Here is a 230,686-nt window from a genome sequence, read left to right as displayed (position 1 = left end):
AGCCAGCCAAGATGGCAAAGAGAGAAAGCAACTGGGCCTTGAAGCAGGCAGTAAAGCCGAGCTATTGACCGTGCTGGCATTGAGTGAAAAAACCAGTGCTGTAATCGTCTGTAACGGCTACAAAGACCGCGAATATATTCGTCTGGCGCTGATCGGCGAAAAGCTCGGCCATCGGGTGTATATCGTGCTCGAAAAGCGCTCCGAGCTGGACCTGGTGCTGGCCGAAGCCAAAGCGCTTAATGTCACGCCAAGACTGGGCTTGCGTGTTCGTCTGGCGTCGCAGGGCAAAGGCAAATGGCAGGCTAGCGGCGGTGAAAAGTCTAAGTTTGGCTTGTCCGCTTCTCAGGTGTTAACTGTGATTGAGCAGCTAAAACAAGCAGACATGCTGAGCGCATTGCAACTGGTGCATTTTCACCTGGGTTCGCAAATGGCCAATATTCGTGATGTACGTTTAGGCGTAAGCGAAGCGGCGCGCTTTTACTGCGAACTGCGCAGACTGGGCGCTAACCTGATCAACCTGGACGTGGGCGGTGGCCTGGCGGTGGACTATGACGGTACACGCAGCCAGTCGCATAACTCGATGAATTACAGCCTGGCTGAGTACGCCAACAATGTAGTGTACACCATAGGTGATACCTGTCAGCAATATAACCAGCCGATGCCGACCATAATTTCGGAATCGGGCCGGGCGCTGACGGCACACCATGCGGTGTTGATTACCGATGTAGTAGGCACTGAAAGCTACCAGCCGGAGCAGCTGAGCGCGGTTGCCAGCGATGCCCCACAGCTACTGCGCAATATGTGGCGTTCGTGGCAGGCACTGAGTGAGCAAAGCGACGACAGAGCCCTGATTGAGCTCTATCACGACACACAAGGCGATCTGGCGGAAGTGCACGGGCAATTTGCCATGGGCTTGCTGTCGCTGGAGCAACGGGCCTGGGCTGAGCAGGTAAATTTGCGTATTTGCTACGAATTGCAGCAAAGAATGGACAACAAAAACCGTTTTCATCGTCCGATCATCGATGAGCTGGGCACCAAACTGGCCGACAAGTTCTTTGTGAACTTCTCCTTGTTCCAGTCACTGCCCGATGCCTGGGGCATAGATCAGGTGTTTCCTGTGCTACCGCTGAGCGGCCTGACACAGGCGCCGAAAAAGCGTGCGGTGCTGCTCGACATCACCTGCGACTCTGATGGTGCGGTGGATCATTATGTCGATGGTCAGGGCATTGAAAGTACCCTGCCTGTGCCTGAGTACACGGCGGATTCGCCCTACTTGCTGGGCTTCTTCCTGGTCGGTGCATATCAGGAAATCCTGGGCGACATGCACAACCTGTTTGGCGACACTCACAGTGTGGTGGCCCGGGTGGATGCGCAGGGTCAGCTGCAAATGGACGACGTCGACGCAGGCGACAGCGTGGCAGATATGATGCGTTACGTACATCTGGACGTAGCAGCATTTAAAGAGAACTTTATTGCCCAGGTGAATACCCGACTGGAAGAGGCCGATCGGGCCATGTGCCTGACCGAACTTGCGTCGGGCCTGGAAGGCTACACCTATCTGGAGGAGTGCTAAGTGAAGCAGTTGTTCGACCATTGTGACCACTCGTTATACTCAAACGGCATGACGTTTTTGCGTCAGCCCATGGTGCGAGATATCGCCCATATTGAGTCCGACGTGGTGGTATTGGGGTTGCCATTTGACTTGGCCACCTCAGGTCGTCCCGGTGCCCGTCTGGGGCCGGATGCGATCCGCCGTGCCTCGGTTCACTTAGCCTGGGAAGGTAAACGCTATCCATGGCAGTTTGCTTTGTGGGACAAAATTAGCCTGCACGATGCTGGCGACTTTACTTATCCGGTGGGGATCCGGAATACTTTACCGCGCAGCTGGAATTGGCGGCAGAGCAGATCCTCCATCAGGGTAAAGCCTTACTCGGACTGGGCGGCGACCACTTCGTCACCCTGCCCTTGTTACGGGCGCATCAGAAGATACATGGCAAAATGGCCTTGGTGCATTTCGATGCCCATACCGATACCTACAGTCAGGGCTCACGTTATGACCATGGCACTATGTTTTTTCATGCCCCCAGAGAAGGACTGATCTGTCCGGAGCACTCCATTCAACTGGGGATCCGTACTGAGTTCGAGCAAAGTAATCATGGCTTTGCCGTGGTCGATGCGATGCAGGCCAATGATATGGATGCCCAGACCATTGCTGAGCAGATCAAGGCCAGAGTCGGTGAGCTTCCGGTCTATCTGACCTTTGATATCGACTGCCTGGACCCGGCCTTTGCACCTGGCACCGGCACGCCGGTATGTGGTGGCCTGAGCAGCGACAAAGTGCTGAAGATCCTGCGTGCACTACAAGGGGTTAATATCGTTGGTATGGATGTGGTGGAAGTCTCGCCCTCATACGATCAGAGCGAGCTGACGTCTATCGCCGCGGCCACCATCGCCTACGAATTGCTCCATTTATGGGCCATTCGCCACAAATAATTTAAAGCGCCTTCGGGCGCTTTTATATTTTGCCATTAGTGGATTTAGTTTATCTTCACATACAGATATGCTTTGTGACATCGAGCAAAAAACGAAAAAACAAACACATTGCTTTGTTGCTTTAAGCACAAAAACCACCCAAACCATGCCTTTTTCGTATCCTCTTTTTTTCCTATCACTGCTAACTTATTTCGGTGCTTTTGGCGAGTTCTTTCAGGGAATAGCCCTTAGCAAGGAAGCAGAATGATGTGTCGTACCCAGCAACAAACTGAATAAATAAACAAACACACATCACTGCGAAAAAATGGATGACGTCTCTTTGGTCAATTGGAATGGTCAAGCTTATGAAAACACCTCATTATGCAACCCTCTGTGCCGGTGCGATGGCGCTCGGTTTATCAGTTCCTCTGCTGGCTGCAAGCAGCGACAACGCCAACTCAGGCGTGGGGATTAATCTCACCGGTATTAATTACTGGTCAAGTCAGTGGACCACACTGGATGTGATGAAGCATGCTTCTAACGGCAGTGGCCAGCTGTGGGCAACCAGCAATGCTCATACCTGGGAATTTAACACCGGCGATCAGGCACTACTGGACTTGGACGAGCATGGCTGGCCGCGGTCTTTGCCTGCGGATTCACCCGACTCACCTTTTCACTATGTCACCACCATTATTTATCACGATAACCCGCACCATCCGGTCGGCGAGTTTGTGATCTTGTACGAGGGTGAAGGTGAGCTCTATTACTCCGGTCCGGAACTTATCAGCTCCGCGCCCGGACGCGACGTGGTACGCATGGCTGCAAACAGTTTCTTCCATTTGCAGATCCATGCCACCGACCCAAACAATACCGGCAACCATCTGCGCAATATCCGTATCATAGCCCCGGGCGGCAGTTGCAGTGACGCCGCTACTGATTATGCCGCCAGCGCGGCAGACTGTGCCAGCCCTGAGCAGTTTGTCTCGTTCGAGCACAGCTATCAGGAACGGATATTCCATCCACTCTTTTTGGATGATATGCGCCAGTTCCGTACTTTGCGTTTTATGCAGCTGCTGAGCACCATAGACAACCCCGTTCAGCACTGGACGCAGAGGAACCAATACGATTACGCCAGCTGGGCCCTCAATGGCGGCAGCCCCTATGAAGTGGCCATTGCCATGAGTAACAAGCTGGGCGCAGAGCCCTGGTACACACTCCCGGTTCGGGTAGATGATGACTATATCCGCCAGTTTGCCCGATTGCTGAAAACGCAAAGCGAAGGGAATTCTGCGATTTATGTGGAGTTTGGTAACGAGCTGTGGAATAACGCCTGGCCGTATATTTTCGATGGCTTGTATCTCGAAGAGCAAGGCAAAGCCCTGTGGCCCAACACCAGTTACCACGATATTGAATATCGTATGAACTACTATGGGCTGCGCAGCTCGCAGATGTGCGACATCATCAAAACAGAGTTTGCCGAGGAAGCGGGCCGGATACAATGTGTGATGGGCGGTCAGACTGGGGTGCCCTGGATAAGCGAGCAGGCACTGAACTGCCCGATCCACGCAGCGGGCGTGGGCCAGCGCTGTGCCGACAATATGGATGTACTGGCGGTGGGCAGCTATTTTGCCGGTTACTTTGCCGACCAAAAATATCTGCCCATTTTACAGGGCTGGGCTAGTGAAGGGGCCGAAGGTCTCAACAAGCTGTTTGAGGAAATGGACTCGGGCGTACTGTATGGCCTGACCTATAACCCCGATGAACCACCCTGGTGGCAGGCACCTGAGCATGGCGCGCTGGCACAAGCCAGAGACAATATTCAGGGCAACCTGGCACTGGCCCAGCAGGATGGCCTGATGCTGGCAGCCTATGAGGGCGGGCAGCACCTTACCTATGCCGGAGATATTCGTGATGGCCGCGATACCATCAGTGAAGCCTTGTTCCTGAGCGCCAATCGCGATCCACGCATGGCGTCAGCGTTTACCAACCACCTGAACGACTGGCAGGCGTCTGGTGCCGGACTATACGTGGTGTTTGAAAGCATCGGCCGGTGGGACAGCTGGGGCGCATTTCCGCTCAAAGAGTATCAGACCCAGACCCGTGCGCAGGCACATAAATACGATGCCGTGCTGAACTTTATTGAACAGACGCCCTGCTGGTGGACTGAGTGCGAGCAAAACGTACAAAGTAGTGATAATACCGATAGCTTGCCAGCAGGTGAAGACTCACCTCAGGCCGCGATGTTGAAGCTGAGCTCGTCAGCCTTGTTTGACAGCAATGGCGTTCGCCTGAACTGGCAATTCAATCATGTTGCCGAGATACAGGTGAAGTTTCTGGTTTATCGCGATGCGCAACTGATCTGGCATACCACCGCCAACAGTTACGATGATCACTGGCTCCCGCTTAATCAGGCCTATCAGTATCAGGTTCGGGCTGTACACCGCGACACGGGCACAGTGATGGCAGAGGCAAATCTGAGTAGTAAAGCCGGTGACAGCGAAGCCCCCTCTGCCCCCGCTCAGTTCAGTGTGCAGTCGAATGGCGCTTATGGCGCAACATTGCAATGGCAGCCTAGCGCAGATAATCAGGGCATTCGCTTTTACAAGATTATGCGCAACGGCCAGCCCTATACCCTGAGTAATGAGGCGCGTTTTGACGACCCCTGGCCACCCAAAGGGGAAGTCAGCTACCAGGTTATCGCTGTCGACCTGGCAGGCAATCAGTCAGATGCTTCGCCTGTCGGCACTCTGATTATTCAGTAATATACGCAGGCTGCCAGTATCAACTGGCAGCTTTTCAAACCAGCAAAGCCTCGTTTTTAGCGCTTTAACTACCTAATACAGCCACACAAACCAAAACAAACCACCCAAAACAACACCTTATTGATTGGTTTGTCATCAGTCTGACATTTTTTCAAATTTTTTACTAAAGAAGTCGCACAACCGGACGATACACTAATCATGGCAGGCAGCGACTATCTCTTCCATCGCCATGACTTTAAAAGCTTTATCAACTTATACCCCAAGATAGTGCTAATCGATACGGCTCGTTCCTGGTTTTTTGGCTTTGAACGAGCAATCCCTTTTTTCATATCAAAACAGCCGCAAAAGCACTGTCTCGCTAGACGTTAACTTATGGTTTTAGGTAAATCTCATGCTTTGTCGTATAAATGGGAATCGTCCAGCAGCTATGCCAGCAGGTTATTAATAAACTGATTATCAAGCCTGCCTAGTGAGTCATGTAACTGCGCCAGCCTCTGATCTCTTTCACTAACCACCTGACCGGTGATCGGCTTATCTGACTCATTTAATATCTGTTGTGAAGCGCCAGCTTCGGAGGCTTCGTTTTGCTGCGCTTTTATTGGATCGTATACAGCGTATATTGTACCGTTACGTTGTTTGGCTTGCACTTGTCTCCGGTGCGCAAGGTCAAATGCCAATGAATTTAGCTCTTTTAATGACTGGGTAGTGAGATCCATACTCATATAAGCATTGCCCAGCTCTTGCTTATCCCGCTCGTCGAGAAATGACATAATATCACCAAACGCTGCGTGGCATTGCCCTCAGGGAGAGGGTTAATTTTTAGAGATGCTGCAACATCTAAATTAGTGAGTGCTGTAAGGTATATACACCAGGGTGAGAGCATACTTTGTTAACAACCATTAACCATTAACCAAAGATAAGCTCGGCCCTGAATTCATCCAGCACCAATGCAGCGGCTTCCAATTTAAGTTCTTGTGTAAAAGTACTACGTTTTCTGGTCATAGACACCTCTCATTGAATGGTAATAATACCACCTAAAATAGTGTCCGGTTTTATTGAATGACAACAGGGTGTTAAAGCCTTTTTACAAAGTGCGATCCCACCGTGCCCTTAATTTGATAAAAGCCCCACCGGATAGTAGGGCTTTGGGTTTTCTATGTTTAAATTTTACAAACAGAGTACAATCTCTTTATATTCAAACTAATTTATTTATAAACTAATCCTAGAGACCCTTTAAGCCAGCATTCACGATATAAATCCCCAACTTTATAGTGATTATAAATCTCTTTCCCCATATCAACTGAAAAGCTTTTATTTTTCTCTCGATCTATCAACCTAAAATTATAGAAGCCACCTGAAAAGCTTTTATTTTCCCACTTTTCAATAATCACCCCACTTAAGCAGTGGTCTTCCTGATAGCCGATTTTCGAATTCAATAAAACCACTATACCAGCTGTGCCAAAACATAGAGCTAACCAGCTAAATATAGCTCCCAAGAAAATAGCTAACTTTTGAAGAGGCTTTTTTTGAAATTGCAAACGATATAAACTTATGTAACCCACTAAAATTGCAATAAAAGGGCCAATATAAGTAGCTGTAAAAATATATTGCTGATTGTGTAAATGCCTATAAGTCAAACCGAACAAAGCTGTAATCAGAAAGTATACGAATACTATGACACCTCCCCAATCCGACAAAAAATCCAGCAATTTTGTATTTTTAATTTCCATCATAATTGACTTTTAACATTTATCTTTACCATCCGTACAAACAGACGATGATTTAGAGATCGCAGCTTGAATTGGTGCATTTAATGCCTCTGTTGCAATCATTGCCGTTGCTTGAACAGCAACTGTTTCACCTCCTGCTGCAACAACCCCCCCTCCAGCAGTTCCGACCAAAGCACCTACAGCTGTTGAAGTTACAACTTGAGGAACATCTACTTTGGATAAATCTCCACCATTTGAAGCTAACTGTGCTCCCAAATTACCACCGCCAGAAGCTATTCCTGTGGTAACGCCTGATTGAGCCATTGTTTTAATACTTTCTTTAGCGGACATGTGAACAGTTATTCTCATTACGGCGGCACTACTTGCTCCGGCAAGGCTTGTTCCTGCTGTTAAACCACCCAAAAATCCTATTCCTCCGCCTATAGCAGCAGACTTTGCCATTGCATTAAAATCGCCAGGGGAAGAAAGCGCTGACTGAACAGCACCACCTATAGCACCTACTATCCCTCCAAAGACGGCCAAAGGTAATGTAGCAAACTCACCATCCGGATCGACATACTTATATGGGTTATTATTGGCATAGGTATAACGGTTAAACCCATGAACAGGATTGCCTCGCCCGATATGCCCCATCACATCAACAGGATCATTAGAATAAAAACGACCTATCGCTGGATCATAGTATCGAGCTTGCATATAACTCAGACCAAGCTCTTTATCGAACTTATGCCCGGTATAGCCTACGTCATCGTTATTGCTCTCTAGCGTCTCACCGTACGGCAAATAGTTTTGCTCATCAGCGAGCACTCCCTTCGGTGTTACGCTGCCATACTTAGCAATCAGTTTCTTGCCTAAATAGATATAATTTACACCTTCGCCACTTACATGGTGATTTTCACGATACATCAACTGACCGGCCTGACTGTACATGCTGTAACTGGTACCCTTCTGCTCTACCTGTTTAACGCGTCGGTTATGGCCATCGTAAACAAAATGATTGCCATTTGCCGAGGTCATCTGGTTGGCACGATTATATGTCAGAGAGAATTGACCATTGTGGGTAATATTTCCTCTGCTGTCATACTGAAAAGCACCATACTTGCCGCTATAGCCAGACACACTCGTTAAGCGATTAGTTGTGTCATTATAGGTATAGTTGAGCGTTCTCTTACGATTCTTATAGTACCTAATATTGCCTAGCGCATCATAACGCATGGTACTGCTGCCAATTGAAGCGCCGCCACTCACCTCAATCAGTCTGTTTAAACCATCATAAACCAGGTCGTTCAAGCTATAGCTTGAACTTGTAAGATTTCGTATTGAGGTGACATTTTCATTGTTATCAAAGCCATACTGTAGTAATACCACTTTACCCATGTTACCTTCATCTCTCACCCAGTGAGGTAAAAGGGAATCTGCATCAAGTATAGTGTCGTGCTTTACACCGTTGCCGTAGTAAAAGCTACTAAGGATCCCGTTAGGGTGATACTTGACCAACCTGGCAAATGTCTGCTCCAAGGAACCATCTTGATTATAAGACCTTACCTGAGTAGGTTGCCCAAAAGCATTTGGCTTGTAAGACACGTTTGTGCCATCTGGATAAACGACTCGACTGATATGGCCAAACTTGTCATAGCCATAATCCAACATTAATGGCGCATGGTCTTCTATGTAGAGCTGTTCATCTTCCAGTAAGCCACGGCTGTTATAGCTGTACCTATGCTCTACATTACCAGCAGTCTGAGTGAGTACATTTCCGAGCTTGTCACGGGTAATTTCTAAATCTGGCGTACCTTCCGGGTAGTTAACTTTATGCAAATCACCTAAATTGTCATAGGTGAATATGGTTGCGTTACCGGGTCGAGATGACACACAAGAAGTGTTCGAGGCTCCCTGGAGGTGCCAATTGAGCGCACCCTGTGCATCTGTACTGACCAAAGTGTTACCTACATCCGTACGTTTAATCAGGCACAAACCCTGGTATGCATCATATAAACGAGTTTCTGTTAGTGACTTTCCAGCACCTTTTTGCGTGATGTGAGTGAGTTTATCGAATATATTATAAGTAAATTCAGTAATAACCCCTTCAGGTGAATCTATTTCTGTTGGCTTGTCCTGCTTTGGTGTACCTTTGGCATCATAACTTATAACTGTGACATTGCCTTCGGCGTCTGCTTTTTTCACCTTACTATTCGCCAAATAGCTAAATTTAGTAGTACCTAAATTGCTTTTTGACACAGACTTCAAACGCCCGAGTGTATCATATTTGTAACGAACACCTTTGGTTTCTGTTGAAGATGCCGACTTATATGATCGAAATACAATTTGATTTCTATGGTTATAGTTAAACTTCTGATGTACAACCGAATGTCCAGAGACTGCGTGCTCTGAAAGATCTGTAAAGGTCACCTGCTTTAAACGATTCAGAGCGTCAAAATAGTGTACTTCACGAGACTTGGCAGGTCCGTCACACCAAATTTTCCGGCCAGGCTCTAGTTCACAACGAGTGACTGTACGCTTGTTCTCATTGTCGTCCCATGATATTTGATATCCATACCAGCTACCGAGAACAGAATCGTTATATAAGTAAATTGCTGTAATTCTCCCGATCGGGTCATAAGCATAATATGTTTCAACTCCATTAAAATCCTTTTCCCAGTAAATCTTTCCACTACTGTTAGAGTATTGTTTCCTGCTTACTGTACCTGTACCATAACGATTCGGCTTCGTAACCACCCTGGGTACACCGCGAAAATAAGAACTGAACTCTACAAACTGAGGGCCTGTCCCATTACTGTTATACTCAATGCGTTTGATGTTGCCATCATCGTGATATTGGCTATAACGCTTTGTCCATCGTCCGTAGGCTAGCTCTTCATAGGGCTGCTTGGTTCCACTGCCATGGTATTTAATCTCTCGTACAGTCTTATATCCGTAGTCTGAATTCGAGACTTTCTCTGTTCTGAACTTGCCTAACTCCCATAAGTCAAGGTCATGCTGGTAACTGTACTCACGATACTCCTTTTTTCCACTAAAGCTATTGCTCTCAACTTTCTTTGTGAAATGACCATATTTATCATACCCTTTGTACTCAGTTGTATACTCGGTATTTTGTTGAGAATCGTCACTTGACAGCACTTCCACAACTTTAGATAAATTAACCCTAAAATCTTCAACATTTAAGTTGTTGGCTAGAGAGCAACGAATTGAGTCTCCATCTCTGAAACCAGACATCCTGTCACAGGTATTTAGTATTTTCCGGCCTTTAGCAAAGTAACTAAGCTCTTTCTTCTTGAGCTTACTACTAGACTCATCAATAGAATATATGGCCTTTATTTTGTTTTCGGAATAAGAATTTGAATTACGATCTATGTAATATATGACTTTTTCATTTTGCCCTGAAATAGTCGTGGTTTTAACATCCCGACTTTTCGTAACTGATGAAGGTATCCCGTATGGAAAAGCAACTTCCAGTGGTCTGGTTATACGGCGGTTCACCTCTTTTATTACATTCCGCCCATCATCATGATATAAACCAGCATTTTCAGAGTAACTGTACCTCCATGTCATTGCGTTAATTTTATCACCTGATATTTGCTTATAAACCAAGTTTCTTCTAGCAGAGCAATTGGCGGGATTAAAATAGGTCTCCAACCTTCCTGCTGAGTATTTCTGTTCGATAAAAACCCTTACATCCTCACGCCCGTGATATATTGTTTTTATTCCGTATTTTATATTTAACCCACTTGGAGTGGTGACTGTAAAATACTTTGCTCTCCTATCATCTAGGTCGCTAATTTCACATTTACCTGGACTTTCACCAATACGGCTTTTGAATTTAGTTGTCGCACGGTATTGTGCGTCATAAAACTCAGCAGGATATTTCCACTCAGTTTTATTTGGCAAAACAACCTTTTCCAATTTATTGTCATCTGAATAAATATAATTCCAATACTCTAAATTTGCCTTAGCGCTAGTGAGCATATTTTTTGAGTAAATAAGATCAATCCTCCGTCCATCGGAGCCTTTTATATTAACCAGTTTATTTCCGTTGTAGCGATATGATACAGAGTTTCCAAACTTATCGACCACCTTAGTAGCCATCATCATCGCTCTACGACCCATATTACCAATCGGAAAGGGCAGACCGTTTGGTCTGACCACTTTATGGTCGAAGTAATATTTAGTTCCATCCGGCGCAGTCACTTCGAAGCCTTGCCCCTGACCATCCTCTCGCTGATAACAGTCAGTCACTTTGTAAAGACTCTTGGTGATCTTCATTCCGCTAAAGTCACCACTGCCTTCTCGGATATCTTCCGTTACTTGCCCCGGAATATGTAGCTTCACACCACTCCAGTAACCACCTAACTCTTGGTGGCTAGCGCTGGCATAAGCATAAGTGTACCACCTGGAGCTATCGCTACATTCATATCCATTTTCCCAGCCACGCCCATTTCCTTGAATACGAAAGCTGTGAGTAAGGTCACTTGAGTCAACATACGTAGCACGGATATAAGGCACATCCAATAGCCATGTACCCATTCCCGTGTTTCTAACATCTCCAAGCGCATTCATGAAAGAAAAAGGACTGTGTACACGTTTGAGCTCAACCGGAAGAGAAGAATTTCCAGGTATTGAGATGTCTGTAACCGCAAAACTTATAGTGCCTGATATAGGATCATAAGCATCACCTTCGGAGCTGGCAGCATTGACACTGAGTGCACGCGACTTAGTATCCTGCTCCAGAATATACTCATCGGCATAGACAGAAGTGATCGAGAGGCTGACGGATAGAAGTAACGAAGAACAATGCTTGTTAAATGTTTTTTTCATGTTTATTGCTCCTCCATATAAGATTCGGCAACGGGACTACCTAGTAAGTCAGTGTGAATAAAAACTACTTTTTTCCTAAAAGAATAACCTAAGGAATAAGTGCCGGTGTTATCACATGTATAATAGTTACAGGCCACAACACGCACCTGAAAATATTCAGCATCCTTTCCTGTATAGCCACTATGTAATTCAAAAGATGTCTTATCCGTGATAGCAACATCTATCCAAATACCTTGTTCATTAAGTACCTGGACTTTATATTTACTGGCATGTTTTATGTCATCCCATGAAATAGTTTTACCGCTACTAGAATCTGAAATTTTCATGTTCTTTGGAGCTGAAAACTTATCTTTGGGTATGTACGGGAATATAACAAAGGTATTGCCATTACTAATAGGTATCCACGTGGTGCTCGCCAGTGTAGAACCTGTAATTAGCAATAAGGAGAGCAGAACTAGATTTTTCACATTTATTCCTTATTTATATGGAAATAAAGTTCCCCGGCAGCACAACACGCCTCGGTCATAATCGATGACCAAAATGCAAGTGCGAAACAACGGGTAACACCAAAACAAAAAGGCATATGCAAAATGCATATGCCTTTTTTGACTGCGCAGTTAAGCGCGAATAGAGGTTAAGCTTTACGCCAGGTGGTTTTACCGGCGCTGTCTTCCAGCACCACGCCCATGGCTGTTAAGGCGTCGCGGGCAGCGTCGGCTGCGGCCCAGTCTTTATTCTCACGGGCAGTTTTACGCTGCTCGATCAGGGCTTCGATTTTTGCCACTTCGTCTTCATCCTGGTCACCGTGTAAAAAGGCTTCCGGATCTTGCTGAGCAATACCCAGCACTTCTGCCAGCTTCACCAGGATAAAGGCATGTTCGCCCGCCGCTTTAGCATCTGAGTCTTTCAGCAGGTTCACTTCTTTGGCCAGTTCAAAAATTACTGGCAGTGCTTCCGGGGTATTGAAGTCATCGTTCATAGCCGCTTCAAAACGTGTAACGAACGGATTGTCCGCCAGTTCTGTCTCAACCAGTTCAACACCACGCAGAGCCGTGTAAATACGCTCTAATGACGAACGTGCCTGCTCTAGGTTCTCCTGTGAGTAGTTTAGCTGACTACGGTAGTGACCGTTGATCAGGAAATAACGCACGGTTTCACGGTCATACGCTTTAAGCACTTCACGCACAGTAAAGAAATTGCCCAGTGATTTAGACATCTTCTCTTTATTGACCTGCACCATACCGGTGTGGATCCAGGTGTTGACGTAGCGACCATTGTTGGCACAGCATGACTGGGCAATTTCATTTTCATGGTGCGGGAACTGCAAATCCGATCCGCCACCGTGAATATCAAAGAACTCGCCCAAATGCTTAGAGCTCATCGCGCTACATTCAATGTGCCAGCCCGGACGGCCTTCACCCCAAGGTGATGTCCAGCAGGGCTCGCCGGCTTTGGCTTTTTTCCACAGCACAAAGTCGAGCGGATCATCTTTGCCTTCAGCCACTTCAACGCGCGCGCCCGCCTGAAGCATATCCAGGTCCTGCTGAGACAGTTGACCATATGCTTCAAAGGTCGACACATCAAATAATACATCGCCATTTTTTGCCACATAGGCATGGCCTTTTTCGATCAGACGTTCAATCATCGCAATGATTTCGTCCATATGACCGGTTACAGTCGGCTCTATGTCAGCAGGCAGAATGTTCAGTGCCTCGAAGTCCTCGTGCATGGCCTTGGTCATACGTACTGTCAGCGCATCGATCTCTTCGTTGTTCTCAGCAGCACGCTTGATAATTTTGTCGTCCACGTCCGTAATATTACGTACATAAGTAACCTGATAGCCTAAGTGGCGCAGGTAACGGTTCATCACGTCGAAAGAGACATAAGTACGGGCGTGGCCTACATGGCAGAAGTCATAAATAGTGATACCACACACGTACATGTCTACTTTGCCTTCCACAAGCGGTTTAAACTCAGTCTTTTGACGTGTTAGTGTGTTGTAGATCTGCAACATGTAGCTTTATTCCTAAAATTTATCCAAATTCTCAGCAATCATATCACTTGCACCGCTTTGGCTCTATAGAAAATCCCGTCCAAATAGAATGAAAAAGTAACAGTTAGTTGACAATTTAGCCGCTCACCCCCTGAGGGACTTTGTAGTTATGAATTTGTGCTATAAAATAGGCTCCTAATATGAAATATGTAAATCAAGGACCTGTTATGGTTGTTTTACAAACAAACTTTGGCGACATCAAAATTAACCTGTTTGCTGACAAAGCACCGGCAACGGTTGAAAACTTTTTAAAGTACGTTGAATCTGGTTTTTATAACGGCACTATCTTCCACCGTGTTATCGACGGCTTTATGGTTCAGGGCGGTGGCTTTGAGCCGGGCATGGACCAAAAAGAAGTGGGTGCGCCGGTTAAAAACGAAGCCAACAATGGCGTTGCCAATAAAACAGGCACGCTGGCGATGGCACGCACGCCAGATCCTCACTCTGCCACGGCACAATTCTTTATCAATGTGAACGATAACGACTTTTTGAACTTCAGCAGTGAAACCGCGCAAGGCTGGGGTTACTGTGTATTCGGTGAAGTGGCCGAAGGCATGGACATCGTTAACAAGATCAAAGGTGTTGCTACGGGATCTGCTGGTTTCCATCAGGACGTTCCGCTGGAAGACGTTGTGATCGAAAAAGCGTTTGTTGCCGAATAAGCGACCGCTTTATTGATTGTGAGGTGTGTACACTTAACGCTTGTATGAGCTGTACATACCTCTGTTCCTCGCTCTAATCTGAAGTTGTCTCCATGCGCAAAAGCTACTTTATTTCTGATCTGCATTTAACCGAACATCGCCCTGATATCACCGCCGCTTTTTATCGTTTTCTTGAACAGCATATGCAAGATGAAGTGGATGCCTTGTATATCTTAGGCGACTTTTTCGAGGTCTGGATTGGGGACGACGAAGGTAATCCACTGGCACTTGAGATAGCCACTAAACTACGTGCGATCTCCGAGCGTGGTATTAAACTGTTCTTTATTCATGGCAATCGAGATTTCCTGGTTGGTCAGCGCTACACCGACCTGTGCGGTATGACTTTGTTGCCAGAACAAGCGGTGATCGATTTGTATGGCACGCCCACCGTTATTTTACACGGCGATGAAATGTGTACCCAGGACGAGGTCTATCAGAAGTTTCGTAAGAAAAGCCGCGGCTGGTGGTGGCCAAGGCTGATGTTGTCTATGCCCTTATGGTATCGGCGTCGGGTGGCACGCAATGCCAGAGAAAAGAGCAAACAAAGCCAGATGGGCAAAGCGCCAGAGATTTTAGATGTAACCGAAGAAGCGGTGCTGGCCATGTTTGACCGCTATCAGGTCAACAATATGATCCATGGCCATACACATAGGCCAAATGTCCACCACTACAACGACAGAACACGCACCGTGTTGGGCGACTGGTATAGTCAGAGCTCTTATCTGGTGGCCACTGAGCAAGGCCAGACCCTCACTCAGCATCCTTTTTCAGACTAAACTTGTCCGTTCATGCAGCCTGTAGCGGCGCACCGCTATGGAATTTAAAGTCGCTGTCTGGCGTTAAGATCAGATCATTTTCAATGGCTTTAAACTCGGCGACACGTGCTGCGATATCAAATCGCTGAGGATCAGTCGCATCGGCCACCTGCTGGGCCAGCTCCAGATAGTCCTGATAATGACGCGCTTCTGAGCGCAACAACGAGACATAAAAGCGCCCAATGTCTGGCTCCAAATAAGGGGCCAGTTTAGCAAAGCGCTCACAGGAGCGGGCCTCGATAAAGGCCCCTATGATCAACTTATCAATCAACGCGGCTGGCTCAAACGTGCGCACATGCTTGATCATCCCAGAGGCATAACGCGAGGCATTGAGGCTCTGAACCCGTAACCCCTTCTCGTTAATGATATCCAGCACCTGCTCAAAGTGGTGTAACTCTTCTTTGATCAATCGCACCATTTTATCCAGTATATCCTGGTTATAGGCGTATTCGGGCTTAGCGGTTAGGCTACCGATGAGTTCATTCTTGCTGGCACTAAACTGACCATCGCCAATTTTACGATAGACAAAGTCTTCATAGGGCTTGATCCAGCCAAGCAGAGTTTTCGCTGAGGCATTGTCTACCGCATATTTACGGATTAAAAATGCCGCGCTCTGGGCCGCTTTGAGCTCACAGTGCATATGGTCGACCAACAAGGCTTGCAGATGCTCCGGCTTTTTCGCTTCGTCGATCCAGCTGTCGGGGGTTTCACAACCCAGAAACTGATAAATAGGTGCCAACAGATCGGCATACTTCTCTAACATGTCTCAGATAATCATTCGCAAAAAATTATCCTTATTCTACCACAAGCGTGCCAAGTGGCACTATGAACGCCCGCCGTTTACCACAAGTTTGTGCTAGATCAAAGACGCTGGGATTTCAGAATTGTTTCTTGACAAAAATTAACCAATCTTTCATAACTTAAATGATGTTGTATAAATTTCATACTTACAGGCGTCGCCAGTGGCCCCGTTTTTATGGTGATCACGCAGCTAAGCTGCATCGTACTCTGATGTTACTGAGCTGTTATATAAGACAAGGACTGCACCCGTGATCGCCGGGTAATCTGAACGCGTCAGACAACAATCTTTTTTGAGGGGCTCGTTATGATTTTAAATCATCTGTGGGGCTTATATGCCCACCCAATCGAAGAGTGGCAAACCATAGACAATCGCCACGAAAGCGCTACGTACAGTTTATCTCACATTGCCTTGATTGCCCTGATCCCCAGTTTAATGGGCTACTATTCCTCTGTGTATCTGGGCTGGAAAATCGGCACTGGCGACGATGTGTTTCTCACCCATAACAGTGCTATGCTGATAGGCATTGCCATGTACTTTGCGCTGATCATTGGCGTGTTTGCCCTGTCCTATCTGGCTCACTGGATGGCGGTGACGTTCGGCGCTAAACCCACTTATACACAAACACTGGAGCTCTCAGCCTATACTGCCACACCGGTCTTTATGTCGGCCTTTGCCGCCTTCTATCCGGAATTATGGTTTGTGGTCTCGGTGGGGCTGGCTGCCCTAGCCTATTCGGTCTACCTGCTGTACACCGGCGTTCCTATCCTGATGCACATACCTGAGGAGCGTGGTTTTATTTATGCCAGTTCAGTGGTCACATGTGGTTTGGTATTATTGGTAATTATTTTGGCTGCAACAGCGATATTGTGGACGAATGGGATAATCAGTCCTACATTTACCTAGGGAGCGCGCTTATGCCCCGTAAAGGTGCATAGGTCAGCTCGCTTCCTTTGCTTTTATCCTATAGAAATCTAACAAAAAGGGCCGCAATCGCGGCCCTTTTTTTAGTCAAATTAGGCGAGTTTACTCGCCTTCACCCGTTTCCTGATTGTGCAGCTCCAGGCTTGCCGACATGGCTTTTTCGCGTGTCGATTTTGCCGAGTCATTACGCAGTGCATCAATACGATTCAGGTAATCCTGGTTTACATCGCCGGTAATATACTGGCCGTCGAACACAGACGTTTCAAAACGTGTGATCTCTGGGTTCTCCAGTGCCACGGCGTCTTTCAGATCAGAGATTGACTGATAGATCAGGCCGTCTGAGCCGATGCTGGCATTGATATCATCGACATCGCGACCATGGGCGATAAGCTCTGCAGCCGACGGCATATCAATACCGTACACATTCGGGAAGCGAACTTCCGGTGCAGCCGAAGCGAAGTAGACATTCTTTGCACCCGCATCACGTGCCATTTCAACGATTTGCGCCGATGTTGTGCCGCGGACGATTGAATCGTCAACCAGTAGTACGTTTTTGCCAGCGAACTCACGATCGATGGCATTTAGTTTACGACGCACCGACTTTTTACGCTGTTCCTGGCCAGGCATGATGAAGGTACGGCCGATATAGCGGTTCTTAACAAAACCCTGGCGATAAGGGAGCTCAAGCACCGATGCGATTTCGAGCGCGATATCACAAGATGTCTCCGGAATTGGGATAACTACGTCAATGTCTTTGTCGGCCCATTCGCGTTTGATCTTCTCACCCAGCTTAGTACCCATGTTGACACGCGTTGCATAGACCGACATATTATCGATGTTCGAATCCGGGCGAGCAAAGTAGACAAACTCAAAAATACATGGCGCATGCATGGTTTTGTCGGCGCAGATCTGCGAGTGGAACTGACCGTCTTCAGTCACATAGATAGCTTCGCCTGGTGCTACATCTCGAACGAACTCAAAACCGTCGATAGACAATGCCACGCTTTCAGACGCAAACATATATTCAACGCCACGTTCAGTTTCACGCTTGCCGAATACTAAAGGACGAATACCGTGCGGGTCACGGAACGCCAGAATACCATGGCCAATGATCATAGCGATGGTGGCGTATCCACCCGACACTTGCTGGTTCACTTCGCTGATGGCGTTAAACATATCAGCAGGTTCTAGTTTCATTTTGTCGCTACGTCCCAGCTCATACGCCAGGATATTCAGCAGCACTTCTGAGTCAGACGTCGTATTGACGTGACGGCGTGCTTTAGTGAACAGGCGCTCTTTCAGCTCTTCCGCATTAGTTAAATTACCGTTGTGCGCCATGGCGATACCAAACGGTGAATTCACATAAAAAGGCTGTGCTTCCGCTGAGCTGGAAGAACCTGCTGTCGGATAACGCACATGACCGATGCCAATGTTACCCTGCAGACGCTTCATGTGACGGGTGTGAAACACGTCTTTGACCAGGCCGTTGGCCTTGCGTAAGCTGAACGTATTGTTGTCAATGGTAATGATGCCGGCTGCATCTTGGCCACGGTGTTGCAAAACAGTTAAGCCGTCATAAATCGCCTGATTAACAGGAGATGTTCCGACTATCCCAACGATACCACACATTAAAAATTTCCTCGCCGATTAACGGTTTGCTGAATTCAAAAAGCTTGAGTTATGTTCTAGATAGGAAAAAAACCATTCTATTACAAAGCCAAATTCAGGGATTACTTGGGATGCCTGCCACCACGATGTATCAGGGGCTTTGGTGAAGGCATCCAGGAAAAACAACGCGGCGCTAACGACCAGCACGCCCCGCATCGCACCGAACACTATGCCAACCAGGCGATCGGTACCAGACAAGCCCGTACGCTGTACGAGTTCACCTAAGATATAATTGACAAACCCACCTAACACAAGTGTCGCAATAAAAAGTATGGCGATTGCGGCGGCATTTCTTAAAAGGGGTTCTGAAATGAAGGTCAGGAAGGTTGCAAGATATTGGTAGAATATACTGGATATGAAAAAGGCGCCGATCCAAACCACGAGTGACATGGTTTCTTTCACAAAACCTCTCATCAGGCCAAACAGTGTCGAGATACCGACAATTGCAAAGATGGCGTAATCAACCCAGATCATATAAACCAATAAGTCGTTAATTTGGGGCGCATTCTATAAGACACGCCCATCAATTACCAGATCATTTTACCACGGTAAATTGAGTAAGGCGGCCGTTTAACTTAGTTAATTTCTTTAATTCTGGGAGCTTAGCTTCCAGTTTAGCTTTATTTAAATCTGGTCCGACAAATACCTTGGTTAAGGTACCATTGGGTGTTTTTACCGGGCGGGTAAACGTCTTAAAGCCATTCTCGGTCAGTTTTTTAGTCAGTGCTTCAACATTTGATTTGTGTGAGAAGCTACCAAGCTGAATGACATAGGCCATCTGCGTAAAGTTAGAAGACTCAGGTCGTGTCAACGACTCACTTTTCACCTCAGGTGCGGTGCTGGACTTAGCGGGCAGGTCAGTTGACGTCTGAGTTGGCTCAGGCTTTTCTTCACCCTTATTGCTCGCAACCTCAACCTCTGCTGTATCTGTCTGTTGCTGGCCTTGTGTGTCGTCCTGTAGCTCGTTAGTTATTAGTTCAGTACTGAGTTGGCCGTCATCGGCGCTGATGTCTTCTACCACCTCTTCCATGGGCTCTGTCGCCAGTGATGCGCGTTCATCTATACGCGTTTTTAGCTCTATGGTCGAGAACTCAGGACGCTCCGGGATAGGCTTAAATCCTTCCTTATAGTGGACTTTTTCGCCATCCAAAATATTAGGTATAAACACCACTGCCGCAATCACTACGATGCTGGTGCCGACCAGTCGGTTAATAAATCCTGAGTTCACAACTATTGCTCTCTACTTTTGCCAGTACTGCATGGCCGCGGCCACGGTCACAAACGAGCCGAATATAATCAGCGCTGTGTCTTGTTGTTGCTGAGGAAGCAGACTTTGCAGGGCCGAGTCAACACTCGCAAATCCCTGACTGTGCTCACTGTGCGGTGCTGGCAACAATGTCAGCAGCTGCTCTGCTCGTTCGCCACGGGGACCTTCCAAAGACGCACAGCTCCACTTTTCAACCACATCTGACAGGGCATCAATCACGCTCGCTTTATCCTTATCAGCAAGCATAGCGACTAAGGCATGAATTTTAAAGCCCTGATTTTTCAAACGCATTAATTGCGTTCTAAGGTAACGCGCCGATTCAGGGTTATGCGCCACATCGGTGTAAATCAATGGCTGTTGACTGAGCTGCATAAACCGCCCTTCCACTTGTAACCCGGCCAGAATTTGCTTTATCTGCTCGGCATCAGGTAATAAGTTAAGTCGGGCCAGAAGCGTTAACGCTGTTGCCACGTTTTGCGCAGGGATGGCAGGCTGTGCCAACGTCAGGTCGTGCTCACCATATTGCCAGCGTAACCCATCGGCCAAAGGCGTAAAATGGAAATCACGTTTTGACAAGATCAACTCCGCGTTAATTTCCTCACCGTAATCGGTCACGGTATGCGGAATATCCAGATCGCCTACAATGGCTGGCGTGTCTGTGCGGAAAATCCCTGCTTTATCGTAGCCTACTAGCTCTCGGGTATCACCCAGGAACTCTTTGTGGTCAAGGTCTATGGTGGTGATCACGCTTGCATAAGGCGTCACTATATTGGTTGCATCAAAACGGCCACCCAGGCCGACTTCTAACAACACATAATCTACCGCATGCTGTTTGAATAACCACAAGGCACCCAAAGTACCGTACTCAAAAAACGTCAATTCAACGTCGCCGCGTCCCTGATCTAAGGCATAAAAAGCGTCGACATGAGACTGATCGGGCAAGGTTTTACCATTGATCCTAACACGTTCGTTGTAGTGGATAAGATGCGGAGAAGCATAAGTACCGACGCTGTAGCCCTGTGCCAGCAGCATGGCCTCCAGACAACGGGCCGTGGTGCCTTTGCCATTGGTGCCGCCAATCAGAATGATTTTGCCGGGGCTATCAAGCAGGTGGATATTGTTCGCAGCCTTAGCAACGCGCTCCAGGCCCATCGCGATATTGGCGGGGTGTAACTGCTCTAAATAACAAAGCCAATCATTCAGTGAAGATGATTGGCTTGGTGTAGTCTTTGACATAGTGCGCTCAAATTAGAAAATTTTACGCTACTCTATGCTCTTGTTCGGTAGAAGGCAAGTTCATGAACTTAGCAAGGATACGTGCCAAAGAGTCACGCATTTCACGGCGGTCGATTATCATATCAATTGCACCGTGTTCCAGCAAAAATTCACTACGCTGGAAGCCTTCTGGTAAAGTTTCACGTACTGTTTGCTCGATAACACGAGGACCTGCAAAACCAATCAGCGCTTTAGGCTCAGCCACATTAATGTCGCCCAGCATAGCCAGTGATGCTGATACACCACCCATTGTCGGGTCAGTCATCACAGAGATAAACGGCAAGCCACGCTCACTCATTTTAGCCAGAGCCGCACTGGTTTTAGCCATCTGCATCAGTGACATCAAAGCTTCTTGCATCCGTGCACCACCTGATGCCGAGAAACACACCAGCGGCATATTGTGTTCTAAACACTCATTCACGGCATCGACGAAGCGTGCACCCACCACAGAGGCCATTGAACCACCCATAAAAGAGAATTCAAACGCCACTGCCGCAACCGGGATCCCTTTCAGGGAACCTTTCATAGCTACCAGTGCATCTTTCTCGCCACTGACTTTTTGCGCAGCAGTGATACGATCAGAGTACTTTTTGGAATCTTTGAACTTGAGTACATCCTTTGGTTCGTGCTGAGTACCTAACTCAACTCGGCCACCCTCGTCTAAAAAGTTTTCCAGACGCTTACGTGCGCTGATCCGCATGTGATGATCACATTTAGGGCAGACATGCAGTGACTTTTCCAATTCCGCTTTGTACAGGATTGAATCACAGTCCGTACATTTTGCCCAAACGCCTTCTGGGATCTCTTTTTTACCCGTTGATTTAGCCGTTTTAGGTAAGATTTTTTCTAACCAACTCATTTGCAACTCTCTTAGTGCTCATTCTGTGTCGCGATCTGCAAAAAGCAGACAGATTTTCTCAATTAAAACATGATTAAGACATCAGCGATATAAAAAACTGGTCTTAGTTGTCTCTTACGATTAAGACGCTCGCGCTCAGGTTTGCTTTAGTCATCGCTCAGCGTGATTAACGAATGGTTACCTCGGGCAGAAACAGAGGACCAGCCGGTGTTGTGGGGATCTGCCAGCGCTCAGGATAATCGACATCCACCAGGTATAAACCATTCGGTTTCGCTGTGGCGCTGGCTTGTGTGCGGTCTTTAATACTCAGCAACTCAGCCATCCACTCTGGTGGATATTTCCCCACTCCAATGTCCATCAGGCATCCGGTGATATTGCGCACCATATGGTGTAAAAATGCATTGGCTTTAACATCAATGACAATGTAATCACCAAACCGGTCAACCTGCAAGTGATGAATGTTACGACAAGGAGAATTTGACTGGCAATGTACAGCACGAAAAGAAGAAAAATCGTGCTCACCAATCATCACCGGGCACGCTGCCTGCATAAGCTCAGCATCCAGCGGATGATAGTAATGGGTTACCCCACTGCGTAAAATGCCCGGGCGATTGACACTATTATAAATCACATAACGATAACGTCTGGCCGTTGCACTAAAACGTGCACTAAACTCGTCATGGACCGGCGTCGCGTAGCGCACAGCAATATCGTCAGGCAGCTGAGAGTTGACGCCGAGTGTAAATGCTTTCATGTCCCGATCAGAATGGGTATCAAAATGGATCACCTGGCCCGTGGCATGCACACCCGCATCAGTGCGCCCGGCACAGACCACATCGACCTTATGGTTACAGATGCTAGACAGGGCTGTTTCCAGCTCCTCCTGAACACTATTTACATTACACTGACGTTGCCAGCCACTGTAATTGCCACCATTGTATTCAATACCCAAAGCTACACGCATAAACTACTCAAACTCTCATTTCGAACTTAGCCGCGCATTTTATGCGATCACCGCCAATAATACCAACATCATTGTCTCGTTGGCGTCTATGGTCTATTTGATCTGCTGTTTGAGTGCCTGTGCTTCTGACTGTACCGACTCAGGACCATTACTCAGGATTTCTTCAACGGCATTTTCTGCCGAGTCAAAGTCTCCAATTTCAATATATGCACGAACCAGATCCAACTTGGCGGCATATCCGTCTTCTTCCAGATCGACATCCGTGGCATTTTCACCGGCCAGTAGCTCTTCAAAATCACCTAACCCTACGTCCATATCCGGTGACTGGTAGGGCTCTTCCTGCGTCGGCTCATCTTCACTTTGTGAGAGGAGGTCGTCTATCTCAAGGAAATCCCCTTCACCCTCTGCAGCATCAGTTTCGGCATTTGCCTCGTCCCCTGACAGACTTTCTCTAGCAGGCTCGTCAATATCTTCAATTTCAAGATCCTGTGCCAGTTCCTCGCTCAACAGCGCATCAAAGTCCAGTTCAGTGTCCTCTGACAGGTCGACTTCCGACGTATCCGGCTCAACAGAATCATCAAGTAAAGCACTGAAGTCTGTCTCGTTCAGCTCTGCCAGAAACTCGTCTTCAATGGCAGCTTCATCTATGTTGATCTCTGGTTCAAGCGCGTCATCATCGTCTTCGGCCAGGTCCGTTAACTCATCCAAAAATGCGTCCGGTTCTAAAGCCAGCTCGGATCCTGACAGGTCTTCTTCCACTGGAGGATCATTATCGGCCAGCCCTGCCAGATCATCATCAGACAACATAAGGTCTGATAAATCATCTTCCAGATCTTCCAGCTCTATTTCGCCATCCGGCTCTGAGTCCATTGCTGCAAGCGCGTCTGCTTCGTCAAACTCAGGGAAGTCTTCGTCAGTCAGCGCTTCATCGCTTAATGTCGCTTCTTCTGGGGCTTGTTCCGCTACGGGTTCTTCTGCCTCTGGCTCTGCGTCCATCGCACTCAGCGCGTCTGCTTCGTCAAACTCTGGGAAGTCTTCGTCCTCCAGCGCTTCATCGCTTAATGTCGCTTCTTCTGGGGCTTGTTCCGCTACGGGTTCTTCTGCCTCTGGCTCTGCGTCCATCGCACTCAGCGCGTCTGCTTCGTCAAACTCTGGGAAGTCTTCGTCGGCCAGCGTTTCATCGCTTACCGTCGCTTCTTCTTGAGCTTGCTCAGCTGCGGGTTCTTCTGCCTCAGGCTCTGCGTCCATCGCACTCAGCGCGTCTGCTTCGTCAAACTCCGGGAAGTCTTCGTCAGCCAGCGCTTCATCGCTTAATGCTACTTCTTCTGGGGCTTGTTCCGCTGCGGGTGCTGCGACCTCTGGCTCTGCGTCCATCGCACTCAGCGCGTCTGCTTCGTCAAACTCCGGGAAGTCTTCGTCAGCCAGCGCTTCATCGCTTAATGCTACTTCCTCTGGGGCTTGTTCCGCTGCGGGTTCTTCTGCCTCAGGCTCTGCGTCCATCGCACTCAGCGCGTCTGCTTCGTCAAACTCCGGGAAGTCTTCGTCAGCCAGCGCTTCATCGCTTAATGCCGCTTCTTCTGGGGCTTGTTCCGCTGCGGGTTCTTCGGCCTCAGGCTCTGCGTCCATCGCACTCAGCGCGTCTGCTTCGTCAAACTCCGGGAAGTCTTCGTCAGCCAGCGCTTCATCGCTTAATGCTACTTCCTCTGGGGCTTGTTCCGCTGCGGGTTCTTCTGCCTCAGGCTCTGCGTCCATCGCACTCAGCGCGTCTGCTTCGTCAAACTCCGGGAAGTCTTCGTCAGTCAGCGCTTCATCGCTTAATGCTGCTTCCTCTGGGGCTTGTTCCGCTGCGGGTTCTTCGACCTCTGGCTCTGCGTCCATCGCACTCAGCGCGTCTGCTTCGTCAAACTCCGGGAAGTCTTCATCAGCCAGCGCTTCATCGCTTAATGCCGCATCCTCTGGGGCTTGTTCCGCTGCGGGCTCTGCGACCTCTGGCTCTGCCTCCATCGCACTCAGCGCGTCTGCTTCGTCAAACTCCGGGAAGTCTTCGTCAGCCAGCGCTTCATCGCTTAATGTCGCTTCTTCTGGTGCTTGTTCCGCTGCGGGCTCTGCGACCTCTGGCTCTGCCTCCATCGCACTCAGCGCGTCTGCTTCGTCAAACTCCGGGAAGTCTTCGTCAGTCAGCGCTTCATCGCTTAATGCCGCTTCCTCTGGGGTTTGTTCCGCTGCGGGTGCTTCCTCTATTGCACCCTCAAGACTTGCGTCGTCATCCAGCTCAATCTCAAAGTCGGGCCCATCCAGATCGTCAAAATCCCCGCCAAAATCAAGTTGCTCTTCACCATCATCATCCAGCTCATCGAGCAGGCTGGACGCATCATCTTGGCCCAGGCTCTCTGCCAGTGCCCTTTCTGTCTCGCTAATAGCCGATTCTGAATCGTCATCGAGAGAAATCTCTTGTGCTTCAGATTCATCCATCTGTAATTCAGGATAACTACTCAATTCTTCACTGGGGGTAACGAGGTCAATTTCCGTCAGCTCTTCCTCTTCGGACAGATCTATATCTTCATCCGCTAAGGGATCGTCGCCAAGATCTATCTCAACATCCTCTTCCAGATCCGTGTCAAACTCATCTCCTTCAGCTTCCAGCGCCTCCAGTAACTCATCAACGTTTTGTAGTTGAGTGGTCTCTGGCATTTGAGCTTCTTCTGACGGGTGAGTTAATTGCTCTGCAAATTCATCGAGTAACTCATCCTCGGTTTCAGGCAATTCAGATTCTAACTGCTCAGACTCTTGTGCATCGAGCTCCAGCTCAACTGATGGTTCAGCTTTGTCATGCAAAGACTGCAAGTCGGCTTCTTCTTCAAGCATCCCATCGAGGTGACCAGATTCCGTCTTAGAGACAGCGTCCGAACCTGACATAAACTCTTCAATACCAGGCGCGTCTTCGAGTAAACTATCGAGATCGTCCGGCGCTTCCGTTAGGCTGTCTTCTGCAAGTTCAGCCTCTGGCTCTTCTTCTAATAACCCATCCAGCTCGTCCGGCTCTTCTGCCAGCATGTCTTCTGCGGGTTCGGCCTCAGGCTCTTCTTCTAATAACCCATCCAGATCGTCCGGCTCTTTCGCCAGCATGTCTTCCGCGGGTTCGGTCTCAGGCTCTTCTTCCAATAACCCATCCAGATCGTCCGGCTCTTCCGCCAGCATGTCTTCTGCTGGCTCGACCTCTGGCTCTTCTTCTAATAACCCGTCCAACTCGTCCGACTCTTCAGCCAGCATGTCTTCTGCGGGCTCGGCCTCTGGCTCTTCTTCTTCTAATAACCCATCCAGCTCGTCCGGCTCTTCCGTCAGCATGTCTTCTGCGGGTTCGGACTCTGGCTCTTCTTCTAATAACCCATCGAGATCGTCCGGCTCTTCCGCCAGCATGTCTTCTGCGGGTTCAGCCTCTGGCTCTTCTTCCAATAACCCATCCAGCTCGTCTGGCTCTTCCGCCAGCATGTCTTCTGCAAGTTCAGCCTCTGGCTCTTCTTCTAATAACCCATCGAGATCGTCCGGCGCTTCCGTTAGGATGTCTTCTGCGGGTTCGGCCTCTGGCTCTTCTTCTAGTAACCCATCGAGATCGTCCGGCGCTTCCGTTAGGCTGTCTTCTGCGAGTTCGGCCTCTGGCTCTTCTTCCAATAACCCATCGAGATCGTCCGACTCTTCCGCCAGCATGTCTTCTGCGGGTTCAGCCTCAAGCTCTTCTTCTAATAATCCATCCAACTCGTCCGACTCTTCCGCCAGCATATCTTCTGCTGACTCGGTCTCTGCCTCTTCTTCTAATAACCCGTCCAGCTCGTCCGGCTCTTCCGTCAGCATGTCTTCTGCAGGTTCGGCCTCTGGCTCTTCTTCTAATAACCCACCGAGATCGTCCGGCGCTTCCGTTAGGATGTCTTCTGCAAGTTCGGCTTCTGGCTCTTCTTCTAGTAACTCGTCCGACTCTTCCGCCAGCATGTCTTCTGCTGGCTCGACCTCTGGCTCTTCTTCTAATAACCCATCCAGATCGTCTGGCTCTTCCGTCAGCATGTCTTCTGCAGGTTCGGCCTCTGGCTCTTCTTCTAACAACCCATCGAGCTCATCAGTGGCTCCGCTGGATGCCTCTTCCAGCAAGCTGTCTATGTCATCACGCTCTTCTGCCAGTAAGTCTGCGTCAGCGGTTTCACTGGATGCCTCTTCCAGCAGGCTGTCTATGTCATCGGGCTCTTCTGCCAGTAAGTCTGCGTCAGCGGTTTCGCTGGATGCCTCTTCCAGCAGACTGTCTATGTCATCGGGCTCTTCTGCCAGTAAGTCTGCATCAGCGGCTTCGCTGGATGCCTCCTCAAGCAGGCTGTCTATGTCGTCGGGCTCTTCTGCCAGTAAGTCAGCGGCTTCGCTGGATGCCTCTTCCAGCAGGCTGTCTATATCGTCGGGCTCTTCTGCCAGTAAGTCTGAGTCAGCGGCTTCGCTGGATGCCTCTTCCAGCAGGCTGTCTATGTCATCGGGCTCTTCTGCCAGCAAGTCTGCGTCGGGGGCTTCGCTGGATGCCTCGTCCAGCAGGCTGTCTATATCATCAGAGTCAAGTTCCGATTCTTCAGGGAGGGCAGTGTTGTCACCAGTATCTTGGGCCTGATCGAGCAAGCTGTCGATATCGTCAACGTCAAAATCGTCTTCTGCGATGTCAGGCTCGTCATCAAGTGCACCATCGAGTAAGTCATCAATGTCATCAGCACTTAGAATACCGTCGTCTGTCGCTGCTCCATCAGCCGCTGGGGACTTTGGGGGCGACTCACCAACTTCATCTATTAAGCTATCAATGTCGTCAAGATCAAAGTCTTCATCTGCGGGGGCTTCAGTCTCCACAGGTTCAACTTCTTCGAGACTTTCTTCGGCCAATTCTTCGCTAAGTGCGGCAAGTGCGTCATCACTTACATCCAGAGTATCGTCATCTGCTCCTTCGCTGACTTCGTTGAACAGATCATCAATATCATCGGCGCTCAGTATGTCGTTATCGCCCGACGCTGCATCAGCGTCGACATCCAGAGTAATTTCATCACCCAGGCTGTCATCTGCTTCGTCGAAGTTTTGTTGCAGGAACTCATCAAGATCGTCCGCACCTGACTGCTGGGCATTAACATCCGATTCATCATCAAACACGATGTCATCGTTCAGTAAACTGTCCAGTTCATCCTGTTCAAGCGTGTCATTGCCTTCTTCAAATGCGTCATCGTCCAGGCTATCAAAGACGATTTCATCATCCGGTAAAATATCGTCATCGAGCTGCACGCCTTCGTTTAGGGCATCTTCACCACTGTCATGTGGCATATCCAGATCGAGCGGGTCGGCTGCTGCCGCTGTTGCCGTTGCTGCCGCAGCAGCGGCTGGTGCTGGTGACTGTGGTAAAAATTCATCGTCTTCCTCCGCTTGTTTTGCCTTGCCTTTGCGCATACGCATCACAACCGCACCAATGATCAGTAAGGCAGGAATGGTCGCCAGTAAGGCAACAACCAGAGGGTTGGAAAACAGCTTAGTAATGCTAAATTCAGCTTCTGCTTGTGCCTGCATCTGCTGCTGCGCAATCATTTCACTTTGCATATCAATCACAGCTTTAAGCTGCTGCTGAATTTCGCTATCTCTGCCCAGCTGCTCCTGAACATTCTTAAGCTCTTCAGAAATATTATTTAGTTTTTTCTCGAGTTCGTTGTTTTCCTGAAGGATCTCTTCAACACTACGTACGGAGGTTTTAAACTGAGTTTGTAAATCGAGCAGACGCGAGTCTTGCTCCATTTTGAGTGATTTTAGCTCGTTGGTTAACGCTTCACGGGCTTCTTCTACATCAACTTTACGCGCTTGCGTTACCCGCTTATCGGCAGCATCTATGGTAGCCTGGTCAAGCTTACCACTTTTTTTCAGCTCCCATAGCTCATCGTCTTGATCAGATTTTTGACGTGCTAACTGTGCATTAACGCGACGTATTTCAGCTAAAGTTGGAATTTTCAGATAAGCGCCATCGCGCATATGGTTCAGGTTGTTGTCGAGAAAAGCCTGTGGGTTTTTCTCATATAGAGCCTGCATTACCTGGTAGATAGAAACGGAGTCATTAGGCCGCACTTTGTGCGCGATGCGCCATAAGGTATCTGTTGACTTTATTGGGCCAACTGAGCGTCCCTGAAGTCCCAGATCAACCCCTTTCGGACCTTTGAGAACGGTCCCGTCCTGGGTATGAACGGGCGCTGCAATTAGGGCCATTGCTAAGATACAAATAAAGGCTAAACCGCGCATGCTGTTCCTTTGTATACTCTCTAGCGCTGCCCTGGCGGCAACGCGACTACTGAATTGTGCTTAATAGGGCTTGTGCAAGCTCTGTTCCAATTGCCAACTATAAACCAGATAACGGTGAATATCCATCGCCAAAGTATTGAAAATTAACATTCTTATCATGCTTTTTGGTGAGTTACTAATTCTTTATTTAAGCCTCTGAATACACTCAAGGATAGACGAAATACACAGACTTGGCGGATGAGAAGTGAAAAGTGGCAAATTGCTGCCGTATGGGAACAAACAGAAAAGGAATTTGAAAGGAATTTGGACCCGCCGTTGTTCACGGGCCCGGCAATCGTTACAGATAGTGCGCGATCAACTCTTCGGCAATCTGTACGCTGTTAGTTGCAGCACCTTTACGGGTGTTGTCAGACACAACCCACAGGTTCAGGCCATGTGGATGTGAAATATCCGCTCTCAGTCGACCTACATACACGGTGTCGTTACCGCTGGCGTCACTGACCGGTGTTGGATAATCCTGTTCATCTTCAACCAGTTCGATACCGGGAGCATCATTTAACAACTGCTTGATATGTTCAAGATCGTAAGGCATGCGTGTTTCTAGGTGGATTGCCTCAGCATGACCATAAAAAACAGGAACACGAACGGCCGTCGGGTTCACCATAACACTACTATCGCCCAGGATTTTTTGCGTCTCCCAGACCATTTTCATTTCTTCTTTGGTATAGCCATTGTCCTGGAAGGCATCAATTTGCGGAATGACATTAAAGGCGATTTGCTTAGTGAAGACCTCATTTTCCATAGGTCGGGCATTCATCAGATTAGCAGTTTGTTTAGCCAGCTCTTCAACCGCCTCTTTACCTGCACCAGATACAGCTTGATAGGTAGACACATTGATACGATCAATACCATAGGCATCATAGATAGGTTTCAACGCAACCATCATTTGAATGGTCGAACAATTTGGGTTGGCGATGATATTACGATTGCGAAAATCAGCCAGGCTGGCACTGTTTACCTCAGGTACAACCAAAGGCACATCATAGTCATATCTAAAGTGTGATGTGTTATCAATGACAACACAGCCCGCTTCTGCCGCTATTGGTGCATACTGTTCCGACACGCTGCCACCGGCTGAAAACAAGCCTATATGTGCCTGACTAAAATCAAACTCAGCCACATCCAACACAGTGAGCGTCTCACCATTAAACTCAATTTCTTCACCCGCACTGCGGCTGCTTGCCAGAGGATACAGGTTGCCAACCGGGAACTTTCGCTCGGCCAGAGTTTCAATAATTTGCTTACCTACCAACCCGGTTGCACCGAGCACCGCCACATCATATTTCTGCGACATATTATTCCTCATTCGAATTAACTACTTTAAAACCAAGCTGTTGTAACTGCTTACCACACTGAGGTGCATTTTGCACCGTCAAGGTATTGAACTCCCGACGCGGTGGGTAATTTTTGCGCAACATATCAAACCCCTGACTGTTGATATTATTACGCATCAGGCCATCATCCCGACGAATATCATAGACCAGATGGACCAATCTGCCGAGCTCCAGTTCGCTAAGCGTATGCTCTGCATAACAGGATGTCAGTGCCGGGATTGGCAAAAACGACTCAAGCGACTTTGTAGCCGCAATACCGAGTTGATCACACAAGGCCTGATATAACATTTGCGTTCCGCGAGCTTTCCCCTCAAGTGTGTGACCAGCAATGTGCACTGAAGCAAACAATGTATGGTCTAACAAGGGCATTAGTATATTGGGTTCATTTTCCCATACATCTAAAACCAAATCGATTGCTTGGCCGTTCTCAAGCGCTTCTAACAAAGCCTGATTATCAATCACATCTCCCCGGCTTGCATTGATCACCAGCATATCAGGCTTAAGCGTTGCTATGCGTTCAGCATTAAGCATGTGTCGGGTCTGATGAACACCGGTTTTAATCAAAGGCACATGGAAAGTAACGATATCAGCTTGTGCTAACAGTTCATCAAGTGGCATGTGCTGCGCTAAAGTCCCCGCTTCATGACGGAGCGGGTCACACAAGAGCAGCTCGATTCCACTTGCTGCTAGTTTATCGTGCAAGCATTGGCCTATATTGCCAACCCCAACAATACCTAGCTTTTTACCTTGCAGATTGTATGCCTTGCGCTGCGCATAGGCATACAAAGCACTGATCACATATTCAGCAACAGCGACAGCATTACAACCGGGGGCACTGGCAAAACCAATGTCACGCTCAGCCAGTAATGACCTGTCAATGTGGTCGACCCCAATTGTTGCGGTGCCAACAAACTTTAGCTTCGATGCCTCAGCCAAGAGTGTCTGATCAACCTGAGTGACGGAACGCGTAAGCAACACGTCAACATCAGCCAGCTGGTGCGGCACTATGGTGCGACCATCAAAGCGACTGACCTCCCCCAGATCAGAGAAAAACTCTTCAACCAGGGGCATATTCTGATCTGCAAGGATCTTCATTCATACTTCCCAAACGATACACGGACCCTTTATTGTACCGCAGCCAAAGCCCAGACAACAGGCTAACGTTTACTAACCCCGATACTGATAGCTGCGAACATCAGGCAAAGCAGAAACAGTACGAGTGCTTTAATACTTGGTTGTTCGGTTAGATTTATCCATGGGCTAACCAAAAACGCCTGAACATTACACCAGGCTAAAAACATGGCAATGATACTGGCCCCCTGATACCCATAGATAGCGCACAAGACGCAACTGGCGAGATTAAGGAATACAGCAGGTTGATAAAGATGTGCTGAAAGCAGCATAGCAAAAAACGTCGCAGATGCGACACACAATGTTCCATATTGCATGACGATTCCCTCCTAGAATGATCTCTTCAACTATAGGAGCAATCTTTAAAATTACAAACTCATTACATAAAAACAACACCAATATGACCAACTCGCGAGGTAACTAAATAGCAACTAAAATGAAGATAAGATGCTTTTTAGGCTTGAAATCACTGGTCCAACAAGCTAGCCTAGCCAATGTGGTCAGACCTCTTACAAGGAATAACAACATGACACTTTTATTTACACTCGCTTTAATCGCACTGGTTAGCGCTGCCTGCTACCACCGTGCGAGCTGGAACACCTGCTTAGGTGTTGCTGCGGCGACGCTGCTGATCGGCACCTTCGCCGGCGCCTTTGGCGCATTTGCCTGGCTTATCTTCTTGGCCATTGCAGTTCCCTTATCAATGACTAACCTACGTCAACAATACATTGTTGCGCCGTTGTTTAAGGCGTTCAAGAAAGTCACGCCTAGCATGTCTGAAACAGAAAAGTCTGCTATTGACGCTGGTACTACTTGGTGGGAAGCAGACTTGTTCTGTGGTAACCCAAACTGGAATAAGCTTCACCAGTATCAGGCACCACGCCTTACAGCTGAAGAACAGGCCTTTATGGATGGTCCGGTTGAAGAAGTATGTGCAATGCTGGATGACTGGGAAGCCACTCATGAGCTGACTGATTTACCGCAGGACGTATGGCAATATCTCAAAGACAACAAGTTCTTTGCCATGATCATCAAAAAGCAATACGGTGGTCTGGAATTTTCGGCCTATGCACAGTCTTGTGTGTTACAAAAGCTAACCAGTAAATCGACTCTGCTTTCATCTATTGTAGGTGTACCTAATTCACTAGGTCCGGGCGAGCTGCTTCAACACTATGGTACTCAGGAGCAAAAAGATCATTACCTGCCTCGTCTGGCAAAAGGTGATGAGATCCCCTGTTTTGCACTGACTTCTCCGGAAGCGGGCTCTGATGCCTCATCTATCCCGGATTTCGGTATCGTCTGTAAAGGTGAGTGGGAAGGTAAAGAAACCTTAGGTATTCGCTTAACCTGGAACAAGCGCTATATCACCCTTGCACCCGTTGCCACTGTGCTAGGTCTGGCATTCAAAATGCGTGATCCGGATGGCCTGCTGGGCGACAAAAAAGAAATTGGTATTACCTGTGCCCTTATTCCAACCAACACGCCAGGTGTTGAAATCGGCCGTCGCCACTTCCCGCTGAATGTGCCTTTCCAGAATGGTCCAACTAAGGGTGAAGATGTTTTTGTACCACTTGATTTCATCATTGGTGGTGCGAAAATGGCAGGTCAGGGCTGGCGTATGCTGGTGGAATGTCTGTCAGTTGGTCGCGTAATCACGCTACCGTCTAACTCAACTGGTGGTATTAAATCTTTGGCGCTTGCCAGTGGTGCATATAGCCGTATCCGCCGTCAGTTCAAACTGCCTATCGGTAAGATGGAAGGTATTGAAGAAGCACTGGCTAAACTGGGTGGTTACGCCTACAGCAGTGACGCAGCAGTGAGCATGTCAACGGGTGCTGTCGACTTAGGTGAAAAGCCATCTGTTATTTCTGCTATTTTGAAATATCACCTGACAGAGCAAATGCGTGATTCAACCAAGCATGCAATGGATATTCACGGTGGTAAAGGCATCTGTCTGGGTCCAAATAACTACCTGGGCCGCGGCTATCAGGGCGCCCCAATTGCTATCACGGTAGAAGGTGCAAACATTCTGACTCGTAATATGATCATCTACGGTCAGGGCGCAATTCGCTGTCATCCTTTTGTTCTGGCTGAACTTAACGCCTGTACTATCAAAGACAAAGAAGAAGCGCTGAACAGCTTTGACCAGGCTTTAATGGGCCATATTGGCTTTACCATTTCTAACCTGGTTCGCACTAAGTGGCTGGCTCTAACTGGTGGTCGCTTCAGCAAAGTACCATTTAACGACGAAACAGCCGATTACTATCGTGCCGCAGCGCGCTTTAGTGCATCACTGGCGCTAATGTCTGACATCTGTATGGCCGTATTTGGTGGCTCTTTGAAACGTAAAGAGCGTATTTCTGCGCGCCTTGGTGACTTGCTAAGTTATCTGTATCTGGTTTCAGCAACACTGAAACGTTACAACGATGAAGGCCGTCGCAAAGAAGATTTGCCTTATGTTCAGTGGGCCTGTCAGGAGCATTTGTACCTGTGTCAACGTGCATTGGCGGATCTAATTAACAACATGCCGTCAATGGCGCTACGTGGCTTGCTCAAGCTCGTATTGTTCCCATTTGGTCGTCCTGTGCGCAAGCCAACAGACCAAATGGAGCACAAACTGGCGCAACTGCTGCAAACACCAAGCGCAGCCCGTGACCGCCTTGCCTCACACATCTACCTGCGTGATGAGCCGCTTAACCTGATTGGTAAACAAGAGCAAACCCTGAAAGACATCCTTGAAGTGGAGCCTCTGTTTGACAAAGTGTGTCGCGCCAAAGGTGAAAAGCTACCATTTATGCGATTGGATAAAGTGGCCGAAATGGGCCGCGAATGTGGTGCACTAAATAACGACGAAGCCAACAAGCTGGCTGCCGTTGAAGAGAAGCGACTGGCCGTTATCAATGTTGATGACTTTGATCCGGCCGACCTGCTGGCTGGTAAAGCCAGAGTGGTTGCAAAAGACGCGAACGCCGCGTAACTTGTCTCGAATGTAAAGGCCAGCCATGCTGGCCTTTTTTGTTTCCCTGCCCTACAAAAACAACACCTTAATCATCATCAGCGTCACACTGACACAGCCCCAGACAACAGCAAAACGCTGCGGATAGTGCTTTAGAGTCCATAAAAGTAGCGGACAGGCAGCGACAACTGACACGGTATACAGCTCAGCGCTTAGCAGTACAACCCCTACAAGCCAGCTAACCAGGCATAATCCGTAAATCAAAACGCTTTGGCTAAACTCAATTTGACTGTCAAGACCCAGACTACGCCAAAACCCTCTGCGCCCCATAACTTGTTTATTGGTATCCAAATACAAGCTGGACCACCACAACTGGTTCACCAGAAGTATCATCAAAGTATAGTAATGCAGCAGATCGGGCCGCTCATTAGCCATGATGACGCCCGCCCACAGAGCCAGAAATGATGCGCCTGCTCGCCACAACACCATCCAGGGATACTCTTTGATGACATAGTACCAAAAGCTGACAGAACTAAGCTGAGGTTGAGGTGCTGCTAGCTTTAGCCTCGGCCTGACCCAATCCAGAGCGAGCCACAGCACACTCACTGCAAGGTATGTCTGAATATCCGGCGCTAGCCAGACAGCGACGAAAGCGACAAACAATGATGAAAGCAATGTTTGCGGGCGGTACAGCAATGCCAGCGCAAACAGCCACTGTGCCAGCATAAACCCAGGCAACTGTGGAGCCTCCCGGAATGTTACTGTGCCCATGCTCACACCGAGGAGCAAGGATGCACCAAATAGTACGTGGCATACCAATAACAACAACCAGTCAGCCGAAATCTGATGAAATCGGCTTCGCAACAGGGTAAGGTGATAAGCCCTGTGTCTGGCATCAGTAATGGCGGGCTTAATTGCCTGTAGCAGCAAACTTTGCAGTAACAGGAAACCAAATGCCACTTTCATCGCAACTTCGTGCGAGTCGAACGACACCAACTTACCCAGACCAAAAAACACCCCAATGATCAACTGAGGGATGAAAATGAAGAATAAGGTCACAAACATGAGCGAGAACTGCTGAAGCTGGCGCAACAACGCGGCCAGCGCAACACGAAACGCACGGTAACGATACTGGTAATAATGTAACATCAGCACCTCACTCAAACAGAGACTGAGTTACAAAGCCAATTTCAATAAAGGGCTGAGGTTCATGGCAACTAATGATCACTTGTGCAGGGTGATGAATAAGCCAGCTCAACAACACATCAACGCTGGCATGATCTAATGCAGCGCTCGGTTCATCCAGCACCAGATAAGGTGTATTTCTCATCATAGCATTGATTAGTTGGCACTTTTTCTGATTGCCGGACGACAGCGCCCCGTAACGGGTATCCAAAAAAGCCTCAAATTCCATTTGCCGGATCATTAGCTCAGGCCAGGGGCTTGCCCAGCTTTTCGCTGTCAATTGCAGTAATTGTCTGGCCGTCAAAAAATCAGGAAAAGCTATAGAGTCACTGGCGAGGGCCACGATTTTCTGCATGGCAGAGTGCTGCTTACCGTCAAACAGTACATCACCATGAAACGCATCATCCAGCCCGGCAATGATCCTGAACAGCGTGCTTTTACCCAATCCATTTGGCGCTTCGATACAGAGCTTCTGCTCACTTAGCACGGCACAATAGTCCGAAAAAACAGGGTCATGCAAATACACTTTTGTGAGGTGTTTTATTTCTATCATACAGGTCCTTGATATTTAACCGTTCCGATATTAACAAAACACCTCAATACAAAATATCCGCGTGTGGTTACAAAGTATGTCGGTTAAACGAACGCCCGGCGTATTCTGAGGTGAAGGTTTCGATAGCGCCTCGCTTTTGCATGGTCACAAACACCTGTTTGCCCTGCTTGCCACCAAATGCAATATTCGTCGGATATTGGCCTTTCAACGCCACTTTTCTCAGTAGCTGGCCTTTTGGTGACAGTATCACCACTTCCCCGGCCCCGTAGCGGGCAACGTACAGATTGCCATTTTCGTCACAGCGCATACCATCCAGACCATGATCGTTAAACTCATAAAACAGCTCAGGGTCACCTATAAACCCCTGTTCATCAAGCTCAAACGCCCAGATGCGGCGCTGCACACTCTCATTCACATACAAAATGCGATTGTCGGGGCTCACCTCAATGCCATTCGTGGTACCCATATCTGCACGCAACAACTGTGTCTGCCCATCTGGTGAGATACGCCAAAGCTGTCCTTTGTTGTTTTGCCAATCCGGGTCACTGGCATACAGTATGCCTTTATCACTAATGGCTAAATCGTTGGGCTGATACATTTTTGGGTTGTGAGCCAGTACAGAAACCGTTTTATCAGGTGTCACTTTCAATACATTGTGACCAGTATAATCAGCAATATACATGGTGTCCTGTGCATCAAACCGGATCCCGTTGCCCGTGCTACCTTGTGGCAAACTCAAATATAAACCCGCCTTACCTTGTCCGCTCACCTGGCCAATGGTGCCCTGTCGGGCAAAATTGACCGCAAACAGAACTCCATCTCGATTTACGGCCGGACCTTCTACCCCCTGAGTAAACACCCCGTCCGAGATCCAATCCTGAGACTGATACAACTCAGTACCCGATTGCCGGGATACGCACGAAGCAATCAAGCTCAACGCAGCGCCCAATACAACAGCATGTCTTATTTGCATAGCTTTGTCCCTAAACTTAAAAGTTTGAGTATGCTGTGTTGTCAGTAGAGTGTGAATTGAGAAATATTCACACAGATACCGCGGACTGCTGCTTCAGTTCCTTTAAAACTTATACCTGACCTTAAGCAGCACTGAGTCTTGCGAAGGTGATTGCCAAAGCTGTTTTGCACGTTCCAACCAAGGTGCTGATCCAATCTGATTACCTGGCAAACTTTCGCCCACGGCCCCACCACGCCGATATACTAAAAACAAATCAGACAGCGCCCCCATCCGATAACGCAACTTAAATTGACTGGACAAGCGACGATCTTCAAAGCTGGTATCCACATTGTTCAGGCGATGTCTGTGATGTGCCTGTATGGAGTAAACATCGTCACTACGGGCTTCTAATACCGCCCATTCAAGTGTTGAAGAAAATTCCAGTTTATCGGTTATCAATCCACTAACCTGAATCTTATTTACGAAGAAATCACGCTGATACTGAGTGACCTGATCTGTGTCACTTGCCACCAGCCAGCCATCTCCGGTGCGATAGAAATTATTGAATTTCAAGGTCCAGTTTGGGTGTGGTAACCAGGTCATATCAACCGCATACTGCTGAGCGCGCCCATCAAACCCCTCCTGATCGTACTCAAAACTGGCGGCCCATGAGAATTTACCAATGTAAGGACTCACATACATCACCCGTGTTTCCCAATTACCAGGTACTTCAAAGGCCTGGCTCTGACGACCCAGGTTGTCCTGCCAGCCACCGCTGTTCCTGTCCAGGTGCAGATCAATCTGGCCACCATTTGTCAACAGCCATTGGCTCAGATAGGCCTGCCGAGCCGGTAGCTTCAGCCCCTGGCTGTCAGCTTCATAACTGAGTGTCAAAGAGTGCTTGATACGCGCTAACCAGTCGCTTTGAGTGTTAATCGCATGACTGAATTTGGCTTCACTATACTGCCAATCATTACGCTGCGAGTACCCTAAATCACTGTTATCAAAACTTTTATTAAGCTTAAGATAACGCCCTTCCAGGTTTGTATTGGGAGAAAACTGATACCCAAGTTGCAATGATGCACCATTGCCCGTTTGCTTTTGTTGCTGCTCGACCTGACTAGCAAGTAAAGCGCCCTGAAATGACCAGGTGGCACTTTGATACTGGCTATCCCAGGCCATAGTGGTGGCTTGGCGGTCCAGCCATGGCCGGTCTGTATGCGTGGTCAGCACACCTGTTTGCCAGTGCTTTTGCCGATACTTGGCGCGGGCCGCATAAAAGCGTTTACCGGCGTCGCTGTCCAGGTCATCCTCTTTTACCGCAAAGGCACCGACCTGCATCGTCTCTCCCTGATGAACAAAACGGGTAGCCAAATCGATAGGGGTGATAAATTCCCGCCCATCATCACTGCCAGCCCCAATACGCCGAGTATGGATCAGCTTAGTATCTTGCAAAGCCTGGACACTAAACACAGCAATATCCTGAGTAAAGAAAGGCCGTTTGTCGCTGCGTAGTGTTTCTACTGCACTATAATTAATATCAACTTCGTCACTATCAACCTGACCAAAGTCCGGGTTAACCGCCACCGACAGTTTCTGATGATGATTCGGTTTATAAAACAGATCAAAACCCACATCGCTTTCGCTGTTATTTTTGACCTGTTCGGCAAAATGCTGCTGATGACTAAAATAGGGCACAAAACTCAGTTGGCTATGTTTTGGAATGGCCGATTTCAACTTTGGCATGCCCAGATAAAAATCGCTATTACTGGTTGTTTGTTTTTGATTTGAATAGATATAATTTTTTCCCAGATCATACAGCTGTATTGACACGCCAATCTCCCCAAGCGCACTTTCCGTACCTTGAGCCGGGTTGTAAAAAGACACAGTATGCCAGGGGATAAAAACTTCAGTAGACCAGTAATCATCGGCTTCAAACGTTGCAGACTGCCAGTCGCCATCCCAGTCACCGTCTTTGGTTAGCTGCGGTGTCAATACAGCATCTTGCGTGCCACCACCCAGAGTCACAGCAAATTCATAAGCACCGCTACCATCGCCCGCGAAATCCACCACGATGCGATTGAATTCTGCCTGCATAAAGGCATCCTGAATATTAAACTGCTTTTGTCTGTTTGCCCTGCTCTGAAAGTTAACAATACCAATATAAACACCCGCTGCGTTGCTGAATGCTTTTGCATGGACCTTGTCTGTATGCGTTGTCAGTGTCGCCGGAACCACCTGATAAAATTGCTTAAACTGCCGAGCAGATTGCCATTGTTTTTCATCCAGGCGGCCGTCGAGATTTACCTCTGTATTGTGAATTTCGTTTGCCCAGAGTGACTGACTGCCCAATACCGCGGTGATACACAAAGTTAAATAGTGCTGTTTCATATGACTGCTTCCGATATGACTGATTGCCATTCATTGCATCAGAAATGGGCCTTAAAAAAGCTGAAAGTTTCCTGAATAAAGGTGATCAACCCCTGATGATTATTGACTTTGTTCTGAACTAGGTTAGTTTCAGCAAACAGAATGCGTGACATCTGATAAGCCGGCTTCTGAATCAGTCATCTGAACAAACGATCCAGACTCAGGTGCGGGCACCGCATTGCAGCGGCAACAGGCTACAACAAGAACTAAGGAAACAACCATCATGGCGATATCTACTGGCGCTCAGCAATACCATTTTCTATCCTGGCAGTTTGATGCCAGCCAGGATGAGTTGCGCGCCCCCGAAAGCCGGGTTGCTATCAAGCTAGAGCCACAGGTTGCCAGGCTCCTTGAACTCTTTGTTACATCTCCTGATAAGGTCCTGTCTCGTGAAGCATTAAACACAGCACTATGGCCAGACACCATTGTTGAGTCTAACAGCCTGTACCAGCTGCTTACCAAATTGCGCAGAGTACTCAATGACAGTGCCAAAAGCCCTAGCTTTATTAAGACCGTGCCCAAACGGGGCTATGTGTTTATCGCACCAGTGACTGTGCTGCAGAGCGCCTCGCTAAAACAGGCACCACAACATAATGGGCACACCATCGTTGCTTTACAAAACGATGCTGTCACGAAACCGACCATGACCGGCAGAAAACGTGCATTTATGATGGCACTCCCTGTTATCACGGCCTGCTTCAGTGCAATCGCCTACTTTTCCTCTGCACCAGCAACCATAACTGCCCCGCAATATGAGGTCGCGGATATCACCTATGAATTGGGATTGGAGTTTGATGTCGCCGCCCACGCCAGTAAATCGCTTCTGGCTTATATCGACGATTTCAAAACTCTGGTTATTACCGATAAGCAAGGCAACCCAATAGAGCGTTTGCAATTTGACAGCCGTGTTGCCAAACCAGCCTGGCATCCTGAAAAAGATTGGCTGGCAGTTTGGCGTTATCAGGGCGACCGTTGTGAACTATTGATTGTGAACGCGCAAGGTCAGCAGCTGAACCGCCCTCAAGGCCTGCCTTGTTATCGTATTCAGGCGCCCAGCTGGCAATCAGACAATCAGCTTATTGTCTCTGTATTGAGCAAAACGGGCATGCAGGCCTATCAGTATCATACTGATAATAATAAATATATTCCTATTCCCCTCAAGCTCAACGAAGGCGATAAGCTCATCACCACGTTGCGCGGCTGGGACAATCAAATCTATTACTTGGTGAAAAATGCCTTTCAGCATTCACGCTTAATCACGCTGGATGGCAAAGTGCAGCTACACTGGAACTTCCCAGTCTGGCTGATTGCCTATGATCCAAAACAACACAGCATGATCACTAACGATGGCAGCAAGCACCATAACCTGATCGCCACAACGCGTGATGGGCATCAATATCAGGTCATCTCGACACCGCAGGGGATCTTTAGCAGTCTCAGTGTTGACGAACAGGGCTATATTTTCAGTGCTGCCGAAAACTGGCAGGTGAATATTCGCGACAAAGACGACCTGCCCATTTTTTCGAGCTCCAGCCATGATTATCTGCCGGTCACTAACAGCCTGGGAGAAACGGCATTTATGTCACGCCGTACCGGCGCGTGTGAAATATACCTGCATAGCAATGACAAGGTAGTTCAGCTGACCCATCACAAGGGCAGTGATTACGTCAACTTTGTCACCTGGAGCCCGGATAATGCCCATATTCTGGCTAACCGGGAGGCCCGCTTGCTACTACTAGACCGCTCAACAGTAGTGCACACCTTCACTCCTGCCCTATCGCGCTCACTTCGCCATTTTGGCTGGATAGATGCAGACACACTGTGGGCAACGGACGGTCATGACGTTTTGCTTTATAACAAAGCGGGTCAATTGCAGCGCCGCTTTACACTGGTATCAGATATGTTGATGTATGACTATCGGGCTCAAAGTTGGCTCATCTTTAAAGACTCCGCACTTTATCGCAGTACAGAACTAACCGCTGCGCGCATGGAGGAAACCAGAATCACTTCTCTTGAACCCAGGGCATACCACCAGATAACCAACCCCAGACTCAAAGATGGTTATTTGTACTGGCAAAGCGCCTGGTCAAAAACGGATCATATCTGGCGACTGGCGCTGGATGGCGCCGCGAAACCTGAGCTTCTGAAAACACAAAACCTGCTCTGGCACTACGATATTGCTGCCGATGGCACTTTACTGATAGCCCAAATGGAATCGGTTGAAGGAGACATCAAGCGATTAAGCGCCAAATAAAAAATCGAATCTGGTTTGCCAAAATTTGGCTCTAACCTGACTATGACTGTGTCACCCTGAGGTAACTGGGCAGGTCAGGTATAGAGCTATGAAATCCAGCCTGGATTAAGGCCCAGTGAAAGAATTAGCGTATTTGGCTGATATTAGAAAGTAGCGCATCACAGCAGTGTATGGAGAAAAATGAAAGCAACAGGCTCACACCGAATGATGAGCCTGTTGCGTTTGCCATGTGTCGATAAAACCATTATGGGAATAACACCTGTTGAAAGAGTTTCCCTTTGCATCATGGCTTACGCACACGACGTTACTCAACTGAACTTAGCACAGGGTGGTTCTGCAGCAACCTGTCCCCTGGTAGGTATAAAGCTGAGAGTTACAACCCTGATCTTTATTCGTAAAGCAATGCATAGTATTGCAGTAACTGCCCGTATCACATTCGTATTGTGTGAATGTTCCACCAGCAACCGCGGGCGTTGCTGCATTAGGGAGTTTTTTGTTGTCCGAACTCAACGATTTGATGCTTTTCTTCTTTAGATTTAACTTCATTTTAATTTCCTTATGTTTGTTAAAGCCGCTCCAAGTTAACACACTATAAACGAATTACAACACCATCGGAAAATTCATGAATTAATTCATAAAAATAAAAATACACATAATAAACAAATGGCTATATTTCACCGTAACATTGCCTCTGACACTTCATCAGGCGGACTGGAAAGCCTGTTCACTTTTTATAACAACTAACGCTCAGGAACAAACTCCCCATTCAGTAACCGCTGCCACTGGCGTTCAAATTCACCTGACGCTTTGAGTGTTTGCAGCCCCCGATTAAACTGGTCGCGTAACAAAAGACTGCCTGTTTTCAGTTTTGGGAATAAGACATGAGCGCGATAATTTAAAAATGGTCTGGGGTGTGCCCGGATCTTATCTTTTTGTAAGGAAGGAAAGTGGTTGGTCAACAGGCTTTGCATTGCCGTGTCACTGAGCAGGATCAAGTCCACGCGGTCGTTAAGCAACATATTCAGATTGAGCCGGTCATTACTGACCATAATCACATCCAGCTCGCCCTCTTCAATCGCCTTGCGAAACTCGGGCACATATTCATAGCCTAAAATGGCACCGATCCGATAGGGTTTCAGATCGTCAATAGTGCGCCAATCTGGCAGCGGCGTATCTGCACGAAAATACAGTAGCAGCTGACCACGATAAAGCTCATCACTACAATAAAAATGTTGCTGATATTCAGTCTCACAGACCCAGTATGACGCCATCTCATACTGACCTTGCTGAGTCGCCTGAAAACTGCGCTTCCAGGGTAAATAGTCAAACTGTGCCAGATACCCTTCTTTCGTCAATGCCAAGCGGATAACATGATTAACGAATCCGTCGTCCCGCAACTTACTGCCGGTAAACGGTGGATACTCACCCGTTGCAATGCGCACGGGTTCTGTGGCCCGAGCGTGCAGCAGCCAGACTAAAGATAACAGCAATATGATCCTGAACATGATGCAATATGCAGTACAAGGAATTTAGTTAAATTATAGAAGCGTGAGGTCACTTGCGCTAGCTTTGCACCTTACAGGTATGGGTTGGGTGTCCGGCACACTCGACGTGTAATCCAGTGTAATTGCTGCCTAACACCTAGACTGCTACACCTTTCAACGCAACATAATTAGTACGTTTTTTTCACAAACACGAGTCGTAGACTCGTCTCAACATTAAAGGAAATTAATTATGGCAAAGTTACCACTTTCAGATATGAGTCAGGAGTATTGGACGAATGCAGTGACCGATGCTGCGGCAGCAGCTCATGGCAGTAATGATGATCAAATCAGTCAATTCTATGAAAAGTTAATAGTCCACCTGGAGCCGTATGAGTTTAGCCACCTAATCACTACACTTGAAGACTGGGGTGGAGGTTATAGAAGTCAATGGAACTCGAATGACAACTTATTTACTTACGCTCTCAAAGACGGTAGCCACTACTACGAAGCATGGGTTATCAGCTAACTAATAGCCGAATTCCTTGCAAAGTTAAAACCTCTGGCTGAAGTGCCTAACAAAGGGCAGCGGGGCAAATCCGATGGCAAACAGCCATCGGATCTAAACATGCTATGACGTACAGGCGGTAGCTTCAGCTTTAAACAAACTGGCCGCTGCCAGTTGCATTTGCTTTTGTAACTTAGCATCAACAGGCGCGGTTGTGGTGACTGCAAGCTGATCTGCCGGACGACCAAGAATACTTTGCGATAACACCAGCGCGGCCAGAAACGCGCCTTTGTCATTAGCATGGTTACCGTCCATAGCATGTAAGTTCATACGGTGCTCCGATAAAAACTTATCCCACACCAAACCAACGGGTGCAATACATGCGCCTGACTCTTTTGCTATGCCTGCATAAATATCATGCACATACTGGCCTTCCCACTGACGGCCTCTTTGCCCCCACTCAGGAAACATAACGGCCTGGGTGCCATGCTCCTTCGCCAGCGCAACCAGCTTTTTCGCCTCTTTGGTTGAGTAGAGCTTTCTGCGGCTTTGTGAGTATTTTTGCGCCTGCAATACCACATGGCTTAATGAGGTGTCTTTTAACATCTTACGGCTCGGACCATGATCCCAGCGCTGATCCAGAAATAAGATCCCGGGCGCCATTTGATAGCTAACCTGAATCCCCGGCTCGGATGCTTCAATGATGGCTTTGACAAATTCGGGCACACTGTGACGTTTGGTGTGACTGTTGCCCATGTATAAAATGTTCAGTGTTGATGTTTCCATTGCGTGTTTTTTAACTCCGCTATCCGTGACTACTGCGGCTCCTGCCTGTGCGCTGACCAGCAGCGACACGGCAGAAGCCAGTGAATAAAGTATTTTCATTGTTGTCTATCCTTTTCTAGTTCCGTTTATCGGCTACATTGGGATCCGCGTCAAGAGCAGATCGACCAGTGAGGCCTGTTGGTGATGGATAAAAAAGTGGCCACCGGCGACTGACTCCAGCTCAGCCTGTGGTAGTAACTCGCGCCATGCAGACATCGCTTGGGCGCCCACATCCACATCCTGTGTACCATAAATAAGCGTGGCGGGAAGTTGCTGCATGCGCTGCTGAGGCTCTGTGGACATATAATCGAATCCCAGCTTAAAATCGCTGCGCAACATAGGTGACAGCAACGCCAGTAACTGCTCATCTGCCAGCAGCGCCTGTGGTGTGCCGCCCAGCTCAGCCAGTGCCTGCCTGAAATCCGTTTCATTCAACAAGTGAAGCGGGTCGCGACGATAGGTAATTCGGGGCGCGGCTTTTGCGCCCAAAAATACCCGCCGACAATTTAGCAACTGTCCGCGATTAAGTAACTGACGAGCAAATTCATAACTATATAACGCACCATTACTGTGACCATACAGATAGAAGGGCCTGTCCAGATAGGGCACAAACTCGTCAACCATATTAGTTATGGCCGCCTCAATGCTGGCATCAAATGGCTCACCAAAGCGCGCACCGCGCCCTGGCAGACTGACTGCCACTACTTCAATCTGCCGGCTGAAAAAATAGTCTGGCCAGTCAAAGTAAATACTGCTGGTGCCCCCCGCGTACGGAAAGCAAAAAATCCGTGCACGAGGATTAAGCAATGGCTTAGGTGCAAAGTAATACGGAGACTTTGTCATCTTATAACCACCCACTTTCTTGCTCATCCAGCATTATGTCGATTTCTTCGGCCATTGACGCAATGTCGCCCAGCTCAAACAAATCAGCCACATTCAGCTCTAACTCAAAGGCATCATTGATCTTCGAAATCAGCTGCATCGCTAACAAAGAGTGACCGCCCAGTTCGAAGAAGTTACTGCGGATACTGATCTGCTCCAGGCGAAGCATCTGCGACCATAGTTCGGCCAGTTGTTGCTCCGTATCTGTTTCCGGTGCGACATAGTTATCCACAGTACACTCGCTGAGGGTCAGCGCCTGCAGGGCTTTATCGTCGCGCTTACCATTGAGATTCACCGGCATTTCTGTCACTAAGGCATAATGCCCTGGCACCATATATCCGGGTAACCCTGTACGAACCTGTTGCCAGATATCGCCAAGTTGCGTCTCGTCGGCGCCCTGGGCCAGGCATACATAAGCACACAAGGTAGGGACCGCAAAGTCCGTTTTATTGACCAAGACCGCGGCCTGGCGCACCGCAGGATGCAATTCAAACTGTTGTTCAATCTCCTGCAACTCGATGCGGAAGCCCCGCAGTTTAACCTGATGATCTTTACGTCCCTTGAAGTAACACATGCCATCCATACCAATCCGTGCCATATCACCACTGCGATAGTATCGCTGTTGCGACTGCGGATCTGTGATAAAGGCCGCTTCAGTGGCTTCAGCGTTATTCTGATAGCCAATACCCACACTCGGGCCATGCCAGCACAACTCACCCACAAATCCAGATGGCAGACGCTGCCCTTGTGCATTGCGGATCGTATACTGGGTGCCACCCAGAGACAGGCCGATAGGAATATCATCGTTCAGCTGCAATGTGCGCGGAACCGGATAATAACTCGACAAAACGCTGTTCTCGGTCGGACCGTAAACATTGTAAACCTCAACCTCAGGGTCTAGCTCAAATAAACGTCGCACCGACTGAGTCGGGAAAACATCTCCCCCGATCAACAAGTGACTAAAGCCACAAGTGCCTGTGAGCTGCTCGCACCAGGGTTCGAACAGTGCCGGGGTGATCAACGCGGTATTCGCACCACTTTGCTTCACCACCTGCTCCAGCTTATCTATCTCAACATGACGACCCGGATAGAACACCACAGCACCGCCGTGGACCAAAGGTCCCCAGATGTCAAAAACAGCCGCATCAAATGCCAGTGACAACAGCTGCAATACCCGGGTATCGCGATTGAACGGGCAGAATTCCAGCTGGGTCAGCATAGAGAAAATCGAGCCCTGGCTGATCTTCACCCCTTTCGGACGTCCAGTGGTACCTGAGGTATAGATAATATAAGCCAGATCATCCGGGTGGTTTTCGACCACAGATACAGCCGTGCCGTGAGCCTCTGGAAGTTGCGCCGCGGTGTAAATCGGACACGGCAGTTCAACCTCAAAGTGTGAGGCTTTCAGCAACATACGACATTGTGCGTTATCTACAATGTAGCTCAGCCGGTCCATAGGAGCGTTCGGGTCAAGTGGCACATATGCTGCGCCCAGCTGCATAATGGCCAGCTGCGCGACCACCAGCTCAAGCGAGCGGTCAAACATCACTGCCACCTTATCACCGTGACTCACGCCTTGCGCCGCCAGGCGTTGCATCAGTGCGTCGGCCTGCTCGATAAGTGCGCCATAACTGAGCTGCTCCTGAGCATAGAACACCGCAGTATGTGCGGCATCCTCCAGCGCAAAGGCGCGGATCGCCGCAGCGATGGACTGTGGCCCTTGCGACGAGTGACAAATTGCCTCGGCAATCGGCTCATCGCTGAGCGTATGCTGTGACAAAGCCAGCTGTGGCGCATCAACTATCCCTTTGAGCAAGCGATTAAAGGCCTCAGCGGCGATTTCTATGCTCTGCTGAGCAAACAAATCACGGCAGTAACCCCAGGTGAAGTACAGACCGGTATCAGATTCATGGGCTGTCAGTGACAAATCAAACTTCACATCTGACTCAGCCGAGCGCTGATAGTCCTCAACCACCAGCTGGTCCAGACCATAATCCGCCGACTGATTGTTCTGTAGTACAAAGAGCACCTGGAACAATGGATGATAAGCCGTGCTACGTTCTGGCTGCAGTTGTTCTACCAGCAATTCAAACGGCATATCCTGATGCGACTGAGCATCCAGATGCATTTGCTTGGCGTCGCGCAACGCCTGCTCAAAACTCGGGTTGTCATCAAAGCGGTTGCGCAGCACCAGGGTATTTACGAAGAACCCGATCAGGGCTTCGACATCTCGCTGGGTGCGGTTTGCCACCACGGTCCCCATCACAATATCGGTTTCATTGCTCCAGCTGCTTAGCAGTGCCGCAAAGGCGGTTTGTAACGTCATAAACAAGGTTGCACCATGACGTTGCGTAAGCGCTTTAAGCCCTGCCAGGGTCTGCTGATCCAGTTCAGTACCAATAAAGTGCCCACGGTGCGACTGGGTTTTCGGTCTGGCAAAATCCAGCGGCAAACTGTGCACCGCCGGGATATCCTGAAGCTGTTGTTGCCAGTAGTCACTTTGCTGTTCAAGCACCTCACCGCTGAACCAGCCGCGCTGCCATGCGGCATAATCCCGATACTGTACTTTTAGCTCAGGTAACTGCGGTTGTTCACCACGTACCAGCGCGGTATAGAGATAACTGAGCTCCTGCCAGAAGCGTCCGATTGACCAGCCATCACAAATCACATGATGGAAGACAAAGTTCACCATGTGGCGCTCTGCACCTATAGTGGCGACATGCACCCGGAACAGGCTGTCTCCTTGCAAATCAAACGCACGGGTCGAAGTTTCATTCACCCAGTCAGCGATGCTGTGTGCATCCCCTTCCAACTCTGCCAGCTCAAGCGCAACCTGAGTGTGGTCAGTGCAATACTGTAATAGTGTCTCGCCCAGCACAAAACGTGTCCGTAAGCTGTGCTGACGTGTCACGATTAAATCTAGCGCAGTCCTGAACATAGCCAGGTCCAGCGGCCCTGAGATGTCGTACGGATAAGGCATGTTATACAGCCCGGACTCAGGGTTAGACTTGGCAATAAACAGCAGACGCTGCTGTGCATATGACACCACAGACGGGCTGTTATCTGCCAGCACCTGAATCTCCGTCATGCCTGAAGTCGCACTCATTGCACTGAGTCGCTCGCAGAACTGCGCCAATTTTGGTGCTTCAAAAATGGTTCTGACCGGCACTTCCAGCGTCAGCTCATCCCGGATCCGCGAGACCAGCTGAATGGCTAACAATGAATGCCCGCCCAACGCAAAGAAGCTATCGTCCAGGCCAACTTGCGTCTGACCCAGCAACGACTGCCAGATTTTCGCAAGCTGCAGCTGCAATGGCGTTTCAGGTGAGCGATACGCCACGTCTGATTGCCAGCTAGGCTGCGGCAGTGCTTTACGGTCGACTTTACCACTCATATTCAGTGGCAAGGCATCAAGCTGCATCCAGGCTTTAGGCACCATATACTCAGGCAGCAAGGCACTGAGCTGAGTCTGTAGTGTCTGACTGTCGAGCGTCTGCGATGCACAATAATATGCCACCAAAATGGCCTGCTGCTGCGCATCTTGCCTAATCACCACACAGCTTTGTTCAACCCCATCAAGGCGCTGCAGACAGGATTCAATCTCCGCAGTTTCAATCCTGTAACCGTTGAGCTTCACCTGTCCGTCGTTACGGCCAAAGTACAGGATCGTACCGTCATTGAGCCAGCGTACCTGATCGCCCGTGCGGTACATACGTCCACCCGGATTACCGTATTCAGGCAGGTAACGGCTCCCGGTCTGCTCAGCGGCAGCACCAAGGTAGCCCAGCGTGACCCCTTCACCCGCAATATACAACTCACCCACAGCGCCAACTGGTGCAAGCGCCTGTTGCTCATCCAGTACATACAAACGAGTATTGTGAATAGGTTTACCCAGGGCAATCGCGGCCCCCTGTGGCGGCTCTGCAACAAAGTTAAAGGTACAGCCAATGGTGGTTTCAGTCGGACCATAGTGGTTGTAGATGCGGGCCTCAGGCAATAAAGCACGGATCCGCTCATAGGTTTGCACCGTGAACTCTTCCCCTCCCATCATCAGTGTGTGTGGCTGAGCTACAGGCGCACTTAACTGAGACAGCAGAACCTCTATCTGAGTCGGCGTCACCTTAATGTACAGCGGCACGTCACTGTCTGTCAGGATCTGCGCGGCACTGAGATACAGGTTATCATTGTCAGCGATATGGACTGTTTTACCCCTCAGTAACGGCAGGTAAATATTCGGGATCGTACCGTCAAAACTGACCGAGCTCATCAGCACTGACCCTTCCAGGTCAGACACAAAATAGGTGTCTAACGCCTGAGCCAGATAATTGGCAATATTGGCGTGACTGATCATGACGCCCTTTGGCTGACCGGTAGAACCTGAGGTATAAATGACATAGGCAGGCATCAGTGACGACACGGCGACATCAGGTGCAACAGTCGCACAGGCGCTCAGCTGAGCCTGCCACTGCGGACAGTCAACTAAGCAGCGTGTTGTCAGTGCCGGGAACTTCTCGCTGTCAGAGTGTGAAGTGATCACACAAACAGCCCCGGAATCAGCAACCAGATAGTCAATCCGTGACTGCGGATACTCAGGGTCAACAGGCAGATAGGCACCGCCGGCTTTTAATACCGCCAGCATACAGGCTATCAGCGTAATCGATTTATCCAGGCTCAGCGCAACCACATCACCTGGCTTCACGCCCTGTGCAATCAACAGATGTGCCCATTGATTAACCAAAGCGTCCAGTTGCTGATAGTCTATCTGCGCAGCGCCCTGACGAATAGCAATCGCATTAGGTGTCGCCTTAACCTGAGCACTGAACCAGTCATGGAAGGGCACCTGCTCAGTAAACTGACGGCGGGTATCATTCCACGCGGCAAGCTCTGTATGTGCCTGCGGGTCGATCATGTCCAGTTGCGCCAGCGGAGTATGGGGCTGGTTCACAACCGCCCGGGCCAGCGTAGCAAAACTACGTGCCATACGTTGTATGCTCTGCTCGCTGAACAAGTCCAGGTTATATTCCCAGGCCAGTACCACACCGCCCTCAGGTTGCTCTATGGTCGACAACTTAAGGTCAAACTTACTGGTGTCCCTGTCATATCCCATAGGTTCAACCGCCAGATCAGCGACCTGCAATTCGTCAAATTCATTGTTCTGAAGCGCAAACAGGATCTGGAACAATGGTGAGTGACTCAGGCTACGCTCTGGCTGAAGCACTTCCACCAGGCGCTCAAATGGCATGGCCTGATGCTCAAAGGCATCCAGGATCATCGTGCTGGTACTTCTGAGGTTTTCAACAAAGCCCTGCGACAATGCCAGACGGTTACGCAGCACCACAGTATTGACGAAAAAGCCAACCAGAGGTTCAATTTCAGGTCGTTCACGTCCGGCAACGGGTGTGCCTATCATGATATCGTCCGTGCCACTGTAACGGGCCAGCAACGCCGCAAAGAGCGATTCCAGCACCATAAACAATGAGCACCCCTGATCCAGCGCCAGTGTATTGAGCATCGCACTGACATCACTATCCAGCTCAGTAATAAACCGTGCGCCGTTAAAGCTCTGTACCTGAGGTCGAGGCTTATCCAGCGGCAGGCTGTGCAGTTTAGGAGCGCCGTTAAGCGCTTCTTTCCAGTATTGCTCTGAGCGACTCAGCGCCTGTTGCTGCGCATCCTGATGTTGCCACTGCGCAAAGTCTTTATACTGAATGGCTAATGGCTCTGCATCCGGCACCTGATCGGCACACAGCTGCTCATAATGAGCGAACAACTCACGCTCAATCACCGCAAATGACCAGCCATCAACGGCAATATGGTGGATCACCAGCGCCAGAACATATTCCTGTGTGGCCACTTTATATAACACCGCCTGTACGGGCAGATCTGCTGCCAGGTTAAAGCAGGTCGCAGACAACTCGCGAAGCGCAGCGTCCAGTGCCTGTTGCGGGTCAGACAGACCACTCAAATCACGCAGGGTGAGCTGAGCTTGTCGCTGTGTAATACGCTGGACAGGCCCCTCTGTGCCCTGTTCGTAAACTGTACGCAGAATATGATGACGGTCACTCAGGGCGGCAAAAGCGGCTTGCAGTGCAGTCACTTTAAGGGCACCACGAAGGCGATAATTCGCCGGTACATTGTAGTTGCTGCTGCCCTGCTCCAACTGGTCGATAAACCACAGGCGACTTTGCGCATAGGACAAGGGATAACAGGCATCCGGGTTAGATACCGCACTTATCTGCCCCAGCTCACTGTGTGCAGCCGCATCAATGGCCAATGCCATGCCGTTCAGAGTCGGTGTCTCGAATACCTGTTTAACCCCAAACTCGATGGCAAAGCTTTGCTTAACCTGAGTCACCAGGCGCATTGCCAGCAAAGAATGCCCGCCCAGAGTAAAGAAGTTATCCCCTTTGCCCACTTGCTCTACTGACAGCAGCTGTTGCCAGATCTGCGCCAGTGTTTGCTCGGTTGGCGTCTGAGGTGGCTCATACTGCACCTGCTGCTGAGCATCAGGCTGTGGTAGCGCACGTCTGTCGACTTTACCATTATCGGTAAGCGGTAGTCGCTCAAGATGATAGTAAAGCTCCGGGCACATATAATCTGGTAAAGCACCTTGTAATGCCGCCTTTAGAGCTTCATCACAAGGCTTATCCGCCACATAGTAAGCAATTAAACGGCTTTGCTGGTGTACCGTCACCAGGGCTTCACTCACGCCCGGGTATTGGTTCAGCAGGGTTTCAATTTCGCCCAACTCAATACGGAACCCGCGCAGCTTAACCTGGGTGTCGCTGCGGCCAACATAGCGCAACTGGCCCTGCTCATCGAGCTGCACCAGATCTCCGGTGCGATACCAGCGTTTGCCCTCTGCCATCTCGACAAAGCGCTCACCGGTCAGTGTAGGATTATTCAGATAACCCAGCGCCACGTTCACACCACTGATAAATAACTCACCCACGCACCCGGGCAACACAGGCTGAAGATGCTTATCCAGCAGGCGTGCTTCATTACCCGGCAGTAGCTGGCCAATGGGTGGCAACTGCGGCCACTGAGCCGGCTCTCCCCGGAGTACATACTCGGTCACAACATGGGTTTCAGACGGACCGTAATGGTTAATCAGCGTGCAATTCGAGTACCGAGTGAAGAAGCGGATAATATCAGCACTGATCTGCAGCTGCTCACCGGCTGTCACTATCTCACACAGCGCATCCAGTGAGACACCAGACGCCAGCGCCTCGCTGCACATCACCTGCAAAACGGCAAATGGCACAAATATCCGGGCGACTTGCTGTGTGGCAATCACATCCAGCAATGCCGCCATATCGGTACGGGTATGCTGATCGACTACCACCAGCTCAGCGCCTGTGGTCAGTGCCGTGCAGATCTCCTGCACAGACACATCAAAGTTCAGTGAAGCAAACTGCAGCGTTTTTGCCGGTGCAGACAGCACACTGTTGTCGCGGCGCTGGAACGCCAGCAGGTTTGCCAGTGTACGGTGAGGCACCACCACCCCTTTGGGTTTACCCGTTGAGCCTGAGGTATGGATCACATACGCCGCATCATCCGGATCCCCCTGCCAGTGAGGTGCGCTTGCTGCCACGGTACTGGTCAGTAAGGCTTCAATTTCCAGTACCCGAGCGACGTCAGGGTGCTGCGCTGATGGCGTGTTGTTGCTGATCAGCGCAAAGGTCACCTCATTGTCGTGGCAAATGGTGTCGATACGAGCCTGAGGCCATTGACTGTCAACGGGCATGTATACTGCGCCCAGACGCCAGACTGCCAGCATCGCCAGCACCGCATTGATCCCCCGCGGGACCATCACTATGACTTCACTGCCGGGCTCAACACCTTGCTCGAACAAAGCGCCGCTCAGATGCTCAACCCGCTCAGCAAGTTGCTGATAGGTCAGGTGTGCCCCCTGGAAACTCAGCGCACTGTGTTGTGCGTATTGCTCCGCGGCGGCCGTAAATAAAGGTATAACCTGTGACTGCGGCGTCACTTCAACAGCGGCAGTTGTCAGCTGGCTTTGCGCTGGGGTAGCCAGCGAGATATCCGCAATACGTTGCTGTGGCATATCCAGTAATAAGTCAATCAAACGGTGCAGCGCCGCATCAAATCGGGCGATCCGCTGCGCGCTGAACAGATCAGTATTGTACTCCCAGGACAGACCCAGACCCGACTCATTTTCCATCGCCGTCAAGGTAAGGTCGAACTTAGCCAGTGCCGCTTTACTGCGCTCAATATCAATTTCGAAGGCGCTGTTGTCCAGCTCAACCGCTTGGTTGTTGTGCAGTACAAACATGATCTGGAACAGCGGACTGTACGCCAGACTACGTTCCGGTGCCAGACTTTCAACCAGTGCTTCGAAAGGCACATCCTGATGGGTCTGCGCCTCAAGCATATAAGCCTTGGAACGAGCCAGCACATCCATAAAGCCATCCTGCGCCTCAAACTGAGTACGCATGACCAGAGTGTTCACGAAAAAGCCCACCAGGTCCACCAGCTCTTCACGGCGGCGGTTCGCCACCGGTGTACCCAGCACAATGTCATCCTGATGACTCAGTTTGTGCAGTAATACGCTGAACATAGACTGCAACACCATGTACAGTGTGCTGTCTGTTTGCTGAGCCAGAGACTGTAACTGAGCAAGCTGTGCATGACTGAGCTGAGACTCATGCCAGGCACCGCGATAACTTTGTTTTGCCGGACGAGGCTGGTCGGTCGGTAATTCATGCACCGCGGGGATCCCTGCCAGTGCCTGTTGCCAGAAGCCAACTTGTTGTTCCAGCTGTGCCCCCTGCAACCAGCTTCGCTGCCACATTGCAAAGTCAGCGTACTGCACACTCAGTGTTGGCAATACGGCCTCACGCCCTTCAACCAGCGCTTCGTAAAGACGAATAAACTCATTGGTGATCAGGCCCATAGACCAACCGTCGGCAACAATATGATGTACCGTCAGCAACAGCTTAAAGCAACATTCCTGCTCTTTGAGCAAGGTGACATGCAACATAGGGTCACAACTTAATTCAATCGCCAGAGTGGCGGCCTGCGTTGTTGCCAGGGCCAGCTGCTGCTGTTTCTGTACTTCAGGCAAGGCACTCAGGTCACGATAATCCAGCGTGAAATGACTGTCATCATGGGCAATTTGTCGCGCCTCTCCGTCATGGTTGACAAATTGGCTGCGCAACACTTCGTGACGCGTCAGCAGCTGAGCAAAAGCCAGCTCCATAAGACTGACATCCACCTCACCACGGATCGCATACACCATCGGGATATTGTAGTTGCCGCTGTTGCCTTCCAGCTGGTTGATAAACCACATGCGCTGCTGTGCATAAGACAGCGGAGCCCCTTCAGCAGGACGCGCCTGAACGCTCAACTGAGCACCAACAGAGAGCTGCTCACTGCTGTCTATCAGCAGAGCCTGCTTGGCAATGGTGTTGGCACTGAATACGGATTTAACCGCCAGCTCCACGTTAAACTCAGCAATGATGGCCGTCACCAGACGCGTAGCCAGTAATGAGTGACCTCCAAGGTGGAAGAAGTTGGCTTCGGTACTAATCGACTCTTTGTCCAGCAAACGTTGCCAGACAGCTTGCAGCCGTTGCTCTGTTGGCGTAGCCGGAGCGACATACTCATCCTTCACCGCCACATCAAATGCCGGTAAGCGACTGCGGTCCACCTTACCATTGGGTCGATAGGCAAAGCTGCTGACACACATAAAGGCATCCGGCAACATGTAATCAGGCAGGGTCTGAGCCAGCTGCGCTTTGATTGCCTGCAACAGGGCCGATTGCTGACAGGCAGGTACCTGGGTCAGCAGATACGCCTGCAGGCTCTGCTGCTCAGGCACATATATGACAATGGCATTCTGGACATCACTGTGACGCGCCAGCTGCGCTTCTATCTCACCGATCTCAATACGGTAACCCCGGATCTTAATCTGATAATCTTTACGGCCCAGGCAATGCAAACGACCCGCCTCATCAACCCGACCCAGATCGCCCGTCGCATAAGCCCGGCCAATCGGTGTTTCAATAAAGGCACCAGCTGTTTGCTCCGGACGATTAAAATAGCCAGTTGCCAGACCGTGGCCTGTGATCACAATTTCACCCACCGCGCCCTGCGGCACCGGATTGTGGTTAGCATCCAACAACACCACCTGGGTATTGGCAATCGCAGCCCCGATAGGCGCATATAAGGTATCGGTAAGCGAAGTATCAGTGACAACGTAATGAGTGACATCTGACATCACCTCAGTGGAGCCATAGAGATTCACCAGCTGAGTATCGCCCAGTGTAGGCAATACCTGACGGGCCAGTGCCGTCGCCAGCGGCTCACCACTGACAAACCAGTAGTTCAGCGCCGGTAATCTGAAGCCCGTTTGCGCCATATATTCATTGGCAATATTCAGCAACGACGGCGCCGTAACAATACGGGTGATCCCCTGCTCACTCAGAGCCTGCAGCAACTGAGGTACCTGCTTAACCAGTTCGCGGTCTATCAAGTGCAGCGTCACGCCTTGCAGTAACGGCGTGAACAATTCCCATACCGCCCGGATAAAGGCCATTGATGTAATATGACAGGCCTGCTCATCGTCCTGATACGGATAGGCTTGTGCCATCCAGTTAACCCGGTTCAGGGTGGCGCCATGGGTTCCCAGCACCCCTTTTGGATTACCCGTTGAGCCAGAAGTAAAGATAATATGGGCGCCATCATTGGGTGTCAGGCTAACCTGATAGCAAGGCGTTGTTGGTTGAGCCGCAACCGCGCTGGCAGATTCCTTATCATCCAGGGCACAAACCTGCGCTTCAACCTGCCAATCTAAGACCTCACTGCCCGCATTGCTGAGTACCCATTTACAGCCAACTTCATCAATCATAAATTCGCAGCGCTGTTGAGGCAGTTCAGTAGAAACAGGAACATAGATTGCACCCAGCTTGATCACCGCCATAATGGCGACAATCCTGGGCAACGCCCGGGCCATACACACGGCGACCCGATCGCCCTGCTCAACCCCCAGCGTACTAAGGAAGTTCGCCACCTGTGTGGCCTGCGCATCCAGCTGCTGGTAAGTGAGGCGATGCTCACCAGATATCAGCGCAGGCTTATCGGCACACATCGCCACCACCTGCTGCCACTGAGTCAGTATGGTGTCAGTTTGCGATGGCAGAGCCAGAGGCTGCGGCAGCACCGCGTTGTCGCTCCAGGCATGGCTCAGCAGCGATTGTTCCGGGTTATTGCAGCCCAGAGCCAATAGGTGTTCAAATTCAGCGGCAATCATGCTGATTGTGCTGGCTTTAAACAACCTTGCATCGTACGCCCAGGTCAGTTCATATCCCTGTTCACGGCGCGACAAATACAGGGTCAGATCATATTTGTTATCGAACTCGCCCAGCGCAAGCCCTGATACATCCAGTCCGTCCAGTGCCAGTTCGGGTTGGTCATGACCATCGAAATTAATCATCACCTGGAACAGTGGCGCATGTTGCAGGTTACGCTCCGGATTGAGCACTTCCACCAGCCGCTCAAATGGCAGGTTGGCATGCTCATGCGCCGACAGGTGGTGCGTTTTTGCCTGTTGTAGCAGGTTCGTCAAACTCGGCGAGTCACTTAAATCCAGACGCAGCACCACCGAATTTAAGAACAAACCAATCACATTTTGCAACGCGGCATCGTTGCGGTTAGACACCGGTGTGCCAACCACAATATCCGTCTCATTACTCCAGCGAGCCAGCAGCGCGGCAAACACGCTATGCAACAGCATAAACGACGACGCCTGCTCATTTGCAGACAGCGCATCAATTTGTGCACTGAGCCCCCCGTCAAGCTGGTGGTGATGGAACCCACCCTTAAATGACTGCGTGCTGTCGCGCGGCTTATCCAGTGGAATGCTGTGGACAGTTGGCAGACCTTGTAACTGTGTTTGCCAGTACTGTTCGCTGTGCTCCAGCGCTGCCAGGTTCTCAGGCGCGCGTTGCCAGGCAGCAAAATCACGATACTGAAGGTCCAGCTCTGCAACTTCAAGCGGCGTGTGCGCACGGCGCGCATTGTAGGCGCTGAACAGTTCCTGCTCAAAAATCGCGAACGATCCGCCATCGGTTGCTATGTGGTGCATACAAATCATCAAAATATGATGCTGCTCAGCCACTTTACACAACTCAGCACGGATCACCTCGCCCGCCTGCAAGTCAAACGGCCGGGCGTTAAAGGCATTAAAGTGTGCTTCTGTCTCTGTGTCGCTCAGTGTGCACTGAGTCAGGGTAAAGGATAACTGCGCCGGGCTCAGGCTACGCTGACGTACAACCTGTTGTTCCCCTTCATCTGCAAACACCCGGAACTGAGTGCGCAGGCTGGCCTGTCTGGCGACAAGCCAGTGTAGCGCTTGTTCCATCGCAGCGACATCCAGTTCCCCCTTGAACACATAGGCTGCCGGCATATGGTAACTGGTGGCGTCCGGGTTAAGTTGCTGCATAAACCATAGTCTTTCCTGTGCAAAGCTCAGCGCACACCACTGGCCTTCCTCAGTTGCAGCAGTCAGTTTCAGGTGCTGCTCTGTGGCCTGCGAATCATCAATCAGTGCGGCCAGTTTGTTGATGGTGCTGTGACTGAAAATGACTTTCAACGGCAGCTGAAGCGAGAACGCTTTTTCAATGGCAATTAACAGGCGTGTCGCCAGCAGTGAATGTCCGCCCAGTTTAAAGAAGTTACTGTCGATACTGATCTGCGCTTCGTGCAGTTTCAGCAGCTCGGCCCACACAGTGACCAGGAAAGTCTCTGTCGGCGTACTGGCCGCTACAATCACTTCATTCATAGTGACTGAACTTTGCAGCTGCTCAAGCACGCGAGCCTTGTCCAGTTTACCATTGCGGGTCAGTGGCAGGCTCGCCACAAAGGCATAGCGCTCTGGTACCATGTAGGCAGGCAACTGCGTGCCCAACGTCTGAACCAGGGTACTTTGCAGTGTTTCATTTGCCTCACCGGACTCACACACCACGGCCGCGGCGAGCTGCTGCTGCCCCTGGCTGTCTGTAAAGGTGAAGCAACGTGCCTGAGTAACTCCCTCGCATTGCTGCAATGCCAGGTCAATTTCACTCAACTCAACACGGAAACCACGGATCTTAACCTGATCGTCACTGCGGCCCAGATATTCCAGCTTACCGTTACCATTGAAGCGAACTCTATCGCCCGTGTTATAGCAAGGCTGTCCGCTGGCGTGCGTATAAAAACGCTCCGCAGTTAACTCATCGCGGCCCAGGTAACCCAGGGCGACCTGCGCGCCACTGACATGCAACTCACCGATGGCACCTCGCGGCACCGGCTGACCATAGGGATCCAGAACATGCAGCCCACACTGGCCCACAGGGAGACCAATAAAGGCAAAACCGGGCTGGCTAAAGTCGTCGACAAACTCCGCACAGGCTACATGGGTCTCTGTCGGACCATAATGGTTCCAGAGCTTGCTGGGGTAGCGGGTAAACAGCGCCGCGATGGCCTCTGAGATATACAAGGCTTCACCGGCAACAATGATCTCATCCGGCACCGCATCATAGTCGTTACCCAGCACTTCTTCAGCCAAGATTTGAAGTACCGCTGGTGGACAGAACAAACGCTCGATTTTGCGTGCACTCAGTAGCTGAGGCAGCTGCGCCAGATTGTCTTTTTCTTCTTCGTTTATCAGTACCAGCGGACTGAGTGTGAACCAGCTGGTGATCAGTTCCTGCACGGACACGTCAAAGGTGAGAGGCGTAAACTGCAAAGTTCGCTTCGCACCAGTGAGCCCATGCGTGCTTTGCTGGGCAACCGCCAGATGACATAAAGTACGATGCGTTTGCACCACCCCTTTAGGCTCACCGGTTGTCCCTGAGGTATAAATCACATAGGCCGCGTCATCACCCTGAATGGGTTCTTCACTGCGATAGAGGCTGTCGTCCAGCCCCTTCAGTTGCGACTGTAGCGCCGGCCAGGTGAGTGCCAGACAGTTTAATTCAAGCGTGTCGATTAGCTCTGCGAGGCTGGCGTCGCCTCGGGTGTCAATCACATGTTCAACGCCACTTTGCTGCAGAATATAGCGCAGACGCTGCTCTGGCAGTTTAGGGTCCAGAGGCAGATACGCCGCGCCCAATTGTAGCAGGGCCGCAATGGCCAGATAGCTGGCAGGTGTGCGTGCATAAGTCAGTGCCACAACCTGGTGTTGCCTGACCCCGTGCTGTGCCAGTAAACGCGCCAGCTGGCTGGATTGAGCCACAAACTCACCATAAGTCAGTTGTACCTCACTTGATTCTAACGCCAGGGCACCGGGCTGGGTTTGGGCGCTTAACCGCAAGACATCGGCGACAGACTGAGGTAAGTGCGCCACGTCTGCAGCGTCGCAGGCGTCCTCAGCGTTCAGCGGCAGAGACAGCAGCTGTGCATCTGGTGTCGCCAAAGCTTGTTCACATAGAGCCACAAACGCCTGTGCCAGTGATTCTATGGTCGCTTTGTGGAACAAGTCACTGTTATATTCCCAGTCGAGACGGATCTGTCCCGCTTGCTCAACTACCGACAGTGTCAGGTCAAATTTACTCTGATCAAAGTTAACCGGGTGCTCACGCAGCTCGACCCCATCCAGTAACCAGGCGCTATTGTGCTGACTCTGAACCACCAACAGGATCTGGAATAGGGGGTTATAACGATTGTGACGCGCCTCTTGTAAATCTGCCACCAGGGTTTCAAAAGATACGCTTTGATTATCAAACGCAGCCAGTGCAGTGTCGCGGCTTTGTGCCAGCAATTGTGCAAATGACATAGACAGATCTGTGTCCATACGCAGGACCAGAGTATTGGCAAAGAAGCCTAACATGCGCTGCGTTTCCAGCTGTTCACGATTGGCCACAGGCGTGCCGATAACAATGTCGCGACTGCCACTGAACTTGCTCAATAGCGCACTGAGTAAGCCATGCATCGCCATGAAAGTACTGACCCCCTGGCGTTCACAATAGGCTTTCAGTGTCTCGCTGCATTGTTCGCTAAGCTGATTGAAAACCACCTGACCACTGTGGGTCATTTCCTGAGGCCGCGGCTTATCCAGCGGCAACTCATGCACCGGTGGTAGCTGTGCCAGCTGCTGATGCCAGTAGGCCCGTTGTGCGGCCAGGTTTTCAGGGTGACGTCCCTGATGCTCCCACAGCGCATAATCAGCATATTGCAGTGCCAGCGGGTTCAGGCGTTCGCTGTCTCCCCTGTGGCTATACAGCGCATCCAGCTCAGCAATGAATATCTCCATGCCCGAACCATCCATCGCCACATGATGGAAGTTGAGTAGCAGGGTGTAATGATCATCACCACGGATAAAGACATGTGCACGCAGCAGCACATCCTGCTCCAAGTCAAATGGGGTCACCGCCAACTGTTCAAGCAGACCGGCAAATTCTTCTGTACTGTATTCACTGGCATCGAGTACTTGTGGCTCAAATGCACTGACCTCCTGGATATACTGGTAAGGCCCCTGCTCATCCCGACGCAAGCAGGTGCGCAGCACTTCATGACGCTCAACCAGCGCCGTCAATGCCTGCGTCAGCGTCGTTAAATCAAGCGCACCATAATAATCAAATGCGAAGGGCATGTTGTACTGAGCACTGCGCCCTTCCATCTGATCAACCAACCACAATCGCTGCTGCGCATCACTTAATGGCAAACGCTCCGGGCGCGGCGCCTTCACCAAAGGCAGATCCTGAGGCAGCTGTTGTTGCGACGTCAGCGCACGTGCCAGTGCCCGAATGGTCGGCATTTTAAACACATCAGATACGTTCAATGTACATGGCTGGGTTTGCTTCACCCGGGCAACCAGTTTACTCGCCGCCAGAGAATGACCACCCAGGGCAAAGAAATTGGCCTCAACGCTTACCTGACCAACATCCAGTGCAAGAATTTCAGCCCACAGCGTTTGCAGCTGCGACTCCAGGTACGTTGCCGGCGCCTCATAATGCGCCTGCTCGACACTGATCGCAGGCAACGCCCGCAGGTTAATTTTGCCGCTCACAGTATAAGGCACCTGCTCAATCTGAACATAGTAACTTGGCTGCATATAGTCAGGCAGTGCTTGCTGAGCCAGTGCCCGCAAGCGCGTCGTAATGTCTTGCTCGCTCAGTGTGCCTGCCGCGACGAAGTAGGCAACCAGATGCGAGCCCTGCACTGTTAATATTACTTGAGTCACAGCTTCGCTGCGACTGAGTACCGTTTCAATCTCGCCCAGTTCGATACGGAATCCACGCAATTTGACCTGCTGATCGATACGGCCAAAGAATTCCAGATTGCCATCATGATCCCAGCGCACCAAATCGCCACTGCGATACAACAAACCTGAACCAAATGGATTGTTAATAAAGGCTTTTTCACTCTGTGCCGGATTGTTGAGATACCCTGCGGCAACACCCGCACCGGCAATATACAACTCCCCTTTGGCCCCGATCGGAACACAACGCTGCTGTGCGTCCAGCACGTACAGCTGGGTATTGGCTATCGGACCGCCCAGATGGGGATGCGTGCCTGTGACCTCAGTCTGCGTTACTTCGACGGTTGTTTCAGTCGGACCATAGGCATTAAAGAACACGCGACCATGTTGCTCACTGTATTCACTGAGCTGGCACCAGAGCTTACGATTCAACGCTTCGCCACCGAGCATCAGCGATGGCATCGGTTGCTCATGACACTCCAGCATTTGCTCCGCAAAAGAAGGCGTGGCAAAGCTGTAGTTAATACTGTGAGCCTGACAGAACCGCATAAAGGCATAGGGGTCACGGCCCGTTTCATGATCAGCAATGACCAGACACCCACCAAATGCCACTATGGCCAGACCAAACATAGACGCATCAAATACTAAAGGAGCACGCCAACCCCAGCGCACCGTAGCCATGTCTACCGTTGCAAAGGTCCGCTGTGTCCAGCTTGTCAGTAGATGCGCCAGGTTTTGCTGACTGATACACACGCCTTTGGGCTCTCCGGTAGAGCCTGATGTAAAGAGCAAATACGCCATCTGTGCATATCGCTCTGGCACTCGGTAATCACAGCCAGATGGGATAGTTTGCAGGCTGACAATCTCGGCAATTCCCTCAAATGCCTGCCCGGCATCCAGGTGCTGAACCAAGAGCAGACGGAGCTGTGCCTGTTCAGCTATTTTTTCAACCCGGGCACGAGGGTAATCCAGCGCCAACGGCACAAAAGTCGCGCCACACAACTGGGTTGCATAAATAGCCACGAGCGCATCTGCGCTGCGCGGCAATAGCAGTCCCAGATTCTCACCAGGCTGCACACCCAGTGATTGTAAATACCCAGCCAACTGCGTGGCGCGTGTGTGTAGCTGACTATAAGTCAGGGTCAACTCGCCCTCTTCAATGACGACTTGCTCAGGGTTTTGGGCAACACGCGCTTCGAGCATAGTGCGCAAATCCGCCTCGTACTGGCAGGGTGCTCCTTTACCCAATGCCTCAATGGCACGCCACTGAGTGTCATCAACCAGTGCAGGCAATGATTCGAATGGCGTACTGCTGTGAGCCAGTAAGTTGCTGAGTCCATCGCTCAGATAGGTCAGCAGGGCTTGTGCTGTCGCAGCCTCAAAAATGTCCGTACTGAAGTCAATTTCCAGCAGGATATCGCCATTTTGCTGCTCTGTTGCATTGAGTGTCAGGTCAAATTTAGCGAAGCTGTTAGGCTCTTCCAGCGTTTCACAGCCAAGCTCTCCCAGAGAAATCGCCGCACTATGCTCAGCCGTCAGATAACTGAACATAATCTGGAACAACGGGTGAAGGTGTGCAACCCGCTCCGGATTTAAGGTTTCAACCAGTGTCTCAAACGGGAAGGCTTGATGCTCATAAGCACTCAGGAAGGTACTATTTTGCGCTTTGACCAGGTCATTAAAACTGAGCTGAGGGGACACCTGCGCACGCAACACAACACTATTTACAAAATAGCCAATCATGTGTTCACAGCTCGCCTGCTGGCGGTTTGCCATTGGCGTGCCCATCACAATGTCTTGTTCACCACTGAACAGTGACAATACCCAGGAGAAAGCACTCTGCAACACCACAAATGGGGTGGTTTGCTGTTGTTGAGCAAACTCGCGGATTGCACTCACCTGCTCCACTGGAATGCGTCTGCTCAGAGTCTGCGCACGATAGCTGGCATCAACCGGGCGCGGTTTATCCAATGCCAGTTCATGATGCAGTGGTAAGTCTGCCAGCTGCTGTTGCCAGTACTTCGCCAGCTTATCCATATGAACGGGATCGTCGAACTGTGCTTGCTGCCAGCGTGCGTAGTCATGGTATAGAGGCAATTCAGACTCATCAGCGTGCCCAGTACGATAAAAGTGATCCAGCTGCTCCAGAATCAGTCCCATTGACCAGCCGTCTGCCGCGATATGATGAATACACAGCGCCAAAACGTACTCTTGTGCACTCAGGGTGATCAATTTTGCGCGCAGCATCACCGGACTTTGCGGCGTCAGGCCCTCATGAAGTTGCGCAAAACTGTTAGCCAGTGCCGTGTCGCGTTGCTCTGCCTCACACTCTGACAGGTCATCAAACGTTAGCACGCTATCGGGCTGGGCACTGAGTTGTGCAACCAGCTCATTACCTTGCTGCACTACTGAGGTTCTCAGTACCGGATTGTGCTCAAGTAAAGCACATAAGGCTTGGTCCAGACGTTCAGGGTCTGGGGAAGCATCAAAGCGCAGGTAAAGCGGAATATAATAACCCGCCTGATCGTCACTCATCTCACAAGCCAGCCACATCTGGCGCTGTGCCATAGACAGCGCTGGTTCATCACAGTGTGAACGCGTAATTTCGACACTGTGGGTAATCTGCGTGTGCTGCGCAATCATCCCTGCCTGAGCCTGAATGCTCGCATACTTAAAGACACTCGCCAGTGACCAGTCACCCCCAAACGCCCCATTGATCAACGTGATCAGCTTAGCTGCCAGCAAAGAATGTCCGCCCAGCGCAAAGAAGTTGGCCGTTGTACTTATTTCATCGGCTTTGCGGCCCAATACCTGAGCCCACAGCTCCACCAGTTGTTGCTCTGTTTCATTAACCGGCCCCAGATACGTCTGCTCAACGATATTTGCTGCAGGTAACCTGCGCTTATCCACTTTCCCGTTTACGGTTAATGGCATTTCATCAAGCAAAATGCACTGTGAAGGCACCATATAATCCGGCAACTTTTCACTCAGATATTGTGTCAGTTGACGATCAAGATCGCCTGTCGCAGTTTCTGGTGCCGTAAAGTAGGCAATCAAATGCTGCTCAACAACCTGCACGCAAGCTTGCTTTACCAGACCGCTGTTGCTCATCAAGCGGGTGATTTCTCCCAATTCAATGCGCAAACCGCGTAGTTTAATTTGGTCATCCGCCCGACCCATGTATGTCAGACGGCGAGCTTCATCCCAGCGTACCAGATCGCCACTGCGGTACAGTTTTCCTGCACCAAACGGGTTATTCAGGAAGCTGTCCCGGGTTTGTTGGTCACGATTCAGATAACCCAGAGAGACCCCGCTACCTGCGATGTAAAGTTCGCCTTTCGCACCAAATGGTTGCAGACGCTGGTAAGCGTCAAGCACATAAAGCTGGGTGCTGGCTACGGTTTGCCCCAGATGCGTTGTGTCGCCGGTTACCTCAGTACAGGTCACATAAACCGTTGTTTCCGTTGGTCCGTAGACATTATAAGCCCGGTGTCCCTGTTCACGTAGTGCAACCAGTTGTGACCAAAGGGGCTGCTCCAGCGCCTCTCCGCCCAGCATCAGGTCCGGGGTAGGCTTATCCTGTGGCCAGGCATCGAGCATCAGCTGAGCAAACGAGGGGGTTGCAAAGGTCAGATTGATACCCTGTTGCTGAACGAACGCCGCATATTTAAGTGGATCCCGGCTGGTTTCTCTGTCACACACCCATAACTGACCGCCCAGCGCCAGCGTCGCCAGACCAAGCACCGAGGCATCAAAGACCAGCGGGGCACGCCAGCCCCAGCACACATCCCTGATATCACGTCCTTTAAGTACAGTATCGTGCATCACTCCAATAAAGTGAGCCAGGTTGCCATGGCTCACCTGCACCCCTTTAGGTTCACCGGTTGAGCCAGATGTAAACAATATATACGCAGTATCTTGCGCGCTTATATCCACGCTCTGATAGCGATTATGATCAGCACTGAGATTTTCCAGCTGATGGACTGGACGCTCACCCTGATACAGTTTTTTCTGCGACGCTCGACTGATAATAAAACGCACATTCGCCTGCTGGCAGATGTTGTCTATCCGCTCAGTCGGATAGCTTTCATCCAACGGGATATAGACGCCGCCACAAAGATGAATGGCCTGTAGCAAAGCCACCAGCTGAGCATCTTTGGGGAGCAACAATGCCAGCGCATCACCCGGATTTACACCCAGCAGCTGCAGACCCGCAGCATACTGTCTGGCCTGATGATCCAGCTCGGCATAACTCAGCCGGGCATGTGCATCGTGCACGGCAATGTGCGCCGGACGAGCGGCAGCCAGTTCAAACAAGCGCTGTGGCATGAGTACCGGCTGCACAGGCTGCTCAGGCCCGTGACCCAGCTGCTCGCGCACCACAGGAACTTGCTCTGGTGCCAGTAAATCAAGCGTATTGAGTGGCTCAGAAGGCGCGGCGCAACATACTGAGATAATATGCACGAACTGAGACAGCAAGCTGTTTATCATCGCCTCACTGAACAGCTCCGTGGCGTAATCCACTTCAATGCTCAATGCGCCAGAGTCGCGCTCTATGATGTTCAGTGACAGGTCAAACTTAGCGGCACTTTGCTCAGGAGGCAATGTACTTACCCGGACACCCGGCAAGGCAAACGACGTCAGACGTTCATCACTGGATAAATAATTGAACATGATCTGGAAAAGCGGATGACGACCATGTACACGTTGCGGCTGTAAGAGCTCAACCAGCTGTTCAAATGGCATTTCCTGATGCTCATACGCATCAAGGATCATGGCTCTTTGTCGAACAAGCATAGCGCTGAAACTGTCCGTCCAGTCCACCGCGCTGCGCAACACCACTGAATTGACGAAATAGCCAATCAGTGACTGAGTTTCTTCATGACGACGATTCGCCATCGGCGTACCCATTACCACGTCTTGCTCGGCGCCAAATTGTGCCAGCAGTAACGCAAATGCGCTCTGTAATGTCACAAACGAGGTAACATCCTGGGCACCAGAGAATGCTTTCAGCTGCTGGTTTTGCTTTTCATCAAGTGTCACCCGACAGGTATGCGCGGTATGCAGATCCCCCTCAGGTGCGCCATCTATCGGCAAACTGTGTAAACTCGGTAAATCGGTGAGCTGCGTCTGCCAGTATTCACGTAGTGACGGCAGCACATCTTGCTCAGCAAAGTGCTCACGCTGCCAACGTGCAAAGTCACTGTATTGTAACGTCACGTCATGCTGAGCTGTGGGGTCAATATATAAAGCGGATAATTCATTACCCAGCAGCTCGACAGACCAGCCATCCGCTGCGATATGATGACACCATAATCTCAGCTCATACTGCTCAGTACCGAGCGTAAACAAGACGGCATGCAGCATAAGATCGCTGGCAGGTGTTAGTGTCGTTGCCACTTGCTCTGTCACTTTGGCAATGGCCTCTTGCTGCTGCACGGTATTGTACTCACGCAAGTCAACCTGACTTAAAACCCTGTCCGGTGCCGGATTTACCCTGGCAACAATCCCCTGCCCGGTACGCTCAATGGAAGTACGCAACACGGTATGACGAGTGAGCAGGCTAACCAGCGCTGTATCAAGCCGGGCAGCATCAACCGAGCCGTGCAATGCCAGGTGTAGTGGCAGCAAGTACCCAGCCTGGTTGTCGCTCATTTCACAGGCCAGCCACATTTGTTGCTGCGCAAATGACAAAACCACATCTGCATTGGGAGCAAGTTGTATTTCACTACGCACAGCGCTGTCGGCAGCCTGAGGCGCTGGCAACAGCGCAGCCAGTGCTGCAATGTTTGGATTGGCAAACAGCTGTGTCATTGTCAGCGGATAGCCAAACACTTTCTTGATCATGCTGAGCAACTTAGTGGCCAGTAAGGAATGGCCACCCAGCGTAAAGAAGTTGCTTTGCACACTGATCTGCGAGGCGTCCAGCGTTAAAACTTCTGACCACATTTCGCAGAGCTTCTCCTCGGTACCATTGCTCGGTGCAACATACTCATCAGCACCACTCGCCTGAGGCAGCGGCAATGCTTTTTTGTTGACCTTGCCGTTCAGAGTCAAAGGTAGCTGAGGTATAAAAACAAAGTGGGTAGGCACCATATAGGCCGGGAGCTGCGCATTCAGGTTCACCTGTAAAGCACGCTGCAGCTCTACATGTGCGTCCTCTGCAGCACCACCCACTGCCACATAAGCAACCAGTTGCTGACGGTGCGCAGTCACAAACGCTTGTTGCACGGCCTCATGCTGAGCAATAACAGATTCGACTTCACCGGGCTCAATGCGATAGCCACGCAGTTTTAATTGCGTATCTGCACGTCCCTGGAAAGTAAGCTGCCCTTGTGTATTCCAGCGTCCCAGGTCACCTGTTTTATAAACCAAACCAGGACCGTAGGGGTTCTCAATGAATTTTTCCGCGGTCAATGTCGGCTGGCCCAGATAACCGGCTGTGACACCACTACCTGCAACCCATATCTCGCCAATTGCACCGCGCGGTAACAAGGTACCACAGTCATCGACCAGATAAATCTGCGCATTGCTTGCCACCTTACCGATACTTGGTAAAGCCGATGTGCTGATATCACAGCATGTGGCATGTACCGTGATTTCAGTTGGACCATAGTAATTGATGATGCTCAACCCGGTTTGAGCGGCAATCTCATTGAGGCGCGCCCACAGAGACGGTGAAATCGACTCGCCTCCCATCCCCAGGTTTGGCATCTGTGCAACATCCGGCCATTGCTCGATAAATAGCTCACAAAATGAAGGGGTGACACAACAGTGAGTGAGCTGATGCTGACGACAAAACTCCGCATAACGCTCTGGATCCTGACAGGTCGCTTCGTCTGCCAGTACCACAGTTGCACCAGCAGCGACAGCGCCCAGCCCCAACATGGAGCCGTCAAAGACAAACGCCAGGCGCCAGCCCCATCTTACGTTGCTGGGATCATGCGCCGAGAATGTATCTGTATCATTGGTGGTTAAAAAGTAGCTTAAGTTACGCTGAGTGACGACAACTCCTTTGGGTGTGCCAGTTGAGCCGGACGTAAACAGCATATAGGCCGTATCTTGTGGACGGTTGACTACCGGCTGACAACGCAACCCCTGTGCAATCGCAACCCGTACATCGATAAATTCACACGCCAGTTCCGGGGCCTTGGCAACTTCCGATACACTCAACAACCAATGGATACCTGCCTGGCTGGCGATATTATTAACTCGCTCAGCCGGGAAGTGAGTATCAACTGGAACAAACGCCGCGCCACATAAATGGCAGGCATAGACAGCGACAATATACTCAACACAACGAGGCATCATCACGGCAACGGCATCACCTTGCTCCACCCCGTTACTTTGCAAGTAACCAGCCAATGCACGGGCCTGTTGTGCCAACTCCCGGTAACTGAGAGAACGATTATCGTCAATCAGCGCCGGGCGGCCGTCACATTGCTCACTGAGGCGGTTCAGACGTTGCACAAAGAATTCATCCAGCTCACACTCTTCCCCTTTGCCAAGTGTCAGCAGCGCCTCCCGGGCAGAGTGAACAGGGACGTTTGTTAAACGATGCAGAGGTTGGGTGGATCTGTCAGCCAGTGATTCAGGGCCTCACAGAATTGCGACAGGATTGACTGAGCGGTCGTGCTGTCAAACAAAGCACAGTTATAGTAAAGGCTGGTGGTGAGCTGGTCATCCATGCTCTGCCAGATATCCAGAGTCAGATCAAACTTCGCCTGAGTGTCTTGCTCAGTCAACACCTGAGCTTCAACCTCGCCCAGTGTAAAGTGTTCACGATGTGGGTTCTTACCCAGAAAGTTAAACAGAATCTGAAAAATTGGATGAACATGTTCCTGGCGTGGCGGATTAAGCGTATCGACCAAATGAGAAAAAGGAAACGCCTGGTGCGCCATTGCCGCCATGATGGTGTCGTGCTGACCGGCGATAAACTGCGCCAGAGTTTGCTGGCGATTGACCTGACTGCGAATAGCCACAGGATTAACAAAATATCCGACCATTTCCTGGGTGGCGCGCTGTTGACGATTCGCCATGGGTGACCCAATCACCACGTCTTCTTCACGGCTAAACAGGCTTACCACCAGCGCAAACATACTCTGTAATACCACAAATTCAGAGGTGCCATGGCGCTTGGCAAATTCAGCCAATTGCTGCCCAACAGTCTGTGGGAGCACAACTCGTGCCATACCTGCCGCGGGTGATTGCGCCTCATTGAGTGACAAATGACTGCGTGGTTTATCCAGGGCAATACCATGCAGAGCCGGCAACGACTCTAACTGCGTCTGCCAATACTGGCTCATGGCCTGCGCCTGCTCACTGCCCTCCCAGTGTTGCTTTTGCCAGCGAGCATAATCCCCATAACCTGCCCGCTCACCAGGCTCAACCGCATGCTGATAGAACTCACTCAGTTGCTGGCACAGTAAATTAACCGACCAGTCATCAACTGCGATGTGATGAAACACACAACATAAAAGGTGACGCTGCTCAGACACGCTAATCAAACAAGCGTTCACCATCAGCGCACTGGCTGGTGTCAGTCCGCGGCCCAACTCAGCACGGACCTGCGCAATGCGCTGTGACTGCTGTGCTTCATCCAGCTGGCTCAGTTCAATGTGTTGCAATGGCAGCTGCGCAGTGTCTGCGAGCTGAGGCTGCAACTGGCCGTCTTCGTCCATCACCAGGCGAGTGCGTAAGATTGGGTTATGTGCCAGCCACAGATCCAATGCAGCTTGCAAACGCGGGACCTCCAGCGGGCCGCTAAGCGACAGTGTCAGAGGCACTAAATAGCTGTGTTGTCCATTTTCCTCCAAGCCTTCGTGCTGACTGGCCAGCCACATCTGTTGCTGCGCAAAGGATACCACCGGACCAGCTGCTGCATCAGGTTGCATCGAGATGGCGGGCAATGGGTTCGCTTCCTTTGCCAATGACGCAGTGTCGAGCTCAATGTAGTTTGCCAGGTCCACTATGGTGGGATGAGTAAGCAAGGTTTGAAACTCAAGGTCTACCATCAACTGTTCGCTAATGGCGCCGAGTATACGCAGACCAATCAGGGAGTGTCCGCCCAGCGCAAAAAAGTGTGCAGCACAACTGAGCGCCTCTTCAGGCAATTCAAATGCCTGCGCCCAGATCTTCCTAAGCTGTGTTTGTAATGGCGACTGAGGCTCAACGATTTCGCTGGCCACAGTTTCAGGCAAGCGATGATCTCGCAGTGCACGACGATTGACCTTTCCATTGGGCAGCAGAGGTAATTCACTCAGGGCGACAAACTGGTTTGGTACCATATGCCCGGGCAGACGAGATGCGGCAAATTCACTGAGTTCCTCGCCAGTAGGCGGCTCTCCCTGCGCAACATAGAAGGCAACCAGCTGTTGACTCTGTCCTCGTACAACATCAACCACCGCAATGCTTCTGATCTGATCATGACGTGCCAGTTGACTGTCAATCTCGCCCAGCTCAACACGAAAGCCCCGTACTTTGACCTGCTCATCGGCACGTCCCAGGAAATAGAATTCGCCATCGGGGCCTTGTCTGACTAAATCCCCACTGCGGTACCAACGCATACCACGGTATTGAATAAACTTACTGTGGTTTTCTGCTTCACGATTCAGATAACCTGAGCTCAGGCAGGGTCCTGCCAATAACAGTTCCCCAACGGCACCAGGAGGCTGTTCATGGCCTTCACTGTCAACCACTAATGCAATTCTGGGCCCACATAACTTACCAATAGGAATACTGGCACGCGACAAATCAGCCGGTATTACCTGGTGCCAGGTGGAGGTAATGGCTGCTTCAGTGGGTCCATAAGCATTAAATAATCGACAGCGTGAGAAAAGCGCCAACTCTTCCCAGCGACGGACAATCTGAGGGTTCAGGGTTTCTCCGCCGAGCACTAAGGTATGCAACCGGGTTTGCTGCCAAAACGCCATCTCGTTCGCTTGCTCACTGAGCAGTTCAGCGACCAGTGCCGGTGGCAGGTCGGTACAGGTAATCTGATGTTGCAACAAGTAATCGGTCAGCTCCTGATGACGCCACAACCGCTCGCCCTTGATATGCACTGCTGCACCGGCACATAGTCCCACCCAGATCTGCTCCAGCGCGGTATCTACGTTCAAAGATGCAAATGACAACACGGCATCCTGATCCGATAGCGCCAAATGCTCAGACATGGCATGAATGTGTGCAGCAAAAGCTTCAAAGCTTATCGGCACGCCCTTGGGCAAACCGGTCGATCCAGAAGTATAAATAATATAAGCAGACAAACTGGTGTCTATTTCGGGTGGATGCCAGACCTTACTGTGTGTCTGTGCCATCAGAGCATCATACCGATAGCACTTCACACCATCGCGCACACCTTTGTGCTCATTGGTAGCATCTGTGAGCACACATTTGAGATCCGCATCGGTCATAATGTGTGCCAGTCTTTGTGCCGGATAACCTGGGTCAAGCGGTACAAAGGTGGCGCCTAAGCGCCATAACGCAAGCTGTGCCACCAGTGCAGCTACTGAGCCGGGCAGCATCACACCGACCCGAGTACCCGGGTCAACCTGCTCATTAAGTTGTGCTGCCAGATGACAGGAGCGAGTCACTAAAGTGCGATAATCGATTTGCTCATCACTATCACACACAGCCAGGGCCCGGGGAGCATGTTCAGATAGCTGGTCGAGTAAATCGACAATGCTTTGAGGCGCTTGTGCAACCGGGGGAGACAATGTCTCATGATAATAAGCCAAAGCGCTCAGAGACTGACTTGGGTCAATCGCGACCTCTGTAACCACAAAGGTTAGCCAGTCGGCAAGCGTCTCCACGGTTTGACGGTCTATCTGCTGAGCATCATAAAACCACTCAAGGTGTGTGTCAGATGCCATGTTTAACAGCAAAGTAAATGACATATTTTCCATGCCTGCTTTGGCAGACTCCGCCACAAGGAAAACCGGTAACAGCGCATCTGTATTCTCTGTAACGCCTGTTGGCATGGGAAGTGCGCCTGTTTTCTGTGTACACACATAATCGTGCCATTGCTGCACAGTCATCATGGGGTCAAGGTGTAAGTCACATACTTGTTCGGTATTACTTGCTGAATTAGCGTCAGCATTATCTACATATCGCATCCTCGCTGGTGACATCTGGTAATATCTGGCATACACCAGTGCGAAGCAGCTAAACAACATCTGCGCTTTGTCTGTATTCAGCCTGGTTGCTGCCTGGGTCACTGTTGCAGCATCTAGGCTGGATTGAGCCAAACTGGTTATTTCCTTAGCCATGCCTGGATTAGCTCTGTCGACAATCACTGTATCTCTCCCGGTATTATTATATTTATAAAATTCAGTACATAAGGGCTTGCACTTGTTGTCGTGCAAACCAGTGTGAATCTGTGTAACTCTGTTTATGCTGTCCGTGATTGGCCAAACCATTGTTGCACTAAGCGTCATATCTCTCGTTTTGCGATGCGCAAAGCAACTTAAAACAAGATGCCGGACTCGGTTTAACGGCACTGCAGAATGAGATAACGGACACCATCACAGTGGCCTCACCATTACCCGTTCTTCACAGACCTAAGTTAGTGGTTGCTTAATCAAAGGCATACTCAATGCGAAGTTTTATTACCATAGACAGGACTGATACAAAGGCACTGAATCCCCCGCCTGCTTTTTCATGCATGCTCAAAAATCACACAAAACATACAAAATGACATACAGCAAGACAGTAAACTCAGATGTTATTAACTTTGCACAAGCCTGTTCATACATTGCACAAAAAGTTCACTTTTCATCCCGGTTTGCACAATAAAATAAAACTTACAATTTCAATACTTAAAATTAACCACAAACAAACAATTTGGTTTGTAAGTGCACACAAACAAACATGAATTAATTAATTTGCAAGCACTAAAAGTCACTTAATACCTAATAAACACACAAGATGAGCACAAATCAAACTAAATTTGAATTTTTTTAATCTTGACAATTTCCAAGCCTTAGGTACTCTAAATCCAAATTGCAATAAAATGAAAACAACACTGTTAATTGCTGTAACAAAAACAACAAACAAAGATAACCAATTCTCTATATCCAAGGAGGCAACATGGATATCCAGAGCTTGATCCAGGAAGCAGATTCAGCAGGTGTTTCGCTGTTTATTGAAGATGGAAAACTGGGTTACAAGACAAACAGGCGGCTTAAAGATCGCTCCATTCTGTCCAGAATTTCGGGCCGGAAATCTCATATCATTGCCTACCTTGAAGGACAGCAGGCTGCTCGTTTGTCAGGTGATGCGCCCGCATCGCTGAGCCAAAAACGTATTTGGCTGACACAACAGCTTCAACCCGGCACTACAGACTTCAATATTCCAATGTGGATCAGGTTCGATAACAGCTGGGATACACATGAGCTGGAAACTACGATTCGAAATTTGATTTCCAGTCATGAAATATTTAATACCTGCTACTACGAAAAAGACGATGAAGTTTATCAGCGAGTACAATCTGATTTGGTACTTACTGTTGAGCATCACCAGTGTACTCAAAGCAGCGAACAAGATTTGGCGGAGCAGGTACAAACCTTCTCTGCTTACTCGTTTGAGCTGGAGGCGGATATGCCGGTGCGCGTTGCCTTTTTCCATACCGCCACGGGCTGCGACTTGTGTTTGTTGTTCCATCACATTGCGCTGGACGAGACCGCCTGTCAGACGTTTGTTGCTCAACTGTTTGCTTCACACCAGCAACACACCACACCATCGCGCACGGAGCAATATCGCGATTATGCGCTGTGGCAAAAGCAACACCTGACAAGCCCGGCTTTTCAGCGCCATGCAACTGCGTTCATTGAGACCTTGCGCGGTGCACCTCAGCTACATCGCTTACCGCTTAAGGCACCGCATGCACAGAACACCCGCAGCACAGCGCAAACCATTCCCGTCACCATTCCCGATGCGCTGGCAGACTCAGTAAAGCATCTTTGTCAGGAAGCTCGGATCACCGAGTTTTCGTTTTATCATACCGTCCTGGCAATACTACTGGGCCACTGGAGTAAAGTGGATGATGTGATGTTCGGTACACCCGTGATCCATCGCCCGACCGCGAATATGGATCAGGTACTTGGCTGCTTTTTAAACCTGTTACCACTGCGCCATCAGCTTGACTATAACTGGTCTTTTGCTGAACTCATTGAGTACATTAAGGGTAAGCAGAACGCGCTGATGCGCTATCAGGATGTGCCCTTTGAATACGTACTGGAGCAATTAAAACCGGCTCGCCAGCCATACGTGAATCCACTCTTTCAGATCCTGGTATCTAACCATACCAGTACCGACCAAGCACATTCAGATGGGCAAAGCTGGTCGTTTGTCAGCTCAGCACAGGCAACCTCGAAATACGATTTGACTCTTAAGATTGTCACCGCACCAAATGAAGCGCGGATCCTTTGGCAATATCGGGAAGACCTGTTCAGCAGCGAGTTGATGACCATGATGAGCGACAGCCTGGTGCCCTTGCTCACTCAATTAATGAATACCCGGGAGCAAACATTAAAACGCGCCCTGACAGAGATTAAGTATCCAACTCTGGCTCAGCTTACATCGACACAGAATGCACCAAAACGCACCCTGCTTGGTGCCCTTGCTGAGCACGCACAGCACCAGCCTCATGCCATTGCACTGCGATGTCATCAGCAGCAGATAAGTTATGAATCTCTTAATAATCAGATTAATTTACTGGCACAAAACCTGCTAAACCAGGGACTCAAACAAGGCGATCACCTGGGACTCATGCTTGAGCGTCATTGCGATATGGTTATCGCGATGCTTGCAGCCCTGCGCCTTGGTCTGATTTACATTCCAATGGATCCTGATTATCCGCAGCAGCGCCTTGAATACATTGCACAAAAAGGCCAGTGTAAGCTTATCTTATGTGAACACACGCAGCAGCTTAGTGGCACTTTTGCTCAGATGACCTTAGATGAGCTCAGAGCGCAGCCTGTGGCACCAACGGATTTGGATCTGCTTCCAGAGTCGGATCAGCTTGCCTATATCATTTTTACCTCAGGCTCGACCGGACAACCCAAGGGGGTCAAGATCAATCATGGGAATCTGGATAATTTCCTGACCAGTATGGTCACTCAGTTGTCACTGACTCGCCACGATACCTTGCTGGCGGTTACACCCATTTCGTTCGATATTTCGGTTTTGGAGCTGTTTGCCCCATTGATGGCTGGCGGTGAAGTGGTCATTGCGCCACAGCAGCAAAGGGATGGTCTGAGTCTCAAGCAACAGCTCAATACGCTGCCTATTACCGTGATGCAGGCAACGCCTGCAGGCTGGCAATCGTTGCTTGATGCAGGCTGGGAAGGCAAACCGACTGTGCGTGCACTCTCTGGCGGTGAGCGCCTGCCGACTACGTTGGCTCAGGCACTCAATGGCAAAGTCGCATGCCTGTGGAATATGTATGGCCCCACCGAAGCAACAGTGTGGGCAACCTGTCAGTTGGTTGACCCTAATACCAGCCAGGATATACCGCTTGGCCAGCCAATCAATGATTGCGCAATCCATATCCTCGACGAGCAGGGCAATCCCTGCCCGCCTCAGATGCGCGGAGAAATTGTCATTGCTGGCGCGTGTGTAGGCCAAGGCTATGTCGGATTAGCATCTCAGACCGCTGAACGTTTCATCACGCTGGATAGCCCACAAGGTCCTGTCAATGCATACCGTACGGGCGATCTGGGCTACATCAATTGCGAAGGTGAGCTTTACTGTTTAGGCCGAAATGACCATCAGGTTAAAATTCGTGGCTTCCGGATAGAATTACAAGAAATCGAGCGTCAACTTCAGCAACTGGCGGCACTGGAAAAAGTGTGCGTCGTCGTGCACACCATGCCAAACGGCAGTCAAAAACTCATCGCCTATTTTGCCGATCCGACGCAAACGCAAGATCGCGAGCAGTTGCAATTTCAGCTCCGTCAGGTACTACCGGCCTATATGGTGCCAGATTTCATCATCGCGATGGACAAATTACCACTCACCCCCAGTGGCAAGATAGATCGAAACCACCTGGCTTCACTGGAGCCCAGCCCGGAATACAATCAGCTCGTTCCCCCGGCAAATGATCAGGAACAGCAATTGCTGGAGCTTTGGAAAAGCCTGCTCAACCTGTCTGACATTGGCACTAATTGCAACTTCTTTGCACTGGGCGGAGATTCAATCACCGCGATAAAGCTGGTGAGCCAATTACAGACACTGGGTTTCAATGCAAACAGTGGCCATATTTTTCAACATCAAACCATTAAGGATCTGGCTCAGAGCCTGATCCCGAACTCAACACCCAACACTGTGCTTGCCAGCGAGCAGCAACTGCATGGCGTTGAGGTGATTGGTGATGCCGTATCAGAAGCGGATCTGCAGTCCTTATTCGATGAGTTCGAGTCCTGATTTTTAAAAATATAAAAAATATAAGAAAACAAGGAATACCCATGAGTTCTGTCAAAGAAATACAAGCTGTGTACCCGCTTTCGGCAACCCAACGAGGCATGTTGTTTTACCTGGTTAATGCAACAGAGTCAGACGAGAACTACCGAGAGCAGCTTAACCTCATCGTTGCAAAGGAGACCGGGGTAGAGATCTTGCAACAGGCCTGGCAGGCCGTCGTTGACCACAACCCTGTACTACGTTCAGTGTACAGCTGGGAAAATAAGTCTCAGCCGTTGCAAGCTGTGCTGGGTCAGTACACCCTGCCTTGGCATCAGCACGATTTCAGTGCAATGAGCGAACAGCAGGCCGAGCAGAGCGTCTTAGAACATAGCGCGCAGAGTCGCCGCAAACCGCTTGAGTTAGGCAAAGTGCCCCCTGTCTGGGTGGACTATTATTTGCTCCCTGAGCATAACCTGATGACCTTTAACTTCACCCACTTGCAACTGGATGGATGGTCCATGGCGCTGATCACCAATCAGCTCGAACTGGCTGTATCCCAGCTGCTTCAGGGTTCAGCTGTGGCGCTTCCTCAGGGAGGTCAGTACAAAGACTACGTTAAATGGCTGCTGGCGCAGGACACCAAACAGTCTTTAGGCCACTGGTATACTCATCTGGGAGAGCCGCAATCAAGTGCTCCGCTCAAATTGCAGGGGTTTGCGGCCGAGCAGGTCAGTCAACAAAACTCTCAGGCAAAGCTCAGTTTCAGCGAGCAAGAATTTTCAACGCTCAACGATTTTTGTCAGCGCCAGGGGGTGACATTAAATGCCCTGATGCTGGGCGCATTTGGCTTGTTTGAAGCTCAGGTCAGCAGACGTGAAGACGCAGTCATTGGTTCGGTTGTCGCAGGTCGCCCGCACCTGGTGCCTAACATGGAAAGCATTGCAGGCTTTTTCAGTAATGCCCTGCCAATCCGTATTGATGCACAGCACAATAGCGACTTCACCAGCTGGCTGAAACAATTCCAGAGCACTCTAGTGGCATCATGGGATCATGCCCATGTCTCTTTGGAGCAAATTAAACAAGCGGTCAAAATGCCGATCACTGAGCATTTGTTTTCTACTTTGTTTATTTTCCAAAACTTCCCTAAGCGTCTGGTCAGTGATGAACAATCAGATGCGCAGCAAGCTCCAATGCAGCAAGTGGTGGGCTATGAACAAAGCCACTATCCACTGACGCTGTATGTCATGGCATCGGGCGCACTCAGTGTGCACGCCAGTTATCAGTCCAAGCATTACAGCGCTGCGCATATTCAGGCGTTGCTGGACTTTTACAAGGCTTTCCTGCTGAACTGTGTTGAACAAGCTCAGCAGTCGCTGACCCAGTTGGACCCTTACAGTCAGGATGTGCTGACAGCTATGCCGGCGGCGGATCTTAGCACTCAATGGGAAAACAACCATCTGCACGCACATTTGGCCAAGCTGGGTGAACCGGGTGAATCCATTGCAATCGTGGATGCAGAACAGTCAGTCTCATATCGCGAACTGAATACACTTATCAATGGCTGCGCTCAACAATTGCAGGCACAAGGTATTACAGCAGGTCAGCGTGTCGCCATTGCACTCGACAGAGGATTACCTTTTATCGTCGCAACACTGGCAACCCTGCGCATTGGCGCCAGCTATATTCCGCTTGACCCTAAAATGCCTGCAAGCCGACAGGCATTTATTTGTGATGATGCGAAACCGGCCCTGTTGATCACCAATGTCGCCGTCGATAGTCAGCTACCTTGTCTGAGTGCAGAACAAGTCACATCCATACATGCCGATACACTGCTGGCAGCAGACGTTGAAGACACGGCAGAAGCCTACGTCATTTATACCTCTGGCTCTACCGGTAACCCGAAAGGGGTGAGTGTGCCTCGCAGCGCATTGCTAAACCACACTTTGTCAGCAATGCAGTGCTACGAAATTACACCTCAAAGCAGCGCCTTGCAGTTTGCCTCAGTGAGCTTTGATACCGCCGTTGAAGAGATCTACCCCACCTTATTTGCGGGTGCCAAACTGGTGTTACGAAACGATGCCATCATGGCTGATCCACAGGCATTTATAGACTTTATTACTGCCCATAACCTGAGTATCCTTAACTTCCCAACCGCATTCTTTATTGCCTGGAGTAACACCCTTGAGCAGCCACTGCCTGCATCAGTGAAGACGGTAATTGTCGGCGGTGAAGAGCTGACCCAGCAAAGCTTCAGCGCCTGGCACACCTTCTGCCAGCAACATCAGCTGAACATTGACTTATTCAACACCTACGGCCCGACAGAAGCGACCGTGGTCACCACTCGAATCAAGCTGGATAAGTCACATCTGACCCTCGCCCGTTTGCCTATCGGTCGTGCCATCGACAACGCCGCCTGTCATATCCTGAGCCAGTCTCTGCACTGTCTGCCGGAAGGGTTTTTAGGTGAGATTGCCATATCGGGCGCCGGTCTGGCACGGGAATATCTGAACCAGAGTGAGCTGACCGAAGCCGCGTTTGTTACGCACCCGCAACTTGGCCGCTGCTACCTCAGTGGCGACCTGGGTTATATCAAGCAGGGTGTACTCTACTATGCTGGCCGTAAAGACCACCAGGTCAAGATCCGCGGCTATCGCGTTGAGCTGGGTGAAATTGAGCATGCCTTGGCGCAGCTGGAGGACATTTCAGAAGTGGTCCTGGTTGTTGTCGATAACGACCAGGGTGCCCAGGAACTGGCGGCTTACTACACCGCAGCGGTGGAGTGTGACTCTGCGGCGCTACGTGATGCACTGACAGAGCGACTGCCTGATTATATGGTGCCCAGTCACTGGATGCAGTTGCCACATATCCCCAAAACCATTACCGGCAAATATGACCGGAAAAAACTGCCTGCACTGGAGCGCAAAGCAGTCACAATCGATTTCGAAGATCACTACCTCAATTCACTGGCGGTGATCTGGCAGCAGCTACTCTCTCCGGAGACACTGAGCGAAGACAGCCACTTCTTCCGTTTGGGAGGTCACTCAATTCTGACCATCAAACTGCTGGCAAAAATTAAAGATGTATTCCACGTAAAACTGAATTTCAGCGAGATCTTTGATTATCCAACACTGGCAGCACAGGCTCAGCTGATCGCCCAAAAGGCGCGTAACAGCGAGAGCAGCCAGCAACTGCTTCCCAGCCTGACACATCGTCCGGAGCTGGACCGCTATCCCTTATCGTTCCAGCAGGAACGCGTATGGTTCCTGCAGCAATTACAGAAAACCAATACGGCCTATAACTTCCAGATGACCTTCTACCTCGACGGTCCATTGAACATCACTTACCTGGAAGAAACGCTGGAAGAGATCGTTGCCCGTCATGCGCTGTGGTTCAGTACCTTCCACGATGACGATGGTGTGCCTTATCAGCGCATCGAAAGTCCGTTCAAAGTCGACCTGACCCCGCTGGACATGAGCCATCTGAGCGAAGAACAACAACGAGCAGAATTGGATGAGTTACTTCCTAAATTGACTCAGAAGCCATTCGACATTACTCAGCTGCCACTGATCCGCTGGAAACTAATCAAACTGGCTGAAGATTCTCACTGCCTGCTGCAGGTTGAGCACCACCTGATCCACGATGGCTGGTCTGTGGGTATTTTCACCAAAGAACTGCACGCCATCTACGAGGCCAAACTGGCAGGTAAAGCCCATTCAATGGCGCCACTTAAATTCACTTATGCCGACTTCTGTTTGTGGCAACGTGAAGTGATGTCGGGTGCCTACTACGAAGAAATGGAGCAATACTGGCTGGACAAGCTGGCAGATTTACCGCCGGCACTGGAGTTGCCTTATGACTATCCACGCCCGCTGGAGCCGTCGTTTAGAGGTGACTCACTCATGTTCAACCTGGACTTTGAACTGTATGAGTCACTGCGTACGTTTGCGCGCGAAAATGGCTTCACCTTATATATGACCATGATCGCCGCGTACTATGTGTTACTGCACAAATATAGTGGCCAGACTGACATTAATATCGGTGCCGGTACGGCGTCGCGTACCGCACCCGAGCTGCACCCTATCATGGGTATGATGGTTAACAGCATCGTGCTACGTACCAGCCTGGAAGGTAACCCAAGCTTCCTTGAGTTGCTGCAGCGCGTGCGTAAGACCTGTCTAGATGCCTATGCTTATCAGGACATGCCATTTGAACAACTGGTTCAGAAACTCAGCCCTGAGCGTATGGGACAGGCCAACCCCTTGTTCCAGACTATGTTCAGTTTCCATGATGCGGAAGTCCCTGAGCCAGACTTTGGTGGCTTACAGGTCAATGGCCTGGTTAACACCAACAAATCGGCCAAGCTGGACCTGAACATCATAGTCGCGCCACACGCAGAGCAACGCGTCGGGCAAACCACCTCACGACGCGCGGCAGCAGTTATGACCTGGGAATACAGTACCGATCTGTTTGCCAAAGAAACCATGCAGGAAATGGTGGCTAACTTCATGCATCTGCTGGCTAACCTGACCCAAAACCCGGATCAGCCTATTGACCAGCTGACGGCCATCAATGCCAGCTCTGCCAGTCAGCTGCTGATGAACGAAGATGAACTCGCATCACAGCTGTCACCTTCGGTTGCAGCCCTGTTCGACCATCAGGTTGCGCAATACCCGAATAACACAGCTGTTATTGATGCAGACTCAACCGAGTACAGCTATCTGGCATTGCAACAGCGTTCTGCCTGCATAGCCGCAGCACTGCAGGCACATGTTACTGCGGGTGATACTCTGGGCCTGGTACTTAAACCCGGCTTTGAACTCTATGCTGCCATGCTGGCGGCGGCTCGTCTGGGTGCGAGTTATATGCCTATCGACCTGGACAGCGGTGAAATCCGTACCCAAACAATGCTTGATGACCTGGCACAGCTAAATGCCAGCCCGGTGATTGTGACCGATCAGCAGGCACTGACGCTGGCTGAGCGCTTCAACCTGGTACATGTCAGCGAAATTACCGATATGTCTGATGCACCATTGCTGGATTTAGGTACTCAGGACTCGACGGCATACATCATGTACACCTCTGGCTCTACGGGTAAACCCAAAGGGGTTCGCATTCCGCAAGCGGGGATACTGCGCCTGGTAGAACAGCCTGATTTCATTGCCCTGGGCAGTGAAGACGTATGGCTGCAGCACTCCTCTCAGTACTTTGATGCTTCCACACTTGAAATCTATGCCCCACTGCTCAATGGCGGTACTTTGGTTGTGCCAGCACAGAAGCGTCTGTCTCTGGCCCAGTATCAGGATTACCTGAACACCCACAACATCAGCCATATGTGGTTAACCGCAGGCCTGTTCCATCAGTTGGCTGAAGCACAACAAACTGCCCTGCCTACATCGCTGCGTTATTTGCTGGCTGGTGGTGACGTGCTGTCTCGGGACAAAGTGCAAAAGTTTGTGGAGCACAATCCGCACTGCATCCTGATCAATGGCTATGGACCGACAGAAAACACCACTTTCTCATACTGTCAGCAACTCACAGCCGACGTCCTCGAAGCCACTGCGCTGTCACGCTCAGTGCCCATTGGTACCGCCATTAAAGGAAGCGAAGGGTTTGTGCTGGATGCGCAAGGCCAGTGTGTACCACAAGGTGGCATTGGTGAATTGTATCTGGCCGGACTGGGACTGTCTCAGGGATATCTGGATAACGAGCTTAACGCACAACGCTTTGTCACTCATACCTTTAAACTGCATGGGATAGAACGCACCGTTCGTTTGTATCGCAGTGGCGATATGGTGCGCGAAAATGCCCAGGGACAGCTTGAGTTTATCGGCCGTAACGACAACCAGGTCAAGGTGCGTGGTTTCAGGGTTGAACTCAATGAAATTGAAGAGGTGATAGGTCAGCATCCAGACGTACAAGCCGTATGTGTGGCCGTAACTGGTGAAGATAATCAACATCTGGCCGCGTATTATCAGGCAGACAAGAACCTGGACGACGCATTGCTGGATCACTGTCAGTCTGCGCTGATGGGCTTCCAGATCCCGGATTTCTTCGTTAAAGCGGAGCAGTTCCCGTTAACCAGCAATGGTAAACTGGATCGCAATGCCATTATTGAGGCGAACCCGATTGATGTACGCAGTAAGCTGGCGCAGTTTGTGGCACCACAGACTGAACGAGAGCAGACACTGTGCGCTATTTTTGCACAAGCCCTGGGACTCGAGCTGGTTGGTTGTAACGACAACTTCTTTATGCTGGGTGGCCACTCGCTGGTCGCAGTCAAAGTGATTGCCAACATCGAAGAGCAGCTACAGGCACATCTCACTCTGGTTGACCTGTTCACAGCCCCTACGGTCGCTCAGCTGGTCCGCAAACTGGACGAGCAGCAGAGTGCACCTCAGGCAGCGGATCCTGCCCATGCACCGGAACAGGCTGAAATCGACGAGCAACTGTCCGATCAGGAATTGGATGCCTTGCTGGCTGCGATGGATGGCGAGGAAAGCTAGGATGACAGCCTCAACTCTGAGCCGCGCAGAAAAACTCGCGCGGCTGAAACAACTGCAACAGCAAAAGGCGGGTCTGGCCCTGCTGGGACTGAGCGATAAGCAGCAACGCTTCTGGTTCAGTCATCAGCTGGATGCCACCAGCGGCATGAATAATATTTTTCGTGCCTACCGCTTTGCTGGCAGACCAGATACTGCGGCATTGCAACAAGCAATTGCCGCAGTCATGCAACAACACCCAGCCCTGACCAGTAAATTTGTAATGGTCAAAGACGAGCCCAGACAGTTCAGTCAGCCTCTGGAAAAGGTCCCGTTTGAGCAGGTGCCGGTGAACTCAGCAAGCGAAATGAAACACGCGATTGAAGCCGAGGCAAAAGTGCCGTTTGAGCTCAGTCGTCAGTACCCATGTCGGTTCCGGTTATTCCATAACACTGAGGCCGCAGACGAATACGTGCTGACCTTGTGTTTCCACCATATTGCGCTGGACGGTTATTCCGTGGTGATGGTAGAACGCGCCATTATGGCTCTGTACTCGGGTGCGATAAGTGTACCGACAGAGCCCGCCTACACGCTGACTCAGTTACTCGCCACCCAAAGCGGCGACCGCAGTGCAATGGAACAATACTGGCTGAGCCGCCTTGCAGACACTGAGCATACTTTGTCTCTGGCGCTCAACCCGGCATCACCGGAGCAGGATTTACAGCAAGGCAGTTATGTCAACTTCAGCTTTGATAACGCGCTCAGCAAGCAAATCACTACTTGCTGCCAGCAACTTGCTATCACGCCATGTGTGTTTTTTCTTGCCGCTTATCAGTTGTTACTACATAAGCTGACCGGTCAGCATAATTTTATTGTGGGCATGCCTGAGCTGGCACGTACCAATCAGCAGCAACGCGCTATGGTGGGCAACTTTGCTAACACCTTACTGATCCCGGCAGGCGTGAGCCCAGACACACCGGTTAGCGCTTTTATTTCCCGGTTGCAGCAGCATTTCTATCAGGATCTGCAATGTAACCAGGTCACGGTTGAGCGACTGGTCGATTTGCTCGGGGCAGATCGTGACAGTGGCACGAATCCGCTGTTCCAGGTGATGTTTTCATTTAATAACCTCGGCAGCGGCACGCCATCAAACTCTGAGAAAGCGCCAATTTGGCAGCCCTACCCGGTACAAAGACACTACAGCAAACTGGATGTTACGCTGGAAATTCAGCAAGCCAGTGACACATTTAGCGGCTACTTTGAATTTCGCACGGCGCTGTTTACGAAAGAGCAAGTGCGTCAGTGGCAGCACCAGCTCGCCACTATCATCAATGTGATGCTGACCCGCTCTGAGTGCACTATTGGTGAGCTTAGCAGCTTCGATTATGCACAACAGTCGGCGCTGCTGAATCAGCCTCAGCCATCACATCTGGTGCCCTGCTTCAGTGAGCGACTCATCGCGTTATCTGAGCATCAGGGAGAGTCCATTGCACTGGTTGCGCCCGGCGCACAACCGGATCAGGATACCAGCCTTACTTATACTCAGTTACTTCAGGTGGTGCGCAGCGTCAGCAGTGAGCTGCGCTCTGTTGCACAGACCGGACAGACCGTGGCCATTAGCTGTGCGCAAAGCTACCATTGCGTGATAGCCATGCTGGCGGCCCAGTTTGCCCGTTGTGCCTTCGTTGTCATTGACCCTGCTTTACCTCAGTCCCGGCGCGAGTTTATTGCCCGGGATGCTCAGGCAAGCGTGATGTTAACAGATGACACAAACCAGCTTGCACTGACCGTGCTTGATGTACAGGCGAGCACAGATCCTGAACTGGGTTATCTGGTATATACCTCAGGCTCTACAGGCACGCCCAAAGGGGTGCGCGTAACCAGACAAGCGCTCAACAACCACTGTCAGGCGGTTGCCGGGCTCTATCAACTGGGGGCGCATACCAAAGCGCTGCAATTTTCGGTGTTGTCATTTGATCTGGCACTGGAAGAGTTCTTCCCGATCCTGTATCACGGTGGTCAGGTCGTGCTGCGTCCGGCAAAAGACACCCCCTCTTTTGCCGATTTGGGTGATCTGATTGCACGCTACGCACTCAATCACCTGAGCCTGCCGACGGGCTATTTGCATGCCTGGATGGAGCAACTGCGTCATGCAGATCAGCCGCTGCCAAGTGAGATCAAACTGGTCGTAACCGGCACTGAACAACTGCAAAATCGCACCGTTGCCAACTGGTTCGCGCTGGCCAACCCCAAAACCCAACGTTTTATCAATGCCTACGGGCCGAGTGAAGCCACTATCAGCTGTAGTGCCCACGAAGTCAATCAGCTTGATATTCACCGCTCGCCAGTACCAATTGGCTCTGCGCTACCACACAGCCAGGTCTATGTGCTGGACCAGCAAGGTCATGCGGTTGCACCTTATGTGCTTGGCCAGCTCTATATTGGTGGTGACAACCTGGCGCAAGGTTATCAAAACCTGCCAGAGGTAAGCGCCGAAAAATTTGCTGTCCACCCTCAGCTACAGCAACGTTTGTATGCAACGGGCGACCAGGCATATTACGATCAACAGGGGCTGCTCTATTTCAAAGGCCGCATTGACGAGCAAGTGAAATTCCGGGGCTACCGGATTGAGCTGGAAGAAATCAGCCGTCAGCTAAACAACATCACAGGCGTGACCGCCAGTATTTGCGTTGTGCAGCAAACACCTCAGCCAACCCTGGTAGCGTATGTCGTCAGTCAGGCACAGTTACAGCAAGACAAGCTCAACTATGTGCTGGCTCAGACTTTACCCGCTTATATGCTCCCTGAGCACATTATTCAACTTGATGCGCTGCCGCTGACCGCGCGGGGGAAAATTGATAAAAAAGCCCTGCCTAAAGCCGATGTGGTTAACGCACTGACTCAGCGTGCTGCGCCTAACTCGCAGCTTGAGGCGACGTTGCTGACCATCTGGCAGACGGTACTGAATAAGACCGGGCTCTGTTGTGAAACCAGTTTTTTCCTGCAAGGGGGTCACTCACTGGCAGCACTTAAAGTGCTCAGTCAGATCACGCAGCAGTTAGATAAAGAGCTCACGCTGAAGCAGTTTTTCGCAGCGCCAAGTATCGCACAGCAAGCGCAATTGCTGGAGCAGCAGCAAACAGAGCAGCGCATGAGTGCACTGCAACCGGTTTCTCGCACAGAGGCAGGCACCCTGACTCACAGCCAGCAACAGATGTATGTGCTGGATGCATATGCAGGTGAAGCCGGACTGTACAATATGCCGCTGTTAGTGCAGCTTGATGGCCCGCTGGATAAAACCGTGCTCATCAGCACACTGCAAGCCCTGACCACCAGACATGAAGCACTGCGCACCTGCTTTGTTGAGCATCAGGGTGAAGCCCGCCAGCAAGTGCTCAACACCGTTGAGCTGCCTTTACAAACGCTGCAACTGGATGAGGCAGAGGCAAAAGCGCACTTTCATACTCTGCTCAAGCAAAAGTTCGATTTGACCAAACCAGCCTACTGCTGGGTCTTGTATCAGCTAGAGGATGGCCGTCACTGGCTGGGGTTAGTGATCCACCATATTCTCTGCGATGGCGCCTCGATGGATGTGCTGATCAAAGAGCTGACCGCCTGTTATTATCAGCAGCTTCAGGGCAATCACTGGCAGCCAGATCATCTGACGGTGCAATTACTGGATTACGCCCACTGGCAGCACACAGAGCAAGGCCAGGCATTTTTAGCACACAGCCAGCAATACTGGCTCGATGCGTTAAACGGTATGCCTCATACTCTGGACTTGCCGCTCGATGCACCTCGTCCGGCCCGCCCCAGCTTCCGGGGAAGCCGTCTTGAGTTGACGCTGCCAGCGACGCAAAGTCAGCAGCTGGAACAGCAGGCAAGCCGCGCTGGTGTCTCTTTATATACCTTGTCTCTGTGCGCCTTTGCACTGTTATTGCAAGAGCAATCGAGACAGCAGGATTTCGCCATTGGCATTCCGGTTTCCGGACGCCCGGGCCATCAGCTGGATCAGGTTGTGGGATTATTTGTTAATTCCCTGCCAATTCGCATGACACTGACGCCTGAGCAAACTCTGACTGAGCTGCTAACACAAACGCAGGAACGCATCTTGTCTGGGTTTGACAACCAGAGCCTGCCGTTGCAATCGTTAGTCCAGTTACTGGACGTCGACCGGGCTTTAAATTACAACCCGCTATTTCAGGTATTCTTTAACTTTTTAAGCAGCAGCGCAGAGCAGTCACACCCCATCACGGATACGCTGACATTGTCTTTGCCGGATACGCCCAATGACACCGCGAGATTTGACCTGACCTTAACTCTGGTCGCCTCTCCTGCGGGGATAAAAGGGCACCTGGAATACAGCGAAGAGTTATTCTCTGCCGATACTATCGCTTTGCTGCGTGCACGCTATATTGCAATTATGACGCAGCTGGCGAGCAGCCTTGACGGCTCGGTAGAGGCATTAGAAAGCACAGCTCAGTCAGACACTTTGGCAAATCTGCCGCAAGGAACAACCATTGCCCCTGCACAGATCCCTGACTTACTGGCACAGCTGGCGCACCACACCGCGCAGCACCCGCAGCAGACGGCGCTTATCTGTGGCGAAGCACAATGGAGCTATGAAGCACTGCAGCAGGCGGTTGAAACGCGTGCCATGCAACTCCACCAGCTTGGCGTACAACCGGGCGACCTTATCGCGGTCTCACTGCCACGCCAGGGAGACTTACTGATCAGCCTGCTTGCCATTTTTCATTGTGGTGCAGCCTATCTGCCACTGGACCCCGACTACCCCAGCGAACGCCTGAGCTTTATTGCAACGGATGCGGGGGTCAGATTTGTACTCAGCGATAGCACAGAGTCCGGCTTTAGCCTTGGCGCAGACTGCCAGCTTGTTGACATCAATCAGCTCGATGCGGGCACCAGTGCATTAACAACACCTGAGTATCGCCCTGAAAATCAGGCCTACTGTATCTACACTTCGGGTTCAACGGGTCTGCCCAAGGGGGTTGATATCAGCCGTGCCAACATGAATAACTTCTTGTACGCAATGGCTGAAAAACCGGGTTGCACCGCCACAGACAAGCTGCTGGCCATTACCCCCTACTCCTTCGATATTTCTGTGCTGGAGCTTTTCTTGCCACTGTACTGTGGTGCCACTTTGGTACTGGCGAACGATGTACAAAGCAAAGATGGCGCACAACTTTGTACCCTGATTGCACAGCAGGATATTACCCTGATGCAGGGCACGCCCGCCACCTGGCGTCTGCTGTATAGCGCAAACTGGCAAGGCAAATCTAACCTCACTTGTCTGGTTGGTGGTGAAGCTCTGCCCGATGCACTGGCACAACAATTAGTACAGGATAATCAGGCACTGTGGAACATGTACGGCCCGACAGAAACCACCGTCTGGTCCAGCATCAAACAGATCCTGCCCGGTGAGCGCGTGACCATAGGTTGCCCGATCCACAATACCCAGTTGTATGTGCTGAATGAGCATAATCAGCTGGCACGCTTTGGTGCAATGGGACAACTGGCTATCGCGGGCCAGGGTGTGGCCATGGGTTACCGTGACCGCCCTGAGTTGAATGCCGAAAAGTTCGTTACCCTGGATATTGACGGCCAACCTGTCGATGCCTATCTGACCGGAGATTTAGTTCGTCAGCTTGGCAATGGTGAACTGGCTTACCTGCAGCGCCTGGATGATCAAGTGAAGCTGCGTGGCTACCGTATCGAGCTTCAGGAAATTGAAGCGGTACTTGAACGGCAAAGCGGTGTCAGTCAGTGTGCTGTGGTCATCAACCAGACCCAGACCGAGCCTGTGCTGGCGGCGTTCTATGTCGCCCAGAGCGCACTGGAAGAGACGCAGCTGGTCACCGGTTTATCAGCTCAGCTCCCTCACTTTATGGTGCCGACTCATCTGATAGCACTGGACACTCTGCCACTGACGCCCAGCGGTAAAGTCGATAAAAAGGCACTGGGTCGCTATCAGCTCACCCAGTTAATGCCCTACCAGGCACCACAAAGTGAAACAGAGCGAACCATTTGTGACTTATGGCAGAACATTCTCGGCCAGGACAAAGTCGGGCTCAGTGACAACTTCTTTAAACTCGGGGGCAACTCTATTTTGGCCATGCAACTGGTCGCAGGACTGAACGAAGCATTTGGCCTGAGCAGCCTGACGATTGCCGATGTACTGGCCTATCAGAGCGTAAGCCAGCTCAGCAGTCACATTGAGCAAGTACAGTTAAGTCAGGTGGATGACGCCGATTTAGCTGCATTACTGATGGAACTAGAACAAGAATAACAATGAGGCATTATGGATATTCAACAGAAACTCAGTGCACTTAGCCCCGAAAAACGGGCTAAGTTACTGCAACAACTTGCGGAAAAAAACAAAGCAGCCAAAGCGGTGGCGAACGACATTCCCGTCGTGGCTAAAGCAGCGCAGCAACGTTTTCCACTCTCGCATGAACAACAAAGGATCTGGTTCTTGTCTCGCTACGAACCAGAGAGCCCGGAATACAGCATTCCTCAGCTATACCAGAGCACACAACCGCTGGATCTGGACAGTTTTACTCAGGCCGTTGAGCAAACCCTGGCAGATCACGACATTTTGCGCTGCCGGTTTGACGAAGACCAGGGCGAAGCACATCAGGTCATCCTGAGCATGGATGAGCTCAAAGCGCAGGACAAATATCGGGTTCTGCCCATTGTCGATTTCTCAGAGCGTACTCTTGAGCAAGGCAAACAGGACGCGCTCAGAGAAATTGAGGAAGATTGCGAACGCGCATTCGATCTTACTCGCGAAGGCATCTTCCGCACTCGCCTGTTCAAGCTCGCCGGCGATCACTACATCTGGTATGTCAATGTACACCACATCGGATTTGACGCCTGGTCGCACAATCTGTTTATTCGCTATGTCAACCAAACCTATGCCGCACTGTCCGGCAAAGGCGAGCAGCCTGCTAAACCGCAGGCCAGCTATATTGACTATGCCTGCTGGCAACGTATGCCTGAGCAAGAAGAAGCGCTGAAAAGCAAACTTCAATACTGGCTGAAACAGCTCGAAGCCGTTCCACCGATTGAACTGTATTGCGACCGTCCTCGCCCGGCCGAGCGCACTTTTAACGGCGATGCCTGCACACTGCCACTGGCAGAAAACCTGGCTGCACGGGTGCGTGCGTTTTGCGAGCAACGTGGTATCACGACCTATAACCTGTTGCTGTGTGTACTGCGTATTTTACTGCACAAATACACGCGTCAGAGCGACTTTGCCATCGGTACCCTGATTGCCAACCGTGAAAAACCCACCCTGGCGCAGGCACTGGGCTTTTTTACCAACACTCTGGCGTTTCGCACCCAGGTGGAGCCCGAACTAAGTTTCACTCAGATGCTGGATCTGGAAAAGCAAACGCTGCTTGATGCTTATGCGAATCAGGACGTGTCATTTGAAAAACTGGTGGATGAGTTAAACCCGACCCGGGATTTAAGCCGCGCCGCTATTTTCCAGGTCATGCTGATCCTCGATAACACCACCTCTTCAATGGGTAATCCGGCATCATCAGGGCAGCAACCCCTGTTTGCGCCCATGAGCTCGGAGAACAAAACGTCCAAACTGGATCTGACCTTCTACTTTAGTCAGTCAGATACCTTGAGTGGCTTTATCGAGTTCAACACTGATCTGTTTGATATGGCGTCGATTGAGCGACTTGCCGGTCACTTTGCATTATTGCTGGAGCGCGTGATAGCCGCGCCTGAACAAAAAATTGAGCAGTTTTCATTGCTCTCTCAGGAGCAGCAGCAGACCATCACAGAGCAATGGCAGGATGGGCCACAACACACCTTTGACCATCAGCCGCTGCACCAGCTGGTCAGTGCGCAGGTTAACCGTACTCACAACGCCAGTGCCATCATCGATGGCGACCTCACCCTGAGCTATCAGGCGTTAGAAAACCGTGCTAATGCCCTGGCGAACCACCTTTATCAGCAAGGTGTACGTGCGGGTGATTTTGTGGCCATGGCTACGCATCGTAATGCGTCTATGATAGTCGCCATGCTGGCGATTTTGAAAACCGGCGCTGCGTATATTCCACTTGATACCGACTACCCGAAAGAGCGGGTCAGCTATATGCTGGACAATGCTCAGACACAATATGTGATCACCAATGACTCGCTCAGTGAGAAATTCAGCCAGTATAGTCAGCTGACTCTGATCACGCCCGATGGCTTGTTGAGCGCAGCTGCACCGCAGCCGGATGCGGATATCGCGCTGAGCTTTGATGTGGCCAATGATTTAGACCTGCTGGCATATGTGATTTTCACATCCGGCTCGACCGGTAACCCCAAAGGGGTGATGATCCCACATCACAGTGTCAGTAACTTCCTGTTTGCAATGCAACAGGCACCCGGCATGCGCACAGGCGAAAAGCTGCTGGCCTGCACCACTATTTGTTTTGACATTGCGGTGCTTGAGATCTTTATGCCCCTGATCAGCGGCGCCACTGTGGTACTGGCACAACGAGAGCAAGTGCTGGATCCAACCCAACTTATCGCATTGATTGACCGCCACGATATCGACGTAATGCAGGCCACCCCGTCGACCTGGCGTATGATGCTGGAACTGGGCTGGCAGGGTAAACGCGACATGCGGATCCTCTGTGGCGGTGAAGCACTCCCGCCTGAGCTGGCAGAAGACCTGCTGCTTAAATCCTCGTCATTCTGGAACCTTTATGGTCCTACCGAAGCCACCGTATGGTGTTCACGCCACCGTATTGAAAGTGGTGACGGAGAAACCGGTGCGGTGACCATAGGTAAACCGATTGAAAATGTCACTATGTTGCTGCTCGACAGCCAGATGCAGGCAGTACCGCCTGGCGTACCTGGCGAACTGTACGTCACTGGTGATTGTCTTGCCCGTGGTTATCTCAATCGTGATGACCTGACTGACGAGGCATTTATCAGCCATGACTATAAAGGTCAGACTCTGCGACTGTACCGTACCAAAGACCTGGCCAAATACGACCCGAGCGGCAAAATCATCTTCCTGGGCCGTGCCGATGATCAGGTAAAAGTGCGCGGTTATCGTATCGAGCTGGGCGAAATTGAAAGCACACTGAACAGCCACAACGACATAGAGCAAGCGGTTTGTCAGGTGCACACATTTGGCAGTGATAAAAAACTCATCGCTTATTACAGCAGTGCCGCAGGTGAATTGGAGCAGGAACAGCTGGTTCGTCACCTTAAGAAAAAGCTGCCCGAATACATGGTACCCAGCTTATTTGTATACCTTAAGCAGATCCCTCTGACGCCCAACGGTAAACTGAACCGTCGCGCATTACCGGTACCAGACATGAGCGCGATGAGCAGTAAAGTGCCCTACTGTGCTCCGGAAAATGACTTGCAGGCCACGCTGTGCCGCTTGTACAGCGAAATTCTTAAAACGCCGCAAGTGGGCATAGACGACGACTTTTTCAGCCTGGGGGGTGACTCACTACTGGTGATCCGCCTGGTTGCCAAAGCCAAACCGTTTGATATCGAAATCACGCCAAAGCAAGTGTTCCAGCACAAAACCGTGCGTGCCCTGGCCGAGGCATCATTGACCACGCAGATCCTGCGTCAGGTCGAGCCTGTGGTTGGCCCGGTTGCCATGACACCGGCACAAAAGCACTTCCTGGAGTTGTCTCATACTCATCCGGAATATCACACTCTGGGTGTATTCCTGCTACCCAGAGACAAAGACTTTGATATTTCAGCAATTGAGCAGTCTCTGTTACATGTGATGGCACAGCACGACACGTTGAGAATGCGCCTGACCACAGATGCGTCTGGTCAGCATCAGCTGATAGGTGATGAACTACCAGCCAGGGCGCCACTGACGCTGGCAAGCCTTGAAGAAACCCAAGAACGTACGCTGGCACAGCAGGTTAACTATCATATATTCGATACGGCAACTGCCATGGACCTGGCCAATGGCCCGCTATTTCGCGCCATCCTGTACCCGGCAAGCCCAGGTGAAAAACCTATGCTGTTCCTGATCGGCCACTTTATGCTGGCGGATATTGGCAGCTGGCATACCATCATAGATGATTTTGAAACCTGCTACCGTCAGATCAGTCGCGATGAGCCTCTGGAGCTGCCCAAAAAAGGCACTTCCTTTGCTCAGTGGGTGGAGAAACTGACCCAGTGGAGCCAGTCGGAAGATGCCCTCAAGCAGCGTGATTACTGGATGCTCGAAGAGCGTAAACATGCCGCCGATTTGCCAAAGGACTTCCCGGATGGCGTCAACAGCATGGCCTCTTCACAAAGTGTTTATGTGCAGTTCGATGAAGCCGAAACCACCTTGCTGACAACAGAAGTGACTAAGGTAACGGGCGCACAAATAGACAGTGTTTTGCTGACCAGTATCGTCTATGCCTTTATGCGTGAGTGTGACTCAAACTGTCTGATGATCGACCTGCTCGGTCATGGTCGTGAACCTTTGTTTGATGACGTCGACTTGTCTCGCACCGTGGGCTGGTTCAATACCATTTACCCCGCTTTTCTCAGCTATGGCGACAACCGCAGTCCGGTTGGTGCCATGAAATATATCAATGAACAACTCAGAGCCATTCCTAACGGCGGTATCGGCTATGGCGTACTGCGCTATCTGGCAAAAGATAAGGAGCTAATCGACCACTTTAATACCGTCCCTGAACCTCAGGTGTTCTTTAACTACTTCGGCCATGACAATGTCGCCGATCTGCGCGTGTTACAACGTGAAGATGGCTTCGGCGGCTATGGGCTGGATAAAGAAACCAAGCGTCTGCGTCCTCTTGCCGTGGGTGTTTACATCAAGCAGAACCAACTGAGTGTGCGCTGGGAATTCAGTAGTAATCAGTTTGAAGAAGCCAAAATAGCGCGCCTTGCTGAGCATTGTGAAGCGTGTTTAAAAGAGATCCTTGCAACCTATAACCAATTATAATGAAGAGATTTTTCCATGTTTGAGACAATCAAAAACTCCAGTAGTGGGATGAAAACCTACTACCTTATGTGGCTGGGACAGATGGTATCTGTACTGGGCTCAGGGATCACCAGCTTTGCCGTCGGTATCTGGCTACTGGGCGAAACCGACTCAGTAACCAGCTTTACTATGGTTGCCGTGATAACCGGTCTGCCGGCCATTATTTTTTCTCCCATTATCGGTGCGCTGGTTGACCGCTACGACCGTAAGCTGATTTTGATTTTTGCTGACACCCTCAGCGCATTGGTCACGCTTGGCTTAGCTGCGTGTTTCTACTTCGACATGCTGAACATGTGGATCATCTTTATCGGTGTGGGTATCTCTGCCATCGCCACAGCCTTCCAGGGGCCGGCGAATATCGCAGCCATTACTACCCTGATTGAGCGTAAGGATTATGGCCGGGTATCGGGCCTGATGCAGATGATTGGTTCTATCTCACTGATTGCAGGCCCGTTATTAGCGGGTGCTCTGCTAGCCTTTGTGGATCTGTTCACTATCTTCATCATTGATTTAGTGACCTTTGTATTTGCCCTGTGCACCCTGCTACTGGTGAAAATCCCTAAACCTGAACCTTATGAGGGCGCAGAAGAAGAATCTAACATGTGGCAGGAGATCAAAGTGGCCTGGAACTACCTGTTCCAGCAAAAAGATCTCGTCTATTTGCTATTATTTTTCTGCCTTGTTAACTTCGTAGTAAGTATGGGCACAATTTCCATTGTTCCTATGGTGAACTTCACTGCCGAAAACTGGCAGACAGGTCTGGTGTTATCCGTTGGCGGTATCGGCTCGCTGGTTGGTGCCAGCTACCTGGCATGGAGTGGCGGTCCGCAACGCAAGATCAACGGTATTCTGTTCGGCGGTCTGGCCATGGGCATTTGTCTGTTCATCATGGGTATGAGCAATATGATCTGGGTCGTTATGATAGGCCTGTTCCTGTTCCAGTTTTGTGTTCCTACCATTAACGGCAGTAGCCAGGTTATCTGGCAAACACGTATCCCACCAAAAATGCAAGGACGTGTGTTTGCTCTGAGAAGGATGTTTGCACAATTTACCATTCCGCTGGGTGATTTCCTCGCCGGACCTCTGGCCGACTATGTGTTTGAGCCGGTTATGCGTAGTGAGAATGCGGTATCAAACTTCTTCGGACCAATCATTGGCACCGGCCCGGGTCGTGGTATTGGCTTAATGCTCATCCTGCTCGCGGCGCTGCCAGTACTATTTGCTGTGCTGGGCTTTATGAACAAGCACATTCGCAACATTGACGAAGCCAATGATGACGATGATGCCAGCCCGGACCAGGAAGCTGACGATACTAAAGCGCAAACCGCATAACGTAATGCCGGGCCCGACAGGGCCCGGGAACGTCATTTAAGGAATAGAGATGGATGTAGTCAAACACAAAGCTAAAAAGCAATCGAATAAAAAGTATCTGATGACAGGTGCCGCGTTACTGTGTGTTTCGATCCTGGGCTGGGTTGCCTTAAAACCCGATGGCGAGCGCAAGATCCAACGCAACGACATAGTGACAGCACAAGTGCAACGGGGCACGCTGCAAGCTGAAATCACCGGCTTTGGTGTACTGAGATCAAACAGCCAAAAGCTGATCACTGCCCGCTACCCTGCCACCATTGACGAAGTGGTACTTAAGCCTGGCGCCCGGGTCACCCCGGATTCGGTTATCTTACGGATGAGTAACCCGGAAATGGAGCAAGAGTTAGAACGCTCTTTGATGGCACTATCAAAAGAAGAAGCCAATCTCAAACGCCTGGCACTGGACAATAAACGAGAGTTACTCACCGAATCCTCTAAGCTGAGCGAACTGCGTGCCGAGTATAAAAAGCTGGCACTGAAAAAAACCGCCGAAACTGAGCTGGTAGAGAAAGGGATAGTATCGCGACTAAGCTACAACACCACGGTACTTGAATATGAGCAGTTACAAGAGTCCATCGATATTCAGGAGAATCGGATGGCGCAGCTCAAACTGGTTCACGAACAGGCCTACGCTATTCAGGAAGGTCAGATGGAACAGCAAAAAGCCCAGCATCAGGCTATCCAGGATCGGGTCAACAGGCTAACCGTCAGAGCGGGCATGAGCGGTATTTTGCAGCGCTCACCGGTTGAGCTGGGTCAAAGTGTTATCGCAGGCCAGGAGTTGGCGCTGGTAGGCAGTGAGGATGACCTGGTTGGTCTGATCAAAGTGTCACAGTCGCAGGCTGAACGTGTTCAGATTGGTCAGGCAGCGACTGTCAAAATTCGTAACGATCAGGTTGCTGCGAAAGTACAGCGCATTACCCCAGAAGTACAGGATGGCATGGTTGAGGTTGAAGTTGCATTTGTTGCAGAGCTATCCAGCTCGGCGCGGCCTGAACTCAGCGTCGATGCAAAAATCTTCACTAAAGCACTAGAAAATACCCTTTATATCGAACGTCCGGTCAACGTCAGAACCCAGTCGACACAAACCTTGTTCAAACTGGATGACAGTGGCGATGCGGCCTATCGGGCGCAGGTCACGTTTGGCGAAGACGCCGGACGCTATTTACAAATTACCTCAGGAGCCAAACTGGGCGACATCTTTATTTTATCGGATATGGCCAGTTTTAAAGAATCAAAAACAATAGGCATCATCAACTAGGAGCCGGGAGAAGCATTTTATGTCCAAGTCAATTATCACCCTTAACGGGATCAAAAAAGTCTACGCGACGGAAGAAATGGAAACCCATGCACTGCGTGGCGTGAATTTAGAAATCAAAGAAGGTGAGTTTGTTTCAATCTGTGGCCCTTCTGGCTGCGGTAAATCAACCTTGCTGTCTATCCTGGGTCTGCTGGACATTCCTTCAGAGGGCACCTATATGCTCGATGGCATGGACGTCAGCAGCCTTTCGATTAAAGAAGCGGCAGCCATTCGCAACCAGAAAATCGGCTTTATCTTCCAGTCATTTAACCTGATTGATGAGCTGAGTGTATACGACAATGTGGCATTACCACTGGATTATGCAAACACCCAATATAGCGACGAAGAGATCCGCACCCGGGTTGAAAAATGTCTGGCGACAGTTGATATGCTGAACCGCGCTGGTCACAAGCCAAACCAGCTTTCGGGCGGTCAACAACAGCGTGTGGCGATTGCCCGGGCACTGGTATGTGAACCAGCTCTGCTACTGGTTGATGAGGCCACCGGTAACCTGGATTCCAAAAATGGTGATGCGGTAATGGCGATGCTGAAATCACTCAACGACAATGGCACGACAATTTGTCTGGTTACGCACGACCCTCGGTATGCCGATCACGCCAACAAGCAATTCCGCTTAAGTGAAGGCCTCATTGAGCAGCACATTGAGCAGGTTGCGGAGGCTGTGTGATATGTTATTCAAAAAGAATCTGCGCAACGCGCTGAATAACCTGCTGCGTGCACCAGGTTATTTTATCACCATAGTGCTGACCTTAGGGATCACCTTAGGTGCCCTGTCGTCCATCTTTAACCTCAACTACCTGTTGAGCTTCGAACCTTTGCCCTATCCGGATCAATCACGACTGGTGATCAGTAACTGGCGTCATACCGACGATGGCAAGCTTAAATTCGCCAATGCCCAGAACTACCCGGGGTTGCGCGAAATGGCCAACTCCGCAGAGCTCTTTGAGCAGCACACCTTTATCAAATATGGTGAAGAAATACTGCAAAACGACCCGAGCAAAAGCAAACTCAAAGCGGCATACACAGGCCCGGAGTTCATGCAATTGCTGGCGGCTGAATATGCGCTGGGTCGTGGCTTTCAGGACACTGAACGTAAAGACAGCCACAACCCGGTTGCCGTGATCAGCTATGATTTCTGGCAGGACTTTTATGCCGGCAGCCAGGATGTACTGGGCCAGACTCTGGAAATTCAAGGCACTAAGTTCTCGGTAATTGGTGTGACCAGCCCTCAATTCGTTGAGCCGCAGTTAATGTCGGTCGACAATAAAACACAGGTGTGGATGCCATGGGACTTCAACCCGGTCAGTGAAAAAGACGATACCGACTGGGGACTGTTCTTCATCGATATCTTTATGGTCGCTAAGTTGCAGGCAGATCAGTCACCTAAACAGGCTGAACTGGTACTGAGCAACGCCATTAATGCCAAGTTCCGCGCTGAGAACGCAGGTGTGGCTTACTTTGAATCGCGCAAAATTGACGTTACTTTAGAAAAGTTTGAAACGGTCATTTTGGGTGATACCCGCTCTCAAACCTTACTGATGCTGGCGGGTATGATCATCCTGCTGTTGATTGCGGCGGTTAACGTGACCAACCTGGTACTTGCCCGTGCAGCCAATAACCATCGTAAATTCAGTATTCAGGCCGCTCTGGGCGCCAACAAGCGTCATATTTTCTCTGCGATTCTGGCTGAAATTGGCCTGGTAATGACAGCCGCGGCGGTTTTCTCTGTCGTGATCACTTTGATTGCAAACAATCTGCTGGTCAGCTTTGCACAAAACCATATTCCGCGCGTCGCAGAGCTACACCTGAATGTGGCAACTGTGGTCTTCTCATTTGCGGTTGCCTGGTTACTGGCGTTTGCGTTTGCCACCATTACCACACAACAGATCAAGTACCGTGCTCTGGCGGGTGCCATTCAAACCAGTGGTAAAGGCAGCGGCCTGCAAATTTCAAGAAGCCTGCGCACGACCCTGATGGCCAGCCAGGTAGCCCTCAGCGCCCTGCTGGTAACCTGTAATGCCTATGTGCTGAGCAAAGCGTTAGACAATATCCAGCGCCCACTTGGATTTGAATCTGAACAGGTTGCCTATGTGTCTATGGAACTAGGTGGAGTCGACCTGCAAACCCGTGAGCAATGGATGAGCCTGGTACAGGATCTGAAAGACAAAATTGCCACACATCCGTCGGTTGCTGAAGTCAGCATAGGATCAAATGCACCTATGGCTCGCACTAAAAACATGGAATGGACCATAGCGGTAACCACGGAGCAAGGCGGTGGTGACCGCATCAGCCCGGGAGTGGCACTCATTGATGAGCAATACGTACCTTTAATTGGTTTGCCAATGCATCAGGGCCGTAACTTTACCGCAGAAGATGTCGCCAATCGCCAGAAGGTTGCGATCATCAACCGCACTATGGCCGAGCAAATTGACCCAAGTGGTAACGTGCTTGACCGCCCTGTGTATTTACCTCGTCAAAAAGACCCTTACATTATCGTGGGTATCGTTGAAGATATGCAGGTACCTGCACAGGAAAACAGCCCGCGCTTTTATATTCCAAGCATCTCGGCGGCCAGCTTTATGGTGAAGTATAAGCCAAACAACCGTGTCAGTGTCCTGGAATACAACCAGCTGGCAGAGCAGGTACACTCTCAGGTATATCTGTACGACGCCTATGACATGACCAGCATCCATGACCAGAAACTGGCACTGGATCGCATCTTTGCCTGGATCTCAGCTTCGCTGGGTGTCTTGTCTATCCTGCTCGCAGCCATTGGTCTGTACGGTATGTTCAGCTACAGTGTGACACTGCGTAAGTTTGAGCTAGGCGTGCGCATGGCCATTGGTGCCGCGCCAAATCGTATCATCTCACTCCTGTTGAAAGATGCGATGACACCTCTGCTGAGCGGTATCGTGATAGCACTGCTTGGCCTGGTTGGGATTTACTATTACCTGAGCAACCACAGCACTTACTTTGTAGAGCTGGATATAGTCAGCGTACTGCTGTCATTGCTGGTGATTGTAAGCACATCTGTGTTGTCTGCTATCTATGCAAGCAGCCCGCTGATCCGCAACCGAGTGATCTATTCACTACGCGGCAGCGACTAACCACAAAAAAGCCACCGGTGTGACAGGTGGCTTTACCCTCTTGAACTTATCTTTTTATTTATAACGCCCAGTTAAGGTGTGTTTGGTAGACAAATCTGTGTTTAGTATGTTTAGTAGACACGCACTATTACTTGAATTAACCATGTCAGAGCTGAGCTTTTTCTTCTCCAAAACTACCCTTTAGTAAACCTTCATTTCTGAATTGAACCAGCACTATTTTCGGTTGGTCTGCGGTTATTAACAGGTTCCAGTTGGGTACCTGCGGTTTTTATAAGTGCTTTATCCGGTAAGTTCGATACCGGATGCCTAAACATTTTTAGGGCTGTTGTCCAATAACATTATTACGCCCCAATTTATCCAAATGCGACACAGATGTGACTTTGACAGTTGCAACAGATTGTTTACTTTGAGTTTATTCCGTGGGATCATAAGGTTATGTAATACAGCCCGTTTTGTCGGTTTACGTTCCGACATGTTGGGGTAGAATAAATTGTTATGTGTACAAGGACAATTGAGCATTGGAAAACTCTCCAGAATATCCTATTTGCATCGTTTATGAGGACGAAACCGAAAATGTTGTGTTAGCTAACGCAATGGAGGTTATGACTCACCTCGAATGGTTTGACTCTGATGATCCTGAATGTTGTGCTCAAGTTACAGATGCAAAAAATAAAACTGTTAGCCTTAAAGTTGAAGCTCTGGAAATTATAGAGCTAAAGTACACATAACAAGGCAAATTAAAAAGTGCGGACAAAAAACAGTTGGCTTTCTAGGATAGATATGAGTAAAAATTCATTTTTTCCAAATGTTGAAGATGTCTTCTATGAAAAAGTTGAAGAGCATGCCGAATTCTTACTACCTTTACTCTCTGTAGATGTGGAAGACTTTTTAAAAGGTGAACAAGGCAAGTTACACTTTGTTTTGCCTTTGGAGCCATTTGATTGTTTGGGTTTAGAAACAAAAAAATTCCACAATTATTATTGCAGAACTAACTGGATAGCTTACAAGTTAATAGATAATAAGCTGTCTCTCTTAACTGATTTTAATTTTTTCCAAAAAAAATACATCAATACACATAGTGACTACAAAGAAACTTTTGGTGGCGTGGAAAGTTATTTAAATAATCTATCAAATGACTTAGAAGAAGAGTTTCAAAAATTAAAGCTTCAATACCGCAAAATGAAAGAGCATAGAAAACTTGTTAATGAAGAGCGAGTTTTTGAATATTTTCACACTCCCTATGAGGACATTTTTGACACTTTTCCCACTACTCAAGGTTTAGATAACATATCAATACCTCTTACTGAAGATGGTCGACCTTTTAAATATATCGGTAAAATCGATATATGTGACTTATTCATACAGGATGGAGATGATAAGTGGTACTCAATTGATGTTGACACTTGCATCATTATGTATTTTGACCCACAAGAAAAAATAATATTAAATACATTTTTCGGTTCATAAAACTGTTCAGTTAAAAGCTAAAGGCTTTGTTCGGACACCCATTCCAACAAACTTGCCACTTCAAAGCTTATTAACCCAAATTGGGCAGATTCAGATTGGCTGTTACGTCGATGAGAGAGGAGCGGAATTAGCTGGGTGCCTCTGTATTGGCCTTTCAGTTTGAGTGTTTTTTAAACGTTGGCTGGTTACTTGTTTAGTCGTGAAAATTCCCTTTTGAGCTTACGAATTGACAAAGACCTATAAAGAATCGAGCCCATCAAGTAAGCAAAAATCACGTACCAGCCTGCATTAAAAACAGGAACCAAGGACACCCACCCTAAATTGTTGCGGAGCAGAACGGCTGCTAGCTTTGTTTGGACATCCACTTCAAAGATTGATCGTCCAATCTCAGTGGGGCTTTGTTCGGACACCCATTCCAACAAACTTACCACTTCAAAGCTTATTTATCCAAACTAGACGGATTCAGATTGACAGTAACGTCAATGAGAAAGGAACGGAATCAGCGGGTGCCTCTGTATTGGCCTTTCAGTTTGAGTGTTTTTTAAACGTTGGCTGGTTACTTGTTTAGTCGTGAAAATTCCCTTTTGAGCTTACGAATTGACAAAGACCTACAAAGAATCGAGCCAATCAAGTAAGCAAAAATCACGTACCAGCCTGCATTAATATACAGCAGGTTTAAGCCATATGCCGTGCCGAAGTGTATTGCAGGCACAACTGGAAATGTTGGCATTATAGCCACACCAGCAACAGGCTCTCGATCACACTTTAAGTGTGTAAGATTGCCGTCCAGAATTTCTAAGTAGAAACCTATCGCTACTGATATTATTGATAGAAAAGCTAATAAAAGATAAAGCAACACCCCTCCGCTTTTTTAGCGCAACAACACTTTGACTGGTAATTTTTGGTTGATTTACAACTTATAATTACAGCCAAGTAACCGTGATCGAATATACTGATCATTTTCTTTTACTGTCAAATCACTATATATTTCACACCACTTTGCATGATTACCATAGTCAGCAATGGCATAAGCTATAAGCTCCAAATTTCTTTTAGTGGTATTCGGATGATTTGTGATCTCTACAAATTTGTTGGAGTTTCTGATACCCCAGTTTACGAACTCACCATAGATAGCAGCTCCCGGCGCTTCACCCTTATATTCGTTTAAGAAATCAATAACCTGCTGACTAGATTGGCTTTTACCTAAAAACGAACTGGTCGCCCTGCTAGCTTGACAGGTTGAATCACACTGTTGTGATTCAATAAAAACATACAATATCAACACAGCTAATACGACTGATACCAGTTTCATACACCGAAACACCTTTGGTTAATATAGTGCGCCAACTTCAAAGCGTAGCAACATCAGGAGTCGTTGCCTCTGTATTTGCCCATTGTAGCAACGAAGCTTGTTAAATCTCTACTTTGTATACAGCTTAATATACTTTGCAGCGATTTCTTTTGCTTGAGCTAACTCTGCCTTTTTCATTGCTTTAGTTAAGCTAGCTAACCTTTCTTTTGCAAAGTCAGTATCGGTGCCATTTCTGGATAAAACAACGCCATACCAAGCATAAGACTCAACTTTATTTTGAATTGGTTCAGGGCTTGATTCCAATAGATAGGCAAACTCTACTTGAGCGGTATAAAAACCGAGCCTTGCACTTTTTCCCAGGTATTTTGCTGCAGAGTTAAAGTTCCCTTTTGATGCGGCTTCAACGCCTTTATCGCGTAACTCGCTCTCTTCACTCGCTATGCAATGATTAGCAAACATCATTGCAATCAGGGTTATTAGGATTAACCTCATACTCTCTCCTTGCATTTAGTGCGCGCTCACCGATAAATAGAGCACGCTGGGTAAATTTATCGAGTGCAGCACTGTGTAACGTGCCACATTCGTATTTGCGACAATACTTAAATCTCGACCTTATCAAAATACTTGATTACTGGCAGTACGCAAAGAAATGCGCTCAGCTTATCCAGTACGCCGTTATCCTGAATGAAACTCAAATAATTCTGATGACTTTCTACCGTTAACCATTCTTCGTCCAAAAGGATTTGTTTGGGCATCCACTTCAAAGCTTGATCGTCCAATCTCAGTCACTTGAGGTTGGCTGCAACCTCAATGGGAAAAGAACTGATTACGCTGGGTGCAACTTTGCTCGGATATCCAATTACCAAGCTTGAAGGTCTTTCAACTTGAAACTAGCTGCCATTCGAAAAACACGGTTCAATTGGGTGTCTTTATTCCACTTACACCACTGTATCTAAAGGATAACAGAAGCAACTGCGAGCAAAAATACCAACAGAACAAAGTAGCAAAGCACTCCCAGGTGGTAGCCAACCAATGATTTTTCGATTGAATTTCCTTTTCTGTAAGCCAGAAATACACCGGCAATGTAAGGTGGAAGGCCTACTCCGAAGCCTGTTAATATCAGCAAAATAAAAAGCGCCTGGAAACCATGTTGTTCTTTTAGCCCGCATTCAAGCTCACCCCAGTTCCCGCATCCTCTGTTAGCACCAGTACCGCCAGGCAGTCCATCTTTACCATATGTCCATATATCAAATCCTTCCGGGTTGTTTTTACCTGGTGATAGGTATAAATAATCCCTACCCCAGGGGTCTTCAGGTAGGTCATTGATAATCTTTTCTTTTTTACAAGGGCAACTTTTACTGATAAGTACTTCCTGAGCCAACACACCTAATCCTTGTTCATTAGTTGGATAACTACCGAATTCACGATGGTAAAGCTCAACGGCTTCAGCCAACTGTTTAATATCTAGATAAGCTATTTCTTCCGGTGATAGATCTCTACTTGAGCTTTTAGCAAAAGCTGAAATTAGAGTAATGATTACTAATGCTATAACTTTTTGCATTGAAGTTTCCTTGTTTCCCCCAACATTGTGACCAGGCATATCTCCACCATGTTTGTAAGCCTTTCAGTTTGACACAGCCTTGTATAAGCACCGTTCGACTGGGTGTCTCTGGTTTAATTTAACTATTCAGGTGTTGGGTAATGATTTGCACGTTTCAAGCTTTGTAAGTCGTCAAAACGTACTCCATGTAGCGCCATAATGGGCCGTATTTTTTTGCTTATTAATTGCCGAATATAAAAGGGCTGATTCGGCACAAAGTGATGAATTGTGTGTGTACGGCCAAAATCAAAACAAAAGAGTTGAAATGGTACGAACCAGCGACTGGTGATCACGTGCGTTTGCTCTAGCACATTGCTCACTCCACCATAATAATGCATTGAAGATGTGATCAAGTTGAGAGACGTCGAGCGGACAATATTTGGCACAATCAATACCACCATCAGGAACTCTGCAACCGCCAGTAGCTCGACTCCCCACTTAGGTAGTGCAAATGGATGAACAAATTGCAGCACATGAAAAGCGATTACACCGTATAAAATCGCAAAGTATGCCGTCGCAATGGGAAAACCGGCATTAAAGACCTCAAAAAACCTGAAGTCGCGAATTTCCCTGCTAAAGCACTTTGAATTAATCAATAAGCCTAGCAGACCATCTGTGATGACGAGCGCTCTCAAAAAAGGAGATTTAATGCCATTACCCACTAAGCGTTCTTCCAGGTCTTGTGGGGTGCCAGACACTTTGTGATGGTGCAAATGAATTTTTCTGCGATACCAGGGGTTCACAGTGTTTGGTCGCATTAGCCACACGACTAACATCATAAAGTTATGTATAAGCGGACGTTTACTAAAATACAGCTTGTGGATCAGGTCATGCTCAAGTTCATGTGTAATGGAAGTAATAAAGGCTACCAAAAGAATGCACAACCACGCGGGAATAGCGGCAAAATAATAAAGCGTAGCAGCCCCAGTGAATGAACATAATGACAACAGCAAAATAACCATAGCTATGCCATTTTGCTTTTCAAGTATAGGATAACGCGCTCTGAGCGATTTCTCTTCTGCTTTAATCGCCGTCACTATCGCTGTTATGTTTTGTTTTGCGGTTAACTTTGACATAGACCGTTTTTGCTAACTTGCTGATACCAAAATCATACCTCAGACAGCGAACTTTGGGGACATCCGTACACAAGGTCCGCCTGACTGTCACTCATGTCAGAAACAACGAGCGCAGGCTACCTGTGCATTTATAGCAAACAGAAACTCGCTCTATTGCTCACTGTCCATCTCGTATTGCTTTAATACGGCCAACATGCTCTCTGGAATGGGCGATTTTTGCCCTGTTTTCATATTAAACATCACCACATTCGCATACCCTGTTGTGCATATTGCCTGCTGGGACTCACTAAACGCCTCGTAACGCATGGTGAAGCGGTCTTCTTTGATATCAGTGATATATGAGCCAATATACAAAGTATCTGGAAAAGTCACGGGTCGCTTATATTGCGCATAAGTATCACGCAGTACCGGGCTGTGGGTGGGTTCTGATAAGACAGAAAGTAACCCTGTTTGTTTCAAAAAATCAATTCGCGCGGTTTCGAAGTAACGAAAGTAAGACACATTATTGACGTGCCCCAAAGCATCCATTTCACCCCACACCACGTTTATTTTGGTATTAATTGCAAATTTCTCGAAAAATTCCTGCATGATGTAGCCTTGAATTATGATTATTTGCTTTGAGGGTAACAACTCATCGTACCAGTAACAAGCACTATGCGATATTTCTGCTGTCTAACTCAATAAGCGCAACTAAGTCAGTTTTTCATGCTGACCATAATTCAGTGGTAAACCAAAGAACCCAAATGGGGAACAATTAAGACTGGGTGTCTTTCAAATCCCTTTTTTCAAACCCATTTCGAAGTGACGAAAAAAACCCAAATTTGAAACAGTTAAAGCTGGATGTCTTTCAAAATCTCTTTCAAAATCGTCTTCAAGATCGGTCTTTTTCAAAACCTTTATAACACTGTAGGCTTGTTGAATATGACCATACATTACTTCCTGATGTTAAACTTTTTAACTTACATGGATTCAAATCACCACACCAAAGCCGCAACACCATTAACACAAAAAACAAACCAAATAAACACAACATTAACCAGATTGTTTATTTCAAACAAACTAAAGATGTAATTAATGCAACTTTAAGACATATTTGCACAAACAGCAGAAATAAAAATAAAACACCTAACACAATGAAGTGATTAATAAAAGGCGGCTAAATCATTCTATTTAAAGATCAATCAAACCACCCAAAAACAAAACAAGAATACCATATTCCAAAACAATCTTTGACAAGTTGATATTTTTTCAATTGCCCGCCTTATTGCTCTCGTTACACTGCTCTGTAGAGTGACTTATATAACTTATTGATGTACTTCGGTTATTCACTTGCCCAGTTAATAATAACAATAAACCATCAAGGGACCCTTATGACTTACACTTTATCGCCTGTGCATATCGCCATCACGACAGCCCTAGTTTTGATGCCAAACCCTGGTTTCTCTGCTGAAAAGATAAATGAATTAGATAACAAAAATGAAGACAATGAGATTGAGATTGTTGCGGTAACAGGTTCTCGGTTGATCCGGCCCGAACTCACTTCTTCTTTACCAATCACAACAGTGACAAGCGAAGACATCGCGCTAAGCGGATTAACTTCCATTACCGATATTTTCACACGTTTACCAGCCATGAATGGCCATCAGGTTTCTATTGATGAAAACTTTGGAGCCGATGCAAGAAATAATGATGGTCGACAAAAAATTCAATTACGCGGTTTAGGGTATGCTCGAACCTTAAACTTGCTTGATGGCGTCAGAATGGCGGCTGATACCGATGGTTCGGTGGACATTTCAATCATCCCCACAACCATGCTAAAACGGGTGGATATTAAAAAAGGGTCAGCATCTGCAATTTATGGCTCGGATGCCATTGCGGGGGTGGTTAACTACCAGTTACTTAAAGACTTTGAGGGTGTCAAGCTGAATGTCTCGACAGGGATCAGTGAATACAATGATGCCCCAACTCACACTATTAGCTTTGTCGGCGGCACCAGCTTTAACGAAGGTGGAGTTACATTAGGAATTGAAGCTAAGAAAATAGGAACATACAACAGAGGCTCGCGAAGTTTCTACTACCCCGATAGAAGCTCACACAAAGTTGATGGTATTTTTGAAGGTACCAACTGGCTGAGTATTTATGGGCCCGATGGCAATGCGACTTATGCAGATTGCGATGCAGACACCGCCACAGCAACCTACCACATGATGCACAGAAATAATGGCACAAATGGCAGCAGCTTAGATGACTTTTCTCCGTTCTCTGCAACTTATCGTGGGCAAGTCGGGCAAGCCTGCTGGGAATTAGAAGAAATAGCGCAGGAAGAAGCCGAGAAGAAATATAAAGAAGCCCATGGCTATAACTTTCAAAGTGAAACGCTAGACGCATCCGAAAGAACCGAATACAGCATACTGTTAAACACATATTACAATTTTACAGATACACTTGAAGGTACCGCTCAATTACTTTACGCCGACAAAGAAAACTACGCACAAGAGGCTGCTGCGGTAGTCTCTGGCCTGTTCGTAAGTAAAGATAATGAATATAATCCGTTCGGCCGCGATGTACGCTTGAACCGTCGCTTGACCAACCTCAATAAACGAAACACAACAACAGTTACCACGCCTTTTCATGTGCGCCTTGGACTCAATGGCGAACTATCTGAAAATTGGACCTGGTCCACAGATCTTGTACATAGCCGTTATGAAGCAAAAACAACTTATCCTGAAGCACTGAATAGAACTTTGTTACAAGACAGCCTAAGCGGCCCTGAGGTTTGCCTTGCTGAAAATAATTGCTCACCACTGAACCCTTTTGTCGACCTTGAGCAACTTAACAGCGATTTGCTAGATGCAATTATGGTTGATGGTATTTGGAGTAAGCACAAGGCCACAACGAACACCTTCAATCTAAGTGCGGTAGGAGACGTTTTCAACTTACCTGCAGGGACTATTCAAATGGCAGTAGGAGTCGAATACCGCACAGAAGAAGCCAGCAATCAATTCGATGATGTAAGAGGAAAATATAAATTAGTCGGTAACCTGAGTCAGGAAGACAGCAATGTTCCACCAAAACGTAAAATCAAAGAAGCATACATCGAAACCAGCATTCCAATCGCTGAAGATGCTTATTTGGCGAAACATTTAAGTGTTGAGCTTGCGGTTCGCTACTCCAATTATAGTGATTCGGGTTCATCAAGTACGCCCTCTATTAATGTTTACTGGAAGCCAATAGAGCAACTCATGGTTCGAGCTAATTACTCTGAAGGTTTTCGGGCACCGACTTTATTTGATTTATATCGTGGCAAAGAAGTATTCACTGATCGTTGGTATTCCAACTCTTCCGATCCATGTAGTAACACAGGCTGGGAGCAACTGGCATTGTGTAAAAGCTTTGGTGCAAAAGTGGCTGAAGCAGAGCCCTACCAGTGGTCATTTGAAATGGGCGGCAATGAGAACCTTAGCCCGGAAACGTCTACATCACGTAACTTAGGCTTTGTATGGACCCCTGAATACCTTAAAGGTTTTACTGCCACATTAGATTTTTGGGAAGTAGACATTGAAAATGCGCCAGAGCGTTTAACCAGAGTAATGCTGCGTGAAAATGCACGCACCAATGGAGAGTTATTTGCCGATCTAATTCAACGAAACCCAACAACTCATGTACTTGAACACTATAAGAGCATCGTCATTAACATCGGTAAAACGAGATCCCAAGGCTATGATCTAGATTTAAACTACACTTTTCCTGATACACAAATAGGCCGCTTTCAAATAACCTACTCATTAGCTGAAATCACTCAAGGTGATAACCAGTACTTAGGTGATGACAAATGGACTCCCTATATTGGTCGATATAATAATTTAGAGACCAAGCAATCATTTGGCATATTTTGGAATAAAGGAAACTGGAATTCTTCTTTCACCATGGCGTACGGTAGTAAGGCATTTAATTCAGATGAAGACGATATTCTTGATTTAACAAACGTGCCAGAAAAAGACAAATACAGAACAGCCAGAGACTTTGCCCTGGACTGGTCGCCGTCTTACGACTTGAAAACGCTAACGGTTGGCTATGACGCACAGCAATATGGTCGATTTAATCTCACTGTACAAAATCCATTTGGTGAAAAGCCACCATTTTTGGATGTCGCACGAGGCTATGATCGCGGGCCAAACCCAAGAGGTCGCTACTACACTTTATCGTGGTTCAAAGAGTTTTGATCTCCCTTTTCATCTTTGATTTCTATTCTCACTAAGTTCCAGGAAGTTAGAACGTAAACAAGGCATGGATGCCTTCACACCAATTCAGACACGCAAGCTGCCTCTTTAGCTTGACGCTAATCTCACCATTTATCACAACAGGTAAGTGACGGGGGTTATACGTTACCTCCTTAAGCGTGTAGTCACTATACCTAGCGCTTAACATTCTAAGGTACTGACTTATTGCCGCCTTTCGGGCAAGGGCTCAATTATTACTAAAGGCCGTGCTATGTTCTAAATTGAAGTGGGTGTCAGCCAAAAATGACCCAAAAATGCACCTACCTAAGTATCGGCAGCAATCCAAAAATCAATATGGAACAGGCGATTAGAAATTGAAGTGGGTGTCACCCAAAAACGCCTACCCAAGTATCGGCAGCAACCCAAAAATCAATATGGAACAGGCGATTAGTGATAATAGTGACCCAATACGTACCAGAAGCATTACAATGACTTCGGTTGTGATGTTTGCCGAAAACCCAGCACCGGCGATTGGCAGCGCTTTACTTGCACCAGTCACTGACGCAAGGGTTATTCCCATCCAAATAAGTATGAATCCGAATGCAGAACCATAAGCAGCAAAAAGTGCCGAAAATAAAGGCAGTTCAACCAGCGACCAGACAACACCGAAGAGCGCCACAGCCATGCCACATTGAACAGCCGTCAAGTGACCAGAAAGCGCCATCCGGGAGTTTTTTACAGCGGGTATCAACGCGCCTTGTACCAGGCCAACAAGAAAAAAAGCAGTGCCGATAAATATGAGGTGTGCACCTGTTTGTGTTAGTTCCATCATTGAGCCCCTTGTGTTTGCACGGTGCCAGACTGTGTGGTGCTACAGACGTGCCAGGCAATGTTTAACGGGGCACTTTGCTTAAATTGACTTTTGAACTTTTGAAAAATATTCATTGTTAATCTCCAGTGAAAAAACACATGGTAAACAACGAAATATGTGAGTTCATTCACCTAGATTCATATTTTAGTTTACTCAAAGTCTGGGGCGCGACACCGAGATAAGAAGCGATATGGTATGACTTAACTTGCTTAAATATAAAAGGATATTCGTCCAGTAAACGCTCGTACCTTTGGGCAGCAGTCTCTGACATGAGAGAAAGGACGCGTTTGTACGTGGCCGAATAATAGGTGTTGTGTAACCATATACGAGCCAAAATTCCCCACTTTTTGTCTTGTGCTACAAACTTATCAAGCTTTTCCAGAGACGTTACGTAAAAAACTGAATCTTCAAGAATTTCAAAGTTAAGCATTGATCCTGTTTTTTCGTAAAAGCTGACACTATCATCCATAAAGTGGTTTAAACCATGCCTACTTTTACCGCGAAAATAGAGTTGCCAGGTATGCTCTTTGCCATTCATATCACTGAAATATGATCTGGCTAACCCGCTTTTGATAAACCATATCTCACTAAACACATCGCCGGCGCGATGTACAATTGTTCCTTTTTTGATATGTTTTCTCTCAAACATGCTACAAGCAGAGTTCCACTCGTCATCATTGACCGGAATATACTGTTCAATCATTTTTCTAAAATATTTCATATGGCTACAGCTATCGTTTTTTATATAACGCTCGTTCTGGGATCCAAAAAATACTTATTTGAAATCAATATAATGAAAATGCACAGCGTTGCTCTATCCAATTCAGTTCATCAACAATCAACCTGATAACAAAGTCATAAGTGATTGCTTTCCCTTTCCGTAGACATCCACCTCAAAACTTGTGTGCTTTGCTCGCACCGACTACGCTTGTAGGCGACTCCAAGGATTAGGACGACCATTATGCCAACAGCACGAAAAAACCAAGTCAGTTTAGTGGATACTAAATACTATCATTGCATCTCTCGCTGTGTTAGACGAGCCTTTCTGTGCGGCAAAGATAAATTCACAGGCAAGTCTTATGAACATCGTCGCGAGTGGGTTGAAGACAAGCTACTTACACTGGCCGCTGTTTTTTGCATAGATATCTGCGCTTACGCTGTTATGAGCAATCATACCCATATCGTTTTATATGTGGATGATATAAAGGCCAAACGATTGTCTGACAAGGCTATTGTCATCCGATGGCATAAGTTATTTAAGGGAAACTGGCTGACACACAAATTCATTGAGGGATGTGAGCTCAATTATTCTGAGCTCATCATGCTCAACAGTATCATTGAGCAATACAGAGAAAGGCTCGCAAGTATCAGTTGGTTTATGCGTGTGCTGAACGAAGATATTGCTCGCCGGGCAAACAAAGAAGATGGCTGCACAGGTCGATTCTGGGAAGGTCGATTTAAGTCGCAGGCTTTACTTGATGAAGCAGCATTGGCGGCCTGTATGGCTTATGTTGACCTGAATCCAATTCGAGCCAAAGTAGCTGAAACACCAGAAACTTCTGACTACACCAGCATCAAAAAGCGCACTGAACATGCCCATGATGGCAAACAACCAAAGCACCTTCTGCGATTTGTTGGGAATCCAGGGCAAAGTATGCCTAAAGGGTTGCCATTTGAGCTTAAATACTACATTGAACTGGTTGAGCTAACAGGTCGATGCGTTCGTGCAGACAAACGCGGTCACATCTGCGATGCCCAACCTATCCTTGCCCGACTACAAATCGAGCCCGATAATTGGCTAAAGCTCACCACCCGATTTACCAAAGTATTCCATGGTGCAGCTGGCAGACGTCACGCTATGACTGAATACTGTACGCATCTGCAAAAAAGGCGACGTACCAACCTGGCCAACTGCGAGCGCTTGCTGGGATAAAAAGGCTCATACCTGACTTTCGGATTAACACTGTAGCGACTGCAGGGGTTAATCACGCCATTTAGCATGAAATTAGCTACGTTATAGCTGAGACCGTACTCATCAAAGCCACTCTTTAATAATTCCTATTTAATTTAAAGCATGATCACTTTAAGAAGGTACTGGTATCGGGTGAGTGTCAGCGATTGTGAATTCCGTCACAGGCACTTTCAATTTAGAACATAGCCGTCCTTGTTGATTATGGTTTTAGATGGTTGTCCTTGTTAATTTGTTACAACCTGCTCTGCCCGTTTTAGATGGTTGTCCTTGTTAATGGTTGTTAATGGTTAAAGTGATTAATCTGATTTAGATCGAACTAAGCACTCATTCACCCCACCCAATTAAAAAATCTGCTGGAAAGTGCATCGCGTCACTTCCCAGCAGAGCGTCTATTTATTAGTTTGAAACAACTACATGGTTGTGCCCTGTTAACACCGGGCAATCCCACAAGTGTGTTCTTGTGAAGTTATGTGGCTGTGGAGAATCTACACAGCGAGATGGTTGTAATACAGTTTTTAATTGGCCATTGATATATTCAAACTGTTGTGTCGGGCTGGTGTTACAGTCCCAAATCATCAGTTTTTCGCCATTGCTCGTCGCTGAGTTTCTATAATCAAGGCACTTGTTATAGTTCATTTTACTTCTCACTTTACCATCGGCAGTGAATAACCATTTCTGGTTTGCACCAGCGTGACAATCGTACAGTATGATGTCTTGACCATTGCTTGGATGGTACCCATTAATATCTAAACACTTATCGAATATTTTCAACTCTACGTATTTTTCAATGCCCAGGTAGTTGTCATTCCAAGTATGTGGATCTGCGGCTTCAAGCCATCTTACCGTATTTTTCATATTACCTTTACCAGCACTATTCCAAGAGAATAAATAGTCTGAGTCATTAGGTAAACATAGATAGTTGTCTTGCCATGTATGCGGGTCTGCCAACTCAATGATCTGCGTACAGCGCATGCCATCGATTGGGCCAGCAAAAGACCATTTCATGCCAATGTCTTCTGATGAGCAGAAGTAGTTGTCTTGCCAGGTATGTGGATCTGCGGGTTCGACTGTTTGTACGCAGTACATGCCATCCACTATACCAGATGACTTAAATGTAAATGACACACCACCAAGCGCTGTGTGTTGGTCCATGGCGTAGACACCGGTCAGTTCACTAATAGACAAACCTTGTTGATTACAATCTACTCCATTCGCTTGTAATCTACCGTTTTGACATTCTTTGAATACAACTTGTCTTGATGTGCTTCCTGCTTGCAAGCTAACAGGATTTGCACTGACGCCGACAGCAGTCATTTTATGTTGGTTTCGCAAAGCTTGTACATCAACCAGAGCAAGGAAGTCACTGCTATTCAACGATGCAAATGCAAGGCTGACTTTCATCTTCTTAACCGTACTTGATAGGCTTACACTATTTCCTGATACCTGCAAAGGAGGGTTTTTATGGTAGCCAACAGAAAATTTTAGTTGGTTATTCGGCGTTGCTGGGTTCACAGCCTGAACAAAAAAGCTCATGATTGGTTCGTGGCGGTTAGAATGATGGCCATACTTAATACGCTCCAGTTCATGAACGTCAACAGCCACCCCTACTCCTAAATTACCTTTATTCACCATAAACATCAAAGACTGCGCACCGTCATATGTTTTGACCTGATCTACGACGAGCTTTAACGTATCGTAGTCAATGTCTTTTATCAGGCTGTGCACGATGTTTTTTGCAAGTTCTACGTTGTTTTCATTGACGCCATCGACCAATGCTTCTAATTGACTCAAGTGGTGTGCGTTAGTCACAGCAACAGTCGCAAAGTGCTCAAGTGCAGCAAGCTTTTCTTGTTGATCAGCGACAAATGTTCCAATGTTGTCTAAAGTGGCCATTTGTTGAGCGAGTGATATAGCTTTATCAGTAATAGCTGTGGAGTCAACACCAACCAAGTTAGTTGCATCATTCACAACGTTTGCACCATGTCTAAGTGTATCAATTGCAACATTTGTCACTGGGCTAGTAACATGCCTAACCACTTGTGCTACCTGTGTAACGGCACCGCCAACAGTTCCAATCGGGTCTGTAAAGAAGTCACCTATACTACCCCAGCCAAAAGCATTTACTTGGCTAGTCATGGCCATAGAGCCGGCCACCACGGAAGCGACCATTGCTGAATTTACGATCCCTTTTCGTGAACCCATAATTTACTCCAAATTTCTATTGTTTAATTACACGACGCTAAAAAGCATGAATACTGGCCTTCAATTCGTTTCGTAAATTACATCAATAAACTAAGCTCATCTATTACACTGTATTACAAGTGTGAATTATGTGTCATTTTTGTGACTCATCTTTTTTAGGAAGGACAATAGAAAAGTGCTCGATTATCACCCTACTTTTTTGGGCGAGATTGCTGCTCCTGGATGCTGGATGCTGGATGCTGGATGCTGGATGCTGGATGCTGGATGCTGGATGCTGGATGCTGGATGCTGGATGCTGGATGCTGGATGCTTTTATCTTGCTGGTAAACTTCTAAATGCTATGTAGAGAAATGATTTCTGATGTGATCTCCGCTAAAAAAGGTACGGACAATGGTGGATGTCTTCCAAAATTGATGTCTTCCAAAATTGAAATTTTCGTGATTTGTAATTGTCAGGCTTGGAGCTTTCGCCACATCAATTGCGCATCAGTGCCATAACTTTTGCACACATTATCTGACAACGGCTTAAAACCTTGCCTTTGCCAAAACAACTTTGAGTTCTGGACAGCAACCAGCCTAATCTCTTTGAAGCCCAAATTAGTTGCTACCTCTACCAGGTGCTTCATCAATTTTGACCCAATGCCTTGTCCAAATGAGGAGCTTGCAATTGCCAGATCATGGAGAAACAAGATGTTACCTTCCGTATCATTCGGTAAGGCGTTAAACAACTTCGGAGGCTGCTCGCTATTCCAAGAGTGCGCTAACAAATAACCCTTTAATTTGTCACTGTCGCGATAGGTAAAGCAACAGCTGGGCGTTCGATTCCATTTGTCCTTTAACACCTCAAGACTTTCAGGCTCAACAAACAGATAGACCTCTGCCTGAAGTTTTAGTATTTCAGACCACGCAGCTTCCCTAATTATTTCTATCGCCATACTCAACTCTAAAATACTCTTGGCCTAACGCCGAAATTAAACGGCTGACAATAGCTAGCTAAAGCTTGTGCGAGCAATTCAAAGACACCGATCCCGAGGCCTGCCTGCATACCAAAAAATATCGATAAATTTGGCTGGGTGTCTTTGCAATCTATACCACTGATGTGCAGGCAAATTAATTACCTCGTTAATTTCAACTAACGTCCAGCCTCTGGATTTGTGCTCAAATACATATGCGATTGAAGGCTTATAATCAGCTACCAATAATTTACCAACCAAACTATTTTTCTTAGAGTACCAACAGTATGCATTACTTTCGTTAAAGTCAGGTATTTGAGAAGTCAATGCTCGTTCAAAGTCCGTATCTAAATACACCAGCCCTGAGAAATTATTTTGAGCTTTATCAAAATATGTATACACGTCACAACCATTAGAGTTTTGTACTTCTGATGTTCCTGCACAACCGGACAAAACTAAAATGGTAGATAATAAAGCCAAAATTTTCATGTGTACCTAACGCCGCTATAAATTGCGGCTTTGGAGTTGATTGTTTTGTGGTAGCGTAGCGTTAAACCACAAGACAAGCGACGGAAAAGCCGTCAATTTGATAGCTTTGTTAACTGCTGAACTTAGATGCACTCTTAACCTCGAAATTAAACGAGTTTGCGGTTATGAACCACTCGTACCATGGGACTGTTTGTTTGAAACCATCGAATGAGAACACACCGTCTACGAAATGTGCATGCATAATTTCATCCAATGGGAACTCTGGCTCTGGATGCTCCTTTGCCGCCTTGTCATCATCCCAATACGTAGCTCTTTCTTCGGTTACTCCGAGAATTTCTAGTATTGCTTCTTCAACTCTCCAGTCTTGACCTTCAGAATCTGGGTGCTTTTTAGAAATAAAAGCACCTTTTATCTCTAAAATCACGGATTCAGATTGACGCTCTATCTTTTCAATTGAAGCGTCATGAAATCCTAGTTTGTCAAAATCGGTGCTCAATTTCATAGGCAGTTAACAATTTATTCTACCCCAAAATGTCGGAACATAAGCCGACAAAACGGGCTGTATTACATGCCCTCATAGTCCCACGGAACAAACTCAAAGTAAACAATCGGTTGCAACCTGCTAAAACGCATTTGTGTGAAAATTGGACAAAACGGCATGTAATAATGTTATTGGACAACAGCCCAAGCACTGTCTATATATCCAGTATCAACCTTACCAAATGAAACGTTCATGAAATCACCTTTTCTACTCATGCTGCAAGAGCAGATGTACCTACGACGTTATGCTAAACGTACCATTGAAGCGTACCTAAAATGGACTGCTGCATTTATTCGCTTTAACAATATGCGACACCCTACAACTATGGGGGATAAAGAAGTTGAGCAATTTCTTAACCACCTAGTAAATGAACAAAATGTTGCTCAAGGCACACAAGCGCAGGCATTAAACGCCTTATGTTTTTTGTATAAAGAGATACTTAAAAAGCCAAATCCTCCAAGTAGAAAATTATCTGCAACTTGACCTGAAAAACCCTCAGTACTGTGGCGTATGGCTACCCCACAGACTAAGACACAAATACAATGGTCACGAGAAGCGGTTGATGTGGCAGTATGTATTTCCTTCTCACAAGCTAAGTGTTGACCCAGAAACAAAACAACTCAGACGGCACCATATTGATGAGAAACAGGTTCAAAGAGCAGTAAAAAAAGCAGCGTATTTAGCTGGGATCACTAAGCAGGTAACACCGCATACATTACGGCACTCTTTTGCGACACATCTGCTGCAAAATGGCGCTGATATAAGAACAATACAAACTCAACTTGGCCATAGTGACGCCCGGACAACTCAGATTTACACGCATATTATCCAGCAAGGAGGCCAAGGAGTGATAAGTCCAATTTCTCACCTCCCACAGCGAATCAAATAACAGACAATAAAATGCACCAGCTCAGGGTAAAACTCGCCAACTCCATCTGACGTTAAGCATAAATGCCAGCCAATAAACCTGGTTGGCATTCAAGTACAAGGTTAATTGTTAATAATTAACCACCGCTTTCCTCTGGCTTTAACGGTTTCTGATAACTGCGGCGATCAGGAATAGGAGACCCTGTGCCGCCACCATGTCCACTAACAGCTCTTTGCTGCTGCTCCGTTAGTTGTTTCATATCTTTCCTTTCTAAATCGATTTGCGATTGTCAGAACTAATATACCCTCAGCAATATGCACGAATGATTGCACCGGGCTATATAAGTTGTTTCTTATAGGATAGCTATCAATTACATAGTGCGTATACAGTGTCACTTCAATATACGTAACCAAATTGATGAGTAAAGATATAAAATGAACGAACAGAAATGCACCTTCCTGCTTGCTCACATAATAGTGCTTGTTTACTTGCCTGAAAAAGGCTGAACGACTCTGTAATCTTTCGGCCAACAAGCGTCTGCCAACAACAGGAAAGATAAACAAAACACACATAAGCATTGACCAGATGTAATAGGGGTTTCCCCATCCAAGTGCAATTTCATATGTCGTATTGTCGAGCACTTCCAAAGCAACAAGCACAATCATCAGGTAACGAACATTAATATTTTTCCATCCGATACACAGTGCAATCAAAAATAACGGCAATAGCATATTTTCAATGAGATCATAAAATAACTTGAAGTTTTCATAACTAAACATCAGATACATCCTTCTTGTTGGTGTTATCCTCAGCCGACTGGGAGTCCAGAATTTCCTTCGTTTTTTGCTCAGGGCAAACACCACAAACAAAGCAAATATACATAAATGCTAAAAAAGGAATATGTGTTTTACCTGTTTCCCAATTGGAGATCGTGGCTTGGTCAACTGGTGGCATTAATTTTTTCCCTAATGCGCTTTGACTCAGTCCAGCATCTATCCGCATTGATTTAATCGACTTCGCAGCTTCTTTTAACAAGGCAGCAAAGAGGCCCGCTCGCCGTATTCTGACTTTCATAGCTATCCTTTCAAATGTTGACCGACACGCAGCTAAATTAACAAATGTTAACCAAAAGATTATCACTGAAGTAACCTATCAGCAAGCGTAACCTGTCAAGCAAGTAAATCTAACTAACTAATAATAAAAGTCTTTATTTCAACAAACCTCACATTCATGAATTTATTAATAGCCAACATACTAACAATGCGAAGTTACATTGCAACCGTATAATGTAAAGAGGTCAAAAACGGTTCAGCGACAAAGCTGGAAGAAAAAACTAACTGATTGAAAAGATTAGGCAAGCTCAATCAATAGACTTGATGCGTACACAGAACATAGATGTAAGTGTTCTCACAATACCCTGTTCAAAGCACAGACTTATTTAATTATGAATTATCAATAATATTATATTTACCCCACAAGAGCACTGAGTTAGCCACAACGCGCAGTTCTGTCTACTCTCGAATTTATCGCCTGATCACAGACACAAAAAAACCGCTCGTCCTAAAACGAGCGGTTTTTATCGTTTGTCAGCCCTGTATTTACAAGGCTTACAAACATCACTTACTCAGCATAAGTCTCTACAGCGGGGCAAGAACAGATCAGGTTACGGTCGCCGTATACGTCGTCGATACGGGTTACCGTTGGCCAGAACTTGTCTTTAGCAACTGATGCAACCGGGAAGGCTGCATAGAAGCGATCGTAGGCACGATCCCACTCGTTGCCCAGTACGTCTGCCTGGGTGTGTGGTGCGAACACCAGTGGGTTGTTCTCTACTGACCATTCGCCGTTTTCTACTTTGGCGATTTCAGCGCGGATAGAGATCATGGCTTCGATGAAGCGGTCGATTTCTACCTTAGACTCAGATTCTGTTGGCTCGATCATCAGCGTGCCGGCAACCGGGAATGACATAGTCGGTGCGTGGAAACCGTAGTCCATCAAACGCTTAGCCACGTCCATTTCTGTGATGCCAGAGGCTTCTTTCAGTGGGCGCAGGTCGATAATACATTCGTGGGCAACGCGGTCGTTGCGGCCACGGTAAAGTACCGGGTAGTGCTTGCTCAGTTGCTCTGTCAGGTAGTTGGCGTTCACGATGGCCATTTCAGTGGCCTGCTTCAGGCCTTCGCTGCCCATCATGGCAATGTACGCCCATGAGATTGGCAGGATGGCTGCTGAGCCGTAAGGGGCCGCAGATACTGCGCCGTTACCTTCGTTGGTACCTGCTACTTTGATCACGCTGTGGTTAGGCATAAATGGCGCAAGGTGTGATTTAACACCGATAGGACCCACACCCGGGCCACCACCGCCGTGCGGGATACAGAATGTTTTGTGCAGGTTCAGGTGCGATACGTCAGAACCGATTGAGCCCGGGCTGGTTACACCAACCTGTGCGTTCATGTTCGCGCCGTCCATGTAAACCTGGCCGCCGTGCTGGTGAACAATGTCACACACTTCACGGATGGCTTCTTCGTATACACCGTGGGTTGACGGGTAAGTAACCATGATACAAGACAGGTTCTCAGATACGTCTTCTGCCTTCGCGCGCAGGTCATCCAGGTCGATGTTGCCGTCTTTATCACAACCAACAACAACGACTTTCATGCTGGCCATTTGCGCCGACGCTGGGTTAGTACCGTGCGCAGAGCTTGGGATCAGACACACGTTACGGTGGCCTTCGCCGCGTGACTCGTGGTATTTACGAATCGCGATAAGACCCGCGTATTCACCCTGTGCGCCTGAGTTAGGTTGTAGTGATACTGCGTCGTAACCTGTGATGTTCACCAGCCAGTCGTGCAGCTCAGTCATCATGACCTGATAACCCTGTGCCTGCTCTAGTGGGCAGAATGGGTGTAGTTCAGCGAACTCAGGCCAGGTGACCGGGATCATCTCAGCCGTCGCGTTCAGCTTCATGGTACAAGAACCCAAAGAGATCATTGAGTGGTTCAGTGCCAAATCTTTGTTCTCAAGACGCTTGATATAACGCAGCATCTCAGTTTCGCTGTGGTAGCTGTTGAAGTTGTCGTGCGTCAGTACTTCGTCATCACGTACCAGGCTTGCCGGAATACCTGTGATGTTGTTTGCAGCAACTTCGCTGTCCAGTGCTGCCACATCTAAGCCATGGCCTTCGCCCAGGATGATGTCGAACAGTTCTGCGATGTCACCGCGAGTCGTCGTTTCGTTCAGCGCAATTGAGTACTCGCCAGCGTGGTTGATGGCAAAGTTGACTTCGTTTGCAACGGCGCGCGCGACGACTGCGTCTTTATCTGCGTCGCCCGCAACCACTGTGATAGTGTCAAACCAGGTGTCGTGCTTCAGTGCCACGCCTTTGGCTTTCAGGCCGGTTGCCAGAATGCTGGCGAAGCGGTTAATGCGCTCGGCAATGGTTTTCAGGCCCTGTGGACCGTGGTACACCGCATAGAATGCAGCCATGTTGGCCAGCAGTACCTGCGCTGTACAAATGTTTGAGTTGGCTTTTTCGCGGCGGATGTGCTGCTCACGTGTTTGCATTGCCATACGCAGTGCGTCGTTGCCTAAACGGTCTTTCGATACACCAATGATACGCCCTGGCAGTGAACGCTTGTATGCATCGCGTGTTGCGAAGAACGCAGCGTGTGGACCACCGTAGCCCATAGGCACACCAAAGCGCTGTGCAGAACCCAGTACCACGTCTGCGCCCAGTTTACCTGGTGCTTTCAGTAGCATTAAGCTCATGATGTCAGCGGCCACACAGGCAATCGCTTTTTTGCTTTGTACTTGTGCGATGATGTCTGTGATGTCGACCACTTCACCTGACGTCGTTGGATACTGGAACAGGGCACCGAAGATCTCGTGATTTGCCGCTTCGCTTGCAGGGCCAACTACCACTTCAAAACCAAACTGCTCAGCACGGGTTGTGACGACGTCGATGGTTTGTGTGTGTACGTCTTCTGCAATAAAGAACAGGTTCGCTTTTTTCGCTTTAGACACACGCTTAGCCAGCGCCATGGCTTCGGCTGCTGCGGTTGATTCGTCAAGCAGTGACGCACTGGCCAGGTCAAGGCCGGTGATGTCCATAGTCATAGTCTGGAAGTTAAGCAAAGACTCAAGACGGCCTTGTGCAATCTCTGGCTGATACGGCGTATATGCGGTATACCAGCCTGGGTTTTCCAGTACGTTACGCAAGATAACGTTAGGCACGTGCGTCGGGTGATAACCCTGACCGATGTAAGATTTGAAGACTTTGTTTTTGCTTGCTACTGATTTCAGGTAGCTCAGCGTTTCTACTTCGGTACGGCTTTCACCAATTTGCAGGCCTTGCTCTAAACGGATTGAGCTAGGTACTGTCTGACCGATCAGCTCTTCAACACTCGATACTCCAAGCGCAGCAAGCATGTCACTCACCTGAGCCGGGCTCGGGCCAATATGGCGACGAATAAAGTCTTGCTTTTGCTCTAGTTGTTCAAGAGATTTGGCGTTTGACATGTGTCCAGATTCCTATGATCCAAGTAAAAATGGGGGTGTCACTGTTGCTCGACGACCAGCAAGTAATGCACAGTGCGACGAAAATACCTTGGTAACAGTCACAGAGTTTAACGGTGTTGCCACGCCTTAACGTCGTGGCGCAACTGTAAAAGCCCCACGCAGGGGGCTTTTATGGTATCTACAACGAATTAGTCTTCGTCGATGTTGGCTTCGTAGCCTTCCGCATCAAGCAGGTTTTCAAGTTCGCTTTCGTCAGACGCCTTAACACGGAACAACCAGCCGTCACCGTAAGGGTCGTTGTTGACTGATTCCGGAGAGTCTTCAAGCTCTTCGTTGATAGCCACGATCTCGCCGCCGATTGGCGCGTAGATGTCAGAAGCGGCTTTTACAGACTCAGCAACCGCGCAGTCTTCACCAGCGTCAACTTCGTCACCTACGTCAGGCAGGTCAACGAATACCATGTCACCCAAAAGTTCCTGCGCATGCTCAGTGATGCCGACAGTGTAAGTGCCGTCGCCTTCAGCGCGAACCCACTCGTGAGACGTTGCGTACTTTAACTCGCTAGGAATGTTGCTCATTTTTTTGTTCCTTTGGTCGATTTATGTGGGCCATCGCCCGTTATTCTATTGTGCTCTGTGCGTTACAGAACCGACTTACCATTGCGTACAAAGCAAGGTTTAACCACTTTAACGTCTACCAGCTTTTTGCGCATTTCAACCTGAGCTGTGTCACCCGTAGAGCGAGGTACACGGGCCAAAGCTACGCTAAAGCCTAACGTTGGCGAGAATGTACCAGAAGTGATAACACCTTCGCCACCTTCTACGATAACTTTAGAGCCACCGCGCAGAACGCCTTTGCTCTCAAGTACCAGGCCAACCAGCTTGTCAGTGCTCTTGTCAGCACGTTGCTGCTCAATCACTTTACGACCGATAAAGTCACGCTCTGCCGGCTCCCACGCAATGGTCCACGCCATGTTAGCAGCCAGTGGAGAAACGCTTTCGTCCATATCTGAGCCGTAAAGGTTCATGCCCGCTTCTAAACGTAGCGTATCACGTGCACCTAGGCCAGCCGGACGGACGCCCGCGTCTAATAATTTTTGCCACAGTTGCGCTGCATCATCGTTGTGTACAACGATTTCATAGCCGTCTTCACCTGTGTAGCCCGTGGTTGCAATGAACAGCTCTTCAGCCTGTACGCCAAAGAATGGCTTCATACCTTCTACTGCGGCGTTTTGTGCATCGCTCAGGATAGTGGCTGTTTTTGCTTTGGCATTTGGCCCCTGTACCGCAATCATCGCGTACTCAGGACGCTCTGTGATAGCCACATCAAAGTCGGCAGCAACCGCATTCATGTGTGCTAAGTCTTTTTCGCGCGTTGCAGAGTTTACAACCAGACGATACTCAGTTTCTGTGAAGAAGTAGATGATCAAATCATCAATCACACCGCCCTGCTCGTTCAGCATGCCAGTGTAAAGTGCTTTACCTGCTACTTTCAGTTTTGCCACATCGTTGGCAACCAGCTTGCGCAGGAATGCCTGAGCATCCGCACCTTTTACATCGACTATGGTCATGTGAGACACATCAAACATACCTGCGTCTTCACGCACGGCGTTGTGCTCTTCGATTTGCGAGCCATAGTTGATTGGCATTTCCCAACCGTGGAAATCGACCATTTTCGCGCCAGCTTCTAGGTGCTTGGCATGCAGTACTGTTTTAGAAGTCATACTCTTCCTTCACTTTATTGTCATCACTCATCCGGTTTCTTCCGGATGTGTGTTCACCGGTGCAACACCGGTGAGTGGGGTTAACTTGGAGCGTGTTCGTTTGAGTGAGCAAAACCTTGCTCAGCCAGTCGCGCCTGCCACAGGCTTAATGTGTCTTGTTGTGCGATCAGCTGATACTGCTGCTGATCCTGCTGAACTATAGTGGTGACGAACACCTCGCCGCTTTGTTTACCATAGCAGGCCTGCAAGTCTGAAATTTGCAGACCCGGTGTCAGCGAAAAGCTGCTCAGCACCGCCTCAAGTGCAGCCTGACCGCTCAGTTGCATAATGGCTAAGTCGCTGCGGCGCACTAATTCAATGTCGTAGTCGCTGTCGTGTTTACTTACCAGCGCAGAGAGTGCTTGTGCAGCATCTTCGCTCAGCACAAAACGGTAGGCTGTTTCGCTAAAGTAATAAACAGCAAAAGACTGACCACCTGCCAGCAGACCCTGTACACCCAGCCCGGGTGCCATCAGTTTGTTGAGGTTCAGCCCCAGCTCCTGATTCAGAAAAGGTGTGGTTTCAAATCCGCTGAAATCCAGTACAACCAGATCCTGTGGCGAGAAAATGCGATTTTCCACCGCCACCGTACCTAAACGGTGCTTAGCGAAGATGATTGGCGTGCTCATCATGCGACTATCCTGATGAAATTAAGATGGAGAAAAGTATAGGGATCCGTCTGCACAACAACAAATTGTATTTATTTATCGTTTGATAAATAATATTAATGTATTTGGGTTTTATAAATAGATTTTATTAATATGAAAAACTTATCGATTGATGGCCTGCGCACCCTGGTGACTGTGGTTGAAGTAGGTGGTTTTGCCAAAGCAGGCGAGCTGCTGGGTCTGTCTCAGCCGGCGGTGAGTTTGCAGATCAAACGCCTTGAAGAGCAGCTGGGCTGTAAACTGTTTAAAAAACAGGGTCAGCGACAGGTGCTCAATCAGTATGGTGAGTTGCTACTACCCCAGGCCAAGCAAATGCTGCAATTCAACGATGGGATCATTCAGCAATTTACCTCAGAGAGCGTCACCGGCCGGGTACGTCTGGGCATTCCCAGTGAGTTTGCCGCACGTATTTTGCCCGCCATCATCGGCGACTTTGTGTCTTTGTATCCGGACGTGGCGCTGGAAGTGAAATCCCGACTCAGTAAACACTTACTTTCCGTGTCACGTCAGGACCAGTTCGATTTGGTGCTGGCACTGAACGAAGATTTGAATTCCTCAAATTACCCGGTGTTTATGCAGGATCAGCTAGTATGGGTGGGCGACCTGTCCCTGGCGCAACAGCAGATCGTCACTTTGGTCACAGCGCCGGAGGGCTGCATTTATCGCCGCCGTGCCATTGAGGCTCTGCAACAAGCCGGGCTGCAATACCGCATTGTGTATAGTAATGCCGATTTAACGGGGCTGACTGCCGCGCTTAAAGAAGGCCTGGGCATTACAGTGCTGGCTAAAAGTACCGTGCCGGCTACGCTCAGTTACCAGGCGCAAACGCCCTTTCTGCCCGAACTGGGCCAGATTGGTATCAGCTTGGTGAAAAACACTCAGGAATCTGCCCACGCGGTGAATAAGCTGGCCGAGTTTATTGCACTGCGTTTGGGGTAGACATTGCTTTTGAGACCTGCGGGATGACAGGCTGTGTATGTGGGAATGGGTGTTATTGGTGTCACTCCTGAGTCGCCTGTTAGTAGATCCCGCATCAAGTGCGGGATGACTGGAGTGTATACTGGATGACTGGAGTGTATGCGGGATGACTGGAGGTAGGTGCTGGATAACGGTGAATAAATACATGATAAAGCGTATTGGACTTGCTCGCCTGGTGCTTACCCTGCAGGTGTAAGCCGGCTGCTTGTTTGGCATAAAGCAGCCCTTACGCCACCACTATTCGCCGATGGCTTGCTGTACAAACAAGTCTTTAATCGGGCCGAGGTTATCTACCACATTCAAACCCACGCCACGTACCAGCTTTTTCAGTGGGTGACTGCCGCTGAACAGCTCTTTCAGACCCTGCATCATGGCAATGTGTTTTTGTGCATCGAGTTTGCGGCTGCGTTCGTAATCGCGCAGTGTACGGTGAGAGGCGAACTCCTCACCCTCCTCACTCAGTGCGTTGATCAGATGTGCGGCATCTTTGAGGCCCAGGTTCATTCCCAACCCTGCAAGCGGGTGGATGGTGTGTGCGGCATCGCCCATTAACACCACTTTACCGGTTAGCCACTGCTGTGCGTAACGCATGGTCAGCGGGAATACCGCACGCTCGCCCTGCACCTTACATAATCCGCATTGCAGGTCGCTGGCTGCGCTCAAGGCTTTATTGAAACTTTGCTCGTCCATGGCCATCAGTTCACGGGCATGTTCAGGTGCAGTAGACCAGACGATTGACTGAGTGTGGGGGTCAGACAAAGGCAACAACGCCAGCGGACCATCCGGCAGGAACACCTGACGCGCAGTCGCATCGTGCGGTTGCTCGGTTTTGATGGTGGCCACAATGGCGTGGTGATCGTAATCCCAGAAGCTGATCGGCAAGTTAAACTGGCTGCGTACCCCTGAGTTGGCACCGTCTGCCGCAACCAGCAATTTGGCCATCACCGGTGTGCCCTGCTCCAGCGTGATCAACACGTCGCTGTCGGTCTGGTGGATAGACTGGTAACGGCTGCCAAACAGTAAACTCGCCTGGCTGTGCTGTTGTAAGGCCTGATACAGGGCAAAACGGATAGCGTCGTTTTCGATAATATGGCCCAGTTCAGGCAAGGCCAGCTGCTGTGCGTTAAACTGAATACGGCCAAAGCTGTCGGCGTCGCACACCGACATCTTGCGATAGGCCGTGGCCCGCTGCGCCTTAATGGCATCCCACACGCCTAACGACTCAAACAGGCTCTGGCTGGCCAAACTGATGGCACTGACCCTTGCGCCATAGGCCTCGCTCAGAGGCTGAGGCTCAGGACCGGCATCCAGCACCATCACCGAGATATTGTTCTTTGCCAGACCCAGCGCTAAAGCAAGGCCTACACACCCACCACCGACTATGCACACTTGTACTTGCTGCATGATTATTCCTTACAGGGTTCGTCCCATGAGTTGTCGCGCCAGTGGCGCTTTCAGTTGTGAGAACAGGCTCATCGACAGCAGGCCACAACTGCGCCCTAGTGCCAGCATACGGGAATCATTAGAAAACAGTCTGACCAGAGAATCGGTCAGTGTCATAACACAGTTAATGTCTGACTCGCGCGCGGTTTTATAGCCTTGTGTGAACGCATGACTGCCCCACTGCTCGCGGTCTGTCTGTTGCAGCTGCGCTGCCAACGCCTGAATGTCGCGCAATCCCAGGTTAAAGCCCTGCCCGGCAATGGGGTGGATAGCATGCGCGGCATTACCAATAAGCACACAGCGATGATGCACCAACTGCTCAACGCGGCCTAAAACCAGCGGATAACTGGTTCGCCTGCCAACCCGTTCAAACATCCCAGCACGATAGCCAAACGCGCTTTGCAAACGCGCCAAGAATTCCGCCTCATCGCATTGTCGCAACGTATCTAATTCCTGCTGCGGCATACACCACACCAGAGAGTAGCGGTTGTTGCTCATCGGCAGCAGGGCCATCGGGCCATGCTCGGTAAAGCGTTCAAACGCCTGACCCTGATGTTTATCGCTAATCTGCACATTGGCTATCAGGGCGCCCTGTTCATAAGCCACACTGTCAAAGCCTATATTTAGCTTGCTACGGGTCGGCGATTGCGCGCCGTCGGCCACCACGAGCAGTTTGCCCGAAAGAGTTTCACCGCTGTCGAGCTCAACATCGACCTGTGTTTGCTGCTGATGCAAACTGGTAATTTTGGCAGGGCAATACAGAGCGAGATCCAGCTTACTCAGTTGCTGATGCAAATACGCACCGTAAGGGTTTACTTCAACCACATAACCCAGCGCCTCAACCGCGAACTCATCACAGGTGATGGTGGTTTTACCAAAGTGGCCTCGGTCTGAAACATGCACCTGAGTGATAGGCTCTGCAAAATCCCAGTGCGGGTCAAACAACCCAAGTTTGCGCAAATAAGAAACCGACTGCTCGGCCAGTGCCAGGCTGCGGTCGTCAAAGCTGGGGTGATGGGCCGTTTTAGGCTCAAAGGCTTCAATCACCGCGATGCGGCTGTCGGGAAGCTGTTTTTTGATCGTGACGGCAGCGGTGGCACCGGCCATGCCACCCCCCACGATTAACACATCAAAGTGTTGCAAGTGTTGCTCCTGCTTGTATTTATTCGCCTGAACGCATTAAGGCTTCAATCTCTGCAATGGTTTTAGGCACCCCAGCGGTGAGGTTTTCAAAGCCATCCGCGGTGATCAGCAAGTCATCTTCTATGCGCACGCCAATGCCCTTAAATTGCTCAGGTACTTCGGCATCTTCATCAAAGTACAGGCCCGGCTCTATGGTCAGCACCATGCCTGGCTCAAATGGTCTGTCGGCTTCATCCAGCTTGTATTCGCCCACATCGTGCACATCCAGCCCCAGCCAGTGACCCAGGCCATGCATATAAAAGGCTTTACAGGCTTGCTTGTCGAGCAATTCGTCGACATCGCCGGCCAAAATACCCAGCTCTATCAACCCTTCGGTCATCACCCGCATCGCGGCGTCATTAGCCTTAACCAAAGTGCCGCCCGGCTTAACCTGTTCAAAAGCGGCCTGTTGAGAGGCCAATACCAGCTCATACACGGCTTTTTGCGGCGCGCTGAAACGACCATTTACCGGAAAAGTACGGGTAATATCGGCAGCATACCCTTCAAGCTCACAGCCTGAGTCGATCAGGATCAAATCGCCGTCGGTTAATTCATCGCAGTTGTCGGTATAGTGTAAAATATTGGCGTTGTTACCCGAGCCAACTATGGTGCCATAGGCCGGATGACGGGCGCCATTCATGGCGTAATGATGGTGAATTTCGGCTTCCAGCTGGAACTCGGTGGCACCGGGCTTTGCAAACTGCATGGCACGTTTGTGAGCATCTGCACTGATCTCGCCCGCTTTGCGCATCACCGCTATTTCAGCGTCTGACTTAAACAGGCGCATTTCGTGCAGTAACGGGCGCACATCCTTAATGATTTCTGGTGCCCGGTAGCCTTTTTTCGGCGCGCCACGCAAGGTACCAAGTAAGGCCCAGATTTTATCGTCAAACCCAGCGTATGTGCCCTGACCATAGTAAAGTGCCTTGCGGCCGTTAACCAGGGTCAGCAGTTCATCATCCAGTTCACTCAAAGGAAAGGTCTGGTCCAGCTCTAAAGTGGTTTTTGCTTTCTCGTGACCCATGCGGCGGCCGTGCCAGATCTCGGCTAATTTATCTTTGTTACGACAAAACAGCGTCTGTTGTGTTGCGCCGTCTTTGTCTTTACTTAGCACCAGCACCGCATCGGGCTCTTTAAACCCGGTTAAATAGAAAAAGTCGCTGTCCTGGCGGAACGGATACTCAGTATCACGGCTGCGGGTCAATTCAACGGCAGCGGGGATCACCGCCACCGCATTGTTATCCATGTGCGCCAGCAGCTCGGTGCGGCGCATTACAAATTCCTGATTAGCTATCATCATAATTAATGCACTGTTTTAGAGGTCGGTGAAGCAGCGTCTTTGCCTAACTCAGCAAAACACAACAGGGCCGACACGCGGATGTATTCGATCACCTCGTGCAGTGCCTGTTTGTCTTCTTCACTTTCGTCGAAATGGGTATCTAGTTTAGTGATTTCGCTAAAGTCACCAATCACTTCCTTTACATCGGCCGAAAACTTACCATAGTCTTTTTGCTTGAGGCCAAAGCCCAGTAAAAACCCAGACACCCAGGCCACCAAGGCATTGGCCTGATCGCTCAGGCTTTCTTCCATCGGTAAATACAGCTCAAACAGGTGCTCTGGATCATTAAAATGCGCAACGACCAGTTTATATAACTCGGCAAAAAACTCTTTCAGTGGCGCAGCAAACTTCTGACCATCGTTAAAGACATCGCTCAGCAGCCCCAGGTACTCCTGCTCTTCGATATTCAGGCCACATGCCAGTAGTCCGCTGATGGTACCGTGCACTTCAGCCGGGGCAATGTAGATATCGTGTTGTTCCAGCAGTAGCTGTGCTTGCTGATAATCTCTTAATTCACTCATGGATAATGTTCTCGTTTGCTTTGTTCTGCTTAGTTAATGCTACCACCCGAAGTATAGCAACAGCAACGACTTGTCGGTTTGTGTATAATTAATCTACGCACTTTTTGGGGTTGTTCAGATGCCATACAAAAAGTGCATAAATCACCGCCAGTCGGACGACTTTTTACGGATATTTGCCAATAAAGGTTTCTAGATGCGGTTTGGTCTTATATACTGAAATCGTTCCCTAGCACGTTGGACAGTGGATGATGTCCCTGAGCCGATAACTTTTTCTTAGGAACGCAGTTTGCTTACTATTGCGCAGGCTCGGCAGGTACCGAGAAGCCTACGGTAGGCTGTTGCTTTCCGCCTTGAACCTTAGGGTTCAAGGACTGACATCTGCATCCGCGTTGCCGGGGACACCTTTTCTTTTTGCAGCAAAAACTTCCCCACACCTAGCACCATCATTCAGATATTAAAAACCAGCCAGGCATAAAAAAACGCCCCGAAAGGCGCTTTAGATTATACCAATTTGCTTAATTAAGTGTTCAATTTTGAGGCGAGAAAATATGTTCGATAACACCGCTCACGCGTCCTGCTATCGCTGAGGTACCTACGTCCATGTAGGCAAGGCAAAAATTTGCGAACTCATACCTTAGGTAAAGGTTCTAAATAAGAAATTTTTAACGCCGTTAGCGTCATATTTGCTCCGTCAAATTGAACAGGTATTAGGTGAAATTGGTATCATTACTGCGACAACTTGCGCTTGGCAGGCTGCGCGTAGATAGATAGCACCAGCTGGCGTAACTCTTCTGGTACTTGCTCCAGCGCTTCCATAAAACGATTCTTCTCAAGCTCACTGCTCTGGCTTTCATCGCCGGCAGCCAGGTAGTTGCTCGAATGCAGATAATAATTGCTGACGATCTGCCGATCGATGATTTCGGCCAGCTGCTCCGGCGTTTCAAACTCTTCGTCTATGGGTGAGCCAAACGCTACATGAACATGGCCCTTATCGCTGCTGAACCCTTCAATGATGCTGCTGATGTCTTCACCTTCGGCTTTCACGTATTCACCGAACTGCTGCTTGTGATAAAGCTCGCGGGCCTTTGACACAGCACAAGGCTCGTACTGGTAAGAAATCGACACAGGAACAATCTTCAGCTGGCGCACATATTCCGCAAACGGCAGTTTGAGCTTACGCCCATTCAATTGCAGCATTTTCAGCAATGCCGGATCGGTAAAGTCGACGCCATCTTTAGCACGCCCTTCTTTTTGCGCAATCCAGATTGAGTTGCCTTCATCCAGCGAGTCATGAATATATGCTGACAGCTGAGACAAGGCACGCAGCATTTCTTTTGGCGCTTTGGCTGAGCGCTTCACAATAAAACTCTTATTCAGGCGCATCAGCTCTGTGATGTAAGGCACCTGAAGCAGGTTATCGCCAATGGCAATGCGCACGGTTTGCATTTTTTGTTGATGCAGACCCCAGTTCACCAGCGCCGGATCCAGCACTATGTCTCTGTGGTTGGAGATAAACAGATAGGCGCCCTGCTTTTCGAGCTTATCCAGGCCGGAATAGGTTACCTTGCTGGTGGTACGCTCAATCAGCATAGACAGATAACCAGCTACTTCATTCTGAACCGCTTCAACATTAGTGACTGACCGCCATTTTTTCTTCAATCGGCTACGCACCAGTGGCCGGGATATCAGATCCCATCCTGCCAACCATTTGGGCAGGTTATGCTCCGCAATCACATCAATAAACTGATCATCGTCCAATAAACGCTGCAAAGCTGCAGGGACTTCATCGTCATTGTAAGGTCTGATATCTGCGTATTTATCCACTAAACTACTCTTTATTATTGGGTGGTTGTCATCAAAACGTCTTATTCTATCGTGCAGCCTGATCGGAAGCTAAGAATATCAAGTCTGACCAGAAGCGCCTGCATCACTTACGGTATTATGCAGGCACCTGAGGTTATGCCGATGCCTGAGCGGGCATAAAGCGTTGCTTAATACCCAGCAGCATTAATCTTGCCATCAGCAGAGCCAGTACCACGCCTGACCCCAGCGTTAGCCAATAGGGTAAGACTTCATGGTCGTGCCCCATCATAGGCGCCACCGTAAAACCAAACTGTGCGACCAGCCAGTCGGTCAAAAATCCAAAAATAATTGCCACACCAATAACCGCCCCCAGATAAGCAAACACCGCTCGACGACCCAGCTCTTTAGCGACCACACCTATAGTGGCAACGTTTGTGGCGGGGCCCGCCAGCATAAAGACCAGCACCGCACCGGGAGACACACCCGCCAACAATAAGCCGGCCGCAATGGGCGTTGAGGCTGTGGCACAAATGTACATTGGAATACTGACCAGGATAACCACGATCATGGCCAAAATGCCATTGCCCCACTGAGCCAAAAAGGCTTCGGGAACATAGGTTTGTACTAAGGCGGCAAAGAATAGACCAATCAGTAGCCATTGCATAGTATCGGCTAACAATTTGTTACAGCTAAATTGCACGGCGGACGTTAACTTTTGCCATAACCCGGGCTTGGCTTGCGCTGATGCACAGCAGGGTGCAGCCTGCTCAGCGGGCTTTTCTACAGGCTGACTATCACAGCAGCTGCTTTGCGGCGCAGGTTCAGTCTTCATTTGGCTATCGCAACAGCTGGCAGACTGCGCAGGTTCAGCGACTTGTTCACTAGCACAGCAACTGCTTTTTTTCGGCTCCACTTTTTTTACTGAGCTGCCACAGCAGCTACTTTCTGAGGGGCTTGCAGCAGAAGGCTTTACATTTCCTTCGTCTTTACCAACCAGCACACCGGCGGTGATCGCACTTGCGACTGCGGCGATGGGCCGGATCACGGCCATAAAAGGCCCAAGCAGCGCGTAAGAAACTGAAATAGAATCCACCCCTGTTTCGGGTGTCGATACCAAAAAGGCAGTCGTGGCACTTTTGGACCCGCCGGCACGACGCAACCCGATGGCAGCCGGGATTACGCCACAGGAACATAGCGGCATAGGCGCTCCTATCAGAGCCGCTTTGATAGTCGTCCAGAGCCCTTCTTTTCCCAGATGCTTTTGTAAGAAGTCTTTAGGAATAAATACGTTAAGCAAACCGGCAAGTAACAGGCCCAACATCAGCCAGGGCGCTGAAACCAAAAAGAGTTGCCAAAAATTATCAAGCAGAGCCATCTACATCCTCCAACGCGGTTAAGATAGAACAATCATCAGCACTTTCTTCGCCGCCACAACACCGCTCGGCCAGCACGCTCAAAGAGCGCTCGAATTTCAGTAACTCTTCAATTCTTTGCCGGGTTTGTGTCAGTTTCTGTAACGTCAGTGATTTCACTTCTTCACAGCTGTGATTGTGTTTATCAATTTTAATGGTCAGTAGTTCCTGAATATCTTTAAGACTGAAGCCTACTGCCTTTGCCCGCACAATAAAACGCATCTGCTCAAGCGCGCTATCGTCATATAACCGATAACCTGCCGGGCTGCGAACACTGGCCTGCAACAGACCCTGGCGCTCATAATAACGCAGTGTGTCGGTAGACACATTCAATTGTTTAGCAATGTGGCCAATCTTATACATAGTCAGTTTTACCGTCCTTTATGAATCTGATCACAGTATAAACCTTAGAGTTGAGTTCAAGGTCAAGCACAAAGATAAACTTTGGCAATAAAAATGATACACTCGGCGCCATCTGTTAGTAAGGAATGTTTGCCCACATGAATATTGTTGTTTTAGATGCCGCCACGCTGGCGGGTGTTAGCCTGGACCCACTCAGAGAGTTTGGCACAGTCACCCAATACGATACCACCTCACCTGAACAGCTGATGTCGCGAATACAGAGCGCGGATGTGATTGTGACCAACAAGGTGGTGCTCAATGCTGATGCACTGAGCCAGCTGCCGAACCTCAGATTGATCTGCGTGGCTGCCACCGGCACCAATAATATCGACCTGGAGGCTGCCCGTGCCCACAATATTGCGGTGACCAATGTGGCTGGCTATTCCACACCTTCAGTGGTTTTGCATACATTTACCCTGCTTGGCAATTTAATGAGTAATATTCATCGCTACGCGCAGGATTGTGCTAATGGTGCCTGGCAACGCAGCGAACTGTTCTGTCGTCTGGACTACCCAATTCACGATTTGTCGGGCAAACGCTTTGTAATAGTCGGCTATGGTAACCTTGGTCAGGCGGTGGCTAAAGTCGCAAGCGCCTTTGGGGCCGATGTCGTGATTGCAGAGCGCCCGGGGCAAGAGACAGTGCGCGCTGAGCGCCTTGAATTTACCGAAGCACTGCGCAATGCCGATATTATTTCCATTCATTGCCCTTTGACCGATACCACACGCGACTTGTTTGATGCCGATACACTGGCGCTGCTTCCGGCTCATGCCATCTTACTGAATACGGCACGCGGTGGCATTGTCAATGAACAGGCACTGGCGGATGCACTGGCCAGCAAGCAGCTGCTCGGTGCCGGCGTGGATGTACTCAGCGTGGAACCGGCTGCGCCTGATAACCCACTGGTGCAGTATCAGGGCGATAACTTGTTACTGACCCCGCACACGGCCTGGGCCAGCCAGGAGTCAATCACCCGCCTGATCCAAGGCATAGCAGAGAATATTGATAGCTTTTTGCAAGGACGTGAACACAATCGGCTGGTGTAGCACAGTAGCGTACGGCGTATGTGATAAATAGGTGCAATTGGCGTCACTCCTGAATCGCTTCTAAGTAGTTCCCGCATCGAGTGCGGGATGACGCGCAGTGTATGTGAGAATAGGTGCAATTGGCGTCATTCATGAGTCGCTTTTAAGTAGTTCCCACATCAAGTGCGGGATGACGCGCAGTGTATGTGAGAATAGGTGCAATTGGCGTCATTCATGAGTCGCTTTTAAGTAGTTCCCACATCAAGTGCAGGGTGACTGGTGGTGTATGTGAGAATGGGGTATGGTGATAAGTTCGTGCTTTTAACCAACTATTGGTTAATTCATTCAAAATATAGCATTTCATAATTATCACCTCCTTATCGAAAACCATAAGATATTGATTTATAATAATTTAAAAACTGGCAAACTCTTTGCTGTATTCAAATCAATGAAAATAAAGACGGCTAAGCCTGGGATATAAAGATGAAAAAACTACTACTCGCAACTGCGCTCTTAAGTTCAACCGCACTGACAGGCTGTGTAGTCGCAGTCACAGATGGCGAATACAATGGTCACGGCGGCTGGAAGAAAGAACAGAAACAGAACCGTGAAAAAATCAGCCAACTCAAAATGGGTACTGAATATCAGCGCGTGCTGAGCAAGCTGGGCACGCCTGAATACACAGACATGGTGTCTAAAGACGATACGGTTTATCAGATACTTTACTTTGCAACCAACAGCAAACACTCCGACGGTGTAGTTACAAAAGACGAGTGCACACCTTTGCTTTTCAAAGATAATAAATTGGTCGGTTTTGGTGACACTGCACTGGCACACCTGCTATAGACAGCGCCCTGACGGGATCAGAGTCTTGTACTCTGAACCCGTTACACTACATTCAATACCGCTTTTTGCTGGCGTTCACGTGCATCATTAAGCGCCATGGCAGCCTGATCTAACGGCTCGCAGTGGTCCCTGGAAAAATCAGCTTTGGTATAGCAAATACCCACACTTACGGTCACATGCGCGCAAGTCGGCGACGCTGGATGCGGGATAGCTAACGCAGCCACCGCTTTATGGATTGCGTCTGCCACTTCAAGCACTTCTACCTCACTGATATCACGAAGCAACGCCACAAAACGCCCGCCATCGTGTCGCGCCGTAAAGCCATCCATATTGTTTATCAAGCCGGAGACCACTTGGGCAATTTTACAGAGACATTCATCGCCACTCGCGTGACCAAATAACTGATTGTAACTTTCAAAATGGTCAACCCCCAGCACAAATACCGCCAAAGGCCGCACACCCGACGCACACTGCCGCCAGTAGGTTGTTAAAGTTTCATTCAATGCACGACGGTTGGGTAGCGACGTCATGCCATCGATTAGAACTTGCTGGGACAGCTGGTCGTTTCGCTGTTTGTTGCTCAGATGGATTTTTACTCTGGCTTTGACAATATTTGGGTTGAACGGCTTGGTAATGTAATCGACCGCGCCTTGTTGAAGGCTGTCTGCTTCATCCATAAAGCTGGCACTGGCGGAGATCACGATAACAGGTAACAGTGCTGTGTCGACATTTGCTTTCAACGCTTGCAGAAAAGGTTCTGTTGCACCGCCGAGTTGTTGATTGTCCATGATGACAAGGTCGATACCGTTACTTTTTAATAGCCCCAGAGCTTGCTCCCGAGATGAACTCAGCGTAACGAAGTAAGTTTCCTCCAGGGTGTTTTGTAGTACCACACGGTTAAGGGGATCCGGGTCTAACACCAGAATGTGGGCCGATTTGTGCATTTTCTTATCCTTTTAGCCACAACGAAATAAAACACAAAGTTTGTTCTACAGCCATATAGAGTTGGTCAGATAACTGGTCAGATGCTAACTCATCAGTTTGCTTTGACTGCGCTTCGCATTGACGTGCCTGCTCTGCCAGACGGCGTAAACCAAGACCCGCAGCAGATCCTTTAATGGTATGTGCCAGGCTCGCCAGTTCCGTAGCACTTTCAACACCCTGCAAACTCGTCATATACTCTTCACAAAGCTTAGCAAACTTTTCGAGCATAGTGCGTAGCAACGCCTCTTTATTCATCATTTGTGTCAGTGCGAACGAATAATCAAACACAACCTCACCAGCTGGCACATACTCCAGCAGTGCCAGGCACAAATCAGCGGGTGTGATCGGCTTTACTAAAAACCCATTGAGTCCGGTCGCCAGCGCTTGCTGCTTTTCCTGTTCATGAGCATTCGCAGTCAGCGCTACGATAGGAAGTGCCTGACCGTCGAATTGTCGTCGCAGTTGTCGACTGGCCTCGTAACCATCAATATTCGGCATATAAAGGTCCATCAATACCACATCCGGGCGCAGCTTCTGACAAATGGTGACTATATTCTCTGCATTGCTAAGCGCAATCACGGTTGCCCCGCGCTGCTCCAGTACAGTTCTGCTGATATCCAGGTTTACCGGATTATCATCCACCACGATACACAACAAAGGCGTTAAGGTATGGGTGCCTGGTGAATCTGTGACCGACCTTTCCAGTGAACACACACTCAAGCTCTGGTAAAACACCGGTGCTGACAACCTGATGGCATCAGACTCTGCAGGCAGTGCGTCGGTGAAAGAGTCTGTATCAGGCACCAGCCAGTGTATTTTTCGTCCAAACTCAGTCTGACTTAATCTACGAACACGCTCTGCGTTGTCACAGGCCAGATAGGAAACAGAGCTGGTTGTATTGAGTGTGTTCAATTCCGTCTCACTTCCCTGGCGTATACCCTGATGGGCAAGATAAGGCAGAGGCCCTTGTTGCTCCAAAATAAGAAACAGAGATTTACGGCTGTCATCTTCTGCCAATGCCGCGCGCTCTAAGCGTAGAGTAAACTCAAACCGGCTGCCTACCTGGGGTTTACTCGAAAGCGTGACTTCTCCCCCAAGTAATTGAATAACCTGTTTCACTATCGCCAGGCCGAGTCCAATGCCCTCATGTGGACGTGAGCTACTTTCATTCCCCTGAGTAAACGCATCAAATAAGCGCGCCTGATCCTCTTCACTAATGCCCGGGCCGGTGTCCCAAACACAGAATCTTATGGCCTGCTCCGGACCATGGTTATCCTGCTGCAGGGACAAGGTCAATCCTACCCGGCCATGCTCAGTAAACTTCACCGCGTTCCCCAGCAAGTTCATCAACACAAGCTTTATACGCGCCTCATCGCCAATCAACCTGGGCCAGATAAAGGGCTCAACCTCAATTTCAAATTCCAACTGTTTGGCACTGCTTAAAGGCGTAATTAAGCTACTCAAGTTAGCTATCAGATCAACAATGCAAAACGGCTGGTTGTTAGATTTTCCCTGTCCGCTTTCAAGCCGGGCAAAATTGAGAATATCGTTTAGCATCGCCAATAATTGTTGAGCAGCGCTTTCAATCTGCTCCAGCTTATGTTGCTCCTTCCGTTCATCCAAAGCAGGTTTTAGAATACTCACCAGGCCCAGAATGGCATTAATAGGTGTACGGATCTCATGACTGATATTGGCAATAAAACGGCTTTTGGCGTGATTGGCCCGTTCGGCATCAAGCCGGGCGCGAATGAGCGCCGTGACATTTTGCACGTGGATTACGAAGTACTTTGGATTTTTCTGTTTGTCCCAGACCAAAGAAACACTCAGATGCAACCAGCGTTTTGGGTCTTGCTGGGCCAGACTCAGTTCACTGGCTCCCTGTCGCTCGTGTAAACAATGATCCAGTACATCATTTAAGGCTTCGACATCTGCATCTTCAAACACACTGTACAGACTACTGCCAATATCTACTCGGTCGAATAACTTACGCGCCGTCCGATTGAGCTCCAACACAAGCCGGTCGATAGACAATAAGATCACGCCATTTGGCGCGTACTCAATTGCCGCTTTAAAATTTTGCTCCGATGCCCTGAGTGCGGTCAGCGCCTGTTGTTGTTCACTAATGTCCCGGGCAACCCCCAAAGTGCCAATACGCTTTCGCAGGTCGTTATATAACGGAGAAACCGTGATGAGATAGCTGCGCCCTTCCAATAACAGAGTATCTGTCAGGCTTTGCTCCTGGCGATTCATTGCCAGCTCCAGGTCAAGCAGGGCCAGATGTCGTTCGGTGACTTCGTGATGCTCGTGCGCAACCAAGTCAACCTGTTCTACTCCAATAAACCGCTCAAACGCCTCATTGCAGCCAATAAAAGATCCATCGATGTTCTTATAGTAAACCAGATCAGGCACTGAATTTAGTACAGTTTTAAGTAAGGCGGCCTGGCGCTCTTTGGCTTCAAGGCTTCGTGAGAGTGCTTTCTTCTGCTGCTGAACCTGTTCATCAAGCCTTAAGTTGTTCTCCTGCAACTGCTGTAAGGCATTGCGCTTTTGTGTAACAACCCGTTTGATTTCAATAAACCATGGCTGCCAGTCTCTAGGAACCGCATAATTCATCGTCGTTTCAGGGGTATTTTCCTGATAGGTTAGGTACTTTACAAAATGCTTAAGGGGGCGAATAAATACCTGGGCGTTGAGCCATACATAAGCTGCAAAGGTAGACACAATAAACAAGATCAGAAAACCTAGTTCGAGTAATGCTTCATACCTCGCAGGTGCAGAAAAGCTTGCTTCACTCTGAACAAAACGAAGTGTAAAAGGCTGAGCTGGGGGCTGGTAACTAAAACGCACACCACCTTCCCAGGGAAGCTTATCATTGTGCGAAGGATTCGCTTCTGGCTCTCGAAACCCTTTGCTGGTAGCCAAGGTTACGCCGGGCTGAGTGCCCTTCAACGCCAGTTCCCCACCACCAAAGGTCATCTGTTGTAATCGTCCAGCCAGTTTATCGACATCGTAGATAAGCAGTATCTGTGCAAGCGAGCCACTGGTCAGGCGCTGTCCGAGCGCAAAATAATGCTTGCCAAATACCCGTGTTGGCATACTTGTGGCGGTGATCCCCTGGCTGAATTGCGGTGTAAAGCGCGACTCCACTATAGCCGTCAATAAGTTGCTCTGGCTGGTATCGCGCCGTTTAACAAAGGCAAAACCATTATCCTGAATAAATACCACGGCTTCGAGCTCATCAATCAGGGCCAAAGCAGTATCAAAACTTGGACCCAAAGCCATAATTTGCTGCCACTGTTCAACCAGTGCAGCTGTGGGAACAAATCTGCCCAGCCCGACCACTTCCCCTCCGTTATCGGGAAGCTGCCGGTAAAAGTACCCGCTTTGCTGGCGAATATTTTGTTGCCAATTTTCATCCAACTGGTAGCGAATAGGCTCCGCCAGACTATGGCGAATACTGGTAATCACTGTTTGTGCGGCCAGCGTTTCCTGCTCGACTTGCCCTGCAAGTACATAAAACTGGGCCTGATACACCTGATACTGGCGTTCAAGTTTGATCTGATATAGATGAAAACAGAGTACCACCGCCAGTAGCATAGGCACCAGCAAAGCAATGCTGATAGCCTTACGATAGTTCTTAAGAGGGAGAAATTCCGGCACGCAGCGGCTCAATGTTAGTTCCTTGTTTTAGCAAGAGTAACCAGCGCTTAGCGATCTTTCAAGTGGGTTTTAGGAAACACGCAAAGCCCATACGCTAACTTAGAAATAAGCAACTAACGGCATATCGATGAGCAACCAAAGAGCCTGACGGTTGCTCTGTGAGCGTCAACTTTCTCTCGATAAACTCAGCGAGTGAGAACTTCTATATCGCATCAGCACAAAAGCGAGTACAAAGCAGACAGCTGCGGTTGTCACCGCCGCGTAGGTAGCAACGAGAAATGACTGTTCATTAGCAAAAGATACACAGGCAATCGCCAATGTAACCGCAAGCGTGTTAAAGATATATTTTACGCTGGCAACACGGCCATGCATCGCTTCGGGAGAACTCTTCTGTAATGCTGTGTTCCACATTACAACAGATACAGTCGTGGATAAGCCAAATAGTAGTACCAACAACAAAATCAGATATGCATGCCATTGTAGTGCATACCCCAAAAATAAGAGTGCTGCACTGACATGCGCCAGTAAAGAGTATCGATACTTAAGCCCTATATCCTTACTTTGCTTTATAACAAACACACCTGCCAGAATAGCACCAAGGGCAAACGCACCATCCAGTATACCCAGCCAGCGACTGAGATTATCAAAATTATGCGCAACAACAGGCGCCAGTAATAGATTAAAAACAGCAATCAGGGCATAGTCCACTGAGCCGATCATACACCCTCTTAGTATGGTTGCGTGCGCCAACACTTCAGTGAAGGCACGCCAGGAAATAATTTTAGATTTCACATCTGAACGCACTCTAAGATTTAGGTATTTGGCGCTAATCATCAAATAGCAGGCAGTACTGACAACAAAGGCCATTAACACAGTAAAAATAGCTGTGCCATGCGTGCCCAATTCAAGACTAAGTGCTGCAAGCGCCATACCTGCAAACTGACCTACCTGAAATGCAAGTGACACAGCACCGTTTGCTTTTTCGAGTTCAGATTGGCTGAATAGCGCCGGTAGCAAAGCGAACACCGCTGTTCGTATAAATGGGCGAAAAATATTAAGTAATACAGCCAGAGAAAAAATAAATAACGCGGTGGAGCTCAACTGAGATATCAAAACCCAGCAAGCGAATAACAGCAAAGAACTGATACCGAGGGACAAGTTCAGTACTTTCCCGGGCCCAAATCGGTCAACTGCGGCGCCAGCGATACCCTGTATAAATAGCGCAACGATAAAATCGCTCAAAAACGCCAGAGCAAATGCCCAGAGCCCACCAGTTTCTTGGTAAAGAATTGCGCCGAGTATCAGAGTTAATGCTCCTCTACCGGTGTTAATTGCAAACTCCCCAAGCATCAAAAGTATTATTCTTGAATTTATACTCAAAACACCCTCTCAAAATCCTGTTCAGGCAATCCGAGAAATTATACTGAATCAAAATATACCCATCTGCAACAAGAAATTTAATCCGAGAAAAAAGAAGCAGAAAAACCCAGCCTTACAAGCTAGAAAACGAAAAGTAACTTGATTAAATTTCAAGTTAAATAAATAATCCCAAAATACAAAACTCTTTTTAAAAAAAGAAAAGACAAGTCCTCACTAAAAATCTGAGAAAAACAATACAAAATAACTCAACAAAAAAAACGAAATAAACCTTTAATTTTGAGTGACTTTGACGAAAACCATCGATTTAAGAAAAACAATAAACAAGTCACTACGTTGTCAGTACAACTCAGATCCCCCGGCTCAACTCATGAAACTTTATTTGGCTTTTAAGGATTAAAAACCCAACAATGTACCTATATAAGAAAACCCCGCAGAGGAGTCGCTTGACAAGTTAAATTGACTTTGGGTACATTTTTTTCACTTTTTGACAAAGCAAAATAAACACATGAACTTCATTCATAACAAAAATCCCTTTGTCACCAAAAAACACGAATTTTCAATAACTCTTCAATTAGGGAAGAAATATGATTGACCAAATGGTGTTTAAAATTCCTACAGATAACGCGGATGTTTGGATTGGATATCAGCAAAAAGCCGGCATGGATTACTATTACGGTGGTTCTCGCCTGGTAAAGCCAGAAAAGGCAGATGAAGAAGTTCATGATGATCTGGTACGTTTGATCGTCAGCGAAAGCGAGCTAAAGAACACTCTGATTAATTTCGCGTTAACCATTTCACCACAAGACAGCAAGTTACCTGAAGGTCTCTTGGAGAGTAAAGTGGGTGGTGGACGTTGCCTTATCAGACCTAAGAATAACGACATTTATCAAGTCTTGTCTAATCCTTCCGACCCTAAATTTCAAGCCACGATAGATGAAGTGTTTGAAAAAGTTGGTGCCAAGCTTGAAGAATTAGAGGGTGTACTAAAGCTTACTCCGGATTTTGGAAAATTCGCAGACTGTTCAGATTACCTGTACAAACATACCAGCCATGTACTGGGTGTTAGCTGCGACATTGGCGGCTGTGGCGGTAAATCTAGCTACTCTACCTCTGGCATTATTGGCGCAATGGAAGAGGCTGGATTCGTTAGCGACACTTCTATTCCTGTCACAATCATTGGCTCAGCAGGCGCTATGGGCACGGACCTGACAAAATACTTTATCAACAGAAACTTCAAAGATATTGCAGTTTGCGATTTAGAGTATGACGCTGGCACAGTACAGCCTCCTGAGGGCGTCACCGTATTTGAGTCAGTGTACGGTGAATTTACCGCTGAGTGTTTGTCTCGCGGCGGATTGATCGTAGCAGCGACCTGGGGCAAAGAGCTCGAAAACTCTCCTATCGAAGTCTTACCCAGAGACACCTATCTAACGCTGGCCCATAACTTATGCCTACCAGAGGGACGCTACGGCGACGTCATTTGTGAGCTGCTTAAAGAGAAAAACATTGCATTCCTTCCAGGGCAGTTGATCACCTTAGGCGGTGCATTGACTTCACGCCTTGAGTGGTTCAGTCGTGTTAACGGCATTCGTGACTTTAACAAAGAGTATGCACACGAATATGCTCAGATGACCGTGGGTAAACTAACCAAAGAGGTGCTTAATATTGCCTCAGAAAATGGTACCCATACGGTTAAAGCGATGCGCAAGCTCGCTGAAGCTTAATTAAAAAACACCTAAGGGGGATATAAAAATGAATTTCAAAGAGTTTGCGAATCCCCCTATCACTTATTCTTCAACTGTTTATTTTGAGAATTTAGAAGAATTCAAAGACCAAACAAAGAAAAAATATACTTACGGGCGTCATGGAAATATTGTCAAAGAGCACCTATGTCAATTTATCTCTGAGTTAGAAGGTGGAGATTATACTGAACTCTATTCGAGTGGACTTCAGGCTATCACAACTTGCTTATCTGCCATCACCTCAAGTGGGGATACAATATTAGCATCTGACAACATATACGAGCCTACTAAATCCTTCCTAAATTATTTATCAAAAAAGCTGAATATACGGGTTGTTTATAAAGCGATTTATAATAACGATGTCGTTAAATCGCTGGATTTCAGGCAGTATCAAATTGTATATCTGGAGCCTGTCGGCTCAATGACGTTAGATGTATGCGACCTTCGTTATATCCTCAGTCAGTGCCAGATGCACGATGCAACTAGCCTGGTAGACAATACCTGGTCAGCAGGCCTAAGTTGCAAACCTCTGCAACTGGGAGCTGATTACTGTATTCACTCGTGTACCAAATTTATGTCTGGCGGCTCTGACATATTTATGGGTTCAGTCACCTGTAAACAGCACAACCAAGCACCTCTGGCCCAATACTCCACCATTATGGGCAATTATGTGGATCAGAATCCGATATATGCATTGTGCCAACGTGTGGAATCTCTCAAGGTAAGGTACAAAGAACAGAACAGCCAATGCCTACAAATGATTCAATCTCTGCGACAACAATGTCCAGAGCTGGCGCTGATTTATCCCGAATTTGATACCAATTTTACTGACCAAAACGGCTACAACACAGGTTTGCCTGGTTCACTTTTCTCGTTCCTATTGCCACGGAACGCAGTGAACGAACGGCGTATTTTTGAACAACTTGCTCACCTCAAAATTGGCTACAGCTGGGGGGAAGTAAGCCGGTATTGGTTTATACAGATATGCAAAGCCGACGACTAGCTCAACCGCAGGGCCTGGTATTCAGAGTCAGCGTAGGCTTGGACCCCGACAACAACGCATTGTTTGAGCAACAACTCCTATCTTTAATTAAAGAGGCTATGGAAAGTTCTGATGTTTAACTATTTTGCTTATGGTTCCTGTATGAACTTCAAATCTCTGTCTGAGACCATCCAAGAGAATGCCGCAGGGATTTTTGCCGGTGCTTTTATGCTGCCAAAGTACGATCTTTTGTTTAACTACCCATCGACAAATGGCCTGGATTGCTTTCTTAACATTGAAGCCAATCATACCGCGCAGGTTTGGGGTGGGGTTTTCAAGATTAACGACTCGCAACTCAATCAAATCAGAGTTCGCGAAGCTTTCTTCAAAAATCGTTATGCCGAAAAAGAGGTGCAACTCATTCGCGAAGATGGCAAAGAAATCCGGGCTCTGACATATATTGCTAACTATACAACACCGGAAGAAGGCAACCCTGGAAGCAGATATGCAGCACTGGTCAAGCAAGGGCTCAAAGATTGCCAACTCCCAGACCATTATCGACAAAAAATTGAAGACAAGATATTTGCTTTAACATCACGAATTAAGGATTAGCAAATGATCAAAAATAGAATTGCCTTAATTGGTCACAAATCTGCCGGGCTTACCTTTATATTTGAAGCGGCTGAACGGCTCGGGTACGAGATTTATCAAGTCGTGTGTCAAGGTGAAACCTGCTTTACGGATTCTCCCGTTTGCAAAGACATCATTGAACTGGACTTGTTTGGTGCGCCTCAATCAAGTTACGAGCAATTTGCAACTTTTTTTAGCCAACATAACTTAAATGGCATCTTTACCATGCGTGAGCAGCTGATCCCCTGGGTCGAGCAAGCCTGTGTGAAATCATCGCTCAAACATAACGGTTTGGAATGTGCCATAGCGTGTCGTGACAAGCTAATTATGCGAACTCGACTGACAGAAGCAGGCATACCCCAGCCTTTTTTTGTCGATGGCAGGCATATTGAAGACATGACTCAAATTCGCTTCCCCGTTGTCGTAAAGCCCTCAGCAGGCGCTGGCAGTATTGGAGTGATTAAGGCCAATAACGAGCAAGAACTTAAAGCGGCTATTGAACTCACCCAAACGTCAAACTCACGTTCACTGGACAAAGAATCTCTTTATGTCGATAAGGGCGGCATTATTGTTGAAGAGTATGTACAGGGTGAGGAACTGGTTTGTGACACATTTTCCGTTGACGGAAAGCTGGAGTTTATCTCGATAGGCAATAAGGGAGACTGTCAGGGACCCTATTTTGAAAAATCTATTTATCAGGTACCTGCACAACTGGATGCAACCCTAAAAGCACGCATAGTCACCACCGTGGAGCGTGCATTGACAGCGGTGGGCTTGCGCAATGGTCCATCCCACACCGAATTGCGTGTTTGTAACGGTATTCCGTACATCATTGAAGTGGGTGCCCGTGTGGGAGGTTCTGGGGTACCTGCTGAGTTGATCAGACTGTCCTCTGGGATCGAGCTATTTGAGGCCTGCTTTAAACTTGCCACAGGCTGTGCACTTGACCCAGCCACCTTTCAAAGTAAAAAGTCAAAATATGCGGGTAATTACGTGATCCCATTAGGCACAGGTGGCTTTTTTACCGGTTATCAGGGGTTGGAATGGGTTAATTCAGTGGCGCAAACACAGCGAGTCGTCACCAATTACAAACAGGGAGACTATGTTCCGGGCTACCCACTTTGTACATCTTATCCCGGCTTCATCATTTCTGAGCATCATACATTTCAGGACATGCACCACTTTCATCAACAGGTTAAAGATAACTTATATATTGAGTGGCAAGAGGGAGAACAATGAATATTCTGGCTCTGCAGCACAAAAACTTCCTGGGTGAATGCTCATTCAAGTTATCACAGTGGGCCAAAGAGACCTTTGAAAACTGCCACCTGCTACTGATGACATCTTGCCCGGCTGAGTTGGTGGATGAAACAACCACAGATGAAGTGTGTTATGCACAGACGGCTCCCTTTGTCTTAGAAGAAGTACTGTCGTTTATTAATAACCGACACATTGACCTGGTTTTGTTCCATGTCGAAGCAGATACAATTTTAAGTGCACAGTTACGAGCACAGTTCGGTATCGCAGGTCAAAGCCTGACTTCCGCCAACGCATTTAGAGATAAATACGTAATGAAATCTCTGTGTGCCGCCCAGCACATTGACGTTCCTGGTTTTACGAAAGTCAGTCCTGTTAACCTGACTGCCCAGTTGAGCACACAGAATGACTTCCCAATGGTTATCAAACCATTGGATAGTTCAGGCAGCCGGGATACCTTCATTCTGGAGGACGAATCCTCAGTCGGTGATTACCCACAACTTGAAAAGTATCAGAGCCTGATGCTTGAGCAGTTTGTATCTTATGACGTTTATCATGTTGATGGTATTGTCAGTCAAGGAGAGGTAGTCTTTAGTTGCGTTCACAAATATATTTCGCCGAACCTGTCCTTTCTGGATGGTCAAACACATGGCAGTATTTTACTGTCACAGCACAGTGATGATGCCGGCATTCTTAAAACGTTTGCGAAGCGTGTCATTGAGGCTATGCCCGACACAGAAAATTACGTGTTTCACTGTGAGATCTTTTACCAACCCGGTAACAACCCTCTGTTGTGTGAAATTGCGTCACGGCCCGCCGGAGCCTTGATACCTCAGTCTATTGCCAGAGCATTCAATATCGATATCAATCACATTTTTATTCAGCTACAGATGGGAAAAACCTTTCATCGCAACGACTTTTCACCTACTCCGGCAGAGTACACCGCCTACCTGTTGTTTCCACCACTAACAGGTACCTTGATAGTCAAAAACTATGCGGTGCCACAAGATCTGGGGATTATTGAATACCACGCCAACTTTATACATGGCCAGCATTATAACGGCGGCAGCAATTCAGTGAGTCACCTATTTTGCTGTCTGTTAGCAGCCAATACTCCTGCTCAGCTTGATGCTTGTATTCAGAATGTAAACACCTGGTACAAAAATACTTTTTCTTTCGAACCAAGACACTAAACTGGATTAGTATATGATTTGGGAATCCCACAGACACACGGCGCTGACAGCAAACCAGGCAGACCCTCTAAGCTATGTACGCCGGGTGATAGAAGAATATGAATACTTGAGGAACCAGCGTTCGGCGACTGCGGACAATCATCCCATCGCACATGAAGTCCCGGCGGAATTGACCGAGCTATACGACGCAGTTCACGAACCGCTATCCTGGAGTTATACACTCTACAATGGCGAACTGGGTGCTCTGTGGGGCTACCACTACCTCTGCAAACAGCTCGGCGTACAACCAAAGATCGATCTTGAGAAACAGTGCGCCGAATTGGAGCAGGGCTTTCTCAGTAACAGCACACCCAACTATGAAACAGGATTGTTTTTTGGTCTGTCAGGTATTCTGTTATTTCGATATTTGATCAACCCAAGCAACAGAATCGCTGATCAGATATTTCAGCTTACTCTGCAACATGCACGCCTGATATCAAACGAGTTGTTTTGGGGAGAATCCGCCTGTGCACTGTGCTGTCTGCATATGCACCGCTTGTCGCAAGAAGCTCGCTGGTTAGACTTATATCAAGAGATCTGTGCCTCCATGATTTACAAACTGGAACCCGCACCTGACGGTCAGCACAAAATTTGGAAACAATTTTTAGATGGCGTCTCCGTCTATCACCTTGGTGCTGCACACGGTTATGCGGGCAATGCGCACGCCATACTGGCTTCACAGTCACTCTTACCAGACTTTCCTGCGCGCGATGAATTTTTTGCCAATACCGTAGACGTTTTAGCTCACACCCGCCTCAATAGTGATACGTGCTGCAACTGGGCGCAAAGTATTGGCACACCCAGACCGCATCGGACAGCAAAGCTGGTGCAATGGTGTCATGGCGCGCCCGGCATAGTGACCTCCCTGGCAGGCTATCAGAGCCACGACCCTGCGTTTGAACGGATGTTGGAGCAAGCTGCCAATATGACCTGGCAAGCAGGGCCATTAAGCAAATCAGTTGGCGGGATATGCCACGGAACCGCCGGCAATGGTTACGCCTTTCTGTTTATGTACCGCAGAACAGGCGATGCGATGTGGTTAGACAAAGCACAACAGTTTTGTGACTCCGCGATTGCCAGTAGTCTGAAAACCCATGAGAAGGTCGGCCAGTTTAAACACAGATATTGGGTCGGAGATATCGGCACCGCCGTCTTTGCGGCTGATTGTGCACTAAAAAACACAGGTATTCTTACATTGGATAAGGTGAACTAGATGATATTTTGGAAAGATGGGCAGTTTGTAGAAAAACAGGATGCAGTGGTCAGTGTGCTGGATCATGGGCTTTTATATGGAGATGGGATTTTTGAAGGGTTTCGTTTTTTTGGTGACGCAGTGCTATTCGCCGAGGAGCATGTAGACAGGCTGTATCAATCTGCAAAAGCCATTGATCTTTCTATCCAATACAGCAAAACCGACATGCTGCACATTCTCAATGACGTGGCGAAAAGCCATCAAGGTGATGGTTACATCAGATTGATTGTCACCCGAGGAGAAGGAAAACTGGGCATCGACCCAAGAAGCTGCCAACAACCAACCGTGATCCTTATCGCAAGCCCAATCAAGCTGTACGATAATGATGCGGGCATTAAACTGATCATCAGTTCAGTCACCCGTAACAGAGCCTCCGCTCTGGACCCCAGGATCAAGTCACTTAACTATCTCAATAATATTCTGGCCAAAATGGAAGCGACTGCATTAGGGGCGGAAGAAGCCGTAATGTTAAATGGCGAAGGCAATGTATCTGAATGCACCACCGAAAACTTGTTCATCGTATCTGGCAATCAGGTTTCCTATCCACCACTTAAAGACGGTGCACTGGACGGGATCACCAAGAACATCTGTATTGAATTACTCAAACGCAGCCACTATGACCTGGTTGAACGCTCAATCAATACCTATGACTTAAAAACAGCAGATGAAATTCTTTTGACGGGTACCGCGGCTGGCGTGGTTCGCGCGGCATCTCTGAATGGAAGACATTACACCAACTGCGCGTGTTTTGAGTTTCTTTCAAAGCAATACGAAGCCTATATTGCTAACTTAACCACTGCCTAAGAGATGCCATGAACAGCAAGAATGTTTTGATAATTGGCGGGAGTGTTTATCACTTAGAGTCCATAGCGTCGCTCGGACTGACGCTCTTTTTTATCCAAAAACCCGGGTTACTGGATGCATCACAAAAGAGGCTGTGTCTGTTTAGTACTGAGCTCGATTATGAACAGCTTACTGACCTGAAACACGAAGTCACCCGAATACATACAGATCATCAATTACATCTTGTTTGTTCATTTACTGAACGGGGCCTGCCTGGCGCAGCCCGAGTCTCTGAGTGGCTCAATATCCCGGGAAATTGTAATACGCTAACAGTAGAGCTGGCGAAAAACAAAAGCCTGATGAGGGCCGCCATTGCCAACGCGCCACATAATACCAGTGCACTCGTCCCTTACCATTCGATCACTGATCTAAACGAGCTGAGCAATGCCTGCACTGACCTGGGGTATCCGGTTATCATAAAACCTGAAGAGGGTGTGGGCAGCATTGGTGTTTGTAAGGTCGACTCTCCCGCATCGCTAAACAGTGCTCTCATCTATTGTCAGCAATGTACATCAGGAACATTGATTGTAGAGAAATTTATTGGTGGCGATGAATATAGCATCGAGAGTTTTAGCAAGCAGGGTAAGCACGAAATACTCGCCATCACCGAGAAGCTCACCACGGGTGCCCCTCACTTTGTTGAATTAGGGCACAATCAACCCGCTCACCTGTCTGCAAAAGTGGCACGAAAAATTTCATCAGCAGTGACAGGGTTACTGGACCAAATTGGCATGAAGACCGGTCCCTCTCATACTGAAGTAAAAGTGTTCAATAGCGAAGTCTACATCATAGAAACACAACCCAGGCCCGGCGGTGATAGTATTTGGGAAATGGTAAGGCTCACCCGGGGCGTCGATTTGTTTATGGAAACGGTGGCTAGCCTGTTAAACCTGCCATCGCCCAGGCACCCCCCTGAGTTTAACCATGCAGCGGTAAGATTCTTCACACCAGAGCCTGGCATTTTCTCTGCAATTGAAGGCCATCACGAAGCCAGTGCCACACCTGGCGTCATCAAACTAAATATTACATTGAATAAAGGGGACCGTGTTGAGCAAGCGACCTGCTCTTCCAGCCGCTCTGGGTTCGTGCTCATCGCGGGGGAAAAGCCTCAATGTGTCACAACAACACTGACTGATGTACAGCGTAAGTTGAACATAAAAACCATTAAGCCATCATCAACCGAACAGGAATTAGCCGAATGAGTAAGGACAATGTCAGTAAAAAAATGAGAGTGCTGCTACTGGGAACCGTCAGGCCTGCACATAAAGTACTGAAAGCCATGGGCCATGACATAGTACTGTTCATAAAGCTCAGCGCGGCGCTCGAAGCAGATGTTAAATTTGGCTATCAGGGCGTATTCTGCTTTGCTGATAACGCAACAGAAGACGATTTCCTGGAGCATGCGGTGTTACTTCACCAACACACCCCATTTGATGCAGTATGTACCTACAACGATGACTTGCAATTGCATGCACTCAAGATCAGCCAGGCATTAGCGCTCCCTTTCCCAGTATCTGAACAAACCATCAAGCAGGTCCACAATAAGCATTTAACTCGCGCTCTGCTGGCCGAGCACAATATAGATAAAACAGCCTATCATGTGGCTGAGGGCCTCAGCACAGTGGAAGATTTCGTCGCCACACATGGCTTCCCTGTCATTATTAAACCTTTAGCTGCAACCGGCAGCCTGGATGTCAAAAAAATTTATGATCAACAAGCGCTGGACTGCGCACTTGAACACCTTACATACCCCTTCCTACTTGAAGAATTCCTGGTTGGTGAAGAGTTCAGCGTGGAAGCCATTTCGGAAGATGGCCTGCCTTATATTGTCGCGGTGACCAAAAAATACAAGCATCCGGACAGCTTTGTTGAACTGGGACATATGGTGCCAGCCCCCATTAGCGAAACACAGCAGGCGCAAATACACCAGTTTGTTAGCAAAATCATTGAAGTAGTTGGGATCCAAAATGGCCCTTCACACACAGAAATCATCCTGACTGAACAAGGTCCCAGATTCATAGAAACGCACACCCGGCTGGGGGGAGACAGGATATTCGAGCTGGTTAAGCAGGCCACAGAAATTGACTTGCTCACACTCACCATCCAACAATCTCTGGGACAAAAAATTGCATCTCAGCTCCCAGCGTCGGTCACGCCCGTACGAAGTGCAGCAATTGCATTTCTAGCCCCTTCTTTTACTGGCCAATTTAAAGTCGAAAAAGTCGAAAATACAGCCAGCCTGAAAAATGACGATGCTGTAACACACTTTGTCATTATGAAAACTGAGGGCGATATTGTCTCACACCTTAGCAGTAGCTTTGAACGTTCTGCCTTTTGCATTGTGACAGCAAAGCAGGGTGAGGATGCCTATGTTAAAGCAAAAGATACCATTAATAGTCTTAAGTATTTGTATTCAGCGGTACCTCAACCAACGGATACATAATGCCGATGTTCAGCATTGTTTAAGTTAAACCTTTAACCCGCGGGGCTGTTGCTAAAAAGGCCATGACAGTCACCGCTTTTCCAAGCAACCGAGAATCGCATGCAGTTTTTGGCAAACAGATATAAATTTTATGCAATTTGTTTCCTGGGGTTATTTTGCATTGGGGTATTTCAGTCATTCAGGCTGCCAATCTCCCTCTATCCTCAGGTGCAAAAACCCTCAATCAGAGTGATTATTCCTATTCAGGAAGACAGCCACCGCTTTTATCAGTACTGGGGGAAAAAAATTGAAGCGTCGTTGCTTGCTGTGGAAGGGGTTGATGAAGTGGAAGCCACTTATCGCCAGGGCCGCGTCATCCTTTATGCCAGATTTGACTGGAATGTAGAGGCCCGGGTTGCAAAGCGGGAAGTGTCCACCGTAATCGCGTTTTATCAGGCCCAGTTTCCTGATTTTTGGCCGCAATCCAAAATCACCTACTCAGACCCCAGCTCAGAAAACTATATTGCGGTTTCATCGACCCATTACGATAAGGTCACCCTGTCGGCAATTCTTAAAGCAAAAGTACTGCCTGAGCTGGAAAGAATTGAAGGGGTTGATTCTGCCTGGATCTCCAGCACAGGTCAGGAATACCTTTCAGTTAAAGTTCGTCCTCGCGATATTATCCACTTCAATCTGAGTTTCGATGCCGTCAAAGACGCCCTGCTCAGTCATGAAGCGAATAAACGTATGGGACTGCTTGCAACCTCATCCGAGAGTAAAACTCTGGTTGTTGCCAACAGTACATTCGGCGGTTTAGAAAATCTCAAGCGCATCGTCGTAGGCGCAAACCAGAACATCCCCATCAGATTGTCAGATGTGGCCGACGTCAGCTGGTATTCAGAGGAACAACAGCGGTCGTTTTACTATACCGGTGAAGAGGTCGTGGCTATCGCTATCTGGCCCGAGCCAGGTGCTAACATTTATGACATATCAACACGCTTTCAGCATGTCATCAATGAACAGATTGAAGAAGTTGGCACAGTTATCGTGCTTAATTCTCCACTGTCTTTCATCAAAGAAGCCCTCCTCAATATCATGGTGGCACTGGCAATAGGGATGCTGGCAACCAGTTTGTTGGTTTATCTATTTTATCGCAGCATACCAACCACTTTGCTGGTCAGCCTGTCCATGCCCATGGCACTTGGCATGTCTTGTATACTGATGGACATACTCGGAGTAGGCATCAACCTGATCTCCCTTGGTGCCATGAGTATTTCCATCGGTATGGTTGTCGATAGTTGTGTGATTATGATTGACCGGATCAAACAGCACGCACACTCGGCACAACATCACACTTTGACGGAGACTGTTTTGCAGTCACTACACGAGGTGCGCCCGGTGATCCTGGCATCCACTATTACGTCAGTGATTGTCTTTTTACCACTGGCTTTTACTGAACATCTGGTGGCAAGCCTGTTAAGTGATATCGTCATGGTGACCACTTCAATACTGATTTCGTCCATCTTCATCAGTCTGATTTTGATCCCCTCTCTCTACCTCTTAATCCATCAGAAAATAGCCGAACCAAATACCCAGCGCTACACCACAGAGCTGCAAAATCAGCTGAGTCACGTGATGTATACCTACACCCAAGTCATAGATAACAAGCCTCACCTTGCCAAGATGCTGATTGCCATCATCTTGTTTGTTTGCGTGCTACTGACAACAACCATTTTGCCCCAGCTTAAAACCGAGGTTATCGCTCAGCCCAGAGCCGAGATTATTGACGTAGATTTAGAGTTCCCCAGAGAAGACTTATCCCAATCAGCCAAACAAAAAATCTTTACTCCTGTGGTTGAAGAAGTTGAAAGGCTGACTGGTGCATATATTAAGTATACTTACCTGGATGTCAGACCATCCAATGTTTACATTTCATTGCATCTGAAAAGTTACACCGATTCTGAACACGTTATTGCGTTACTCAAAGAGGCTGTACAACACGGCTCTCTACCGACACTTGGTATCGAGCCCTGGGTAACCTCTTCATTAAAATACGACACACCAGCAACATTGAAGCTCACTTTTACAGATGTAGAAGAAAGCAATAACCGCTTGTATATGCAGCAAATCAAGTCACGCTTTAGCAAAGAGCTTTGGGTCAGCCGGGTAAAAGAGCACCCCAGAAATACCCTGCAATCCATCAATGAACTGTCGATTAACTATAATGAGCTCAATATCGTGTCTGGTACAAAGCTTTACGAGAGAGAAAAAAATTCTATCCTGGAGTTTGCCAAACATGCCATCGAGCCTCAGAAACTTTTCGATGTCAACTTTGGCGCAGGAACCAAAGAGCTAAAGTTATCCATAGAGCCATCAGGTTACGACAAGCAAGGGATTTATGATTTACCCCTGATAGTCAACAACCAAGAGGTATTTCTGGATCAGCTAATTGACATAGAGGGTAAGAAAATATGGCGTGAGTTTTATTCTCACAACACTCACAAGCGGTTCGAGCTCAGCCTCTGGCTCACGGATGAACAAAAGCCAGAGCAGGTACAATCACAGATCATCCACTTTTTGAAAACAGAAAATGCATTACAAGTCGTGCCCGTTCTGTTTGAGGATACAATGAAGGAGACCAAGAGTGCCCTGCGTTCTACCTATCAGTCATTTGCTTTGTCTGTCATATTGGTCTTTATTATTTTGCTGTATCAATTTCATAATGCACGCAATGTACTAATCATCTTAAGCATAGTCCCAGTTGCTATTGCTGGCTCAGCCTCTTTTTTGTTTCTGTTTGATAGCACCTTGTCGCTCAATTCTCTACTTGGCATGCTGATACTGGTTGGTCTGTCTATCAATAACTCAATCCTGCTTTTAGATTCATTCCAGAAACAGAGGCAAGATAACATTGCGCCAGCTGTCGCTGCTGCCACCAGCGTGGTTAACCGGTTTCGGTCTATGATGATCACTAATTTCACCACTGTGGTTGCCATGCTCCCCTTGGTGATTGGTTTTGGGCCAGGCAAAGATGTATTAAAGCCACTTGGTATTTCCTTATCATTTGGCTTACTGACGGCAACATTTATGGCTATGTTACTCATACCTGCCCTACTGGTAGTGACATCACGGTTAAACCCCCATCCCGAAAAAACACTCGATATAGGCTATACCTCGTGAACAAATTTAAACGGTATCAATCCATCACCCAGTCATTTTGTACACTGTTTTGGGCTGGGCTCGTACTCTGCGGCTGGCACGTCTCTGCGCAGCAAGATCAGGACAATGGCGCAATCATTCAAACCATATCCAGAGTCGTTGCAACTCAGGAGTTGGTCGTCATCAATGAATCACCCGGGTTTATTGAGTGGGTTGCCGAAGTAGGAGCAGAAGTCAAACAAGGCCAGACCCTGCTAAAACTGGATGCCAGCCAGTTAAACCTGGACCTTAGAGTAATTAACAACGAGCAGGCCAGGCTAAAAAGCGAACTCTCCTACAATGAAGATTTATTGTTGAAAACCCAGCGTCTGCATAAAAAGCACAGCATTTCAGAAAGCGAAGTGGACAGGCTAAATTACGTGTTAGACCAACTGACGTTGCGGATCAAAGAGAATGCCCTCAAGGCACAATTGCTAGAAAAGAAAATTGCCCGCATGCATGTGCGTGCCCCATTTGACGGTATTGTTGTAAAACGCAATACCAACGCCTTTCAATATGAACAGGAACACGAAGCGTTGTTGCGCTTTATTGGTAATGCAAACAAAGAGCTCGAAGTGGCTGTGCCCGCAAAGTACCTCCCTGACATCAACCATGACAGCCGGGTCTCATTTACTTCAAGGTTTGGTGACTTTGAACTGGCGATCAGTGCCATTATCCCAGAAGTACTTTACGACGATTCCAACATCAAAGTCCGGGTCAGATTACCACTCATGGACTGGGTGGATGGTGAAATCATTTACACAAAGATTTTGACTCGCTGAGGTAATCATGACAAACACCAAGTGGCTAACCGCTCCTGAGTATCTGGCACATCTGAAAGAGACATTAGAAGCCGGACGTAACAAAGTTCAACACCTTGCGAACGAAGACCCTGTGCACTGTACCCAGCTCATAAAGGCTCTTGCCAACATAGACAATCACATTGGTGAATTGTGGGGACATCTGTCACAGCTCAACGCCGCATTGGGTTCAACGTATGCAGAGCCCGCCATCTCACAAGCAAGTACACAAATCGCTGAATATCGAGCATGGCTTAGAGATTACCCACCGCTTAATCGGTTAATAATGCAAATCAAGGCGCGGCAACCATCTTTAGAACTCACAGAGATTGACGCGCTTGTACTGAACAATACCCTGCTTGATATGACCTTATCAGGTACCGACTTACCCACCCCTGATAAAGACAGAGTGACCCATATCAACAAGCGACTTCAGGCACTAAAGTTACAGTTTGCGAGCAATGTCGCAAAATCGACTTATGACTGGTCGCTGCACATCACTCAAGAAGACATGCTGGACGGGCTGCCTGAAAATATCAAACAAGGAGCCAGACTCGCAGCTCAGTCGCAACAAAAATCTGGTTGGTTACTGTCTTTGGAACTCAATTGCTATCAGGCCGTAATGCGATTTGCCAACTCGGAATCACTACGTAAGCGCCTGTATGACGCATTCACCACCAGAGCATCAGACAGTGCGCAACACAATCCCAAATACAATAACACGCCTGTTATCCTGGAAACGCTTTCGCTCAGAAGAGAGTTGGCTAATTTACTGGGGTTTGAAGATTATATCCAGCTGTCACTTCTTAATAAGATGCCCGCGGACAAACAACAGGTATACCGCTTCATCGATACGCTGTTAACTCACCTTCGGCCGTCAGTTACACGCGATATCGCTAAGGTCAAAGCATTTGCAGCCAACACCCTAAACATAGACCTTATTCAGCCCTGGGACTTTGACTTTTGCGCGGAACAATACCGCCTTAAAGTATTAAAAACAGATACAAAGAGTATTCGTCGCTTTTTGCCAGAATACCGTGTATTCGATAGTTTGTTTAAGCTTGCAAGCCAACTGTTTAACATAAAAATTGAACCCGACAAACAGGCCCTGGCCTGGCATCCGGATGTAAAACTATTTCGTGTTTACAGTAGTGAAGGATCCCCTCTGGGTAGGTTTTATGCTGATATCTACACCAGAACAGGCAAAAAAGGGGGCGCATGGATGGGTTGGTGTAAAACACGTCACCTGAATACTCAGGGTGGCATTGAGTTACCCGTAGCACTCTTAAATTGTAATGTACCAGCCCCTTGTGACTCCGGCCATGCATTATTGAGTCTGGAAAATGTCATTTCAGTATTCCATGAGTTTGGTCATGTCCTGCACCATATTCTGACACGTATAGACGCTCCTTCTGTTTCTGGTCTCAATGGCGTCGCATGGGATTACTCAGAGATGCCCAGCCAGCTGATGGAGTACTGGGTACTGGATGCCGATTTCTTGCATGCTATGTCTGCAGATTATGCAACTGGAGAAAAGTTTACCCTTGATCAGTGTCGGGCACAGATTCACGCTCATCAATGGCTGGAAAACCTGTTGGTCTATCGTAAACTGAAGCGCAGTTTGCTCGATATGAAACTGCATGACCTCCAGTTTCACAGCGCTGAGGAATTAAATGCCGTTGTGAGCAAACTACTGTCGTATGAGGAAATACAACTCCCAGGCTCTGAGGAGCACTTCCACTGTGTCTTTGTACATTTATTCGCCAGTGAATATGGCGCGGGTTTTTACAGTTACCTGTGGGCAAAAACCATGGCAAAGGACATTTTTGACCAACTGTTCCACAATAAGCAGGATAATCTTTCTGAGCCAGGCCTAGATTTTAAAAGCGAGGTATTGGAGGTTGGTGCCACTGTCTCTCCTCGCGTGCAGTTTATCAACCTGACAGGAGCGAACCCAACCTTAAATGCACTACTCAGTGAGTATCATGTCCATCTCACAACGCCGGAGCGCTTATATTGATTGGTTAAACCCGGCGCTGGAACGATAGAAACATAGCAGCTGCTGCGCCCATAAAGGTGAGCCCAAGGCACCGGGAAATAACCGCTAAAATTTTACCCGACAGCTTGTTGGTTATCTCCTCACCCCATTTCGCATATAAGCTCAGGCATACAAACGAGCAAATTAACAAGGTAGATACCAGCACCATAAACTGAGGGGCCAGCGGCTGATTCACTGTCACAAACTGGGGAAATAGAGCCGTTGTAAATACGATGGCTTTGGGGTTAGTCAGACAAATGACGATCCCCTGCCCAAAATAGCTTGTATCACTTTTTCTTTGCTGTAGGCCTGCTTGGCGATAAACCAATCCTTTGCGCCACAATCGTATTCCCATATAAAGCAAATACACCGCGCCCAATACTTTGATGATTGAGAACAGCATAGACGATCCAACAATAATGGCACTGACACCCAACACGGAGCACAAGCTCATCACAAATAATCCTGTGACATTGCCCAAAATAGTATAAGTAGCCTGACGCCAGCCCGCTGTCATTGAATGACTGATCACTAAAAACACCGCCGGACCGGGCGTTATCGTCGCGGCCACTGCAATAGATAAAAACGCAAGCCAGTTTGCTATTTCCATATAAGTCCTTATACCCAGTACAATGATTAATTCGGCGCTCTGTACGAATGCCTTAACTCTATCTTAGCAGCAATCACTGTTAATTTTGTATACAAACTTGACTCATGTGTACCCGAAGAAAAACAGTTAACATTAAGATGTGACTAAACCGCCACACCATAGCGGATCAGAGAGTAATGCCCTGGCAACATAACAGGCCAGCCATGTCCATAGCTGACCTGTTGATTTAGCTATAGGTTTTGCTCAGCAAAAGAGGCAAGACGACTTCTGACCACACCGTTGAGATTAATGGTGGCGGAGCCTTCAAAGTCCTTAAATCGCTCTACAATATAGGTTAGCCCCGAAGTAACCGGGGTTAGGTAGTTACTGTCTATCTGTGCCAGGTTGCCGGTACAGATAAGTTTAGTGCCTTCACCACAGCGAGTGATAATGGTTTTCAGCTGCGAGGCCGTGAGATTCTGGCTTTCATCCAATATCACCACCGCATTTTGAATGCTGCGCCCGCGCATAAAATTGACCGACTTAAACTGGATGTTGGCCTTTTCCATAATGTAGTTACGGCTAGAGATCGGGCTTTCGTCGTGTTTGTGTAACACCTCCAGAGTATCTGTGATCGCAGCCAGCCAGGGGGCCATTTTTTCTTCTTCCGTGCCTGGTAAAAAACCGATGCTTTCCGCGATTTCAGGTGTGTTTCGCGTCACAATCACTTTGTCGTAGACGCCTTTTTCAATGATCATCTCCAGCGCACTGGCCAGCGCCAATAAAGTTTTACCACAACCAGCCGGACCGGTCAGAATCACCAGTTCAATATTCGGATCAAGCAACGCATCGAGCGCCATACCCTGATAAACATTTTTAGGAGAAACCCCCCAGGCCTGCTGATGCATCAAACGCTCTACACTGATGTCTTTTAGCGTGACATGCTCGGTGTCATACCCGACCACGCGTGCAGCAAAGTGATCGCCATCGTCAATCAGGTATTCATTGACAAAGACTTCAGGCATCAGCTTGGCAGGTACCTGGTGCAAAGTATAGCGTCCCTGCTGCTCTGTCTGGCATTCGCCGACATTGGCCCAGAAGTCGCCAGTAAACTTGTTGTACCCTGAGGTCAGCAAGTTGATATCATCGATCAATTGGTCAGTCCGATAATCTTCGACAAATTTCAGTCCTGCGCCTTTGGCCTTGAGACGCATGTTGATGTCTTTGGTAACCAGCACCACTTTTTTATCTGAATATTGCTTTTGTAGCTGTATGGCGCAGTTAATAATGCGGTGGTCATTTTCGTTGCCGGGTAATCCGGAGATGCTATCCGGATAAAGGTGGTCGTTGATCACCACCAGTTTGCCGCTGCTGGCTGGTTTATGCGTGTCGCGCTGCACTTTAGGCAAAGCGACACCTTCGAGCATTTGCTCTGGAGAGGCATTGCGTAAGACGTCATCAAGACTGCGAATTGCCACTCTGGCGTCGCTACTGACGTCGCGTTTTCTGTCTTTTATATGGTCCAGTTCTTCCAGAACTGTCATGGGGATTACTACGTCGTGTTCCTGAAATGAAAAGAAAGCGAGGGGTTCGTGAAGGAGTACGTTGGTATCTAACACATACATTTTCCGGTCGAGGTCATCATTTCCCATAGTGCGTTCCTATTTAGTGAAAACTACTACTGAACAAAGACTTGGTCGCCACGCAAGTCGCTGTCCTTACCCTAAGTTTAGTCTATTTGTCACAAAAGTCGTTTTTATGACAGCCAGGTTAAGTACCGAGCGGAACGAGTTGGGTTAAATACCTCACTTTTGAGCAACTGAGCTATGCTTATTTTTTGTCGTGAGGACGTAAACGCCTTAGCCCGAAATAACGCCAAACAGGACAACAAATAGTCCCAGCTCCTGTGTCGGCTCAGGTCAATAGCATAAAGTGAAAAAAATCACAGTTTATGTACGTTTATCCGTGCCTCACAACCTTGAACAAGGCGGTGCTTCTCGGTACCATGGCCGCCTTTTTTCCGCGAGACGAGACAAGCATGAATTTTTCCTTAGGTCAGCGCTGGATCAGTGATACTGAATCAGATTTAGGATTGGGCACCATAGTGGCACTGGAAGGGCGCCAGGTGACCATATTGTTTCCCGCCAGCGGTGAAAACCGCGTGTATTCTGTGCAGGAAGCCCCGGTTACCCGTGTGATTTTTAATCCCGGTGATGTGATCCGCTGTGTTGACGAATGGGAAATGCGTGTTGAGAAGGTCGAAGAACAGGGCGACTTGTTATGCTACCACGGCGAACGTCTGGATAACGAAGAACCCGTCACGCTGAAAGAAACCTTTTTGGATCACTTTATTAAGTTTAATAAGCCGCAGGACCGCCTGTTTGCAGGCCAGGTTGACCGCTTCGACCGCTACACGCTGCGTTACCAAACCTGGCAGCACCAGTTCAGTCGTCAGCAGTCTCATTTAAAAGGTTTAATAGGTCAGCGCGCAAGCCTGATCCCACACCAGCTTTATATTGCCGACGAAGTGGGTAAACGTTTCGCCCCACGGGTATTGCTGTCAGACGAAGTAGGCCTGGGTAAAACCATTGAAGCGGGCATGATTTTACATCAGCAGATCCTCACCGGCCGTGCCAGCCGCGTGTTGATTGTGGTACCAGAAAGCCTGCAACACCAGTGGCTGGTTGAGATGCTACGCCGTTTTAACCTGCATTTCTCTATTTTTGATGAAGACCGTTGTGACGAAGCCTTTGCAGATTCGCCAAACGTGTTTGAAACCGAACAGCTAGTGTTGGTGAGCCTGGAATTTATTACTAAGAAACGTCGCTGGTTTGAGCAGGCCACTCTGGCAGACTGGGATCTGTTGGTCGTGGATGAAGCCCACCACCTGACTGTAGAAAAAGATAAGCCAAGCACAGAATACCAGCGCATCGCAGAACTGAGCCAGGACATTGCTGGCCTTATCCTGCTTACTGCCACACCAGACCAGCTTGGTCACCGCAGCCACTTTGCACGTCTGCAATTGCTTGACCCGGACAGATTCTACGATTATGACGCCTTCGTAGAAGAAGAAAGTCACTACAAAGAAGTGGCCGATGCCGCCAATAAACTGCTTCAGGATGCTCAGCTTGACGACAAAGCCAAGGCAACCCTGACCGAGCTGTTAAAAGAGACCGACATCAGCGACCTGCTGAGTCAGGTTGAACAAGGCGAAGAGACAGCAAAACAAACGCTGCTGAACAACCTATTAGACAGACACGGCACGGGCCGTATTTTGTTCCGTAACAGCCGCAGTGGCATCGACGGCTACCCAAGCCGTAAATTACATGCCTGCCCGGTAGACATGCCAAAGCAGTACAAAACAGCTATCTCCGTAATGGGCAACATTGGCGGTATTCAGAGTGCCGAAAAGAGCGCACTGCGTGCCCTGTTCCCAGAAAAAATATTCCAGGAGTTTGAAGGCGAAAGCGCCAGCTGGACGCAGTTTGACCCGCGCGTTGCCTGGCTGATCGACAAGCTCAAAGAGCTGAAACAGCAAAAAGTACTGCTGATCTGTGCCGAGGCACAAACCGCCATCAGCCTGGAGCAAACCCTGCGCGAGCGCGAAGGGATTAAATCAGCGGTTTTCCATGAGGGAATGTCGATTATTGAACGTGACCGCGCTGCGGCCTACTTTGCTGACGAATATGACTCTGCTCAGGTACTACTGTGTTCAGAGATTGGCTCGGAAGGTCGTAACTTCCAGTTTGCTCATCACCTTGTACTGTTTGATTTGCCACTCAACCCGGATCTGCTGGAACAGCGTATTGGCCGCCTGGACCGTATTGGTCAGCGACAGGATGTGAATATTCATGTGCCTTACTTTGCCAACACTGCACAGGAAGTGTTGCTGCGTTGGTACGACGAAGCACTTGATGCGTTCGAAACCACCAGCACCACTGGGCAGTTACTGTACAAAGAGTTCTCAGATGACTTGCTGGAGCTGGTAGCAGCGCATAACTGCGACGAAGAAGAGCTGGACCCGCTACTTGAACAGGTTGCCAAACAAAACACCGTGCTGCGCGCCAAAATGGAACAAGGCCGTGATCGCCTGCTGGAGCTGCACTCAAGCGGCATGGGTAAAGCTGACAGCATCGTCGAAGAAATCGAAACGCTGGACGACGACGTAGTGCTGCCGACTTACATGATCAATGTATTCGACATCTTTGGGGTTAATCAGGAAGACAAAGGCGAAAACACCATCATCCTGAAGCCCACAGAGCACATGCTGAACCCGTCGTTCCCCTGTCTGAAAGACGATGGCATTACCGTGACCTTTGACCGAGGTACGTCGCTGTCACAGGAAGATGCGCAGTTTATCAGCTGGGACCACCCTATGGTTGAAGGCGTGATGGACATGATCTGTGACGACGACTTTGGTTGTGCATCCGTTGCTTTGTTGAAAAACAACAAGCTGCCGGTAGGTACTTTCTTTGTTGAGCTGATCTTTGTGGCCGAAACCTCAGCGCCTAAATCTTTGCAGATTGGACGCTTCCTGCCACCAACGCCTATCCGAGTGCTGATGGACAAAAGTGGTAACGATCTGGCACAAAATGTCGCCTTTGATGCCTTTAATAACCAGCTTTCAGCCGTTGGCAGACAAACCGCCAGCAAGTTAGCCAACGCCCTGCAATCTGGTATTCACCCGCTGATCAGCAAAGCCGAAGAACAGGCCAAAGCACAGATGGTTGAGCTGCAACAGGCAGCGCAGGCACAAATGGAAACTCGTCTGGGTGACGAACAAGCCCGCCTGCTGGCTCTGAAAGCCGTTAACCCGAATATCCGCGACGAAGAAATTCAGGTATTCGACAAGCAGCGCAGTGCGCTGGGCGAGCACATCAGCAAAGCACAGGTTAAACTGGACGCCATTCGCCTGATAGTGGTAGCGCACTAACTTATATCTATTGCAGGGCCGATCGTGCCCTGCTCAATTTAAACCAAGCTCTGATCCACAGAGCTTTATCACTTCAGCTAAAACGGGTACTTTGGTAGAGAATTGATACGCCACTCGGGTACACTCCACATACAGCTTGCTATTTCCAATCAAGGTACCAAACAAACCGTATGAACATTGTATATTTCAACGACTACTGGCTTTTTGTCGCATTTTTTATCGCCGTATTGCTCAGCTGGCGCAATGTTAGCGCTCGATGGTTTCTTACCCTAATTGGCATACTCGAAACAATCGATGCCCTGACCATCTCTACCGTATTAACCTGGCATACCCACTTCTATATCTGGTGCGCTTCGCTGAGTTTGATATTTCTGCTTCCTGTAATGTTTCGTACTCAATGTGCCACCTGGCTATATCAAAAAACAGGTGTTCAGTATTTTCTGACCACCGCTCAGATAACGGGCTTTTCCTTGCGAGAAAACGTACTGATTTGCCTGTGTATCGTATCCATTTTTTTGAATCTGGTGACCTACATCGAAGTGCTACTATATAAATACTACGTGCTCGACAACGCAATAATTAAGCTCTACGTTCGCGACAATGTCGCTGCGCTGTTGCACTATATTCAGATAGGGCTGGTACTGTCTTTCATGTTTTGCAGCGATAAGAAAAATCACGCTCAATAATTCAGGCTTGAATACAGGACGTTATAAAATGCGCCGGCCGGGCGAACTTAAAACACCACAGTCACGCCCAACTCCCAGTTACGCCCTACCTGAGGAAAAATAGAGCTATAGAACCCCTGTGAACGTAGTAAGTCGCCATCCTCATCACGAAACTGGTTACCTGAACTGCCCTGTTCACTCCCAGCATGATACACCTGACTGTCGAACAGGTTTTTCACTTTAAGATGCACACTCAATGTATCCTGCTGCCAGACCAGGCTCAGGTTTGTCAGCAAATAGTCCCCGATTTTGGTACCTTGCCGGCGCAGCGGATTGCGCAGATAAAGCGATTTTTCTGAGACGTAATTCAGGCGGGTATTAATACTCAACCGGGTGCTCAATGGCAGATTCAGGCCCAGATTCAGCTTATGAGGCGCAATATCTCCCAGGTCGACCCGGTATTGTCCACATGCAGCTGTGCTTTCCTCGCAAGCTGGCGTGCCGTCACCTACCCACACGCCCAGCTGATGATCAAAGTTAATATGGCTGGTGGTTTTGGTATAACTGTAGTTCATGTAGGCGCTTATCTGGGGGGCATCAAACCAGGGGTTTTCAGCTTCATAACGCAACCGCCATTCTGCCCCCAGTACGTCGCGTTCACCGGCATTATCCGCTTCCTCTTTGATTACGTTGTTGTAGCGACTGTAATAGACCGACAGATCGCTAAACCAGGCTCCGCTTTGATTCATCCAGATAAGGGTTAAATCTTTGACTTCTTCCGGGGCCAGCTCTGGGTTTGCATTACGCCCGTTCCACCCGCCGTATAACTGCACCGGTGCAGGTTCCTGAAAGGCCGTAGCATAAATCACCTTAATAGTATTAGTCGTATTAATGTCGTAAGTCAGTGCAACGCGCGGCTTGATAAAAGTGCCATATACCGAGTTATTGTCCCAGCGTATTGCGCCACTGAGCGACCAGTCAGGCCGTTTATAACTGGCACTCATGTACACGCCTTTATCTATGGTGGTCACCAGATTTGCATCCGGCATATCTCTTAGTTGGTACCGAGTAACCGGCATATCCGAGTCTGTCGAATAATACACACCTTTGCCCAACCCATAGGGGCCAAGATCTGCCGGATCTTCAAAAGAGCAATAGGCTGAAGCCCAATAACCACAGATCTCATAAGTGGAGGTGAGCTCTTTTCGCTCGTATTTCAATCCTGCCGCCAGATGCACTTCATCGTTGTACTGGTAGTCATAATCCTGGCGTACTTTCCACGAGGTGCTGGCCGAATTCCAGTCTGAAATAGTGACATAGGAGTTGCGTGATTGCGCACTCAGCGGATCCGGACTGGCCTCGGCCCAGTCGCCATAACGTTGCTCAGAGCGATAGCGAATAAAGTGCTTTAACGTTCCTTTGTCAAACAAGGGGGTTTCATGCCTTAGGTAGTATGAGCTGGTGCGTCGGCTCCAGCGCGCATTGGGCTGGCCCCTGTCAAAGGCAAACTGCAACCCATAGCCATTGTGATTAACCCAGTTATTGACACCCAGAGTCCAAGAATCAAAGCTAACTTCACCAAACACGCCACTCTCATCATCTTTAGAAACATACTGACCATAAGGCACGCCATCATGGCCATAATTCAGCACCGGTCCCCAGAAGCGAGGATCCGAAAGATACTGTTCATCAACAAACCCCCACCGGGCAAAGTCATCGACCCCGGGGCCATCGCTTTTGAACTGCTTGAGACCCAGCCAGTAGCTCCAGCGCTCTGCCTTTCCCAATAAATTTAAGTCCAGCGCTTTACTGCCAAAGTCAGCCAGTTGCGCCTGTGCGCTCACCTTATGGCCGTCCTGTTGCAGCGCCTTCCCTGTTTTGGTGATGATATTAATTACGCCAAGAAATGCATTGGGGCCATATATCGCCCCGGCAGGACCCGACAACACTTCAATCCGTTCAATCATGGTTAGCGGTGTCTGCCGGTTAAGTGGAAAATCGTGTCCCCAGAGATGGTTATTAATCACACCATTGACCATCACCAGAGTACGTTGATTACTGGGTGTACGATAACCTCGTTGATAGAACAGCGCATGATCAGCGCCATAAGACGTACTGATATCAACACCAGAGATATCAGCAAGAACCTCACCAAGTCCGGTGTAGCCACGCTGTGCGATATCCTGCTCAGTGATCACTTGTATTGACGCAGGTGTGTGGCGAAATTGCTCCGCCCGATTAGAGCCGGAAGTGACCGTCAAGTCGAGCAGGTCGTCCAGCTCCAACGCAAACAGGGCTGAGTCAGATTCGTTAGCACTCGAAACCGTTGTTGCCAAAATACACATCAAAGGCATCATTTTTTTTGTCGCACTGCGTAGCATATCTGCCTGCATCTTTCGCGGTAAAAGTACCTTTAAAGTAATAGTCGCACATAGCAGGCATTGCAACCCGGGGCTTCAGGAGAGCATGGGATAGCGGGTATTTGCCTATAAATGCATGCGACATGTTGAGCTAAGCAACTCGAACTGTCGGTAAGCAGATATCAGTGTGAACAAAGCGAGAGGCTTGCACGTTACATTGAACGTTTGCAGGGAAAGGGCTGAGCTGAGTAAAGTACGGTACGATTCAGAACACAGAATAAGGCTCTCTGTACACAAAGCAGGCCAGTAAACTGGCCTACGATCAACAACATTGTCTAGCAAGAAACTAAATATATCACCTTGTCAGGTTACCTTCTGAGGGCGCCTGTTCAGGTCATACAATAGCAATTAAGCGCACTGCCAGGTTTGCGGGCACTGCATAGTTCTCAGACACATAAGTGTGTCCAGGTTAGTACCACCAGCAACCTGTGGGGTTTGCTGTGGGTTAAGTTTAGCAGAAGTGGTGTTAAGGTTTTTAACAGTCTTTTTGCTTAGTTTAAGTAACATCTTAATTTCCTTTGGTTAGTTACGTAATTCGCGGTAACAGTATCAGGTTTTTATAGTCGCAAAAAGCCCAAATAGATGAAATATTTATTTAAATCAAATCGAGATTAATAAATAATCATTCATTAAAAAACATTTATAAAAATAGCTCATACTTTGATCACTCCATTCTTCAAAGCGCATTATTAGCCAATTGGGAATATTTATACCCAATGCAACTTTAACCTTTATTTAACCCAGAACACGTTAGCTTAACCTCAGAGCCGGCCCGTCCGTACTAAAGCAACTGTAGTGAAAGGAAGATCAACATGAGAAAGGTTAAAACTAGTGCTATTGCACTTTTTCTGGGCAGCGCGTTTAACGCACACGCGCTGCCCATACCTGATGACTTAGACCAGGCACTCTCTGAGCTCATTGCTCAGCATGGTCTGACAGGCAAGCCCGATAACGGCTTTGATTTACCCGGCGTCGATGACCCCGAGGTCAAACTGGGTAAGCTGCTGTTTTTTAGCAAAGCGCTCAGTGGCGATAAGCAAGTCGCCTGCGCCAGCTGTCACCACCCCTACCTGGGTGGTGGTGACGGTCTTTCCCTGCCCGTAGGCACACTGGCGCAAGACCCGGATGTACTCGGGCCGGGCCGTAAAACCACCACAGGGCAATTTTATGTGCCACGCAACTCACCCAGTATTTTCAATGCCTGGGTGCATAAACGCAGTTTGTTTCGTGATGCCCGGGTGGAGTTTCTGGACTGGCTGAACCCCGAGCAGGGGATCAGTACGCCGGATGTACCTCATGGTGAAGCCGACCCCAATGCGGGTGACTCTTTGTTAGCGGCACAAGCACGCTTTCCGGTCGTGACCCCTTCAGAAATGCAGGGCTTTGAGTTTATGAAAGGCGCACCTAATGAAGCCGTCAGGGCCCATCTGGCAGCGCGTATCGGCAACTATGGCAGCGCTCAGGGTGAGCTGTTTCGCAACCAGTGGCGGGATTATTTTGCCGCGGTCTATGGCGATAAAAGCGCTGAAGAAATCGTTACTTTTGATAACATCACCCGTGCTCTGGCGGCCTATCAGCAATCGATGAATTTTACCGACAATCCCTGGAACCGCTACGTTCAGGGCGATAAAAACGCGCTGAGTGAATCCGAAAAACGCGGGGCCTACTTGTATCTCTACATGCCTCCCCCACCATCAGATGGTGGCAGCGAGCCTGACTTTTTGCCCACCCAGTGCATTGGCTGTCACAACACCGACAGCTTTAGTCAGACTAAAGGCACCAACCACCACCGCCTGGCTTTTCCACAAATTGGGCCTGGTATCGGTGAGCCAGGCGATGAAAGCAATGATCGCGGCCGTATGCTGCGCAACCAGAATCTGGATGATATCTACAGCTTTCGCTCCACAACCCTGCTGAACGTCGAGGTCACCGGTCCGTATGGACATGCAGGTAGCTACGATACCCTGGAGGAAGTGGTCGAGCACTACGATGATTACCATGCAGTATTAGATAACTACATAGACAATCAGGGCTGGTGCAGACAGCCACAATTCAAAGACATAGAAAATTGTGTCGACTTGTTCCCCGATACCCGACAGCACACCGATGCCGCCGCGAAAATCATTGATGATGAAATTGCCGATGGTGCCCCGGTACTGCGTAAACTGGAGCTGAGCACTCAGGAAAAAGCGGATCTGGTCAACTTTATGAAGGCCCTGACCGATCCATGTGTAAAGCAAGCTGAGTGCCTCAAAGCCTGGCTTCCACAACCACAGGAAGGCGATCCGGATGGCCTGCAACTGTTTGCCAAAAACTATCAGGGTGTGCCCTTATATCTGCCCGCAGACTGCCGTCAGGGCGATACGGCGGTCACTGGCAGCCGCTTGTTGCTGGCGCAGGGTGAGTGTATTTCGGGCAAAGCCCATTATTTTTATGTGGATGTCGCACAGGATAACACCACCTTGTACTTCAGCAGCCGTGGTGGCGCAGGACGCCCTCGCCTCTTTTACAGCGCCGACCAATGGGCCGATCCGGCGAATGCTCAGGCAGTATCGCGCGGCACAGGCACCGAGCAGGTGCTGAAAGTGACCATCAATCGGGGCCGCCACTTTGTCTCTGTACTGGATCCGCAGGGCTATGAAGGACTGACCATTGCAGCGGGCATCGACAGCGCCCTGCGTGAGCCCGGTGAGCAACCCCGCGATATCGTCAATGCCTGTGAGCAGGGCCTGCCCAGTGGCTATGCTGAGCTTATGTCTGGCAGTGCCCAATGTGCGGCGCCTGGTGATAGTTACTTTTTTATCAAAGTGACTGAGCCGGGTAGCACGCTGGAAATTCGCACCCGACACGGCGTCGGCAACAGCGACCTGTTTGTTAGCACTTTCTGGCCCAGCACCAGTATGTATACCTTTGCTTCACGCTCAGCAGACAACACTGAGTTTCTGCGCATCGACAGCCCGCCTCCCGGCTGGTATTACTTTTTGCTCTCAGGTGATGGCCAGAATGAAGGCGTGAGTATTCAGGCCGACCTCATTCGTCCTGAGCGCCCTAAGGATCACAAACAGAACCGCAAGCCAAACTAGAGTCTCCCTCTACTTTGCCCACTAGATATCAGCCGTGATATCAACCCCAAAGCCGTAGTCCTACCTGCGGCTTTTTATTATTCATAGTTTGATCAAAGAGTTGCAGCGCTTACAAATCTCTTTAACCCGCCTTTAACCATACACTCTTTAGACTGGCGGTTGCTTTTTACCCGCATCAAAAATCGGCGGGCAAACCTAAGTGCTTATTCAGAGAATTCATCATGACGTTACTCAACAACCGTTTACTCATTACCCAGCTGGCTTTTTGTGGCCTGTGTGCTGCCATTGTCTTTGCTATTCCTTCTATGGGTGGTGGCGAAGCACAAACCCAGCCTCAGCCTGGCTCTGAGCAACGCCAACAAACGGGCACAGCCCTGAGCCTCCCTCAGGTCACGGTCACTCCAGTGCAGGCAGCAAGTTACACTCGGGTCATTACCGCGCATGGCACAGTCAAGGCTACCCACGCACTGACGCTCAGTAGCGAGGTGGGCGGCCGGGTGACTCTGCTCCATCCAGACTTTAAGCAAGGGGCACGCCTGTCGGCGGGGACGGTACTGGCACGCATAGACGACACCCAGCTGCAACAGGCACTGGCCAGTGCCGAAGTATCACTGGCACAAGCCAGGCTGAATGCGGAAGAAGAAAAGCTGCAGACCTCGCCAAACAAGGCGCAGTGGCGCCAGCTGGCCAACACCGACAGTAATGGGATCTTGTCTTCTTTACGTGCTCCTCAGCAAGACGTTGTGGCCACGCAGCTAAGTTTAGCGAAAGCGGAACTAGAGAGTGCCCGATATAACCTGGCCGCCAGCCAGTTTACTCTGCCCTTTGATGCCACCATAGTCACGCGCTCGGTACAGCCTGGCAGTTATGTCCAACCGGGCAGCCCCATTGCCACACTTTACAGCACAGCGCAGGCCGAAGTATCCGTTGAACTCAGCGCCGAGCAATGGCAGCACCTGCCCGCTCAGGCGATTCCCGAAGGCGGCTGGTCGGTTACGCTCAACGATGCCACAAGCGATACCGCAGACACACAATGGCACGGTCGGGTGACGCGCCTGAGTCAGCATATTGACCCTCAGTCGCGCCAGCGTCTGGCCATTGTCAGCGTAGACAACCCCCTGGAACAGGCTCAGCCGCTGTACTTTGGCAGCTATGTGGAGGTACACATTAAGGGCGTGGAGCAAAACGACCTGTGGCGCATTCCCGCGTCAGCCTTGTCGCAGCAAAATCGTATCTGGTATGTCGATGAGGAAAATCGCCTGGCACACTTTACCCCGCAGATCCAGTTTCGCCAGCACGGCGCCGTTTATATCAAGGCCCGCAAAGGCATGCACCAGGCCAACATCGTGCTGCGCCCGCTCAGTGCCTATCTCGACGGCATGAAGGTCACCCCAGTAACAGAGGAGCGCGCCCATGACTGAACGTTTTTCAATCATTGCCTGGTTTGCCAAAAACCCCGTCGCTGCCAACCTGCTTATGCTGGCGGTGATCCTGCTGGGGCTAAGCAGCGCCGGTAGTCTGCGCAAAGAAGGCTTTCCGCAACAAGACCCGGACACAGTACAGATCAGCGTGGCCTACCCTAGCGGCAGTGCCGCCCAGGCCGAGCAGGGCATTGCAATCGCCATAGAAAATGCCCTGGAATCCGTCAAAGGGATCAAACGCGTTACCACCACAGCCAGCGCCAGCAGTGTGCAGGTACTGGTAGAAAAAACCTCGCAACATGATCTGGATACCTTACAAAGAGACATTAAAAATCAGGTTGATGCCATCTACAACCTGCCAGAAAATGCCGAGAAACCCGTGATCACCACGGCCCAACGGGAGCAGGAAGTGATCCGGGTGCAGCTGTTTGGCGAGCTGTCGACTCAGACACTGCAAACCCTGGGCAGCCAGCTGGCCGACGACTTACTGGCTCAGCCCAATATCGCCACACTCAACCAAAACGATCACCGTGATCCGCTGGTGGCCATTGAAATCGACGAGGCCCGCCTGCAGGCCTATCAGCTCAGTTTCAGCGCCGTGGCCGAGGCCATCAATCAGTATTCCGGCACCGCACTGACCACCAGCTTGCGTAACCCGGATAAGGTATTGCGCCTTAAAGCCGCCGAGCAGGCGCTTTATGCCAGCGACTTTGCCTCGATTGTGGTCACCACCACAGCTGCGGGCAAAAGCATTCGACTCAGTGACGTTGCCACATTACAAGACACCTTTGCCGATGACAGCTTTCATCTGGCCCGGTTTAACGGTCATCCCACCTACGGCATTACCATAGTGATGGACGAGTATGGCGACATGAGCAAAAGCGTGGCACAGGCCAAAGCCGTGGTGGCCAAATGGCAAAGCAAGCTGCCTGAAGGCGCTTCGCTTATCACCTGGTACGACAATTCTAAACTGATCACCGAGCGCCTGAGCCTGCTGAGCCTGAACGCGCTGAGCGGTATTGCCCTGGTGTTTATGGTACTGGCGCTGTTTTTAAACCTGAAAGTGGCTTTCTGGGTTGCTGCGGGCCTGCCTTTTGTGTTCTTTGGCAGCCTGTATTTTATGACTGAGCCCTACACGGGCATGACCCTCAACGAAATGACCACTTTTGGCTTTATTATGGCGCTGGGCATAGTCGTGGACGATGCCGTGGTGGTGGGTGAAAGTATTTACACCACCCGAAAACGCTTTGGCGACACCCTCAGTAACACCATCAAAGGCACCCACCTGGTCGCGGTCCCTACTCTGTTTGGTGTGTTAACGACCGTTGCAGCCTTTGCAGCACTGGCCAATATATCGGGCGGGCTGGGCGTTCTGTATGCGCAGTTTGGCACTGTGGTCACCTTATGTTTGTTGCTGTCTGTGGTGGAATCTAAACTGATCTTACCGGCGCATCTGGCGCACATTCACACCCGACAAAAACCCCAAAAACAGCCAAACCGCATCGCACTGCTTTGGCATCGCATGCAACAAAGGGCAGACGGTTTACTGATCGGCTTTAATCAACGCCTGTACAAACCCGCACTGGAGCGCGTAATGCACTTTCGCTACGCCGCACTGATGGGGTTTGTTGCACTGTTTTTTCTGGCCATCAGCCTGATCACCCAGGGCATGGTCAGAGTGGGCTTCTTCCCCGGACTGCCAGCGGATACCATCACCTCCACCATGACACTCTATAACGACGCCAGTTTTGGCCAGACTGCCCGCAATCTGGATCGGCTCGAGGCCCAGCTATATCAGGCCGAGCAGCAATTGCTGGAACAGCAAAACATCAGCCACATTGCCAGCGTGTCGGTCAGTGCCACGGGCGATCAGAGCGGTACACTTAATGTGGAACTGGCCGGCACCCAGCCCTATACCCTGAGCGAACTGGCGAAACGCTGGCGCGCCATCGCTGGCACCCCGGAGGCCAGTAAAACCTTACACATTCAGGCGCAACTGGCGCGTGTTTCCAACTTTAAGGTGGAGCTAAAAAGTACCAGCGACGAAACATTAGAGGCCGCCGAAGCGACCTTGCAGCAGGCGCTGCGTGACATCAGCGGCGTACACAGCATCGACAGCTCGCTGGCTCCGGGCGAAGCGACCATGCGTTTTGAAGTGACCGAAGAGGGCGAAATGCTCGGCTTTACCACGCAGTTACTGGCACGCCAGCTGTTACAAGCCTTTGGCGGAGAAGTGGTACAACGCTATATGCGTAATAAGGACGAAGTAAAAGTAAGGGTACGCTACCCGTTGGATGAACGCAGCGAACAAGGGGATGTGCTTGCAGCCAGGGTGCGTGCCCCGGACGGGCGAACCGTGCCGCTGGGCAACGTTGCAAAAGTAATCTACACCAGCGAAGTGCAGTCCATTACCCGTATCAACGGCGTCAGAGCGGTCACCGTGTCCGCTGCGGTGAATAAAACCCAGCTGACCCCCACTGAATTAGTGGCCAAACTGGAACAAAGCGTGGTCCCTGAGCTACGTGCTCAGTACCCGGATCTGACGCTGCACTTTGCCGGGGAAGCCGAGCACCAAAAAGAAGCCACCGACTCCATGAGCTCGGCTTACCTGCTGGCACTGCTGGCCATCTATGCACTGCTGGCTATCCCACTGAAATCCTACTGGCAGCCACTGATCATCATGTCGGTGATCCCGTTTGGCTTTGTGGGCGCGATTTTAGGACACTGGGGCTTAGGTTTAACGCTCAGTATTCTATCCTTAAATGGCATACTGGCGCTCAGTGGCGTGGTGATCAACGACAGCCTGCTGCTGGTTAGCCAGTTTAATCGCTATCGCAATGAGGGGAAAACCATGCAAAATGCGCTTCTTGAAGCCTGCACAGGTCGCCTGCGCGCAATACTGCTGACGTCACTGACCACCTTTGCCGGACTGTATCCTATTTTGGGTGAGACCTCTCAGCAGGCACAGTTTCTGATCCCCGCCGCGGCATCGCTGGGCTATGGCATCTTGTTTGCCACTGCTATCACCTTGTTTTTAATTCCTGTATTACTGCTGATCAGCCACGATATTGCTAACCTGATGAGCCGATTCAACCCCATTAGTACGGAGCATGTCCCCCATGATCAACGTCATTTTAGTTGAGGATGACCTGGCACTGGCCGGTAACATCATTGATTACTTTGAGCTGGAAAACATCATCTGCGACCACGCAGCCAACGGGGTCGCCGCGCTCAACCTGATCCGCGATAACCACTATCAGGTGATCATTCTGGATTTAAACCTGCCGCGTATGGATGGCCTGCAGATCTGTCAGGCACTGCGCGACGAAGGCGACGATACCTCAGTGATCATGCTCACCGCGCGAGATCAGCTCGAAGACAAACTGGCCGGTTTTGCCACCGGCTGTGACGATTACCTGGTCAAACCTTTTGCCATGATGGAGCTGGTGGTCAGGGTAAAAACCCTGGCCAAACGCAAAAGCGGTGAGATCAAAAGGCTGGAGCTGGCCGGGTTATGTCTGGATATAGATGGCCGTGACGCCACGTATCATGGCAGCCGTCTTAAGCTCAGCCCGACCGGCATGGTAATACTCGAAACCCTGCTGCGCGCCCACCCTAACCTGGTTACCAGGCAAGTGCTGTTGCAGGCCATCTGGGGCGATGAACAGCCAGACAGCAACGCGCTTAAAGTGCATATTCACCACCTGCGCAAAGCGTTGGCTGCATGCACAGCCCATATCACAGTTGATGCCATACCCAGACAAGGGTTTAAACTGCAATGCCTTCAGGAGGAGAATTAATGGCTCCCATACATATGAGTCTGCGTCGCTATATTCTTGCTGCACTGCTGGTGCTGGCCACTTTGGTGATCAGTCTGTTGTCGGTGCTCTGGACCAACAGCTTTTTTACCGGGCTCGATGACATGATGAGAGGCACTATGCTGAATATGGCTCAGGCCCACCATCCGCAGCCCGGCCATCCGATTCAGGCGCACAATTTTGTGGTGGCCAGTCAGTGGCAGGATTTACCCGAGCCCATCCGCGCGGCGTTTACCCGCCAGGAAATAGAAACCAACACATTACACAAGCTGGTTACCCGGGACAATATGCTGACAAGACCCAGCGAAGCCCGCTTTGTGATGTTTTTTGCAACGCCCGATGGTCAGTCAGGGTTTGTTGCCCACCATTTTATAGCCCCAAAAACATCGCCCAAAGCCTGGTTTCAGGGGCCTGAAATGTTAGGGATTCTCTTTGCGCTGGGCACCCTCGCATTGTTTGCTACGATCCTGGTGATGCTGATGCGCACCGTGACCCGGCCCGTCGCAGAGCTGCACGCATGGGCAGCCGAGCTGGATCATCACTCTCTCGATGACCCTCCCCCTGTGTTTCGATACCACGAGCTCACTACGCTGGCGGAACTGATCCAGCAAAGCCTGCAACAGGTTAAACAAAGCCTGGACCGGGAGCAGGCGTTTGTCAGCTACGCCAGTCACGAGCTGCGCACGCCCATTGCCGTGATCCGCAGCAGCGTAGAACTACTTCAGCGCCTTGACAGTGCTCAATGTAAAAAAAGCGACAAGGCATTAAAGCGCATTGACCACGCAAGTCAGGCAATGGTCGCGCTAACTGAAACTCTGCTGTGGCTGAGTCGTAAGGGACAACCTCTGAGAGATTTAAAGACCGTAAAACTGGCCGAGTTGGTGGAGTCACTGATGCAGGACCTGACTTATCTGAAGCAAGGGAAACACATAGATATACAGCTTGAAACCGACGATTATTGCTGCGAATTACCGCACTCTGGCGCAACTATCGTCATTGGAAATTTGTTACGAAATGCCATTCAGCATACCCATCAGGGCGCAATTTCTATACATCAAACGCAACATATACTGGAGATTGAAAACTACGAATACATTGGCTCAGAGCCACCCGCAGAGCACAGTGCGCTCCACAACACTGCGGGCTACGGCTTAGGTCTGGATCTGGCACAAAAACTGTGTGACGAACTGGGCTGGCAGTTAAGCATTCGCCATGACGCACACCGCTTTTGTGTTACGCTGGTTTTATCACCGCAATACTAGACAGTGGGATGAGCTAAAAGCGTGCCGAATGCGCTGCGATTCAGGCACGCGCTCAATGAACAGTTAAGTCTGCTCCATTGCGCCTATGTGCATTATTTGGCTCTACTTCAGCCTGTCCCTGCGCAACTTCATTAACCAGGAGGATTTGTTTTTTTCTGCGTCATAAAATACCGCAATGGTAAAGAAAAACATCAGAAAAAGAACAATGTGTGCAGCCAGGCTGATCCCAAATACGATCATACTGCCTATATAGGTAGCAAACGCAAAGCTCCACAGGCAAGCGAGAACGGTCATTATGTGGAAGCGACTGACGGGGTCCGGAATATGCCGAAGCGGATTTCTGGTTGAGTCGAAAATATACTTGTAGAAATCGTATATTCTGAGTGCAAACTGTTTCATATCTACCTCACAGCCAATTGAAAGGTCGCAAGGTTGTACGAAAGAAACTACGCATTAGATCTTTATGGAGGCAGGGGTTGGAACATATAAATATGGGCGCTTTCTGTTTCTCCCCTTTGGCCTAGGGTCGGTATGCGGACGAACCCAATACAGGCGGGACAAACTCAATTGAGCAATACGCTTTTTAGTGGTAGCTTTTTACTTTGATTGAACTCTGTGTATATGGCCTCAATATGAAACATGACTACGGCGAATATCAGGCAAAGTTAGAGCGTATGATTGATTTACTGTACTCTCATAATGAGCTGCACTGGGCTAATTACTTTAAAAAGTCTGCGGAATTTCTGAGTAAAGGCCAGCCCCAAAAAAGTATTTATCACTCGCTTGGAGCCTATGGCGGCATGAGCAGTATTAATGACTGTTTGGCCTTCACTGGTGCTTCAGAGCAGGACTTGAAGCTAGGGTTTCAATTGCGCCACGAGCTATGGCTCATCTGTAAATCCAAGCAAAGTATGCTCAAACGTATTTTGGAATTTTAGCCCCACCACCCAGCGCTAGCCTGTGCCAACCGTTTAAAATGATTAAATACGTGTTTGCACTGCAAGTACTCCGAGCGTTACTCTGTTTACAGCTCCTCAGAGCAGCTATCATCACTGCTGATGGGCTTGTCTTTTTGTTTTAGACCAGACAGATAAGCCGCTTTATGCTGCATAAGTTATATATTTGGCTTAAAAGTAAAGGCCACAAGTGACAAACCTGCATCTACCCTAAGCAAGAGCGCATAGAAAGATGCAACGTATTTGGGACATTATGGTGTTTTTGATTAATGGAATATGGGCAATGATGCCGCTCATTATGGTCATCCCTTTGATGTACTTTTTCAGGGTTTACCCCTGGTCATCCACAAAGGTATTTATTGGTGTTGCTACACTGCTTAGCTTAGCGGGAGTTGCTGTTGCTCCCCTTCCCCTATGCGACAGTACGTGTAACCTGCTCACTGGCAGTATTGTGACAGCAGTGCTGGTCAACGGTTTTATTCTCTCTGGCGCTGTGCTGGCAAAGTATCTGATATACAAGATAAAAGCGTGAGCAAAATGGCTTTTGACAGGCTTAATTACCACCTCGTTGTTTATGCAAACTCATGCAAACTCATGCAAATTTACGGCCCAATTTAAAATGGGGACAGCTCGCACAGAAGCATCAAAAATAGCAATCAAACCATTGATTTAATGATAAAATATTATTGAGCTTAAACCTAACTATGTCATCATGCAGGCGTTATTTGTAAACAAGGAGAATAGACATCATGTCTAAAATAACAGCGCTACTTTTGGCGGCCGTAACTGGCCACGCGACTGCAAATGTACAATGGGATCTGGTTACAGACTCACATTTAGACGGTGTGTTGGCAACGAGCGGCACCCAGCTGCAACAGCTCAAGGTACAACTGCACGCCAATAAATTCAACGCAACAGATACTCAAGCACCCGAAGCTTCCCTTATTCAGGGTGAATTTGAACACCCTAATACCTTTGAGATTGGCTCAGGCCTGAAACAACGTGTGCAATTTAGCATTGCAAAAGACGGGGCACGTTTTTACTTCCTGGGTCAGGGCTCTGAACAGGATGGATATCAGGGTACCTGGTATGGTCCAAACAATGACTCCGGCGACTTTACATTGGCTACAGGGGCCGTCATTGAGATACCGCATTCCAGCTGTGCGCAGATCCTGAGCGAGAACCCCGATGCTCAGTCGGGCGTCTATACCATTGACCCAGATGGCGCAGGTGTCCATGCCAGTTTCGACGCCTACTGCGATATGGATACCGATGAAGGAGGCTGGACCCTGATTGGCACTTACAGTAAGTCAGAGCCAGGCGGTAAGATGTATATCAGCGATTACAACCCACAACCAGATGTGACAGCAACCGATCCGATGGTTACAGGTCTGTATCAGGGGCCATTGGGTGCATTCAGAGATGTGCGAGAACAAGTGGCCTGCGACTATGCTGGATGTAAATCAGCTTACCAAAGTGCCATGAGCGAGGCTGAACTGGAGATGGTCCGTTATACCTGGGGATATAAAGACCAGCAGGCACATCAAAAAAACACCCCACTACCTGACTGCCGGGCAACGTACGATGCTAGCGGCGCCACCACGAAAAAGTGCATCTATTACGGAGATGGTGACGACCGCAACAACATGAATGTGGTTGGCTGGCAGCGCGATATTCACCCAGGCCATCATGCATGTTGGTTAGCTCACGGTGAATTCAGTACAGCCTCTAAAGGCTCACCACGATGCAGCTACAATGCAATTGGTAACGGTACTCGTTGGGGACTACTCTGGGTTAGATAACTGAGAATGTAAAAAAGGCGCTCTTAGAGCGCCTTTATCTTTGGGTTTTCCCAACAATCTACTGACTATTTATACGAATAATTTAGCGTCACACCATTGTAGCTGTTGTATCCATACAAGCTAATGTGCCAGGTGCCTGCACTTGGATTAGCAAATGAACACTGCTCCTCGTTACCATCTTTCCATGGACGACAGGTGTAGTTGTTTGCATCTGGTTGCGCATTGTATCTCACATACAGATCTGCATCCCCTGTACCACCTGTGATACTCAGATTCATCTCTTTTACGCCCTGAGGAATATCCCAGGTGTAGTGTGTCCAGCCACTCTGATTGCCCTGAAGGTTAGGCAAAGAACCATTCACTGGCGTCACACCACCAGGGTCGCCCCCACCCTGACAACCATTTGCGCCGATATAATCCGATGCAGCTTTGGCCTGAACAATACCATGACCATAATAGTTATCCCGACCCGCGGCACCTTTGTCTTTGGCAGTCGCATTCAGTGCAGCCCGGATCTCTTGGTTATTACATTGGGTATTATGACTCCACACCAAGGCAGCGACACCAGCGACATGAGGTGAAGCCATTGACGTTCCACTCAGACTACGGTAGGTGTTGGTTGGATAAGTCGAGTTTACACTGGAACCCGGGCCTGCCAGCTCAACTTGATCATTATACTGAGAAAATGAAGATCGGCTTTCGCTCGATGTAACGGAAGCCACGGAAATAACCGCATTATAGGACGCCGGATAAGACTTAGAGCTGTTGCCATCATTACCCGCAGCAGCCACCAGCATCATGCCACCATCAACAAAGTTTTGCATGGCTGTATTTTCGCTGTTGGAGTAATTCCCCCCACCCAGGCTCATATTAACAACATGCGCGCCTGCATCCTTACATTGCTGGATTGCATTAACCAGATCAGATGCATAGGTCCACTGCCCGTTATCGTTAAAGATCTTAACAATATGCAGGTCCATACCAGGATAAACACCAATTACCCCCTGGTTATTGTCCTCAGCAGCTATTGTACCGGCAACGTGCGTACCATGACCGTTACCATCATTGTTCCACTGACCCACCGCACTGTTATTCGCAATTCCCGTTACATTACCATAGGGTAAATCAGGGTGACCCAGATTATATCCGGTGTCGATCACACACGCTTTTCTCGCTGAAGTATTTGATTGAGGCAATAAATGACCCTGCACCATAGTAATACCATATGGTGTGCTCTGTGCGTATGGCATTATTTGATTATTAGATTTTGCCAGAGGCAGAATATAACGCTTAGGATCTATTTCAATTGACTCAACAGATGAAAAGCTGCGCAGTGTTTCAAGGCTGTAATCATCCAGCTCCGCAACCATAGATTGTTGACCGTTAAGTGCAAACAGTGGCTCTGCACCCGCAGTAAACAGATAGTTGAGCGCTATAAAATTATTAAAGCTGTTTTTACCGCCCGACAGTGCTTCATTAAAGCGAATGATGTAGCGGTTTTTTTCGCTCTTTTTAGACTTAATTTCCAATTTAGAATCTTCTGTTTGCCCTTGATAAACCGGGGCTTCAGCTAGCGCTGGCAAACTCATTGCTGACAGCATTAAAGTGGAAATAGCCGATAGTTTAAAACGCTTGGTACTCATGTCTTCTCCTTGTTGTATTATCACTTTTTTATAACTGACAATGCACTTAAACAGCCGCTTTGAAACTCAAAGCGTACAAGTGGTTTAACTACTTGTACCTATACAACAAGGTCATCTACCGCGATAAACATATCAGTGTTGTGTTGTAAAACTGTTAACAAAGGTAGCAACTGGAACGGTCCAGTTGCAACATGAATATGATAAAAGTGTTATAACATTTCTTTTGGTCAAGTGTTAAAAATGACATATATATTGATATTTAATGTAAAAATGATGATCTTTTTTGTATTCACACTTGACCTGAAGTGATAAAGAGCTGACCCTTTAGGTGATATCAGGCGAGTAAATTGCAGATTTCAGCATCTTGGGTGTGAAAATTTCTCAACCTGAAAACCGGATTGTTGCGGTGATCTTGCCCGCCTCTACCCGCTGAGTGTAATGCCAATTTTGCTGGTGACAAATGCGCTCAACAATTATTTTCCCTAATCCATAACCCTGCTCAACGCCAGAGAAAAACTCAACTTTGTGCTGCTGAGTATCCTGAAGTGTATTAGTTATCCTGAAAACATTATCAGCCACACAGAGCTCAATATCCGTACCCGTTGAGTGCTGAATCGCATTTCGAACCAAATTTCCCATCACAATCATGCCATTCACACGTGGAATTGTCTCACTCGCGGATGATGTCATGTGCAGTGACAAAGTTTTGCCATTTTTCTCAGCCTGACCTTGAAATGCCTGCATAATTTCCTGAACTATCGTAGCGATTGTCGCCTGCTCGCTCTCCTGTGTGCCTTCCTCTCTTGCCAGTTCAAGTAGCACGATAATCATATCTTCCATACTAGTTACAGCACGCTCTAGCCTGGCCAAAGGCTTGGTAAGTCCCGGATTAGTCTCGCAGTGTAGTTTCAGTAGTTCGTTCACGCCTTTGATCACCGTGACAGGCGTACGCAATTCATGACTGGCAAAATTCGTGAACTCGCGCTCACGCTTAATAAAGGCCTCAATTCGTTGCGCATGCTCAATCAACGTCTTGTTAAGCAGCCCAATTTCATCATCCTGGTACTTGTAGTCACTAACAAAGCGCGCGCCGGGCGCGTCGGCACTTTTTCTCACCTGTTCAATCAAGGTAAACATAGGTGCCATTGAGCGTTTGAGTACCAGATGAAAAATCATGAAAAACAGCACGATAAATAGCGTAAAGCTGGCAAAAATAATCTGCATCATCATGCGTTCTAAGCTCTCAGAAATCTCAATGTCGTTCACATCATAGATAAAATAGTACCAAGCGTTGTCCGGCATCACGGCAATGGCATAGTGGAAATCTTCCTCACCCGGGTGCTCAAGCTCATATATCCCCGGAGTGCTTTTGCCAATGTAAACAGCCAGCGACGGCGGAATATCTGCAAAGCTGGGATAAGCTGTCACCCCTTCGGGAAACAAAAAGGTATCTCTGTTTGCATAATGCAGCCTGAACTGCGTCACAACCCTGCTCAGCTGTTTTTCAAAAATATAATCTTCGGTGCCTTTTGTCGCCGCAAAGACCACCAACAAACTAAGCCCACAGAACACACAAAAACTAACGATAAAAGTGGCTTTGACACGCTGACTCAGACTCAGTGTGCGGGCAAAGAGCGTGAGTTTTGAACGCCAGTCAGAGAAAAACAAGCTGATACCCTTGACCGTGTTTCGACTGGACCTTGATATGCTCTGCACACCCCGAGAGGGATTTTCTGAGGTTATAGATATGACTTCTTAGTAAGTCGTTTTCTGGCAATGCGTCCCGCCACAGCTGAAACTCCAGCTCGGACTTATTCACCAGGCTAGGATGCTGTTTACACAGCAAGGTTAAAATTTTAAAAGTAGTCGGGTTTAACTGAAGCGTCTCCCCATTAAAACTGGCTGTTTTATTTTGCGTATTTAATTCAAGGCCGTTTAACCGCATCACATGATGATAGTCATTTTGTGCTTTACGAGTGTGAGCGACCAGGCGGGCATAAAGTTCAGAAATGGCAAAAGGTTTTAAGATATAGTCGTCCGCCCCAGAATCAAACCCCACCAGCTTATCGTCCAGCCGGTCTTTGGCTGTCAGCATTAAAATGGGCACCGTCGGTTGAGATCCCTGGCGTATTTGCCTGGTTGCTTTTAAACCATCCAGTTTGGGCATCATAATATCCATAATGATGGCATCATAGGTTTGTTCTTCTACTAAATTCACCGCCATTACACCATCATAAGCATAATCCACCTGATGCCCCTTGGCTGTTAAAAAGTCACCAATGTTCTCTGCAATATCCAGATGATCTTCTGCTATTAGTATTCGCAACACCTTATTCAACTCCAGTTTTTGATTAAAAGCGATACACTACGCCACATTTTGGCTAGCCTGTTGGTGGTGCGAATCCAGCGCTCAGTCCGGCAATATCGAGTGGCACCAGCATGACCTCAGATTACGCTTTGGCTGGCACGGGTAACGTAAATAACGCACAGAGAAGGAAAATGGTGCGTTGTTTCATCGCTCAGTCACCCTGTCGGTCTATTAGGCTCACTCTGACACACAAAATGTCAATAAAGTGTCGATCGCTTTGTGACACTGTATCGACTTTTAAATGAGTACGCTGTGCACTCCATTAACCCATCGGGCTCGTACCTATGACGCCTATCTTTATTCTGCTTTTCTTTAGTGTATTGGCTATATAAAAAGTGTGTTCGTTTGCTACTTGTACCAAGTTTACCAAGCGACCAATCTGGTCCTTTTAATCGGTTGTTTACACGACTAGCGCCCGTACTTAGCCGAGCCAAGACACTCAGGTAGAGCAAATCTGGGCTATATTACCCATTAAAATGGTTGGTCAGTTTCAGCCTGGCAAGCCCCCTGTTATTCATCTTTTGACTGAAAATACAGGTGTTAGCAGCGCTCCTGGGATAGTTCTTGTTCGTAGCTCCCATGCAAAACAACCAGTTGTGAAAACGCTCCCGCGGCCAGCTACCTCTGCGGTTGTCCGCTGCAGCCTTGCAAGTAAGACCATAGGTTGGTGGATGATAATCTTTACTCTGTCGTGATCGGGCTGCGCTATGTAGCTCATTACCACTACTTTACCCATACCTTTGCGCCAATGATTTTATACGCTGGCGTACCTCTTATCAGGGTGTCCCGCGCGAATACCGTGCCACAGCCTGGGCAGGTGCCCTCTTGAGCGGTAAAGTCAGTCACTATCCGCTCTTTAAAACACTTGACGAGTGCCCCTTTACCGCCCTTACGATATTTATACAACGGCGCTTTGCACTTTGCGCAGTAGATATCGACGGTTCTTACGGGGCCTTTTTTGTTGGGTTTAGCCATTTTAAATCACATGATTGTATCGCACGACGTACGTGGTATAGGGGATTGCCATCAGTTTAAAGGGTTTTCTGACATGATGAAAGCAGACCCACAACAGCGACTTTCGCTCTCTTGATACAAGCTCATCAAGCAGATTTAATAGCATAGAGACGCATTACTTCATATAAAGATTGTTCAATGTTTTATTCTTGCTTTCAAATTTTTTTCCACGTATTTTTGTCATTCCAAAAAACAAAGCGTGTAGGTTATGCAAAAACAAGACTTAGTTGATACTGTGCTGGCACAGTGGCATAAAGAAAGGCCAGATATAGACCCAGCTCCTATGGCCGTCATGGGCCGTTTGATTAGAACAGATGCTATTTTTAGTAAGGAGTTAAATACAGTATTCAGCCGCTTTGGCCTCAACGGCGGTGAATTTGACGTACTTGCGACGTTACGGCGTTCGGGCAAGCCTTACACGTTAACCCCCAATCAGCTGCTGCAAACACTGATGCTAACTTCGGGCTCCATGACTAACCGTATCGATAAACTGGAAAACAAGGGCCTGGTAACCCGTAACCCAGACCCCAATGACAGACGCGGTGTCATGGTTGCTATCACAGAGCAGGGATTAACGCTGATTGACGAAGTGATTTCAGAACATGTTGCCAAAGGCGAAGAGCTGCTTTCTCCGCTTGCGCCTGAAGAACGCACGCAGCTGGCTGCTCTGTTAAAAAAGTTACTGGTTCACTTTAACCACTAGTATTGCACAGACCTGCAACACCTTTACATGTCGCAGCCTGCAAGCTGGTTTATCCGACCATTTTATGTTGTGCCAATGTGTACAGATATTCGGCTTTCGCCATATCGATATTCAATAAGAACTTCTGCTGCAATATCGACTGCAGCTGCGACGCTGAAGTCACGTCAATATGCGTGCTTATCTGACTGGCTTCATGTAACTCACCATAAAGTAAATTGCGTAGCGTGTAGCGTTTCCCTTTTGTAATTCGTGCCAGCACCAGATTGTTAGCAAAATACGACTCCGGATGTTGATGGCTGTAGAAGTGTACTACCTCGAAGTCTTTTTCAGTCACCTTGCTCAAATCGACACTATAAAGACTAACTTCTTCCGGGTGCACAATTTCGACGCGGATGGTATCTGCCGTTCGGATAATTTTGTAACGATAGCTTTCTACGTCAATATAGCCGGACTGTGACACTGGCAGTGGAGCACTGAGTGACTTAGAGCCAAATCCGACATCAACCAGATAGCTTTCTTCACCAAGGTGGACCAAAGTGATGCGATGGGTTCTGGGGTTGTCTTCCAAGCCATTCACCAATACTCTTGCCAGCAACGGCTGAACTTCGTACCCCAACTCAGCAAGGGCCAGATAAGCCAGTTTATTGTGCTCAAAGCAGTAACCCCCCTGCTTATCTTTAATAAGTCGCGCTAGCAATGCCTCCTCGTCCAGAGGCAGAATCTCTTCCCCCATCGCATTAATACTAGAAAAGCTATACAAATCAAGATGTTTAGCTTGAAATTCTACGAGCTGTTCAAGCGATACCTGGTTATGTGTCAGCGCTAATGACTGAATATAGTCTTGGATGGTCATACTCTTTCCTTCGTCCTTCAAGTTAACCTAATGTTAAAACCTTACTCAAGAAAGATAAACCCCCAACCTAGGTTGAGGTCAAGTAAATCATTCAATAAGTAGTTAAAATAGCGGTTGCTAAGAGATTAACTGAAATTATTGAAAAGCCACCTGTCCAAGTGGCTAGGCGTTTCGAGAATAATACGAAGTATGTAACAGATATATTATTGGCAAGCCGTGATGGTATTACACACGCCTCGGAAGAATCTGATTTAAAATGGTGAGGTACAGACGGTTATCAGGCCGCGAATTGCGGCCTGAATACACTAAGCTTTTTTCTGGTAAATAATACCGGGGTTGCAACGCAGCATGTCAAAGTCATTATTCAGGCCCGCCATAGACTCAGACGCACCAAGAAACAGATATCCCTTAGGGTTAAGTGCCTGTGCAAACTGGCTAATAATTTTAGCCTTTACATCCGGTGAAAAATAAATCAGTACATTACGGCAAAAAATAACGTCAAATTTACCCAATAAGGCATAAGAGTCCAGTAAGTTTAAGTGTCGGAAATTAACCATTCTGCGAATGGGTTCGTTCACTTTCGCCATACCGTTGCCGCTGTCTGTAAAAAACTTCTTTTTACGCTCTGGCGACAAACCCCTTGCCAAAGCCAGTGCGTCGTACTCTGCATTCTTACACATATCCAGCATAGTGTTTGAGATGTCTGTTCCAACGATTTGCGCCCCCATTTTTAATGCGCCAGGGCTAGATGTTTGATATTCATTGGCGGACATCGCAATAGAATACGGCTCTTGACCCGACGAGCTTGCCGCTGACCAGATCTTAACGGGTCGACGCAGATCCTTAAACTCTGGAAAGATCTTGGTCTTGAGTAGTTCGAATGGATATTGATCCCGAAACCACAAGGTTTCATTGGTAGTCATCGCATCAACTACGGCGGCACGCAATTGCCGCTCATGTGGACTCAGGGTCTTACTCACCAAAGCAGACAAAGAGTCAACGCCAAAACGAGACATGAGAGGCGCAAGTCGGCTTTTCACCAGGTATAGCTTGTTGTCACCCAGCACAATACCGCACTGTTGCTCTAAGAAAGTGCGAAACTGATCATACTCGCTTTGTTCTAAGTGTTTATTTTCCAAAGTATTACCGCCACTAATTAATCGCAATGAACCCATTTCTTCACGGCTGTTGCCAATTCATCGGGGTTAAATTTAGCAATAAAATCATCAGCACCGACCTTTTCGATCATTGCGTGATTGAAGACGCCACTCAATGAAGTATGTAAAATAACATGCAAAGGCGCCAGCTTAGGATCCGCTTTTATCTCGGCGGTGAGTGTGTAACCATCCATTTCTGGCATTTCAACATCAGAGATCAACAGGCCAACGCGTTCGGTAACATCATTCTGACAATCCAGCTCCGCGATTTCTTTTAAGCGAAGCAGTGCCTCTTTACCATTTTTGGCCAGCTCAGTTTGCACACCAAGTGGCTCAAGTGCACGTTTAACCTGGTTGCGAGCAACCGCAGAATCATCAGCGATAAAGACAATACGCTCACCGAGATCTCGCTGCATTTCACCGTCAGCGACAATTTCCTGACTCACCTCAGTGTTAATTGGACAGATCTCATTGAGGATCTTTTCTACGTCGAGGATCTCTACCAACTCATTTTCGATCTCTGTCACCGCAGTTAAATAGGAATAACGACCTGCACCTGAAGGCGGAGGCATAATTTTTTCCCAGTTCATATTCACAATTCGTTCAACCGCACCAACCAAAAACCCCTGCACTGAACGGTTATACTCAGCAATGATAATAAAGCAGTCTTTGATGTTTTCGATAGGTGGTCCACCGACAGCCAGGGACATGTCGATAACGGAAATGGTTTGCCCGCGAATGTGTGCGACCCCCCTGATAAAGGCATTAGATTTAGGCATAGCCGTTAGGGGTGGACACTGAAGTACTTCTCTTACTTTGAATACATTGATCCCAAAGCGTTGACGCCCTCTGAGGCGAAATAGTAAAAGTTCAAGTCGGTTTTGACCCACCAACTGCGTTCGTTGGTTTACTGAGTCCAAAATACCTGCCATGTCATTCTCCTGCTATAAAACTGCTTATCGGAACAATGTTTGCTTGTACTCTACCATTCAAAGTCGCCCTTGAAGCGGTGAGGCAAATCACGCAAAATCTTTATACCTTGTTTCACCCCATAAGCATAGTCGAAACATCATGAGTTTGTTAAAAATTACATTATCCGCTTATTTCTTTCCCATAGTGGCATATTTTTTAGCCACGTCATTTGCTTATGGTCAAACCTATGAGTCAAAAGATATTGAAAAAATGGCAATAGATTTCATCTCGGAACAGCTCCCGGCTCCCACCCAGGCAGAAGAGCAGCAACAGGTGTCAGCTTTACCATTAGATACTCGCTTGCCTCAGCGCCAGTGTCAGCGACCATTGCAAGTCAGTAGTAAGTCCAGCCCGCCTTTTAATCGCCAGGTCACAGTGATGGTACGCTGCGAAGATCTTGAATCCTGGGTTCAGTTTGTTCATGTGAAAATCGAAACACTGTTACCTGTGATAGTCAGCACTCGAATGCTGGACAAGGGCGTGCTGTTAACTGCAGATGACTTAACAATCGAGATGCGCCCTAAGCATTTTGTGCGGGCGGCTAACATCGACAACATGACGCTACTCATTGGCAGCAAAACCAAACGCCGTATCCAACAGGGCAAGCCAATCAGCATGTTTCAGATTTGCATGATTTGCAAGGGGGATAACGTGACAATTCTGGCCAGTGATGGCACACTAATGATTAAAACAAGTGGTATTGCCTTGCAGGACGGGAACTTAGGAGAGCAAATCCGGGTCAAAAATGCGAGGTCAGGTAAAACGGTGCTTGCACGGGTGAAAGATGTTGATTCAGTAGCAGTCAAAATCTGATTTTTTGCTAAAGTAAGCGAATGGCTTGCCGATATAAAGGCTGAAGCAATTTAACTAACGGGTCATCATCATGGTAAACAACATTAACGGTCAAAATCAGCCGAACAATGTTGCAACAAATGCAAAGCAACAACGTGCTGAATTACAAAGAAATGAAGCAAGTAATACCGCTGCTAAACCACAAGCTCAGGTCAAAGCCGCAGCGGATTCAGTGAGCCTGACACCACAAGCACAGCAACTGAAAGGGCTTCAGGAAAAAGCGCAACAGGCGCCCTCCTTCGACAATAAAAAAGTTGAAGAGCTGAAAAAAGCCATTGCTGAAGGTAAATATCAGGTTGATAGTGAGAAGCTGGCAAAAAATATTGCCGCCTTTGAATTTGATTTATTTGGATAGAGTATAAGTGGACGACCAAACGGCACTGTGTGCCCACCAGCTAACAGCGCAGATTAATCTTCTGGAAGCTCTGACCCAGCTTCTGGACGATGAACTAGAGGCGCTTGCCTCTCGCAATGGCGACAACCTCAAAGAGATTGCACGCACTAAGCTCACTACACTCAATCAGATTCAAAAGCTGGACAAAGACCTGTCCAAGTACCCACAAAGCACCTTCAGCGATGATGAAATCACCCCGTTAACCGAGCAAGTCAAAGACTTACTGTATCGCTGCAAGAAACAAAATGACGTTAATGCACAGGCTGCACATCAGGCACAACTCACTGTGCGTGAACTTAAAGACATTCTAATCGGTGCACCAACCTCCATGACCTATGGGCAAGATGGTAGTGTTGTTTCAAATATGGGGGAGTTGGTTAAAAACCTTAAAGCCTGATAATTCGTTTTTTGATCAGGCTGAATCAGCTAAGGCTTAGTGGGAAACAAATTCTTGGTGATCACTAAGATAACACCGAATACCTCAGCCAATGTACCCGCCATATATAAATTGAGTGTCCACTCTTCAAATTGCAGTTTCTCCAGACCCACCAGTACCAGTACCGCATTCATAATGAACAGCTGAACAACCAAAATACCAATAAACCACCACGCATATTTCTGCTTTAAATCCCGATCAGATTCGGCATCTTTGACCTTTTGCGCCTGCATGGGGTCGACATTGGTGAACTTATTTTCTTTGAAGTTATGTTTGATCTGCGCAGCAAGCGACGAGTGCTCTGCTTTTTGATCTTCCCTGCTCTGTGTCATTACAGCAAGTCCAGTGCATTTAGCTTATATTTGAGGGCTTCAACGGACACACCAAAATGGATCGCCATTTCAAAGTGAGCGACTTTCTTACGGTGCAACTTTTTAACCTCTTCATTGGGCATAAGTAAGTTTGCCGCAAACTGGTTGGCAAACACTTCTTCTTCGTCTTCGCCGGTAGATGCACTGGGACCCCTGAGGTCAATGTACTCGTATTCTTTATCCGTATTATCAGATTCAATACGGGAAATATAGTGCCCAAGCTCATGGGCACAGCTAAACCGCTTGCGATTTAAATGGTCGTCCTGGTGCAGCACAATCACGGGATCCGTTCCGGCTTCTTTGATCAACGCCCCTGATACTTTTTCTGGTAGCGCCATCTCGACGACGTCAAGCCCTAGTGACTTGCAGATAGTCACAGGATCAACCGGAAACTGGTTGTGACTCCACAGCCGTTTAAGCACCTTTTGAGCTTCAGTTCTTGGGTCCAACACAGACCAGCCTCCATTTACCTTGAAATACGCCTCTGTTTGTCAGAGGTAATGTGTATATTTAAACAGTATAAATTGAAGGCACACTGAAAGCAAAGGGCATAATTGGCCGACCTAACCCGCCAGGCTTGGCTCAGTAATAAGTGACACGCTCCACCTTACGTGGCTTAACCTCACCAATATACAAATCGTAAACCCGCTTCATATCAAGCTCCAATTCTGTGGTGTAGATATCTCCCACCGCATAGCTTTTCATGACTTTGGCGCCTCGGATCAGGCCCTGCACCTGGCTACGTAACCCATCATTCTGCGCCACTGCGCCCTGTACTGTGGTGCTGGCACTCAACCGGTGACCATACACCTGCTCTGCAAGCTCGCGGTAGGCTTCAAGCTTAGAGACCTTAATGGCCATCAGCATTTTTTCACCTTCACTGCTGCCAGGCTGAGAGCTCAACGGGGCATAACCAACCGCCTTGAGCACGGGATAAGAGTCGGGCTTCACATAGCTGTATTCAACATGCTTGTCTATGATAGAGCTGCATCCCGCCAGACCCAGTGCCGTTGCAACAACACAGGATTTGAGCAGGTTGACTACCCGTTGATGCCAAAGCACTCTAAACTGATTCATAGGGTAACTCCTCTGTGTGGCACATTTGCCATATCATCAAGTAACAAATCTTTATGCACAAACCTTGCCAAAACCTTTGGCACGAGACTTGCTCGGTTAGTTAAGAGATTTGCTTAAAGTTCGGTAATAAAGTCATGAAATTGTCGCGTATTATGAGTGTGTTACTGGCCACCGCCAGCTTTGGGGCCAGTGCAGAGTGGTTTGAGGTCACGGGCTACGCCAATGCACACACAGAAGATCTGGCAGAAGCACGCCAGGAAGCCGTACAGGATGCCATTACTCAGGCGTTAATCTTCTCTGGCGCCACAGTATCTAGCGTCACCACACTGGCCGACGGGGTATTAACGCAAGATCAAATCAAGATCAAAAGCCATGGCGAGATCCAGCAAATCAACCTCGTTTCCGAACAAAAGCAAGATGGGATCGTCAGTGTCACTTTGCATCTGGATATTTTTCCCAAGCTGGAGCAGTGCGCACAAGCGGCGATTGCAAAACAAGTAACCATTACACAAAGCCAGCTGATCCAGCCTCATCAGGCCAGACTGGGTCAAATTTTTGACATCGCAAAAGCCAGCAGTGAGCGACTTTATCATACACTGGCACAGCGCAATCTTACCGTAAAACCAATTCCGTACCTGGATCATGCAATCAATGCACGGCCGTTTTTTACCCAACGTTTTGAATACGATGGACAGCTGATTGACTCTTTGACCACCCTAAGCAATAGCCAATATGTGCTAATGAGCCAGATCACGGACGTTGCAGCAGGAGATAAAACCAACGATGACTACGCATTCTGGCAGGATGAGGAATACGTGCGCAGCTTTAAAATCGACTTTGTTGCATTTGATGCCCTGACGCGTGACAAGGTCTGGCAAAAACACTATGCCGTCAGTGGCGTCTGGCCTTTTGAAAAAACCAAGATTGTTGATGTCTACAGCGATACCTTTTGGCGTACCAACTATGCCAAGCAAATCCAGAGCGTCTTTAACAGCGTGGCGCAGGATCTGGACTCTGCACTGTCATGCTTACCCAGTAAAGGTAAGATATTGCATCGTGAGCAAGGCAAGTTAGTGATTAATCTTGGCCGTAATCACGGCCTTGAAGCAGGACAGCTGCTCACCATTTCTCATCGACGAGATATGCAGGGCACGACCAATCAGTTTTTCCCACAAAGCATCAAAACCCTCAACCAGGTGCGTATTATTCAGGTCAATGCGCAAAATGCGATTGCAGAAAACATCTCAGAGCGGCCACTGAATAATATTCAGATCAATGATTTAGTAGAGGTCATGGTACAGAAACAGGAAGACTTTGCGCTGTAAGCGCACTACTTCGACAAAACACACAGTGAGGATTAATAATCCCACCAATAATTTGGATTAACTATACCATTTTGGTCGTTTCTACTGAGGTGTGATTGCTATATCAGAATTGATTTATAAGAGAAAAACGCTGGCGGCCCCTGCAGGAATCGAACCTGCAACTATCCCTTAGGAGGGGACTGTTATATCCATTTAACTAAGAGGCCGTGTCGCTTTGGAAAATACTAAGCGTTTTCGGACAATTGGTCAACCGATTGATTCTTAATAAAATTTAAATGATGTATTCGATAGATTAGAGAAACGGCAAAGGCAAAGAGCCAGCACTTTGCCGCTTAACGATCAACGTGATGCGGTTGCACTGGGATCTAAGACGAAATACGGGATAGTTACCATACAGCTGGCAACCACCAATCGGCTTTCAAAATCCAGTAACCGTGCATTGACTTCTACACCCCGATCCCGATAGATCATAGTACCGGACAATACATGACTCGGATCAGGCTTACCGGGTAAGGCTCTGCTGTCCCGAGAAAAAAAGAAGTCTCCACCTCGAGTCACCTGGATCTGTTGCTGTGATTTAAAATCAAGGGCTGCATAACCCAGTTTTTGAAATGCGTGTATCAGGTTTTCAGCCAATTGATTGCCAAGCTGATTGCTGCTTCTGAGCGTATCGTCAAAGCTGACAAAACTGGTGACGGCCACAGAATGGGGGTGAACACCCAGCAATGAGTCAGACAGCTCCAGTGCTATCTGAGAGGCATAGTTTGCCACCTGTTTTCGATGACGTTCGCTCACAAATCCAGGATCGACGGGGTGCTCAGCGTCTGGCGCCTGCTCCTCCAATGCTTCATACAGCACTTCTATTTCACGAAACTTGGCGACTTTAGGTGCCATAGGTGTTGTGGTCACTGTTTGCGGGGCTGGCTGTGAGCCCACCATCTGACAGCCGCTCAACAGCAATATCGCCAGCGTTAGCCCACTGAGAATGTGCGTTTTCATGATCATTCACCCGCTCGTTGTAGCCGGATCCCTTCATGCATCGCGCCATCTCTGAGTGCATTCACTACGGCCTGAGGCAGGAACCCTTGTGCAGTGCCGACCACAACCTTACTTTGCATCCCAACAATACGGGCATTGACCAAGATCCCGCCCTGGTGATTAGATAAGGTGCCGGCCAGAACATATTTGAACGGCAGTTCATCAGACAATTCCAAAAAGTCGCGGCTAAAAATAAAGTCGCCGTGTTTGGTAACCCGCATGAAGTCCGTCGTCTTAAAGTCAATCACGGGCACACCAAAGTTGTGCAGCTCATGAATAAAGCTTTCGGCAATCTGATTGCCCAATAAAGTAGCATGGTTAAAGTCTTCATCCAGAAAGACAAAGCTGGATACAGCTACCGGCGTCTGATCATTTATGTACTTAACATTGCTCACCATGTCCTGCATTAGCTTCTGCACATAATGAGTTACATTTTTGGCCGCCATGCGTTGTGATACGGTCATTTGTTGCACGCCTCTGGGATGGGCCTGAAACTGCTCTGACGCATTGAACTGGCCTGGCGCTGACGTCGTTTGCTGATGCTTTGTCATACCCAGTTGTGCGCACCCAAATAGGGACAGGGTTGGTAACATAAGCGCTATCACAGATTTTTTCATCTTTGTCTCCACTAATACTGGCCGCGATGCAACTTGCCATCTCGCATTTGAGCTTTTTCATTGCCCCACAAAATTGCTTTGGGCACAGAGATGGTCGCAGCGGATGCAGTGCGACTATCAAGCATAGTGATCAATCGAGCATTGATCGTGTAATGGTCGTGGCTTTCACTGATGGTGCCCGTCAAAGCCAGGTCAAATTTATGACGCTCGCGTAGCAGGGCAATATCACGGTTTAATAGGTTATCGGCACTATCCGACAAAGTTAAAGTGCGCTGTAGCCGAAACTCCACCACTTCCAGGCCCATTTGCGTCACATAACTGATCAAGCTTTCCTGAACCTGAGTACTAAGACCACTGCCCTGATTGCTTGCTACGGCATTACCAAGTTGATCAGCCAGATAAAAGCTCGTGACGGCAACCGTGGCGCCAGGTTTCAAAGGGCGACTATGCTCCCCCAAAGCGGCAGCAAGTTGCCCCATGTATTGATGCAATGTCGGCAAGGGTGGCGCTTGTTCCACTTTCTTTTGTTGCTGCGTCTTCATGATTCCAGCGCAGCCACTGAGCAGCACCGACAGGGCCAGTGCGGCTATCACAGCAGGAAATTGCATAATGATCACCTCTTTCTATTTGACCAAATAAATGCAAAAAGCGATCCACAATGCTGATAATAGGCACTATAAAGTGATTGGATTGTCTGTGTAATGACTCAGCAGACATTGTGGGTGAAATGGTTTTAGCTTGTCGCACAGCGCCTGACCTTGCGCTTTATTTTCAAACGCGCCAAGTTTCAGCCGAAAATATCTTTGCCCACGAATTTCGACTTGCTCAACGTTCACCGGTTGTTCCTGTAACGGCGGATAACTTTTAATCAGCCGCTGATGAACCGTTTTTAGCTGACTTTGCTTTCTGGTTGATGCCAGCTGAACTGCAAACTCTGCTTTGTCTGTTTTTGCAGGTAACTTTGGCTTCACACCACGTGCCTCCTTCGCAGCTTCCCTGTTCTCGCTAAACGCTGGCCGTGCAGCAAGGCCGCCATCTGTGCTTTGCGGTTGTTCAACAATACTGGGAGACTTTGGTACTGTTGTAACCATAACATTGCCTGCGGGTTGAGCAGATGGTGCCAGTGCCAGCTGCAGTTGTGTTGTCAGTAAATTCAGATCCTGCTCAATACTTAACAGCTCACTAACCTGAGGCGCAACCTGCTGCCACTGCTCTATACTGCGCTTTATTTCTTCAACGTCAGTGTGCAGCTGAGCCAGTTGTTGCTCAAGTTGAGCAACACGCTGCTCATCCTGACCTGTACTTGCACAGCCACTGAGCACAAACAGCAAGGGCCATACCAGAAAAGAATATAACTTCATCGCTTACTCCTCTTATAACTTCAGTTGTGTGTTTTCAAGCTGACAGGGAACGCCAGCGTTTTGCAATGACTCGCAACGTTGCTGCAATTGTGTGGTATCTGCGCCCTGGTAAATGAACGCGACCCCCAACATATAGGACTTGGCTTGATCATCAAAAACATAAAATGGAGGCTCCGGTATCAAACTACGATGACGTTGACGGAGCAACAGCGCATAAGTTTTTAAAACCGCCAGTGACGTAAAACGCCCCACAGAAAGAACTGTGACGGCTTTAGTCGACTGTGGTGCCAACTGCAAATCCACTTCCACCAGCACATCGCCCTGCTCCGACAGGACCACCTCAACCTGATCACTATGTGTCAGACCACGCCTGGCAGCACTTGTCACTTTTGCCTGATAGCGGCCTGGCTTAACCCCCGTAAATACATAATATCCATCATATGCAGCCTCTGTTTTGGCCGCTTCTTGCCCCTGTTCATCGATTAAAGTCACTTCAGCATAAGGCAGGGGCGCATTGTCAGTGTCCGTTTGTTGATACACCACTCCCTCTATTTCGCTGGTGTTCACAAGGGGAATTCAAGGTACTCCACATAGCCGCGCCTTGGCGTGATTGCCACCCCTTCACTTGCAGGGATAACAAAAGGCATTTCGAGACTCTGAGTATCAATCACCATATCGGTTTTTTGGTTAACTGGCATACCACTAAGCAGTACCAGCCCCTGCTCATCGGTTTTGCCCTGCATATAATTTTGCAACGCCCGGATCCGCACATCAGGCACCACTTCATCATCCGCATCAAATATCCCATTGGCATTATGATCCAGATAGACTTTAACCAGCACTGCCCCATTGCTCGCCAGTCGCCGCTGACTCACTAACAATTGTTCGCTCTCGTTGTGATAGCCGAAACTGAACTGACCATTGACTCCCAGCTCCCACTCATCATCACTGTCGTAGCTCAACTGGCTGTTAAGGCGTATTTTATCACCCAGCCAGTTCAGCCCTAATTCACTCTTTTGGTAGTCGGTGTCCAGTGTTTCCCGAAAGCTCAGCTCAACGTTAAACTGCTCGTTCAGACTGCGGTAGAATCTTGTTTCATAAGCCGTTAGTTCGCTGTATGGATGTAAATCATAGTCTAAAATCAGCCGCCCAAAGACGCGACCTAAACGGGTTTGAAATCGCAGCTGACCTGCGGTTGCATGCTCTGCAGCAGAACTGCTGGATTGACGTTGCAGCTGATTGCTGATGTTCACACGGCCAAACGACATCCCCACCCGATTGGTCAATACTGTGTATTCGCTGCCCTGATCGGTGCGATTCCACTGTATCTGATTCTGATAAGACAGTGGCTTGTCAAATACATCAACCGACCCCGACATAACCATATTCAAACCCTGACTGTGGCGGTATTCTTCTCCCGTTTGCCCACTGGTGAGCCGCCGTCGTTGTGTTTGCCAGCTGGTGCTAATGGCCTGCCCGGCCCACTCTGTTCTGGCACTGAGTTGCGCCTGGTGCTGGGTGTCACTGTCGTGGGATAAGTCCAGATTTAGCAGCATTTTTTTCCACAGGCTCAACGTACCACCAGCCGTCAGGACACGCTCTGTCTGCGACTCATTCGTTAAAGCCTGTGAGATACCCGCATATGCCGACAGAGCTTCAGAAATACCGATGTCGTAGCGACCATCAAACTGCCAACCAGAACGAGACGTTGGTGCGGAGTCATTGTTAAACACCGAACCTCCCACATCGGTTACTGACACATCAAAATAGCCCTGACCGCTGTCCAGTCCAGTCCCTTCCACAAAATAGCTGCGCTGTTCACGCTCGACTTGCCCCTGGGGACCATATTTGACCAGCTCAAACTGATTGCTACCAAAATACAGGGGGATACGGTCAAAATCATAGCGACCCGTTTGGATCTGAAGCTGCTGTGCGACTAACAGGCCATTATGATACAGTTCAACGTCCCAGCCAGCTTGAACTGAACCACTGATCTGTACGCTTTGTTCCTGAGTTTCATTGTGCAGAGGCTTATCGGCAACACGCACTCCGACACCTTGTCCTGAGGGTTGCCCGGCGCCAATGTGCGTCGCAAGAATATCGCCCACCTCGACCTGCGTGGCTTTGAGCTCGCCTAACAGGCGGCCTTTTCCATCTTCGCGCTTGCCTTTGAGGCGTCCCTGATCGACAACAGCGCCGTCTGTGCCTGAAACAAAGTACTCGACATTCCAGAACGCCAGGTCCTGTGCACCAAGCATAGAGTAGTAATTAGTATCTTCTTTATTGTCGCGACGATAGCCAAACTGAACATCCATCAGTGGTGACGATAACATCTGATAAGCATTCGGTTTCCAGATTAGCCTGGAGGCTGCACCTGATTTCAGATAATAAGTGCGACATTCATGGTAACGCATAGAAGAGGAAGCCAACTACTGAAAGTGGTACGCTCTTCTCGCCAAAGAAACAAGCAGTACTACCATGAAATATCAGCAGTTGACCGAGGGCAGAAGATACCAGATTTCCACATTATTGGAAGTGGGTTGTTCTGCCTCTGAAATCGCAGAAAAAGTAAAATGTCATCGCTCCACCGTTTATCGAGAGTTAAGAAGGCATAAAATCAACGAGTCATATTGCCCTGATTCGGCGCACGTAATGGCTATAGGGAAACGCAAAACGGCACGGAAATACCGTATCCCTCAAAAACGAATCGACTTCATCCGAATACTACTGCAATCAGATTGGAGTCCGGAACAAATTTCAGCAGTATTGACGAGCGTTAAACAGCCTGTCAGTCATGAGTGGATCTATCGTTATGTTGCTGTTGATAAACGCAATGGCGGAAAACTCTATCGTCACCTACGTCAAGGGCATAAGCGATATAGACGAGGTAGAAATGACAAAGGCCCTGCGATTTTAAATGCAATGTCAATTGATGGACGACCCGAAGTCGTGGAAGAGCGAACACGGCTCGGGGATTGGGAGATTGACACCGTATTAGGGAAGCAAGGAACTGGTGCCCTGGTCACTGTTTTGGAGCGAAAAACACGCTTCTATCTTGTCAAAAAAGCCGCATCGAAATCAGCGGAAGATGTTGCACAGGCAACGATAGAACTGCTTTCGCCTTATAAAAAGTACGTGCATACAATCACGGCAGACAATGGCGGCGAATTTGCCGCTCATGAACTCATTTCGGCCTCTTTAGAGGCGGATTTCTACTTCGCGCATCCTTACTCTTCCTGGGAGCGTGGGGCAAACGAAAATGCAAATGGTTTGCTGCGTCAATATATAAAGAAAGGCACTGATTTGCGAGAAGTAAGTGATGCAGACGTCGAGTTCGCGATGTCGCGGATAAATTATCGACCGAAAAAGTGTTTGGGTTTTAAGCAGCCAGCTGTAGTATTCAAAGAAATGATGCAGGCCGCTTAATTTAGGTAAGAGTGTCGCACTTCAGGGTTGAATTCGGGCATTACCTTGGTGCTGAGCTAATCGGCGATTCGCCCGAGCCTGACGTTCAAGCGCAGGCAGTGGCTCTGGTGTCTGAACACTAAGCCTTTGATCTGTATAGTTGAACTGAAAATCGAGCCCAAACCAGTCAGCAACTAAAGCTGACTCGACAAACACTTCACCCTGCGTATGCAATACATCCTGCTGCACAACAGCGTATTGCTGTTCGTTAACCTGAACCATCCCTTGCGCACTATCAAATGAAAAAGTGCGTTCCGGGCTAAAATACCAGCCAGAGAAATGATCGGCTTTTTCATCATCACTGATGGCAAAATCCAGTACGGCAAATAAGCTGCGCAATTCAATTTTTGCATCTCGCCGACTTTTAACCGCAAACACTTCGCCCAGATAGACATTGTCGGCATACACAGACAAAAACAAATCTTCCCCTTCCGGGATACCTGTTTGTTTTGGCTGATTATTGACAGTGAGGCTGGCTTTAGACTGTGTCAGCTTAGCCTGTATACGTTGTAGCGTACTGAGCGCCTTGGAGAGGTCCTGCTGCTGAGCACTGTAGACAGGCATGGCGCTTCCCCACGCCAGTCCAAGTAACAGAATCAGAACAAATCTCACCATCTAATTGCCAGAGATCAGCGTAAAGTGACAGAGAAAGTGCGCTCTGCAAATGGCAGTCCCTGATATTCGCCACTGCCGGTGTACACGACTTTTAATTCCCCTGAGCGCGCGCCCTGCACTATGCTCGGGTCTATCAGTTTTAACTGCAAGTGAGACTGACTGACCTCGGGATAAATGCTGTAGCTGCTCACTATGGCGGCTTCTTGCCACTTAGCTTTATTGTGCCCGCGCCAAAATACACTGACCTGGCCAAACGTACTTGCATCACCCTGACGTGACAGCGCCAGGCTAACAGTGTCGTAACGACCGCTTTCTGAGCGGCTCATCTTTGCATCATCAATGGTCACACGAGGCACGGATGCCGATTGACGGTAAATCACAGGAATACTGTAACTCATGATCATGTTAAGCCTGATCCCAACTCCCTGTTGTGCAGAGTCTTTTTTCTCAGGTAATGCCTGAAAGAACAGATGTGAGCGGTACTCTCCCGCAGCCATGTCTTTTTTCCGGCGCAAAGCGAGTTTTACGACCTGACGCTCACCCGGTGCAAGGCGCACCTGTTTGGGTGTCATTCTGAGCAAGCCACTTAAACGTTTCGGGTTGTCCTGCTCGGACACATCTTTATACCCCCCTCTGGCAGCGCCAGCTTTTCTTTAAAGCTCAGACGGTAAGTTTTGTACTCCTGGCTATTGTTGATCAGAAATACTTTGGCATTTCGCTGGCGCTCATCAAACACGACACGGGTGGGTGAAATCAGTAGGTTAGCCTGAGACTGCGCGGCACAAAACAACAGCACCAACACAGCGATGTGAGTAATATATTTCATTGGATTTTGCCTATTCTACTTCTAACGGCGATGAATATGAGTCTGTGCTTACTAAATAACTTAATAGCTAACTTCGACGCTGATTGTTGTCTCATACTGCCCATCCAGGTAGCTGCCTGCATTGGGCATGCTCTGCAATGTGCCACCTATCACAAGCCGGGCGCGACCGTATCTATCAGTAAAGACTCTGACTGGATGGTGGAGCTGTATTACACGTAATTTGCCCTGGCTGATAAGTTGAGTATGCGCCAGCTCATCATCAAGTATATCTGTTGAGATATTCAGATAAACACCAATGGGGAAGGACTCCAGTATCAGCTCAGCTGGGTGACCTTTTTCAACCACATGAATACTGCCAGAGGAACTTGTTCCACCACCCCGGGACACAGTGACAGTGCCGACCACACTGGGGTCTGCCACAATAACAGTACCAAAATTAAGGTCAGCATTGAGTATAATACTCGCCTGACAGTACATACTGCCTATCAAACTGACGAGTAATAAAAGCGCCTTCATATGAAACTGGCGGGCTATTCAATCACCCGCCATAGCCGATTAGTAGCTCAGCTCAACACTGAACGTACCTTCGTACTCACCGTCAATATAGTTTCCTGCAGCGGCACTGGTTGTGGTCAGTGTTGCACCTACATTAAACGCAATTTTACCCTCAGCATCAGCCTGTACTGTGGTTGTTGCCGGGGCTGGTGAAGTACCAGATGTTACATAGTAAGTGAATGTACCTAGTTTGAAACCGGGTGTTGTAGGTGGTAGATCTTTCGGCAACACATCGGTTTCTGTCGGATCGGTAATAGTCAATGTCGCGTAAGGTGAAACGCCATCAACGGTAAACTTTGCCGGAGTACCGGGTTCCAGAATAGCAATCTCAGCTTTTGTTACATCGGTTGAGTCAGCCCGAGGAGCTGTATTAGGGTTGGCAGCAATAACCAAAGTTGCCGTTTCTACACCACCTGTATCGCCACTGGCACGTATAGTACCGAAGCTAAGCGGTTCAGCATTTTCAAAGGTGAAAATATTTCTTACTGTTACGGATGCTTTGAATTCCGCAGGCTGCGCAGCAGCCAGTAAAGGCATTGCAGCCAGAATTGAGAGTAGAGAGTACTTGTTCATTAACTTTTCCATCAGCTAATCCTTTTCATTAAATAGCCGCTTCCATATCCGGCCAAACCACACGTGCAGCGCTTTACACTGAACGTACAACTAAGACTTTATAATGATTTTATCAACTTACTCGAGTGCCCTTGGGTAGAAAGGTGCTCAATTTGAATAAAAACACTACTCAGACTTCTTTTATATCGTACCTAAATACAAAATCTTTAATATTATTTCAATGTTTTTTAGCTAGTTAACCAATTTACATGGTTGACCACTGGCCTGAATAAGACGGCAAAACACGACACTTTCTTGCACAGACATGAACCCCCAAGCCTGAGAAAGGTAAAACTGAGTGCCATTCACAGCCGGTGTTTGTAAATATATTGATACGGAGCTGAACATGTCAGGATAGTAACTTTGTATGAGAGACAAAGATGCTTTTATCCGTTCATTTTGTGCCTGAGCCCGAGTATTCAAAAGGTGACGACCAAACTGCACAACAATGGAGTCAGAGTTTGGTGTATTGAACTGCTTGCTGGCGGAGTCTGGCGCCACTTGATGAGTGACAACGCCTTTCTCTGGCTGCGCGATTTTCTCTTCAAGCGGCTTGATATCATTGGCGGAAGACAACAATGCCAGTAGCTGTGACAAATCCTGCTCCATCGCGGCAACACGCTCGATACCCGCCTTATGCTCATTGTAGGTCTTGATCAACTCAGCCCTGGCAAGTGCTTGTGCTTCTTCGTCAGCTGTTGGCTTTGAGCTGCACGCGGATAACAGCCCGACTGCCGCCAGTAGTGCGGTCCACTTGCCAACGCGCTGATAAGGCAATCGCTGAGCTACTTCACAATGGATAGACATAATGTCTTTCTCCTTCTACAACAAGCGGCCCTCACTGGCCGCCTACTACATATCTGGAACAGCCTAAGATCAAATTGCAACGGGCGCTTTGATATTGGGATCGGCGTTGTAGCCCTCAATCGCAAAATCCTCAAACTGGTAGTCATAAATAGACTCAGGCTTGCGCAAAATTTTCAACGTCGGTAGTCCCTTAGGCTCACGCTGCAACTGTTGCTCAATCTGCTCCATATGATTTGAATAGGCATGCAAATCACCAAAGCTGACAATGACCTCCCCGGGTTCCAGATCACATTGTTGCGCCAGCATATGTACCAACAAAGACAAGCTGGCGATATTATAGGGTAACCCAAGAAAGATATCTGAGCTGCGAATATACAACTGTCCGGATAACTTACCGTCTGCGACATAAAACTGATACAACAAGTGACACGGAGGTAAGGCCATACGACCAGCCTCAACATTCTCTTGTGGGCTCATCGACTCGTCCGGCAGATACTCAACGTTCCAGCCATGGAATAGGATACGACGGCTGTTGGGATTGTTTTTTAGTGTATCAACAACATAGTCGATCTGGTTAATATCATCACCGTCTTTAGTGGGCCAGGCCGTCCACTGTTTACCGTATATTGGACCCAGCTCACCATCTTCCAGCGCCCACTCGTCCCAGATTTTAACGCCGTTTTCATTGAGCCAGGTTTTATTGGTGTCGCCTTTAAGAAACCAGATTAACTCGTTGGCAATACTCTTAAAGTGTAGCTTTTTGGTGGTCAGCAAAGGAAAGCCATCTTTGAGGTTATGGCGGATCTGACGGCCAAACACGGAGCGCGTACCTGTACCAGTGCGGTCCCCTTTCTGGGTGCCGTTTTCTAATACATCTCGCAATAACTCCAAATACACTTTCATGCTTTACTCCTCACAATGATCTCACTATTGACCCTGCTCAAGGGCTTTGTATAGCACGAAAGTATACTACGTTCGCAGGCCCGGGTAACTAATTCACGATAGGATTTATTGACAGGTAAAACGGGACCCCAAGATTAGGGCCCCGATATGGTTTAAGCGCGTGCTGTCGCAGTACGCTTGTGGCTCCAGAGCATCAAACCCAGACCACCGATCACCATAGGTAAGGACAAAATCTGTCCCTGAGAAATCATACCTGCGTACAAGCCGATATGTGCATCCGGTTCGCGGAAGTATTCAACAATGAAACGGAAAGTGCCGTAACCGAGTAAAAACAGGCCAGCAACGCTTCCCGCCGGACGTTCCTGTTTTCTGTACCAAATCAGTATAATGAACAACACTAGGCCTTCCAGAAATGCTTCATAAAGTTGCGATGGATGGCGAGCAATCGGACCTCCAGTCGGGAAAACCACCGCCCACGGAACATCCGTAGCCCGGCCCCATAACTCACCATTGATAAAGTTACCGATACGCCCCGCGAGCAAACCAACCGGTACCATAGGCACAACAAAATCGCCCACAGCCAGCGGAGATTTCTTAAACCGCCATGCAAAGATAAAAATACCGGCTATCACACCCAGTGCGCCACCATGGAATGACATGCCGCCCTGATCGATACGTAGTAAATACATAGGGTTTTCAAGGAAGTGACTGAACTGATAAAACAACACATAGCCAATTCGGCCACCCAAGATCACGCCGAGCATGCCGTAAAACAGCAGATCACTGACCTCATCTTTGGTCCAGCCAGAATTGGGCTTGTCAGCCTCTTTGTTTGCCCACCACATCGCAAACGCAAAACCGATTAAATACATTACGCCATACCAGCGTACACTTAGGGGTCCAATCGAGAATATGATTGGATCGATTTCTGGAAACTGCAAAGCCATCGCTTTCCCTCAATAAAATAACATTTTTCCCGCAATCACCACGAGCAGTAACGCGAACACTTTCTTAATCACAGGCACTGGCAGATAGTGCGTTGCTTTGGCCCCGATAGGAGCGACAAACCAAGAAGTCAGCACAATACCAAATAACGCCGGTAAATACACAAAACCGGCAAACCCATCTGTCAATTTCAATGCCTGGCCCCCCGAGACCACATAACCAACGGAACCAAACAACGCAATCACGATGCCGCTAACCGCGGCACAGCCAATTGCTTTACGCATATCGACAGAAAAATAACTGAGCAGCGGCACAATTAACACCCCACCGCCAATGCCAATCATGGCCGACAACGCGCCCATTAAGGTCGTGATGCTTGCCAAAACAGGGCCGGAGGGCAAACTACGCGACTTTTCAGGGGCATTTGATTGTGAACTGAATACCATTTTAGCGGCGATTAACAACACAGAAATGACAAACGTCCACTTTACCCAGTGCACCGGGATAAGGGCGACCATGAAGCCACTGATCAAAGCCCCCACCGCGACGCCCGCCATTACCCAGGGGGCGATATCCCAGGGTACATTGTGATTACGATGATGTGCCAGCGCAGAAGAGGTTGAGGTAAACAAGATTGAAGCCAGTGAAGTCGCTATCGCGACAACAATTACATAGTCACTTTCCAGCACATCGAAGTACAACAGAATGGCCGACAATACAGGTACAATGATCAGCCCCCCGCCGATACCGAGTAACCCGGCCAGAAAGCCGACGACACAGCCAAGTAAGGCACAGCATAGAATGAGTAACACACTGATTGTCATACAGACACTCTTATTATTATGGGCGCGTTATAGTAGCGTATCTGCGCACGCGCCTCCAGTCGCGGTTCAGGCCGTATCGCTTTTGGTATAAAGTAGCTCGCTCAGACCATGCGCTATCAGAAACTCACGTAACAGACGATGAACCTGTTTGGCACTGGATACCATCAGGCACTGATTAAGCAAGGTTTCCATATCTTTGACGGCCAACCGACGTAACGTCCATTTTATTTTGTTCAAAGACGAAATATTCATACTGAGGCGGCGAAATCCCATGGCAACAAGTAAAATAGCACCTTCCGGCTCTCCGCCAAGCTCCCCACATAAACTGAAGGGCAGCTCTAGCTGCTGACAATCGTCGGCTATTTTTTTCAGTACGCGCAAGACACTTGGGTGATAAGGCTCAAACAGTTCCGCTACCTGTGCATTAGCGCGGTCAACAGCCAACAAATATTGGGTCAGGTCATTGCTGCCCACCGAGCAAAAGTCGACCTTCTCGGCCCACTCAGGCAGTAAAAAGATACTTGATGGCACTTCCAGCATCACGCCAATATCAGGCTTATCTATGGTATAAAACTGATCCGCCCATTCTTCCTGTAATTCAAAGTATGCCTGTTCCAGCAGTGCCAGCGCTTCGTCGACCTCTTCAGTATGACTGACCATAGGCAACATAATTCTCAGGTTACCTAACCCCGCATTGGCTTTAAGCATGGCTTTGAGCTGATCTAAAAATAACTCAGGATGGTCCAGAGTCACCCTGATCCCTCGCCAACCCAAAAACGGGTTATCTTCACTGATATTAAAGTAATCCAGGACTTTATCACCACCAATATCCAGCGTACGCATAATCACAGGTTCAGGGTGATAGCGGGCCAGTACGTCCCGATACCAACTCTCCTGTTCCGCCTGAGAAGGAAATTGACCTCGCTGCATAAACCAGGCTTCAGTACGATACAAACCCACACCATCACAGTATTTGGCACTGAGGTGCTCGGTAGACAAGTCCAGGCCAGCATTAAGCAACAGGCTTATCCGTTCACCATCAGCGGTTACGGAAGATAAATGATGCTCGGCTTCAAATTTATCGTGCAGCTGACCCTCTTTAAGCTTCAGTGCAGAATATTCATTGCGCAGCACATCAGAAGGCGAAATATAGACACGGCCAGCATAGGCGTCGAGGATCATGTCTTTGCCATCGAATTGCAGCAAGGGAATGTCCTCAATCCCCCAGATAGCCGGGATACCCATTGCCCGGGTCAAAATAGAGGCATGTGAATTCGCTGAGCCATGAACACTGATGACCCCTTTGAGTTTGTCTTTAGGTACTTCGGCCAGCATCGCCGGTGTCAGTTCATTGGCGATTAAAATGGTATTGTCCGGATAGCTTTTTACCATGCTTTCCGTGCTGACCAGGTGGTGTAGCACTCTGAGCCCTAAATCTCTGACATCAACCGCTCGCTCCCGAATATATGGATCTGACATAGCTTCAAATTGCGTCACCAACTCCACAATCACATGCTTTAATGCTGATTTCGCATTCCAGCCCTGCTCCAGCTCTTGCTCTACACGTTGCCCCAGACTACGTGCATCCAGTAATTGCTGATACACCTCGAAGACAGCCAAGGCTTCTTTGGGTAAAGAGTCACTGAGGGTGTTTTTTAATACATGAAATTCTTGTCGGGTCGCGGCCACCGCTTGCTGGAATAACTGGCGCTGCTGATGGATTTGCTCACATTGCTGAGATTCAATGCTGGCAAAGTCTAGCTTGGGGATAACCACAAAGGCCTCACCCAGTGCAATACCAGGTGCACTGGCCACACCTTTGAGTACCGATGTTTTGTGACTGGACGCATCCTGCTTGAGCACCGACTGTAACTCAACCTGTGCAAGCTGAGAGGCCAGCTGCGCGGACAGCGTAATTAAAAAAGACTCTTCATCGTGGCTAAAGACCCGCTCTTCACGCTGCTGAACAACGATCACGCCCAGTACTTTGCGCTGGTGCACAACCGGCACTGACAAAAAGGCGTTATAGCCTTCCTCGTGCACTTCTGCATGCAGCTTAAACCTGGGGTGACTTTGTGCATGGGCAATATTGATGGGCTCTTCTCGCTGAGCAACCAGCCCAACAAGCCCTTCGGTGAAGCCAACCCGAAATTGCCCGACAGCATCCGGGTTGAGGCCATCGCTGGCCATCAGTACAAAGTTATCCTGACTATAATCGGCAAAATAAACGGAACAACACTCAGTGTGCATTGCTTCCTTTACCATCATCACAAAGCGAGATAAAGCCGTTTCGAGGTTATCCTGCTGTGAGACTACCTCTGCGATAGTCCGTAATGTTGCTAACACACCTGACTCCTAAATTGGTAGAAATCGCTCTGTACTGCTCATTTACTCTTTCTGTTTTTTCGAACCTTTGTGCAGCCCGGGTACGTGCTGCTAATTTGTCGTTTAACGGCGTCGCCAGTGATCTTTATGCGAATGCTCTTTGCGGTTGAACGGCATTGCAAACGGCGCAAACTCTTTCATTACCCGGCGATACACATCGCGTTTAAATGAGACCACCTGACGTACCGGGTACCAATAACTTACCCAGCGCCAATCATCAAATTCGGGGTGATGAGTCCGCATTAAGTCTACATCTTCATCTTTGCACTTGAGTTTCAGTAGAAACCACTTTTGCTTTTGGCCAATACAGACTGGGCTTGAATCTTTGCGGATCAGTCGCTTTGGCAATTTATAGCGTAACCAATGTTTTGAGCTTGCAACGATTTCTACATCTTCCGGCCGCAATCCAACTTCTTCATGCAGTTCTCGGTACATGGTTTGTTCTGGCGTTTCTCCTTCATCCACACCACCTTGCGGAAACTGCCATGAATGCTGACCATAGCGGCGCGCCCAAAATACCTGCCCCTGATTGTTACAAATAACAATACCTACATTGGCACGAAATCCTTCGGCATCAATCACCTTAAGTGCCTCGTATACTTTTTTATATGAATTTGATTGTTCCACAACTCAGGGCACTGGGCAAATTTAATTCCTGCTTTTACGCAACTTACCCACAACTTGTGCATAAGTTTAATTATTCATGATGATTTTACAAACAAATCCACAATCTCATGGTGAATTTGGTATTTTCTCCACAGAATCTGTGGATAATTATGTTTATATACTTGTATTTATCCAAGGCATGGTTGTTTTTACGTCACCCCCTTATTGCCTGAAATTTAAAAACCTCATATAAATCATAATATTAATAAGGTAAACCGATAAAGTCACAGCTTAAAGAGTAACCCACAACGAGAGCGTTCAAAAAACACACAAAGATATTTTAATCCACATCGATGATTTGATTTTGGTACCATACACCACCACCAAAACAAAGAGAGCCAGACCGTGCAAAAGCCCACTCCCCCACGCTCAATTGCTGAACTCATGACTCGTGTTGATGCCATTGCCGGACAAACTCTGGGAGAGGTAGCCGCGCAGTTTCATTTTAAGACCCCTCAGGACTTAAACCGCGAAAAAGGCTGGCCAGGTCAGCTGATTGAATATGTGCTTGGCGCCAGCGCAGGCTCGAAACCCGTGCCTGACTTTGAGTTTATTGGTGTCGAGCTAAAGACCTTACCCATTGGGTATAATGGAAAACCGCTCGAAACCACTTATGTGTCTGTGGTACCACTGACTAACCTGACTGGATTACGCTGGCAAGACAGCACCGTTAAGAAAAAACTGAATCATGTCTTATGGCTACCTATTTTAGCCGAGCGGGATATTCCCCCTGTGAATAGAACTATCGGCACGGGATTTCTCTGGCAACCCAATAAACTCCAGGAATACCAGTTACAGCGTGACTGGGAAGAACAGATTGAATTAATTGCACTGGGGCGTGTGGATGAGATCAGTGGCAAGCTGGGCGAGGTCATGCAGATTAGGCCGAAAGCCGCCAACAGTAAAGCCCTGACCGATGCCATTGGCCCACAGGGCAAACTCATAAAAACCCTGCCCCGCGGGTTTTATCTGAAAATGCAGTTTACTCAGGGTATCCTGGCCGAGCAGTTTGTGGGGTAACTCAGAGGCAGACACAAAAAAGCCGCGTTAATTACGCGGCTTTTTCAGTCAGATTATTTAGATTACTGACCTTTGATCTCGCTGCGACCTTTATAGACAGCCTTGTCGCCCAGCGCTTCTTCGATACGTAGCAACTGGTTGTACTTAGCAACACGGTCAGAACGACACAATGAGCCAGTCTTGATTTGACCAGCAGCGGTACCCACAGCTAAATCAGCGATGGTTGCGTCTTCTGTTTCGCCTGAGCGGTGAGAGATAACCGCAGTGAAGCCTGCGTCCTGTGCCATCTTGATTGCGTCCAGAGTTTCAGACAGTGAACCAATTTGATTGAACTTGATCAGGATAGAGTTACCGATTTGCTCATCGATACCACGCTTAAGGATCTTAGTGTTAGTAACGAACAGGTCGTCACCCACCAGCTGTACTTTGTCACCGATCTTATCTGTCAGGATCTTCCAGCCAGCCCAGTCGCTTTCGTCCAGACCATCTTCGATAGACACGATTGGGTAACGTGCAGCCAAATCTGCCAGGAAGCCAGCAAAGCCTTCAGAGTCGAACGCTTTACCTTCGCCCTGCAGGTCGTATTTGCCATCTTTGTAGAACTCAGACGCCGCACAATCCAGTGCCAATGTCACGTCTTTGTTCATTTCATAGCCCGCTGCTGCAACCGCTTCAACGATCACTTCCAGCGCTTCTTCGTTTGACTTAAGATCTGGTGCAAAACCACCTTCATCACCTACCGCGGTGTTGAGGCCGCGTGATTTCAATACTTTCTTCAGGCTGTGGAAGATTTCTGCGCCCATGCGCAGTGCTTCACGGAAGCTTTTCGCACCCACTGGCTGAACCATGAACTCCTGAATATCAACGTTGTTGTCAGCGTGTTCGCCGCCGTTCAGGATGTTCATCATAGGTACAGGCATAGAGTACTGGCCAGCTGTACCGTTGATGTCTGCAATGTGCTCGTACAGTGCGACGCCTTTTTCTTGTGCTGCCGCTTTAGCCGTTGCTAAAGACACAGCCAGAATCGCGTTGGCACCCAGCTTTTCTTTGTTTTCAGTGCCGTCTAAGTCCAGCATCAGCTGGTCAATTGCACGTTGTTCAAGGGCATTGTGTCCGTTCAGGGCTGCTGCGATTTCGTTGTTAACATAGTTTACCGCGGTCAGTACACCTTTACCCAGGTAACGAGCTTTATCTCCGTCACGTAATTCAAGTGCTTCGCGAGTTCCTGTTGATGCACCTGATGGTGCACATGCGCGGCCCCATGCGCCCGACTCTAAATGAACATCGGCTTCAACGGTAGGGTTACCACGTGAGTCCATAACTTCACGGCCAATCACTTTTACGATTTTTGACATCTTGATTCCTCTTTTCCCAAAGTAGTGAGTGTGTTGTGTGTCTGCTTTCGCATTGCTATATACCCGCTTGTTGCAGTTACATAGCAATACGGTGGTATACCAATTTTACTTAATACCTGGTCAATTTGAAGGAGTAAATATGACGCTAACGGCGTTAAAAATTTCTCATTTAGACCAACTAAATAGCAAGATTTTTGCTTTGTCATCGACCCTATTTTCTCGCCTCAAAATAGAACACTTAATTAAGCAAATTGGTATTACTTTGGCGATTAAAAAAGCCGTGCACTGAGGCACGGCTTTTCATCATTAAGAATCAGCTTTTTGGTAGCTGAACGCAGCTGCAACGAACCCTTCGAATAGAGGGTGGCCGTCACGCGGCGTTGACGTAAACTCAGGGTGGAACTGAGCCGCAATAAACCAGGGGTGATCTTTGTTTTCGATGATCTCTACCAGTTTCTTGTCTTCCGACAGACCAGTGAAGGCAAGACCAGCCTGCTCAAGGCGCTCAACGTAGTGGTTGTTTACCTCGTAGCGATGACGGTGGCGCTCAGTGATCTCGGCATTGCCGTATACGTCGCGTACTTTTGAGCCTTCTTTAAGGTGACACAGCTGTGCTCCAAGGCGCATCGTGCCGCCCAAGTCTGACTCTTCAGTTCGGGTCTCAACGTTACCATCTGCATCTAACCACTCAGTGATCAGGCCAACTACAGGATGTGGAGACTTAGCATCGAACTCAGTTGAGTTAGCACCTTCAAGGCCCGCTACGTTGCGCGCGTATTCAATCAACGCAACCTGCATACCTAAACAGATACCCAGATAAGGCACCTTGTTTTCACGGGCATATTTGGCCGCCAAAATCTTACCTTCAACACCCCGGTTACCAAAGCCGCCCGGTACCAAAATTGCGTCGAGGTGGTCCAGTAGTTCAGTACCTTTGCTCTCGATATCCTGTGAATCGACATACTCGATATTTACAGTCACTCGATTCTTCAGACCAGCATGCTTAAGCGCTTCGTTTACTGACTTGTATGCGTCTGGCAATTCAATGTATTTGCCAACCATACCAATGGTCACTTCACCCGTTGGATTTGATTCCTGATATAACACCTGTTCCCATTCAGACAAGTCTGCTTCTGGTACATCCAGGTAGAAACGACGACAAACCAGGTCATCCAGTTCCTGTGATTTAAGCAGTGCCGGGATTTTGTAGATGCTGTCTACGTCCTGCAATGAGATTACCGCTTTCTCTTCCACGTTAGTGAATAGCGCAATCTTGGCACGCTCATTAGCTGGTAATTTACAGTTTGAACGACACACCAGAATATCAGGCTGAATACCAATTGAACGCAGCTCTTTCACTGAGTGCTGAGTTGGCTTGGTTTTTACTTCGCCTGCAGCACCAAGGAAAGGTACTAAGGTCAGATGCATAAATAAAGCATGCTCACGGCCCAGCTCTGTACCCAGCTGACGGATAGCTTCAAGGAAAGGTTGTGACTCAATGTCACCTACAGTACCACCGATCTCGACAATCGCGATATCATGGCCTTCAGCACCTTCCAATACACGACGTTTAATGTCGTTGGTGATGTGTGGGATTACCTGAATGGTCGCGCCCAGGTATTCACCTTTACGCTCGCGACGCAGTACATCTTCAAAAACACGACCCTGCGTGAAGTTGTTGCGGCTGGTCATTTTGGTGCGAATGAAACGCTCGTAGTGACCTAAGTCCAGGTCAGTTTCTGCGCCGTCTTCCGTCACAAAGACTTCACCATGTTGGATCGGGCTCATCGTGCCAGGGTCAACATTGATATAAGGATCCAGCTTAAGGATAGTGACGTTTAAACCACGCGCTTCTAATATCGCAGCCAATGAAGCAGCTGCAATACCTTTACCCAAGGAGGAAACAACTCCGCCCGTTACGAAGATAAATTTTGTACTCATGCGAACCCTAGAATATCAGGAAAAATGGAATTTAAATAAGAATCAAGACGGGGCAATAGTATAGCAAAAGCACAAAGGGCAATCCAGCGAAAAATCACCCCCTTTAATTATTCTCACCTGAACGTTGACGTCGTTTGACTTCTTCCCAGGCCTCATCCATTTGCGCCAGACTAGCGTCCGACAAGGCGATTTCCCGCTCCGCCAGAATGCCCTCGATGTCACTAAAGCGGGCGATAAATTTGTCACTGGCACGGCGCAAAAGCTGCTCTGGATCACGTTTGATATGGCGTGCCACATTCACCGTAGCAAACAGCAGATCGCCGAGCTCCTCCGCACTGTGCTCAGAGTCAGGGTCATGACTGAGTGCCTCACTGACTTCGGCCACTTCCTCTGCGACTTTATCCATTGCGCCATGATAGCTTGGCCAGTCAAACCCTAAACAGGCAGCACGCTTTTGAATTTTCGCAGCGCGGGATAAGGCTGGTAAATTCAGTGGTACATCGTCGCCAAAGCGGACAGGCTTTGCACTGCGCTCCTTATCTTTGATGGCCTGCCACTGCGCATTTAATTCAGCATCGCTCAAAGTGCTATCCGGTGCTTCAAAGACATGGGGATGGCGGCGTACCAGCTTATCATTAAGCCCTTTTACTATGTCGTCAAACTCAAAAAGCCCGGCCTCTTTGCCCAACTGAGCATAAAAAATCACCTGAAACAATAAATCGCCCAGTTCATCTTTAAGCCCGACAAAGTCTCGCTGCTCTATGCTGTCGGCCACCTCATAGGCTTCTTCCAGAGTATGCGGCACTATGGTTTCAAAGGTTTGCTGTTGATCCCAGGCACAACCCTTTTGTGGGTCGCGCAGGGTCGCCATGATCTCAAGTAGTTGCTGTAATGAGGCACTCATACTCAGTGTTGTCTCCTGGCTTCAAACACACCCTCTATTTGCATAAGCTTAGTCAGTAAGCGGTTCATGGCAGACAAGTCGCCTACTTCCAGCTTCATAGTGAAAATAGCGATGTGCTTATCATCATGAGTATTGACGTTCATATTCATCACATTGAGTTTTTCATTGGCCAGTACCGAGCTGATATCACGGATCAGACCGTGACGATCGTTAGCTTCAATATGCAAGGTGACCGCATAACAGGCACGTACTTCATCTGACCAGCTAACCGCAATTTCCCGCTCCGGATGCTGCTCGCATATATGCGCAAAGGAATCACAGTCAGCGCGATGCACAGCAATGCCCCGCCCCTGGGTAATGTAACCAACAATCTCATCACCAGGGACAGGCTGACAACATTTGGCTACATGACTCATCAGGTTACCAACGCCTTCAACCACAATGCCATTGCTATCGCCTTTGTGCTTTTTCGGCGCACTCATTTTAAGCTTAGGCATAGGGTCTGGCTTGTCCTGAACATAATTCAGGAACTGATTGATGCGGATATCACCTGCACCAATGGCCACCATCAAATCGTCGAGCTCTTTAAAGTTAAAGCGCTCAATAGCTGAGTCCAGGTCTTTGTATGTTAAATCCAGCTTTTGCAAGTGGCCATCGAGGATCTCTTTACCAGCCTGCAAATTTTTATCTCTGTCTTGTTGCTTAAACCAGTGATGGATCTTGCTGCGTGCTCTGGATGAGTGCACATAACCCAGTGAAGGGCTGAGCCAGTCTCGACTGGGTGAGGGGTTTTTCTGAGTCAGTATCTCAACCTGATCGCCGGTTGATAACTTATGGGTAAAGGGCACGATTTTGCCAAATACCTTGGCACCGATACAGCGATGTCCAACATTGGAATGAATGTAGTAGGCAAAGTCCAGTGGTGTCGCCCCTAATGGCAAATCAAAAATATCGCCTTTGGGGGTAAAAACATACACCCGGTCTTCTACAACCTGGTTTTTGAGCTCTTCGGCCAGCTCGCTGCCGTCAACGACCTCTTCTTGCCATTGCAGCAGTTTTCTCAGCCAGCTGATCTTTTGCTCATACCCAGATCCTCGACCCGGCAAAGCCCCTTCTTTATACATCCAGTGCGCTGCTACGCCCAGCTCAGCATCCTGATGCATTGCTTGCGTGCGGATCTGGATCTCAACCGTTTTGCCTTCAGGACCAAACACCACTGTGTGGATAGACTGATAACCGTTCTGCTTTGGTGTGGCAACATAGTCGTCAAATTCTTTATGCAGATGACGCCAATTGGTGTGTACTATGCCAAGTGCGCCGTAGCAATCCTGAATTTCATTGACCACCACCCGCATCGCGCGGATATCAAAGAGCTGATCGAATTCATAATTCTTCTGCATCATTTTTTTATAGATGCTGTAAATGTGTTTGGGGCGGCCATACACTTCGGCCTCAATGCCCGCCTCTTTGAGCTTACTCTGCACCAGGTCGACCATATTAGCCATATAGGCTTCACGGTCCAGGCGCTTATCCGACAGCTGCTTGGCAATACTCTTGTAGGTTTTCGGGTGTAAATAACGAAAAGAGAGATCTTCAAGCTCCCATTTGAGCTGTCCGATCCCCAGGCGGTTCGCCAGTGGCGCAAAAATATTGGCTGTGGCTTTAGCTGCCACCACTCGCTCTTCCTCAGAAGCATTTTTAACGGCCCGCAGATAACAGATCTGCTCTGCCAGCTTGATCACCACAGCACGAACATCTTCCACCATGGCCAATAGCATACGCCTGATTTTGTCTATTTGCAGGCTGCCTTTGCCTTGGTGTGCCAAAGTGCTGATCGACGCCATTTGCTCAACCCCTTTGAGCAGCAAGGCGACATTCTCGCCTTGTGCTTGTTCAATGGCATCGATTTCTACCTGACCGGATAAAAAGTAGGGCGTCAGGAAAGCACCGGCCAGTGACTCTGAATCGAAATTCAGTTCCGCCAGGATCTCTACCATCTCTATGGCTTTGGCCAGGGTCGTTGTCGCTTCTTCTTCCGGACACAAGGCATAGACCTGATCCAGCCGGTCTCGTTTTTCCTGCGATAAGTTAAGCAGTGCAAGCCGGGCATGAAAGTCTGCCGGAAGACCGGATTGATGAGACTGGCGAGTCGCAACCATATGACTACCTCCTTTGAAACAACGCCATGGTTTCTATATGTCCAGTGTGCGGGAACATATTCATTAAACACACTTTATCGACCACAAAGCCAGCTTCCAGTAACAGCGCCGCATCTCTGGCCATAGTCACCGGATCGCAGGACACATATAAAACCCGTTTAAATTGCGTCAACGGTAACTGGCGTAAAACTTCATATGCACCAGTACGTGAAGGGTCCAGCACTAATACATCCAGCGACGAGTGAAACCAATTGGCTTCGGTCAGTGGCTGAGTGAGGTCAAACTGATGAAAACTAACCGTGTCGATGTGGTTAGTGTGCGCATTTTGTCGTGCCATTGCAACCGACGCCGCGACTCCTTCGACTGCGACCACCTTGTTTGCATGTTTTGCCAGCAATAAAGAGAAATTACCAATTCCACAAAACAGATCCAATACTTGCTCGTCGCCAGTGAGTTCAAGCCAGTCCAACGCCCTGTGAAGCATTTGTTCATTGATATCGCGGTTAACCTGAATAAAGTTATCGAGTTTAAACTCAAAGGTCACCCCGGCGCTTTCATAAGCCGGCAATGACGCATACTCAGGCTGCGACTTACCGTCATCCCAGACAAACTCCCAGTTCTGAGCAGCAAGGCGCTCTGCAAATTGCGCTTTCACCTGGATGCTGATTGAACGGGTATGACGCAACAACACAAATGCGCCGTTATCTGCCGCACAAAACTGGATATGACTGACACTACGCAGCTCTGGGTGCGCATTTAAACTCTGGCGTAATGCCTCAAAGCCACCAGCAAAGGTATCGACCATGACCGCACAGTGGTCAATTTCAATAATTTTCTTTGACCCGGCAGCACGAAAACCTAACCTGACCAGGTTATTTTGCTTGTCATAAATACAGGCAATACGCCCCGCCCGGCGATAGTGACGCTCGGGCCCTGCCAGAGGTGGCAACCAGGGCAGTTCTGTTGCCTTGGCAAATTTGTCAAATAAGGCCGAAACCGCCTGCTGTTTGTGCACCAACTGAGCACTGGCATCAAGATGCTGTAATGAACAGCCACCACATTGCTGATAGTATTGGCAAAAAGGCGTAGTCCGTTCCACACTTGGTTCAAGCACTTTCGTGGTATACGCTTCGAAAATTCGACTTTTTTGCGTGCTAATGCGTGCTTTGATCCGCTCTGAGGCCAGTGCGCCGTCTACAAAACCGACTTTACCCTGATGTCTGCACACCCCCCGCCCCTGATGATCCAGCGAGTCGATGGTCAGCTCGATTGTTTCAGCTTGTTTACTACGTTGTTTAGAAGATTTTCCAGCACGAAAAATTTGTGCCATATTGCCGCCCCTATAAGATTGCTAAACACCTGTTAACTCGATACTCTAGGACTCAGACTACTTACTGTTTTACATCCAATTTATGTCTAAATTGAGTTTGCGCGACAGCGTATTAGTGTTGACCCTGATCCCAACGGTGTTAATCGGCCTGGTACTTGGCGGTTATTTTACTATAAATCGTTACGTTGAGCTTGAACAAATCCTCAAGCAACAAGGTACCAGTCTGGCCAATACTCTGGCAATGACGGTAGAGCAGCCCCTGGCAGAACGAGATAAAGCCAGGTTGCATCGGGTGATCACCACCACCCACAATCAGCATGGCAACTTCGTCAATAGCATCGCGCTGTTCAATGAAGATAATCAACTACTGCTGACCAGCAACTATCACAACGACTTTGACCAACTGCATTATCGCGGCAATGTCACTGAGTTACACGCCACTGAAATCGTGCAACATTTAGACAGATACATAATTTTTGCACCCGTTAAGCTACAGCAACAGCCCGCTGCTGACTGGCAAAATGCCCACACACGTACCACCGCAGTGCTCATGATTGAGCTCAGTAAAGATCAGGCGATCATTGGGCAGCAACAAGCCCTGCTATTCAGTGGCGCTATCATTATGGTGGCCTTGTTACTCAGTGCCTTTGTGTCGACCCGACTCAGCAGAATGTTCTCCACCCCCCTTTCTCATCTGTTACTGGCAACGGATAAACTGCTCGAGGGCAAAACCAAAATCGGCGTAGATCAACCCATGCAAGGGGAATTTGACTTGCTCCGTGAGGGCCTCATCACCATCAGCGAAAAAATGGTGCTGCAGCGCGATGAAATGCAAAAACACATAGATCAGGCTACCTGTGATTACCGTGAAACTCTGGAGCAGTACGAGACCCAGAATATTCAGCTTAATATCGCCAAAAAAGAAGCACAGGTAGCCAACCGGGTTAAATCAGACTTCCTTGCCAAGATGAGTCATGAATTAAGAACCCCGCTAAATGGCGTAATTGGTTTCACCCGGCAACTCTATAAAACTCCCCTTAACAAGCACCAGAAAGACTATCTGGATACGATAGAGTTATCGGCTAACAGCTTGCTGACCATCATCAGTGACATACTAGATTTCTCTAAACTGGAAGCCGGTGCCATGGAGCTTGAGAGTATTCAGTTCCAGCTCAGGGATGCGGTAAATGAAGTAATGACACTGCTTGCTCCAAGTGCTTATGAGAAGCAACTGGAGCTGTCGATTGCCATTAACCGCCAGGTCCCGGACAACCTGGTTGGAGACCCGACACGCTTTAAACAGGTGCTGATTAACCTGATCAGCAATGCCATCAAGTTCACCGAGAAAGGCTCGGTCAAAGTCGATATCAGCCACAGATTAAAAGGTGACAGCCAGACATCACTGCTTATTTCGGTCAGTGATACCGGACTGGGTATTGCACAGGAAAAGCAGGACACCCTGTTTACCCCTTTTGCTCAGGCTGATTCCAGTATCACCCGCAAGTTTGGCGGTACAGGCCTGGGTCTAATCATCACCAAACATATCGTGGAAGCCATGAGTGGCCGCATTACACTAAACTCTGCGCCGGGCAATGGCTCGTGTTTTACCTTTAACGCCATTTTTAATCTGCCAAGCCGCTTGTTTGACGACGACCTGCCTACTAAGCCCCTGGAAAACAAGCGCGTGCTTTACTTTGAGCCGCAAGAGCACACCCGCAATGCGGTTCAGGCTCAGCTTGAGGATTGGGCAATGCAGGTGACTTGCTGTAAGAATGAAGAAACATTCTTCAAGGCTCTGGAGCAGGAGTTTAAATATGACATCTGTTTGATCGGTAATATGGCAACTGTAGATGATATGCAAACGGTTAAGGCCTATATTACTCAGGCCAGAGAAATGGCTGATTACCTTTACCTGATGGTTAATACCATCTCTCATAATATGCGCGAGTCCTTAATTGGTAGCGGGGCCGATGCCTGTATCAGCAAACCTATGCACCACAGAAAACTGTGCGACATGCTGGCAGCACCTTACCGTTTAGATCACCCAAGCGTATCGATTGACGACACAGACTTTGCACACCTGCCGCTCAAAGTGCTGATAGCCGATGATAATGATGCCAATTTAAAGCTACTTTATACGTTACTCGAAGAGCAGGTCGATACCATAGATACCGCTCACAATGGCGCACAAGCAGTGAGTTTATGCAAATCGCAAAAATATGACCTGATCTTTATGGATATTCAGATGCCAATCATGGATGGCATCACCGCATGCAGAACCATTAAAGAATCCTCCTTAAATGATGATACCCCTATCATTGCCGTGACGGCGCACGCACTCACGGGTGAAAAAGAGCAATTGATCAAAGATGGCTTCAACGGCTATATGACTAAGCCCATCGATGAAGACATGCTGCGTCAGATTATTTGTGACTACAGTCCGTCATTGCCGCCGGAAAAACAAAAAGCACAACAGCCCCAGGTCGCCAGCATAGCTCCCTTTGAGAGTCACTTACTGGATTGGGAACTTGCCCTGCAACGCGCTGGAAATAAGCCTGAGCTGGCACTGGAGATGCTGGATATGTTGTTGCAAAGTGTACCAGAGACGCTTGGTCTGCTGAATGAATCGGCGCAGCAGGAAGACACTCAAACACTGCTGACCGTGATCCACAAATTCCACGGAGCCTGCTGCTACACGGGCGTACCGACACTTAAAAACCTCGCCGAAACACTGGAAACTGCATTAAAACAGTCACGCGATTTTGATCATATTGAACCGGAGTTGCTCGAATTAATTGATGAACTGGAACACCTGAAGCAGGACGCCCAGGTTGTATCGGGCCCGACGTTAACGCATTAAAGAAGGCCGTTTGGGTGAGTAACAGGCATTAAAAAAGGCGCTGATGCGCCTTTTTTATGTTGCCCGACATTTATAGTGCGGCAAAAATCTCGTCTGTTTTAGCTGCACAGATAAAGTCGTTTTTGTGCAGACCTTTGATAGAATGGCTCCACCAAGTTACTGTTACTTTGCCCCACTCAGTCAACAGACCCGGGTGATGACCTTCATCTTCCGCCATATCACCCACTTTGTTGGTAAATGCGATGGCTTGCTTGAAGTTCTTAAACTTGTAAACACGCTCAAGCTGCATAATGCCATCACGTACTTCTGGCACCCAATCCGGGATCAGCTTGATCAGTTCAGCTAATTCGGCATCTGACACTTTAGGCGCATCCGCACGACACGCTTCACATTTTTGTGCACTTAAATCAGACATCAATAAATCCTTAACTTGCTAGTTTGTTTTTAGGTGGAAACTTAGGTTCGAACAGACCCAGTTCTTTGGCCTTACGTACTTGCGCCATGATATCCATTTGAGAGATATCAAACAAATCATCAATGGCGTTAATGGTGTAGTACAAAGGCTGCATAATATCAATTCGGTATGGTGTACGCAGTACATCCAGTACCTCTAGAGGATTGATCTCTGGTTCACCACTATATACGTACTGAGTTTCCCCTGGGCTGGACAGTATCCCACCGCCATAGATACGCAGACCTTCTTCGGTTTGCATCAAACCAAATTCAACGGTAAACCAGTACAGACGCGCCAGGTATACGCGGTCTTTCTTCTCAGCCGCATAACCGAGCTGGCCGTACTTGTGAGTAAATTCAGCAAACGCGGGGTTAGTCAGCATGGCACAGTGACCAAAAATTTCGTGGAAAATATCTGGCTCCTGCAGATAATCAAATTCCTCTCGACTACGGATAAAGGTTGCAACCGGAAACTGCTTGTTAGCTAGCAGGCGGAAGAACTCATCAAAATCGATCAGTGCAGGTACTGGCGCTACTTGCCAGCCAGTCTCACGCTCGAGTGCTTCGTTCAGCTCATGCAGCTGCGGGATACGATCGTGAGGTAAATTGATTTTACGCAGGCCTTCGAGATACTCATCACACGCTTTACCTTTGATACATTCAAGCTGTCTGGCAACCAATTCAGACCAGATCTGGTTTTCTTCTTCTGTCCATTCGATCAGGCCCTGCTCGTTGGGCTGTTTAGACGTGTATTTACTCGATTTAGCCATAGTAACCTTCTTGGTATTGCGTCGTATTTAAACAAAAACAACGCGTCAAAGTGTTATCCGGATACTATGTAAAAGTGAGGAAAAGTTTAATAGCCAGGCCCGAAATCGGCCCGGCCAGAAAGGCTTATTTTGTACACTTAAAATTACACAAGTGAACACAAAAAATCACACCCCATATAAAACAAGCCATACAGAGCACCTTTATGTAAACATTTATATACATGAAAATGCATTTTCCAGGTCTTCGATGATATCTTCGACCGCCTCAAGTCCGACAGAAATGCGGATCAGGCCATCAGAGATCCCCGCAGCCTGACGCTCCTCAGGTGTGTAAGGAGAGTGGGTCATCGATGCCGGATGCTGGATCAGTGTTTCTGGGTCACCCAAGCTCACCGCCAGGGTACACAGCTCAGTCGCATTAATGAACTTTTCACCTTCACTAACCCCGCCTTTGATTTCAAATGCAATCACGCCACCGGCACCTTTCATCTGCTCTCCAAGGAAACGGTAGCCAGGATGAGATGGCAAGCCAGGGTAGTAAACCGTATCCACCTTTGGATGGTTATCGAGAAACTCGGCCACTTTTTGTGCATTTTCACAGTGTCTTGCAACGCGTACATGTAAGGTTTTAAGTCCTCGGTTAATAAGCCAGGCATCGTGTGGGCTGATAGTCGCGCCGATGTCTTTTAGTACGGTGAGCTTGATTGTTTCTATGTGCTCAGCACTGCCACAGACAATGCCGGCTACGACGTCACCGTGACCATTGAGGTACTTGGTCGCACTGTGGATCACGATATCGATACCAAAGTGTTTGGGCTTTTGCAGTAATGGCGTCATAAAGGTGTTGTCGACCACACTGATCAACTTGTGTTGCTGAGCAAACTGTCCCAGCATGGCTAAATCCAGTACCGTCATATTGGGATTGATCGGTGTTTCAGCAAACAACATCTTACTGTTAGGCTGCAGCGCATCGGCCAGTGCTTGCGGGTCCGTCATGTCGACAAAAGTCACCTCGATGCCGAACTTAGGTAACATATGCGCAAATAAAGCAAAGCTACACCCATACAAGGCTTTGGATGCAATCAGATGATCACCCTGCTGTAAAAAGCTCAATACAGAGGCTGATACTGCACCCATGCCTGTCGCTGTAGCGGCAGCATCTTCCATCTCTTCAAGCTGGGCCACCTTTTCTTCCAGCTCACGGGTGGTCGGGTTACCAAGACGCGTATAGATATAACCGGCTTCTTCGCCAGCAAAACGCGCAGCGCCTTGTGCCGCATCCTTAAACTTGAACGTCGAACTCTGATACAGAGGTGCTGTCAGGGCACCATGTGGATCTTCAAAGTGGTGTGGACCATGAATACAATTGGTCTGATCATGTAACTTCTTCATTGCTTGCCTATTTTTGTTATTCGGACGAATACCAATTAGATATTCCATGACACTGCAATGTACAAGCGTGCCGGACGCGCAGATGGCTAACCCGGGCCGGTTAAATTAACCCGGGTGTACACATAAGTTGTCAAAAGGAGAATGGGTATAAGTAAAAACCCAATTAAATCAAGAAAAAGAATAAAAGTGAGTGGTCACACACTATTTTTGAACTGTCTCATCCGATCTGTTGGTAGACTGACGGATCAACAGGTTCGCCAGTTTACGTGCCGTCTGCGATAAGTAGCCGGAGGCAGGCGCACTAGCGGGAATTGGTCGACATAAAGCCATCGCTTTATATCCCAGTCGCGCTGTGAAAACCCCTGCGCTGAGCCCCTGTGCAGAGCGCGCCGACAGTTTACCCAGTAATTCGGCACCCAGGCTGGTAGCCGCCAGATCGCTCAGTAACTCACTGGCCCCGACAAAAACGATCTGCTTGAGCAGCAAACGATAAAGTTCAATGCGGCTGCGATAACCCAGTTTAATTCCATACAGCTGGCTGATCTTTTCTATCAAAACAACCCCCCTCCACAACACGGCCATCATATCCGTGATGGCCATAGGACTGATTGCCACCATCAAGGCAGACGTACTGGCAAACTGTGCTATCAGCGCTCGGGCGCGCTCATCTACATCCTGCAGTAAGGTTTTGTCGTACAGTGCCAGTACTTCCCGATCGGTAAAATGAGGTTGTATGGTCGCCATGAACTGGCTGACCTGTTGCTGATCATGTTGCTTCAGAAGCGGCTTTAACCAGCTCTGTGCCTCTCCAATTTGGTTGCTACTTAACAACCTTTGTGCCCCGGCGCGTTGTTGTTCAAGCTTTTTTAATCTGCCAAGGGCGCGGACTTCAGACCAGCAGAATTTGCACAGTACAACCAGTGCACTCACAATCACAAACCCATATAGCGCGGCCAACACCCAGCTTCGGCTTAACGCATCCAGCAATGTCAGGGCCATTTCTACCGGGATCAGAACAGCCAATCCCAGCAATAACAGTTTGCGCCAGGTCAATCCAGATCTGGAGACTTGTGTTACAGGCTCCATGGAAAGTGACGGCAACTGAGTATCAAAAGTCTGATCAGGTGCAGGTGATGTATCTACACCCTCCTGCTCAGCGCTTTGTTCGATACGCCGGGCCTGTTGTTCGGCCTCTGGCGCAGCCGTTGAGTGAAGAGTCTCGGGATCTGCTTCAACCTGAACTCGTCGTCCACGATATGACTGGGCTGGCTCACTCATTGAAGTTTATCTCCCAATAAAAACTGTAATACATGGTCGAGACGGATATGCTCAATTTGCCCCTGGTAGGCAGGGAAAGGCTCAAAGGACAAAAACGCATATCCCTGTTTGGGCCATTGCTGTGTACCAGGCAGATGTTCTGGCGGGATCGGCGGCAGATAGCTGATATAATTCGATTCACCGACTGGTTTGCCATAAACACAGGACAAGGTTTTACCCTGCTCGGTCACCTGCTTCGGCTGCGTGCTTTTCACCGACGAAATAGCCATAGTATCGATTTCCACGCCTGAAAATTTTAATTCGTTTTCGCTGGGTAAGAGCAAAGAATGCAATAAGCGCGTCAGCTTATCCTGATCGGCCAGCGCCACACTGTCACATTTATTAGCCGCAAATAACACCTTATCGATACTGGGACGAAACAACCGTGACAAGAGTCCACTTTTACCATGGCGAAACATTGCCAGCGTGTCACTTAATGCACTCTGAGTTTCCGTCAATGTGGTATGGCCATCATTGAGCGCACTGAGCAGGTCCACCAGTACCAGCTGGCGGTCAAAGCGGCAAAAATGTTCTCGATAAAAAGGTGTGATCACTTGCTTTTTATAGGCTTCAAAGCGCTGCTCCAGGTGATGATATTGGCTTTGCTCAGCAGTATTATCAGAAACGGCTAATGGAAAAAACTGTAAAATCGGCGCACCATCGAGCTCTCCGGGGATCAGCATACGCCCGGGCTGCAGCTGCGCCAGCCGGGTCTGAGCCTTGAGCTGTTTCAGGACATCCGCGTAAACGCTTGCCATTGCCGCCAGCTCGCTTTCGTTAACCACTGCATGAGCATCAAACTGTGCAAGCTGCTGCAAGAAAGGCGCACTTACTTGCGCATAATCGGGTTGCGCCAGCCGCTTGAGCTGTTGCTCGCTCCATTGGGCAAAACTTTGGTTGAGCATAGGTAAATCCATTAACCATTCACCCGGATAATCAATCAACTCAAGATAGACGGTATGAGTTTCGCTCAGATGCTGCCTGACACCTTTTACGGATCGAAATTTCAACGCCAGTGTAAGTGTATTGATCCGCTGTGTTGAAGGCGGCCAGCTGGGAGGGTTTGCTAATAAATGGCTGACCGCATTGTGGTATTCAAAGCTGGGAATATCCAGCGCACTCTGTGGCACCTGTTTGCAGGCTATCAGGCGCTGCTCCCGCACCACTTCCAAAAAAGGCAGGTTTTGCGCCGTAGCCTGAGTGGTTAGGTGTTTAACCAAAGCTGTGATGAAGGCCGTTTTTCCACTACCACTGAACCCGGTTACAGCCAGTTTCACATGTCTGTCCAGACTCCGGGAGAGAGTTTTGTGGGTAGTTTGCTGTAATTTTTTCAGCGCCCTGGCAGTCAGGCCCGATACACTCATAAAGGCACACATTCCTTATTTTTTAGCAAAGGTGGCAAGGCTGCCGACCCCAGGGCAGCGCCCCTTTGCGTATCTGTCTGTTACTAGAGTTTGTTAATTTCGCGTTTTACCGTGTATTCGCTCGACGTCACATACGTTTCCATGTGCTGGATGCGACCGTCGAGGCGCGTTAAACGCTCTTTCAGGTCAAACAGCGCCTGGCGTGGCGGCTCGCCTTTTTGCCAGACTTTAAACTTTACCGACACGGGATCTTCGTCTTTGCTTGAGTAGTTGCTGTCCGCGCCTGGCGCCTGTGGTGTCTCTGCTTTTTTATCAAGAATAAACCAACAGGCAACGTAGACTACAATAAACAGTGGCCCACCGGATAACAGCACCGCAGTTACAAACAAGATCCTGACCAGCCATAGCTCCATATCAAAGTAGTCGCTCAGCCCCGCACACACGCCCGCTAACTTGCCCCTTTTCGGGTCACGGTATAATTCTCGTCTACGTTTACTCATACTTTGCGTCTCCACTCTGGTGACTCTTGATCAAGCAGGGCCTCCAGCGTTTCAACGCGTTGCGCCATTTTCTCTGCTTTGTGTGCCAACTCTACCAGCTGGCGGTGTTCGTGCTCGCTCAGCCCCTGACTGACCTGCTTTTTGCTACGATAGTGCAGGATCAACCATAGCGGTGCCACAACAATCATAAAGATGATGATCGGGGCGACTAAAATCTCTGCATCAAACATATTCCTCTCCTGTCTAACCTGGGCACGTTGTTCTTTTCATTATTGCACCTACCTTAACAGCAGGTGCAGTCAAATTCACTTATCGGCTAATTTTTTCTTCAATGCCGCAAGTTCGTCATCCACCTTCTCATTCTTTTGCAGATCGGCAATTTCATCTGCCAGTGATTTTTTGCCTAAATCGTAAGACTCAACCTGAGATTCCAGACCATCGATTTTGCTCTCATAGCGCTCAAAGCGATTCAGGGCATCTTCGACTTTACTGCTATCCAGTGCCTTCTTAACATCCAGACGAGACTCGGCTGAGCGCTGGCGTAATACAATGGCTTTTTGACGCGCTTTGGCATCAGCCAACTTTTCCTGCAAAGTGGTGACTTCCTGTTGCAGCTTCTCAATATGCGACTCAACATGTGCCAGCTCTTGTGTCACGCTGTCTGCCGCATCGGTGGCTTTTTGCTTTTCAAGCAAGGCCGCACGTGCCAGGTCTTCACGGTCTTTAGTCAGTGCCAGTTCTGCTTTTTGCTGCCAGTCATCTGCCTGAGTACGTAACTGCTCAACGCGACGCTCCAGCTCCTTTTTCTCTGCCAGCGTTTTTGCCGACGTCGAGCGCACTTCCACTAAGGTGTCTTCCATTTCCTGAATGATCAAACGGACCATTTTTTCTGGATCTTCCGCTTTATCCAGAATCGCATTGATATTAGAATTAACAATATCAGCAAAACGTGAAAAGATTCCCATAATCTATTACCTCTTTGGTTAGTAATTTAGTTTGCTGATTAGATATATCAATTAGCTTGCCAACTTTTCGATAAATTTAATTTATTAAAATCAACAAGTTATAATAATAGAAAAATACTTTCGCTTCATCTTTTTTTAAAATACACTAGATGTTAGTCAAAAATACTAAGAGTTAGGCAATATGAGTCAGTTTCGCCAACAGGATAATTTACTCGGCCAGTCGGATAGCTTCCTTGCTGTCTTGGATCAGGTATCTCAGCTTGCTCCGCTGGAAAAGCCGGTACTGATCATCGGTGAGCGGGGAACCGGTAAAGAGTTAATCGCGGCCCGTTTACACTATTTATCCGAGCGATGGGACCAGAATTATGTCAAGCTCAACTGTGCTGCACTGAACGAAAACCTGCTGGAAAGCGAACTATTTGGTCACGAAAGTGGCGCATTCACCGGCGCCAGTAAACGGCATGAAGGTCGTTTTGAGCGTGCCAACGGCGGCACCCTGTTCCTTGATGAGCTGGCTAATACCTCGGCCATGGTGCAGGAAAAACTCCTGCGGGTCATAGAGTATGGCGAATTTGAGCGAGTTGGCGGGAAACAAACGGTCAAAGTAGACACCCGACTTGTCTGCGCCACCAACGAAGACTTACCGACCCTTGCTGAGAATGGCGAGTTTCGCCATGACTTGCTCGACCGTTTAGCTTTTGACGTTATTACATTGCCGCCCCTGCGTGAGCGCAAAGAAGACATCCTGCTGTTAGCTGAACATTTTGCGATTAACATGGCCCGCGATTTAGGCTGGTCTTTATTCAGTGGCTTTACCCGCAGCGCCACAGAAATGCTGCTCGACTATGCCTGGCCGGGTAACATTCGTGAACTTAAGAACGTGGTGGAGCGCAGTTTATATCGTCATGGCAGCGAGCAATTGGCCGTACACCAGATTGTATTCGACCCGTTTGCCAGCCCCTACAGACCCACTCAAAGAATAAAAAAAGCCGCGGAAATGCCGGCTCAGGCAACTACTACAGCCCCCATCACCATGACAGAAACGCCGCAGGCCAAACCGTCTGCTTGCTCATTTCCGTGCGACCTGAAGTCGCTCTCTAATGAATTTGAAATTGACCTGCTGCGCAATGCGCTGGAGCATAGCCAGTTTAACCAGAAAAAAACCGCTCAGAATCTGGGGCTGACCTATCATCAGCTGCGTGGTTATCTGAAGAAGTACAACCTACTGGACTCGCAACAAGAGGCTTAGCCGTGGCTAACAGAGCAACTGATACCTCCTCCACCCGGGCGACCTGCGTCCGGCAACAGTGTCGGTACATAGCTAAATACTGGCTATTCCCCGTCACAGCCCTGCTAAGTGCGCTGCTCGCAGGCTGCAGTGACAACACTGCACAGGCCCAACGCAAGATCCAGGGGATCGTCTATTGCGCCGAAGCCAACCCGGTGTCGTTTAATCCGCAGGTCACCACAACAGGTTCAACCATAGATATTATTGCTAACCAGCTATACAACACCCTGATCAGCATAGATCCGCTCACTGCAGAGTTTCGCCCTGAGCTGGCAACCGGCTGGGAGATCAGTGAAGACGGTAAGCAAATCACCTTTACGCTGCGCAAAGACGTTACTTTTCACACTACAGACTATTTTACCCCGACCCGCACTATGACTGCCGATGACGTGGTGTTTTCGTTTAACCGTCTGTTCGATGTCTACAATCCATTCCATTTTGTGGGTGATGCGAATTATCCCTATTTTCAAAGTGTGGGCATGGATCAGCTTATTCGCCAAATAGTCAAAGTAGACGACTACACAGTAAGATTCGAACTATTCAGCAGTGAAAGTAGCTTTTTATCCAACATCGCCACCGACTTTGCGGTGATCCTGTCGCAGGAGTACGCCATGCAGCTGGTAGCACAAGAGCGAAAACAGGATTTCGACGCGTTACCTGTGGGCACCGGCCCCTACAAATACAAGGGCTTTTTGCGCGATAACCTAATCCGTTACCACAAACATCCGGGTTACTGGAAACATGACCTGGCCATGGATCAGCTGGTGTATGACATCACCACCAATAACACCAGCCGTATTGCCAAAATGCTGACCAAAGAGTGTGACATTACCGCGCACCCCAGCGCCACTCAGCTGGAAACTCTGGCGGCGCGCAAAGACATCCGAGTCGATAAGGCCGTCAACCTGAATGTAGGCTACTGGGCCTTTAATACCGAAAAGCCTCCTTTTGATAACGTTCTGGTGCGTAAGGCGTTGGCACACAGCATCGATTTTCAGAAAATCATGAAAGCGGTATTCTACGGCAACGGGATCCAGGCTCGCTCCATTTTACCGCCTTCATCCTGGGCCTTTCAGACTCAGGCAATGCCCAGCTATGACCCGGAGCGCGCCCGGGAGTTTTTGACACAGGCAGGGTATCCAGATGGCTTTGAAATGGATTTGTGGGCCATGCCGGTTTCTCGAATTTATAACCCTAATGCACGAAAAATGGCCGAGCTTATTCAAAGTGACCTGCGCGAAATAGGGATCCGTGCGACCATAGTTGAGTACGAGTGGAACACCTTCCTGGAGCGAGTTGGCCGACACGAACACGACAGTGTATTGCTCGGCTGGGCCGCTGATACGCCAGATCCGGACAACTTTTTCAGCCCTTTGTTAAGCTGCACAGCAACATTCAGTGGCAAAAACCCCGCAAACTGGTGTAACCCGGAGTTTGACCTATTACTCACTCAGGCACTTGATACCAGTGATCTGCAACAGCGTAAACAGTTTTATCAGCAAGCTCAGCAAATGTTAATTGCAGAACTGCCCGTTGTACCGATTGCTCACGGCATGCGTTTTCAGGCAAGTAACACCAGTGTGATGGGCATAGAGCTACGTCCTTTTGGTGGTATTTCTTTGGCTAACGCGAGGAAAAACTGATTATGTTTGCAGACTTTTTATTTCGTCGTCTCAGCCTGTTGCTATTCATGCTGTTTGCACTTACCGCGTTTACCTTTGCACTGAATTATCTGTTCCCTGGAGATCTGCTCACCAACTTCAGCGGAGAACTGAGTACCAATTTTAGCCAGACACAAATTTTACAGCAAAAATACCATATCGATGACGGCCTTCTGGTCCAGTATCAGGCCTTTCTGCTCCGCCTCTTTCAGGGGGACTGGGGATTATCCTTATCCTCTGGTCAGGAAGTATTCGGCCATGTAAAACAGCTATTTCCGGCCACCATAGAACTTTGTGTATACGCATTGATTGTCGCACTATGCCTTGGTATCCCTGCGGGAGTGATTGCCAGTGCGTATCACAACAAGTGGCCAGATAAAGTGATCAGCTCACTGACTTTACTTGGTTTTTCAATACCAGTCTTCTGGTTGGCACTGTTACTGATCATGATTTTTTGTCTCAGTTTTGGCTGGTTTCCTATGTCGGGTCGTATTGGTCTGCTGTACGAGATCCCGCCCGTCACTAATTTTATTTTATTGGATATTTGGCTGCATGACTTCCCCTATGGTGGACAGGCCTTTGCAGATGCACTGCACCACTTGACGCTGCCTACAGTCGTATTAGCCATGTACCCAACTACAGTGCTTGTTCGCTTTACCCGAGACTCCATGCTAACCGTACTGGAACAAAACTATATTAAAACGGCACGGGCTAAAGGCCTTAACCGTCGGCAGTTGATCCTTGACCACGCGCTGCGCAACGCCTTATTACCAGTGATCAAGCAAATAGGGCTGCAATTTAGTACGCTGATCACGCTGGCCATGGTTACAGAAGTGATATTTTCCTGGCCGGGGATCGGTCGCTGGATGATAGAGAGTATTTATCAGCGCGACTATCCTGCAATTCAGGGGGGTCTGCTGGCAGTCTCCTTTTTTGTT

The 230,686-nt window shown here is 48.6% G+C and carries 157 protein-coding genes, 1 tRNA gene, 1 other RNA gene and 2 pseudogenes (2 of these 161 only partly in view); 61 read left to right on the top strand and 100 right to left on the bottom strand.

The window, feature by feature from the left end:
• The 3 genes and pseudogenes from speA to ELR70_RS10360 form a co-directional block, all read left to right on the top strand.
• Nucleotides 1–1,573: the 3' portion of a biosynthetic arginine decarboxylase gene (gene speA, locus ELR70_RS10370; RefSeq protein WP_054016538.1), read on the top strand. It extends 341 nt beyond the left edge of the window; 1,573 of the gene's 1,914 nt are visible here — the last part of the coding sequence; the start codon falls outside the window, past its left edge; it ends in the stop codon at nucleotides 1,571–1,573.
• Nucleotides 1,574–2,493, top strand: a pseudogene (speB, locus tag ELR70_RS10365) (agmatinase).
• A 344-nt stretch (nucleotides 2,494–2,837) separates the two neighbouring features.
• Nucleotides 2,838–5,234 (top strand): hypothetical protein, encoded by a 2,397-nt coding sequence (locus ELR70_RS10360; protein WP_054016537.1) that lies wholly within the window; start codon nucleotides 2,838–2,840, stop codon nucleotides 5,232–5,234.
• A gap of 425 nt (nucleotides 5,235–5,659) precedes the next feature.
• Here the strand turns inward: ELR70_RS10360 and ELR70_RS10355 are convergent, their stop codons facing one another.
• The 5 genes from ELR70_RS10355 to cysS form a co-directional block, all read right to left on the bottom strand.
• Nucleotides 5,660–6,004, bottom strand: a complete 345-nt coding sequence (locus tag ELR70_RS10355) for a hypothetical protein (protein ID WP_054016536.1) — start codon at nucleotides 6,002–6,004, stop codon at nucleotides 5,660–5,662.
• 435 nt (nucleotides 6,005–6,439) lie between these two features.
• Entirely contained in the window at nucleotides 6,440–6,967 is a 528-nt protein-coding gene (locus tag ELR70_RS10350; RefSeq protein ID WP_054016535.1) for a hypothetical protein, read from the bottom strand.
• A gap of 9 nt (nucleotides 6,968–6,976) precedes the next feature.
• On the bottom strand, nucleotides 6,977–11,797 hold the full coding sequence (locus tag ELR70_RS25375) for an RHS repeat-associated core domain-containing protein (RefSeq protein ID WP_054016534.1): 4,821 nt from the start codon (nucleotides 11,795–11,797) through the stop codon (nucleotides 6,977–6,979).
• 2 nt (nucleotides 11,798–11,799) lie between these two features.
• Nucleotides 11,800–12,264, bottom strand: coding sequence for a hypothetical protein (locus ELR70_RS10340; RefSeq protein WP_054016533.1), 465 nt, complete (start codon nucleotides 12,262–12,264; stop codon nucleotides 11,800–11,802).
• A gap of 167 nt (nucleotides 12,265–12,431) precedes the next feature.
• Nucleotides 12,432–13,811, bottom strand: coding sequence for a cysteine--tRNA ligase (gene cysS, locus ELR70_RS10335; RefSeq protein ID WP_054016532.1), 1,380 nt, complete (start codon nucleotides 13,809–13,811; stop codon nucleotides 12,432–12,434).
• 206 nt (nucleotides 13,812–14,017) lie between these two features.
• On the opposite strand from cysS, the gene ELR70_RS10330 reads away from it, so the two are divergent.
• Nucleotides 14,018–14,512 carry a peptidylprolyl isomerase gene (locus ELR70_RS10330; protein ID WP_054016531.1) on the top strand — a complete coding sequence of 165 codons (495 nt, stop codon included), beginning with the start codon at nucleotides 14,018–14,020 and terminating at the stop codon, nucleotides 14,510–14,512.
• A 92-nt stretch (nucleotides 14,513–14,604) separates the two neighbouring features.
• Nucleotides 14,605–15,327, top strand: a complete 723-nt coding sequence (locus ELR70_RS10325) for a UDP-2,3-diacylglucosamine diphosphatase (protein ID WP_054016530.1) — start codon at nucleotides 14,605–14,607, stop codon at nucleotides 15,325–15,327.
• A gap of 10 nt (nucleotides 15,328–15,337) precedes the next feature.
• Here the strand turns inward: ELR70_RS10325 and miaE are convergent, their stop codons facing one another.
• Nucleotides 15,338–16,129, bottom strand: coding sequence for a tRNA isopentenyl-2-thiomethyl-A-37 hydroxylase MiaE (miaE, locus tag ELR70_RS10320; protein ID WP_054016529.1), 792 nt, complete (start codon nucleotides 16,127–16,129; stop codon nucleotides 15,338–15,340).
• Nucleotides 16,130–16,471: 342 nt separating this feature from the next.
• Here miaE and ELR70_RS10315 point away from each other — a divergent pair, with 342 nt between their 5' ends.
• Nucleotides 16,472–17,071 (top strand): Yip1 family protein, encoded by a 600-nt coding sequence (locus tag ELR70_RS10315; protein ID WP_054016528.1) that lies wholly within the window; start codon nucleotides 16,472–16,474, stop codon nucleotides 17,069–17,071.
• Between the two features lie 120 nt (nucleotides 17,072–17,191).
• On the opposite strand, the gene purF is transcribed toward ELR70_RS10315, so the two are convergent.
• The 10 genes from purF to ELR70_RS10265 all read right to left on the bottom strand — a co-directional run bounded on the left by purF (nucleotide 17,192) and on the right by ELR70_RS10265 (nucleotide 32,252).
• The gene (gene purF, locus ELR70_RS10310; protein WP_054016527.1) at nucleotides 17,192–18,718 is read right to left on the bottom strand and encodes an amidophosphoribosyltransferase; all 1,527 of its coding nucleotides are present in this window, start codon (nucleotides 18,716–18,718) and stop codon (nucleotides 17,192–17,194) included.
• 18 nt (nucleotides 18,719–18,736) lie between these two features.
• A complete protein-coding gene (locus tag ELR70_RS10305) occupies nucleotides 18,737–19,231 on the bottom strand; it encodes a CvpA family protein (RefSeq protein ID WP_054016526.1) in 495 nt (164 codons plus the stop codon).
• A gap of 61 nt (nucleotides 19,232–19,292) precedes the next feature.
• On the bottom strand, nucleotides 19,293–19,985 hold the full coding sequence (locus tag ELR70_RS10300) for an SPOR domain-containing protein (protein WP_054016525.1): 693 nt from the start codon (nucleotides 19,983–19,985) through the stop codon (nucleotides 19,293–19,295).
• A gap of 12 nt (nucleotides 19,986–19,997) precedes the next feature.
• Nucleotides 19,998–21,260 (bottom strand): bifunctional tetrahydrofolate synthase/dihydrofolate synthase, encoded by a 1,263-nt coding sequence (gene folC, locus ELR70_RS10295; RefSeq protein ID WP_054016524.1) that lies wholly within the window; start codon nucleotides 21,258–21,260, stop codon nucleotides 19,998–20,000.
• 22 nt (nucleotides 21,261–21,282) lie between these two features.
• Nucleotides 21,283–22,158 (bottom strand): acetyl-CoA carboxylase, carboxyltransferase subunit beta, encoded by an 876-nt coding sequence (accD, locus tag ELR70_RS10290; protein WP_054016523.1) that lies wholly within the window; start codon nucleotides 22,156–22,158, stop codon nucleotides 21,283–21,285.
• Between the two features lie 166 nt (nucleotides 22,159–22,324).
• Complete coding sequence (gene truA, locus ELR70_RS10285; protein ID WP_054016522.1) at nucleotides 22,325–23,122, bottom strand: tRNA pseudouridine(38-40) synthase TruA; 798 nt, start codon at nucleotides 23,120–23,122, stop codon at nucleotides 22,325–22,327.
• Nucleotides 23,123–23,215: 93 nt separating this feature from the next.
• Nucleotides 23,216–29,410 carry a FimV/HubP family polar landmark protein gene (locus ELR70_RS10280; RefSeq protein ID WP_128064563.1) on the bottom strand — a complete coding sequence of 2,065 codons (6,195 nt, stop codon included), beginning with the start codon at nucleotides 29,408–29,410 and terminating at the stop codon, nucleotides 23,216–23,218.
• Between the two features lie 337 nt (nucleotides 29,411–29,747).
• Entirely contained in the window at nucleotides 29,748–30,764 is a 1,017-nt protein-coding gene (locus ELR70_RS10275) for an aspartate-semialdehyde dehydrogenase (protein WP_054016519.1), read from the bottom strand.
• A 1-nt stretch (nucleotide 30,765) separates the two neighbouring features.
• A complete protein-coding gene (locus tag ELR70_RS10270) occupies nucleotides 30,766–31,899 on the bottom strand; it encodes a 4-phosphoerythronate dehydrogenase (protein WP_054016518.1) in 1,134 nt (377 codons plus the stop codon).
• A 62-nt stretch (nucleotides 31,900–31,961) separates the two neighbouring features.
• Nucleotides 31,962–32,252, bottom strand: a complete 291-nt coding sequence (locus ELR70_RS10265; protein WP_054016517.1) for a DUF6419 family natural product biosynthesis protein — start codon at nucleotides 32,250–32,252, stop codon at nucleotides 31,962–31,964.
• A gap of 209 nt (nucleotides 32,253–32,461) precedes the next feature.
• Here ELR70_RS10265 and fadE point away from each other — a divergent pair, with 209 nt between their 5' ends.
• A complete protein-coding gene (fadE, locus tag ELR70_RS10260) occupies nucleotides 32,462–34,912 on the top strand; it encodes an acyl-CoA dehydrogenase FadE (protein ID WP_054016516.1) in 2,451 nt (816 codons plus the stop codon).
• A 51-nt stretch (nucleotides 34,913–34,963) separates the two neighbouring features.
• Here the strand turns inward: fadE and ELR70_RS10255 are convergent, their stop codons facing one another.
• The 4 genes from ELR70_RS10255 to ELR70_RS10240 all read right to left on the bottom strand — a co-directional run bounded on the left by ELR70_RS10255 (nucleotide 34,964) and on the right by ELR70_RS10240 (nucleotide 39,972).
• Nucleotides 34,964–36,040, bottom strand: a complete 1,077-nt coding sequence (locus ELR70_RS10255; protein WP_054016515.1) for a DUF6136 family protein — start codon at nucleotides 36,038–36,040, stop codon at nucleotides 34,964–34,966.
• Between the two features lie 7 nt (nucleotides 36,041–36,047).
• Nucleotides 36,048–36,629: an ATP-binding cassette domain-containing protein gene (locus ELR70_RS10250; RefSeq protein ID WP_054016514.1), complete on the bottom strand. Its 582-nt coding sequence runs from the start codon at nucleotides 36,627–36,629 to the stop codon at nucleotides 36,048–36,050.
• 67 nt (nucleotides 36,630–36,696) lie between these two features.
• The gene (locus tag ELR70_RS10245) at nucleotides 36,697–37,602 is read right to left on the bottom strand and encodes an SMP-30/gluconolactonase/LRE family protein (protein ID WP_054016513.1); all 906 of its coding nucleotides are present in this window, start codon (nucleotides 37,600–37,602) and stop codon (nucleotides 36,697–36,699) included.
• 102 nt (nucleotides 37,603–37,704) lie between these two features.
• Nucleotides 37,705–39,972, bottom strand: coding sequence for a DUF5916 domain-containing protein (locus ELR70_RS10240; RefSeq protein ID WP_054016512.1), 2,268 nt, complete (start codon nucleotides 39,970–39,972; stop codon nucleotides 37,705–37,707).
• A 262-nt stretch (nucleotides 39,973–40,234) separates the two neighbouring features.
• Here ELR70_RS10240 and ELR70_RS10235 point away from each other — a divergent pair, with 262 nt between their 5' ends.
• Nucleotides 40,235–42,265 carry a winged helix-turn-helix domain-containing protein gene (locus tag ELR70_RS10235; protein ID WP_054016511.1) on the top strand — a complete coding sequence of 677 codons (2,031 nt, stop codon included), beginning with the start codon at nucleotides 40,235–40,237 and terminating at the stop codon, nucleotides 42,263–42,265.
• Nucleotides 42,266–42,445: 180 nt separating this feature from the next.
• Nucleotides 42,446–42,799 carry a hypothetical protein gene (locus ELR70_RS10230; protein WP_128064562.1) on the top strand — a complete coding sequence of 118 codons (354 nt, stop codon included), beginning with the start codon at nucleotides 42,446–42,448 and terminating at the stop codon, nucleotides 42,797–42,799.
• Nucleotides 42,800–43,005: 206 nt separating this feature from the next.
• Here the strand turns inward: ELR70_RS10230 and ELR70_RS10225 are convergent, their stop codons facing one another.
• Complete coding sequence (locus ELR70_RS10225; RefSeq protein WP_054016510.1) at nucleotides 43,006–43,755, bottom strand: transporter substrate-binding domain-containing protein; 750 nt, start codon at nucleotides 43,753–43,755, stop codon at nucleotides 43,006–43,008.
• 244 nt (nucleotides 43,756–43,999) lie between these two features.
• Between ELR70_RS10225 and ELR70_RS10220 the strand changes: the two genes are divergently transcribed.
• The gene (locus ELR70_RS10220) at nucleotides 44,000–44,275 is read left to right on the top strand and encodes a hypothetical protein (RefSeq protein WP_054016509.1); all 276 of its coding nucleotides are present in this window, start codon (nucleotides 44,000–44,002) and stop codon (nucleotides 44,273–44,275) included.
• A 102-nt stretch (nucleotides 44,276–44,377) separates the two neighbouring features.
• On the opposite strand, the gene ELR70_RS10215 is transcribed toward ELR70_RS10220, so the two are convergent.
• The 4 genes from ELR70_RS10215 to ELR70_RS10200 are packed head-to-tail and all read right to left on the bottom strand — an operon-like array spanning nucleotide 44,378 to nucleotide 73,459.
• Entirely contained in the window at nucleotides 44,378–45,139 is a 762-nt protein-coding gene (locus ELR70_RS10215; RefSeq protein ID WP_054016508.1) for a hypothetical protein, read from the bottom strand.
• Nucleotides 45,140–45,172: 33 nt separating this feature from the next.
• Nucleotides 45,173–45,922, bottom strand: coding sequence for an alpha/beta fold hydrolase (locus tag ELR70_RS10210; protein WP_054016507.1), 750 nt, complete (start codon nucleotides 45,920–45,922; stop codon nucleotides 45,173–45,175).
• Nucleotide 45,923: 1 nt separating this feature from the next.
• On the bottom strand, nucleotides 45,924–69,680 hold the full coding sequence (locus ELR70_RS10205) for a non-ribosomal peptide synthase/polyketide synthase (protein WP_277749881.1): 23,757 nt from the start codon (nucleotides 69,678–69,680) through the stop codon (nucleotides 45,924–45,926).
• Nucleotides 69,681–69,715: 35 nt separating this feature from the next.
• Complete coding sequence (locus ELR70_RS10200; protein ID WP_164881443.1) at nucleotides 69,716–73,459, bottom strand: non-ribosomal peptide synthetase; 3,744 nt, start codon at nucleotides 73,457–73,459, stop codon at nucleotides 69,716–69,718.
• A gap of 793 nt (nucleotides 73,460–74,252) precedes the next feature.
• Here ELR70_RS10200 and ELR70_RS10195 point away from each other — a divergent pair.
• The 10 genes from ELR70_RS10195 to ELR70_RS10150 all read left to right on the top strand — a co-directional run bounded on the left by ELR70_RS10195 (nucleotide 74,253) and on the right by ELR70_RS10150 (nucleotide 102,314).
• Nucleotides 74,253–77,588, top strand: coding sequence for a non-ribosomal peptide synthetase (locus ELR70_RS10195; RefSeq protein ID WP_054016505.1), 3,336 nt, complete (start codon nucleotides 74,253–74,255; stop codon nucleotides 77,586–77,588).
• Between the two features lie 41 nt (nucleotides 77,589–77,629).
• Nucleotides 77,630–84,070 carry a non-ribosomal peptide synthetase gene (locus ELR70_RS10190; RefSeq protein ID WP_054016504.1) on the top strand — a complete coding sequence of 2,147 codons (6,441 nt, stop codon included), beginning with the start codon at nucleotides 77,630–77,632 and terminating at the stop codon, nucleotides 84,068–84,070.
• A gap of 1 nt (nucleotide 84,071) precedes the next feature.
• Entirely contained in the window at nucleotides 84,072–90,353 is a 6,282-nt protein-coding gene (locus ELR70_RS10185; protein ID WP_054016503.1) for a non-ribosomal peptide synthetase, read from the top strand.
• 12 nt (nucleotides 90,354–90,365) lie between these two features.
• Nucleotides 90,366–95,009: a non-ribosomal peptide synthetase gene (locus ELR70_RS10180; protein ID WP_054016502.1), complete on the top strand. Its 4,644-nt coding sequence runs from the start codon at nucleotides 90,366–90,368 to the stop codon at nucleotides 95,007–95,009.
• A gap of 15 nt (nucleotides 95,010–95,024) precedes the next feature.
• Nucleotides 95,025–96,380, top strand: coding sequence for an MFS transporter (locus ELR70_RS10175; protein WP_054016501.1), 1,356 nt, complete (start codon nucleotides 95,025–95,027; stop codon nucleotides 96,378–96,380).
• Between the two features lie 49 nt (nucleotides 96,381–96,429).
• Nucleotides 96,430–97,680, top strand: coding sequence for an HlyD family efflux transporter periplasmic adaptor subunit (locus ELR70_RS10170; RefSeq protein ID WP_054016500.1), 1,251 nt, complete (start codon nucleotides 96,430–96,432; stop codon nucleotides 97,678–97,680).
• Nucleotides 97,681–97,699: 19 nt separating this feature from the next.
• On the top strand, nucleotides 97,700–98,407 hold the full coding sequence (locus ELR70_RS10165; RefSeq protein WP_054016499.1) for an ABC transporter ATP-binding protein: 708 nt from the start codon (nucleotides 97,700–97,702) through the stop codon (nucleotides 98,405–98,407).
• Between the two features lies 1 nt (nucleotide 98,408).
• The gene (locus tag ELR70_RS10160) at nucleotides 98,409–100,847 is read left to right on the top strand and encodes an ABC transporter permease (RefSeq protein ID WP_054016498.1); all 2,439 of its coding nucleotides are present in this window, start codon (nucleotides 98,409–98,411) and stop codon (nucleotides 100,845–100,847) included.
• Nucleotides 100,848–101,365: 518 nt separating this feature from the next.
• Nucleotides 101,366–101,575 (top strand): hypothetical protein, encoded by a 210-nt coding sequence (locus ELR70_RS10155; RefSeq protein WP_054016497.1) that lies wholly within the window; start codon nucleotides 101,366–101,368, stop codon nucleotides 101,573–101,575.
• Nucleotides 101,576–101,627: 52 nt separating this feature from the next.
• Nucleotides 101,628–102,314, top strand: coding sequence for a hypothetical protein (locus tag ELR70_RS10150; RefSeq protein WP_054016496.1), 687 nt, complete (start codon nucleotides 101,628–101,630; stop codon nucleotides 102,312–102,314).
• Nucleotides 102,315–103,224: 910 nt separating this feature from the next.
• On the opposite strand, the gene ELR70_RS10145 is transcribed toward ELR70_RS10150, so the two are convergent.
• The 6 genes from ELR70_RS10145 to ELR70_RS10125 form a co-directional block, all read right to left on the bottom strand.
• Nucleotides 103,225–103,626 (bottom strand): hypothetical protein, encoded by a 402-nt coding sequence (locus ELR70_RS10145; RefSeq protein ID WP_054016495.1) that lies wholly within the window; start codon nucleotides 103,624–103,626, stop codon nucleotides 103,225–103,227.
• A 108-nt stretch (nucleotides 103,627–103,734) separates the two neighbouring features.
• On the bottom strand, nucleotides 103,735–104,118 hold the full coding sequence (locus ELR70_RS10140) for a hypothetical protein (protein ID WP_054016494.1): 384 nt from the start codon (nucleotides 104,116–104,118) through the stop codon (nucleotides 103,735–103,737).
• 107 nt (nucleotides 104,119–104,225) lie between these two features.
• Nucleotides 104,226–104,381 carry a hypothetical protein gene (locus ELR70_RS24835; RefSeq protein ID WP_160317410.1) on the bottom strand — a complete coding sequence of 52 codons (156 nt, stop codon included), beginning with the start codon at nucleotides 104,379–104,381 and terminating at the stop codon, nucleotides 104,226–104,228.
• A 197-nt stretch (nucleotides 104,382–104,578) separates the two neighbouring features.
• Nucleotides 104,579–105,187: a type II secretion system protein GspG gene (locus ELR70_RS10135; RefSeq protein ID WP_054016492.1), complete on the bottom strand. Its 609-nt coding sequence runs from the start codon at nucleotides 105,185–105,187 to the stop codon at nucleotides 104,579–104,581.
• A 122-nt stretch (nucleotides 105,188–105,309) separates the two neighbouring features.
• Entirely contained in the window at nucleotides 105,310–106,302 is a 993-nt protein-coding gene (locus ELR70_RS10130) for a fatty acid desaturase (RefSeq protein ID WP_054016491.1), read from the bottom strand.
• Between the two features lie 150 nt (nucleotides 106,303–106,452).
• Nucleotides 106,453–106,890, bottom strand: a complete 438-nt coding sequence (locus ELR70_RS10125; RefSeq protein ID WP_054016490.1) for a thioesterase family protein — start codon at nucleotides 106,888–106,890, stop codon at nucleotides 106,453–106,455.
• A gap of 782 nt (nucleotides 106,891–107,672) precedes the next feature.
• Here ELR70_RS10125 and ELR70_RS10120 point away from each other — a divergent pair.
• Nucleotides 107,673–110,525, top strand: coding sequence for a TonB-dependent receptor (locus ELR70_RS10120; protein WP_054016489.1), 2,853 nt, complete (start codon nucleotides 107,673–107,675; stop codon nucleotides 110,523–110,525).
• A gap of 397 nt (nucleotides 110,526–110,922) precedes the next feature.
• On the opposite strand, the gene ELR70_RS10115 is transcribed toward ELR70_RS10120, so the two are convergent.
• Entirely contained in the window at nucleotides 110,923–111,354 is a 432-nt protein-coding gene (locus tag ELR70_RS10115) for a hypothetical protein (protein ID WP_054016488.1), read from the bottom strand.
• 166 nt (nucleotides 111,355–111,520) lie between these two features.
• Nucleotides 111,521–112,114, bottom strand: coding sequence for a Crp/Fnr family transcriptional regulator (locus tag ELR70_RS10110; RefSeq protein WP_054016487.1), 594 nt, complete (start codon nucleotides 112,112–112,114; stop codon nucleotides 111,521–111,523).
• Between the two features lie 240 nt (nucleotides 112,115–112,354).
• Between ELR70_RS10110 and ELR70_RS10105 the strand changes: the two genes are divergently transcribed.
• Nucleotides 112,355–113,326, top strand: a complete 972-nt coding sequence (locus ELR70_RS10105; protein ID WP_054016486.1) for a transposase — start codon at nucleotides 112,355–112,357, stop codon at nucleotides 113,324–113,326.
• A gap of 435 nt (nucleotides 113,327–113,761) precedes the next feature.
• Here the strand turns inward: ELR70_RS10105 and ELR70_RS10100 are convergent, their stop codons facing one another.
• Nucleotides 113,762–115,567 carry an RICIN domain-containing protein gene (locus ELR70_RS10100; RefSeq protein WP_054016485.1) on the bottom strand — a complete coding sequence of 602 codons (1,806 nt, stop codon included), beginning with the start codon at nucleotides 115,565–115,567 and terminating at the stop codon, nucleotides 113,762–113,764.
• A gap of 175 nt (nucleotides 115,568–115,742) precedes the next feature.
• Between ELR70_RS10100 and ELR70_RS24830 the strand changes: the two genes are divergently transcribed.
• Nucleotides 115,743–115,913, top strand: coding sequence for a hypothetical protein (locus ELR70_RS24830; protein WP_164881442.1), 171 nt, complete (start codon nucleotides 115,743–115,745; stop codon nucleotides 115,911–115,913).
• A 105-nt stretch (nucleotides 115,914–116,018) separates the two neighbouring features.
• Here ELR70_RS24830 and ELR70_RS10095 read toward each other — a convergent pair whose 3' ends face one another.
• The 3 genes from ELR70_RS10095 to ELR70_RS10085 form a co-directional block, all read right to left on the bottom strand.
• Complete coding sequence (locus ELR70_RS10095; protein ID WP_054016484.1) at nucleotides 116,019–116,501, bottom strand: GNAT family N-acetyltransferase; 483 nt, start codon at nucleotides 116,499–116,501, stop codon at nucleotides 116,019–116,021.
• A 78-nt stretch (nucleotides 116,502–116,579) separates the two neighbouring features.
• Nucleotides 116,580–117,008: a hypothetical protein gene (locus ELR70_RS10090; protein WP_054016483.1), complete on the bottom strand. Its 429-nt coding sequence runs from the start codon at nucleotides 117,006–117,008 to the stop codon at nucleotides 116,580–116,582.
• A 109-nt stretch (nucleotides 117,009–117,117) separates the two neighbouring features.
• Nucleotides 117,118–117,510 carry a hypothetical protein gene (locus ELR70_RS10085; RefSeq protein ID WP_054016482.1) on the bottom strand — a complete coding sequence of 131 codons (393 nt, stop codon included), beginning with the start codon at nucleotides 117,508–117,510 and terminating at the stop codon, nucleotides 117,118–117,120.
• Nucleotides 117,511–117,741: 231 nt separating this feature from the next.
• On the opposite strand from ELR70_RS10085, the pseudogene ELR70_RS10080 reads away from it, so the two are divergent.
• A pseudogene (locus tag ELR70_RS10080) lies at nucleotides 117,742–118,438 on the top strand (phage integrase N-terminal SAM-like domain-containing protein).
• Nucleotides 118,439–118,553: 115 nt separating this feature from the next.
• Here ELR70_RS10080 and ELR70_RS25690 read toward each other — a convergent pair.
• From ELR70_RS25690 to ELR70_RS10050, 7 genes are all read right to left on the bottom strand, one after another.
• Nucleotides 118,554–118,676 (bottom strand): hypothetical protein, encoded by a 123-nt coding sequence (locus tag ELR70_RS25690; RefSeq protein ID WP_268795170.1) that lies wholly within the window; start codon nucleotides 118,674–118,676, stop codon nucleotides 118,554–118,556.
• Nucleotides 118,639–119,196, bottom strand: coding sequence for a hypothetical protein (locus ELR70_RS10075; RefSeq protein WP_054016481.1), 558 nt, complete (start codon nucleotides 119,194–119,196; stop codon nucleotides 118,639–118,641). Before ELR70_RS10075 ends, ELR70_RS25690 begins: the two co-directional genes overlap by 38 nt.
• Nucleotides 119,189–119,491 carry a helix-turn-helix transcriptional regulator gene (locus ELR70_RS10070; protein WP_054016480.1) on the bottom strand — a complete coding sequence of 101 codons (303 nt, stop codon included), beginning with the start codon at nucleotides 119,489–119,491 and terminating at the stop codon, nucleotides 119,189–119,191. Before ELR70_RS10070 ends, ELR70_RS10075 begins: the two co-directional genes overlap by 8 nt.
• A 546-nt stretch (nucleotides 119,492–120,037) precedes the next feature.
• Nucleotides 120,038–122,935, bottom strand: a complete 2,898-nt coding sequence (gcvP, locus tag ELR70_RS10065; protein ID WP_054016479.1) for an aminomethyl-transferring glycine dehydrogenase — start codon at nucleotides 122,933–122,935, stop codon at nucleotides 120,038–120,040.
• Between the two features lie 188 nt (nucleotides 122,936–123,123).
• Nucleotides 123,124–123,513 carry a glycine cleavage system protein GcvH gene (gene gcvH, locus ELR70_RS10060; protein ID WP_054016478.1) on the bottom strand — a complete coding sequence of 130 codons (390 nt, stop codon included), beginning with the start codon at nucleotides 123,511–123,513 and terminating at the stop codon, nucleotides 123,124–123,126.
• Between the two features lie 62 nt (nucleotides 123,514–123,575).
• Nucleotides 123,576–124,658: a glycine cleavage system aminomethyltransferase GcvT gene (gcvT, locus tag ELR70_RS10055; protein ID WP_054016477.1), complete on the bottom strand. Its 1,083-nt coding sequence runs from the start codon at nucleotides 124,656–124,658 to the stop codon at nucleotides 123,576–123,578.
• Nucleotides 124,659–124,738: 80 nt separating this feature from the next.
• Nucleotides 124,739–125,329, bottom strand: coding sequence for a hypothetical protein (locus tag ELR70_RS10050; protein WP_054016476.1), 591 nt, complete (start codon nucleotides 125,327–125,329; stop codon nucleotides 124,739–124,741).
• 129 nt (nucleotides 125,330–125,458) lie between these two features.
• On the opposite strand from ELR70_RS10050, the gene ELR70_RS10045 reads away from it, so the two are divergent.
• Complete coding sequence (locus tag ELR70_RS10045; protein WP_010385250.1) at nucleotides 125,459–126,304, top strand: LysR family transcriptional regulator; 846 nt, start codon at nucleotides 125,459–125,461, stop codon at nucleotides 126,302–126,304.
• A gap of 276 nt (nucleotides 126,305–126,580) precedes the next feature.
• Here ELR70_RS10045 and ELR70_RS10040 read toward each other — a convergent pair whose 3' ends face one another.
• The 4 genes from ELR70_RS10040 to ELR70_RS10025 are packed head-to-tail and all read right to left on the bottom strand — an operon-like array spanning nucleotide 126,581 to nucleotide 130,828.
• Complete coding sequence (locus ELR70_RS10040) at nucleotides 126,581–127,747, bottom strand: FAD-dependent oxidoreductase (protein ID WP_054016475.1); 1,167 nt, start codon at nucleotides 127,745–127,747, stop codon at nucleotides 126,581–126,583.
• A gap of 9 nt (nucleotides 127,748–127,756) precedes the next feature.
• Nucleotides 127,757–128,929 (bottom strand): 2-octaprenyl-6-methoxyphenyl hydroxylase, encoded by a 1,173-nt coding sequence (ubiH, locus tag ELR70_RS10035; RefSeq protein ID WP_054016474.1) that lies wholly within the window; start codon nucleotides 128,927–128,929, stop codon nucleotides 127,757–127,759.
• Nucleotides 128,930–128,948: 19 nt separating this feature from the next.
• Nucleotides 128,949–130,265, bottom strand: coding sequence for a Xaa-Pro aminopeptidase (gene pepP, locus ELR70_RS10030; protein WP_054016569.1), 1,317 nt, complete (start codon nucleotides 130,263–130,265; stop codon nucleotides 128,949–128,951).
• Between the two features lie 5 nt (nucleotides 130,266–130,270).
• Nucleotides 130,271–130,828, bottom strand: a complete 558-nt coding sequence (locus tag ELR70_RS10025; RefSeq protein WP_046005547.1) for a UPF0149 family protein — start codon at nucleotides 130,826–130,828, stop codon at nucleotides 130,271–130,273.
• Between the two features lie 220 nt (nucleotides 130,829–131,048).
• On the opposite strand from ELR70_RS10025, the gene ssrS reads away from it, so the two are divergent.
• Nucleotides 131,049–131,231: non-coding RNA, 6S RNA (ssrS, locus tag ELR70_RS10020), on the top strand.
• Nucleotides 131,232–131,554: 323 nt separating this feature from the next.
• Here ssrS and ELR70_RS10015 read toward each other — a convergent pair.
• The 3 genes from ELR70_RS10015 to zntR form a co-directional block, all read right to left on the bottom strand.
• Nucleotides 131,555–132,652: a 1-acyl-sn-glycerol-3-phosphate acyltransferase gene (locus ELR70_RS10015; protein ID WP_054016473.1), complete on the bottom strand. Its 1,098-nt coding sequence runs from the start codon at nucleotides 132,650–132,652 to the stop codon at nucleotides 131,555–131,557.
• 133 nt (nucleotides 132,653–132,785) lie between these two features.
• Complete coding sequence (locus tag ELR70_RS10010) at nucleotides 132,786–134,006, bottom strand: SO_0444 family Cu/Zn efflux transporter (RefSeq protein WP_054016472.1); 1,221 nt, start codon at nucleotides 134,004–134,006, stop codon at nucleotides 132,786–132,788.
• Nucleotides 133,993–134,406, bottom strand: a complete 414-nt coding sequence (gene zntR, locus ELR70_RS10005) for a Zn(2+)-responsive transcriptional regulator (RefSeq protein WP_054016471.1) — start codon at nucleotides 134,404–134,406, stop codon at nucleotides 133,993–133,995. The genes ELR70_RS10010 and zntR overlap by 14 nt, the downstream gene beginning before the upstream one ends.
• A 137-nt stretch (nucleotides 134,407–134,543) precedes the next feature.
• Between zntR and ELR70_RS10000 the strand changes: the two genes are divergently transcribed.
• Together ELR70_RS10000 and ELR70_RS09995 are read left to right on the top strand one after the other, a co-directional pair.
• Nucleotides 134,544–135,491 (top strand): D-2-hydroxyacid dehydrogenase, encoded by a 948-nt coding sequence (locus ELR70_RS10000; protein WP_054016470.1) that lies wholly within the window; start codon nucleotides 134,544–134,546, stop codon nucleotides 135,489–135,491.
• A 462-nt stretch (nucleotides 135,492–135,953) separates the two neighbouring features.
• The gene (locus tag ELR70_RS09995; RefSeq protein ID WP_054016469.1) at nucleotides 135,954–136,316 is read left to right on the top strand and encodes a DUF3192 domain-containing protein; all 363 of its coding nucleotides are present in this window, start codon (nucleotides 135,954–135,956) and stop codon (nucleotides 136,314–136,316) included.
• A 41-nt stretch (nucleotides 136,317–136,357) separates the two neighbouring features.
• Here the strand turns inward: ELR70_RS09995 and ELR70_RS09990 are convergent, their stop codons facing one another.
• The 3 genes from ELR70_RS09990 to ELR70_RS09980 all read right to left on the bottom strand — a co-directional run bounded on the left by ELR70_RS09990 (nucleotide 136,358) and on the right by ELR70_RS09980 (nucleotide 142,340).
• Entirely contained in the window at nucleotides 136,358–137,260 is a 903-nt protein-coding gene (locus ELR70_RS09990) for a diguanylate cyclase (protein ID WP_054016468.1), read from the bottom strand.
• Between the two features lie 4 nt (nucleotides 137,261–137,264).
• Nucleotides 137,265–140,972 (bottom strand): ATP-binding protein, encoded by a 3,708-nt coding sequence (locus ELR70_RS09985; protein ID WP_054016467.1) that lies wholly within the window; start codon nucleotides 140,970–140,972, stop codon nucleotides 137,265–137,267.
• Between the two features lie 153 nt (nucleotides 140,973–141,125).
• The gene (locus ELR70_RS09980) at nucleotides 141,126–142,340 is read right to left on the bottom strand and encodes an MFS transporter (RefSeq protein ID WP_128064559.1); all 1,215 of its coding nucleotides are present in this window, start codon (nucleotides 142,338–142,340) and stop codon (nucleotides 141,126–141,128) included.
• Between the two features lie 584 nt (nucleotides 142,341–142,924).
• On the opposite strand from ELR70_RS09980, the gene ELR70_RS09975 reads away from it, so the two are divergent.
• The 12 genes from ELR70_RS09975 to ELR70_RS09920 all read left to right on the top strand — a co-directional run bounded on the left by ELR70_RS09975 (nucleotide 142,925) and on the right by ELR70_RS09920 (nucleotide 158,718).
• Nucleotides 142,925–144,064: a hypothetical protein gene (locus tag ELR70_RS09975; protein WP_054016465.1), complete on the top strand. Its 1,140-nt coding sequence runs from the start codon at nucleotides 142,925–142,927 to the stop codon at nucleotides 144,062–144,064.
• Between the two features lie 28 nt (nucleotides 144,065–144,092).
• A complete protein-coding gene (locus tag ELR70_RS09970) occupies nucleotides 144,093–145,085 on the top strand; it encodes a PLP-dependent transferase (RefSeq protein WP_128064558.1) in 993 nt (330 codons plus the stop codon).
• Nucleotides 145,086–145,196: 111 nt separating this feature from the next.
• Complete coding sequence (locus ELR70_RS09965) at nucleotides 145,197–145,676, top strand: gamma-glutamylcyclotransferase family protein (protein ID WP_054016463.1); 480 nt, start codon at nucleotides 145,197–145,199, stop codon at nucleotides 145,674–145,676.
• 3 nt (nucleotides 145,677–145,679) lie between these two features.
• The gene (locus tag ELR70_RS09960; RefSeq protein ID WP_054016462.1) at nucleotides 145,680–146,933 is read left to right on the top strand and encodes an ATP-grasp domain-containing protein; all 1,254 of its coding nucleotides are present in this window, start codon (nucleotides 145,680–145,682) and stop codon (nucleotides 146,931–146,933) included.
• Nucleotides 146,930–148,144, top strand: a complete 1,215-nt coding sequence (locus ELR70_RS09955; RefSeq protein WP_054016461.1) for a hypothetical protein — start codon at nucleotides 146,930–146,932, stop codon at nucleotides 148,142–148,144. The genes ELR70_RS09960 and ELR70_RS09955 overlap by 4 nt, the downstream gene beginning before the upstream one ends.
• Nucleotides 148,145–148,157: 13 nt before the next feature.
• Nucleotides 148,158–149,396 carry a LanC-like protein gene (locus tag ELR70_RS09950; protein WP_054016460.1) on the top strand — a complete coding sequence of 413 codons (1,239 nt, stop codon included), beginning with the start codon at nucleotides 148,158–148,160 and terminating at the stop codon, nucleotides 149,394–149,396.
• The gene (gene ilvE / locus ELR70_RS09945) at nucleotides 149,397–150,239 is read left to right on the top strand and encodes a branched-chain-amino-acid transaminase (RefSeq protein WP_054016459.1); all 843 of its coding nucleotides are present in this window, start codon (nucleotides 149,397–149,399) and stop codon (nucleotides 150,237–150,239) included. It abuts the gene before it with no gap.
• A gap of 8 nt (nucleotides 150,240–150,247) precedes the next feature.
• Complete coding sequence (locus tag ELR70_RS09940) at nucleotides 150,248–151,480, top strand: ATP-grasp domain-containing protein (protein WP_054016458.1); 1,233 nt, start codon at nucleotides 150,248–150,250, stop codon at nucleotides 151,478–151,480.
• On the top strand, nucleotides 151,477–152,721 hold the full coding sequence (locus ELR70_RS09935; protein ID WP_054016457.1) for an ATP-grasp domain-containing protein: 1,245 nt from the start codon (nucleotides 151,477–151,479) through the stop codon (nucleotides 152,719–152,721). The genes ELR70_RS09940 and ELR70_RS09935 overlap by 4 nt, the downstream gene beginning before the upstream one ends.
• A gap of 99 nt (nucleotides 152,722–152,820) precedes the next feature.
• Complete coding sequence (locus ELR70_RS09930) at nucleotides 152,821–155,880, top strand: efflux RND transporter permease subunit (RefSeq protein WP_054016456.1); 3,060 nt, start codon at nucleotides 152,821–152,823, stop codon at nucleotides 155,878–155,880.
• Entirely contained in the window at nucleotides 155,877–156,680 is an 804-nt protein-coding gene (locus tag ELR70_RS09925) for an HlyD family efflux transporter periplasmic adaptor subunit (RefSeq protein WP_054016455.1), read from the top strand. The genes ELR70_RS09930 and ELR70_RS09925 overlap by 4 nt, the downstream gene beginning before the upstream one ends.
• 7 nt (nucleotides 156,681–156,687) lie before the next feature.
• Nucleotides 156,688–158,718, top strand: a complete 2,031-nt coding sequence (locus ELR70_RS09920; RefSeq protein WP_054016454.1) for a M3 family metallopeptidase — start codon at nucleotides 156,688–156,690, stop codon at nucleotides 158,716–158,718.
• A gap of 4 nt (nucleotides 158,719–158,722) precedes the next feature.
• Here ELR70_RS09920 and ELR70_RS09915 read toward each other — a convergent pair whose 3' ends face one another.
• Nucleotides 158,723–159,346, bottom strand: a complete 624-nt coding sequence (locus tag ELR70_RS09915; RefSeq protein ID WP_054016453.1) for a LysE family translocator — start codon at nucleotides 159,344–159,346, stop codon at nucleotides 158,723–158,725.
• Nucleotides 159,347–159,576: 230 nt separating this feature from the next.
• Nucleotides 159,577–160,977 (bottom strand): PhoH family protein, encoded by a 1,401-nt coding sequence (locus ELR70_RS09910; RefSeq protein ID WP_054016452.1) that lies wholly within the window; start codon nucleotides 160,975–160,977, stop codon nucleotides 159,577–159,579.
• A 386-nt stretch (nucleotides 160,978–161,363) separates the two neighbouring features.
• On the opposite strand from ELR70_RS09910, the gene rapA reads away from it, so the two are divergent.
• Entirely contained in the window at nucleotides 161,364–164,258 is a 2,895-nt protein-coding gene (gene rapA, locus ELR70_RS09905) for an RNA polymerase-associated protein RapA (protein ID WP_054016568.1), read from the top strand.
• A 170-nt stretch (nucleotides 164,259–164,428) separates the two neighbouring features.
• Nucleotides 164,429–164,944, top strand: coding sequence for a hypothetical protein (locus ELR70_RS09900; RefSeq protein WP_054016451.1), 516 nt, complete (start codon nucleotides 164,429–164,431; stop codon nucleotides 164,942–164,944).
• Between the two features lie 47 nt (nucleotides 164,945–164,991).
• On the opposite strand, the gene ELR70_RS09895 is transcribed toward ELR70_RS09900, so the two are convergent.
• Entirely contained in the window at nucleotides 164,992–167,304 is a 2,313-nt protein-coding gene (locus tag ELR70_RS09895; RefSeq protein ID WP_160317409.1) for a TonB-dependent receptor, read from the bottom strand.
• Nucleotides 167,305–167,691: 387 nt separating this feature from the next.
• Nucleotides 167,692–167,850: a hypothetical protein gene (locus tag ELR70_RS24825; RefSeq protein WP_160317408.1), complete on the bottom strand. Its 159-nt coding sequence runs from the start codon at nucleotides 167,848–167,850 to the stop codon at nucleotides 167,692–167,694.
• A gap of 305 nt (nucleotides 167,851–168,155) precedes the next feature.
• Between ELR70_RS24825 and ELR70_RS09890 the strand changes: the two genes are divergently transcribed.
• From ELR70_RS09890 to ELR70_RS09870, 5 genes are all read left to right on the top strand, one after another.
• On the top strand, nucleotides 168,156–170,426 hold the full coding sequence (locus tag ELR70_RS09890; protein WP_054016449.1) for a cytochrome c peroxidase: 2,271 nt from the start codon (nucleotides 168,156–168,158) through the stop codon (nucleotides 170,424–170,426).
• Nucleotides 170,427–170,647: 221 nt separating this feature from the next.
• Nucleotides 170,648–171,847: an efflux RND transporter periplasmic adaptor subunit gene (locus ELR70_RS09885; protein ID WP_054016448.1), complete on the top strand. Its 1,200-nt coding sequence runs from the start codon at nucleotides 170,648–170,650 to the stop codon at nucleotides 171,845–171,847.
• The gene (locus tag ELR70_RS09880; RefSeq protein WP_054016447.1) at nucleotides 171,840–174,989 is read left to right on the top strand and encodes an efflux RND transporter permease subunit; all 3,150 of its coding nucleotides are present in this window, start codon (nucleotides 171,840–171,842) and stop codon (nucleotides 174,987–174,989) included. The genes ELR70_RS09885 and ELR70_RS09880 overlap by 8 nt, the downstream gene beginning before the upstream one ends.
• Nucleotides 174,967–175,647, top strand: a complete 681-nt coding sequence (locus tag ELR70_RS09875) for a response regulator transcription factor (protein WP_054016446.1) — start codon at nucleotides 174,967–174,969, stop codon at nucleotides 175,645–175,647. Before ELR70_RS09880 ends, ELR70_RS09875 begins: the two co-directional genes overlap by 23 nt.
• Nucleotides 175,647–176,927: a HAMP domain-containing sensor histidine kinase gene (locus tag ELR70_RS09870; protein WP_054016445.1), complete on the top strand. Its 1,281-nt coding sequence runs from the start codon at nucleotides 175,647–175,649 to the stop codon at nucleotides 176,925–176,927. Before ELR70_RS09875 ends, ELR70_RS09870 begins: the two co-directional genes overlap by 1 nt.
• Nucleotides 176,928–177,029: 102 nt before the next feature.
• Here the strand turns inward: ELR70_RS09870 and ELR70_RS09865 are convergent, their stop codons facing one another.
• Entirely contained in the window at nucleotides 177,030–177,326 is a 297-nt protein-coding gene (locus ELR70_RS09865; protein ID WP_054016444.1) for a hypothetical protein, read from the bottom strand.
• Nucleotides 177,327–177,559: 233 nt separating this feature from the next.
• On the opposite strand from ELR70_RS09865, the gene ELR70_RS09860 reads away from it, so the two are divergent.
• The 3 genes from ELR70_RS09860 to ELR70_RS09850 all read left to right on the top strand — a co-directional run bounded on the left by ELR70_RS09860 (nucleotide 177,560) and on the right by ELR70_RS09850 (nucleotide 179,685).
• Nucleotides 177,560–177,865 (top strand): hypothetical protein, encoded by a 306-nt coding sequence (locus tag ELR70_RS09860; RefSeq protein ID WP_054016443.1) that lies wholly within the window; start codon nucleotides 177,560–177,562, stop codon nucleotides 177,863–177,865.
• Between the two features lie 250 nt (nucleotides 177,866–178,115).
• Nucleotides 178,116–178,415, top strand: a complete 300-nt coding sequence (locus tag ELR70_RS09855) for a hypothetical protein (protein ID WP_054016442.1) — start codon at nucleotides 178,116–178,118, stop codon at nucleotides 178,413–178,415.
• Nucleotides 178,416–178,632: 217 nt separating this feature from the next.
• A complete protein-coding gene (locus ELR70_RS09850; protein WP_054016441.1) occupies nucleotides 178,633–179,685 on the top strand; it encodes a fibrinogen-like YCDxxxxGGGW domain-containing protein in 1,053 nt (350 codons plus the stop codon).
• A gap of 65 nt (nucleotides 179,686–179,750) precedes the next feature.
• Here ELR70_RS09850 and ELR70_RS09845 read toward each other — a convergent pair whose 3' ends face one another.
• The 4 genes from ELR70_RS09845 to ELR70_RS09830 all read right to left on the bottom strand — a co-directional run bounded on the left by ELR70_RS09845 (nucleotide 179,751) and on the right by ELR70_RS09830 (nucleotide 184,671).
• Nucleotides 179,751–181,328, bottom strand: a complete 1,578-nt coding sequence (locus ELR70_RS09845; RefSeq protein WP_054016440.1) for a S8 family serine peptidase — start codon at nucleotides 181,326–181,328, stop codon at nucleotides 179,751–179,753.
• A 381-nt stretch (nucleotides 181,329–181,709) separates the two neighbouring features.
• Nucleotides 181,710–182,996 (bottom strand): HAMP domain-containing sensor histidine kinase, encoded by a 1,287-nt coding sequence (locus ELR70_RS09840; RefSeq protein ID WP_054016439.1) that lies wholly within the window; start codon nucleotides 182,994–182,996, stop codon nucleotides 181,710–181,712.
• Nucleotides 182,983–183,657, bottom strand: coding sequence for a response regulator transcription factor (locus ELR70_RS09835; RefSeq protein WP_054016438.1), 675 nt, complete (start codon nucleotides 183,655–183,657; stop codon nucleotides 182,983–182,985). The genes ELR70_RS09840 and ELR70_RS09835 overlap by 14 nt, the downstream gene beginning before the upstream one ends.
• A gap of 762 nt (nucleotides 183,658–184,419) precedes the next feature.
• Nucleotides 184,420–184,671, bottom strand: coding sequence for a hypothetical protein (locus tag ELR70_RS09830; protein WP_054016437.1), 252 nt, complete (start codon nucleotides 184,669–184,671; stop codon nucleotides 184,420–184,422).
• Nucleotides 184,672–184,918: 247 nt separating this feature from the next.
• Between ELR70_RS09830 and ELR70_RS09825 the strand changes: the two genes are divergently transcribed.
• Nucleotides 184,919–185,413 (top strand): MarR family transcriptional regulator, encoded by a 495-nt coding sequence (locus ELR70_RS09825; protein ID WP_054016436.1) that lies wholly within the window; start codon nucleotides 184,919–184,921, stop codon nucleotides 185,411–185,413.
• A 49-nt stretch (nucleotides 185,414–185,462) separates the two neighbouring features.
• Here ELR70_RS09825 and ELR70_RS09820 read toward each other — a convergent pair whose 3' ends face one another.
• The 3 genes from ELR70_RS09820 to ELR70_RS09810 form a co-directional block, all read right to left on the bottom strand.
• Complete coding sequence (locus ELR70_RS09820; RefSeq protein WP_054016435.1) at nucleotides 185,463–186,266, bottom strand: arylamine N-acetyltransferase; 804 nt, start codon at nucleotides 186,264–186,266, stop codon at nucleotides 185,463–185,465.
• Nucleotides 186,267–186,571: 305 nt separating this feature from the next.
• Nucleotides 186,572–187,405, bottom strand: a complete 834-nt coding sequence (locus ELR70_RS09815) for a protein-glutamate O-methyltransferase CheR (RefSeq protein WP_054016567.1) — start codon at nucleotides 187,403–187,405, stop codon at nucleotides 186,572–186,574.
• A gap of 17 nt (nucleotides 187,406–187,422) precedes the next feature.
• Nucleotides 187,423–188,355, bottom strand: coding sequence for a chemotaxis protein CheV (locus tag ELR70_RS09810; RefSeq protein ID WP_054016434.1), 933 nt, complete (start codon nucleotides 188,353–188,355; stop codon nucleotides 187,423–187,425).
• 139 nt (nucleotides 188,356–188,494) lie between these two features.
• Here ELR70_RS09810 and flgA point away from each other — a divergent pair, with 139 nt between their 5' ends.
• From flgA to ELR70_RS09795, 3 genes are all read left to right on the top strand, one after another.
• Entirely contained in the window at nucleotides 188,495–189,208 is a 714-nt protein-coding gene (gene flgA, locus ELR70_RS09805; protein ID WP_054016433.1) for a flagellar basal body P-ring formation chaperone FlgA, read from the top strand.
• 70 nt (nucleotides 189,209–189,278) lie between these two features.
• Nucleotides 189,279–189,602 (top strand): flagellar biosynthesis anti-sigma factor FlgM, encoded by a 324-nt coding sequence (gene flgM / locus ELR70_RS09800; protein ID WP_054016432.1) that lies wholly within the window; start codon nucleotides 189,279–189,281, stop codon nucleotides 189,600–189,602.
• Nucleotides 189,603–189,609: 7 nt separating this feature from the next.
• Nucleotides 189,610–190,038: a flagellar protein FlgN gene (locus tag ELR70_RS09795; RefSeq protein WP_054016431.1), complete on the top strand. Its 429-nt coding sequence runs from the start codon at nucleotides 189,610–189,612 to the stop codon at nucleotides 190,036–190,038.
• A 29-nt stretch (nucleotides 190,039–190,067) separates the two neighbouring features.
• On the opposite strand, the gene ELR70_RS09790 is transcribed toward ELR70_RS09795, so the two are convergent.
• The 3 genes from ELR70_RS09790 to ELR70_RS09780 form a co-directional block, all read right to left on the bottom strand.
• Entirely contained in the window at nucleotides 190,068–190,409 is a 342-nt protein-coding gene (locus tag ELR70_RS09790; protein WP_054016430.1) for a hypothetical protein, read from the bottom strand.
• A complete protein-coding gene (locus ELR70_RS09785; RefSeq protein WP_054016429.1) occupies nucleotides 190,409–190,900 on the bottom strand; it encodes an ImmA/IrrE family metallo-endopeptidase in 492 nt (163 codons plus the stop codon). The genes ELR70_RS09790 and ELR70_RS09785 overlap by 1 nt, the downstream gene beginning before the upstream one ends.
• A 130-nt stretch (nucleotides 190,901–191,030) precedes the next feature.
• Entirely contained in the window at nucleotides 191,031–191,525 is a 495-nt protein-coding gene (locus ELR70_RS09780; protein WP_054016428.1) for an LPP20 family lipoprotein, read from the bottom strand.
• Nucleotides 191,526–191,659: 134 nt separating this feature from the next.
• Between ELR70_RS09780 and ELR70_RS09775 the strand changes: the two genes are divergently transcribed.
• On the top strand, nucleotides 191,660–192,850 hold the full coding sequence (locus ELR70_RS09775; protein ID WP_054016427.1) for a flagellar assembly protein T N-terminal domain-containing protein: 1,191 nt from the start codon (nucleotides 191,660–191,662) through the stop codon (nucleotides 192,848–192,850).
• 131 nt (nucleotides 192,851–192,981) lie between these two features.
• On the opposite strand, the gene ELR70_RS09770 is transcribed toward ELR70_RS09775, so the two are convergent.
• The 7 genes from ELR70_RS09770 to ELR70_RS09740 all read right to left on the bottom strand — a co-directional run bounded on the left by ELR70_RS09770 (nucleotide 192,982) and on the right by ELR70_RS09740 (nucleotide 198,280).
• Nucleotides 192,982–193,056: transfer RNA gene (locus tag ELR70_RS09770), tRNA-Arg, on the bottom strand.
• Nucleotides 193,057–193,189: 133 nt separating this feature from the next.
• Nucleotides 193,190–193,849, bottom strand: coding sequence for a FlgO family outer membrane protein (locus ELR70_RS09765; protein WP_054016566.1), 660 nt, complete (start codon nucleotides 193,847–193,849; stop codon nucleotides 193,190–193,192).
• Nucleotides 193,850–193,851: 2 nt separating this feature from the next.
• Entirely contained in the window at nucleotides 193,852–194,505 is a 654-nt protein-coding gene (locus ELR70_RS09760; protein WP_054016426.1) for a FlgO family outer membrane protein, read from the bottom strand.
• 11 nt (nucleotides 194,506–194,516) lie between these two features.
• Nucleotides 194,517–195,113, bottom strand: a complete 597-nt coding sequence (locus tag ELR70_RS09755; protein ID WP_054016425.1) for a FlgO family outer membrane protein — start codon at nucleotides 195,111–195,113, stop codon at nucleotides 194,517–194,519.
• Nucleotides 195,114–195,179: 66 nt separating this feature from the next.
• Nucleotides 195,180–195,866: an SPOR domain-containing protein gene (locus tag ELR70_RS09750; protein WP_054016424.1), complete on the bottom strand. Its 687-nt coding sequence runs from the start codon at nucleotides 195,864–195,866 to the stop codon at nucleotides 195,180–195,182.
• Between the two features lie 12 nt (nucleotides 195,867–195,878).
• Nucleotides 195,879–196,433 carry a carboxypeptidase-like regulatory domain-containing protein gene (locus tag ELR70_RS09745; protein WP_164881441.1) on the bottom strand — a complete coding sequence of 185 codons (555 nt, stop codon included), beginning with the start codon at nucleotides 196,431–196,433 and terminating at the stop codon, nucleotides 195,879–195,881.
• Nucleotides 196,430–198,280, bottom strand: a complete 1,851-nt coding sequence (locus tag ELR70_RS09740; RefSeq protein ID WP_128064556.1) for a hypothetical protein — start codon at nucleotides 198,278–198,280, stop codon at nucleotides 196,430–196,432. The genes ELR70_RS09745 and ELR70_RS09740 overlap by 4 nt, the downstream gene beginning before the upstream one ends.
• Nucleotides 198,281–198,344: 64 nt before the next feature.
• Here ELR70_RS09740 and ELR70_RS09735 point away from each other — a divergent pair, with 64 nt between their 5' ends.
• On the top strand, nucleotides 198,345–199,292 hold the full coding sequence (locus tag ELR70_RS09735; protein ID WP_054016422.1) for an IS30 family transposase: 948 nt from the start codon (nucleotides 198,345–198,347) through the stop codon (nucleotides 199,290–199,292).
• Between the two features lie 21 nt (nucleotides 199,293–199,313).
• On the opposite strand, the gene ELR70_RS09730 is transcribed toward ELR70_RS09735, so the two are convergent.
• From ELR70_RS09730 to rppH, 11 genes are all read right to left on the bottom strand, one after another.
• Nucleotides 199,314–199,946, bottom strand: a complete 633-nt coding sequence (locus ELR70_RS09730) for a hypothetical protein (protein ID WP_054017347.1) — start codon at nucleotides 199,944–199,946, stop codon at nucleotides 199,314–199,316.
• A 14-nt stretch (nucleotides 199,947–199,960) separates the two neighbouring features.
• Nucleotides 199,961–200,563 carry a fimbria/pilus periplasmic chaperone gene (locus tag ELR70_RS09725; RefSeq protein ID WP_128064555.1) on the bottom strand — a complete coding sequence of 201 codons (603 nt, stop codon included), beginning with the start codon at nucleotides 200,561–200,563 and terminating at the stop codon, nucleotides 199,961–199,963.
• Nucleotides 200,533–200,772, bottom strand: a complete 240-nt coding sequence (locus ELR70_RS09720) for a hypothetical protein (RefSeq protein ID WP_128064554.1) — start codon at nucleotides 200,770–200,772, stop codon at nucleotides 200,533–200,535. Before ELR70_RS09720 ends, ELR70_RS09725 begins: the two co-directional genes overlap by 31 nt.
• A 60-nt stretch (nucleotides 200,773–200,832) precedes the next feature.
• Nucleotides 200,833–201,288 carry a DUF4402 domain-containing protein gene (locus tag ELR70_RS09715; RefSeq protein WP_082353348.1) on the bottom strand — a complete coding sequence of 152 codons (456 nt, stop codon included), beginning with the start codon at nucleotides 201,286–201,288 and terminating at the stop codon, nucleotides 200,833–200,835.
• 39 nt (nucleotides 201,289–201,327) lie between these two features.
• Nucleotides 201,328–201,912, bottom strand: coding sequence for a DUF4402 domain-containing protein (locus ELR70_RS09710; RefSeq protein WP_054017344.1), 585 nt, complete (start codon nucleotides 201,910–201,912; stop codon nucleotides 201,328–201,330).
• 219 nt (nucleotides 201,913–202,131) lie between these two features.
• Nucleotides 202,132–202,746: a hypothetical protein gene (locus tag ELR70_RS09705; protein ID WP_054017343.1), complete on the bottom strand. Its 615-nt coding sequence runs from the start codon at nucleotides 202,744–202,746 to the stop codon at nucleotides 202,132–202,134.
• A 69-nt stretch (nucleotides 202,747–202,815) separates the two neighbouring features.
• A complete protein-coding gene (locus tag ELR70_RS09700; protein WP_054017342.1) occupies nucleotides 202,816–203,649 on the bottom strand; it encodes a thymidylate synthase in 834 nt (277 codons plus the stop codon).
• A 152-nt stretch (nucleotides 203,650–203,801) separates the two neighbouring features.
• Nucleotides 203,802–204,596: a prolipoprotein diacylglyceryl transferase gene (lgt, locus tag ELR70_RS09695; protein WP_054017341.1), complete on the bottom strand. Its 795-nt coding sequence runs from the start codon at nucleotides 204,594–204,596 to the stop codon at nucleotides 203,802–203,804.
• A 9-nt stretch (nucleotides 204,597–204,605) separates the two neighbouring features.
• Entirely contained in the window at nucleotides 204,606–205,418 is an 813-nt protein-coding gene (locus tag ELR70_RS09690; protein WP_054017340.1) for a sulfite exporter TauE/SafE family protein, read from the bottom strand.
• Between the two features lie 66 nt (nucleotides 205,419–205,484).
• The gene (gene ptsP / locus ELR70_RS09685) at nucleotides 205,485–207,764 is read right to left on the bottom strand and encodes a phosphoenolpyruvate--protein phosphotransferase (protein ID WP_054017339.1); all 2,280 of its coding nucleotides are present in this window, start codon (nucleotides 207,762–207,764) and stop codon (nucleotides 205,485–205,487) included.
• Nucleotides 207,765–207,866: 102 nt separating this feature from the next.
• Complete coding sequence (gene rppH / locus ELR70_RS09680; RefSeq protein ID WP_054017354.1) at nucleotides 207,867–208,385, bottom strand: RNA pyrophosphohydrolase; 519 nt, start codon at nucleotides 208,383–208,385, stop codon at nucleotides 207,867–207,869.
• 429 nt (nucleotides 208,386–208,814) lie between these two features.
• On the opposite strand from rppH, the gene mutH reads away from it, so the two are divergent.
• Nucleotides 208,815–209,489: a DNA mismatch repair endonuclease MutH gene (gene mutH / locus ELR70_RS09675; RefSeq protein WP_082353346.1), complete on the top strand. Its 675-nt coding sequence runs from the start codon at nucleotides 208,815–208,817 to the stop codon at nucleotides 209,487–209,489.
• Nucleotides 209,490–209,551: 62 nt separating this feature from the next.
• Here the strand turns inward: mutH and eno are convergent, their stop codons facing one another.
• The 5 genes from eno to rlmD form a co-directional block, all read right to left on the bottom strand.
• Entirely contained in the window at nucleotides 209,552–210,844 is a 1,293-nt protein-coding gene (gene eno / locus ELR70_RS09670) for a phosphopyruvate hydratase (protein ID WP_054017338.1), read from the bottom strand.
• Nucleotides 210,845–211,150: 306 nt separating this feature from the next.
• Nucleotides 211,151–212,785, bottom strand: coding sequence for a CTP synthase (locus ELR70_RS09660; RefSeq protein ID WP_054017337.1), 1,635 nt, complete (start codon nucleotides 212,783–212,785; stop codon nucleotides 211,151–211,153).
• Between the two features lie 103 nt (nucleotides 212,786–212,888).
• Entirely contained in the window at nucleotides 212,889–213,689 is an 801-nt protein-coding gene (gene mazG / locus ELR70_RS09655) for a nucleoside triphosphate pyrophosphohydrolase (protein ID WP_054017336.1), read from the bottom strand.
• Nucleotides 213,690–213,691: 2 nt separating this feature from the next.
• On the bottom strand, nucleotides 213,692–215,848 hold the full coding sequence (gene relA, locus ELR70_RS09650) for a GTP diphosphokinase (RefSeq protein WP_054017335.1): 2,157 nt from the start codon (nucleotides 215,846–215,848) through the stop codon (nucleotides 213,692–213,694).
• Between the two features lie 4 nt (nucleotides 215,849–215,852).
• Nucleotides 215,853–217,178, bottom strand: a complete 1,326-nt coding sequence (gene rlmD, locus ELR70_RS09645) for a 23S rRNA (uracil(1939)-C(5))-methyltransferase RlmD (RefSeq protein WP_054017334.1) — start codon at nucleotides 217,176–217,178, stop codon at nucleotides 215,853–215,855.
• An 82-nt stretch (nucleotides 217,179–217,260) separates the two neighbouring features.
• Here rlmD and barA point away from each other — a divergent pair, with 82 nt between their 5' ends.
• Complete coding sequence (gene barA / locus ELR70_RS09640) at nucleotides 217,261–220,038, top strand: two-component sensor histidine kinase BarA (protein WP_054017333.1); 2,778 nt, start codon at nucleotides 217,261–217,263, stop codon at nucleotides 220,036–220,038.
• A 70-nt stretch (nucleotides 220,039–220,108) separates the two neighbouring features.
• Here barA and ELR70_RS09635 read toward each other — a convergent pair whose 3' ends face one another.
• The 8 genes from ELR70_RS09635 to pspA form a co-directional block, all read right to left on the bottom strand.
• Entirely contained in the window at nucleotides 220,109–220,453 is a 345-nt protein-coding gene (locus tag ELR70_RS09635; protein ID WP_010386740.1) for a 4a-hydroxytetrahydrobiopterin dehydratase, read from the bottom strand.
• A 10-nt stretch (nucleotides 220,454–220,463) separates the two neighbouring features.
• A complete protein-coding gene (phhA, locus tag ELR70_RS09630; RefSeq protein ID WP_054017332.1) occupies nucleotides 220,464–221,261 on the bottom strand; it encodes a phenylalanine 4-monooxygenase in 798 nt (265 codons plus the stop codon).
• Nucleotides 221,262–221,474: 213 nt separating this feature from the next.
• A complete protein-coding gene (locus tag ELR70_RS09625) occupies nucleotides 221,475–222,653 on the bottom strand; it encodes an aminotransferase class I/II-fold pyridoxal phosphate-dependent enzyme (protein ID WP_054017331.1) in 1,179 nt (392 codons plus the stop codon).
• Nucleotides 222,654–222,854: 201 nt separating this feature from the next.
• Complete coding sequence (locus ELR70_RS09620; protein ID WP_054017330.1) at nucleotides 222,855–223,931, bottom strand: TIGR01620 family protein; 1,077 nt, start codon at nucleotides 223,929–223,931, stop codon at nucleotides 222,855–222,857.
• Nucleotides 223,928–225,334: a YcjX family protein gene (locus tag ELR70_RS09615; RefSeq protein ID WP_054017329.1), complete on the bottom strand. Its 1,407-nt coding sequence runs from the start codon at nucleotides 225,332–225,334 to the stop codon at nucleotides 223,928–223,930. The genes ELR70_RS09620 and ELR70_RS09615 overlap by 4 nt, the downstream gene beginning before the upstream one ends.
• Before the next feature lie 83 nt (nucleotides 225,335–225,417).
• Nucleotides 225,418–225,834: an envelope stress response membrane protein PspC gene (gene pspC / locus ELR70_RS09610; protein ID WP_054017328.1), complete on the bottom strand. Its 417-nt coding sequence runs from the start codon at nucleotides 225,832–225,834 to the stop codon at nucleotides 225,418–225,420.
• A complete protein-coding gene (gene pspB / locus ELR70_RS09605; protein ID WP_010386732.1) occupies nucleotides 225,831–226,064 on the bottom strand; it encodes an envelope stress response membrane protein PspB in 234 nt (77 codons plus the stop codon). Before pspB ends, pspC begins: the two co-directional genes overlap by 4 nt.
• A 75-nt stretch (nucleotides 226,065–226,139) precedes the next feature.
• On the bottom strand, nucleotides 226,140–226,799 hold the full coding sequence (gene pspA, locus ELR70_RS09600; protein ID WP_054017327.1) for a phage shock protein PspA: 660 nt from the start codon (nucleotides 226,797–226,799) through the stop codon (nucleotides 226,140–226,142).
• A 181-nt stretch (nucleotides 226,800–226,980) separates the two neighbouring features.
• Here pspA and pspF point away from each other — a divergent pair, with 181 nt between their 5' ends.
• The 3 genes from pspF to ELR70_RS09585 form a co-directional block, all read left to right on the top strand.
• Nucleotides 226,981–228,048, top strand: a complete 1,068-nt coding sequence (pspF, locus tag ELR70_RS09595) for a phage shock protein operon transcriptional activator (protein WP_054017326.1) — start codon at nucleotides 226,981–226,983, stop codon at nucleotides 228,046–228,048.
• A gap of 101 nt (nucleotides 228,049–228,149) precedes the next feature.
• On the top strand, nucleotides 228,150–229,730 hold the full coding sequence (locus ELR70_RS09590) for an ABC transporter substrate-binding protein (protein WP_054017352.1): 1,581 nt from the start codon (nucleotides 228,150–228,152) through the stop codon (nucleotides 229,728–229,730).
• Nucleotides 229,731–229,732: 2 nt separating this feature from the next.
• Nucleotides 229,733–230,686, top strand: partial view of an ABC transporter permease subunit gene (locus tag ELR70_RS09585; protein ID WP_054017325.1) — the 5' portion only. Its footprint extends 81 nt past the window's final position; only the first 954 of its 1,035 coding nucleotides appear in the window; its start codon is at nucleotides 229,733–229,735; the stop codon falls past the right edge of the window.

It is taken from the genome of Pseudoalteromonas sp. R3 (genome assembly GCF_004014715.1).
Lineage (GTDB): Bacteria > Pseudomonadota > Gammaproteobacteria > Enterobacterales > Alteromonadaceae > Pseudoalteromonas.
Note: the sequence above shows the minus strand (reverse complement) of the source record. Positions and strands in the feature narration are given on the sequence as shown.

What these genes read in the sequence shown, in the direction of transcription:
- barA (WP_054017333.1), top strand. Translation starts at nt 217,261, where the DNA reads ATGTCTAAATTGAGTTTGCGCGACAGCGTATTAGTGTTGACCCTGATC.
- ELR70_RS10235 (WP_054016511.1), top strand. Translation starts at nt 40,235, where the DNA reads ATGGCGATATCTACTGGCGCTCAGCAATACCATTTTCTATCCTGGCAG.
- ELR70_RS09885 (WP_054016448.1), top strand. Translation starts at nt 170,648, where the DNA reads ATGACGTTACTCAACAACCGTTTACTCATTACCCAGCTGGCTTTTTGT.
- ELR70_RS10175 (WP_054016501.1), top strand. Translation starts at nt 95,025, where the DNA reads ATGTTTGAGACAATCAAAAACTCCAGTAGTGGGATGAAAACCTACTAC.
- rapA (WP_054016568.1), top strand. Translation starts at nt 161,364, where the DNA reads ATGAATTTTTCCTTAGGTCAGCGCTGGATCAGTGATACTGAATCAGAT.
- ELR70_RS09750 (WP_054016424.1), bottom strand. Translation starts at nt 195,866, where the DNA reads ATGAAGTTATATTCTTTTCTGGTATGGCCCTTGCTGTTTGTGCTCAGT.
- ELR70_RS09660 (WP_054017337.1), bottom strand. Translation starts at nt 212,785, where the DNA reads ATGAGTACAAAATTTATCTTCGTAACGGGCGGAGTTGTTTCCTCCTTG.
- ELR70_RS09620 (WP_054017330.1), bottom strand. Translation starts at nt 223,931, where the DNA reads ATGAGTGAGCCAGCCCAGTCATATCGTGGACGACGAGTTCAGGTTGAA.
- accD (WP_054016523.1), bottom strand. Translation starts at nt 22,158, where the DNA reads ATGAGTTGGTTAGAAAAAATCTTACCTAAAACGGCTAAATCAACGGGT.
- ELR70_RS10140 (WP_054016494.1), bottom strand. Translation starts at nt 104,118, where the DNA reads ATGAGGTTAATCCTAATAACCCTGATTGCAATGATGTTTGCTAATCAT.
- ELR70_RS10265 (WP_054016517.1), bottom strand. Translation starts at nt 32,252, where the DNA reads ATGCAATATGGAACATTGTGTGTCGCATCTGCGACGTTTTTTGCTATG.
- gcvT (WP_054016477.1), bottom strand. Translation starts at nt 124,658, where the DNA reads ATGACTTCTAAAACAGTACTGCATGCCAAGCACCTAGAAGCTGGCGCG.
- ELR70_RS10190 (WP_054016504.1), top strand. Translation starts at nt 77,630, where the DNA reads ATGAGTTCTGTCAAAGAAATACAAGCTGTGTACCCGCTTTCGGCAACC.
- ELR70_RS10095 (WP_054016484.1), bottom strand. Translation starts at nt 116,501, where the DNA reads ATGGCGATAGAAATAATTAGGGAAGCTGCGTGGTCTGAAATACTAAAA.
- eno (WP_054017338.1), bottom strand. Translation starts at nt 210,844, where the DNA reads ATGTCAAAAATCGTAAAAGTGATTGGCCGTGAAGTTATGGACTCACGT.
- ELR70_RS09970 (WP_128064558.1), top strand. Translation starts at nt 144,093, where the DNA reads ATGAATTTCAAAGAGTTTGCGAATCCCCCTATCACTTATTCTTCAACT.
- ELR70_RS09895 (WP_160317409.1), bottom strand. Translation starts at nt 167,304, where the DNA reads ATGCTACGCAGTGCGACAAAAAAAATGATGCCTTTGATGTGTATTTTG.
- ELR70_RS09935 (WP_054016457.1), top strand. Translation starts at nt 151,477, where the DNA reads ATGAGTAAGGACAATGTCAGTAAAAAAATGAGAGTGCTGCTACTGGGA.
- rlmD (WP_054017334.1), bottom strand. Translation starts at nt 217,178, where the DNA reads ATGGCACAAATTTTTCGTGCTGGAAAATCTTCTAAACAACGTAGTAAA.
- ELR70_RS10220 (WP_054016509.1), top strand. Translation starts at nt 44,000, where the DNA reads ATGGCAAAGTTACCACTTTCAGATATGAGTCAGGAGTATTGGACGAAT.
- ELR70_RS10165 (WP_054016499.1), top strand. Translation starts at nt 97,700, where the DNA reads ATGTCCAAGTCAATTATCACCCTTAACGGGATCAAAAAAGTCTACGCG.
- ELR70_RS09865 (WP_054016444.1), bottom strand. Translation starts at nt 177,326, where the DNA reads ATGAAACAGTTTGCACTCAGAATATACGATTTCTACAAGTATATTTTC.
- ELR70_RS10245 (WP_054016513.1), bottom strand. Translation starts at nt 37,602, where the DNA reads ATGCAAATAAGACATGCTGTTGTATTGGGCGCTGCGTTGAGCTTGATT.
- ELR70_RS09960 (WP_054016462.1), top strand. Translation starts at nt 145,680, where the DNA reads ATGATCAAAAATAGAATTGCCTTAATTGGTCACAAATCTGCCGGGCTT.
- lgt (WP_054017341.1), bottom strand. Translation starts at nt 204,596, where the DNA reads ATGGCTTTGCAGTTTCCAGAAATCGATCCAATCATATTCTCGATTGGA.
- gcvH (WP_054016478.1), bottom strand. Translation starts at nt 123,513, where the DNA reads ATGAGCAACATTCCTAGCGAGTTAAAGTACGCAACGTCTCACGAGTGG.
- ELR70_RS10110 (WP_054016487.1), bottom strand. Translation starts at nt 112,114, where the DNA reads ATGAAATATTTTAGAAAAATGATTGAACAGTATATTCCGGTCAATGAT.
- flgM (WP_054016432.1), top strand. Translation starts at nt 189,279, where the DNA reads ATGGTAAACAACATTAACGGTCAAAATCAGCCGAACAATGTTGCAACA.
- ELR70_RS24825 (WP_160317408.1), bottom strand. Translation starts at nt 167,850, where the DNA reads ATGTTACTTAAACTAAGCAAAAAGACTGTTAAAAACCTTAACACCACT.
- ELR70_RS09755 (WP_054016425.1), bottom strand. Translation starts at nt 195,113, where the DNA reads ATGCAATTTCCTGCTGTGATAGCCGCACTGGCCCTGTCGGTGCTGCTC.
- ELR70_RS09760 (WP_054016426.1), bottom strand. Translation starts at nt 194,505, where the DNA reads ATGAAAAAATCTGTGATAGCGCTTATGTTACCAACCCTGTCCCTATTT.
- ELR70_RS09700 (WP_054017342.1), bottom strand. Translation starts at nt 203,649, where the DNA reads ATGAAAGTGTATTTGGAGTTATTGCGAGATGTATTAGAAAACGGCACC.
- purF (WP_054016527.1), bottom strand. Translation starts at nt 18,718, where the DNA reads ATGTGTGGTATCGTTGGGATAGTCGGAACATCTCCTGTTAATCAGGCG.
- ELR70_RS09690 (WP_054017340.1), bottom strand. Translation starts at nt 205,418, where the DNA reads ATGACAATCAGTGTGTTACTCATTCTATGCTGTGCCTTACTTGGCTGT.
- pspB (WP_010386732.1), bottom strand. Translation starts at nt 226,064, where the DNA reads ATGTTTGATGCAGAGATTTTAGTCGCCCCGATCATCATCTTTATGATT.
- ELR70_RS09950 (WP_054016460.1), top strand. Translation starts at nt 148,158, where the DNA reads ATGATTTGGGAATCCCACAGACACACGGCGCTGACAGCAAACCAGGCA.
- ELR70_RS10025 (WP_046005547.1), bottom strand. Translation starts at nt 130,828, where the DNA reads ATGAGTGAATTAAGAGATTATCAGCAAGCACAGCTACTGCTGGAACAA.
- ELR70_RS09830 (WP_054016437.1), bottom strand. Translation starts at nt 184,671, where the DNA reads ATGGCTAAACCCAACAAAAAAGGCCCCGTAAGAACCGTCGATATCTAC.
- ELR70_RS10325 (WP_054016530.1), top strand. Translation starts at nt 14,605, where the DNA reads ATGCGCAAAAGCTACTTTATTTCTGATCTGCATTTAACCGAACATCGC.
- ilvE (WP_054016459.1), top strand. Translation starts at nt 149,397, where the DNA reads ATGATATTTTGGAAAGATGGGCAGTTTGTAGAAAAACAGGATGCAGTG.
- ELR70_RS10125 (WP_054016490.1), bottom strand. Translation starts at nt 106,890, where the DNA reads ATGCAGGAATTTTTCGAGAAATTTGCAATTAATACCAAAATAAACGTG.
- ELR70_RS10115 (WP_054016488.1), bottom strand. Translation starts at nt 111,354, where the DNA reads ATGATGGAACTAACACAAACAGGTGCACACCTCATATTTATCGGCACT.
- ELR70_RS09900 (WP_054016451.1), top strand. Translation starts at nt 164,429, where the DNA reads ATGAACATTGTATATTTCAACGACTACTGGCTTTTTGTCGCATTTTTT.
- ELR70_RS09915 (WP_054016453.1), bottom strand. Translation starts at nt 159,346, where the DNA reads ATGGAAATAGCAAACTGGCTTGCGTTTTTATCTATTGCAGTGGCCGCG.
- ELR70_RS25690 (WP_268795170.1), bottom strand. Translation starts at nt 118,676, where the DNA reads ATGAAACAACTAACGGAGCAGCAGCAAAGAGCTGTTAGTGGACATGGT.
- ELR70_RS10075 (WP_054016481.1), bottom strand. Translation starts at nt 119,196, where the DNA reads ATGTTTAGTTATGAAAACTTCAAGTTATTTTATGATCTCATTGAAAAT.
- ELR70_RS25375 (WP_054016534.1), bottom strand. Translation starts at nt 11,797, where the DNA reads ATGAAAAAAACATTTAACAAGCATTGTTCTTCGTTACTTCTATCCGTC.
- ELR70_RS10180 (WP_054016502.1), top strand. Translation starts at nt 90,366, where the DNA reads ATGGATATTCAACAGAAACTCAGTGCACTTAGCCCCGAAAAACGGGCT.
- ELR70_RS10090 (WP_054016483.1), bottom strand. Translation starts at nt 117,008, where the DNA reads ATGAAAATTTTGGCTTTATTATCTACCATTTTAGTTTTGTCCGGTTGT.
- ELR70_RS24835 (WP_160317410.1), bottom strand. Translation starts at nt 104,381, where the DNA reads ATGCCCAAACAAATCCTTTTGGACGAAGAATGGTTAACGGTAGAAAGT.
- ELR70_RS10240 (WP_054016512.1), bottom strand. Translation starts at nt 39,972, where the DNA reads ATGAAACAGCACTATTTAACTTTGTGTATCACCGCGGTATTGGGCAGT.
- ELR70_RS10100 (WP_054016485.1), bottom strand. Translation starts at nt 115,567, where the DNA reads ATGGGTTCACGAAAAGGGATCGTAAATTCAGCAATGGTCGCTTCCGTG.
- ELR70_RS10355 (WP_054016536.1), bottom strand. Translation starts at nt 6,004, where the DNA reads ATGTCATTTCTCGACGAGCGGGATAAGCAAGAGCTGGGCAATGCTTAT.
- ELR70_RS09910 (WP_054016452.1), bottom strand. Translation starts at nt 160,977, where the DNA reads ATGGGAAATGATGACCTCGACCGGAAAATGTATGTGTTAGATACCAAC.
- ELR70_RS10275 (WP_054016519.1), bottom strand. Translation starts at nt 30,764, where the DNA reads ATGTCGCAGAAATATGATGTGGCGGTGCTCGGTGCAACCGGGTTGGTA.
- ELR70_RS09990 (WP_054016468.1), bottom strand. Translation starts at nt 137,260, where the DNA reads ATGCACAAATCGGCCCACATTCTGGTGTTAGACCCGGATCCCCTTAAC.
- fadE (WP_054016516.1), top strand. Translation starts at nt 32,462, where the DNA reads ATGACACTTTTATTTACACTCGCTTTAATCGCACTGGTTAGCGCTGCC.
- ELR70_RS10270 (WP_054016518.1), bottom strand. Translation starts at nt 31,899, where the DNA reads ATGAAGATCCTTGCAGATCAGAATATGCCCCTGGTTGAAGAGTTTTTC.
- ELR70_RS10135 (WP_054016492.1), bottom strand. Translation starts at nt 105,187, where the DNA reads ATGCAAAAAGTTATAGCATTAGTAATCATTACTCTAATTTCAGCTTTT.
- truA (WP_054016522.1), bottom strand. Translation starts at nt 23,122, where the DNA reads ATGCGTGTAGCTTTGGGTATTGAATACAATGGTGGCAATTACAGTGGC.
- ELR70_RS09615 (WP_054017329.1), bottom strand. Translation starts at nt 225,334, where the DNA reads ATGAGTGTATCGGGCCTGACTGCCAGGGCGCTGAAAAAATTACAGCAA.
- ELR70_RS10010 (WP_054016472.1), bottom strand. Translation starts at nt 134,006, where the DNA reads ATGGCTCTGCTTGATAATTTTTGGCAACTCTTTTTGGTTTCAGCGCCC.
- relA (WP_054017335.1), bottom strand. Translation starts at nt 215,848, where the DNA reads ATGGTTGCGACTCGCCAGTCTCATCAATCCGGTCTTCCGGCAGACTTT.
- pspF (WP_054017326.1), top strand. Translation starts at nt 226,981, where the DNA reads ATGAGTCAGTTTCGCCAACAGGATAATTTACTCGGCCAGTCGGATAGC.
- ELR70_RS09730 (WP_054017347.1), bottom strand. Translation starts at nt 199,946, where the DNA reads ATGGTGAGATTTGTTCTGATTCTGTTACTTGGACTGGCGTGGGGAAGC.
- ELR70_RS10230 (WP_128064562.1), top strand. Translation starts at nt 42,446, where the DNA reads ATGAAAGCAACAGGCTCACACCGAATGATGAGCCTGTTGCGTTTGCCA.
- ELR70_RS10315 (WP_054016528.1), top strand. Translation starts at nt 16,472, where the DNA reads ATGATTTTAAATCATCTGTGGGGCTTATATGCCCACCCAATCGAAGAG.
- mazG (WP_054017336.1), bottom strand. Translation starts at nt 213,689, where the DNA reads ATGAGTGCCTCATTACAGCAACTACTTGAGATCATGGCGACCCTGCGC.
- gcvP (WP_054016479.1), bottom strand. Translation starts at nt 122,935, where the DNA reads ATGTCAAACGCCAAATCTCTTGAACAACTAGAGCAAAAGCAAGACTTT.
- ELR70_RS09890 (WP_054016449.1), top strand. Translation starts at nt 168,156, where the DNA reads ATGAGAAAGGTTAAAACTAGTGCTATTGCACTTTTTCTGGGCAGCGCG.
- ELR70_RS10280 (WP_128064563.1), bottom strand. Translation starts at nt 29,410, where the DNA reads ATGCGCGGTTTAGCCTTTATTTGTATCTTAGCAATGGCCCTAATTGCA.
- ELR70_RS10045 (WP_010385250.1), top strand. Translation starts at nt 125,459, where the DNA reads ATGAAAAACTTATCGATTGATGGCCTGCGCACCCTGGTGACTGTGGTT.
- ELR70_RS10105 (WP_054016486.1), top strand. Translation starts at nt 112,355, where the DNA reads ATGCCAACAGCACGAAAAAACCAAGTCAGTTTAGTGGATACTAAATAC.
- ELR70_RS09715 (WP_082353348.1), bottom strand. Translation starts at nt 201,288, where the DNA reads ATGAAGGCGCTTTTATTACTCGTCAGTTTGATAGGCAGTATGTACTGT.
- pepP (WP_054016569.1), bottom strand. Translation starts at nt 130,265, where the DNA reads ATGATAGCTAATCAGGAATTTGTAATGCGCCGCACCGAGCTGCTGGCG.
- flgA (WP_054016433.1), top strand. Translation starts at nt 188,495, where the DNA reads ATGAGTTTGTTAAAAATTACATTATCCGCTTATTTCTTTCCCATAGTG.
- ELR70_RS10350 (WP_054016535.1), bottom strand. Translation starts at nt 6,967, where the DNA reads ATGATGGAAATTAAAAATACAAAATTGCTGGATTTTTTGTCGGATTGG.
- ELR70_RS10185 (WP_054016503.1), top strand. Translation starts at nt 84,072, where the DNA reads ATGACAGCCTCAACTCTGAGCCGCGCAGAAAAACTCGCGCGGCTGAAA.
- ELR70_RS09880 (WP_054016447.1), top strand. Translation starts at nt 171,840, where the DNA reads ATGACTGAACGTTTTTCAATCATTGCCTGGTTTGCCAAAAACCCCGTC.
- ELR70_RS09820 (WP_054016435.1), bottom strand. Translation starts at nt 186,266, where the DNA reads ATGACCATCCAAGACTATATTCAGTCATTAGCGCTGACACATAACCAG.
- folC (WP_054016524.1), bottom strand. Translation starts at nt 21,260, where the DNA reads ATGTCAAAGACTACACCAAGCCAATCATCTTCACTGAATGATTGGCTT.
- ELR70_RS09625 (WP_054017331.1), bottom strand. Translation starts at nt 222,653, where the DNA reads ATGAAGAAGTTACATGATCAGACCAATTGTATTCATGGTCCACACCAC.
- ELR70_RS09855 (WP_054016442.1), top strand. Translation starts at nt 178,116, where the DNA reads ATGCAACGTATTTGGGACATTATGGTGTTTTTGATTAATGGAATATGG.
- ELR70_RS09850 (WP_054016441.1), top strand. Translation starts at nt 178,633, where the DNA reads ATGTCTAAAATAACAGCGCTACTTTTGGCGGCCGTAACTGGCCACGCG.
- pspA (WP_054017327.1), bottom strand. Translation starts at nt 226,799, where the DNA reads ATGGGAATCTTTTCACGTTTTGCTGATATTGTTAATTCTAATATCAAT.
- ELR70_RS10170 (WP_054016500.1), top strand. Translation starts at nt 96,430, where the DNA reads ATGGATGTAGTCAAACACAAAGCTAAAAAGCAATCGAATAAAAAGTAT.
- ELR70_RS09825 (WP_054016436.1), top strand. Translation starts at nt 184,919, where the DNA reads ATGCAAAAACAAGACTTAGTTGATACTGTGCTGGCACAGTGGCATAAA.
- ELR70_RS09765 (WP_054016566.1), bottom strand. Translation starts at nt 193,849, where the DNA reads ATGAAAACGCACATTCTCAGTGGGCTAACGCTGGCGATATTGCTGTTG.
- ELR70_RS10255 (WP_054016515.1), bottom strand. Translation starts at nt 36,040, where the DNA reads ATGTTACATTATTACCAGTATCGTTACCGTGCGTTTCGTGTTGCGCTG.
- ELR70_RS09940 (WP_054016458.1), top strand. Translation starts at nt 150,248, where the DNA reads ATGAACAGCAAGAATGTTTTGATAATTGGCGGGAGTGTTTATCACTTA.
- ELR70_RS09860 (WP_054016443.1), top strand. Translation starts at nt 177,560, where the DNA reads ATGAAACATGACTACGGCGAATATCAGGCAAAGTTAGAGCGTATGATT.
- zntR (WP_054016471.1), bottom strand. Translation starts at nt 134,406, where the DNA reads ATGTATAAGATTGGCCACATTGCTAAACAATTGAATGTGTCTACCGAC.
- ELR70_RS09995 (WP_054016469.1), top strand. Translation starts at nt 135,954, where the DNA reads ATGAAAAAACTACTACTCGCAACTGCGCTCTTAAGTTCAACCGCACTG.
- phhA (WP_054017332.1), bottom strand. Translation starts at nt 221,261, where the DNA reads ATGGCTAAATCGAGTAAATACACGTCTAAACAGCCCAACGAGCAGGGC.
- cysS (WP_054016532.1), bottom strand. Translation starts at nt 13,811, where the DNA reads ATGTTGCAGATCTACAACACACTAACACGTCAAAAGACTGAGTTTAAA.
- ELR70_RS09780 (WP_054016428.1), bottom strand. Translation starts at nt 191,525, where the DNA reads ATGAATCAGTTTAGAGTGCTTTGGCATCAACGGGTAGTCAACCTGCTC.
- pspC (WP_054017328.1), bottom strand. Translation starts at nt 225,834, where the DNA reads ATGAGTAAACGTAGACGAGAATTATACCGTGACCCGAAAAGGGGCAAG.
- ELR70_RS09635 (WP_010386740.1), bottom strand. Translation starts at nt 220,453, where the DNA reads ATGTCTGATTTAAGTGCACAAAAATGTGAAGCGTGTCGTGCGGATGCG.
- ELR70_RS09965 (WP_054016463.1), top strand. Translation starts at nt 145,197, where the DNA reads ATGTTTAACTATTTTGCTTATGGTTCCTGTATGAACTTCAAATCTCTG.
- miaE (WP_054016529.1), bottom strand. Translation starts at nt 16,129, where the DNA reads ATGTTAGAGAAGTATGCCGATCTGTTGGCACCTATTTATCAGTTTCTG.
- ELR70_RS09875 (WP_054016446.1), top strand. Translation starts at nt 174,967, where the DNA reads ATGATCAACGTCATTTTAGTTGAGGATGACCTGGCACTGGCCGGTAAC.
- ELR70_RS10145 (WP_054016495.1), bottom strand. Translation starts at nt 103,626, where the DNA reads ATGAAACTGGTATCAGTCGTATTAGCTGTGTTGATATTGTATGTTTTT.
- ELR70_RS09740 (WP_128064556.1), bottom strand. Translation starts at nt 198,280, where the DNA reads ATGCGTTACCATGAATGTCGCACTTATTATCTGAAATCAGGTGCAGCC.
- ELR70_RS09735 (WP_054016422.1), top strand. Translation starts at nt 198,345, where the DNA reads ATGAAATATCAGCAGTTGACCGAGGGCAGAAGATACCAGATTTCCACA.
- ELR70_RS09845 (WP_054016440.1), bottom strand. Translation starts at nt 181,328, where the DNA reads ATGAGTACCAAGCGTTTTAAACTATCGGCTATTTCCACTTTAATGCTG.
- ELR70_RS09705 (WP_054017343.1), bottom strand. Translation starts at nt 202,746, where the DNA reads ATGTCTATCCATTGTGAAGTAGCTCAGCGATTGCCTTATCAGCGCGTT.
- ELR70_RS09870 (WP_054016445.1), top strand. Translation starts at nt 175,647, where the DNA reads ATGGCTCCCATACATATGAGTCTGCGTCGCTATATTCTTGCTGCACTG.
- ELR70_RS09790 (WP_054016430.1), bottom strand. Translation starts at nt 190,409, where the DNA reads ATGACACAGAGCAGGGAAGATCAAAAAGCAGAGCACTCGTCGCTTGCT.
- ELR70_RS10305 (WP_054016526.1), bottom strand. Translation starts at nt 19,231, where the DNA reads ATGATCTGGGTTGATTACGCCATCTTTGCAATTGTCGGTATCTCGACA.
- ELR70_RS10130 (WP_054016491.1), bottom strand. Translation starts at nt 106,302, where the DNA reads ATGTCAAAGTTAACCGCAAAACAAAACATAACAGCGATAGTGACGGCG.
- ELR70_RS09920 (WP_054016454.1), top strand. Translation starts at nt 156,688, where the DNA reads ATGACAAACACCAAGTGGCTAACCGCTCCTGAGTATCTGGCACATCTG.
- ELR70_RS10195 (WP_054016505.1), top strand. Translation starts at nt 74,253, where the DNA reads ATGGATATCCAGAGCTTGATCCAGGAAGCAGATTCAGCAGGTGTTTCG.
- ELR70_RS10050 (WP_054016476.1), bottom strand. Translation starts at nt 125,329, where the DNA reads ATGATGAGCACGCCAATCATCTTCGCTAAGCACCGTTTAGGTACGGTG.
- ELR70_RS10120 (WP_054016489.1), top strand. Translation starts at nt 107,673, where the DNA reads ATGACTTACACTTTATCGCCTGTGCATATCGCCATCACGACAGCCCTA.
- ELR70_RS10085 (WP_054016482.1), bottom strand. Translation starts at nt 117,510, where the DNA reads ATGAAATTGAGCACCGATTTTGACAAACTAGGATTTCATGACGCTTCA.
- ELR70_RS10250 (WP_054016514.1), bottom strand. Translation starts at nt 36,629, where the DNA reads ATGATAGAAATAAAACACCTCACAAAAGTGTATTTGCATGACCCTGTT.
- ELR70_RS10215 (WP_054016508.1), bottom strand. Translation starts at nt 45,139, where the DNA reads ATGAAAATACTTTATTCACTGGCTTCTGCCGTGTCGCTGCTGGTCAGC.
- ELR70_RS09975 (WP_054016465.1), top strand. Translation starts at nt 142,925, where the DNA reads ATGATTGACCAAATGGTGTTTAAAATTCCTACAGATAACGCGGATGTT.
- ELR70_RS10160 (WP_054016498.1), top strand. Translation starts at nt 98,409, where the DNA reads ATGTTATTCAAAAAGAATCTGCGCAACGCGCTGAATAACCTGCTGCGT.
- ELR70_RS09810 (WP_054016434.1), bottom strand. Translation starts at nt 188,355, where the DNA reads ATGGCAGGTATTTTGGACTCAGTAAACCAACGAACGCAGTTGGTGGGT.
- ELR70_RS10000 (WP_054016470.1), top strand. Translation starts at nt 134,544, where the DNA reads ATGAATATTGTTGTTTTAGATGCCGCCACGCTGGCGGGTGTTAGCCTG.
- ELR70_RS10040 (WP_054016475.1), bottom strand. Translation starts at nt 127,747, where the DNA reads ATGCAGCAAGTACAAGTGTGCATAGTCGGTGGTGGGTGTGTAGGCCTT.
- ELR70_RS10330 (WP_054016531.1), top strand. Translation starts at nt 14,018, where the DNA reads ATGGTTGTTTTACAAACAAACTTTGGCGACATCAAAATTAACCTGTTT.
- ELR70_RS10150 (WP_054016496.1), top strand. Translation starts at nt 101,628, where the DNA reads ATGAGTAAAAATTCATTTTTTCCAAATGTTGAAGATGTCTTCTATGAA.
- ELR70_RS10210 (WP_054016507.1), bottom strand. Translation starts at nt 45,922, where the DNA reads ATGACAAAGTCTCCGTATTACTTTGCACCTAAGCCATTGCTTAATCCT.
- ELR70_RS10360 (WP_054016537.1), top strand. Translation starts at nt 2,838, where the DNA reads ATGAAAACACCTCATTATGCAACCCTCTGTGCCGGTGCGATGGCGCTC.
- ELR70_RS09930 (WP_054016456.1), top strand. Translation starts at nt 152,821, where the DNA reads ATGCAGTTTTTGGCAAACAGATATAAATTTTATGCAATTTGTTTCCTG.
- ELR70_RS10070 (WP_054016480.1), bottom strand. Translation starts at nt 119,491, where the DNA reads ATGAAAGTCAGAATACGGCGAGCGGGCCTCTTTGCTGCCTTGTTAAAA.
- ELR70_RS09710 (WP_054017344.1), bottom strand. Translation starts at nt 201,912, where the DNA reads ATGGAAAAGTTAATGAACAAGTACTCTCTACTCTCAATTCTGGCTGCA.
- ELR70_RS09775 (WP_054016427.1), top strand. Translation starts at nt 191,660, where the DNA reads ATGAAATTGTCGCGTATTATGAGTGTGTTACTGGCCACCGCCAGCTTT.
- ELR70_RS09720 (WP_128064554.1), bottom strand. Translation starts at nt 200,772, where the DNA reads ATGAAATATATTACTCACATCGCTGTGTTGGTGCTGTTGTTTTGTGCC.
- ELR70_RS09955 (WP_054016461.1), top strand. Translation starts at nt 146,930, where the DNA reads ATGAATATTCTGGCTCTGCAGCACAAAAACTTCCTGGGTGAATGCTCA.